Origin of the sequence: Halorubrum sp. 48-1-W, from assembly GCF_003287355.1 — an archaeon.
Classification (GTDB): Archaea; Halobacteriota; Halobacteria; order Halobacteriales; family Haloferacaceae; genus Halorubrum.
The window spans coordinates 108,957-335,022 of sequence record NZ_QMIM01000001.1 but is presented as its reverse complement, the minus strand read 5'-3'; the positions used below and the strand labels follow the sequence as shown (position 1 = coordinate 335,022).

Here is a 226,066-nt window from a genome sequence, read left to right as displayed (position 1 = left end):
CGTCGTAGTCGACGACGCCGTCGAAGTCGGCCACGCCGACCGCCGCGCCCGTCTCGGCGCTCGTGACGGTGATCGCGGTCGCGGTTCCGCCGGCCGGGTTCGCGTGGAGGACGCCGTTACGCATCACCAGTCCGACCTCGCGTCCCTCCGCCACGCCGGCGAGCGCGATCGCGGCGTCGACCTCGACGCTACCGAGCACGTCCGAGTTCACCCGTTCGAGGTACGCTTCGAGGTCGTCGGTCCGGGAGATGAGCCAGTCGACGCCCTCCTTCGTCACCTCGTACCGACCGCGCCCCCCCTTCTCGACGTAGCCTGCTTCGACCAGGTCCCGGACGTAATCGCTGACCGCCTGCGAGGTCACGCCGATCGTCTCCGCGATCTCCCCTTGGCTCACCGCCGGTTGCCGGTCGGCGATCTCGACGAGCACCTGATAGCGCGTCGCGCTCCGCTTGTTCTCGAGGACGTCCGGGGACACCCCATCCTCCGCGTCGACCATTGTCGGTCCTTCCGGCGCTACAAATAAAGTATTGTTGTATACGGTATCGGCTACTTGTGCTAACGGCCGTTTACAGTCGTCTGTTGTAAATAAAAACTGTTCTAGATCAACTAAAATTGTTTGAACTACGACTAGGTCGTACGTCTCGAACGGAGACCACGACTCCCGAACGACGCGAGCGCCGGCTGGAGCGGGAGGTCCGAGTTGCGTTGGGCGAAAGCTCGCGAGACCACGCGTGAGAAGCCGCGTCATACCGACGTGGGCACCCTCTCAACCGATCGGTACAGCGTTGGGGGTGCGGGAAATGCCGTCCGCGACAGCGTAACGGTTCTCCGTCCTAGAGGGAGTGAGTCCGGGAAGCTTCGGTCCGTGGTGTAGCCGAAGGATCGGGGTTACTCATAATACCTACTACTATAGAAAATTGTTATTATAATAGGTAATGGTTTTATCGAATAGCGGTTTTACAACTAAACCATTCGATAATGACGTTAGAGGACAGTAGTGGGAACCGTTCGTTGGTTGACTCAGCGGTGTCAATCGAGATCGTGTCAATAAACGATAGAACCGAGCAGTACAGTATTCAGACTACTCCGAGTAGCGGTCGACGCCCTTCTACCGCTATCGTGGAAGCTGTTGGAACAATAACCGACACAGACCCGATCGAACTCGATCCGCTTGGGGATGCGATCGATCCCGATCACCTCGACGGGTTGTTCGACTCGCCGTCGAACTCCGAGCGGGAACACGTTTCCGTGTCGTTCTCATATGCGGACTATCGCATCACCGTCTCAGAAACCGAGTCGCTAACTCGTCCATCAACCGCGTAGATAGCCATCTTCGAATATTGATAAATGTCCACGAAAAGTGATCTACCCGGTCCGATTCACGTGTTACATATCGATGACGAGCCAGATATCGTCGAGTTGACCGCGGAACTGCTTGAACGCCACGATGATCGTCTCACCGTCGAAACGGCAACGAGCGGAAGTGAGGGAGTAGCTCGGCTTCAGGAGACGGATTTTGACTGTGTTATCTCCGACTACGATATGCCGGGGATGGACGGGCTGGAAGTACTTGAGACGCTCCGCGACGAATATGACGACCTCCCGTTTCTTCTGTACACCGGAAAGGGTAGCGAAGAGGTCGCCAGTGAAGCGATCGCACGCGGTGTCACGGATTATCTCCAGAAGGGGACGGGCACCGAACAGTATGAACTTCTCGCGAATCGTACCGTGAACGCTGTCAAACAATACCGTGCCACCCAACGAGCGGAGAACCTGGAACGGGTCCGAAGCGTCCTTCGTGACGTGAATCAAGCGCTCGTGCGTGCCCAGACCCGTGACGAGATCGAATCGCGCGTCTGTGAGATCGTCAGCGAAGCCGATCCGTATCGCTTCGCGTGGATCGGTGAACGTGATCCTGACTCGAAAACCGTCCAGCCCCGGGCCGTTGCCGGCACCGACGACGGGTATCTCGACGCTATCGAAGTAACGATCGATGAAAGCACGACAGGACGAGGACCCACCGGTCGTGCCATCCGAACCCGTGAACTATCCGTTATACAGAATATTCCTGAGAGCAACGAGTATGAACCGTGGCGCGAGGACGCGATCGAACGAGGGTACCAGTCAAGTGCCGCGATTCCGCTCGTCCACGACTACACACTGTACGGCGTACTGAACGTCTACGCTGACCGGACGCATGCGTTCGACGATCGAGAAAAGGAGTTACTTGAGGAACTCGCCGATGATATCGCCAACGCCATCTCACACGCCGAAACCCGCTCCCAACAACGCCGCTATGAACGGATAATCGAAAACCTCCCGATCGGTGTCTATCGGGCAACCCTGGGGGCAAACGGGCGGATACTCGACGCAAATTACGCTCTCGCCGAAATATTCGGTGCCGAATCCCCCGGTGAGATGATCGGGCGTGAGGTTGCGGATTTCTACAACGAACCCGCGGAACGAGTTGAATTGAATCAACAACTCCGGGATGAAGGTATCGTTCGTGAGGTTGAATTACGCCAAGAGACGCTCACCGGCGATGATATTTGGGTGGCAATCACCGGGATGTGTACCGAGGAAGACGGCGAAGTGTATATTGACGGGATCGTTCGAGAGACCACGGAACGCAAAGAGCGTGAGCTACGACTTCGTCTCTTCCGGAATACCGTCGAAGCGTCCGGCCATGCCATCTATTTCACTGAACCGGACGGCACTATCGAGTATGTTAATCCAGCGTTTGAAGAACTAACCGGGTACACTGCGGACGAGGCGATCGGAGCAACCCCTCGCATTCTCCAATCAGGGGACCACGAGGAGGAGTTCTACGAGGAGATGTGGGAAACGATTCTGGCAGGCGAAGTCTGGCGGAACGAACTCGTGAACAGGTCAAAATCGGGCGATCGATACGTGATTGACCAGACGATCGCGCCGGTTGAAGACGATTCCGGTGAGATAGAGTACTTCGTCGCGGTCAACGCAGACATTACCGAGCAGCAAGAACGAGCGCAGGAGCTTGCCCAGAGTCGAGCGCGCTGGCGCGCACTCTTCGAGAACTCGCCGGATGCGATCGCCGTCCACGATGGGGACGGAGACATCATCGAGGTGAATGAGCAGAACGTCGAGAACCTCGGTTATGTGCGCGAAGAACTGTGCTCGATGAATGTTTCTGAGTTTGAATGCGGCCACACGCGTGACGAGTTACAGGAGTTCTGGGAGGACCTAGACCCGGAGGAGCGTGTAAAGGTCGAAGGCGAACACAGGCGCAAGGACGGCTCTACGTTCCCGGTCGAAGTCTGGGTCACGAAGATAGAGCTCGAAGAGGAAGGGCGGTTCATCGCACACGGTCGTGATATCACTGAGCGTAAGACATACGAACGAGAACTCAAACGAGAGCAGGAACGACTGGAAGAGATTATCGACGTGGTTAGTCATGATTTGAAAAATCCACTGAGTGTCGTCGACGGCCATCTTCACCTATTACAGGACGAATATCCGAATGACCACATCGATGCCATGGAACGGGCTCTCGAACGTTGTGAGACATTAGTCGGAGATCTCCGCGTTTTTGCTCACGTCGGTGATCGAGTGAGAGAGTTCGACTCCGTCGATCTAGCAGAGACGGTCTCTGACTGCTGGAAGACCATCATAACAACGGACGCGACACTAAATATCGAGACGGATCGCGTAATTCGATCGGATCGAGATCGACTCCGTCATCTTCTAGAGAATCTCATGCGAAATGCCGTCGAACACGGGGAGTCCGATGTAACTGTGACCGTTGGAGATCTCGAAGATGGATTCTATATCGAGGATGATGGGGCAGGGGTTCCGATCGAGATTCGAGAACGCGTGTTTGAGAGTGGAGTTTCGACGGCTGATCACGGAACGGGACTGGGTCTGGCGATTACCAAACAGGTTGCTGAGGCACACGACTGGGAAATACGCGTGAAGAACGGTGACGAGGGCGGCGCGCGCTTCGAGATCACTGGGGTAGAAGTCGATGCCGAGACGGATTCCTCCCACGGCTGAAGCCGTGGGCTTCCTCCTTGTTCCTCTGTGAGCCCGCATCCCATCCGTCGCGGCGCCATCACGCACTACTTACAGAGTGACGTACCCGAGACGGTGATCTGCGACCGGGCGAACGTAACGTCCGACGCCATCGACCAGCACTACGACCGGCGCTCGCAGAAAGAGAAGATGGAACAACGGAGGGGATACCCCGACGACATCTAGAGCCACTCCCGGCCGCCGTCGCTCACCGCTCCACAAAACTATCCATAATAAATCGATCCGCCTTATTCATATAAAGTTTAAATAGAAGGAGAAACAGATCTTTTGCTATGAAAAGTAGCTCGAATATTGCGGCCGAAGACGGGCTACAGATAATCCTCGATATACCGGCCCAAAGCGGAGACTTATTCGGTAGTACGGCCACAGACACAGTTCTCTCTTTTTTATGTCGCCACCACACTGCGGAGTTCTCGATTAGTGATCTCGTTGAGGCAGTGGACTATTCGCAGCCGAGCGTCTCCAAGGCGGTAACCGTACTCTCCGAAAACGATCTCGTCGTCGAACGACGCGAGGGCAACACGCGATGGGTCCGAATCAACCGCGAGCGGCTCCACGTCCCGGACGACCCCTATCTACAGATTCCTCAGGCCGAGTTCCAGGAACCGGTGAGAACAGCAGCAACCGAACTCCGCGGCGAACTCGACGGCGTGATCGGGGTCGTTCTGTACGGTAGCGTCGCGCGGGGCGAAGCTGACCGGCGGAGCGACATCGATCTCTGGGTGCTCGTTGAGGAAGACCGGATGGCAAACCAGCGAGCGGCGAATCAGGTCAAACAAGCACTCGAAGACGAGGAGTTCGAGAACGGCCGGTACGAATACGAGATCGACGTCGAGGCGCTTCAGGCGGTCCCGAAGTACATCGCCGAGATACGGGAGGTGCTCAGCGATGGGATCGTCATCCACGAGACGGAGAAGTTCCAGACGGTCCGGAACATGGTTTTCCACGGTGATCTCGATGAGTGAGGAGTCCGACCCGCGGGATATCCGGACGGCTCTCGATGCGGCTATCGACGCGTTCAACGAGGAGGGGTTCGGCGTCCCGAACCGTGAGGACGCGATCGCGACCGACGACGATTGGAAGACACAGCTCACGAAGGCGTGTCGGCTGCTGGATGCGGTCGCACGGATCGACGGAGAGGGACACTACACCGCCGTCATCGAACTTTGCTTCGGGGCGACCGAACGGTCTATCGAGGCCTATGCCCTCGCAGTCGGCGGTGACGAGCTGGACGACTTCCACGACCACACTCACTGTTACGACCGGGCGGCGGACCTCGGCCTGCTCTCCCGGACAGCGACACGGGAGCTTTGGGGACTCTACGACGACAACAGGACGGACAGCTACTACGGCGGCAAGCGCCCCACCGAGAAGCAAGCGGATAGTATGTACGCGCTCTCTCGTAGCGTTCACCAGTACGTCACGGATCAGATACGGGAAGGCGGCGTCTGTGTCTGTAATCAAAAATAGAACCTGAGAGAGGGGGGTGCGTCCGACAAGTCGTTTAGAATGAACGGACCCTACACAGTGAGTTCGTTACAACAGTAGAAGCAGCGATCAGTTGGACCCAAGAGCGGAAAGACGCGGCTCGAATTCCTCCTGGAATTCGTCCATCGCATCTACCCCCCACTCGATCAGATAGTTCCGTTGGTCAGCAGTCAGCTCAGTAATCGTTCCGTCAAGATCTTCTGGCAGCTTGATCCGGGAGGCCTGTTTCTCGGGCAACCGTTCCCACTCTAACTCAACGCCCAAACTCGTCTCAATATCTGTTCGCTCGCGTTTCAACGCCTCGAATATCTCCTCGTTGCGTTCCTTATCCGACGTGGAGATGTAGAGCTCGACGGAGAACTCCGGCCCCTGGTGGAACACCCAGCCGAATCGGACGCCTGAGATACCGGCACTAAACGTCAGGTAGTTCCGAGGCCCAGGTTTGAGTTTGTACCAGGCCGGCCGTCGCTGCGAATACGCCTCAACCATCTCGGCGAAGAACTGCCGGTAGCTACGCTCGAGGTCGGACAGCGACTCGGTACTCACCTCGCGTTCCCACTCGTTTGGCTCGACGACGACTTCGAACTCGAACCCACGCTCATCGGATCCCTCAATACTCACGACGCGGGGTTTGATCGCGAAGAACTTCGCACCTTTCGGCCCGGTTTCGTTCAACCATTCGAGGACGCTCCGGTGCTCGGGCCGGAACTCCTCGGCGAGCCACATCGTGAACCCGGCGTTCTTCCCCGACGAGTACGTCAGAAGCTTCCCCAAGTGGTCGTGGTCCGTCCGGTTGTATTGATTCTCGATGACGACAGTCTCACCCGTGTTCATCTCTCGTGCGACGATGTCGGCCGAGAAGTCGCCGACAGCTTCCTCCGCTCGTGCGTCCTCGATTTCTATCCCCAACTCAGACGCGAGCAGGTCGATGTTCTCTGTCAACCATCTCGTGAAATCCCGCTCTTCGTTCTCCCACACCGAGCGGAGGTCGTGCTCTTGGATTCGCAAGACGTTACGATCCATAGACGAGCTTTCCCGGGAGCTTTGATAAAATGTTGTGAGCCGTATGCTCTTGGAGCGTAATCCGTTAAGCTTCGTTGCCGGACGCACCCCCCTGCCCCGGGGAAGATTGGTCCGGAGTCGAAGAACATGACCACTGTTCCAGATGTAGAGGCGGTTCTGGGATCGTGTCTCGTTGTCACGGGATTGGATTGGTAGGCGAATATCTCGATAGTTTGCTGGACGCACCCCCCCTGTCCCCGTCGTCCAGCCAAAGTGCAGTAGAACCACAAGAGAACTAAAGAAGGTATTCAGGACGCTATCCCGTCTACTAGTCAGAAAGACATGTAGGACACGGGGGTTTTATATATAATACCTGAAAACGGGAGCGTATGAAGGCGTTCGGCGACGAGGACACGATCTTCGAGGATATGGACGTCCTCAACCCTAACGAGCAGACGTATCAGCCCGAATCACTGCCAGAGCGCGAGGTCGAACTCGATCAGATCCACTCCGCCCTCCGACCAGCGACGATGGGCTCGACGCCGCTCAACCTGATCGTATACGGTCAATCCGGGCAGGGGAAGACCGTCGGAATCCGCCTCAAGACCGACCAACTTCAGGAGTACGCCGATGACTCCGAGATGGACCTCACGGTGGTTCACATCCGTTGTAAGGGCATGGACGGGTCCTATCACGTCCTGACGCATCTCGTCAAGCGACTCCGTGAGAAGCGATTCGGGCCCGGTGAGGAGCTCCCGAGCGGTCACCAGCGGAAGACCCTCCTCAACATGGTGATCGAGAACCTGGAGGAGATCGGCGGGACGGTCATCGTCGTCCTCGACGAGATCGACGCCATCGGCGACGACGACTACATCCTCTACGAACTCCCGCGGTCGAATCCGGACGGGGTCCGTCTCTCGCTCATCGGGATCACGAACGACCTCCAGTTCCGCGAGAACCTCGATGCCGACGTCCGGTCGAGCCTCGGTGAGGACGAGGTCCGCTTCGAGCCCTACGACGCTGATCAGCTCCGCAACATCCTCGCACGACGTGCCGTCGGTGCCCTCCGTGACACGTATTTCGAGGACGATATCGAGGACTACCAGCACCTCCGAAGCGAGATTCTAAGCGACGACACGATCCCGCTTGCTGCGGCGTTAGGCGCACAGGACACGGGAGACGCTCGTGAAGCGATCCGGCTACTGTTCCGTGCGACCAGGTTCGCCGACGACCGGGGTGAGGCGACCGTCACAGAAGAGCACGTGCGCGAGGCACGGGACTTCCTCGAGACAAAGGCCATCGAATCAGGGATTCAGACACTCCCGAACCAACGAATGCTCGCGCTCATGGCGGTCACGTATCACGGGATTCACGGCGATACCCCCGTGACGACGACACCGATCTACACCCAGTACAAGACCTTCTGTGACTACGTAGACGTGAACTCCCTCTCGAACCGCCGGTTCCGCGACCGGCTCAACGATCTCGCCGATACGAACGTGCTCAATAAGCGGCAGGGCCGGGGTCGCGGAGACGAGAACCAGTACTCGCTTGCGGTCGATCTTGATACGGCGCTCGAGAACCTCCCGAAGGAATCGGAGCGTCTCGGGGATGTAGCAACGCTTCTCCGGGAACAGGGTGATGTTGCGGGTAACTAACTCCCAAGCGCCATCTCAACAAGGTTGATCAAGTACCGAGATAGACTGCTACTCTAACGAGACAGCTTTTTGCTAATACCGAGGAGATCTATATTGAATGGTGGAGCCGATCTTAAAATGGGCGGGTGGGAAGCGCCAGCTTCTCTCAGAAATCACGGCGCTGTTTCCGACCACATATGAGGCGTATCACGAACCGTTCGTGGGAGGTGGTGCTGTCTTTTTTGATCAGGATCCGGATAATGGAACGATCAACGATCTGAACACGCGGTTAATTACTTTTTATGAGATCGTTCGAGACCAACCGGACGCCCTTATTGCCGAGAACAAGACACACGAGCATACGGAAGAATACTACTATAACGCTCGCTCGGAGTTCAATACGCTCCTTACACAGTCGACTCCAACACAGGACGAGCGAGTCCGCGAGGCGAGCTTACTTTTATATTTAAATCGGACATGTTTCAACGGATTGTATCGGGAGAACAGTAATGGCGAATTCAACGTCTCTTTCGGACGGTATTCGAATCCAGATTGGATACAAGAGCAGCGAATTCGAAAGACATCACGTGTTCTCCAAGACACGGCAGTGTTCAATACGGATTTCAGCTATGTCGTCGATGAGGCTTCTAGTGGCGATCTTGTGTATTTTGATCCCCCGTACGAACCGGTGTCGAAAACCGCGGATTTCAATTCATATCAGGCGGGCGGATTTGACCGAGAGGACCAACGCCGACTTCGTGATGTCGTGATAGAACTTACGGAAATGGATGTTTCCGTGATTCTCTCTAATTCGCCGCCGGTCACGGAATTATACGAAGGCCACGATGTGTTCTCGATCAGATACGTAGACGCCACTCGTGCGATAAATAGCGATGCCGGTAGTCGGGGGGAGGTCTCGGAAGTGCTCATTACGAACGTTCCGGCAGATGAGCAGCGGCGAAAGACTCTCTCCGACTTTACTGAATGAACTGTCGAAGATCGCTCAACGTGGCGTTGAGGCTAGAACGTATTGTTGCTCGGATCCTCGACCGCTCGTCGTGATTTCAGGGAGGCGGACAAGCCACTGTCCAACGGTTCGGGCACGTCGACGAGTGGTTGAATCCGAGAGATCTGTTTCGGCTGCGAGGATCTCCGTAATATCACGTCGGGAGAGAGTACCGTCTTCTTCTAGTTGAGTGTATACACGGGAGATGATCTCGACATCACGGATCTGCTGTGTGAGGAGGCTATCCGCGGATTCTCGATCGCCACGATCGAGGTACGTGAGGTATTCCTCACCGAGCCGAGTGAGTCCCCAATGACGGATCGTATGGTTGTCGATTTCGATCTCCTGGTCTTTGTGAAGAAACTGAAGAAGCCACGCGGCAATACCGTAATAATCCGCTTGCCGCGGATCGAACGTGTCTGTATCCGTCTGTCTCCGAACGTATTCTGCGATATCGGGTTTGATGTCAGAACCCGTCCCAACCGCTCGGATGACTGTGCGTATTACGTCAAAATTGTCCGCTTGTGGGACCTCTAGCGGCGGGATTGAGTCGGTTCGCTCCGGCTTCTCGAACGCACTCCAGAACGTGGGATCCAGTTCGTATGATTCGTCGTCTGTAACGACGCCGATACTGCTCTCGATCATGATGTCCGTGAGCCGGTCACCGTCGATCAGCCGGATGAAATCTTGGTTTGCGCTTGTCTCTGCTCCGGACGTGAACGAGGATGTCGTAATCACCGTTCCGATATGATACTGTTGTTCTGAGAGTGCACCTTTAAATCCGCGGAGGGTACGGGCGCCGACGGTGTTACCGGTAGTGTATTGTTTTGCTTGTACGCCGAGCCGTGCGTGGAACAGTTCTCGATCGATGACCGCGTGAATATCGATACCACCATCGCCACGGAACGGTGTTAACTCGAGTTCACGAGTTGGCTCTGCCCGCTCGATCACCATTTTACAGAGCTGTTCAAACTGCTCGTGATCGATCTGTAACCCCCTATCAAGCAGTTCCTCTTTTGCCGTCGATACTCTCATTCAAGATCGAAGTTTTCACCGCTGGATAAAAATCCTCTCGCCAGAGCAACCAGTACGTTACAGCAGCTGGATCAGTCTTGCGTTGAGAATTCCAGTTCAGAATACTCGTACGTGTAACACTTGATCCCGCTCTCCTCACAGTACTTCGCAAGCTCTCTCGGCGGTACGTCCTCCTCCTCGAAATCACCCAAGAACGCGACTGTCACGTTGTCATCGCCACGCTCCTCAGAGCCTTCCACCACGACGGCCGTGTCCGGATCGCTATGGCTGGTCTTGATTACCTGGTCCCCCGGAACATACGGGTTCTCCGCGAACGCGAGATTCTCGTGTTTGTACGTCCAGAGCTTGACGGCTTGGTCGTCACAGTACGACGCGAGGATCGCGGGGTGGTAGTCGCGCCACGCACCCGGTCCCTCGTCGAGCGAACTCGGGAAGGCGACCCGCACCGCTTCCCCGTCCATTTCGTGTCCGAACGCGCCGGTGTTCTGCTCCGGAGGCAGCACCTCGACGACGATCCCCACCGACGGCTCCGAGTCGCCAGCCTTCACCACTCGATCCCCCGGCGAGAACGGATTCTCCGGCTTCTGATTCATGTGAGCGGTGTTGGGACCCAGATCGAGCAACTCGTTCATCGGTCGTGCCGCGAGGTGGTCGAGTTTCTCCGGCGATTCCCCGGAGAAGGCCGCCTCCGTTTCGACCTTCGATTTCAGGGTCTCGAGGCGCTCCCACCCGAGCAACATGAGACTGTCCTCGTTGTCCCGATGCCAGACCATCGCCACGATGTCGTCGTCGGGGTCCCGTTCGACGAGCGATTCGGGAAGGAAGGTCGAGACGTCCCGCGAGGACTTCACGTCGACCGTGTAGCCGAACACCTCGAAATCGTGCCCGGAGAAGCTCTCCGAGTTACACCGTCGGATCGCCTCCTCGTTTTCCCACTCCCACATCTCGACGGGGAGGTACTCGCGACAGAACTGTTCGAACGCGAGTTCGCCGAGGTTGCCGATCCGCTTCGCGTCGAGGTCGTCGGTTCCCTGAATGACTGCCTGGTGGTGGGCTCGCTCGCGATCGATGTCGTCCGGAGTGAACCGATACATTAGTTGAGTATCATATCCTAAACAGATATGTCTTCATATTATAATATCAAATTAAAGAACCGGAGGGCAGAGCGGTGTCGAAAATCCGATCGCTGACGAGAGCGAGTAGTCAATGTTGAAACCCCTAACCAGACCAGCTCTGTACGAAGAAGATTCGATTGGCGCGACGGGCGCTGGTTTGACTGTCGAACGGATCGACCTTTGAGGCGTGAGACGGTCGAAATCGGCGTCCTGAAAAAAGCGATTTCTGACATCACTCTCCCGTCTCATCATAGCAACATCTACACTGGTGTAGTATTGAGATTGGAGCGAATGGCCGACTCGTTGTGGTACCCGTCCGTCGAAGACGTCGTCACCATCCACGACGACGTCGTCGCGGAGTACCCCGATACTCCCGACGGTGTTCGGAACCGTGGTGACATCGAGTTCGCACTGAACTACATCGAAGAGGGGAGCTTCGGCTCAGCGCCGGAAACCATCCACCAGAAGGCGTATCATCTTCTGCGGCTCCTCGTCGCTAATCACCCCTTCGTCGATGCGAACAAACGTACCGCGCTCAACGTGACGGTCGTCTTCTACTTCCTCAACGGGTATCGGTTCGAGTACAACAGCGAAGTGAGAACGATACTGAAAGCGTTCGGCACCGACGAAGCGGCCGTTGATGAGGCGGAAACCACCGACTATCTCCGATCCCACACCGAAGCACTCGATCTGGCCGGTGAGATCGAAGTGTGGCGAGACGAACTCGTCCGGTACGGGCTAGCGGAGTTGACAGGCGATTCGTTAGACCCGAACGATTAACGGCGTTCGACGCGTTCCTGTAGGTATGGCCACCGAAGAGGGAGCGGAAACGACATCACCGCTTGACGACGTGATGGAGGACATCCGGCGGGAACTGGTTCGACGGGTCGCGGCGGACGACCGAGATGCGAACCGAGAGGTCTACGACGCTCTCGAAGACGAATAACACCGGTACTGGCTGTTACCGCTAGTGGGGGTAGTTATACACGCAAGCGGACTCACCCTACACGAGTAGTATGGAACACGCGGACGACCGCGGAGCGAAGAAAGAACTCCGGAAGGAGCACCCGAGCGGGTGGCTGTACCTCACGCAGCACGATGCGATCCCGATTCTCGTAGACGCGCTGCTCGATCTCCCGCCGAACCGCGAGTTCAACAAGACCGAACTCGCAGAACACGCCGGTGTCACGCGCCAAACCGCCGGCAACTACACCGACCTCTTGATCGAGGTTGAACTCATCGAGGAGGTTCCGAACACGTCACCGCGTCGGTACCGGGTCGCGGACAGTAACGTCGTCCGAGAGCTCTTCGAGCTAAACAGCGCGCTCAACAGCGTCGGCGAGTAGCAGTTGCCCGCGAGGGTACACTGGATATCCCGGGGGCCCGCGGGTCTATTCGCTACGAAATTCAAGAAGTTGCGATTCTCAGTTGGTGGTCGCGTCAGACCCGACCGCAATCGATACAGAGAACGTACCTATCGTGCATCACGGTGAGAAAACACTGCCTTCCGGAAGAAACTAGAAAAGGTTACACATAGGTATTTTTGTAATTCAGGATGGTATCATACTCTGTGGACCGCCGTCGATATATCCAGCTATTCGGTGTCGGTGGAAGTCTTTCTCTTACTGGCTGTGTCGGGAGTGTGTCTTCACCCAGTGGGGAATCCCTGCCCGAAGCACCGTTGACGCTTGCAACGACGACGACAACATACGATAGCGGATTGATCGATGCGCTACTCCCGGGATTCGAAGAACAGTTCGGGACAACTGTCGGACCAATCGTCCAAGGTACTGGCGGAGCGCTTCGAACCGCCCAAAATGGAGATTGTGATCTCGTCTTCGTTCACGCTCGTCAGCTGGAGGACACGTTTCTTCGAGAAGGACACGGTATCAACCGTCGTTCGGTCATGGTGAACGACTTTCTGGTCGTTGGACCAGCTGAGGACCCTGCCAACATTGCTGGAAACGGACCGATCGAGGCGTTCGAAGCTATCGCTAATTCCGAGGCCACGTTCTTGTCACGAGGTGACCGCTCTGGGACCCATCTCCGCGAACGCCAGTTGTGGAACGAAGCGGGAATCGATCCGGAGGGGACATGGTATAGTGAAACTGGTCAAGGGATGGGAAACACACTCATCATGGCCGGACAGACGGGAGCGTACACGTTGACTGAACGTGGAACCTTCCTCAATGTCGCCAAGGACACGCTTGTTCCCCACGTCTCCTATGGTATCGAGGACCATCCACCGTTGCTCCGAAACGAGTACGGTATCATCCCCGTGAATCCTGCCCGCTACGATACTGCCTATGCTCTGGCAATGGCCTTTGTCGGCTACGTTACCGGGCCGGGACAGGATGTTATCGACGGGTACAGAATAGCGAACGAACGAGTTTTCCGACCATTTGGACCGTCTGACACCCCCGACTTTGAACAGTACGTTCCGAGTGGCTGGCAAGCATCCGACACCCAATAATCAAATCCGTATTGCACAATACGCAGGCACATTCTATCGGCTAATTCAAGAATTAGTCGGAGAAAACGACGGAATTCCTGTGGCGGACATATTCTCTCGATCCAGTAGCTGGACCCTGTAAGGATTTGAGGCGGTCTCTCCAACCAACCGGGGTTGATGAGTCAATCAGTGATCGATCTTCTCTACTGAGTCCAGTAGGGCTGGACGCGAACCCCACCGATGCATCCGTGGACGGTCACCTATCGAACGAAAGCACGCGCATTGGAGTATTCCGGTGTCTACCCCGACGCAGTCATGCGATTACAACGATACGGGCGCGACGGGATCCCCGCGAGCGAACGCAGTGAGCGAGCGGGGGTCAGTCGCGCCCGTGACTGAGCGAAGCGAAGGAACGGGCGCGACGGGATTTTGAACCAGAGCCAGACGGTCCTGCTCGCTCACTCCGTTCGCTGCGCGGGCTGCGACTGGCAGGGTTCAAATCCCGCATGCGCCGCTACTGCTCACTTCGTTCGCAGATAGCGGGCGCGACGGGATTTGAACCCGCGGCATCTTGGTCCGGAACCAAGTGCTCTGTCCGCTGAGCTACGCGCCCTCACGAGGGCGTATCCCGGACAGCCGTTTAACGCTTCTGACTCTCACCGAGGGCGTAGCCCGGGGTGGACGGCTCACTCCACGAACAGCCCGTCGACGACCGTCTCGATCAGGGCGGCTTCGACCGCCTCGTACTCGGTGACGGCGAGCGCGCCGATAGGGGAGTCCTGCGCGCGGGTGACGAAGATCAGCGACCGGAGGAGCCCGCTTAGCAGGGCGGGGTCGTCGTATCGGATCTCGTCCATCGCCGCCCAGCGGCTGGCGTGGGGGAGTTCGGTCTCGTGGGCGTCGGGGCCGATCGACTGCCGCTCGGCTTCCGAGAGCTGGTCGGAGAGCAGCTGGAGTTCGCCCTCGACGATCAGCCGGGAGGCGAGGGGGTTCGACCGGACCTCCCGGAGGGTCGTCCGGAGCATCGTCGTCACTTCCTCGCGGGGCGTGTCGGCTCCGGAGACCGCCTCGTCGATGCGCGATTCGAGGCGCTCCCGCTCGGCGTGAAGCACCGCGACGTACAGCGCCTCCTTCGAGTCGAAGAACTGGTAGAACGTGCTGGTGCCGATGCCGACCGACTCGGTAACGTCCTTGATCCGGGTTCGATCGAACCCGAACCGGGCGAACAGCTCGCGACCGTCCGCGACGAGCTCCGAGCGGATCCGGTCGCGCTCGGCGTCGGAGAATCGACTCATGGACGTCCCGTCGTCCGGACGATCGGAGGCGTGTTCAGTTCGGTCATAGCCGTAGTACGAATTCAAAAACAAAGGTGTTATTGATTCGTGGATTCACGTACGGTCGTGAAGCAGACGCAGGATCACGCCGGCGACCGGTCCGGAGTTCGCGGGTCTCGGACGGAACGATCGGCCGAGCGGGCCAACTCGCATCGGACGGGACGGCGTCGATCGCTCGCGGTCGTCACGCGGAGGGAGCGATGAACGCGCGGACGGTCCTCGTCGCGCTCGTCTCGGTGACGCTTCTGACGAGCGGGACGGCGGGCTTCGCCGTCGCGGCGACGGGCGGCGGGGCGGTCGATACGGGCGCAGTCGCCGCTGGCTCGGCGGTGACGCCCCAGCAGTCGGGTGGACTCATCCGCGGGTCCCCGGATCTGGCGGTCAGTACATCCGACCCGACCCTCACTCCGGGGCGGACGAACACGGTGCCGCTCCAGGTCACCAACGACGGGGACCTGGATCTGGGGACGTCCGAGGCACGCGGCGTGGTCACGACCGCGAGAAACGTCCGGGTCGAGGCGGACGCCGAGGGGACGCCGCTGACCGTCGAGAGCGGGACGCTCGCGATCGGATCCGTCACCGAGGACCGACCGGGGGAGGTGCCGCTCGCGGTGAGCGTCCCCGAGGACGTCGAGGACGGCACCTACACGGTCGACGTCGAGGTCGAGTACTCCTACACCTACCAGCAGTCGGGTGGGGTGACCATCGACCGGTCGCGGACCCTCTCGACCGAGGTCGACGTCGAGGTCGACGGCGACGCACGCTTCGAGATCTCGAATGCGACGACCGACGCGACGGTCGGCGACGAGGGCACGCTCGAAGCGGAGGTCCGGAACGTCGGCCCGGACGCCGCTCGGGACCTCACGGTGGCGCTCGAGTCCTCGAGCCCGCAGGTCGGGTTCGGCGAGGGATCCAGCGGCACCGCGAGCATCGACGAGCTCGCGCCGAACGAGACGCGGACCGTCCGATACGACGTCGGGTTCACGTCGAGTGCGTCGGTGCGCGAGTACGTCCTCAACGGGACGGTGGCCTTCGAGACGCCGGAGGGGTATCAACGCGCGGATCGGCGACCCTCCGTCGACGTGACGCCCGGACCCGAACAGCGGTTCGGCGTCGACGACGTGGAGTCGGACCTCTACGTCGGCGAGCAAGGGGACGTGTACGGGACCGTGACGAACGAGGGGCCGAACGAGGCGCGGAACGTCGTCGTCCGGTTCGCCGACGAGTCGGCGAACGTGGTTCCACGGGAGCCCTCCGTGGCCGTCGGGACGCTCGCAGCGGGCGAGTCCGACTCGTTCCGGTTCCCCCTGGAGGTCAACGGCGAGGCGAAGCCGATCGACCGCTCGTCCGATCTGGTCGTCGAGTACCGAAACGACGAGAACGAACAGCGCGTCTACGAGAACGTGGAACTCGGCTACTCGGTCGAGCCGCAGCGTGACCAGTTCCGACTCGAAGTCGAGGACCGCGAGGTCGAAGCCGGCGGGAGCGTGGAGATGGACGTCGAGGTGACGAACAACCTCGACGAGACGGTCACGGACGTCGAGGCACGGCTGTTCGCCGACGATCCCCTCGACAGCGACGACGACGAGGCGTTCGCCGCGTCGCTCGAGCCCGGCGAGTCGACGACGATGACGTTCACCCTCTCCGCGGAGTCGTCGGGGGTCGCGAAGACGTATCCCGTCTCGTTCGACTTCCGGTACGACGACGCCGACGGGGACAGTCAGCTCTCGGATACGACTCGCGTACCGGTGACCGTCGTCGAGGCGGAGGACACGTCCCCGCTTTCCGGGGTCGGCACCGTCCCGCTCGTGCTCGGCGTCCTCGCGCTCGTCGCCGCCCTCGGCGCCGGACTCTACGTCACCCAGAGGGAGTAGATGAGCCGAGCCGGTCGGTGGATCGAGAACGCCACCACGCGACTCAACGGCGTCATCGTCTCACGGCCGCGAGCGGTGGTCCTCGCGTTCCTCCTCGTGACGGCGGTGTTCGCCGGCGGGATGAGCGCCATCGAGACGCAGACGGAACCGACGGAGGGGTTCTCCGAGGACCTCCCCGAACAGGAGGCGCTCGACGCGATAAACAGCGAGTTCGACGAGCCGTTCGAGTCGGAGACGGAGTCGACACAGCTGATCCACCACGGGAACGACGTCCTCACCCGCGAGGAGACGCTGGCGATGCTCCGGCTGTTGGAGCGGATCGACGCCCGCGAGGACCTCCGAATGGAGTCGGCCAACGGCCCCGCGACCGTCATCGCCCGATCGATCGATCCGACGGCGGAGACGCCCGCGGAGATGCGGCGGGCGGTCGCGGGAGCCACGGACGCGGAGTTCAGACGGGCCGTCCGGGAACTGAGCGACGATCCCCGCTTCTCGAGGGGCGTCTCCGACGACTTCAACCCGAACGAGGCGTCGGCGTCGACGACGATCACGGTCGTCACACACGACGTGCCGGAGGGGTTCGACGACCTCCAGTCGATCCAGACCGACGTTCAGTCGCTCGCGAGCGACGAGCCCGCCGACATCCGGACGTTCGGGAGCGGAGTGATCAACGCCGAAACCGGCCAGATCATCGTCGACTCGCTGCTCATCGTGATGCCTATCGTCATCGTTCTGATCTTGGGCTTCCTCGTCGTCGCGTACCGGGACCCGATCGACCTCGCGCTCGGGCTGTTCGCGCTGTTGATGACGCTGGTCTGGACGTTCGGGTTCCTCGGTTTCTCCGGGATCCCGTTCGACCAACAACAGATCGCCGTGCCGGTCCTGCTGCTCGCGGTCGGCGTGGACTTCGGGATCCACTTCGTCAACCGGTATCGGGAGGAGACCGTCAAGGGGTACGAACCGGTGCCGGCGATGCGGACCGCCGCCGACCAGTTGGCGATCGCGTTCGTCATCGTCACCGTGACCGCGGTGTTCGGCTTCGGCGCGAACGTGACCTCCGACCTCGACCCGATCCGGAACCTGGGGATCGTCTCGGCGGTCGGGATCGTCTTCACGTTCCTCATCTTCGGGCTGTTCTTGCCCGCTGCGAAGCTCGAAATCGACCGGCTCAGGGAGCGCTACGGCGTCCCGGAGTTCGGTACCACCCCCATCGCGTCCGAGGACTCCGCGCTCGGCCGGCTTCTGGCCGTCTCTGTCTCCGTCGGCGAGCGTGCGCCGGCGCTCTTCGTCGTCGTCTTACTGCTCGTCGGCGGCGGGTTGGGTGCGTACGGCGCGGGCGTCGACACCACGTTCGAACAGGAGGACTTCCTCCCGCCCGAGGAGGAGCCCGGGTACGTCGAGTACATTCCCGAGCCGTTCGCGCCGAGCGAGTACACGGTCACGTCGACGCTGAACCTGCTCGAAGACGAGTTCGAGGCGAGTCAGGACGCCTCGCTCACGGTCTACGTCGAGGGGCCCTTCGAGGAGGACCACGCGCTGGAGGCGCTCGCAGCGCCGACCGACGACCCGCCGGACACGCTGGCGGTCGGGGAGGGCGGGCGGGCGGAGACGACGAGCATCGTGACGATCATTCGGTCACACGCCGAAAGCGACGAGGAGTTCGCCGCGCTCGTCGCCCGCAACGACCTGGACGGAAACGGGATCCCCGACCGCAACCTCGAGTCGATCTACGACGAACTGCTCGACTCCCCGGCGGGGCCGCGTGCGCGCGAATACCTCACCGACGACCGCCGCGGCGCGCAAGTCGAGTACACCGTGGAGAGCGGCGCGACACAGAAAGAGATCTCCGCGGACGGCAGGGAGCAGGCCGAGCGGTACCGCTACGCTGCGACCGCCACGGGACAGATCGTCGTCTTCGACGCGATCACCGCGATCATCTTCGACTCGGCGATACAGGGGCTCGTCCTCGCGGTCGGGCTGAGCGGCGTGTTCCTCGTGATCACCTACGGCGTGCTGGAGGGGATGCCGATGCTCGGGATCGTGAACGTGTTCCCGATCACGATCTCCGTCACGTCGCTCGTCGGGACGATGCGCTTTCTCGGCTACCCGCTCAACGCCCTGACGGCGACGATCCTCTCGATCGCGATCGGGATCGGGATCGCCTACTCGGTCCACATCACCGCCCGGTTCATCGACGAGTACCGGGAGAACGACGACGTGGCGGAGTCGCTACGAACGACGCTCACCGGCACCGGCGGCGCGTTGACTGGGAGCATGCTCACGACGGCGCTCGGAACCGGCGCGCTCGGGCTCGCGATCACGCCCGTGCTCGGCGACTTCGGGACGCTCATCGCGTTGAGCGTGTTCTACTCGTTCGTTATCTCCGTGGTCGCACTCCCGCCCGCGCTGTTCCTCTGGGACCGGATCCGGTCCGGCTCGTCGACCGCCGAGACGACCGACCCGGCCGTCGAGGCGTGAGCGGCCTCGGCCACACCCAGATATCAATGCGGATAATTAAGGCAGGTGGGTTTATCAATCGATCCGAACTCCCGACGATTGACCTCCTCCCCCGACTGAAGTCGTGGGCTCTCTCCTGTATTCTCTGTAGATCGAGCCGTGTCCCTCCAGTCGACGGTTCGCCCGCGGTACGGCATCGAGCGCCGACGCCGACGGTTCGGGGTCCCGTGACGAGGACCGCCCGGATCCGACGGACCGGACGCCCACGAACGGAACGGAAACGGTCGTATCGAGCGAACCCGACGCGGGGAGCACACTGCCGAGGGCCCCGGACCGGTTCGTCGCCGCGGTCGCCGTCGACGGCGAGGTGCTGTTCGCGGGGCCGTCCATGCCGGCGCTTCTCGGCGAGGACCGCGGGACGATCGCGGGAGCGACTTCCTCGAGTACGTCCACCCGAACGACCGTGACGACGTCGCGGACGCCCTCTCCGCGGTCGCCCCCGATCGGCGGGTCACACACCGGATCCGACGCGCGAACGGGAGGGACGTCTGGGTCGAGTCCGTCGTCGACGACGACGTCACCCCGGAGTTCGGCGGCCGCGTCGTCACCGGCCGGTGCGTTGACGCCGACCGGCCCTTTCCCGAACGGGGCCCGCTTCGTCGTTCGCGCGCCGACGCCGGCGACCGTCGACGCCACGGGGCCGTGGATCGAGCGTCCGTCGACACGCGACTGAGGTCGCGAGCCCGTCGCGTTTATTTCGGGCGCTCCCGAAACGGGAACGTGACCCCCGCCGAGGTGTCGATCCGGCCGGTCGAGCGCGCCGACCTCCTCTCGGTGCTCCGGATCGAACGCGAGTGTTTCTCGGACCCCTGGCCGTACGACGCCTTCGATCAGCTGGTCGACGAGCCGACGTTCCTCGTCGCCGAGCGGGAGGGGGCCGTGGTGGGCTATCTCGTCGCGGACGTCACCCCGAACGCCGGCCGCGACATCGGCCACGTCAAGGACCTCGCCGTCCATCCGGAGTTCCGCGGGCGGGGGATCGGCCGGGCGCTGTTGCGCGCCGGGCTCGCCCGGCTCCGGGCCGCCGGGGCGACGGTCGCCAAACTCGAGGTCCGTGAGGGGAACGACCCCGCCCGGTCGTTGTACGGGGCGGAGGGGTTCGAGCCGGTCCGGCGGGCGACGCGGTACTACCGCGACGGCGAGGACGCGCTCGTCCTCGCCGTCGACCTCGTGGAGTGGGGCAGTGGCGGGTGAGCCACGGAGCGATCCCGCGTCGGGTGATCCTCCGGACCGCTCCCCGTTCCGTCTTGACAAGGCTTAGTGTCGCGGGCATCGACGGGAGCGTATGAGTTCGGTTCCCGAGCGGTCCGAGATCGACGAGGCGTACAAGTGGGACCTCGCGAGCGTCTTCGACGACGACGACGCGTGGGCGACTGCCTACGAGGCCGTCGAGGGACGGATCGACGAACTCGGCGCCTACGAGGGTCGCGTCACGGAGGGCCCCGGGACCCTCCTCGAACTGCTACGGCTCCGCGAGGAGGTGTTCCGGGAACTGTCGTCGGTCGTCGTGTACGCCCGACTCCGAAGCGCGGAGGACACCCGGAACCAGAAGTATCAGGCGATGGTGGCGAGGGCGTCCTCGCTCGAGTCGGAGGCCTCGAGCGAGATATCGTACCTCCGCCCGGAGCTCCAGTCGCTGACCGAGGCGGACGTCGAGGCGTTCGTCGACGCGGAGCCCGCCCTCGCCGAGTACGAACACTACCTCGAGGACGTGTTGCGGACCAAACCCCACACGCGGTCGGCGGAGGTCGAGGAGGTCCTCGCGGACCTCTCGGAGGTCACGAGCGCCCCGAGCGACATCTACACCATGCTGACGAACGCGGACATGACTTACGGCGTCGTCGAGGACCCCGACGGCGAGGAGGTGGAGATCACCCAGGCCAACTTCACGAAGCTCCAGACGAACCCGGACCGCGAGTTCCGCCGGCGGGTCCACGAGACGTTCTACGACGAGTGGGCCGACGTGCGCAACACCGTGGGGACGAGCCTGGAGAAGGCGGTCCGCGAACACGTCGCGAGCGCGGGGATCCGCGACTACGACACCGCCCGCGAGGCCGCCCTCGACGGCTCGAACGTCCCGGTCGAGGTGTACGACACGCTCGTCGACACCGTCGACGACGAGCTCGCGACGCTCCATCGACACGCCGAGTTGAAGCGGACGGCGCTCGGCGTCGACACGCTGGAGAGCCACGACCTCTACATGTCGCTGACGGGCGATCAGGGCCCCGATATCGAGTACGACCAGGCCGTCGAGTGGATCATCGAGGCGGTCGCGCCGCTCGGCGAGGCGTACCAGGAACGGATGACGGAGGGCCTCGAGAGCCGGTGGGTCGACGTCTACGAGAACCGCGGGAAGCACTCGGGCGCGTTCTCCTCGGGGACCTACGACACCCAGCCGTTCATCCTGATGAACTACCAGGACGACGTGGCCTCGATGTACACGCTGGCACACGAACTCGGCCACTCGATGCACTCGGAGCTGGCGAGCGACGCCCAGCCGTGGCACGACGCGAGCTACGACATCTTCGTCGCCGAGATCGCCTCCACCGTCAACGAGACCCTCCTCACCCACCACCTGCTCGAGACCGTCGAGGACGAGGAGCTCCGGACGCACGTGCTCGACGAGTACCTCGAGCGCTTCCGCTCCACGCTGTTCCGCCAGACGATGTTCGCGACGTTCGAACAGCGGATCCACGAGCGCGTCGAGGCCGGCGAGGCGCTCACGCCGGACGTCCTCGACGAGCTCTACGCCGACCTGAAGGGCGACTACTACGCGCCGGCCGACCTCTCGGGCGGGATCGAACGCGAGTGGGAGCGGATCCCCCACTTCTACTACGACTTCTACGTCTACCAGTACGCGACCGGCATCTCCGCCGCAGCCGCGATCGTCGAGCGCGTGCTCGAGGAGGGCGAGCCCGCGGCAGCCGACTACCGCGAGATGCTGACAGCGGGCGGCTCCGACTACCCGCTCGAAGTGGTCGAACTCGCCGGGATCGACATGGCCGAACCCGACCCGATCGAGTCAGCCGTCGGGATCTACGACGACTACCTCGAGGAGGTCGCGACGTTGCTCGAGTTGGCGTAGCCGATACGGCGACCGTATCGACCGGTCTCCGGAGCGATCGACGGATAGGACCACCCCACTGACCGAAGAATTTAAGTTCTCGTTTCGTGACAACAGTGACGAAAGTTTCGGAAAAAAGAACGTAGGCGTCGTTTCGCGTTCCAGCGTCCGGTCCTCGGCTCGCGAGGATCGCCCGATCGCTGTATCCGGGCGATGCCGAGCGATCCGGCCCATGACACACCTCGCATTGACAACCCTCGGCGTTGACGGCGACGCACAGCCCCGTGACGAGTACCCAACCCTTCCCCCCGGGATCCACCTTCGATGGGCGTTTCCCCCACACCGCGGCTTCCCCCGTGGCGGCTACTACCTCTTCAGGCGGCGTCATCGGGAAGCACCCCTACGGCCGCGAGTTCGGTTGACCGCCGCGTTGGCACACGACCCTGCCACCCCCCTCACCGAAGCACACACGGAGGCGGGTCACCGGTTCGACTTTCCCGAACACGAGCGCGTCTCTCACGCCCAACACGACGGCAGTGATGCGGTGATGCTGGTCGGAAGCGATCCGGTTCCGATCGAGCTGCCGGAGCCGTCGTACGCGGTCGACGTGTCGGTCGACGTCGGGGGGAGCGACCCGGTCGTCGTGCGGGCGCTCACCGACGACCGCGTCGTCGACGAGACGGAGACGACGGGCGGGCAAGTCAGACTCACCGGCGATCGCATCGACGCCGTCTCCTGTACAGGCGGCGAGCCGAAACAAAACCTCGTGTACGTGACCGAGGTCGCGCCGCACTTCGTCTCGTCGACCCTCGGTCGGGGGTGGCAACTCGTTCCGAACGCACCGGCACCGATCCGTCTCCCGCTGGCTCATGCCGACTACGCACCCGTCAGCGCGGACGGCCCGATCGACGACCTGGACGAGGCCCGGACGGTCGCGAGGGATCGGATCGAGTACGGTCCGCCGGATCGCCTCGTCGACGCCGAGGAGTCCGTGTCCGGTACGGGTACGGTCGCCGTCTCGCCGGGCTCCTCGTACGCGTTTACGAGCGATCAGTCTCCCGAAGACGACCTCGTCGGTGACTGTCTGCGGATCGACGGAGACCCCACCGCGTACGGGATCACCGACGTCGGCGAAGCACCCGACGGGTCCACCAGACTCGTGCTCTCCCGGCCGTATCGTGGGGCCGGCGGTAGCGACCTGGCGTACGAACTACTCGGCGACGAGTTCGCCTCGCTCCACGACACGCTTTCGGTCCTGGTCGATGAGGGGGGCAGCAACGGTGGGGGCGGTGGGGGCGGTAGCGGTGGGGGCGGTAGCGGTGGGGGCGGTAGCGGTGGGGGCGGTAGCGGTGGGATGGCGAACCGAACGATGCCGGCGTTTCGCGCCCCGGACGGCCTGGCGGTCGTGAACGGCGGCGGGTCGACGGTCGCCGGCTGGAACACCGACTGGACGACCGACCTCGTGGGATCGCGGCTCCGGATCGCGACGGGGTCACACACGGACGTGATCGCGGTCCACGGCCGGCCGTACGTGTTCACTACGAACGCCGGGTGGGACGACGCGACGGTCGGCCGCCGGATCCGCATCGAGGACGACCGTGAGCTGTATCGGATCGTCGACGTGGCCCACTTCCGGGTCGGCGAGCGGACCCTCGAGATCTGTACGCTCGATCGGCCGGTGAGCGGCCCGTACTACGGCGATTCCCTCGACTGCGTGGTCTACGAGGGCCACACCCACCGGATCGGATCGGTCGACGAGGCCGACCAACGGCTCCACCTTCGCGGCCGGGTCGGGCTCCGGCCGGCGCTGCCCCGCCGCTACCTGATCCATCCGGCAGCGACCCCCGACGCTGTGGCGTCGCGTTCCACGCAGAACCCGCTCGACTCCGTCCTGACGGCCGCGACCGACCCGGCAGCCGCACAGGCGCTCGGTCTCTACTGGATCGACGACACGGTCGACGGCGACGCCTCGTACGATTACATGATCGTCGCCGATCACGCCGGCGCGATCACGCCGGGGAAGCCAGGGGCCGAACGGGAGCCGGCCCTCCGTGCGCGTTCGCCCGCGTCGTCGACGCCCGCCATTGACCGGTACGTCGCCTTCGACGTGAGCCGGAGCGACGACGACCCGCTCCCGGCGCCCGAGGAACCGATGGCTTTCGAGCTACCAGTCACGGCGGACACCGCGAACGCCGTCGGGATCCGGTGGGACATGGACGACCTCGACGCGACCGCGCCGGACGTGGCGACGCCCGTGAAGTACCACCTCTGGCGGTGGGACGGGGACGAGCCGTGGCGACTGAAGGAGAACTCCGACCTCGCCCGCTACGACCCAGTCACGGCCGACTCGCGGACGGACCTCCTCACGGACGCGACGCCGATACTCGCGACCACGCCGGCGACGGGACGGCCCCGAACGCCGGAAGGCTGGCCGGACGTTCGGCTCCACGCGACCGACGGTACCCTCGCCGACGGCTGGTACAGCTACCGGGTCGTCGGCGTCGACGTGTTCGGTCGGTTCAGCGAGCCGAGCGAGCCGGCGACCTGGGTCACGTCCGCCCCTCCCGGTCCGCCGACGCCCGCCGGGAGCACGCACCGTGACGTGGCGATCCGGGTCGAAGACGACTCCTCGCCCCCGTCGCCGACCGCCATCGAGGCCGCCACGCTCGACCCCGCCGCGTACGACGACCCGGACGAACTGGTCGACGCCGACCCCGACGACGTCCCGGCGAACCGGCACGTCAGGGGGGACGAGGCGTATCGAAACTGGCGGGCGGGCGATCCCGAACGGGTCGGCATCCGGGTCCGGTGGACCTGGCCGGCGGCACACGCCGACCTCGCCGACGACGTCGACGCCTTCGAGCTGTACGTCTCGCCCGGCCGAACGAACGCCTTCGGAGGGGAGGTGCTCGACGTCGATCCGACCTCGACCGGCTACGAGGTCACGGTCGGTCTCGACGACACGTTCGACGCCGATCCCGGGACGCTCGCGGGCACGAGGCTCCTCGTCGACGACGCCGCGTTTCCGGTTCGAGCGGCTACCGCCACGGCCGAGGGCGTGACGCTCACGGTCCGACCGCCGGTTCCGAGCGGGGACGAGACGGCGACCGACGGCGGTTCGGTCGAGACGGACGGCGGCGAGACGGACGAACTCGTCTCCGAGACGGACGGCCGCGCAACCGACGTCGTCGCGATGTTCCCGCAGGTCGGCGGGGCGCTCGACGTCGATCGATCGGAGCCGACGGTCGGGGACCGCTGTACCGTCTCGGTGCCGACACACTACGACGCCGGAACGGTCTCCGTCGACGCCGGGTCGACGGCGACGGTGGACGGAACGACCGGCACCGTGGTCGACGGTCACGACACCGGCTGGACCGAGGCGGTGGAGGGCATGCGGTTCCGATCGGTCGACGACGACGTCACCTACACCGTCGCGCGTGTCGACGGGCCAACCGAACTGGTGTTGGACCGGGAGGTCGCGGCGTCCACACCGGGCGAGCACCTGCCGTACCGGATCGATCATCCGCTGTGGGACGACGAGCGGGACCCCGACAGTTGGGACGCCAACGTCGCGACGGTCGCGTACGACGACACGAGCGCGCTGGTCGGCACGGACGGGCTCACCGGAACGGACGACGGGACTCGCGTCTACGAGGCGTTCGTGGACGCGCCCGCGAGCGAGGAGGGCGAGGCGTTCGCGCCGTCCCGCTCGATGCCGACCGTCTACGCCGACGTCGCGGTGACCGCCGTCGACGACGCCGGACACGAGAGCGCCGTCGACGCGACCGCGACGATCGCCCGGGTTCTCCACGAGACGCCGGCGACGCCGGCGGTTCCCGTGGAGCCGGCGGCGTTCCGTCACGCGACCGAACCGGACTACGACGGCGAGTCGGCGTACACCGTCCGGTGGGAGCCCGACCCGGACGCCGGCGACGACTACGGGTATCACGTCTTCCGTGCCCTGGACGAGACGCTGTTCGCGACCGACTGGGAGCGACGGCTCGCAGCCGCGGACGACGGGGACGGCGACGGGACTACCGACGACGACGGCGACGGTCCGGAGCTCTCGCTCGACCCCTACGATCCGGACCACGAACGGTTCTTCCCGCCCGCCTACCGCGGCGACGACGAGGCGACCGAGACGGCGCGCGAAACGATCGCCGCGGAGGTGAACGGTCTCACCGCCCTCGCCGAGGAGGCCGTTTCGGGGGACGGACACGACTCGGACGACCCCGACGGGGTGGTCGTGGAGACGGCGATGCAGGCGTATCGTCGCCTCCGGAAGCCGGCCGATGCGGACGACGCGGGCGACGCGGATGCCGAGAGCGACGCGGACGGGCCCGACGACGCGGGCGACGCGGATGCCGAGAGCGACACCGACGATGCGAACGACGAGCCCGACGAGTCAACCGCCGCGGTCCTCCGGCCGGCGACGCTCGCCACGCTCGCCGCGCTGCCGGGCAACGAGCCTGCCTTCTCCCAGCGAACCGTCGACGCGCTCGTGCCGAGCGACCACCCGGATCGCGTCGGCCCGGACGGCGACCCCGACGACGAGCCGGACGCCGACCTGTGCGCCTGGGTCGACCGGTTCGACGGCAGTTCACGAAACGTCTACTGCTATCGGGTCGGCGCGATCGACGACGCCGGGAACCGTAGCGACATCGGCGAGACCGACGACCCGCCGATGAGCTACCCGACGATGCCGGTCCGGTCCGCCGGCGATGTGCCACCGAGACGGCCGCGGATCGTCGAGGCCACTGCCGGCCACGCCGACTTGGACACACCCGACGACCGGGCGATCACCCTGCGGATCGCGGGCGTCGACGATCCGACGCTCGACCACCTGCTCGTCTACCGGTCTCGGGACCCCGAGCGAGCGACGGACCTCCGTCGGGCCGACGAACCGGAGGTGGTGGCGGATCCCGCCGCACCAAGGGACTCGACGGCTGCCGGTGGGGTCGCAGTCGAGGACGGCGTGCTCGAGTGGGTCGACGCCGACGTCGAACCGTTCACGACGACGTACTATCGGGTCGTCGGGGTCGGGGAGTCCGGCGTCCACACGGAGCCGACCGCGGTCGCCTCCGCGGAGGCGTTCGACCGCTCGCCCCCGGACCCGCCGACGTGGGACGAGGAGGACCCAACGGTCGACGACGACGGCGCGGTGACGCTGTCGTGGAGCCCCGCCGTGGGAGCCCCGTCGGACCTCCGCTATCGAGTCCATCGCCGTCCCCACGGTGGCGACGAGGACGACTGGCGGCCCGTGAGCCCCTGGCTCGACCGAACCGAGTACGAGGACGGGAGTCGCGGCCCGACCGCGACGTACGATTACCGACTGCTCGTCCTACAGCCGACAGGCGGCCGTGGCGACCTGACCCTGACGGAGGTGTGACCATGCCCACGACACAACCATCCACGGTCGACGCGGAACCGCTCGACGAACTCGTCGCGGACGGGTTCGACCCCATCGACGTCTCGACCGACGACCTGCCCGGCTTCCTCGGCGAGGTGCTGGTGGACGACTACGACTACGACGAGGAGGCCGGCGAGGCGAGCGTTTCGCTGATCGTCGCCGGCGAGCCCGCCCTCTCGGTCCCGGGCAGCGCCGGCGTCACGTTCGTTCTCGGCGAGCCGGGCACCGGCGAGACGGCGGTTGACGCCACCCTGGTCGTCGACGCGGAGTGGGAGCTCACGATCGAATCGGTCCGGCTCACGGCCCGGGTCGACGGCGACGTGCTCCGGCCGGTTCCGGACGAGGACGGCACGAGGCCGGACCACCTCGACGTGACGACGACCGTCGACGTGGTCGTCGACCACGCGTGGTCGCTCGACGTGAACGGCTTCGAGGGCGTCGACTTGCCGCCCGCGGAGATCGGGCACACGGGCGTCGTGATCGAGGCGACCGACGTCGTCCTCGACGTCTCGCCGACGGCGCTCTCCCCGTCGATCGCCGAGCACGACGACTTCGAGGAGTCGTCCGTCGACGACGGCTTCGTCGGCCTCTTCGTCGGCGATGCGTCGGTCTCGTTCCCCGATCGCTGGCCGGTGTCCGGGGACGTCGTGTTGAGCGGAACCGCGATCGGCTCCGGCGGCCTCACCGGGACGATCGAGTACAACCCCGACGTCTCCTTCGACCCCGACACGGCGACGTACACCGGAGAGGGTGCGGGGTCGCTCGGCGACCTCGCGTTCGCGGTCAGCGAGGTCGAGGTGGAGTTCGTCCAGACCGCGCTGTCGACCTGTTCGATCGCGGGCGAGCTGGTCGTCCCGTACTTCGACGAGCGGGTCGTCGTCGACCTCGCGTTTGACATGGACGGCACGCTCACGGCGCGGTTGGTCGGCCTCCCCGACCCGGAGGCCGACTCGGCGGTCGGGGTGGCCGCCGACCGGGAGATCGTCTCGCTCGAGGTCCCTGGCGTCGCCGCGTTCGACGTCGACTCGTTCGGGCTGGTCGTCGCGGACGACGGCGAAGGGGTCGGCGTCTCGGTCGCCGGAACCCTTCGACCGCACGTCGGCGCTGGAGACGCCGGCGACCCCGACGTCGACGACCTCGACCTTCCGACGATCGAGGTGCCGGAGGTCACGATCAGAAGCGACGGCGAGGTCGACTTCGAGGGGAGCTGGATCGACCTGCCGTCACAGCGGTCGACCGAGCTCCAGGGGGTCGAACTCGAAGTGACGAAACTCGGGTTCGGCACCCGCGATGACGGATGGCGGTACGTCGCGTTCGGCGGGTCGATCGCGATCGTCGAGGGGATCCCCGCCGGCGCGTCGACCGAGGGGCTCCGGGTCGCGTGGAACCCCGACGGCGACGGCGTCGAGGTGACGTTCGACGGCATCGGGATCGAGTTCGAGGTGCCGGACGCCCTCGCGTTCGCGGGGTCGGTCGCCTTCGACCCCGCCGACGGACGGTACTACGGCGACATCGACCTCGACCTGATCGCCCTCGACACCTCGATCTCGGCGACGCTGATCGTCGGACGCGAGACCGGGCCGGACGGGGAGGAGTTCACCTTCCTCGGGGTCTCGCTCGACGCGAGCCTCCCGGCGGGCATCCCCCTCTTCTCGACCGGGCTGTCGATCTACGGCATCGGCGGGCTGTACGCGCACAACATGGAGCCGTACCGCGGCGATCGCGAGTGGTACGCCCTGAGCGGGGAGGCCGACGAGAGCTGGTATCACGCGAGCGGCGAGCCCCGCGTCGACGACTTCGACGCGCAGTGGCGACCCGCCGCCGGCGCGTTCGCGTTCGGCGCCGGGGTCACGCTCGGCACGAGCGCGGACAACGGCTTCGCGCTCGGTTCCGACCTGCTGTTGGTCGTCGCGTTCCCCGGCCCCGTGGTCATGCTCGAGGGACGCGCCGACCTCCTCTCTTCGGGCGCGGACGTCGACGCGGAGGGTGCGCTACGCACCCTCGCGGTGCTCGACGGCGACGCCGGCAACGTGACCTTCGGCATCGACGCCGCGTACACGAAGCGGTCCGCGGACGCGACCCTCCTCGACGTGCGGGCCGGCGTCGAGGCGCACTACGACTTCACCGACCCCACCGCCTGGTATCTGAACCTCGGTCGGCGCGAGCCGCGGGAGGACCGCGTGCGGGCGGAGGCGCTGCTTTTCACCGCGGAGGGGTATCTGATGATCGACGCCGACCGCGTCGCCACCGGCGCCCGCGTCGGCTACGACGAGTCGTTCGAGTTCGGCCCGCTCGCCGTCTCCTTCGAGGCGTGGATCGCCGGGCACGTCCGGCTCAGCTGGCAACCGACCCACTTCTCGGGTGAGGTGCGTCTCCACGGGTCGGTCGAGCTGTCCGCGTTCGGCGTCGGCGCGTCGATCACCGCGGACGCCGCGCTCGGCGCCGAGGCGCTCGATCCGTTCCACGTCCACGGCGACGTGCGCGTCGCGCTCGAGACGCCCTGGCCGCTGCCCGACCCGGAGGCGAGCGTCTCGCTCGAGTGGGGGCCCGTGCCGAGCCCGCCGCCGGTACCCGCCCCGCTGGACGGCGTCGCGCTCGGCCACGAGCGCGTGACGACGCGGTGGCCGCTCCCGCGCTCCGAGTCGCTTTTGACACCCGACTACGCGACGGCGGGCGACGACAGCGAGAACGGCGACCGGCTGCTCGGCTACGACGAGGAGCTCCCGACGCCGCCCGACGACGGGACCGTCCCGCCGGGGGACCTCCCCGTCGTTCCCCCGGACGTGCGGCCCGAACTGACCTTCTCGACGGCCGTGATCGACGACGGCGACGTCGGCGTCAACGCGTCGACGGCGGGCCCCGAGTGGCAACTCGTCGGCGACCCGACCGACGACGGTCCCGTGGAGGCGCGCTACGGCCTCCGGGACGTCTCGCTGGAACGGTGGGACGCCGACGCCGACGAGTGGGTTGACGACGGTCCCGTCTTCGGCTCCTGGGCGCCGCTGCCCGACACGCGGATCGGCGCGGGGGGCGCTCCGGACGGGGCGGGCACGCCACCGACCGCGAACACGAAACTCAGGCTCTGGTCCGTCAACCCGTACGACTACGGGCGGAACACGGGCGGCGCGTGGGAGGAGGGGGTCGACCGCCTCCTCGGTACGTACCCGTGTTACGCCGACGGTCGGTGCTTCCGGCTCGCCGGCACCGACGTCGGCGAGGAGCTGGCCCTCGAAACGGCCGACGGAGCGAGGGTCACCCACGAGGAGGAGGGCTGGCCCGCGTTCGTCTCGAACGCGGTGCCCGGCTCGACCGACCCGACCGTCGCGACGGTCCCGACGGACGAGGGCGAACTCGAGGCGCTGATGTATCCCGCCCCCAGCCGAAAGGACGGCAGTGGCGGGACGCGGTCGATGGCGGTCGACCTCGACGGGAGCCATCGGTCCGTCGAGGTGACGCTCGTCCTCCCGCGGGATCACACGCACCTCACCGCGACCGCGCTCGGTCGGGGGGTGATCGAGGACGCGGACCTCCGTTCGGTTCCGAGGGACGTCTTCGACCTTCGGCCCGACGAGGCTCGGCGGATCGATACGTCCGTGTCCGTCGGGTTCGAGCGGCACACGGTCACGTTCGACGCCGATCCGGGGATCGACCGGGTCGTGTTGACCTCGACCGGCACCTTCGGGATCGTCGAGGTCTGCCAGGCGAGCGTCCCTCTCGGAACCCTGGGGGCCGACGGCGTCGAGGGGGCCGCACACGTGCGGGACCAACTCGACCGATGGAGCGACGAGCCGCGCGTGTTGGCGCCGAACGAGCGGTACCGGCTCGTGGTCGACACCGTCGTCGAGGCCCGCGGCGTCGCCGGCGGGGCACTCGCCGACTTCGAGCACCGCTGGCCCGACGACGGGACACTGCGGGAGGTCGCGTACTTCGAGACGAGCGGTCCGCCGGCGCTCGCGGACGTGAGCACGCCCCTGACGCCCGGTGGCAACGGCGGGGACGAAGCCGACGGTACCGGCGCGGACGGGGTGCGCTCGTTCGACACGCTCTCTCGATACGTCGAGGGAAGCGTCCCGGAGAGCGTGACCACCGACGGGGAGCGCCCGTCGACGCCGCGGCCGGTGTACCGCGCGTACGACGTCGGCGTCAGGTTCGGGGAGGCGTACGTCGAGACGCTGTACGCGATGGCCGACCGCGACCTCCGACTCCAGCTGTACGACGCGGACGACCGGCCGGTTCGGGACGTCGACGGGCGGCTCGGCTCGGCACGGGACCCGTGGGGCAAGGCGGGGAGCCGCGCGCTGAAGCGACACGACCGGACGTGGCTCTCCAGGGTCGCCGGGGAGTGTGGCGGCGTCGACGAGGAGACGCTTCCGCACGAGGACGTCCTCGAGGAACGCGAACCCCGGCTCGTGTTCGACCCGGACGCGACGCTCGAGGCCCGGCTCGTTCCGGCGCTCCTGCGTGAGACGTTCGACGACGGGAGCGGTCGGTGGAGTGAGCCCGGCAACGGCAGCGTGACCATCCACGGCCACGACGGGCTCGACGGCGACACCGCGACGGTGACGTCGACGGCCGACGGCGAGGCGACCGTCGCCCTCGACGACCACGCGGACCTCGGCGTCCTCTCGCCGAACGACGACGCCGTGTGGTTCCGCGGCGACCGCGAGCGCCCCGACGGCACCTATCGGATCGTCGGCGTCGACGCGACCGACGGAACCGTCACGCTGGCTGGCGTTCCGGACCTGAGCGACGACGGTACCTGGCGGATCGCTCCCGAACATCGGGCGGAGCTGTCGGCGACCGGGGGTGCGGACGCCACGGTGCGTCTCACGGACGCGCCCGGCGACTCGCCCCCGGCGACGTGGGACGACTACGCCGTGACGACGACCCTCAGGTTCGCGGGCAGCGCGGGGGGTACGACCGGCGTCGTCGTCCGCGACGCGCCCGACGCGGGTCACTGCTATCGGTTCGAGGTCGACGCCGACGAGGACGTCTACCGGCTCGTTCGTCTCGACGGTGACACGGCGACGACGCTCGCGTCGACCGACGCGCCGCCGATCGAGGACGGCAGGGACCTCGACCTCCGCATACAGGTCATCGGCGGACGGGTGGACGTCTTCGTCGATGACGAGCCGACGTTCGTCGCCGACGACCCGGACCCGTTGGGGCCGGGCAGCGTCGGTATCCACCTCGCGGACGTCCAGGACCTCGTCGTGCCCGAGGTGCGTATCGAGGGGTTCGGCACCGACTCACCCGTCGCGTACCGGTTCCCGTTCACGACCTCGCTGTTCGCCGACTTCGTCCACCAGGTCCACAGCTTCTCCGGGGGAGCGTTCGAGGTCGCCCCCGGAGACGCGCCCGAGGCGGTTCCCGGAGACACGCCCGAGGCGGTTCCCGGAGACACGCCCGAGGCCGCGGTGCCGCTTCCGGACGCCGAGCCGGACCCGCCGGGGGAGGCGGAGGCTCGGGCGTACGCTCGAATCGTCCACGCGTTGACGCCCGGCGATCGACCGTCGGTCGACGGACTCGACGCCACGTGGCTCCTCGCCGAGGGCGATCCGACCGCGCTCCTCGTTCGCAGCCCGGAACCGATCGACTGGACGCGGACGACCACTGCGGTGACGTGCAGCGAGACGGCGCTCCCGCCGGAGACCGACCCCGACGTGACGAAGGTGACGGACGTACGGTACGCGGCTCCCGAGACGAGCGCGGACGACGGGGAAGCTACAGCGGACGGGGACGGGAGCGTCGACGTGCTCTTCGCCGAAACGGAACGCCCGGACGGACACGTCGTCGAACGGCGGCTGACCGGCGAGGAGGGGTTCGCTCCCGAGCCCGTCGGCGAGGGGATCGACGACGAGTTCCTCGACCGGAGCGTCATCGCCCCCTACCGACGGGTCCCCGCGCCGAGACCCGGAGACGTCGGCGATCTGCCGACGCCGGGGGACCCGTTCGCCGGGGTCGTGGGCGATATCCTGCCCCCCGACGTCGACCCGGGCGATCTGAACGTCGACCCGGACGGCGGCCCGGGAGACGGGTCACCGGCGTCGCGACCGTCCGATCCGGCGCTCGACGCCGATCAGCTCTCGGCCGTCGCCGAGCGGATCGGGCGGGCCTTCCGCGGTCGAAACGTCGACGTCGAGGTGGATCCCGCGAACCCGCTGGCAGCGCTGGAGGCGACGGCGGTCGATCCGGAGCTCGCAGCCGACGTGGGTCTCACCGACGAGGAGTACGAGTTGATCGAGGCAGCAGCCGCGGACCGAGCGCTCGGCGGTCGGGTTCCCTCGCGGGAGGACCCCGACGAGGGGTCGGCCCGGATCGCGTCGACGCTGTCCGAGGTCGCGTCGCTCACGGCGGAAGGCGACGCCCGATCGCCGGACCCGGACGCGGAGTGGACCGTCGGCGACGACGGCCTCTCGGCGAGAACCGAGGGCTGGACCGGGCTCGTTCGCCCCGCCGAGGAGAGCCCGATCGTGTGGGAAACGACGGTCTCGCCGGGCGCGTCGGGACGGGCGGGACTCCTCTTCCGCCTCCACGACGAGACCCACTACCACACGGTCGCCGTCGGCGGCGGTGAGGTCGCCCTCCGGCGGCGAACCGGCGACGGCAGGGAGACCCTTCGGCGAGTGCCGTTCGAGCACGGACCGGAGGCGGACCCGCTGACGCTCCGCGTTCGTGCGGACGGCACGACGCTGTGGGTCTCCGTCGACGACGTTCCGCTGTTCGGCGTCGACGACGAGTTCCCCGACGGCGGTATGGCCGGAGTGTTCACCACTGCCGACGACGCGAGGTTCACGTCGCTGTCGGTTCACTCGTCGGTCGCCGACGCGCGACTGCTCGCGGACGCGTTCGCGGAGGACGACCCGGGTACGGCGGACGGAACCGCCGAGAGCGACGCGTCCGCGGAACCGTCCGTCTCCGGCGGGGAGGACGTCGCCGGCTGGCGGGTCGTCGACGAGCCGCCGTACACGACCCGCCGCTCGCGCTGGCGCACCCGCGACGGCACGCTCGAACAGACGAGCAACCTGTACGGCTTCGTCGGGAACCGCTTCCGGCAACCGGGGACGTACGCGGTGACTGGCGACGAGGCGTGGAGCGACTACCGGCTCTCCGTTCGCCTCCGCTCCGAGGACGACGACGCGATCGGTGCCGTCTTCCGGTACCGCGGTCCCGACGAGTTCTATCGGTTCTCGATGGACCACGAGCGCGAATACCGTCGGCTCACTCGCCGTTCGAACGGTGAGACGGTGGTGTTGTGGGCCGACGACGAGCCGTACGAGATCGGTCGCGAGTACCTCCTCACGATCGACTGCGTGGGCGACGAGATCGTCGGCTACCTCGACGGTGAGCGGCTGTTCGCGGTCGCCGACCCGGTCATCGACGCCGGGACGGTCGGCGTCTACTGCCGAGCCAACGTCGGCGCGCGGTTCGAGGACGTTCGCGTCACCGCACCAGGCAACGGCTGGGTGCCGTACCACACCTTCGAGTCGGAGCCGGCGCTCCCGGCGGGCACCCGCGTCCGGATCGCCGACGAACCGCCGACGGATGCCGACCTGCCGGCGGGCGTGGTCGGTCGAGCGCGAAGCGGAGCCACAGCCGGCCGGCTCCCGCCGACGCCGACGACGTTCAGGCTCCGCGGCCCGCAGGGAACGGTCGGACACCGTCGAACCGTCCCGCCGGCGGACGCCTTCGATCCGTGTGAAGACGTGCGGACGGTCCGGAGCGCGGACGGCACCGGAATGGTGCTGTTTCCCGAAATCGACGACGACGTGAGCACGCTGCGGCTGCGGTTGACGTATCGTCGATCGATCGACGGTGAGGTCCGCACCCGGAACGGGAGCGACGAACCCGAGGAGGCTGCCATCGACGTCTCACTGCCGTCGACGGCCGACGAGCCGGTGGAGTGAGCGGTAGACGACCGCCACGGCCCCGTCCCGCCGACCCGCCGTTGCGCCGGGAGGTGCCCGACGCCTCCCCCGACGACCTGACAGTCGGCGACGACGCCTGACGGGCGGCGACTACCAGGCGGGGACCCGGATTCACGCGTCGTACGCGTGCGTCTCGAGCGTCTCCAGCTCGACGGCGTCCAACACGGCCTCGTTGGTCGCCTCGAGCACGACCGGGGGAACGGTCGTCTCGGGGAGCCGTCGCGTTCGGGTGGCCTCGAGCGCCTCGATCCACCGTCCGAGACAGAGACACCACCGGTCGCCCGGTTCGAGCCCGGGGAACGCGAACGCCGGGCGTGGCGTCACGAGGTCGTTCCCCCGCTCCCTGCTGAACGTCAGGAAGTCCTCGGTCATCACCGAACACAGTTCGTGTCGCCCGCGGTCCTCGGGGTGGGTCCCACAGCACCCGTCCCGCTCGAAGCCGGTCGGCGGGTCGGTGCTACAGTCGGCGAGCGCCTCCCCGAGGACGTTTCGGTCGGCCATATCCACCGATCGTGGCACACGGACAAAAAGCCGCACCCGTGCGGGGCTCCGCGTGTCCGCGAACGAGGTGCGTCGACGGCACGGTCGCCGTGTAGAGCCGACGTGTTTTATTCCCGGCACGCGAGCCCCACCCATGGACGAACGCGTACGCGAGCACGCTGTGGTGCTCGTCGACTGGAGCGCGCAGGTCGACCCGGGAGATCACGTCGTCGTGAGCGTCGCCGAGGACGCCCACGAGTTGGGCGTCGCCGTCGCCGAGGCGCTCGGCGAGCGGGGCGCGAACGTCACGACGCTGTACGGCTCCGACGAGGTGGGCCGCGCCTACCTGAAGGGGGCCGAAGCGGGCGCCGACGGCGACGTTCCCGACTTCGAGGCCGACCCCGCCGTCGACCTGGCGATCGTCGAGACGGCGGACGTCTACCTCCGGCTGGGCGGCGGCAGAAACACCGCCGCAGCCGCGGACGTCGACCGCGAGACGCGGCAGGCCTACGCCAGAGCCAACAAGGGGGTCCGCGAGGCGCGGATGGACACCGACTGGGTGTCGACGGTCCACCCCACCCGCAGTCTCGCGCAGCAGGCCGGGATGGCCTACGAGGAGTATCGGGACTTCGTCTACGACGCGGTCCTCCGCGACTGGGAGGCGCTCGCGGCGGAGATGGCCGAGATGAAGGCGGTCCTCGACGACGGCGACGAGGTCCGGATCGTCACCGAACGCGAGGACGACCCCGACACCGACCTTCGGATGTCGATCGCGGGCCGGACCGCCGTCAACTCCGCTGCCTCCGTCGCGTACGACTCCCACAACCTGCCCTCCGGCGAGGTGTTCACCGCCCCCTACGACACCGAGGGCGAGGTCTTCTTCGACGTGCCGATGACGATCGAGTCGACCCGCGTCCGGAACGTCCGCCTCGTCTTCGAGGACGGCGAGGTCGTCGACTTCTCGGCGGAGGCGGGCGAGGACGCGCTCGCGGGCGTCCTCGACACCGACCCCGGCGCGCGACGGCTCGGCGAGTTGGGGATCGGGATGAACCGCGGGATCGACCGGTTCACCGACTCGATCCTCTTCGACGAGAAGATGGGCGACACGGTCCACCTCGCGGTCGGCCGCGCCTACGATGCCTGTCTCCCCGAGGGCGAGCCCGGAAACGACAGCGCGGTCCACGTCGACATGATAAGCGACGTGCGCGCGAACTCGACGATGACCGTCGACGGCGAGGTCGTCCAGCGCGACGGGACGTTCCGGTGGGAGGACGGCTTCGAGGGGTGACGCGAGGCGGGCTTGTGCGACCGCGGCGTTGCGTCGACTACCGCCCGTCGAGCAGTCGCACCGGGTGTGCGGGCCGGCGCGTAAGCAACGCGTCCAGCTGCTCGAGACACGACGTGCCGCTGGCGACGACGGTCCGATCCGCGGTGTCGTCAGTCGTGAACTGCTCGGCGAGCGACTCGCCGACGTCCACGCTGAGTTCGTAGTACTCCGATTTGTAGCCGAAGCTCCCGGCCATGCCACAACACTCCACGTCGGAGGTCGCCACGTCGAACCCGCAGTCCTCGAGGACCGCCAGCGTGTACGGTTCGAGGTCGAGGGTGCGCTGTTGACAGTGGCCATGGTAGGCGACCCGCTCGCCGTTCCCGTCGGCGAGCGCGTCGGTGTCCGCCCCGTTCTCCAACAGCCCGTAGACGTACTCCATGACCTCGTAGCTTCCCTCCCGCAACGCAGCGTACTCGTCCTCGGGGAGGAGCCGGTCGTACTCCCGCCGGAACATCGCGAGGTCCGACGGCTCGATGACGACCACGTCGCGGCCCGCGGCGACGGCGGGCGAGAGCGCCTCGTAGACGGCCTCGGCGTTGGCGCGGGCGGTCGCCACCATCCCCTGGGAGAACGGCGCGCGTCCGCTCTCGCCGGCGGCGGGGACGTCGACGTGGACGTCGAGCGACTCGAGGACGCGGACGGCCGCCTTCCCGCGTTCGGTCCGCACGTAGTTCGTGTACGCGTCGGGGTAGAGCGCGACCCGCCGACGCGCCCCCTCGGGGTCCACCCGCGACCCGCGCGCCGTGAACCACTCGACGAGCGATTCGCGTTCGAACTCGGGGAGCTCGCGGCGGGCGTCGACGCCGAGGGTTCGCTCCATCACCGAGCGGGCAGTCCCGGTTCGGGCGATCCGGTTCGAGAGCGGCGCGAACGCCGACCCGAGCCTCGCCAGCGTGTCGAAGTTCCCGAACAGCCGCTTCTGGATGTCGAGCCCCCCTGGTTCCTCGTCCGGGGTGAGCCCCTCGACGAGGAAGTCGAACTCGCCGTCCGCCCCCCGGTTGATGCGGTCGCGGACGACGGTGTTGATCCACGGGATGTCGATCTTCACCGGACACTGGTTCACACACCGGCTACACCCCGTACAGAGGTCGTTGAACTCGGCGGCGCTGTCCTGTCCGTGAATACCCGCCTCCCAGCCGGTGGCGATGCCGCCGGAGTACGTCTCGCCGCCGAAGGCGTGTCCCCCGACGTGCTGGAAGTTCGCACACGAGTTCGCACACGCCGAACACCGGATACAGTACAGCGTCTCCCGGAGGTCGTCGTCCTCGCGCATCGCCATCCTGCCGTTGTCGATGAGCACGAGGTGGAACTCGCGGTCGTCGCCCGACTCGAGCGCCCGGTCGTCGCCCGACGTGAGGCCGTCGTCGGAGCCGACCCCGTCGCCGAAGGTCGGCGAGTCGCCGGGCGGCGTGAAAAGCGAGAGGTAGGAGGTGATGTCCTGTCCCGTGCCCGACCGGCCGATGAGCTCGACGAACGGCTGGAGGTCCTCGACGCGCGGGACGATCTTCTCGACGCCCGCGACCGCGACGTGGGTGTCCGTGGCCTGTACGCACTTGCGAGCGTTGCCCTCGCTCGTGACCAGCGCGAGCGTGCCGGTGTCCGCCGTGACGAAGTTCGCGCCCGTCATACCGACCTCCGCGTCCAGGATCTTCTCGCCGAGGTATTCACGGGCGAACCGGGTCAGCTCCTCGGCGGTCTCGAGGCGCTCCTCGGGGTCGAACACCTCGTTGAAGAGGTCGGCGATCTCCTCGCGGGACTTGTGGATGGCCGGCGCGACGATGTGCGAGGGCGCCTCCTCTGCGATCTGGAGAACGAACTCGGCGAGGTCGGTCTCCCAGACGTTTGCGCCGTCGGCCTCGAGGGCCCCGTTCACCTCGATCTCCTCGCTCGTCATCGACTTCGATTTCACCACGTTCCGGCCGTCGACGACCTCGGTGACGTACCGGTTCGCGTCGTCAGCGTCCTCGGCGACGTAGACGGTGCCGCCGTTCGCCTCGATCGCCTCGGTGGCCTGCTCGATGAGTTCCGGGAGCCGTTCGATCGCGTCCTCCTTGATGGCCCTCGCCTCGTCTTTGAGGGCCTCGTAGTCGTCGAGGTCGGCGGTGGACTCGTAGCGACCCTCGTTGAACACCCGCGTGTTCTCGTGGACGCTGTCGCCCTCGGTGTCGAGGAGGTGACGGATGCGCTCGGCCTTCCGTTGCCGGTCGTTGACGCTCATCTACCGGTCCTCCAGGAGTACGACCGTGACGTCCATCGGCCCGTGGGCCCCCCGCACGAGCGCGCCCATGTCCGCGGTGGCGCTCGGCCCGGTCGCGATGACGGCCTGTCCGGTCCCCTCCCGGACGTCCGCAGCGAGTCGGTCGAACACAGCGTCCATGTCCGGGAGGACGTCGCTCGCGGCGACGACGGCGACGTGTTCGTCGGCGTAGAGGCTCACCGGCTCCTCGCCGGCGGGCCCGCCCTGGACGACCACGGAGCCGTAGTCGGCGATACCGTACCCGACTGCGGTGACGCCGGTCCTCGCAGTCTCCAGATCCGCCACCGTCGGGTCGGTCTCCACGGCGTCCGGCAGGGCGACGCCCTCGAACGGGAGCGGCGTGCCGACCGCGGGCGTGTCGACACGCGGGGCGAGCGTCGACTCGAACTCCTCGGCGGTCGTCCGTACGAGGTCGACCCCGATCTCCGTGAGCGACGACTCGAACGTCGCGAGCGGTTCCGTTGACATACACCGGACGTTCATCGAACGGCCTATTGGGCGTTTCCCCTCCCGGACGGAGGGATATATCATGATCAGTTATTACTGTGATCTCCCGTCCGGCGACGACATTCGACGGATGGTATCATCGGAAAGAAAATTACAAATGGGTGGTCGTGAGACGACGAAACGTATCCGAGGTCCACGATAATGGCAAGTGTACTCACGCTGGCGCTCGTCGGCGCTATCCCGATCGGCGTGGCGTTCGTGCTGCTCGCCGGGCTCCGCTGGTCGGCGGCCCGCGCGATGGGAGTCGGGTGGCTGCTCGCGGGCGGTATCGGCCTCACGTACTGGCGGATGGAGCCCGACTGGCTGGTGGCGTCGGCCGTCTACGGGGCGTTACAGGCCGTCGACATCATCCTCATCGTCTTCGGCGCCATCCTGCTCATGAACTACCTCGAGGGGAGCGGCGCCATCGCCACCATCCGGTGGTACTTCGGCCAGATCGAGGAGGACCGCCGCGTCCAGGTTCTGCTCATCGGGCTGGGGTTCATGACCGTCATCGAGGGCGCGGCGGGGTTCGGCACGCCCGGCGCGCTCGCCGCGCCGCTGTTCATCGGCCTCGGCTTCCCGCCGCTGGCCGCCGCGGTGTTCGGCCTCTTTTTTAACGCCCCGAACCCGCCGTTCGGCGCGGCCGGCACCCCCGTCATCGGCGGCACCGGCGCGGTCATCGAACCGGCGCTGTCCGGGTCGATGGGCACCGGCGAGTTCCTCGCGCTCGTCTCCGCGTGGTCCGGGATCGTCACGGGGGTCACGTACGTGTTCTGGGGACTGCTCGGCGTGTTCTTCCTGACGTACTGGTTCGGTCAGGGCGACGACGAACGCCGAAGCGTCACGCGGGCCGTCCGGAGCAGCCTGCCGATCGCACCGTTCGCGCTGCTTCTCGGCGCCGTCACCGGCGGTACACAGCTGCTGATCGCGTGGTTCGTCGGCCCCGAGCTCCCCGACATCGCCGCCGGATTCGTCGTCCTCGCGCTCGGGCTGTTCCTCGCGAAAAACGACGTCCTGATCCCCGACAGCGAGTGGGACTTCCCCGACGACTCGACGTGGAGCGACACGTGGCGCGGCGGCCTCGACCTCCAGGAGATATCGCGGGACCGGCCGCGAAAGGAGATGTCGGTGCTCCTGGCGTGGACGCCGTACCTGCTCGTCGCGCTCGCGTTGCTTTTCACCCGCTGGCCGGACCTCACCGTCGCCGGCACCGAAGTCCTCGCGTGGATCCAGGGTTTCACCGTCGGTCTCGACTCGATCCTGGGGACGGAGCTCGGCTACACGCTCCAGTACCTCTATCTCCCGGGGACGATGCCGTTCATCCCCATCGCCGTGCTCACCGGGCTCCTCCACGGGATGGACGTCGACGAGATGGGGGCGGCGTGGCGGCGGTCGGTCGAGCAGGTCGCCCCCGCCGCGCTCACGCTCGTCATCGCCGTCTCGATGACGCAGATAATGATCCAGTCGCAGACGAACGCCGCCGACCTGCTCGGCATGATGGAGGCGCTCAGCCGCGTGCTCGCGATGGGTGCCGGCGGGCTGTTGCCCGTCGTCTCCCCGTGGGTCGGGGCCATCGGCTCGTTCATGACCGGGAGCAACACCTCCTCGAACATCCTCTTCAGCGTGCTCCAGTACGATGCCGCCGAGACGGTCGGGCTCTCACGGGCGATCGTCGTCAGCCTCCAGAACGTCGGCGGCGGCCTCGGGAATATGGTCTCGGTGTTGAACATCGCCGCCATCTGCGGCGTCGTGGGGATCACCGGCCGCGAGGGAGATCTGCTGCGCAAAGCCATCGTCCCGATGACGCTGTTCGCCGTGTTCGCCGGCCTGTTCGGGATGCTGTTGACGTACGTCCTCGTTCCCGGCCTGTTCTGAACCCCGGGACGGCGCGTTTCGCGCCGTCGGCTTCCGCGCCGAACCGTGTCGACTCGGCAGTGGTGAACCCGGGGGCCAGGGTGCGACCTCCCTCCTACCGCAGCGCGTCGAGGTCGAACTCGAATACGGCGACGGGCACCTCGAGGTCGTGCTCGACGAGGACCGCCGGGTGGACCTCGCCGATCACGCCGACCGACTCGCCGTCGACGACGACGCGCGCGGTCCGGCCGTCGATGAACGTCGGGTGCTCGGTTCGCGGGGTCTCGAGCTCCGCACCGAAGTCGTCACACACGGCCTGGAGCCGGCCCTTCACGGCCTCGTAGGAGGCATCTCTGCGCGCGACCGCGCCGGCGACGTGGCGGGACTCGGCCACGTTCGTGTTCTCCCTCTCGTCGCGCTCGGCGACGAAGCCGATCTCCGCGACGTCCTGCGGGTAGGCGTTGTGGGTGTTGCCCTCGAGCAGGAGCAGAAGGGACGGGAGCGCCCACGTCCGTAGCTGGGTGTACTCCTCGCTGTACGGCTCCGTGATCTCGACGGGGTCGCCGCCGCCGAAGACGCCGGGCCCGTCGCCCGACCCGTCGTCGGAGGCGACGGCTGTCCCGCCGGTCCCCGGCTCGATCCGCATGCGGTCGTAGTTCTCCTCCCGGCTCGTCATGTGGAAGTTGAGCAGGTCTTCGAAGCCGAGCCCGACGAGGCTCGTCCGGACCGCGTCCTCGAGGCGGGTGCGTTCGTGTCGCCCGCCGACGGTCCCCGCGTCGGGATACCGCGGCTCCAGTTCGTCGAAGCCGTACGCGCGGCCCACGTCGTCGACGAGGTCGAGCGGGTGGAGCACGTCGACGCGGTACGGCGGGATCTCGACCTCGTAGGTCGTCGCCTCGCCGAGCGTGTAGCTGGCGTCCAGCCCCGAGCGCTCGAGGCAGTCGACGACGTCCTCGGGGTCGAACTCGACGCCGAGCAGCGTCTCGATCCGGTCGTGGCTCACGGACTTCTCGTCGACCTCGAGGTTCGGTCTGACGAGGTCGGGGCCGTACTCCGCCGGGTGGGTCGCGCCGTCGGCGTACGCGACCTCGACCGCCTCTATCGTCGCGCCGCGCGCGGAGAGCGCGTAACAGACGATCGTACACATCTTGTCGATCGTCCACTGGTCCGTGCCGGTCAGTTCGACGAGCAGCTCGCGGGACTCGGTGTCGACCTCGGTCCGTTTCCCGTTGATCACGGGCGGGAACGAGAACAGCCCGAGCTCGTCGTAGATCGCGGGGTAGCGGTCGTAGCCGGTTACGATATCCGCGTACGTCCGTCCGGTGTCGTGTTCTTCCAACACCTCGGCGGGCGTCAGCTCGTCGTTCGAATCGAGGGGGACGAACGTCTCGCCGTCGGGGTCGACCCCCCGGTAGGTGATCGAGCGCTCCGCGCCCTCCCGGAGCGGCGCGCCCTTGACCATCGCCAGGTCGTGGATCCCGATCGCGCCCTTCGCGCGGCCGCGACCCATCGTGGCGTGGAGCTTCTCCTGGAGCTGGATCAGCGACTCCAACGCCGACTCGTCGAGGTCGACGCCGCGAACCACCGCGCCCGTGACGTACGGGCGCTCGTCCGGCACCGACTCCTCGACCTCGATCGTCCACTCGGCGTCGTTCGTCTCGGGGACGTACACCCCGCGGTCGTCGCCGTAGTGGTACCGCAGCGACCGGGCGACGCCCTCGACGCTCAGCCGGTCGAGCCGGTCGGGAGCGAACTCGAACTGTAGCTCGCCGTCGTCGGTCTCGCCCTCGAACTCCAGGCCGAGCCCGAACAGGTCCGTTTTGAACTCCTCGTCCGTCTTCTCCGTGTGGCCGGTGAGCCCCCGCAACGCGTCGGGGTCGACGTCGACGACGGGCATCAGTAGCTCACCTCCGCGTTCCGCAGGAAGTCGATGTCGGCCAACGTCCCGTGGAGGTCGCGGATGTCCTCCGCGCCGGTGGTCAACATCGCGAGCCGCTCTAAGGCGAGCCCCCACGCCATCACGTCGCAGTTGACGCCGAGCGGCCCGGTGACCTCCTCGCGGAAGATGCCGGAGTTGCCGATCTCGATCTCCTCGCCGGTCTCGGGGTGGTCGCCGAACAGCTCGAAGGAGGGCTCGGTGTACGGGTTGTAGTGCGGCTTGAACCGGATGTCCGTGATCCCGAACTGCCGGTAGAACTCCTCGAAGGTGCCCATCAGGTCGCGCACCGAGAGGTCCTCGGCCATCACCCACCCCTCGATCTGGAAGAACTCCAGCAGGTGGGTGGGGTCGAGCGTGTCGTTGCGGTACACCTTCTCGACGGAGAAGTAGCGCTGGGGCGGCTCCAGCTCCGCGCCGGCGTACCCCGAGAGGTACCGCATCGAAAGCGAGGTGGTGTGTCCCCGGAGGGCGACCTCCCGGGCGAACGCCTCGGACCACGGCGAGTGGTAGCCGTCGCCGTCCTCGCCCCACCCGTCGCGGTGGGCGCTCTCGACCCGCTCGAGCAGGGCGGGAGGGATATCGTCCATCGGGTCGACGTCGAGCGCGAACCGGTCCCAGTGGGTCCGCGCCGGGTGGTCCTGGGGCATGAACAGGCAGTCGTTGATCCAGAAGTCGCTGTCGGCGTGGGGGCCCTCCATCTCCCGAAAGCCCATGCCGACGAGGACGTCCTTCACGCGATCGGCGGTCCGGCGGAGCACGTGCTTCCGGCCGCCCTCGACCGCGGGGGCGTCCGCCTCGACGTTGTACTCGGCGAACTCGACGTCCGCCCACTCGCCGCTCGCGAGCAGTTCCGGCGTGACCTGGCTGACCGTCTCGGCCGCCTCGACGCCCTCCATGAGCGCGTCGACCCCCGCGTCGGTGAGCCGGACCGTTCGGGTGGTTCGCTCCGCGAGGTCGACGAGCCCACGGGAGGCGAGCCGGTCGAGGACGGCCACGTCGTCGACGCCCTCGCCGTCGGCGAGCGCCTCGAGGGCGGCTGACTCGGGGTCGGCGTCCGGGTCGGCGTCCGGGTCGACCGCGAGTTCGCCCGAGTCGATCCGCCCGAAGCCCTTCCGCGGGAGGTTCGCCAGCGCGATGTCGACCTCGGGGCCCGCCAGGTCGGCACTGCCGATGGCCTCGCCCATCGGGACGGCACCGTCGGCAGCGCCGACGTCGGCCGCTGCCCGGTAGAGCCGGGTCTCGGGGAGGCCGTCGTCGACGTAGTCGCGCCCCTCGTCGGTGAGTTCGGCGACCTCGGTCGTCGTCTCGCTCACGGCGAGCAGTCCCTCGTCGCGCAGGTCGAAGGCCGCGCCGGTGACCGTCTCCGGCTTCAGGCCCGTCTCGGCCGCGACCGCGTCGATCGTCCGTTCGTCCGTCGCGCTCGCGGCTTCGAGGACCGCGAGCTGTCGTTCCGGGAGTCGCATTCGGTTGGGTGGATACGTGTGTGGCTGGGTGGTAACGGTTCCGACACGTCGTCGGGACGGTACGGAGCGTGGCGGCGAGGGCGGGAGCACGGTCCGCCCCGCCGCCGATCGAACCGCACGGTTTCACCGCCCGACTGCGGGACGGCTCCGCCGTGCGCGGCTCACGCGAAAAACGGCCCGAACGCGCCGCCGTCGATCGTCGCGCCGGTCCCGCCCGTGGCGTGTTCGGGTGCCATGTACTCGCGTGGATCCGCCGATCAAGTATACGTTTCGCTCGGGTCCTGCGGTCTCGACCCTCTCGCGCGCCGTCCACACGCCCGGATCCCCGTCGCGTCCCGACGTCCAGCGGTATCGAATGTGAGTTTCGGAGGCGGAAGTTTATAAACCGACCCAGGGAAGGGGGGGCATGAGCAGTGACACGGTGAGCGTTCCCGAGGACACGTCGGTCTCCGAGGCGGTTCGCGTCGACCACGGCCGTGGTCTCCGTTCGCCGAGCCTCGCAGTCGTGGAGGCGATCGCCAGCCTCACCGGCGTGGACGCCGAGGCCCTCGGGGAGGAGGCGGATATCGTCCTGTACGACCACGTCAACCCCGACGCGATCGACAGGCTCGTCACCCATCGCTCCGGCGACGGGGTCGACCTCGCCTTCACCGTCGACCGGTACGAGATACGAGTCGACGGCGACGAGGCCGTCGCCAGGCTCGCCGAGTAGCGATCGACTCAGGCGCCGTCCGACGCCGATGGCGATCGACTCAGGCGCCGTCCGACGCCGCCCGTTCCCGCAACGCCGCGATACGGTCGCCGAGCGGCGGCTGGACCTCGAACCACGTCGACCAGTCGCCGGTCTCGGGTTCGACGCCGCGGATCGCGGCGACGCGCTCGAAGGCGTCCGCGACGCGGACGGCCCCCACCGCGTCGGCGGCGCGGTCGTCGGCTGTGTACTGGACGCGTCGCCCGACCCAGAAGGAGGCGAGTCCGACCGCCAGAAGCGAGAGGAACCCGGCGTCGAACGCGACGGTCGCCGTCACGATCACAGCCAGGATCCCGACGACGACCGCGATCGCGACCGCGCGGAACTCGCCGTAGTACGTCTCGATCCGCCCGGCCTCGGCCGCGAGCAGGCCGACCGCGACGTCCTCGTCGAGGTCCGCGAGGACGGCCTCGGTGAGGAAGAGCACCCGACGGCGGGGCGGCCCCTTCACCGCGACGTCGATCGAGTCCGCGTCGGCGGTCTCGACGATCGCGACCCGCTCGACGTCGAGGCCGGCCTCACGGCGGAGCTCGTCGAGGGCTGATCGTTCGGGGCCGGTCGGCTCGCGGAGGTCCCGAAACCGGTCGGCCGCGTAGAGCGGGCCGACCTCGACGGCGAGGAACGCCAGGACGACGACGCCGAGGAGGAGCACAGCCGTGAGCATCGCTCCGTCATCGATCCCGCCGAGGCTAAAACCACACGGTCCCGACGGAGCCCGCCGTGGTCCCGACGGAGCCCGAGACGGTCTCGCCTCATCGCGGAACCCGACGCGCGATCTCGCGGAGCGCGGCGGCGGCCGTGCTGTCGGGGGCTACCTCGATCACGGGGCGTTCCTCGACCACCGAACTGCCGACGCGGGGGTCCGCGGGGAGGACCGCCGTCGGCGCGCCGAGCGCGTCGGCGATGGCGTCCGCGGGCGGCTCCTCGACGACCCGGTTGACCGCGCAGGCGACGAGCCCGGCGTCGAGTTCGCGCGCCAGCTCCCGCGTCCGGATCGCGTCGGCGAGCGCGAACGCCCGCGGGGAGACGACCACGAGACACGCGTCGGCGACCGCCAGCGGGACGCCCGCGTCGGCACGCCGACCCGCGGGACAGTCGATCACGACCGTCCCGTGCGTCCGTTCGACGGTCTCGACCGCGTCGGCGAGCCGAGTGAGGTCCGACGCCCGCGCGCCGGCGAGCGTCCGACCGCAGGGAACCACGTCGACCGGACCGGGGCGGAGCGTCTCCGCGACCGACGCGCGGCCGGCGAGCACGTCGTGGAGGTCGGGCCCTCGACCGGCCGGGAGGTCCGCCATGCCGAGGTCGGCGTCGACGACGGCCGCGTCGAGCGCGGCTGCGACGTTGTACGCGAGCGTCGTCTTCCCGACACCGCCTTTTCCGCCCGCGACGGCGAGGATCACGCGAGCCGCTCCAGCGCGTCGGTCGGCACGTCCGTCGCCTCCGCGCGCGCCGCCAGCGACGACGCGCGTTCGCTCAGCCGTCGGAGCGCCGCCGCGTCGTTCGCGACGCGTTCCGCGAGGGTCGCGACCGCCGCCACGCCGCCGAGGCCGTCGACCGCCTCGGTGGCCGTCCCGAGATCGGCGCCCGTCAACCGTTCCGCCCGCTCGACGCGGCGCTCCACCCGGTCGAGTCGTTCGTCGAGGCCGCCCGACCTCACGGAGGGGAGGTGCGGGACCTCGGTCGGCGGGTCGGTATCGTCATCGATTGGCGGTCCCCCATCGTCATCGATTGGCGGTCCCCCATCGTCATCGATTGGCGGTCCCCCATCGTCCTCGCTCGGCAGTGCCGCGCGGTCGTCCGCGAACTCGTCTTCCACCCGTTCATCGACGCCCTCGGCCTCCGCGAGCGCGTTCGGGACCCGCGTCTCCGGATCGGCACCGACGCTGGCGGACGGCTCCGCCCGCTCGGGATCGACGAGCGCGGCGCGCGGCGGACGGTGGTCGTCGAGGGACCGAACCGCCGTATCGGCCGTGACGGCGGGGGGGTCACAGTCGTCGATCGGGTCGACGTCCGCGACCTCGACCGGCGGGTCGGCGATCCGCTCGTCCACCGGTACGACGACGGCGAACCCGACGCCGCGGCGCTCGTTCGGCTCGAGTCGAAGCGTCACGCCGGTCGCGTCCCAGCCCTCCTCCGGCACGCCGGCCCGTCGCGGCGGGAGCACCGGCCCGTCGCTCCGGCTCCGAACGCGCACGCGTCGGGGAACGGCGGCGGCGTTGTGGACGCGGCAGGCGACGAACCGGAGGTCGCCCTCGCGTTCGACGCTCCAGGAGAGGTCCACGCTCATACGCCGGCTGGTGCGGCATCCTATCTAAACCTCGGGACCGCTCACGGGAACGCCGAGGAGCGCCTCCGGGCTCGTCCCCTCGGCCGTCTCGAGGACGGAAACGGCCGACTGCTCCAGGGTCACCGGCCCCTCGATCTCCGCGATCCGTATCGCTGCGAGCGAGGCAGGGAGGTCGGACCCGTCGTACTCGCTCGGACGCGTCCCGGCGTCCGCCGGGTCGCCGCCCGGGACCACCGATAGCGCCGCGCGAAACTCGTCGTACACCGCGAGCGCGAGCTCATCCCGGGCCTCACGCTTTCGGTTCTCCAGCCGGTCGCGGAGGGCGAGCCGTCGCTCGCGCTCGTCACGCGCCACGGCCGCCCGTTCGCGCTCCCGCTCGAACGCCTGCTCGGCGGCGATCCGGGCGGTCTGTGCCTCCGACAGCTCCGCCGCGGCGTCCTCGAGGTCGGCGAGCGCCGCCGTCGGGTCGGCGTCGACGGCCCGGCGAGCCCGGACGTCGCCACGGAGCGTCGCGACGCGTTCCTTCAGTCGGTCCTCCTCGCCGGTGGCCTCGGCGAGCTGACGGCGAGCGCTCCCGAGATCGACGGCCGGGACCTCGATCGCCGTCAGCTCCGCGTGGACCGTCTCGATCTCCTCCGCGAGGGACGACTCCAGCCCGCGAGAGCGCGCCACAGCGGCGAGCTCCCGCCGGAGGCTCGTCCCCGTCGGAACCCGCCGGAGCACCGCTGGTGGGTCCGGAACCGCCCCGTCGACCGGCGTCGAGAGCGGCTCTCGACCGGGGTCGTCGCGACCGCTCGACGCGACCGATCCACTCGTGTTTCCCGCCGTGGACGCGTCGTCGTCGACGTCGTCGGATCTCTGCGCGGTCACAGCTCTCGACGCTTCATCGTCTCCGGATCCGGATGGTCCGTTCCGGCGGCGAACGACGCGTACGGCGTCGACCGCGCGTCGCGGTCGGCGTAGGCGCTCGCGGCCTCCCTGACGGCGTCGTCGACGTGCGTGAACTCGTTGAAGGGCTCCGTCCGCTCGATCTGGACGGCATCGCCGTGCGTCTCGCGCAGTCGTAGCGCCAGGAACGCGCCGTACGCGGTCGCTTCGAGCAACGCCGCGCGGCCGAACCGCCGAACGACCTGGTCGTCGTGACGGCGACACGCGTTGCGAAGCCCGGTCCGGGCTGACTCCGAGTACGTTACGACCAGCAACACGAGCGTCGGTGCTCGGGTGGAGAATAAATCGCTTCCGAACGCGAGCGACGGTCGGTACGGCCGTCGGCGTCGGCGGGTGATGGCCAAACCGACGAGATCAGACTCGTTCGAGTTCGAACGCCGGAACGTCGTCGTCCGCCGTGGGATCGATCCCGGCGACCGCCAGGACCCGTTCGCGCGCCGCCGGCTCCGAGGGCGCGACGACGACGCGCCCGTCGATCGGCGGGTCGCCGACCGCGCGGAAGACGTCGTCCTCGCCGTCGAACTCCGTCGCGTACGTCCGCAACACGGCCGCGACGCGACGCTCGGTCCCCGAGAGGTCCTCCTCGCCGTTCTCGAACGCGCGGAGCGCGTCCTCGACGTTCCGTAACGCGGAGATCCGGTCCATCTACGTCGTCCGCAGGTGTCCCTGCTGTGGCTCGTACACTTCGCCTTTCGTCCGGAGCTTCTCGATCTCGGCTTCGGCCTTCCCGGGGTCCATCCCGATCTCGCCGGCGCGGTCGAGTACCTCGTCGACGGGCGCGCCCTCCTCGTACTCCGTCTCGATGTCCGCGATGAGCCCCTTGATGTTCTTGATCCGGTCGCGCTGGGTCTTCGAGGTCCCCGTCTCGACCACGTCGGCGTCGAACTGGCCCGTCTCCGGGTCGACGCCGATATCCTTGAGACACGACTCGACGATGTCGGTCGCGCGGTCGGCGTCCTCGCGGTCGACCGTGTCCGAGAGCCGGACCCGCGCACTCGCCTCCGAGAGCCGGACGAGCGCCTCCAGCTTCCGGGCGGTGACGGGGACGGGCGCGTCCTCGTCGGCCCCCTTCGAGCGGAGGTCGACGTAGAACTCCTCGATGAGCCCCTTCGCCTCCTCCGTCATCGTGGGGTAACAGGAGCGTTTCGCGTGGGCGACGTACTTCCTGAGCAGTTCGGCGTCGATCGCCGGGGCGACCTCCTGGGTCACCTCCGCGACCTGGTCCGAGGTGAACTCCGAGGTCGCGAGCTCCTCGCGCTGGGTGTTGAGCTCGCCCGCGTAGTTCGTCTTGATGATGTGTTTCGCGAGCCGCGAGTCGTGTTCGGGGTCCGGGCTGTCCGTCACGGTGAAGATGAGGTCGAACCGCGAGATGAGCGCGGGCTCCAGATCGATCTGCTCGCCGATCGGCTCGTACTGGTCGAAGCGGCCGTACTTGGGGTTCGCCGCGCCGAGCAGGGAACACCGCGCTTTGAGCGTCGCGTTGATCCCCGCCTTCGACACCGAGATCCGCTGCTGTTCGAGGCCCTCATGGAGTGCGGAGCGGTCACTCGAATCCATTTTATCAAGTTCGTCGACTGCGGCGATCCCCTTGTCCGCGAGCACGAGCGCGCCGGCCTCGAGCGACCACTGCTGGCCGTCGCCGAAGTCGTCGCGAACCGCCGCCGCAGTTAACCCCGCCGCGCTGCTGCCTTTTCCGGACGTATAAACCGATCTGGGGGCGATGTTCTCGACGTACGAGATCATCTGTGAGTTGTGTGAAATGATCCCGTTTGAAACGTAGTTGTGCGTTCCCTCGACTTCGAGGTCGTACACCCAATCGTCTTCGGAATCGACGACTTCGACGGATTCTATCGGACTCCAGTCCACGGACAGCCCGGTCGCGAGGTCTGATGTACCGGAAACTACAGTCCCGCCGTCAGCGATCATCGGTGGTGTGACAGCGATACTCTCACCGACACCGAGTTCCGCGGCGCGCCACGGTTCAGGTCTACCGGTCGGACCCTGAACGAACAGCGGATGCGATGGCGTTGCCTCCACCTCCAGGCCGGACGCGGTCTCGACGCGATACATCGTTTCAGGGGCCTCGCGCTTCCAAACCTTTGTCGCTCGCGCGGACCCGATCGTCCCGTCGGACCGGAGCGACGGCACCTCGAAATCGACCTCGTCGAAGACGCCGTCGTCGACCGGTTTCGGGTCGTCGAGATTGTCCTCGACGAGGTCGCGTATCGGAACGTCTCTACCGTCACCAAGTGTCACCCGAGCATCACCATCGAGACACTTACCCGTACCCGGATCCCCGATCAGGAGCATGTGGAGGTCGCCGCGGATCCGCGAGCCGTCGGGGAGGTGTTTGGTGACCCCGGAGAAGAGCTGGAGGATCATCGCGAGCTTCTCCTCCTCGTAGCCGTAGATGGCGGGCGCGATGGAGTCGACCATCGCGTCGTAGATGTCGTCGCGATTGGAGAGCTCGATTATCTCGCGGCGGTCCGCGTCGGTGATGTCCATGTCCTCGAACTCCTCGTCCTCGACGGCGATGGAGACGCCGTCCATGTACAGATCGAAGATGGCGGACTTCTCGTTGCCCTGTTCGACCTGCTCGATGTGGAGGACGCCGACGCAGGTGACGTGGTCGCCGGGGCTCACCTCGCCGGTGATGTCGTCGACGATGTCGACGTCGAGCGACTGGGGCGTCTCCCCGCCGCGGAGCCCCTCGGGCGACTCCTGGATCCGGAGCTTCTGGGAGTCGATGAACTCCGACTGGTCGAAGTTGACGCGGAAGGGGCCCTGGCGTTCACACCCCTGACACTCGTGGGGCTCCTGGAAGCCACCGTCGCTCTGGGGGATGTACGTCATCGTCCCGCAGCGCTGGCACTCGAAGGCCGCCTCCGTCACCTTCGGGCGGACGTCGGTCGCCTTGCGGACGATCCCCTGAACCGAGACGAGCTTGCCGATGTGGTCGTCGTGGACGCGGATACCGCGGATGTCGATGTTCTCGGGGAGGTTCCGGAGCCGGACGTGCGCGCGACCGAGGCTGACGTCCGCGGGGAGGTCGTACAGCCGCAGCGCCTCCTCGGCGTACTCGCGCATCTGGTCGGGCTTCGTGAGGAAGTCCTCCGCGAGGTCGCGGTCGAACTGGAAGAGGTCGTCGTACTCGACGTACAGCGAGCGCTGCTCGTTGGGGTACTTCTGTGCGAGGGAGCCTATCTCCTCGCGGTAGTAGTTCCGGTAGAACTGGATGAACCGTTCGGTGAGGTCCTGATTCCCGGCCTGAGCCATTACGGCACCCCTTCGTCGGCATCACGTATGAACCTCCTGCTCGACGGGTCGACCGAGGATGACCCGCCCGCAGGACCGACCCGCTGAAGGACCGTCTACGCCTTCGGCACGACCGCCTACGCCTTCGGCACGACCGCCTACGCCTTCGGCACGACCACCTACGTCTACCTTACGACCGCCTACGCCTTCCTCACGAACGTCGCGTCCGCGGAGGTCCGCCCCTCGTTGAACGAGAGCACCTTCGCGCGGATCACGTCGCCCTTGCCGACGTCGCCCGGGACGTCCTCCGTGAAGACGACGAACCCCTCGACCTTGCCGACGGCGACCTCGCTCCCGGAGTGGTGGTCCGTGAGTTCGGTCACGCCGAACTCGTACGTCTCGCCGATCTCGACGGGCGGGTCGCGTTCCTGGGCCGCCTCGTGGGCCTGTTTGGACTCGCGTGCCGCCGACGACGGGCCGCGGAGGCGGCGAACGACGCCGAACAGGACGAGCAGGACCACCAGAGCCGCGGCGGCGACGACGACCGGAGACGTGGGTATCATACTCCTCCGTCGGCCCGTGGTCACCTAAACGGTCGGGGTTCGTGGTGGGGCACGGACGGATCCGCGGGTCTCGGGCCCGGCCGCGTCCGGGGACGCACTGTGAGCGCGACGACGACCCGCATGAGAAACGCCTTTGCTCTCGAAGCCCCGGGTTCGATCCAATGCGACACAGCCGCGAGTGCGATCCGTCGCGACTCGTCCCCGGATGTGGTTCGGCGTGAAGGTCGCGGACGCGGTACCGGAGTTCGCCGACGCTTTCGGGTTCGAGGAGTTCAACCGGATGCAACGCGAGGCGCTCCCCGGGATCTTCGAGACCGACCACAACGTCGTCGCGTCCGCGCCCACCGCCTCGGGGAAGACCGCGCTCGCCGAGCTCGCGATCTGTAAGACCCTCGCTGCGGGCGGGACGGCGCTGTTCATCGCCCCCCTGCGTGCGCTCACGAACGAGAAGGAGAGCGAGTGGGAGCGGTTCGAGGAGTTGGGCTACTCGGTGTACGTCGTCTCCGGCGAGCGCGACCTCAACCCGCGGCGGGCCGAGCGCGCCGACGTCCTCGTCACGACGCCCGAGAAGGCGGACAGCGCGACCCGGAAACACGACTCCGCGCGCTACAGCTTCATCACCGACGTCGACTGCGTCGTGATCGACGAGGTACACCTCCTCGATTCGGAGAAGCGCGGGGCGGTACTCGAGGTGACCGTCTCGCGACTCCGGCGGCTCCAGGACCCCCGCGTCGTCGCGCTCTCGGCGACGATGCCGAACGTCGACGACGTGGCCGAGTGGCTCGACGCGCCCCCGGAGACCACCTACTCGTTCGGCGACGAGTACCGTCCGGTCGAACTCGAGACGGGCGTCAAGACGTACAGCCACGGCTCGAACGCCTTCGCCGACAAGTACCGCCGGCTCTACCGCGCGCTCGACCTTGCCGAGCCGCACGTCCGCGAGGACGGCCAGGCGCTCGTGTTCGTCTCCTCGCGACAGGACACGGTCCAGGCTGCGAAGAAGGCGCGCGACGAGATCACGGAGCGGGACGTCCCGATCGACTCGCGGGGCGACTACGACTTCCACAACGAGGCGACGGAGCTGTCGAACGACACGCTCCGACAGTCCGTCCTCGACGGCGTCGGCTTCCACCACGCCGGGCTCGCGAAGGGCGACCGCGACCGCGTCGAGGAGTGGTTCAAGCGGGGAAAGATCAAGCTGCTCTTCTCGACGTCCACGCTCGCGTGGGGCGTGAACCTCCCGGCGCGGTGTGTCGTGATCCGCGACACCAAGTATCACGACCCGCTGGAGGGCGAGACGGACATCTCGCCGCTCGACGTCCTCCAGATGCTCGGGCGGGCGGGCCGCCCCGGCTACGACGACGTCGGGTACGGCTGGGTGGTGTGCGACCGCGCGGACGCCGACAAGTACCGACGGCTCCTCCGGGAGGGCAAAGAGATCGAATCACAGCTGGCAGCGGAGCTGGAGTCACACCTCAACGCCGAGGTCGCGATGGGGACGATCCGTGGACTCGAGGACGTGATGGAGTGGCTGGAGACGACCTTCTATTACGTCCGCGCGCGCTCGGAGCCCGCAGAATACGGCTTCGAGGGGCTCCGCGACCGCGTCCGCGACACCCTCGACTCGCTCGTCGACGAAGGGTTCGTCGCGGCCGGCGACGACCTCGCGGTCGAGCCGACGACGCTCGGCCGGCTCGCCTCGAAGTACTACATGCGCCTCGAGACCGCCCGGCAGTTCCGCGACCTCGCCGACCGCGACCGGCTCACCGTCGACGCGGTGCTCGAGACGGTCGCCGCCGCCGGCGAGTTCGACTCGGTCTCCGCGCGCGCCGCGGAGTCCGACGCGATCGATCGGGTCCTCGAGGGTCACGACACCGACCTCGAGGACGGCCACCGGAAGGTGTTCGCCATCCTGCTCGCGGGGATGGCCGACTCGATGCCGTCGGACCTCCGGTCGGACGCGTGGGTGATCCGACAGAACGGGCTCCGGCTGCTCGCCGCGCTCTCGGAGTTCCTCGACCGGTTCGCCGGTCCCCGGGCGGCCAACCTCGCGTGTCGGGTCGAAGCCCGGGTCGAACACGGCGTCTCCCGCGAGGCGGTCGCGCTCACCGCCGTCGAGGGGGTCGGCTCCGGCCGCGCCGAGCGGCTCGCGAACGCCGGTCTCACCTCGCCGTCCGCGGTCGTCGAGGCGGGTGCGGGCACGCTGGAGAACGCCGGGATGAGCGACTCCGTCGCCGAGCGGGTCCTCGACGCAGCCCGGGAGTGCCCGCGGATCGAGGTCGACTGGGGCGGGTTCCCCGACGCCATCGCGGTCGGCGAGAACGAACTCCGGGAGGTCGGCGTCTCGACCGCGGGCGGCGGCGCGCGCGTCGGGATCCGGGTCACCGTCAACGGCGTGGAGATGACCGAGAACTCGACGTACCTCGACGGGGAGACGACGATGCCGGTCGGCGTGTTCGGCCCGCCCGACGCCGACGAGTTGGAGTTCGTCGTCGAGGTGGTCTTCCCCGACCTGCCGCTGATGCCCGTGCGCGCGACTCGGACGGTTCGGGTGGATTGACCTCCTCCCACGACTGAAGTCGTGGGATTCCTCCGTTGGGATGTCGGCTATGCCGATTCCACGGAGGCAATATTCCCCACCGTTGGGCGGGTACTCCGGTTTGTGCGCTCCTCTTTGGGACTTCCCCTCTCGGGAGAGTATGGTGTCTCCGACCAGTCGTGGTCGTCCCACTCGAGGCACACGGGCTGAGCCATCAGCCGTACGTCTGTACCAGTCTCACGTTCGAGGAACAGCTGGCTCGCCTTGAGATCAGCATGTCCCTCGAACCCACACACGCAGCGGAACAGGTCGCCGTTCCGCGCTGTCTCCTCACGCTCACCGCACTCTGGACACTCTTGGGTTGTCCATGACTCTGATTCTTCAATGACTTCGATTCCGTACTCCTCACAGACACATTCGAGACGACCGGTGAACCGTCGAAACGCCCAGAAGTTGTGCGTTTTTGAGTTTACTTCGGGCTTCCAATGTGTCGAGAGTACGCCCTCAATGTCACCGACATACACTGTTGACACACCTTCGTCGTACAACCGCTCGACGAGGTCACGGACCAGTGCGTCTTGCGCATGGTAGGCATCCGTGATCCGCTACCGTTTCGAGGCTCGATACACGCGTCGCTGGGCGAGGTGAGGTAGTCCGTACGTGGCCGTTCCCCGTGGATTCACCCGGCGGGGTCAATTGAGAGACGGATCGTCGGCTGGTTTGAACCGATAGTTACACGAGGGACATTCGACCAGCCGGCTCCCAGTATCCGTCACCACGAACGTGAAGTGGCGACTCCACCGTATTATACCACACTTTGGACACCGACGAACGATGGGTGGCATCATGCTGAAGTCGGATTTCGGACGCTGTCACTCCCTATCCGTCCGAGCGGGAAAGATATACCGGGGTAACTCAGCGGTATGTCCGCACTCTTCAGCGACCAGCCGTTTCAGGCGAGAACGTATCCGAAGGAGGGTCCCAGGGGAGCCGGACGTATCGGTCGGACGTCGGAACCGAAGCGTCGGGACGGATGGCGTGACATCCTCCCTGCCGTGAACGACAGGATTCTCTCCTCGTAGAAAGCTAGCCCACCGGAAAGGAACCGCTGTCCGTCCGATACTGAAGTGGAGTTTTTGCGAGGGAAGAACGCTCCGAGAGCGCCTTCCGCATTCACGCGCTGTGGCGCGCTCATGCGAGGGGAGGGATTTGAACCCACGGACCTCTACAGGAGCGGATCTTGAGTCCGCCGCCGTTTCCGGGCTTGGCTACCCTCGCACGCGGACGACGATTCGACACCGGACCGTTTTACTCCGTCGGTTTCGCGCCGACCAGCCGCGCCTCGAAACCCCCCTCCCGCGACTCGCCGATCGTCAGCGTCCAGCCGTGTGCGGCCGCGACGCGGTCGACGATCGCGAGCCCGATCCCGGTCCCGCCGTCCTTCGAGACGCCGAACTCGGTCACTTCCCCGCGTTCGTCCGCGGAAACTCCGGGACCGTCGTCGGCGACGTACACGCCGCGGTCGTCGACGCCGACGCGAACCGCGGGACGCTCGCCGGCGTGATCGAACGCGTTCGAGAGCAGGTTCCCCAGCGCCCGCCGCAGGAGACCCGGGTCCGCGAGCACTGGTCCCGCGTCCTCCACGACGAGCGTCGCGTCCGCCGGTGGCTCGCCGAAGTCCCCGGACTCCCAGCAGTCCCGCGCGAGGTCGCCCAGGTCGACCGTGGCCTCGGCGACGTCTATCGCGGCCGGCTCGCGCGCCAGCATCAACGCGTCGTCGATCAGCGACTCGATCCGGTCGAGCGCGTCCTCGGCGGCGTCCAGCCGCTCGACGTCGCCGGTCTCGCGGGCGAGATGGAGGTATCCCTCCGCGACCGACAGCGGGTTCCGGAGGTCGTGTGAGAGGAACCCGGCGAGCCGCTCGAGCCGTTCGTTGAGCCGCTCGAGTTCGCGCTCGTGTTCGACGCGAGCCGTCACGTCACGGATGACCCCGACGACCCCGACGATCGGCCCGCCCGTTTCCTCGTCGTCGCCGGACCGTTCCTCGTCGCCGTCCCGGTCGTCGCTGCTTCGTCCCTCGTCGGCGCTTCGGTCGTGACCCGCCGCCTCGGTCCGGTCGAGTCCGTCGGTCGTCAGGGGGGTGAGCCGCGTCTCCGTGGTCACCGACGACCCGTCGCCCAGCGTCGTCGTGAGCTGGATCCGCTCCTCCCGTGAGTCGCCCGCGAGGACGCGCTCGATCGCCTCGCGATACCGGTCGGCCTCCGGTTCGGACCAGTATCCCGCCTCGACGAGCCGCTCGGGGTGTTTCGCGAGGAGGAGGTCGTCCCCGAACTCCGTCACCTCCCGGAGGCGGTCGTTGGCGAACACCCGGACCCGGTCGGCGTCGAGCACGTACGCGCCGTCGCGGATGGCGTCGACGACGGCCCTCGCGTACCGGTCCCGCTGGTCGTCCATGTCGACACCTCGGAAGCGAGCGGTAAGTGGACACCGGTCCTCGCGAAACGGTTAGGTCGCTAGCGACGCGATGGGTCGCATGGACGAGCACACCCGCGACCCGAGCGTCGCGCCGCCGGTCTCGGGGGAACCCGCCGGGTGGCGGCGCGACCGCATCGAGTCCAACGGGTGGGAACACGGGACGCTCCGGCGGGCGGTGATCCACGGCGTCCGGCTGTACAACGACGGCGCGTACCACGAGTCACACGACTGTTTCGAGATCGAGTGGTACAACTACGGCAGCGGCACGACCGAGAGCGCGTTTCTCCACGGGATGGTCCAGGTCGCCGCGGGCGCGTACAAGCGCGTCGGCTTCGAGGACGACGACGGCATGCGTAGCCTCTTCGAGACCGCGTTACAGTACCTCTACGGCGTCCCCGGGGACTACTACGGGGTCGACGTCGACGACGTGCGCGCCACGCTCGCGGCCGCCCTCGAGGACCCGACCGCGATCGACGGCTGGCGGATCGGACTCGACGGAGAGAAACCGGAGGCTGGACCGGCGGATCACGAATATGTCGAAAGTCTCGAATGACGAGTTACACATATCTCGATTCGTAGAACGGAACGTACGAGGTTCGGCACGTGTTCCCCGGGAGCCCTACGTCTCGTTTGATAGCCGATCGAGACAGAGAATATACGGCGGTACACCGCTCGTTTGGTCGAACATCCTGAAATCAGTTGGTTGATACTTCGTTGAACAGTTTTTGTACGTCGATCACGTCGACGGAACCGTCGTCGTTGAAATCGAACGCGTCCGGATCGTTCCGAATCGTGTCGTCGTCCATATTGGAGAACAGGGCCTGGACGTCAACGATGTCCGATTCGCCGTCTCCGTTGATATCCTCGTAGAGACCGTCTCCGTCCGGATCGGTCGGTGGGTCTTGAAAGTCACCGATCGTCTTTCCACCGATACAGGTGGCCTCGTTATCGACTACGTCGGTCACTGACCAAGGGACGAATTCGACGTCGTCGCTGACTTTGTCCCCCCTGGGGTCTTCTACCGGATTATCCTCGTGTTGGGGTCCAGTGGGGTCTCCCCAGTAGTTACAGGTTGCGACCGCAGTTGTATCCACGTCAGAGGGAAGATCGTTCTTTGTATTCTGGATCCCGAATTCATCGTTGTCTTCGATGGTATTGTCGATGAATTCGTGGTTCGGAGAGTTAAAGGCGTAGACCTGATCGTACGAAATGATGACGCCGTTGTTGTTATTTGCGATCACGTTTTCTCGAACGGTCCCGTTACTGTAAAGGAAATTAATTCCCGTCCCCGCGTTGTTCTGGATGGTATTTCCGACGATAGTTGTATCGCCAAGATCAGCACTTGCCACCAATCCGATCAACTCGATCCCGTATCCATCGTTGTCGGAGATGATACTGTCCACGAACGTTCCCTCCCCAGAGCTGATCCCCGAACCGTTGTCTCTGACGGAACTGTCTTCCAGTTCAACCCAGGACGCCGTCCCGCCGGCGACTGCGATGTTGTCGTTCCTGTTCAGGTCACTTTGGTTTATTGATATATTACAGCCCTCTGAACCACTAATACCCGTACTATTATCACTAATTATAGAACTTTTTATACTAATTTCCTGTTTTCTATCCCCGTCAATACCTCTATTATTATTCACTACTGATATGTTTTCGAGAGATATTTCAAAATCAATGTCAAGATTCCTTGTAGAAATTCCAGTCTCAAAGTTCTCCAAGGTCAGGTTTCGAATCCGGGCATCAGTGTCCGATCCGACGTAGATCCCAATACCGGTTCCGTCGCCGGAGATGGTGTATCCATCGCCGTCTAACGTGACGTCTGAGTAGCTGTCGATACTAAAGCAACCTCCAGTTATAGAGATGTCCTCGGTGAGAACGTATTCGCCGTCACTGAGGGTCGTACACTCGTCGATCTCGGTCGGCTCCGCGACCGCGGTACTCGAACTGGACGAGAGTCCGATGATCGAGGTTCCGAACACGATCCCACCCCTTCGAAGCGTTTTTCGGCGTGATATCCCATCACCTGAACGAGGCATAACGAGTCAGGGGTCTCGTCTGACGGTACATTGTTATTACCAGGATTTATGAGATAAGTCATACTTAAGATAAGGGACAATCCATATCCGGAGTGGCCGCGTCGGCATGTTTTCGAGAACTGGGACAGCAGTACCCCGAAACGAGAGGTCGTTGACGGTAGCAACGCCGGTTCCCGTCGTTCAGTCGGATCGGCTCAGCCGATCGGTCTTCTCCAGTAGTGTTCGGCTCACAAACATACCGGCGAAAATAGGACCGATCGACGGTTCGCGGATCGGACTCGGCGGGGATCGCCGACGGCGCGCCGTCGACGACCGGTTTATGCCGCCGGAGCGCGGAGGGATCACGAACCATGGAGCGCCCCGGATCCGACTCCCGAACCCGGCGCCGCTATCTCCGCGCCGTCGGCGGGCTCGGGGCGGTCGGGGTCGTCGGCTGCCTCGATCGAACCCCGTCGAACGAGCCCGACGGCGACTCCGGCGGGGCGGGGGATGCCGGAGGCGACGACGCCGGCAACGGCGGAGACGACGGAGGAGACGGGAACGACGAGGTCGAGAGCGACGACGAAGGCGAGAACGGGAGCGACGCGGGCGACGAAAGCGAGCCGATCCACGCGGACTACGAGACGCGGGACGTCAGCGTCGAGACCGCCGACGGCGACGTCCTCGGCTCGGTGACCGCGGCGGTCGCGGACACGGACGACCTTCGCAGGACCGGGCTGAGCGACACCGACTCCCTCCCCGAGGACCGCGGCATGCTGTTCGTCCACGGCTCGGTCCGAGACCTGAGCTACTGGATGCTCGAGATGGACTTCGGGATCGACATCGTGTTCGCGGACGCCGACGGCGTCATCACCGGGATCCATCACGCGCCCGCACCCGACCCGGACGAGGACGGGACGGACCAGACGTACAGCGGCCGTGGGAAGTACGTCCTCGAGGTCACCTACCGGTGGACCGAGGAACGGGACGTCGAGGCCGGCGACGTGCTCGTCTTCGACCCGGTCGAGTGAGCGGGTCCGGACCGATCGGACGGCTTCGATGAATCCCGTGAGAGGGGATCGGTCCCGAGACGGTTGCGGTCAATACAGATGAGTACGCTATCGATTCGCGGTGGCGTCGCCGGCGCTTCGCGCCGGCTTCAAGCGAGAGCTTCGCTCTCGCCCTGCGCCGGTGAGCGCCTGGAGGGCGCGAACCGCCCGCGAGGTCGTCGGCGCGAAGCGCCGACTGCTCGGAAATCTCTGATTTCCGGTGGAGTCGACCGGCCGGAGCAACGCGGAGGCCGGTCGACGAGGCTGGGGAGGCGTGAGGTGCGGTTGCGGTGCGTTCGGGTGGGACTCAAAGGGGCAGTCGCCGGCGGCAGAGCCGCCGGCTGCCAGAGGCGCTCCGCGCCTCGCGGCTGGGGCTTTGGAAGTGTTCTCCGAAGTCGTACTCACTGCTCTGTAGTACCGAACAGCTGGGATTTTGGAGATCTTCACCCTGCCAGCAACGATCCGCTTCTGTTCACCCCGATCTCTCACGAAGCAACCGTACGACTAGCATACGAACTATGACGGCCATCCCGTACGAGAACCGTCGGAAAGGAACGGTCCCGACGAACCGGACCCACCCGATCCGAACGCGACTTACCCGCGGACCGCCTGCGTCCCGTATGGACGTCTACGAGCTGGGCGAGGGCCCGGCGGAGGTCGCGGTCGTCGCGGCGATCCACGGCGACGAGCCCTGCGGAGTCCGGGCGGTCGAACGCCTCGTCGCCGAGGACCCCGAAGTCGAGCGCGCGGTGAAGCTGATCGTCGCGAACGAGGAGGCGCTCGACGCCGGGAGCCGCTACCTCGAGGCCGACCTCAACCGGTCGTTCCCGGGCGACCCCGACGCCGACACCCACGAGGGACGGCTCGCCCACCGGCTCCGCTCGGAGCTGGTCGGCTGTACGACCCTCGCGATCCACTCGACGCAGTCGTACGCCGAGCCGTTCGCGGTCGTCGACTCGGTGGACGAGGTCGCGCGCGCGGTCGCGCCGCACCTCCCCGTCGACGCGGTCATCCAGACCGACGCCTTCACCGAGGGGCGGCTGATCGAACACCCGCACACCGTCGAGGTCGAGGCGGGCCTCCAGGGGAGCGAGGCCGCCGCCGACAACGCCTACCGGGTGACGCGGGCGTTCCTCGCAGCGACGGGCGCGCTGGCCGTGCCCGGTTCCGACGACGTGATCGACGCCGGCGGCCGCGAGGACGTCCCCGTCTTCCGGCTCCGCGACCGGATCCCCAAGCCCGACGCCGAGGAGTACGCGGTGTTCGCCCACAACTTCGAGCGCGTCGAGGCCGGCGACCGGTTCGCGACCGCCGACGGCGAGCCGCTCCGCGCCGAGGAACCCTTCTACCCCGTGTTGTTGTCGGCGTACGGCTACCGCGACCAGTTCGGGTACGTCGCCGAGCGAGTGGGCGCGATCGAGTAGGGGACGGGCCGGGAGGCTCGGACGACGGCTCGCCGAGGTCGATCCCTCGCTCGTTCACCCGGTTCATCAGTACACTAAATCATTCTCAAATACCGGATGAAACATATGAACACAACGGAACGTTCCGGCCATGGCCTCCCCTCCACGACTGAACGAGCGCGAGCTGGATCGGTTAGTGGTCTACTCGGTTGACGCCGACGAGGAATTAACGGAAGCAATGGTACGTGCCTTCGACGCTGTCGGCGTCGATGTGTCCGAGCGGCCGACGCAACTCATCGACTGGATCCACGCGGATACGTTGACTATCATCCGATGGAGCGTGGACTGGCCGGTGTACCTGAGTACGCGGATCTGGAACCACCGGGTCGTTGTCACTGCCGAGGAGATACGGATCTATCCGCCGTTGGACCTCGAACGCGACTGATCCGGGTAGGTTCGGTCGCGTTCGCATCGCCGAAGTCCGCTCGATCCGCTACGCGTGGCTCACTCGACGAGTTCGATCGTGTCGTCGCCGTTCGGCACCGCACAGAGGAACGCGCCGGGCTCGTCGCCCTCGTTGCGGTACCAGTGTTCGACGCCCGCCGGGATCAGGAGCGAGTCGCCCGCCGTGACCGTGTACTCCTCGTCGCCGATGCCGACGACGTACTCGCCGGCGAGGACGTGCTGTTCGTGTTCGACCGCGTTGGTGTGTCTGGGTACCTCGCTGTCGGCGGCGAGCTCGAACCGCCGGATCGCGAAGTTGGGAGCGCCGTCCGACTCGTCGAGGAGCACGCCCTTCCGGAGCCCCTCGGCGGCGTCGACCGGCTCGTAGGCGACCTCGCTCGCGCGTTTGACGACCGGTTCCGGCTCGGCCTGTGTCGCGTCGCTCATACCGATTCCCTCGTCCCGGACCGGCATAAATGGATTTATTGTGGTATGGATAATCATGGACGACGTATGCAAGAGAACGTTCCGCACACCGGGCACGGTGAAACGGGCGGGGAGGCGATCCCACACTGGCACGACCCGGAGAGCGAGCCGATGACCATCGTCGAGGGCGAGGACGCGACGGTGTACGACGACGACGGGTCGGCGTACCTCGATTTCGTCTCACAGCTCTACTGTACGAACGCGGGCCACAGCAACGAGGCGATAACGGAGGCGATGACCGCACAGGCCGAGCGGATCCCCTACGTCTCCTCGGGGAAGGGGAACGACGTCCGGGACGCGCTCGCGGACGACCTCGCGGAGATCGCCCCCGGGTCGCTCTCGGAGGTGTACTTCTCGGTGTCCGGAAGCGAGGCGAACGAGTCGGCCGTCCAGATCGCGCGGACGGTTCAGGACGCCCCGAAGGTGTTGACGCGGTGGCAGTCCTACCACGGCGGGACCGCGGGCGCGGGCTCGCTCACCGGCGATCCGAGCACGCGGTCGACCGTCGGCCGCTACGCCGCGACGACCGGCTCGGCGAAGTTCCTTCCGCCCCTGCCGACGGCGTTCGACGCCGACTCGCCCGAGGACCTAGCCGAGCAGGCGGCCGACCACGTCGAGTTCGTGATCCAGAACGAGGGGGCGGACTCGGTGGCCGCGATCCTGATGGAGCCGATCGGGGGAGCGAGCGGGGGCTATCCCGCGCCGCCGGGCTACTTCGAACGGCTCCGCGAGATCTGCGACGAGTACGACGTGCTCCTGATCGCCGACGAGGTCATCACCGGGTTCGGCCGGTGTGGCGACTGGTTCGGCATGGACACCGAGGGCGTCGAACCCGACATGCTCACCTTCGCGAAGGGCGTCACGAGCGCGTACGTGCCGCTGGCTGGCGTGATCGCCGACGAGTGGATCGGCGAGGCCGTCCGCGAGGAGGGGTACGACCTGGGACAGACGTTCGCCGGGCATCCCGTGGCCTGTGCCGCCGGCCGTGCCGCGATCGACGAGTACGAGTCACACCTCCTCGACAACGTTCGGGAACTCGCACCGATGCTCGAGTCCCGCCTCGAGGAGCTGGCGGACGCACACGACGTCGTCGAGACCGTGCGCGGGCGCGGGTTCCTCTGGAGCGTCGTCTTCGCCGACCCCGAGACCGGCGACCCCTTCGTCCACCCGTGGGCCAGCGACGACGACGACGAGGAGAACCCGGTCGCCGCGGTCCGGGAGGCAGCCGTCGACCGAGGGGTCATCTTCAGCGGCGGGCGACCCGACGTACAGATCCTCATCGCGCCGCCGCTCTGTACCACCCGCGCCGAACTCGAGCGCGGTATCGACGCGCTCGACGAGGCGATCTCGGAGACGTTCGAGTAGCGACCCGGTCCCCTCTTTATACGATCGTCCACGAGAGGCGATCCACCACCCGCTTTCGCCCACGAAAGGCGATCCACCACCCGCTTTCGCCCACGAAAGGCGGTCCGTCCTCGGGGCTCGACCGCGAGGGAGCCGATCGATCGAACACGACGGTCAACATTAAACGGCCGCCCGCTCAATACGCGTGTATGCGTGGATTCCGGATCGGGACCGTCGTCGGCATTCCGGTCAGACTCAACTGGACGTTCATGATCGTGTTGCCGCTTTTCGCGTACCTCATCGGTTCGGAAGTGGAGACGATCGCCGGCGTGATGAACGAGACGCTGGGTGCCGGCATCGACACGGCGGCGGTCGGCGTCGGTGCCACGCCGTGGCTACTCGGGTTGGCAGCCGTGGTCGGGCTGTTCGGCGGCGTCCTCCTCCACGAGTTCGGCCACTCCCTCGTCGCGATGCGGTACGGCTACGAGATCGAGTCGATCACGCTGTGGCTACTCGGCGGGCTCGCGAGCTTCACGGAGTTTCCCGAGGACTGGAAACACGAGTTCTGGATCGCGGTCGCGGGGCCGATCGTAAGCCTCGGCGTCGGCGCGGTCTGTTACGGCGTGTTCGTGCTCGCGCCGGCGGGCTCGAACGCCCTCCTCTTCGTGTTCAGTTATCTGGCGGTGTTGAACGTCGTCCTCGCCGTCTTCAACATGCTACCGGCGTTCCCGATGGACGGCGGGCGCGTCCTGCGGGCACTGCTCGCGCGTAACCAGCCGCACGCGCAGGCGACCCAGCGTGCGGCCGGGATCGGGAAGGTGTTCGCGTTCCTGATGGGCGTCTTCGGACTGGTGACGTTCCAGCTCCTCCTCATCGTGCTCGCCTTCTTCATCTACATGGCCGCCTCAGGCGAGGCCCAACAGACGACGCTGAAGGCGGTCTTCGAGGGCGTCACCGTCGAGGACGTGATGACGCCCCACGGACAGCTCGACACGGTGACCGAGACCACCTCCGTCGCCGAGCTGATGAGCCGGATGTTCGACGAGCGCCACACCGGCTACCCGGTGATGGACGGCAGCGACCTCGTCGGCATGGTCACCCTCGAGGACGCCCGCGAGGTCCGCGAGGTCGAACGCGACGCCTACCGCGTCGAGGACGTGATGGAGCGGGACGTCGCCTCCGTCACGACCGACGCCGACGCGATGACCGCCCTCCAGGTGATGCAAGAACACGGGGTGGGGCGGCTCCCCGTCCTCGACGCGGACGGCGAGCTGGTCGGACTCATCTCGCGGTCGGACCTGATGACCGCGTTCAACATCATCCAGACCGGCGGCACCCCGAGCGTGATCACCGGCCGACGTCCCGAGGGCGACGGACGGATCCTCTGAGGAGTTCCACTGCTGACCCGCCGGTCGGACGAGCCGTCCGCGGGGCCAGCCCACCTAGTCGTCGGCTCTGCCGACCGACGTCGCCGCCGTGTCCGCGCTCCCGTCGTCGTCCGCGAGCTCCGAGAGCCGGTCGAGTGCGTCGACCATCGCGACGACGCTGGCGCGCGTGATGTCCGCGTCGGACGCGGACACCGAGACGGACCGGTCGCCGCGTGAGAGGTCGACCGCCACCGTGACGACCGCGTCGGTCCCGCCGGTGATCGCGTCGACGTGGTAGGAGTCGAGCTCGAAGGAGACGGCGTCGACCCCGCCGCTCTCGTCGGCGAGCGCCGCGCGAACCGCCTCGAGGCCGGCGTCGACCGGGCCGGAGCCGGTGCCGGAGGCGACCCGCTCCCCGTCGCCGACGCGGAGTCGGACCGAGGCGGTCGGCAGGTTCCCGCCGGAGGTCGCGGAGAGGTCGACCAGCTCGACGTGGCGGTCGCGATCGCGGTCCTGGACGTCCTCCGTGATCGCGAGCAGGTCCGCGTCGGTGACGCGTTTGCCGCGGTCGCCGAGGTCCTTCACCCGGGAGACGACCTCCCGGAGCTCGTCGTCGTCGACGTCGACGCCGTGGTCGGCGAGCGCGGCCGCGACGCCCGCGCGCCCGGCGTGTTTGCCGAGCACGAGCCGGCGTTCGCGGCCGACCGTCTCGGGCGGGTACGGCTCGTACATCGTCCCGTCCTTCAGCGTGCCGTCGGTGTGGATCCCCGACTCGTGGGCGAACGCGTTCGTGCCACACACCGCCTTGTTCGGCGGGATCGCGACCCCAGTCACCTCCGAGACGCGCCGGCAGAGCCGGTAGAGGTGCTCGACGTCGACCGTCTCCACGTCGTAACAGCGGTCCAACGCGATGGCGACCTCCTCTACGGCCACGTTGCCGGCGCGCTCGCCGACGCCGAGGACGGTGCCGTGGACGGTGTCCGCGCCCGCCTTCAGCCCGGCGTGGACGTTGGTCAGCCCGAAGCCGAGGTCGTCGTGCGTGTGGAGGCTCGTCGGCCCGAGGTCGACGAGCCGGGAGACGATCTCGGCGGTGCGCTCCGGGCCGGCCGCGCCGACGGTGTCACAGTAGCAGACGCGGTCCGCACCCGCGTCGATGCCGGCTCCCATGAGCTCTTCGAGGTACCCGAGGTCGGCCCGCGAGCCGTCCTCGCCGAGCACCTCGACCCAGAGGTCGTGGTCCTTCGCGTACTCGACGAGGTCGACGGTGGTCTCCACGACCTCCTCGCGGTTCGACCCCACCTTCGTCTCGACGTGTTTGTCCGAGGCCGGCACGACCAGGTTGACGCCGTCGACGTCGCAGTCGAGCGCGCGGTCGATGTCGGCGCGGACGCCGCGCGCGAAGCTGGTGACCGTGGCGTCGAGCCCCTCGCCGGCGACGCGGCGGATCCCCTCGCGTTCGCCCTCCGAGGTACAGGCCGAGCCGGCCTCGATCACGTGGACGCCCGCGGCGTCGAGCTCGCGGGCGATAGCGACCTTGTCCGCGGGCGTGAGCGAGACGCCGGGCATCTGCTCGCCGTCGCGCAGCGTCGTGTCCAGCAGCTGTACCTCCTCGAGGTCGGTGAGTGGGTTCGGGTTCAAAAGGGTCTCCGTGGTTCGGGTCGGCGTCGTTCGGTCGGATACGGCGTCCGTTCCGCCGTCGGGGACGGGCCCCGATCCGTCGGCGGATGCGTGGGCGTTATTGTCGGCGAATTTCACGGCCAGCCGCCGTGAGGCGACTTGCTCTATCCTCCGAACGACCACGAGTGTCTCGTGTCATTCGTACCCGTGCGGATGGGCCTCAGGGTAATAAAACGGACGGTTCGTGTCCGAACTCGCCGACCGATCCTCGGCGAAATCCCGTCGACGCCGACGATCCATCACCGCAGGGGTCGGTCAGCCCAGAAGCGAACGCAGGGTGCGGCGGCGGGTGCCACACGTCTCCCGGTACTCGCAGGTCGTACACCGGTCGTCGTCGACGCGGGCCGGCGGGCCGTCGATCGCGCGGACCGCCCGGAGCGCCCGGCGGTAGGCCGTCCTCCGGCGGGTCGTGATCCGGACCTCCCGAACGACGCCGACGGCGGGGTACTCCAGGATCGCCCGCGGGACGGCGCGCTCCCGTTCCCACGCAAGCGCCTTGGCGGCCGCGACCGCCCGGACCGACTGCGGCTCCCAGACGCCGCTGTCGGGCGGCTCGCCGGGCGAACAGACCACCGGGATCGGGGGACCGCCGTCGACCCCCGCGAGCACCTTGTGGACGACCCCGTGACACTCGCGTCCCGAGAGGAACGCCCGCGTCTCGGCGGGGTCGACGAGCCGATCGTACGGGTCGCGCTCGCGGAGCTGCGAGAGGTTCCGCCGGTAAGCGGCCGGCTCGCGCCGGATCGGGAGCCGGCGGAGGGTCGCATCCGGCGCGTCGACCAACTCCGGGTATCGGTAGGCGAGGTCGATCCGCTCGCGGACCTCGGCGGGGAGGTCCCGGTCGTCCTCGCGTCTGCGGTAGTAGAGCTGGCGAGGGCAGTACGCCGCGACTGCGAGGTCGCTGAAGGGGATCACGTGGGGGATCGCCACGGGTTCGTTTATAACGAGTCGGTCGGACCGGGCGTGTCAGCTCACGACCGTGACGTCTCCCCCTCTCCGACACCGAACCGGGGTCGAAACACGCGCCAGAGGATCCGAGGGTACAGCAGGCTTCTCGACGGGCGCTCCAGTCGAAAGACGCGCAGGAACGCCTCGGTCAGCGTCCCGTCGTCGTGGGCCCTCGCGACCAATCGACCCGCGTACCTGTTGAGCAGGTCGGTGGCGAACGGTTTGGAGCCCTCCGTCCCGTCGAAGGTGAAGTCGTTGCCGACGGCCGTCCGCCAGGCCTCGTGGACGACCCCGTCGATCCGCTCGAACACGCGGGGTCCGAGCCCCTCGATCCCGTTCGGGAGCTCGTGATGGAGCGCGAGCGCGTCAAGCGCCGCGACCGACATCCCCTGCCCGTACACGGGATTGAAACTGGCGACGGCGTCGCCCGTGACGACGAGCCCGTCCGGAAACCGGGCGAGGTCGCCGTAACGGCGTCGGACGCTGGCCGGGAACGGGTAGCGGTGGACCGCCGACAGCCACTCCCGGGTACGCAACTCCACGGCGATGTCGTCCAGCGGGAGCGCGTCGGCCCACTCGAGGAAGGTTCGGCGATCGGTCGGCGACCGCTCGCCGTGTACCCCCTGAAGGAGGACCTCCCAGCGGTCCCCCTCGATGGGGAGCATGGCCGCGCCGCGCGGGCGGTGTGGTTCGGGCGCGATGAGCACGCCACGACGCGCGTCCGGGGGCCGAGCGAGCCGAACCGTACTGTAGGTGATGCCGACGGAGACCCGGTCGACGTCGGGGACGGGATAGCCGTGCCGTTCGAGCCACGCGGGCGTCCGGCTCGTCCGGCCGGTCGCGTCGACGGTGAGCGCCGCGTCGAGGGTCGTCTCCACGCCCGCTTCGTCCCTGAACCGGACGCCCGTGACACGACGGCTCCCCGGGTCGTGGAGGTACTCGACGAAGTGACACCCGTCGCGGAACCGGAGCCCCGTCGTCTCGCGGAGCCGCTCGCGGACGACGTGTTCGAAGAGCGGTCGGCTGGCGTACAGCGCCGATAGCGGCGTTTTCGCTGGGGCGACGACGCCCCCGTGGTCGTACCACGTGATGTCCCGCGTCATGTCCAGCTCCAGCCCGCCGGCAGTCAGCACGTTGTCGCCGAACCCCGGAAAGAGGTCCTCGAGCGTGACCCGACCGGCTTCGAGCATCGCGTGCGGGTGGCTCGTCTGGGGTGCTCCTCCACGGCTCACCGGGCCGTCCGGCAACTCGTCGCGTTCGAGGACCACCACCTCGTCGACGACGTCACGAAGGACGCGGGCCGCACAGAGGCCGGCCATGCTCCCCCCGACGACGACGGCCCGGCCGCCGATCGGCTCGGCACGGGACCCGTCGTACCGCGGCATGCTTGCCAACGTCATGTGGGAACGATCGACCGTACTACGCGCCCCGACCAAAAAGGCCGGAGGTTCACCGTCCGGTGAAGTAGTTCGCAGCCTGTGTCCCGGGCCCCAGTTCCACCGTCGAGGCGTCGTCACAGGTGCCACACCGTGGTGGCCGTTCGACGTCCGCATACACCGTCCCGCATCCGTCACAGAGGAAGAACCTGATCCCAAGCACGGTAACAGATCGGTGGCGTGCGTTCAAATCGGTGTCGCACGCCGAGTCGACGGCAACCCGCCGGTCACGGCGCTCTCGCCGCTACAGCGACACGGCGCTCTCGCCGCTACAGCGACACGTCGGTCTCGATGTCCTCGGTCGCCTCGCGAAGCCCGTCCTCGCGGGCGGTCGCGGCGTGGGACGCCTCCATGTCCGCGTCGGTGAGGAGGTCGCGGAACTCGTCGCGAAAGCGGTCGTTCACGCGTGTAGACGCGAGGTCGGCGCGGGCGACCGGAACGAACTCGTTGACGACGTCGACGTCGACGTCGAGCGCCGACGCGACCGCCTCGATCTCTCGACCGGCCGCGAGCTGGCGTTTCAGCGCCGTGTACTCGAATGGGGTGTCCCGGTCCGCGTCGGCGACGAGGTGGAGGTCGAGGCGCGCGTCGCGGACCGTCCGGGCGTCGACCCCGGCGCCCGCGCCGCCGAGGGCGTCGGCGATCGTCTCGTCGTCCTCGCCGTCGAAGAAGCCGAAGACGACGCGGTCGTACGCCTCGTCGGCGAGACCGGTATCGTCGACGTCGGCCCCGGCGAGCCCGGAATCGAAGCCGTACCGCTCGCGCATCGTCGCGACGAGTTCTGCGACGCGCGCCTCGACCGCGTCGGCGTCGCGGTCGACGAGGCTCCCGCGGGCAGCCTCCTGGCGCTCGGTCACCGCCTCGGAGCCGGTGGCGTCGACGAAGAGGTCCCGGAGTTCCTCGGTCTTCTCGTCCATGTCCCCGGAGGGAGGCGACGAACGGGAAAAAGGGTGTCGGCGGCGACGGCGACCCGCGCCGGCGGTCGGTTCCCGCCCCCGCGTGGCAAGTTTTAACCCGACCGTATCCCCGTGATAGATCATGACTGCGCTGCAGACGGCCACCCGCGAGACGTTCTGGACCATCGGTCCGGTCGGGAAGGCCGCGTTCTACTGGCTCGCCGTGGTGGCGATCCTCGCGTTCCTGTACGGCGTGTACGCCCGGTTCGCGGCGTACACGCGCGGACGTGCGGACCCGCGCGATCGACTCTCGAACCTCCCCGGGCGTGTCGTCTCGGCGACGCGGACCGTCCTCTCGAACGAGAACCAGTTCGACGGAGACGCGTACACGGGCGTGATGCACACCTTCGTGCTCTGGGGCTTCCTCGTCCTGCTCGTCGCGACGACGATCCTCGGGATCGACATCGACCTCTACCGCCCGCTCGCCGGTGAGTCCTTCTGGGTCGGCGACTTCTATCTGGTCTACCAGTTCGCCGTCGACGCGTTCGGCCTGCTGTTCGTCGTCGGCGTCGGGATGGCGATGTACCGGCGCTACCGGGAGCGGGAGGGGCGGCTGTGGGGCAAACACACCTCGCTCGAGGACGACGCGTTCGTCTGGACGCTGTTCCTCCTCGGCGTCGGCGGCTTCCTCCTCCAGGCGATCGGCATCGTCGGCCAGCCGGCGCGCGCGAACGAGACGGTGAGCTTCGTGGGCATGGCGATGGCCGCCGGGCTCGAGGCCGCGGGGCTGACGACCGCCGGTGCCGAGGCGGTCTACGGCGTCGTCTGGTGGAGCCACTCGCTTCTGGCGTTCGCGTTCATCGCGTGGATCCCGTACGCGAAGCCGTTCCACATGATCTCCTCGTTCGCGAACGTCGTCGTCCGCGACGAGGCGGCCGGCGCGCGCCTCCCGAACGTCCCCGCCGACCTCGATCACACCAACGCCGAGTCCCTCGAGGACTTCACCTGGAAGGAGCTGATGGACGGCGACGCCTGTACCAAGTGCGGGCGCTGTACCGACGCCTGTCCGGCCGACACGGTCGGGCGAAACCTCGACCCGCGCGACGTGATCCTGGACCTCAAGGCGTACCGCGAGTCCGTGGTCGACGACCCGGTCGCGGGGAGACGCGACGGCACAGCCGTCGCGACCGACGGCGGCGTAGCGGGCTCCGCCGCCGCCAGCGACGGCGGCACGGTCCCCATCGTCGCCGACGAGGGCGGCGTGATCGCGAGCGAGTCGATGGAGTCGTGTATGGCGTGTATGGCGTGTATGGACGCCTGTCCCGTCGACATCGAGCACCTCACCTCGTTCACGCGCATGAACCGCCAGCTGGTCGACGAGGGCGCCGTCGACGCCACGCTTCAGGACGTCTTCCAGGACGTGATGCAGAAGGGAAACACCTTCGGCGAGCCGCAGTCGAACCGGGGCGACTGGGCCGACGACCTCGAGTTCACGGTCGACGACGCCCGTGAGACCGAGGTGGAGTACCTCTGGTACGTGGGCGACTACCCAAGCTTCGACGACCGGAACAAGAAAGTGGCCCGCGCGCTCGCGCGGCTGTTCGAGGAGGCGGGCGTCGAGTTCGGCGTCCTGTTCGACGACGAGCGAAACGACGGCAACGACGTCCGCCGGATCGGCGAGGAGTTCCTCTACCTCGAACTCGCCGGCCACCACGTCGAGACGTTCGCGGACTGCGAGTTCGAGAAGATCGTCTGTACGGACCCGCACTCGTACAACACGATGAAAAACGAGTACCCCGAGGTCGACTTCGCGGAGTTCGCCGACGACCCGATGATGCCGTTCGACCGCGAGGAGCCGTGGAACGCCGACGGCGAGATAGACGTGCGCCACTGGACGCAGGTGGTCGAGGAGTTGGTCGCCGACGGCCGGCTCGACCTCGTCGGCGACGAGCTCGACTACACCGTCACCTACCACGACCCCTGTCACCTCGGCCGGTACAACGACGAGTACGAGGCCCCCCGCGAGCTGATCCGGGCGACCGGCGCGGAGCTGTACGAGATGCCCCGGTCCCGGTCGGACTCCTTCTGTTGTGGCGGGGGCGGCGGCGGGCTCTGGACCGAACACGACGAGGCGGTCAAACCCAGCGAGGAACGGCTCCGCGAGGCGGTCGAGGACACCGACGCGGGCGGCGCCATCGAGAAGTTCGTCGTCGCCTGTCCGATGTGTACGACCATGTTCGAGGACGGCCGGAAGACGGGCGGGTTCGAGGAGGACGTCGAGGTCGTCGACGTGGCGGAACTGCTTATCGAGGCGCTGGAAACTGGCTCGTGACGGGATGACCGGTGCGAATTCGCTGATCGAAGGAACGGCGGAGACCTCAGACGCGTCGGGGGGCCGAATCGACGGCGTCGGCGGTCCGACGGAGCAACGCGCGACCGGGGGCTCGGTCGCGGACGGGCGCGTCGCCGAGGTAGTCGACGAGCGCGTCCCGTAGCAACGCAGTTCCGTCGGCAGGGAGGTCACCCCCGCGTTCGATGCGGTCGAGCGGGCGGTGGTATGGCGAGGCGTCCCCGTCGGTGTCGACGGCGCGCTCACAGGCGTCGAGCAACGCCGCGTGCGCGACCCACGCCTCCTCGTGGGAGAGCGTCAAGTCGGTCGCGTCGGGTCTCCGAGGGGACATTTACCTGGGTTCTCCAGAGGGAGGCTCTTAAAAGTACTCCCGAGTTCGATGGTTTAACCGTCGGCGCGCGAAAGCGGTCGATATGGTGCGGGACCCGTCGCGCGAGGAGGACCCACCCGAGGTCGACGAGGTGCTCGAGGCGCTGGCCGACGAGGCCGCGCGCCGGATCGTCACTGCGCTCTCGGAACCGAAGACGGCGAGCGAGCTCTCCGAGGAGTGTGACGTCCCGCTCTCGACGACGTATCGAAAACTGGAGAAACTCACCGACGCGACCCTGCTGAACGAGTCGACCGACATCCGACGCGACGGCCAGCACACGACGCGTTACTCCGTCGCGTTCGAGGAGGTCGTCGTCTCGATAGACGAGACGGACGGGCGCGAGTTGGCCGTCGAGTTCGAGCGTCCCGAGCCGACGCGCGACGAGCGGCTGGCCGACCTGTGGTCGGAGCTTCGGGAGGAAACATGACAACGCACATCGACCTGACGATAATCGTGGCAAAGACCGCCATCCTGGTACTGGGTGGCATGATCACGTACTACGCGCTCCGGGCCTACGAGCGCACCGGCGACCCGTCACTGCGGGCGCTCGGGATCGGGTTCGGCGTGGTCACCGTCGGGGCGTTGGTCGGCGGGGTCTCCCACCAGATCGTCGGCGCGGGCCTGGCGACGGGGATCGCGATCGACAGCCTGCTGACGGCCGCCGGGTTCGGCGTGATCGTCTACTCGCTGTACCTGGAGTAGCCGGTCGCGGGCGGCTGACAGTCGGGATCTCGCCGTTCGGAGCGACGAACGGTAGCCTTTTGCGAGGCTCACGCGTGGGATCGGATGATGAGCGAGGCCACACGCGAGGAGCTCTCCCGCCGGATCGCCGGCGAGATCACGCTCAGCGACGACCCGGGAGCGACGCTCCGGAAGTGGCGGACCGACTTCGACGTCTCACAGACGGAGCTGGCCGACCAGCTCGGCGTCTCCTCCTCCGTGGTCTCCGACTACGAGAGCGGCCGCCGGGAGAGCCCCGGCATCGGCGTCGTCCGCCGGACCGTCGAGGGGCTACTCGACATCGACGAACGGCGGGGTGGCGGCCGGCTCCGGCAGTACGCCCGCGTCCTCTCGGCTGGGTTCGAAAGCGACATCGTCCACGACCTCCGGGAGTACGCGACCGCGGTGCCGCTTTCGGACTTCTACGAGGCGATGGGGGCGACCGAGGTCGTTCGCGGCGACCGCGACCGCGTCAACGGCCACACCGTGATCGACTCGATCCAGGCGATCACCCGCCTGTCGAGCGAGGAGTTCTACCGGCTGTACGGCCAGTCGACGAACCGCGCGCTGGTGTTCACGCGGGTCACCCGCGGGGAGTCGCCGCTGGTCGCGATGCGCGTCGTCAGCCCGACCCCGAACGCGGTCGTCCTCCACGGGATCGACACCGACGACCTCTGGGAGCACGCAGCCGACCTCGCGCGCGTCGACGGCTTTTCGCTCGCGACCTCCACGCGCGATCTCGAGGCGTGTCTGGCGGACCTCCGGGAGCTCTGAGTCGCGGCCGCGAGCGCGTACCGCTGTCGAACTCCACGATCGGGGGGCTAAAACCGCTGGCGCGTCTCGGTCCGGCCATGAGCGACCAGGCGTACGCCGACCGGCTCACTGCCAACCGACGGGAGAAGGACGAGTTCTTCGCCGAGCACCCGCAGTCGCCGATCCCGCCGGACCGCCGCGAGGCGTTCGACGGGCTCGCGTACTTCCCGCCGGCCCCCGAGTATCGCGTCGAGGCGACGGTGACCGTCCACGACGAGCCCGACCCCGTCGAGATGGAGACGACCGCGAGCAGACCGGTCCGCTACCTGCGGGTCGTGACGTTCGCGTTCGAACTCGACGGCGAGGAACACGAACTCGCGGGGTATCGCCAGGAGGGGGAGGAGGGCGCGATCTTCGTCCCGTTCCGCGACAAGACCACGGGCCAGCAGACGTACCACCAGGGACGGTACATGGAGCTGGAACCGGAGGGAGAACTCGCGGACGGCGACGCGGTCACGGTCGATTTCAACCTCGCGTACAACCCGTTTTGCGCGTACAGCGAGACGTTCGCGTGTCCGCTCCCGCCCGAGGAGAACTGGCTGGAGACCGTCGTTCCCGCCGGCGAGAAGGCGCCCGACTTCGAGTAGCCCGATCGCTTCGAAACCCGGCGCGTGCCTCCGAGCGCCCGGTCGGGCGCGAGGGGCCCGCGCGATGTCGTCGGCGCGAAGCGCCGACTGCTCGGAAATCTCTGATTTCCGGTGGAGTCGCCGGCGCGGACACGCGCCAGCGACGAGGCTGGGGAGGCGTGAGGCGCGGTGCGGTCGCGGTCGCGGTCCATCGCGCCCGGAGGTTCGAGCACACGCACGGTGACGCCCGGAGGTTCGAGCACACGCCCGGAAATTCGAGCGCACGCAGGGTCGAGAACGCGCCGTATTCGAGCCTACGACTGCTCCTCGAACCGCGCTATCGCCCGGTCGGCCCCCGTCGACAGGAAGCCGACGTCGGTTCCCGCGATCAGGTAGTCGTAGCCCGCGTCGACCCATCGGTCGATCAGTTCGTCGCTCGTCGCCAGCGTCCCGACCGGCACCCCCTCGTCGTCCGCAGCAACGAGCGTCGCCTCGATCGCGTCCGTGAACGCGGGGTCGTCGTACTCCCCGAACCGCCCGAGCGACGCCGAGAGGTCGGCGGGACCGACGAACAGCGCGTCGATCCCGGGCACCGCCGCGATCTCGCCCGCCGACTCGACCGCGCGTGGCGTCTCGATCTGGGCGATCACCGCGACGTCGTCGGCCCCGCGCCGGAGGTACGCGTCCAGCCGACGGCCGAAACCGGAGGCCCTACTTCCGGCGACGCCGCGCCGGCCGCGGTAGCCGTCGGCGTCGACGCGGTCCGCGGGGTCGTCCGCCGAGTCGTCGCCGTTCTCCGAGTCGTCGCCGTCGTTCCCACTCCCGCCCTCCCCGACCTGTGGCGGGTATCGGCACAGTTCGACGAACTCGCGGGCCGCAGATGGCGAGTCGATCTGCGGGGCCATGATCGCCGACGGGCCCGCGTCGAGGACGCGTTTTATCCGTGCCGCCTCCACGTCGGCGACGCGAACCAGCGCCTCCGTGTCGCCGGGGGCGGACTCGATCGCCCGGAGCATGTCCTCGACGTCACCCGCCGTGGCCGCCGAGTGTTCGGTGTCGACGGTCACGAAGTCGAAGTCGGCGGTCGCCAGGGCCTCCGCGACGCCCGGCGAGGGCAACGCACACCAGCCGCCGACCGGACGCTCCCCCTCCACGAGTTTCCGTTTCAGGTCCATACGCCACGTTCTCGATCGGGGTACAAAAACGGCGGTACGGCGGCCATCGTCGGGGGGTTCGATGGGGCGAGGAGGCAGAAGGGCGGAGCGGTCGGCGGGGCGGAGAGCCGGCTCACGGCGTAACGGAGGGGAACGGACGAGAAACCGGGTCGGGGGAGACCCGAACTAGAGGCGGCCGACGTTCTCGACGGCGACGGACTCGACTGACTCGACCTCGGCGAACGCCTCCTCGACGGCCTCGGTGCCGCCCGCGTCGTCGGGGACGATCACGGTCGGGAGCAGTGCGACGAGCCCGAAGGCGACGTCGTCGCGCTCGAAACCGCGGATGCGCGCGCCCTGCGGGAGGGCGGCTTCCAGCTCGTCTTGAAGCTCGTCGAGGTCGACCTCGGGGCTGTTCGGCATGACCTTGATCTTGGCGGCGACGTCCCCCATCTCAGGGCCCCCGGAAGCCACACTCGTGACACTCGTACAGGTTGCTCTGCTTCCGGCACTTCGCACACCGGTGGATCGTCGCGCCACAGTCCGGGCAGGCGAACCGCGCGGCGTTCATCCCGGACACCTGGATGCCACAGGAGACACACTGTTTCGTGCCCCGGCTTTCGGTATCGCTCATACCAGTTCTCACCGTCGCGTGACGTTTAACCGTTGTTCTTTGCCCTCGCGCCGGGGACGTCCACGGCCGCGGGATCGGCGTCCGGCTCCCCTCGGACCGCCGCCCCGACCGGTCACCCCAACATCAGCGGCCCGATCAGCACGCCCATCAGGTGGACGCGCCGCGCGCCGAGCCGCGGCGGGACGAGACCGAGCACCGCGGCGACGACGAAGACGCCGACGCCGAAGGCACCCGCGAACGCGTAGGAAACGAGACAGAGCAGACAGAGGACGCCGACGGAGAGCCGGGTGTAGTCGGCGTTCCCGACCGCACGCAGGTACGCGTCCCCGACGAGGAGGAGGAGCGCGAACCCGCAGGCCGCCGCGGTGGCCATCGCGACGAGGAGGATCGGCAACGCGAGCGGCACCTCGGCGCGGTCGATCGCGACGGTGACGCCGGTTCGGGGCGTCCCGAGGGCGACGAGCGCGAACAGTGCGAACACGGTGTTGGCCGTGTTGGCCCCGCTCGTGGCGACGATGAAGCCGCGGTCCGCCTCGCTCCGCGGGACCGCGGGCAACGCCGCGACCGAGGCGATCGCCGCCGAGATCCCCGGGACGTAGCCGACGACCGCGCCGGCGAGCGACCCCGCGGTCGCGCTGACGCCGAGGTCGCGTCTCCCCATCGTGATCCGCGCGTCCGACTGCGGCGGGACACCCTCGCCGCCGAGCGCGTCGACGAGGACCGGCGCGCCGAACAGCCCCGAGAAGAGCGGGGCGAGCACGCCGCCCGCGTCCAGCGGTGCGGACGGGTCGACGTCGAGGGTGGCAACGCCGAGCGCGGCGCTCGCGAGGAAGGCGACGAGCCCGCCGACGGCGGCCCGCTTCGAGGACTCGGTGACGACGAGGAAGGCGACGACGACCCCGAGCAGGAGGGGGAGATGCGCCCGGACGGTCGGATACCCCCGCGCCATGACCCAGGTGATCGGGACGGCAAGGGGCACCGCCAGCGCGACCGCGAGCCCGGAGCCGACCGCCGAGAGCCGGAGCGCCTCGCGGCCGCGCCCGGCGACGACGAGTCGGTGGCCGGGCAGCGCGGCGACGGCGGTCGCCGCGTCGGGTACCCCGAGCGCGAGCGCGGGGACGATGTCGAGGAACGAGTGGACGACTCCCGCGCCGAGCATGGCGACGCCGACGAGCAGGGGGTCGGCGGGGATCGACGGGGCGATCCCGGCGAGCAGTAGCGCGAAGTTGTTCGCGTGGAGTCCGGGAACCAGCCCGCTCGCGGTCCCGAGCACAGCGCCACAGAGGAGGAACGCGAGCGCGGCTCCGGCGAAGGCCGGATCGACCACCGGCCGGACGAGGGTGTCCATCCAGACGGGGTGGCCGCGGCTTGCGGTATAAACGTGCGCCGGCAGGTCAGCTACGGGGTCGGACGTCGAAACCCGAAAATCAGGCCGAAGCGGCCGCCTGCGACTTCTTCTGGGTGATGTAACCGGCGATGCGGTTGCGGACGCCCTTCGACTCGACGGTCGTCAGCGCGGAGACGCTCTCCTTGTTCGTCTCGAAGTCGGTGTTGAACGACTCGGGGTATCGCTCCAAGAGGACGTTCGCGAGCTGTTTGATGTACTTGGGCTTGATGGCCATACCGAGCGATACCCGCGGGCCGAACTAAAAGGGTTCGTTCCCGCGCGAGCGGCTGTACGGAGGGATCGGGCCGTCGAGGACCCAGAACGACGAGTCATCCGGGAGACGGCAAGCCGGCCGGGTCACGACGAGCCGGAAGGCTCCCCGTCCGCGACGTCGACGACGTCGAGCCCGCGGTCCGCCGCGAGCGCGCGCCAGTCGGTCGCCCCGTCGATCCGCGCGAACGCCTCCCGCTCGGCCGGGCCGCCACAGCGGTCGACGACGTCGGCGAAGTACCGCAGTCGGTCGAGCAGCTCCGCCGTGTCGTAGCCGGGGACGTCGAGCCGCGAGACGGCCACCGTGGCGTCGACGACCGCGCCGAACCCGCGGTTGACGGTCGGCACTCGCTCCGAGACCACCGCGCTCTCGACGGGCTCGAGCGCCCACGTCCGCACGGTGGTGTCGCCCCGACGCTCGCGGTCGACCTCCGTCGCGCGCACCTCGACCCAGGCGTCCGCACCGGGGAGGACGGGCTCGGGCTCCTCGCGGACGGTCAGCGCCGCGTCGACGAACTCCCGCGGGTCGACGGTGAACTGGACCACGCCGCCGCCGCGCTCGGTGAAGTTCCGCCAGGTCCGGGTCCGCCCGTACGTTCTCGCCGTGACGGGGTCGTCGGGTGCGTCCGGTGCGTGGAGTCCGAGCGCGGCGACGTTCCACCGATCGTTGGGGCCGAGGGTGGCGACGACGGACTCCGTGACCCCCCGAAGGTCGACCGGCCAGCCGTCGGGGCTCACGGTCACGTGTCCACTCCGTTCCGGTCGCTCCCGTCCAGGCTCGCCCCGCGCCGTAGCGCGACGTACAGCGCCGCACAGGTGAGGTCCGCGGTCGTCCCCGGGTTGATCCCGCGGTCGACGAACGACGTAGCCAACTCCTCGACTGCGTCGAGGTCGACGGCGTGGACCGCGTCGGCGTCGGGAACGAACTCGGCGTCGGGAACGAACTCGGCGTCGGGAACGAACTCAGCGTCGGGAACGAACTCAGCGTCGGGAACGTCCTGACCGGCCGAAACGATCGCGCGTGCCTCCGCGCTCGCCTCGCAGGCGACCCCCGGACCGTGAGCCGTCGCGACGAGCGTGTCGGGCTCGGTCGCGAGCAGGCCGAGGAAGGCTCTCGCTGTCCGGTCCGTCAGCGGCCCCTCGTCGGCGCAGATCCACTCGGCGGCGCGGAACGTCCGGGGGAACCCCCCGACCCACTCCTGGGCGTTACGGTCGGGGACGCGGTCGCCGGTCCCGCCGTCCGCCGAGCCGTCGACGACTGCGGACGTGGCCAGCACGTCACGGAGCGTGAGCCCGCGGTCGCGGAGGGTCGGCTCGGCGTCGCCCCCACAGCGCACGTCGAGGTCGGCCGCGTCGTCCGGCGGGTCCCCGACCGCGACGTCGACGTGCTCGAACGCCCGGTAGAACGCGACCGCGTCGTCGACGGTAGTCCCCCGGGTCACGCGGTCGAGGCCGTCGGGCGAGAGGTCGCCGTCGTCGGTCGCACGGAGGAGCGGAATGAGGAGCAGGAGACAGCCGAACTGCGTGTTCGTCCCCGCCCGAGCGGCCATCCCCGCGACCGCGCGCTCGAAGGCGTGGCCGACCGCCCCGCCGCGGGCCGCGCGCTCGATCCCGTCGCGGGCCCCGACCGCGCCGCCGAGGAACGCCTCGAACCGGAGGTCCGCGAGGTCCCTGTGTCGGTCGACGTTCCCCGGCTTCGGCGTTCCCGCGACCTCGAGGAGGAGCGCGAGGGTGGCGTCGTCCGCGGGAGCGCGGGAACGCGGCGCGTGCGGAGCGTGCGGAACACGCGACGGACGTGGGGGAGTCACGGCGAGACCTCCCGCCCGTCGGCGCGACCGATCAGTTCCCCCTCGCGCCAGTCCGCGACCGCGTCCGCGACCCGGGAGAGGACCCGCGGGTCGTCGCTCGGTCGGCCGACGCTCACCGCGTCGGCTCCGTATTCGGCGTACTCGCGAACCGTCGCTCGATCCCTGACGCCGTTGTTGGCGACGACCGCCTCCGAGTCCATCGCGTCGACGACCTCGGCGACGACCGCCTCCGAGTCCATCGCGTCGACGTGGATCCAGTCCGCGCCCGCGGCCGCGACCGCGCGGGCGACCACGGCGAGGTCGACGCCCTCGACCTCCGCGCGGACCTTCACGCCCGTCGTCGCGCCCGTTTCCGCCGCGGCCGTGACGTAGTCGGCGAGCCGCTCGCGGTCCGAAAGCAGGGTCTCACCGCAACCGACCGCGCGGAGCTCCGGCTGGCGGCAGTGGGCGTTGATCTCACATATCGCCCCGTGGTCGGCACAGACCGCGGCCGCCTCGCGGACCGGCTCGACCGTCGCGCTCCTGACGTTGACCCCGGGGCGGACCGGCGCGTCCGCGAGCGCGCGCAACTCCCGATCGATCCACGCGATCGGATCCGCGGGGAGGAACTCGGAGCGCCCGCGGGCGACGAGGTCGCGGGCAGCCTCACGGCTCGCCGGGTCGAGCGCGATCCCGCCCAGCACCGCACGGTCGACGTGCTCGCCGGCGGTCCGCGCCCACGCGGCGTCCGACTCGCCGCTGAGGCTGGCGGCGACGAGGAACGGCTCCGCGGGGGTCGCCGGCGTTGACGGAGCCGACGGAGGGCTCACGACACCGCCTCCAGCGCGTTCTCGCACGCGCGGACGACGCGCGCGGCGTCGTCGACGTCGTCGATCCGGGCGTCGGTCCGTTCGACGTGGCGGTCCGGCTCGGTCGGGTCGTCGGGGTCGAGGACGAACGCGTCCGCGAACGGGTAGGCGTCGACGACCCCCGCGGTCGACGGCTCGAGCCCGACCCCCGCCATCAGCTCGGCGGCCGGTCCGGAGAACACCTCGTCGCCGACGAACGGCGAGACGGCGACGACGGGCGTCGCCGCCAGGGCGGGTTCGATCCCGGGGATCGAGAGCATCGGGCCGATACTCGTCACGGGGTTCGACGGGCCGATCACGACGGGCTCGGCGAGCGCCTCGCGGACCGCGTCGGTCGGCTCGGCCGCGTCCGCGCCGCGGAACTCCACGTCGGCGACGGCCGGCTCGCCGCGGCGGGCGACCCAGTACTCCTGGAAGTGGAGCGTCCCGCCCGCCTCCGTGTGAACCAGCGTCGCGACCGGGTCGTCGGACATCGGTAGCAGGTCGACGTCGAGGCCGAAGACGTCCGCGAGGGTCCCGATTACCTCGGTGAGGGTGTGCCCCTCGTCGAGGAGCCCGGTCCGCGTGAGGTGGACCGCGCGGTCGCGGTCACCGATCTCCATGAACTCCGCGACGCCGGAGAAGCGCCGCCAGCGGGCTATCGCACGGCCCGCGGTCTGGGCGTCGTCGTCGAGGTAGCGCGGTCCGGGGTCGAACCCGGCGGACGCCGCGAGCCGCGAGAGCTCGTCGTGGGTCTCGGTGGTGTCGCCGTCGATCCCCCACCAGCGCTCCCTGTCGAGGACGTCGCCCCCGGCGAACAGCACGGTGTCGACGTCCGGGCAGACGAGGTGGCCGCCGAGCTCGACGTCGTCGCCCGTGTTGGCGACGACCGTCACGTCGCCGAGGTCCCGGACGGCGCTCGCGCCCTCGAGCAGTTTCGGCGTTCCCGTGCCGCCCGCGAGGAACGTGACCATACGCCCGGAAGGCGGGGGGCGGATTTGTATCCTCGGCTCCGCGGTCGGCGCGCGCCTCCGAGCGACCGCCGGCCGCTCGGAGCCCGCGCGAGGGAGGCCGAGGGGACCCGCCGGCGGTTCCGGCGGGTCGCCGAGGCCGAGGCTGGGGAGGCGTGAGACGCGGTCGCGGCCCCTTACTCGCTAACCGCGACGCTCGTCTGCATCGCCTCGGTGTTGAACGCGCTACCGACGCCGTCGTCGCCACAGACGATCACGCCCGCGTCCGAGCCCGTCACCGCCTCGAACTCCGCCATCGCGCGGTCGGCCGCAGTCTCGGCGTCGAACCCCTCCTCGAGCAGGTCGACCGCCCGGCGCGTGAGCGTGACCCGGGTGATGTCCTCGCCGGCCCCCGTCGCGCTCGCGCCGCCGGCGTCCGTACAGAAGAAGCCCGAGCCGACCTGTGGGACGTCGCCGACGCGCCCCGCGAGCGCGAACGAGCGCCCGCCGGTGGAGGTAGCCGCCGCGAACGTCTCGCCGTCCGTCGCGACCGCGCCGACCGTGTCGTGGTCGGGGGCCGTAGCGTCGCCGCCGGAGCCGAACCGCGCCTCCAGCCACTCGAGGTGCTCGCTCGGTGACCCCTCCGGCGGGGCCTCGGCCTCGTAGCGCTCGCGTTTCTCGTCGGTCAGGAGGTCGACGCCGGTCTCGACGCCGAAGTCCACGGCGAGTTCGACCGCGTGCTCGCCCGAAACGAGGACGTGCGGCGTCTCCTCCATCACGACCCGTGCCGCGGAGACGGCGTGTTCGACGCCCGGCATCGAGCAGGCCGCGCCGACCGCGCGGTCCGCGGTCATGACGCCCGCGTCCGTGCGGACGACTCCGTCGGACTGGACCGCGCCGCCGACCCCCGCGTTGAAGCGGGGACTCGATTCGAGGACGCGGATCCCCGTCTCGACCGCGTCGAGCGGGGTCGCCGTCGCGGCCCCCGCCTCGGCCGCCTCGTCGAGGACCGCCCCTCTCGGTTCGGGTTCGTCGGGAGCGCCGCCCGCGCCGCCGTGGAGTATCACGCGCATGGTCGACCCTCCGAGGGCGACCGTATAAGGCTCCGGAAAGCGGCGGTCCGGAGAGCAGAGGTCGGGAGGACGGCGGTCCGGCAGACAACGAACGAGCCACCCGGAGTCCGACCGCCAGTTTTTGTATCCGGCCGACGAATCCCCGGCCGTGACGGACCCCCCGCCGACCTCCGTTCTCTTACCGACCGTCCGCTGGACCGACGCCTGCGAGGAGGTCGCCGTGGCCCTGGAGGAGGACGACGAACTCCTCGTGATCGCGGACGACGCCGACGACCCGGTCGCCGACCGACGGGGGGAGACGCCCCCCGGGGTTCGGGTCGTGCTCGCCGGCGAACCGGCGGGGTGTTCCGGGAAGGCGCACGCGATCGCTACGGGGATGGCGACGGCCGAGGGCGACCGGATCGTCTGGACGGACGACGACTTCCACCACCCGCCGGACTGGCTCGAGCGCCTCCACGCCGACTACGAACGGCAGGGGCCGACGACGGAGCTGCCTGTCTTCGTCGGCCGCGATCCGCTCGGCGTCCTCCTCGAGCCCGCCTACCTCATCGGGGGGACCCTCGCGATCGCCGCCGGCGGGATCGCGTGGGGCGGCGCGGTCGTCTTCGAGCGTGACGACCTCGACGAGTCCGCCTTCCGTGCGGACCTCGAACGGGCCGTCAGCGACGACGGGACCCTCTCGGAACACCTCGAGGTGACGCCGGTGAAACGGACGCGGGTCGTGCCCGCGGGGGGGTCGATCCGCGCCTCGCTGGAGCGGCTCGTGCGCTTCCTGTGGATCGTCCGGTACCACGCGCCCCGGTCGAGCGCGGTCAACGTCGCGCTCGCGGTTACGTTCGCGACGCTGTGTCTCGCAGTGCCTGTCGCCGCGGCCGGGTTCGTGACCCTGCTCTCCGGGGCGACGTACGCGTGGGCCGGGCTCCGGCGGCCGACGTTCCTGCTCGCGACCCCGGCCGCGGTCGCGATGCCCGGGTTGATGGCGTACGCGTTCGCGCGTCGGACGTTCGTGTGGGGTGGTCGTCGGTATCGGTGGGTGCGGAAACACGACGTTCGGGTGCTGTCGGGGTGACCCCGACCGAGCGACGCCGTCCAGCCGGCGCTCCGGCCGCCCCGCCGCACTCGGAAAGCGGCAGGCACTTTACGGGGGTGCGAGAAACCACGACCGTTATGAGCTACGACAAGGTCGACGTCCCCGACGACGGGGAACGGATCACGCTCGCCGACGAGGAGACGGGCGAACTGAACGTCCCCGAGAACCCGATCGTCCCGATCCTCCACGGGGACGGCATCGGAACCGACGTCGGCCCGGCTGCCCAGCAGGTGCTCGACGCCGCCGCGGAGGCGACCGGCCGCTCCATCGCCTGGATGCGCGTGTACGGCGGCGAGAGCGCCCGCGAGAAGTACGGCGAGAACCTCCCCGACGACACCGTCGACGCGATCCGCGAGTTCCGCGTCGCGATCAAGGGCCCGATGACGACGCCGGTCGGCTCCGGCTTCCGCTCGCTGAACGTCGCGCTCCGGCAGACGCTCGACCTGTACGCGAACGTGCGACCCACCTACCACCTCGAGGGCGTTCCCTCGCCCGTGAAGAACCCCGAGGCGATGGACATGATCACCTTCCGGGAGAACACCGAGGACGTGTACGCCGGCATCGAGTGGGAGGCCGGCACCGACGAGGTCGAGCAGGTCAGGGAGTTCCTCGAAGACGACATGGGCGTCGAGGACGTGCTCCACGACGGTCCCATCGGGATCGGCGTGAAGCCGATCTCCGAGTTCGCCTCCAAACGGCTCATCCGCGAGGCGTTCGACTACGCGCTCGCGAACGACCGTGACTCCGTCACGCTCGTCCACAAGGGCAACATCATGAAGTTCACCGAGGCCCAGTTCCGCGACTGGGGCTACGAACTCCTCGAGGAGGAGTACGGCGACGAGTTCATCACCGAGGACGAGCTGTGGGACGAGTACGACGGCGAGCAGCCCGAGGGGACGATCCTCGTGAAGGACCGCATCGCCGACAACATGCTCCAGCAGCTCCTCACTCGCACGGGCGAATACTCCGTCATCGCGACGATGAACCTCAACGGCGACTATATGTCCGACGCCGCCGGCGCACAGATCGGCGGGCTGGGGATCGCACCCGGCGTCAACTACGGCCACGGTCGCGCGCTCGCCGAGCCCGTCCACGGCTCCGCACCCAAGTACGCCGGCGAGGACAAGGTCAACCCGACCGCGATGATCCTCTCCGGTCGCGAGATGCTGGAGTACCTCGGCTGGTCTGACGCCGCCGACCTCGTGCGCGACGCCGTCGAGGAGACCATCTCCGCCGGGAAGGTCACCTACGACCTCCACCGCCAGATCGAGGGGGGCGAGAAACTCGCCACGAGCGAGTTCGCCGACGCCGTCGTCGAGAACATCGAAAGGCTCGCGTAGGCGGGCGTTGCGAACTCCCGGGAGGCCCGAAACGCGCCGGGTTCCGGGACCCGAATATCACGACGGAGAACCGGATCACCGTATTTTAAATACGGACGGTACCTATCCGGAGTGATGAAAGTCCAGTTCGAGTGCTCGTGCTCCGAGGAGATCTCGGAGTTCACTCGAGGACAGACGAGCCGGGGGGTTCACGTCGAGTGCGGCAACTGCGGGGCGGTGTACGCGGTCACGATCACCGAACTCGAGTGAGTTCGGGCTCATCGATCCGGCGGTCGGTCCGTCGATCGGAACCGGAGCAACACGGTCGTTCCGTCCTCGGTAGCGTCGAAGTGGACGGTGCCCTCCTGAAGTTCGCACATCCACTTGACGAGCCACAGCCCGATGCTACTGGCGTGTGAGAGGGGCGTCTCCTCTTCGGCCCGCAGCACCGCCCGCTCGCCTTCGGGGATCCCGGGCCCGTTGTCCTGGACCTCGAGGCGGGTCGTCGTCCCGTTCGTTTCGACGCGCGCGAGGACCCGTCGACCCGGGTCGTCGTTGTGGGCGATCGCGTTCTCGAGCACCTCCCGGACGGGGTAGATCACCGACTCGTCCGCGTGTATCCACGCGCGATCCGGGAGATCGAGCGAGAACTCCGCGTCCGTCCGCTCGTCGTCCAGCTCCTCGACGGCCTCGTGGACGACGGTCGTGAGGTCGACACGCTCCTCGACGGGTCCCGTGGAGGCGTCCTCGATCACTCGGAGCTTCTCGCTTATCTCGACCATGTCCTCCGTGGTTTCGCGGATCGTCTCCAGACACTCGCGGCTGCGCTCGTCGTCCAGCCGCCGCTCGAGCAGGTCGGCGTATCCCTGAACGACGTTGAGGTCGTTCCGAACGTTGTGTCTGAACACGCGACTCAACACCTGGAGCTGCTGGTTCGACGTCTCCAGTTCCCCGCGGGCGGTAACGGCCCGACGGGAGTGGTGTCTCACGGCCACGTACAGGAACGCCGAGGACGCTCCGACGAGCGCCAGACCGCTCACGATTCGAACGGACGAGAACGGGTCCGTGGAGGCGAACGCCGTCCCGATCGCGAGGTCGGAGAGGATCACACACGTGGCGCCGAAGAGGAGATACAGACCCGCGACGGCGCGGGGCGACCGATCGAACAGCCGATCCGGATCTGATTTCATTTATATATCTCTTAACCCCAGCGTAGATCGTCCGTAACTAACGGCTCGATCCGGCGTGTATTAAGTGTTCACGGTGGTGGAACGGAACGGGAGAACGGCAGACCGAGCGCCCGTGTTCCCGATCGCGGATCCCGGGGGCCGACATCGAATCCGGTCACCACTCGGCACACTCGGGACAGACGAGGTCGGCGCCGTCGCGCCAGCGCCGCGTGACCGTGGCGCCACAGCGGTCACAGGCAGTGCCGTCCGCCGTCCACGTCGACGTGGACTCGGCGGGCTCGACGTCGGCGAGATCTCCCTCGGTAGCCGCTCCACCGGCGGAGTCGCTATCCGAGCCCGTCTCGACGTCCGGGTCCTCCGTATCGGTCCCGCTCGACGCGAAGTCGTCGAGCGATCGGTCCTCGGGCATTTACGCCCCCCGTCGGAGCCTGGCGACGACGAACTCGCGTTCCAACTCGCCGAGGAACTCGCCGAGCCGTGGACCCTGGGGTTGATCGAAGAAGAGGCGGTACCCTGCCTCGAAGAAGTCGGCGACCTCGATCCCGTGATCGCGGGCGGTCTCGTACATCTCGGCCTGGATCGCCTCCCCGTCGTGGCCCTCGGCGACGAAGTCCGCGAGGTCGTCGAGCGCTGACGCGACGTCGTCGTCGAACGCCACGTCCGGGAGGTCGGTCTGGAGCCGGTAGTTGTACTCGTTGTCGGTTCGCTCCGCCCACGTCCGAGCGCGCTCCACGCGGGAGAGCGCCTCTCGAACCGCCCACTCGGGGGTGTCGTCGTCGACGTGACCCTCGTCGCGCGCGAGCTGCTCGCGCAGGTCGGGGTCGTCGACCATGCCGAGGACGGCGGCGAAGGTGTACGGGAACCGGACGCGGTCCGCGGGGTCGGCGTCCGCGGGACGGTCGGCGCCGACCGGCCGACCCTCGGAGCCCCAGCCCATCACGAACGGGTACGCGCGCTCGGCGAACCGGGTCAGCTCCTCGTCGTCGACCTCGCCGAAGTAGGCCCGCTCGAAGCGGTCGAAGCGGTCGACGAGCAGGTCGATCCGTTCGAGGTCGAGGTCGCGCGCCTTCTTCGGGTGGAGCGCGAAGAAGTACCGCACCACCTCGGGTTCGAGATATTCGAGCAGCTCGGGCACCGTGACGACGTTGCCCGCCGACGAGGAGAGCGCCTCGCCGCCGAGCGTGAACCACTCGTACACCATCGGCACCGGCGGCTCGATCCCGAACACGTTCCGCGCGAGGTCGACGCCGGAGGGCCACGAGCCCTCGGCGTGGTCCTTGCCGAACGGCTCGAAGTCGACGTCGAGGACGTCCCACTGGGCGGGCCACTCCAGCCGCCACGGCAGCTTTCCCTCCCGGAACGTGGCGGTCCCCTCGTGGCCGCACCCCTCGATGACGTCGTCGCCGACCTCGAGGTCCGTACAGGCGTACTCGACCGTCCCCGCCTCCAGGTCGACCGCGGTCACCGTCTCGGTGATCTTCCCGCACTCCGCACAGACGGGGTTGAACGGGACGTACTCGTCGTCGACCTTGTCCTGGTACGTCCCGAGGGTCTCGCGGACGCCCGCGAGGTCGGAGAGGACGGTCCGGACCGCGTCGTCGAAGCTCCCGTCCGCGTACAGCTCGGTGTTCGAGACCATCTCGACGGGGACGCCGAGCCGCTCGGCGTCCGCTGTGAGGAGGGCGGCGAAGTGCGCAGCGTACGACTCTCGCTCCCCGAAGGGGTCGGGGATGGACGTGTACGGCTTCCCGAGGTTGCGGCCGAGCGCGCCCGCGTCCACGTCGCCGAGCCCGACGATCTCGCCGTCGGCGTTCGCCAGCTTTCGCGGGAGCTTCCGGAGCGGGTCCTTGTCGTCGGAGGTGAACAGCTGTCGGACCTCGTGGCCGCGGTCGCGGAGCACCTCGGCGACGAAGTAGCCGCGCATGACCTCGTTGACGTTGCCGACGTGGGCGACCCCCGACGGGGAGACACCGCCCTTGATCACGATCGGGTCGTCGGGGTCGCGCGCCTCGATCGCGTCGGCGACGACGTCCGCCCAGAAGGCGTGGAAGCCGTCGGTATCGTCCCGATCGGCGTCGTCGGGTTCCGCCCGTGCCGAGAGGATGTGCGGGGAATCGTCACGTCGTGAAGGGTCGTCACGTCGTGAGGAGTCGTCGCCGCCGGAGCCGCCCGCGGGGGCGTCGTCCGTCATCGCTGCCCCGTCCACCTCGCTGGCTCGCTGCTTCCCTCGGGGAGCACGTTCGTCCCCGTGTGGTCGCCGCGGAGGACCGCGTCGACGACGGCGTCGGGGTCGATCCCGTCGAGGACGACGGCGTGGATCCCGGCGCGATCGATCAGCTTCGCTGCGAGGAGGTCGACGGGGGCGGAGGAGCCGGCGTCCCGGCTCATCGGGAGCACCACGTCGACCAGCTCCGCGGGCGAGAGCGACTCGAAGCGGGTCGCGTCGTCGTGGCGGTTCGGGTCGACGTCGTAGACGCCGTCGGCGCTCGTCGCGAACACGAGCAGGTCGGCGCCGACCGACTCCGCGAGCGCGACCGCGACCGCGTCGGTCGTCTGGCCGGGCGTCACCCCGCCCATCACGGGCACCTCGCCCCGGCGGAACGCGGCCGCAGCCTCGTCGTACCCCGTCGCCGGCGCGGGCGCGGCCGTCTCGCCGAGCGCGGCGATGAGGAGGCGGGCGTTGAGCCGCGTGGTGCCGATCCCGAGCTCGTCGAGTTCGACCTCGTCGCCGCCGAGGTCCCGCGCGGTCGTGATGTACTCGCGGGCGACCCCGCCGCCGCCGACGACGACGCCGATCGCACAGTCCTCCGCCGTCAGCCGCTCGATCGCGTCCGCGTAGGCGGCGACGCGTTCGGGGTCGAGCTCCGGCGCGAGCACGCTCCCGCCGATGGAAACGACGACTCTCATTGCGGCGGGGTAGCCGTGTCGCCGGCTTAAGGATTGCCAAGCGGGGGCGACGACGCGCGGATCGGGTCTCCCCCGTGGCAAACAGTTTTGCCGCGTCCGGGAGTCCCGCCACCATGAAGGTCCACGTCGAGTCGACGGCGACCCCGGAGGAGGCCGAGGCGATCGCCAGGTCGCTCGCAGCACACCTCGGCGTCGCCGTCGACGTCCACGTCGGGGACGGCGACGCGCCCGCGGCGCGAGCCGACCCGCCGGAGACGGCCTACCCGCTCGCGGACGACCTCGGTCCCACCGACCGCGAGCGCGACCTGTGGGCGGAGATCGAGGACCTCCGCGAGGGCGGCCCGGCGAAGTATCGCGAACGGCTCGCCGAACAGGGAAAGCTGTTCGTCCGCGACCGGCTCGATCTCTGGTTCGGCAGTGAGGGAGGAACCCACAGCGCAGGCGACGCGGGCGCGTCCGACGGCGACCCGGCCGGGATCCGCTTCGAGGACGGGACGTTCGCTGGCTTCGACGACTGGCACCCGAACGCGCCCGGGCGGGGCGGGGACGGCGAGGGAGACGACGGCGAGGACGGCGAGGGAGACGACGACGCCGACCGCCTCCCCGCGGACGGCCTGCTGACGGGCGCGGCCACGTTCGAGGGGCGCGACGTCCACTACATGGCGAACGACTTCACCGTGAAGGCGGGGTCGATGGCAGCGAAGGGCGTCGAGAAGTTCCTCCGGATGCAACAGCGCGCGCTGAAGACGGGCAACCCCGTGCTCTACCTGATGGACTCCTCCGGCGGGCGGATCGACCAGCAGTCCGGCTTCTTCGCCAACCGCGAGGGGATCGGGAAGTACTACTACAACCACTCGATGCTCTCGGGGGCGGTTCCACAGATCTGCGTGCTCTACGGCCCCTGTATCGCCGGGGCGGCCTACACCCCCGTCTTCGCCGACTTCACCGTGATGGTCGAGGGGATGTCCGCGATGGCGATCGCCTCCCCGCGGATGGTTGAAATGGTCACCGGCGAGGAGATAGACCTGGAGGCGTTGGGCGGCCCGCGGGTCCACGCCGAGGAGTCGGGCTCCGCGGACCTCGTCGCCGAGGACGAGGAACACGCCCGCGACCTCGTCGCCGACCTCATCGGGTACCTCCCGGACCGGGCCGGCGAGAAGCCGCCGCGAGCGGGGTCGAAGCCGCCGAAGTACTCGCCGGAGGGGATCGACGGGCTGATCCCGCAGTCGCCGACTCGCCCGTACGACGTGCGCGACCTCCTCGACCGGATCGCGGACGCGGAGTCGGTCTTCGAGCTGAAGGCGGGGTACGGCCCCGAGGTCGTCACCGCGTTCTGCCGGATCGACGGCCGGCCCGTCGGCGTGATCGCCAACCAGCCGACGGAGCGGTCGGGTGCCATATTTCCGGACGCCGCCGAGAAGGCCGCGGAGTTCGTCTGGACCTGCGACGCCTACGAGGTCCCCCTGCTCTACCTCTGTGACACGCCCGGGTTCATGGCCGGGAGCCAGGTGGAGCGGGACGGGATCTTAGAGAAGGGGAAGAAGCTGATCTACGCGACCTCCTCCGCGACGGTCCCGAAACAGACCGTCGTCGTGCGGAAGGCGTACGGCGCGGGCATCTACGCGATGGGCGGGCCGGCCTACGACCCCGAGAGCGTCATCGGGCTCCCCTCCGGCGAGATCGCGATCATGGGTCCGGAGGCCGCGATCAACGCGGTCTACGCCCGGAAGCTCGCCGAGATCGACGACCCCGACGAGCGGGCCGCAGAGGAGAAGCGCCTCCGCGAGGAGTACCGCGAGGAGATAGACGTCCACCGGATGGCGAGCGAGGTCGTCATCGACGAGATCGTTCCCCCCTCCACGCTACGCGAGGAGTTGGCGGCGCGGTTCGCGTTCTACGCGGACGTCCGGAAGGACCTGCCCGAGAAGAAACACGGGACCGTGCTATGATCGACACCGGCGTCACCGCACCGGACTTCGCCGCACCGGCCGTCGTGGACGGGAGGGCGACCGAGATCGCGCTGTACCGGCTCGTGGAGGCGCACCGCGCGGTCGTCCTGACGTTCGCGCCGGCGAACTTCGTCCCGACGAGCACGGCGGCGTTCGCCGCGGTCCGTGACGCCGGCTGGCACGACCGGGACGACCTGGCCGTCGTCGCGCTCACCGGCGATTCGCTGTATTCGGGGTTCGCGTACGTCGACCGCTTCGACCTCCCGTTCCCGGTCGTCGCGGACTTCCACGGCGGGGTCGCCGACTCCTACGACCTGATCGCGGAGTCGTGGGAGGGCCACTCGCATATTCCGCGCCGTGCGACGGTCGTGATCGACGGGGACTGGACCGTCCGGTTCGCGGAGGCGACGACGGACGCGCTCGACCGACCGGCCCCCTCGCCCGTCCAGAACGCGACCGCGACGCTCCGCGACCTCGGGGTCGCCGTCGACCGGCCGCGGGTGAACTACGACGGCCCGTGGTGAGAGACGACGGCCCGTGGTGAGAGACGACGGTCCGCGGTGAGAGCGGCGGCGGAGGGACGACCGTGGGTTCGCGGTCGTCCGCGACGGGGCTCGCGTCGACGGCGAGGTCGACCAGGTCCACCAGAATGAAGAGGAGTTCGCCTACTTCGGCCACCAGTTGCTCGCGGACGAGCCGTTCCACCCGGACGGCGAACACGCCCTCGCCGACATGCACGCGCTCGCCGGCGTCTACGAGTCGTTCGGGACCGGCCGGCCGGTCGATCTCGGCGACGCGGAGTGACCCCGGGCCGCCGAGATTTGAACTCGGAATCTGACGTGCTCGCTCACTCCGTTCGCAAAATGCGCCGGCCGAGACTCCCGCGAGTGAGGCGAGGTGTGAGCCGAGCGAACACCTCGATCGCGAGCGGTGGAACCGCGAGCGGGAGTCAGGCCGGTGGATCTTCGAGCGCAGCGAGAAAGTACACCGGCCGAGATTTGAACTCGGAATCAGACGTGCGCTCACTCCGTTCGCTCCGCGCGACTGATAGCGTTCAAACTCTCGGTACATTTCGCTCACTTCGTTCGCAAAATGCACCGGCCGAGATTTGAACTCGGGTTGCAACCATGGCAAGGTTGCGTGATACCACTACACTACCGGTGCGTGCTTCGCGATCGACACTGCGTCGGTGAGACACTTAAGTCTGTCACATTCGCGGCTCCGTCAAAGTGACCGTCACCGACTCCGTCGAGAGGCCGTACAGGCTCATCTCTCTGCCCTTCTTCGAGTACCGGACACCGACGGACGTGAGGAGGTCGACGCGCTGGAGACGGCGTAGGTGATACGTGACCGCCTGAAGCGAGACGTCGAGCTCGTCGGCGATCTCGGAGGGCGTCGACGGCGATTCGCGGACGACGGCGATCACCTCGTGGGCGGTCTCCGAGGCGAGCACCTCGAAGAGCCCGTTGGACCGATCGAGCGGGACCGTCCGTCGCTCCCGCTCGACGTCCGGATCGCCCGGCTGCGGGGAGAGTTGCTCGAGCGTCATCGGTGACCGTTCTTGAAAGCCAGACCGGGGAACGGGGCACTCCGGTCGAGGTGGTGGAGGTCGTCAGCGGCGGGGACCGAAACGCCGTCGGGTGGGGACCACGCTACCGCGAGATCGTTCATTCTCGTTGAAACGAGCATCGCGTCTCGGGACGGACGGGACGGGGGTTGATAGGTATTGTGTAAGCCACGGACTCGATCCCGTCATCGAGTGTCGTTCGAGCGCGCGAGACGACCGCGCCGAGACGGCGCCCCGGTAACCCTCATGTGTGTTCGTCCCCGAAGGCGCATCATGCGGATTCGTGGCACGATCCGGCGGAGCCTCGGCCGGCTCGAGCCGCCGCCACGGGTGGTCGACTGGTCGCTCCTCGTCGTCGTCCTCGCGGAGGCGGCCACCGGGCTCGTCTCGTTCACGGTCGGGACGCCCGACGGCTGGCCGGTCTTCTGGCTCCACCGGTCGCTCGGGCTCGCGATCGTCGTCCTGCTGGGCTGGAAGCTGGCCCGGGTGCGACACCGACTGCTCGATCGGAGGCTGTGGCGACGCTCGACCGCGCTGTCGGTCCTGACGCTCGTCGCAACGGTCGGGACGATAGCGACCGGAGCGCTCTGGGTGGTCGGCGTCGACGTCCGGGTCTCCTACTGGACGCTGTTGTCGGTCCACGTCGGCTTCGGCCTGCTCCTCGTCCCGCTGGTCGCGTCCCACGCTGTGACGCGGTTCCGACCGCCGCGCCGCGTCGACTTCGAGGAACGGAGGACCGCGGTCCAGTACGGGCTCCTGTTGATCGCGGGCGCGATCGGCTACCGTCTCCAGCAGGGGGCGAACGCACTGCTCTCGACGCCCGGCGCGGACCGGCGATTCACGGGGTCACAGCCGCGGGAGGGTGAGGGGAACGGCGCCTTCCCGGTGACCTCGTGGGTCGCCGACGACCCGGACCCGATCGACCGGACGAACTACCGGCTCTCGGTGACCGGGCTCGTCGCGGCGCCGCGGGAGTTCGACGCGGACGAACTCGCCGGCAATGACGAGACTTCGGCGCTGCTCGACTGTACGAGCGGCTGGTACACGGTCCAGGAGTGGGGCGGGATCCGGGTGGGCGACCTGCTCGAGGCGGCAGGCGGAGTGGAGCGGGGCGACGACGGGGCGAGCGACGACCGAAGCGCCCGGGGGGCGTACGTCCGGTTCGTCTCCGTCACGGGATATCGGTGGACCCTGCCCGTCGCGGAGGCGGAGGACGCCCTGATCGCGACCCACGTCGGTGGCGACCGGCTGGCGCACGGCCACGGCGGGCCCGCGCGCCTCGTCGCGCCGGGCCGCCGGGGGTTCCAGTGGGTGAAGTGGGTGACCCGGATCGAGGTCCGCGCCGAGCGCGACCCGGCACAGTGGGTCGTCACGCTAGTGAGCGGTTTCGACTAGGCCGTCGGTCACCCCGTATCGTCCGGATAGCCCCGTGTGAACGCCCCACAGCCCCGAAACCGGACCGCTACCCTTTTAGTCCGTCGTCGGGAATCACGGGTACAGTCTCGCCACGATGCGTACCGAAGACGGGCTCACGATCTGTGTCCCGTCCTCGGTCGTCCGGGAAGCCGAGGACGATCGCGAGGCGACTCGCAAACTCGGCTACGTCGCCCGCGCGGCGGCGGTGTTCCGGGCGGACCGGCTCGTCGTCTTCCCCGACAGGGAGGGCGAACGAGGCCGGGGCGGCGAGTACGTCCGTGCCGTGCTGGGGTACGCCGCGACGCCACCGGAGCTCCGAAAGGACCTCTGGGGCGAACGCGACGAGCTCCGGTACGTCGGCGTGCTACCGCCGCTACGCGTGCCGTGGCGGACCGGCTCGCCCCCGAACGGGGACGAGTCGACAACACAGGGACTCGTGACCGAGGTCGGACCTGAAGGCCGCGTCCGGGTCAATTCCCCGCTGGGGGAACACCCGATCTCCCTGCTCGTGCCCTCCGGAACGGAGGTCGAGCGAGGAGAGCGCGTCACCATCAGGGTCTCTTCGAGAGAACCGGTCCGCGCCCGCATCACCGGGAAGCCCGAGGCGGGCTTCCAGGTCGTGGAAGCGGACCTGTCGGAAGCGCTCGCCGGCGGCGGACTCGCCGTCGCCACGTCGCGACACGGGGAGGAACTCTCCGTCTCGCGGCTCGACGGCATCGTCGCCGACGCGCGGGAGGCCGGCGGATACACCGTCGCCTTCGGCGCGCCGGAGCGGGGGCTTCCGGAGATGCTCGGGTGCTCACCCGAGGACGTTCGGGCGGCCGTCGCCGACGGCCGCCGAGTCGAACCCGATCCGGGGTTCGACCTCTGGCTGAACACGATCCCGGCACAGGGCAGCGGGGTAGTCCGAACGGAGGAGGCTCTGTTCGCGACCCTCGGCTCGCTCACACTCACGGAGTAAACACATGCCACAACCAAGCCGACCACGAAAAGGCTCGCTGGGCTACGGCCCACGCACCCGCGCGGACAGCGAGGTACCGCGCATTCGCTCGTGGCCAGACGACGACGGGGCGCCCGCGCTACAGGGCTTCGCCGGCTACAAGGCCGGGATGACCCACGTCATGATGGTCAACGACGAGGCGAACTCGCCGCGTGAGGGGATGGAGGAGTCCGTCCCCGTCACGGTGGTGGAGACGCCGCCGATGCACGCCGTCGCCGTGCGAGCCTACGAGGAGACGCCGTACGGACAGAAGCCGGTCGCCGAGGTCTGGGCCACCGAGTTCCACGAGGAGCTCGATCGTGCGCTCGACCTCCCGGCGGAGGACACCTTCGAGGAGGACGAGGCGGAACTCGAGCGGCTGCTCGAGGAGGACGTTGCCGACGAGATCCGCGTCATCACCCACACCACCCCCTCGGAGCTCGCGAACGTGCCGAAGAAGAAGCCCGACGTGATGGAGACGCGCGTCGGCGGCGGCTCCTTGGAGGAGCGCGCCGACTTCGCGCTCGAACTCGTCGGCGACGGCGGTGTCCACGAGTTCGGCGACGTCTTCCGCGCCGGACAGTACACCGACGTCTCCGGCGTCACGAAGGGGAAGGGGACGCAGGGTCCCGTCAAGCGCTGGGGCGTTCAAAAGCGGAAGGGCAAACACGCCCGCCAGGGATGGCGGCGTCGGATCGGCAACCTCGGTCCGTGGAACCCCTCCCGCGTGCGCTCCACCGTTCCCCAGCAGGGCCAGACCGGCTACCACCAGCGCACCGAGCTCAACAAGCGCCTCATCGACTTCGGCGAGGGCGACGACGCCTCCGTCGACGGCGGTTTCGTCAACTACGGCGAGGTCGACGGCGAGTACGCGCTCATCAAGGGCTCGCTGCCGGGGCCGGACCAGCGCCTGCTTCGGTTCCGCCCGGCCATCCGGCCGAACGACCAGCCGCGCCTCGACCCCGAGGTCCGGTACGTATCCACCGCATCCAACCAGGGATAACCAATGAACGCAACAGTACACGACCTGGACGGCGGGGACGCGGGCAGCGTCGAGCTGCCGGCGATCTTCGAGACCGCGTTCCGACCGGACCTCATCGGTCGGGCGGTCAGCGCCGCACAGGCTAACCGGAAACAGGCCTACGGGGCCGACGAGTTCGCCGGACTGCGAACCCCCGCGGAGTCGTTCGGCTCCGGCCGTGGGCTCGCTCACGTCCCGCGCTCCGAGAACGTCGCCCGCCGCGTCCCGCAAGCGGTGTCGGGACGGCGAGCGCACCCCCCGAAGGCAGCGAAGGACCAGACGAAGAAACTGAACGACAAGGAGCGCCAGCTCGCGGTTCGCTCGGCCATCGCGGCCACCGCCGACACCGAACTCGTCGCCGAGCGCGGTCACGCCTTCGACGACGACCTCGACCTCCCGCTCGTGGTGAGCGACGAGTTCGAGGAGCTGCAGAAGACCCAGGAGGCCCTGAGCGTGCTCGAGGCCGTCGGCGTCGACGCCGACGTCGAGCGCGCCGAGGAGGGTCGCTCCGTCCGCGCGGGTCGCGGGAAGACCCGCGGCCGCAAGTACCGCCAGCCGAAGTCCGTGCTCGTCGTGACGAGCGAGGAGCCGTCGCGTGCCGCCCGCAACCTCGCGGGCGTCGACGTCGCGACCGCCGGCGAGGTCAACGCGGAGGACCTCGCGCCCGGGGCGCACCCGGGTCGGCTCACGCTGTGGACCGAGTCGGCGATCGAGGAGGTGGCCGACCGATGAGTTCGCTCATCGAACACCCGCTCGTGACCGAGCAGGCGATGAACGAGATGGACTTCAAGAACAAGCTGCTGTTCGTCGTCGACATCGACGCGACCAAGCCGGCGATCCGCGACGAGATCGCCGAGCGATACGACGTACGCGTCGTCGACGTGAACACGCAGGTGACGCCGAAGGGCAAAAAGAAGGCGACGGTCACGCTCTCCGAGGAGGACGACGCGACCGAGATCGCCTCCCGGATCGGGGTGTTCTGACGATGGGACGACGAATTCAAGGACAGCGGCGAGGACGCGGCGGCCCCACGTTCCGGGCCCCCTCCCACCGCTACAAGGCGGAGCTGTCGCACAAGACGCTCGAAGATACGGACCTGATCACCGGCGAGATCGTCGGGATCGAACACGACCCGGCGCGTTCCGCGCCGCTCGCGGAGGTCGAGTTCGACGACGACGACCGGCGGCTCGTGCTCGCGCCGGAGGGCGTGCGCGTGGGCGAGACGATCCAGGTCGGCGTCTCGGCGGAGATCAAACCCGGGAACACGCTCCCGCTCGCGGAGATCCCCGAGGGGGTCCCCGTGTGTAACGTCGAGAGCAACCGCGGCGACGGCGGGAAGTTCGCCCGCGCCTCGGGTGTCTCGGCGACGCTTCTCACCCACGACCGCGACGTCGCGGTCGTCCAGCTTCCGAGCGGGGAAGTGAAACGGCTCGACCCGCAGTGTCGCGCCACGATCGGTGTGGTCGCGGGCGGCGGGCGGACGGAGAAACCCTTCGTCAAGGCCGGCAACAAGTACCACAAGATGCGGGCGCGCGGGACGAAGTACCCGCGCGTTCGCGGCGTCGCGATGAACGCCGTCGACCACCCCTTCGGCGGGGGCGGTCGCCAACACCCCGGGCAGCCGAAGTCCGTCTCGCGGGACGCCCCGCCGGGACGCAAGGTCGGGGACATCGCATCCAAACGAACCGGACGAGGTAGCAACAAATGAGTTCCGAATACCGTACCGGCCGCGAGGGCGAAGAGTTCGCCTACCGCGGTCACTCGCTCGACGAGCTGCAGGAGATGGACGTAGAGGACGTCGCGGAACTGCTCCCCGCACGACAGCGGCGAAGTATCACCCGAGGCCTGAGCGTCGAGAAGGAGAAGCTCCTCGAGAAGGCTCGAAGCCGCGACGCGGAGACGACCGCCGACGACCCGATCCGGACGCATCTGCGCGACATGCCGATCCTGCCGGAGTTCGTCGGCGTCACGTTTTCCGTGTACAACGGACACAGCTTCGAGCGCGTCCAGGTCGAACCCGAGATGATCGGCCACTACCTGGGCGAGTTCCACCAGACTCGAAGCACCGTCGAACACGGCCAGGCCGGCATCGGCGCGACCCGGTCCTCGAAGTTCGTGCCCCTCAAGTAATCCATGGGAATCAACTACAGCGTCGAGGCCGACCCGGAGACCACCGCCAAGGGGATGCTCCGCGACCGGCCCATCAGCGTGAAGGACAGCAAAGAGATCTCCCGGGAGATCAAAGGCGAGACGGTCGCCGACGCCGAGGCGTATCTCCAGGAGGTCATCGACGAGGAGACGTCGGTGCCGATGCGCCAGCACAGCGCCGGCGCGGGCCACCGGTCGGACATCGACGGCTGGGACGCGGGGCGGTACCCGGCGAAGGCCGCCAAGGACTTCCTCAAACTCCTCGAGAACGTCAAACACAACGCCGACGAACAGGGGTTCGACGGCGACGGGATGGTGATCAAACACGTCGCCCCCCACAAGGTCGGGGAGCGACCGGGGCGGAACCCGCGCGCGGCGGGGGCGACCCAGTGGAACACCACGCTCGCGGACGTCGAACTGATCATCGAGGAGCCGGAGGCTGAGAACTAATGGCAGACGAACACCAATTCATCGAGGACGGCCTTCGCCGTTCACAGATCAACGAGTTCTTCGCGGACGAGCTCGGCCGAGCCGGCTACGGCGGCATGGACGTCGCCAAGACGCCGATGGGCACGCAGATCGTCCTGAAAGCGGAGAAGCCCGGCATGGTGATCGGGAAGGGCGGGAAGAACATCCGCAAGATCACCTCCGAGCTCGAGGACCGATTCGACATGGACGACCCGCAGATCGACGTTCAGGAGGTCGACGAGCCCGACCTGAACGCCCAGATCGTCGCGGACCGGCTCGCGAACGCGTTGGAGCGCGGCTGGTACTTCCGGAAGGCGGGCCACACCACGATCGACCGGATCATGGACGCCGGCGCGCTCGGTGCCGAGATCGTCCTCTCCGGGAAGGTCACGGGCGCCCGCTCGCGCGTCGAGAAGTTCAACCGCGGCTACATCAAACACAACGGCGAGCCGGCCCAGGAGGTCGTCGACCACGGCAAGGGCGTCGCCGTGATGAAGCTCGGCACCATCGGGGTCAACGTCAAGATCATCCCGCCGGGTGCGAAGCTGCCGGACGACTTCGACGTCCGCGAGGACGCCGAGGTCCCCGAGGTCGACCAGGCCGACGCGACTGCCGACGAGGGCGTCGAGGCGCTCTTGGAGGACGAGCCCGAGGAGGTCCCGGAGGCCGGGGCCGACGACGACGTCGACGTCCCGGACGACGACCCGGCGGACGTCATCGACGAGGAGATCGTCAAGGAGGTCGTCGAGGAGACGGGCGAGACCGCCACGGAGGCGACCGACGCCCCGGCGGAGGAGCCGGTCGAGACGGGCGACGTCGACGGCGAGCCGGACGACCTCGACGAGCTCGACGAGGAGATCGAATCGGAGGCGGCCGACCTGGTCGCCGAGATGGAAGCGGCCGACGAAGAGGCCGAGGAGGACGAGTAACATGGCCATCCTCTACACCGACGAGATCCGCGACATGACCGCAGCGGAGCGGGAGGTCGAACTCGAGGAGCTCGAGACCGAGCTGCTCAACACGAAGGCACAGCAGGCGGCCGGCGGGATGCCGGAGAGCCCCGGCCGGATGAACGAGCTGAAGAAGACGATCGCCCGGATCAAGACGATCCAGGCCGAAGAAGGCGACTTCGACGACGAGTAACCGAACGATGATCACCCCCGAAACGCTCACACGGCACGAACTCGTCGGCCTCCCGGTTCGGGCGGCCGACGCCGACAGCGACGCCCACGTCGGGATCGCCGGTCGGGTGCTGTTCGAGACGGAACGCACCCTCGTGGTGCGGACCGGGTCGGGGGACAAGCGGGTGCCCAAATCGGGCACGACCTTCGAGTTCGCGGTCGTCGAGACGGCGACCGCACGCACAGATGAAGCCGCCGACGACGGCCAGTCGTCGGGGTCCGCGTCCCAACTCGGGTCGGATACTGCGGGGGTCCGCCCCCGTCAGTCCGGCCCGTCCGGGTCCACACGCGTCGTCGACGGCGACGACGCGGGTCCGGCGAGCCGGCGAGGCGAGTGCAAAGACGCGGTCTACGTAACGGTGGATGGCACGCAGTTGCGGGACCGGCCCGCCGAACGCACCGAACGAGGTGTCTCACAATGGCGATAGGAATCGACGTACCCATGCCTCCGGAACCAGACGACCCGGAGGATTACGACTACGAGAAGTGCCCGTTCTACGGGCAGCTTCCCGTCCGCGGCCAGCTCCGAGAGGGGACGGTCGTGTCGACGGATATGGAAAAGACCGTCATCGTCGAGCGAGAGTACGACGTGTTCGTACCGAAATACGATCGGTACATGAAGCGTCGGTCGCGCATCCCGGCACACGTGCCGGGCGTGCTCGACTCGCTCGAGGTCGGTGACGAAGTGACGATCGCGGAGACGCGACCGCTCTCGAAGACGAAGTCCCACGTCGTCGTCGAGAACCTGTCGGGTGATCAGTGATGGAGGCGCTCAAGGCCGACGTCACGCAGGGGCTCTCGAAGGGCTCCCTCATCACGTGTGCCGACAACACCGGCGCGCGCGAGCTGAAGGTGATCTCCGTCGCCGGCTACTCCGGCACGAAGAACCGCCACCCGAAGGCAGGTATCGGCGACAAGGTGACCGTCTCGGTCACGAAGGGGACGCCCGAGATGCGGCGGCAGGTGCTGGAGGCGGTCGTCGTCCGCCAGCGCAAGCCGATCCGCCGTCCCGACGGCACGCGTGTCCGGTTCGAGGACAACGCGGCCGTGATCATCGACGACCTCGACGAGCCGCGGGGCACGGAGATCAAAGGGCCCGTCGCCCGCGAGGTCGCGGAGCGCTACGGGAGCATCGCGTCCACCGCGACGATGATCGTGTAACCATGACGAAACAGCCACGCAAACAACGAAAACAGTCGGAGACCGCGTCGCTTCACGAGCGACAACGGAAGGTCCGATCCCCGCTCACGCCCGAGCTTCGCGAGGAGTACGGCCGGCGGAACGTCCGCGTCAACGCGGGCGACACCGTCGAGGTGCTCCGCGGCGACGCCGCGGGCACCGAGGGCGAGGTCCTCTCGGTGGACCTCTCCGCCGAGCGGATCACCGTCGAGGAGGTCACCGTCGAGCGAGCGGACGGGGAGGCTGCTCCCCGCCCGATCCCGGCGAGCAACGTCCGCGTGACGGAGCTGGACCTCTCGGACGACCGCCGAGAGGCGCGGCTCCAGGAGGAGAACGAATGACGCGACATCAGAAACGACTGGCGGTACCGAACTCCTGGCCGGTCGAGCGGAAGACCCAGACGTTCACCGTGAAGGCCGGCGCAGGCCCCCACGGCGAGGCTGGCGTCCCGCTCGTCGTCCTGCTGCGGGACGTACTCGGCTACGTCGACTCGACGAAGGAGGCGCGCTACGCGCTGAACAACGACTCGGTCCTCGTGAACGGGGACGCGGTGTCGGACGAACAGCGGCCGATCGGGATGTTCGACATCCTGGCGTTCCCCGTCCGCGGGGAGTTCTTCCGCGTGTTCCCCGACGAGGGGGGTCGGCTCGCGCTGACGCCCGTCGACGAGGAGTCCGCGGGAAGCCGGCTCGGGAAGGTGACGAACAAGACGGTCGTCCCCGGCGGGGACGTCCAGTTGACGCTCCACGACGGGACGAACGTCCGCGTGGACGCGGGCACCGAGTACGACACCAAGGACTCCGTCGTCGTCGACAACGAGTCCAAGGAGGTCGTCGCCCACTTCGAGTACGAGGAGGGCGCGCTCGTCACCGCCATCGCCGGCCAGCACGCCGGTCGGATCGGCGAGATCGAGACGATCGACGTCACGCTCGGTTCCGGCTCCAACACGGTCGTCGTCGGCGACGGCGAGGACCGCTACGAGACGGTCGAGGAGTACGTGGTCGTCATCGACGAGAACTTCACCGACGACGACGCGGACGAGTCGGACGCCGACGACGCGGCCGACGACGTAGACGAGGCAACCGGAGACGACGCCGACGACGTAGACGACGCGGCCGACGACGTAGACGAGGCAACCGGAGACGACGCCGACGAGGCGGGTGAGACCGATGAGTGACGCCGAGAGCGCGTCCCACGAGATGCGCGAGCCGTACCTCGAGAAGGTCGTCGTCCACATGGGCGTCGGCCAGGGCGGCGAGCCGCTCGCGGACGCCGAGGACATCATCGAGGAGATCACCGGCCAGCGGTCGGTTCGGACGACCGCGAAACGCACCGTCGGCGAGTTCGGCATCCGCAAGGGCGACCCGATCGGCGTCAAGGTGACGCTACGCGGCGACGACGCCCACGAGTTCCTCGAGACGGCGCTCGGACTGGTCGAGGTTTCGGCCCGACAGTTCGACGACACGGGGAACCTGAGCTTCGGGGTCGAAGACCACACCGACTTCCCGAGCCAGGAGTACGACCCGAACATCGGTATTTACGGGCTCGACGTGACGACGACCATCGTCCGACCGGGCTACCGCGTCGCCAAGCGCGACAAGGTGACCCGCTCGATCCCGTCGCGCCACCGGATGACCGCCGAGGACGCCATCGCGTTCCTCGAAACGCACTTCGACGTCGAGGTAACGGAATGAGCGAAGCGAACAACGAGACGGGCGAGCACGCGGCGAAACGCACCGGCCAGCAGCACGAGTGCCGGCGGTGCGGCCGCGAGCAGGGGTTAGTCGGCAAGTACGACATCAACCTCTGCCGGCAGTGCTTCCGCGAGGTCGCCCGAGACATGGGATTCGAGAAGTACAGCTGATCATGACGGGAAACGATCCATTCGCCAACGCACTCGCAGGCGTGGACAACGCCGAGAGCGTTGGCCACCTGTCGTACACGGTAGAGCCCGCTTCGAACATCATCGGCTCCGTCCTCGAGGTCCTCTACGACCGCGGGTACGTCGACGGCTTCGAGTACGTCGACGACGGGAAAGCCGGGAAGTTCGAGGTCGAACTGAAAGGCGCGATCAACGAATGTGGCGCCGTCAAGCCCCGCTACTCGGCGGGCGCGGACGACTTCGAGAAGTGGGAGAAGCGATACCTCCCCGCCCGTGACTACGGGACGCTCATCGTCACGACGAGCCACGGCGTCATGAGCCACTACGAGGCCCGCGAGGAGGGCATCGGTGGCCAAGTGATCGCATACGTATACTAACAATGAACAGAGTCGAAATCGAGATCCCGGACGACGTCTCCGCCGAGACCGACCACCTCGAACTCATCGTCGAGGGGCCAAACGGGAGCGTCACGCGACGCCTCTGGTACCCCGACGTCGACGTGTCGGTCGAAGACGGTGCGGTCGCCATCGCCACGGAGAACGAGGACGCGAAGACGAACGCCACGGTCGGCACCTTCGAGAGCCACGTCTCCAACATGATCCACGGCGTGACCGAGGGATGGGAGTACACGATGGAAGTGTACTACGCCCACTTCCCGATGCAGGTCAGCGTGGACGGCGACGAGGTCGTCATCGAGAACTTCCTCGGCGAGAAGGCGCAGCGACGCACCCCGATCCGCGGGGACACGGACGTACAGGTAGACGGCGAGACGGTCACGCTCTCGGGCTCCGACAAGGAGGCCGTCGGGCAGACCGCCGCCGACATCGAACAACTGACGAAGGTGACCGACAAGGACACGCGCGTCTTCCAGGACGGCGTGTACATCGTCGAGAAGCCGACCGGAGGTGCCTGACATGGCCGAGGAACTCGAAGACATCAGCGGCGTCGGTCCCTCGAAGGCGGACGCGCTTCGGGAGGCCGGCTACGAGACGGTAGAGGACGTGAAGGCCGCCTCCCAGTCGGAGCTCTCCGAGGTCGACGGCGTCGGCAACGCGCTCGCTGCGCGTATCAAAGCCGACGTCGGCGGGCTGGAGGTCGACGAGGAGGCCGAAGCGGAGATCGAAGACGAGACCGACGAGGAGGAGGCCGAAGCGGAGGAGGCCGACTCCGAGGACGTCGAGACGGAGCTTCGTCCCCGCGGCCACGCGGACAAGACGCCGGAGCTGGACGAGGAGACCGCTCGCGCGCTCGCACAGAAGCACCGCGAGGGGAAACCCCAGTTCAACCGGCAGGACTACCACAAGAAGAAGCGGATCCCGACGTCGTGGCGCAAGCCGCGCGGCGGGCTCTCCAAGCAACGCAGACGTATGAAGGCGAAGGGCCCCGTCGTCGAGGCGGGGTTCCGTTCGCCGACGGCGTCGCGTGACCTCCACCCGAGCGGCTTCGAGGAGGTCCGTGTCCACAACACGGACGACCTCGAGGGCGTCGACGGCGACACGCAGGCGGTGCGGATCGCCTCGAAGGTCGGCGGTCGCAAGCGCGAACTGATAGAGGACGAGGCGGAGGAGCGCGATATCCGCGTGTTGAACCCGACCTACGTCGAGGTAGAGGTGGACGATGAGTGACCTGAAAGCCCAGAAACGGCTGGCAGCGGACGAACTCGACGTCGGCAAGGGCCGCGTCTGGCTCGACCCCGACGCCCAGGAGGAGATCGAGGACGCGATCACCCGCGAGGACGTTCGCGAACTCATCGACCAGGGCACGATCCGCGCGAAGGACGCGAAGACGAACTCCCGCGGTCGCGCCCGAGAGCGCGCCGAGAAGCGCTCGTACGGCCACAAGACGGGTGCCGGTTCCCGCAAGGGTCGCTCCGGCGCGCGGCAGAACACGAAAGACGACTGGAAGGCGCGCATCCGCGCACAGCGGGCCCGCCTGAAGGAACTGCGTGACGAAGAGGACGTCCTCGACTCGTCGGAGTACCGCGCGCTTTACAACAAAGCGAGCGGCGGCGAGTTCGAGGACGTCGCCCGTCTGGAGGCGTACATCCGGACGCAGTACGGCTACGAGGTGACGGACTAATGGCGACAGGACCACGATACAAGGTGCCGATGCGGCGCCGCAGAGAGGTCCGGACGGATTACCATCAGAGGTTGCGCCTGCTGAAATCGGGCAAGCCTCGCCTGGTCGCCCGGGTGAGCAACGCTCACGTCAGGGCGCAGCTGGTTACCCCCGGACCCGACGGCGACGAGACCCACGCGGCCGCCTCCAGCGAGGACCTCGCTGAGTACGGCTGGGACGCCCCCACGGGCAACCTCCCCAGCGCGTACCTCACGGGGTACCTCGCGGGCGCTCGCGCGGTCGAGGCAGGCCTCGAGGAGGCCGTGCTCGACATCGGGCTCAACACGGCGACGCCCGGCAACAAGACGTTCGCGGTACAGGAAGGAGCGATCGACGCGGGCCTCGAGATCCCCCACAACGACGACGTGCTGGCCGACTGGTCGCGCACGCGAGGCGAGCACATCGCCGCGTACGCCGAGCAGCTCGACGAGCCGCTGTATTCGGGGGCGTTCGACGCCAGCGAGTTACCCGAGCACTTCGACACCGTGCTCGACGAGCTACAGGAGGACCATGAGTAGACACAACGACGGCTGGGAACCGCGAACGCGGCTCGGCCGCAAGGTACAGGACGGCGACATCACGTCGATGGAACAGGCGCTCGACTCCGGGCTCCCGCTGAAGGAGGCCGAGATCGTCGACCAGCTCCTCCCGGGGCTCGAAGACGAGGTGCTGGACATCAACATGGTCCAGCGCATGACCGACTCCGGCCGGCGCGTGAAGTTCCGGTGTGTCGTGGCGGTGGGCAACCGCGACGGCTACCTCGGCTACGCGCAGGCGCGGGACGACCAGGTCGGCGGCGCGATCCAGAAGGCGATCGACGTCGCGAAGCTGAACATTATCGCGGTCGACCGCGGCTCCGGCTCCTGGGAGGACCAGCCCGGCGGGACGAACTCGCTGACCCGGACGGCGACGGGGAAGGCCGGCTCCGTGACCGTGGAGATCAAGCCCGCCCCGCAGGGGCTCGGGCTGGCCGCCGCGGAGACGGTACGGAACATCCTCGAGCTCGCCGGCGTCGAGGACGCCTGGACGAGCTCCGACGGCAACACCCGGACGACCGTCAACCTCGCGAAGGCGACGTTCAACGCCCTGGAGAACGCGGCGCAGTCCCGCACGCCCCAGCACGCGCGGCAGGTCCACTACGAGGAGGGTCGATGATGCAGGCGATCGTTCAGCTCCGCGGGGAGGTCAACGTGAACGAGGGCGTCCTCGACACGCTCGACATGCTGAACGTCGGGCGCGTCAACCACGCGACGTTCGTTCCGGAGACCGACTCCTACCGCGGCATGATCACGAAGGTGAACGACCTCGTCGCGTTCGGCGAGCCGAGCGTCGAGACGGTGACAGCCACGATCGAGCGGCGCGGCGAGCCCCTCGAGGGCGACGCCGACGTCGACGACGAGTGGGTCGCGGAACACACCGACTACGACGACGTGGCAGGGCTGGCGGACGCCATCGTCGCCGAGGAGACGACGCTGCGCGAGCAGGGTCTCTCCCCGACGCTCCGGCTTCACGCCCCGCGTGGCGGTCACGACGGCATCAAACACCCCATCGTGGAGGGCGGTGAGCTCGGTCGCCACTCCACCGAGGATATCGACGCGCTCCTGGAGGCGATGCGATGACCGACAAGAAGCGCAGACAGCGCGGTTCCCGGACGCACGGCGGCGGTACGCACAAGAACCGGCGTGGTGCCGGTCACCGCGGCGGTCGCGGCGCGGCCGGCCGGTCGAAACACGAGTACCACAACTACGGGCCGCTCGGCAAACACGGCTTCAAGCGCCCCGCGGACTCCAAGACGGAGGTCCTCGAGGTCAAAGCCCAGAAGCTCGACGAGGACGCGGCGCTGTACGTCGCGGAGGGCCTCGCCGAGGAGGAGGGCGGCGCGTACGTCGTCGACGCCCGCGACGTCGTCGAGGACGGCCACGACGCCGACGTGGTAAAAGTGCTCGGCGGCGGACAGGTCCGTCGCGAGCTTCACGTCACCGCCGACGCGTTCACGGCCGGCGCGGTCGAGGGGATCGAGTCCGCCGGCGGCGAGGCGACGCTCTCCGAGCGCGCCGAGGAGGCGTCGGACGGATCGGAAAACACTTCGGACGACGAGACTGACGAGGCGTAACGATGAGTTGGAAGGAGGTCGCCGAACCGGTGCTCTCGCGGATGCCCGTCGTGGAGCGGCCCACGGGCCACGTCCCGTTCCGGCGCAAGCTCATGTGGACGGCGGGGATCCTGCTCGTCTACTTCTTTTTGACCAACATCAACCCGTTCGGCCTGGCAGCCGAACAGGGGAGCGACTTCTTCGGACAGTTCCGCTCCGTGTTGGCCGGGGAGTCGGGCTCGCTGTTACAGGTCGGTATCGGTCCGATCGTCACGGCGTCGATCGTCTTACAGCTGCTCGGCGGCGCGAACCTGCTCGGGCTCGACACGGACGACCCGCGCGATCAGGTCCTCTATCAGGGCCTCCAGAAGCTGCTCGTGATCATCGTCACCGCGCTCACGGCCGCTCCGATGGTGTTCACCGGCGAGTTCCTTCCAGCCGACCAGGCCGTCGGACAGGCGCTCGGGATCGGCGAGTTCGGCGTCGAGGTGTTGATCTTCGCGCAGATCTTCGTCGGCGGCCTCCTCATCCTGTTCATGGACGAGATCGTGAGCAAGTGGGGCGTCGGCTCCGGCGTGGGGCTGTTCATCATCGCCGCCGTGAGCCAGCAGATCGTCGGGGGCTTCTTCAGCTTCTCGGCGCTCGGCGCGCCCGGCTTCTTCGCGAGCTGGTACGGGATCGTCTTCGGTGACGTCCCCGTCTCGCTGTCCCCGTTCACGGCAGAGGGGCTCCAGAACCTGCTTTTCGAGCCCGGAAACGTGCTGGCGCTCTTCACGACGGTGTTCATCTTCGGGATCGTCGTGTACGCGGAGTCGGTCCGCGTCGAGATCCCGCTGTCACACGCCCGCGTGAAGGGTGCTCGGGGGCGATTCCCGGTGAAGCTCATCTACGCCTCCGTCCTGCCGATGATCCTCGTCCGCGCGCTCCAGGCGAACATCCAGTTCCTCGGGCAGATCCTCTCCTCGCAGTGGGCGGGGATGCCCGCGTGGCTCGGGACCTACAGCGACCAGGGACAACCCCTCTCCGGGCTGTTCTACTACCTGAACCCGATCCAGTCGCGGACCGAGTGGATGTGGTTCCTCGGGGAGATCCCGGCGTCGGTCGAGCCGTGGATGATCGCCGTTCGGCTCGCCATCGACCTCACGTTCATGGTCGTCGGCGGGGCGATCTTCGCGATCTTCTGGGTCGAGACCACCGGCATGGGGCCGGAGGCGACGGCGAAGCAGATCCAGAACTCGGGGATGCAGATCCCCGGGTTCCGGCGGAACCCGCAGGTCGTAGAGAAGGTGATGGAGCGGTACATCCCGCAGGTGACCGTCATCGGCGGGGCGCTCGTCGGGCTACTCGCCGTGATGGCGAACTTACTCGGCACCATCGGGCAGGTCTCCGGAACCGGGCTGCTGCTCGCGGTCTCGATCACGTACAAGCTGTACGAGGAGATCGCCGAAGAGCAACTCATGGAGATGCATCCGATGATGCGCCAGATGTTCGGCAACGAGTAACGAACATCGACGCTCCTTTACATTCTTTTTCGACCCTGAGCGACTGCTCCCTCCTCAGTTGTCTCCCATCTGGGGGTGGTCGGCGTACATTCGAGTAGCACCAAATCACCACGGACAACGAGACCACCAGTAGTCTTTTGCGAGTTGGTGGGCAAAGTCAAGTATGAGTCTCACTTCGGACGACTTCGAGGAGTTCGTTTCCTCTGACCCCGATGATGACGAGACGGTCCCGCTCGGACAGGCACTCTCAGAGCTGGGACTCGACGTCGAGGTTGACTCCGTCGAAGCCGTTCGTGACGTCCGCGAACGGTTATGAGGGTACTCCTCGACACGAACGTTCTCGTCGCAACAGTTACTCGGGATACCGATCGGTCCCATGAAGCAATCGAACTGCTTGATCGAGTTGATGATCCACTCGTTTCGGTTCTCAGCCTCATGGAACTACGGAGTGTTCTGAGCAAAAAGAAACGGTTCGAACGGGAGCGAATCGATGCCATCGAGAACCGAGTTACCTCTCGTATGACCGTGACTTTTCCTGACGCCTCCGATATGATGGCGGCGAACCGCCTCCAATCGGAAACGCTGTTGTACCCCATGGACGCGATGATCCTTTCGGCAACCGACGCTGCCGACGCAACCCTCGTCTCGTTTGATTCCGAATTGGTCGAGCACGGTGCGGAGCTCCCTCAACAATTGCTCGACGAGGACGAGTGAATGGGGACATCACCGGCACGCGAAGGACGTGACCGGAATCGAGTTTACCGATCTCGAAGGCCATCTGGAGCGCTTCCGGAACGAGGTGTTCCAGATCAATGACAGACAATAACGACAATGGACCCGCGCGCAAAGACCTGAACCATCCCGATACGCACCGGATTACGATCTTCTCGGCCTATCTCATATTGTGTTCATAAATTAAACACAGCTAACTACTCATGCGCCAGATGTTCGGCAACGAGTGAGAACGGTTCTAGAACGCAAACGGGCGTTCTAAGCGTTCTTACGCTGTTTTATCCAAGATCGCTTAGCCTGTTCTGCGATTAGTTCGATTCTGAGCAGCGGCTTTCGAGCCTCTCGCCGTCGTGACGTTTGATAGTGCCCTTACGCGTGCTCCGTAATATCTCCGAGCTCAAACAGTCGTACGTCATCGCGCTCGGACACAGCTTCCTGAACGGACTGTGTCGCACCATTCCGGGTGAATAAGGCGTACTCAGTGTTCCTCTCATCGCCGTCCGGCGTCCAGCGTATCCCGGCGGCGTGGTCTTCGAGAGAAGCGAGGGCTCCGTAGTCAAGCGGTGCGTTCGTGAACTTGCATTCCCCCACGACCATCGTCCCGTGCGTGGTGAAGCCGACGACGTCAACCTCATGTTCCTTGTACCACCACCGACCGATATCGAGGAACGTCTCTGCGGGATAGAGGCCCGGGAGTGCGTCTTGGCAAAGTCTCTCGAACTCGTGACTCACGAAATCTGGAAGTTCTGGCTCAATGACCGCGTCGTAGGCATTCTCTCCGAGTCGTTCGTATCGATCTTCCTTGCCGTAAACGAATCGGAACCAGAACCGGAACAGGGGATCGAGGATTCGATAGCGTCCCCGACGTGACTTTGCCTTCTCTTCAGTGATCGGGACCTCCCGCTCGATGAGCCGCAGACGCTCCAACTTCTGTGTGTACGTCGATATCTGCTTCCCATCGATTCCTATCGCTTGAGCGATCTCGTTCGACGTCGTCTTTCCCGCGGCGATGGCGGTGAGGATCGCAAAGTATCGGTTCGGGCCTGTGAGTTCGGTGCGGAGTACGTACTCCGGCTCGTTATGGAGATATCCCTTCTGGGAGAGGATTTCCTCGGTGAGAACCGTTCCCAGGTCTCGTCCGAGATCGACGCCATCGAGATAGTACGGGACGCCACCGAAGATACCCCACGTGACAATCCGCTCTTCAGGCGAATACTCGTCCGGAACGAACGCCTGTGCAGCGGCGAAACTGAGAGGCCGAAGATCAAGCCGCTCCGTGAACCGGCCATACAAGGGACTGTTTCCGAGAAGCGTCGCTTCTTCCATCATACTGATCGACGAGCCGACCAGAACCAGCGTTCCCGAAGTGTTCTGGAGCCGTTGGTCCCACAGTCGCTGAACCACGGACGGGAGACTCTCGTCGGCGTCGATGAGGTAGGGGAATTCGTCCAGAACCACGATTCCGTCCTGATCCCCCAGATACCCGAGCAGCGCTTCCCAGTTCTGTTTGATCTGTGTGATCCCGGGGAAGTTCTCGGAGGCGACATCGACGAACTCGTCACGTTGTATCTGGGAAGTGGTCTCCGTCGCCTGATAGACGACTGCGTCGTCACGGTCGGAAAGCGAGTGCCGGACGAGCTGTGTCTTCCCGAGGCGTCGCCGACCGAATACCACGACCATCTCTGCGTCGTCGGATTCGTAGCATCCACGTAGCCGAGAGAGTTCGTCGTCTCGATTCACGAATTGGTTCATACACCCACTCCATCGTGACGGTGAATAATACTTCCGAATAGACTATTTTAAAATAGGCTAATTTGAAGTTCTCTACTGAGGCTTTACCGGATCTCTTGATTTGAGCAGATCAGACGACAAAGCATATCGGGACTAATTCACCGCTATGTTCATTGACATCCTCCCCGCGCTGAAGCGCGAGGCTTTCTCTTCGATTCTCCGTAACGGACGATCGGATCGGAGCATACCCACCCTTGGGTACGACCAGCACACACCCTCAGTACCGTTATATCTCGATGGAACGTCGGTATGCCGTAGCATGATCGTAATTCACGCGGAGTTCCCGATAGACCCGGACCGGCACGACGAAGCAGTCGATCTGATGCGAGAGGTCGCCGAGCAGTCGCGGGCGGAGGACGGCGTCATCGAGTACGATATCGCGACCGATATCGACGATCCCAACCTGTTTCGCTTCACCGAGCAGTACGACGATACAGCAACGTTCACAGCCCACACGGAGACCGACCACGTTGGTGAGCTCGAAGCGGCACTACCGGACCTGCTCGCCGGGGAGCCGAACGTCACGCGTTTCGACGTCGACGGCGCGTCGGACGTCGAACTCTAAGATGGAACACGATTCAGCACCCGTCCCCGGAACGTGACCGGTAACGCGTCCCCGAACACGCCGCAGGACGAGATCACGTGGTACAAAGCGCTTTCTCCCGATGAACTACCGGAGAGCCGAGTCACGGCCGTGAGCTGTGGCGACACGACCGCCGCAGTGACCCACTACGATGGCGACTATGCCGCCCTCGACACGAGTGTCCCCGCCAGGGCGGCCCGCTCGGCGAGGGATCGATCGAGACGGGATCCCTACGGTGTCCGTGGCACGGGTGGGACTTCGACCCCCTGACCGGCGAGACTCCCGGCCCGCACGACGACTGTGTTCGGACGTTTCCGGTCGAGGAACTCGAGGACGGCGTCTACGTCGGGTTTCCCGCGGAAGCGCCCCACGAGCGAAGCGTTGCGGACGTCGTCGCCGAGACGCTGGTCAACTGGGGGGTCCGACAGGTCTGGGGATCGTCGGCCACTCGAACCTCGGGCTCGCCGTGACGAGGAGGCGACTCGGCGGGCCACGAGGCCCGAACGCGGCGTCAACTATGCCACCGCGTTCGAGGCGATGACGCGGATCGTTCCCGACGACGCCATCGTTCCCGTCGACGTCGGGAACAACACCTGCGCGTTCGGCCGATACTTCGAACCGGAACGCCAGTCCGTACTCATGTCCGGCTATCTCGGTTCGATCGGCTTCGCGTTCCCGGCGACGCTCGGGGCGTTGGCGGCCACACAGGAACCCGCGTCGCGGTTCGCCGGCCGGAAGGTCGTCTCGGTGTCCAGCGACGGCGGGTTCGGCCAGTACATGAGCGAGTTCACGACGGCGGTGAAATACGGCATGGACGTCACGCACGTCCTGCTCAACGACGACGAACTCGGGAAGATCAGCAAAGAGCAACGGACGGGCGGGTGGGACGTCTGGCAGACCGACCTCGTCAACCCGGAGTTCGCTGCGTTCGCGGAGAACTGTGGCGGACACGGGGTCCTCGTCGACGACCCGGACGACCTCGACGGGGCGCTCGAAGACGCCATCGCACACGACGGCCCCGCTCTCGTCGAAATACTCACCGACTCGGACCCGATCTGAGCGATCGTGTGGTCGTTGGTGACGCGTCCTTCGTGGTTGACACGCAACTGTCGTTGATGGTGGACTCCGCCTCAACGCGGATTTTAGGGCCACGTGACACGTCCGGGCGTATCTCGACGGTAGCCCCGACGCCTTCTCTCGGTCTCCAGCCGGCGTTTCCGCCGTCTCATCCGCCTCCGAGGCGACTCCTCGCCCCGATCCCGGTCTTCGAGATACCCACCGTCGACGCGCCGGCCTTCGATCGCGCAGGGACGCGACACACCCACCCCACTGGTTCCGCTGTTAGCACGGGGGTACCACCGCCACCGGCGCGACGAAGGAGGCTGGATTCACGCGGACTCCAGCAACGTCGATAGCCCGCTCCGGACAGCCGAAACGGACTGTTCCAATCGATGCTCGTTGTACTTTCCGCCGACTTTCCCCCGATTGTGTTCCGTTGATCCCGTGATTCCCAACTGTGCCAGCTCGCCCAGATAGTCACGGACCGAACGCTCCGAGACCGGACTCACGCCTTCCGAGTGAGCCACGGTCCGATACGTATCGACGACGTCACGCGTCCGAGCCGGCGTTTCACCGCGTTCGTGTCGCCACGTCCCGTAGCCGTCCGCGTCTCCGTCGCACTCCAGCAAGATTCGTCGCCCCGTTCGAACAGCGGAACCGGTGGGGTGGGTGTGCGCGAGCATGCCCCCGAGAGACGTCCGGTAACAGCGGAACCGGTGGGGTGGGTGTGCGCGAGCGTACCCCCGAGAGACGTCCGGTAACAGCGGAACCGGTGGGGTGGGGCGGTCCCCGTCGTCGAGTGGCCCCGAGCGTGAAACGCGAAAGCTGGGCGTTTTTTATCCGCAGGCGCCGAACGGTGGGTAGATGAACCGACGACACGATCGCGCGTCGCTCCGGGGTGACGGCGATGGGTACTGACGAGAGCGCGGACGGGCCGGTCGTCGCCAGCTTCTTCTCCGGCTGTGGCGGGCTCGACCTGGGGTTCGAGCGGGCCGGCTTCGACGTGGTCCTCGCGAGCGACCAGTGGGAGCCGGCCGCCGCGACGTACCGACGGAATCGACCGGACGTCCGGTTCCTCGAGGAGGACGTCCGCGAACTCTCCGCCGAGGACGTCCACGAGGCGGTCCGGGAGACGGGTCACGCTGTCGATGACGTCGACGTCGTGATCGGCGGCCCGCCGTGTCAGGGCTTCAGCCGCCTCAACAACGAGCGGATCGAGCTCGACGAGATGGAGAAGGACCGCCGCAACACGCTCTTCGAGGAGTTCCTGCGGATGGTCACCGTCCTCGACCCCCAACTCGTCTTGATGGAGAACGTCCGGGACCTGATAAACAGGCAGACGAGCGACGACCGGTACGTCAAAGACCTGATCGTCCGGCAGTTCGAGACCGAAGGGTACGACTGCGAGTACCGGGTCCTCGAGGCGGAACGGTACGGCGTCCCACAGAAGCGTCGACGGATCTTCTTCGTCGGGACGAACCGGGACGTCCCGATCCGCTTCCCGGAGCCGACGACGCCAGCGGAGGGAAGCTGGCGGACGGCGGGCGAGGCGCTCGCGGGCCTGAGCGACGACCTGCCGAACATGACGTACGCCGATACACGGGAGAAGACGCTCGAGCGGATCCGGCACGTCCCGCCGGGCGGCTACTACCGCGACCTCCCGGACAGGCTGAAGACGAAGAAGTACCGGTGTGGCTGTGCGGACACGGACAGCTGTCCACACGAGCCGGAGATCGTCAAGCGGTACGGGACGTACCTCCGTCGGCTCCACCCCGACGAGCCGTCGCTGACGGTGAGCACCAACGAGTTCATCCACCCGACGGAGGACCGCTATCTCACCCCCCGCGAGATGGCCCGCCTCCAGACGTTCCCCGACGGGTTCGCGTTCGAGGGGACCAAGACGGACGTGATGAAACAGATCGGCAACGCGGTCCCGGTCGGGCTGGCCGAACAGCTGGCCGAGCGGTTCCGCGAGTACTACCCCGAAATCCGCGAGGCCCCCCGCGTCGACCCCGACGTGTACGAACAGCAGTCGCTCACCGACATCGTCTGAGTCGCTCACCGACACCGCCTGAGTCGTTCCGGGATGGCCCCGTCCGGGACGGCCCCCTCCGGGATTCGCGTCCCGCGGGCTACCCGAACGTCACGCGGTACACCGTCTTGATCCGGGGTTTTCGGGTGCTCCCGCTGTACTGGCCGTACATGTCGATCCGGAACGCCGCCTCGTCGTCCACGTCGAAGAAGATCGAGGTGTCGTTCGACTCCGTGGTGTAGATCGACAGCTCGCCGGTCTCCTCTTGGAACTTCCGGAGCGGGGCCCGCTCCATCGAGGCGAACCCGTGGAAGTTGCCGGCAGCCGTCACCTTACACGCGACCACGTTCGCGTCCAGCCGCACGTGCTCGAGGAGGCGCTCCCGGAGCGTCGCCTCGTCGGCGTCGCGGAACGCGCGGAACTTCTCGGCGAAGACGGGCGTCATCGCGGCCGCCATGTCGGAGCCGCCGCACTCCTCGGCGACGAACTCCCGCGTCACCCGCTCGTAGGTCGCGAACTCCTCGGGAGTCAACAGCACGGAGACGTCCTTCCCGAAGACGTCCTCCGCGACCTTCGACGCGAGGGTGTTCCGGACGTTGATCGCGGTGCTCGAGGTGAGCTTCAGCGAGTACCCCTTGGTCCGCCCCTCGCCGTGGACCACGACGTCGACGTCGTCGGTCGGGTCCGTCTTCCGGGCGTCTCCCTCTTCGATCGCGCGCTCGATCGCGAAGGGCGTGTGTTCGCGGACGAACCGCGCGGCCTCGCGGGCCCCGATCCGCACCCGTTCGCGCTGGTCGTCGTCGAGGTACGCGAGCTGGGCCTCGGTGTCGGGTTGCGGGTCGTCCCCGTTGAGCACGTCGCGCGTCGACTTCTCGTGGGCCTTCCCGAGTCGTTCGGGGCTCCGTGGCATGTGTACCCGTCGAGTCGCCGCGGCGTCTTACGGCTTCGGTTCGGTCACGACGCTCGCCGCTACGCCGCGTCGCTCCGTCCCGTCGCCCCCGGAGCGCGGCCCTTTTGTCCCGTATCGACGAAGCCGGGGTATGGACATCGAGGAGGGCGGGCTCACGGTCAGCGTCCCCGAGGCCCGCGACGGCGCGAGCGAGGGGACCGGCGGCGGCGTCTTCTTCAACCCCACACAGGAGCTGAACCGGGACGTCACCGTCGCGACCCTGCGCGCCTACCGCGAGCGCGATCCACGCGCGGAGACGTACCTCGACGCGATGGCCGCCTCGGGGATCCGGGGCGTCCGGGCCGCAGCGGAGGGATACGACGTGACGTGTGCCGACGTCGACCCCGAGGCGGTGGAACTGGCCGAGCGGAACCTCGCCGACAACGGCCTCGACGGTGAAGTCGTCCACCGCAACGTCAACGCGCTGTTGTACGACGACGGGCCCTTCGACGTGGTCGATCTGGACCCGTACGGCACGCCGATCCCCTTCGCCGACCCGGCGTTCGCGAACGCGCGGAACCTCGTCTGTGTCACCGCCACCGACACCGCACCGCTCTGTGGCGCCCACCTGAAGAGCGGGATCCGCAAGTACGGGGCGGTGCCGCGAAACACCGACTACCACCCGGAGATGGGGCTCCGGACGCTGATCTCCGCGCTGGTCCGAACCGCCGCGCGCTACGACAAGGCCGCCCGCCCGATCGTCTCGCACGTCTCGCGGCACTACGCGCGGACGTACCTCGAGCTCGAGTCCGGCGCGCGCGCAGCCGACGACGCCATCGGCGAACTGGGATACGTCGACAACTGCGAGGACTGTCTCTGGCGGGAGCCGACGTACGGGCCCATCGCGGACCCGGTCGACGCCTGTCCGACCTGTGGGGGCGACCGCGTGTTGACGGCGGGACCGCTCTGGCTCGGGGCCGTCGCCGACGCCGACTTCGCCCGGTCCGTTCGCGAGCACGTCACCGACGACATGGGCGAGGCGAAGCGCGCGCGGAAGCTCCTCGGAACCGTCGCGCGCGAGCTCGACACGCCGACCCACTACGACCAACACCGGCTGTACAAGGAGTGGGGCGAGCCGGCGATCGGCATGGACGAGTTCGTCGACCGGCTCCGGGGGGCGGGCTACGAGGCGAGCCGCGCCCACTACCGCGGGACCGCCGTCAAGACCACGGCGTCGATCCCGGAGATGCGCGAGGTCGTGCTCGGGGACGAAGCGTAGGCTTACCCCGCGCGTTTTTGTCGCCGTCAGCCGAACGGATCCGTGTGACCCGACACCCGTCATCCGGGCTCGCCAGGGCTCGGCTCGTCTTCGATACGGCGCGGGACCAGCAGGTGACGTTCCTGGCGGCCGGCGTCGCGTACTACGCGTTCGTCTCGCTCGTCCCGGCGCTGTTGTTGCTCCTCGTGGTCGCCACCACCGTCTTCGGGGACGCCCTCGCGACGGAACTGCTCGAGTCCGTGAGCGGATTCCTGACGCCCGCGGGCGAGGAGGCGATCGGCGAGGCCGTCGCGTCCGCACGGGGACGGGCGGGCGCGAGCCTTCTGGGGGTCGTCGTCCTGCTCTGGTCGACGCTGAAGGTGTTTCGCGGGCTCGACACCGCCTTCGTCGAGGTGTACGGGACCGAAGGGCGGGTGACCTTCCTCGACCAACTGACCGAGGCGGGGTCGGTCGTGATCGGGATCGGGGCCGGGATCGCGGCCATGCTCGTCGTCGGGGCGGTCGCCGCCGCCGTCGACGTCCCCCTCCTGGCGTCCGCGAGCGTCCTCGCGTTGCCGGTGGTGCTCACCGTCGTCTTCCTGCCGATGTACATGCTGCTTCCGGACCCCGAGATACCGCTCCGCGAGGCGCTTCCCGGTGCGGTCTTCGCCGCCGTCGGTTGGACCGTCCTCCAGGCCGGCTTCCAGGCGTACGCCGCGACCGCCGGGCAGTATCAGGTGTACGGCGTCGTCGGCGGGATCCTCCTCCTCGTCACGTGGCTGTACGTCGCCGCGATCGTCGTGATCGTCGGGGCCGTCATCAACGCGACGCTGGCAACCGGTTCGGTCGACGGTTCGACTGCCGGTTCGGCCGAGGATCCGCCCGTCGGCTCGACTCCCGACGGGAGCGCGGACCGGCAGTTACAACACGGCCGCGGTCGACGCACGGATATGAACGGAGAGGCGGATCGCGGCGGGGGCGACGGCGGCACGAAACGTCCCCCCGGAGACGGGTCCCGTGGCGCCCGGGACGACGGGGAGCGTCCCCGCGGGGCGCCGGACGTCGCCGCCCTCGAGGAGGAGGTCGATCGGCTCCGAGCGCGCCTCGAGGCGTTCGAGACCGACGTCGAGGAGCGCACGGTCGACAAGCCGAAACTGGAGTCGGAGCTGAAACGCTACGTCCGTTCACGGATGCGGCGCGGCCACGCCCGCGGCTGGGGGCCGTACCTCGTCCTGCTGTACGGGACGGTGCTGACGCTCGGCGCGTTCACGTTCCTCGACGGGATCTACGCGATCGCCGCGATGGTCGTCCTCGGGTTGTCGACGCTGGGGCTGTACACCGTCTTCATCGTCGTCGGAATCGGTCTCAACCTGATCGAGACGCCGGGGAAGGCGCTCGAGTACGCCCGGAACCGCGGGGACGACTGACCGAGCCGTGACCGGGATCGTCTCCGCGGATCGTGGGGTCGGCGAGACCGGCGTCGTCGACGCGCTCCCCGAGTTCGTCGTCGTCGTCTTCGCGGCCGTCACCCACCTCGCTGACCCGTGGTTCCTGTTCGCCGGCCTCGCGGTCGCCTACTGGTTCGCGAGCGACCGCTTCGCGACCGCGCCACGTCGATCCGGCGCGGTCGCGATCGCGGCCGTCACCTGCGCGTACGCGGCGGTCGCGCTCGGGAAGGCGTGGTTCGCGGTCCCCCGTCCGCCGGGCGCGATGGGCCCGGCGGACGTGCCGACCTGGCTCCCCGGGCTGTTGTCGGCGTGGTACGAGGCGCAGGTGCTCTCGGACGGCTTCGGCTTCCCGAGCGGGCACGCGACGGGTGCGGCGGCGGCGTACGGCGCGCTCGCGCTGTTGTACGACCGGGTCTGGACCGCGAGGCGGCGGCTGCTCGCGGGCGGGGGCGTCGCGGTCGCGGTGGCCGCCTCGCGGGTCGTCATCGAGGTCCACTACCTCGTCGACGTCGTCGCCGGCCTCCTCGTCGGCGGGGGCGTCGTCTGCGTCGCCCTGTGGATCTCGGGGGACCCGCGGGTCCGGGGGTTCGAATCCGCCCCCGCCGGTCCTCCCGACCCCGACGGAGCCGGCCTCGACCCCACGCCGGCGTTCCTGCTCGCGGCGGTCGTGTCGGTCGCGGCCGCCGGGGTCGCCGCGGCGGGCGGCCACACGGGCGAGGTCGTCGAAGCCGGGATCGGGATCGCGACCGGCGTCGGCGGCGCGGTCGGCTGGCGGGTCGTCGACGGCGACGAGCCCGCGGTCCCCGTCCGGGTCGCGGTCCCGGCGCTCGCGGTCACGGGCGCACTCTGGGTCGGCGCGTACGCGCTCGCCGACTCGTTGGTCGTCACCCTCGTCGCGACGACCGTCGCGGTCGTCGCCGTCGTCGCGCTACCGGCGCTCCCGGACCGGTCGCTCTCCGAAGGCCTCGGGTAGATCCTCGGCCTGCTCCGGACCTTCGGGTGAGACGGACGCGCCGTCGACGGGTCTTCGGCTGGGACGGACGCACCGCTGACGCGGTGAAAAAACGGAGAAGTCGAGCCTGCGGCGGCCTCAGAACGTCTCGAGGTAGCGGTCCTCCTCCCACTGGGAGACCTGGGTGAGGTACTCGCTGAACTCCTGAGATTTGGCCTCCGGGAACTTCTCGGAGACGTGCGGACCGAGCGCGTCCTGAATGACCTCGTCGGCCTCGAGCGCCTCGACGGCCGCGCCGAGGTTCGGCGGAAGCGTGTCGATGCCGTACTCCTGGCGTTTGGTCTCGTCGAACTCGTAGATGTCCTCGCGGACCGGGTCGCCGGGGTCGGCTTCGGTCTCGATCCCGTGAAGACCGGCGGCGATGAGCGACGCCATCCCGAGATAGGGGTTACACGACGGGTCGGGGCTACGGACCTCGAAGCGGGCGGAGACGCCCGCGGCGTCGGGGACGCGGACCAGCGCCGAGCGGTTCGTGTCGGACCACGCGACGTAGATCGGCGCCTCGTAGCCGGGCACCAGCCGCTTGTAGGAGTTCACGGTCGGGTTCGTGACGGCCGTGAACGCCGGCGCGTGCTCCAAGACGCCGCCCATGAACTGGTAGGCCGTCTCGCTCAGGTTGAACTCGTCGTCGTCGTCGGCGAAGGCGTTGCCGTCCTCGTCGAAGAGCGAGATGTGGCTGTGCATCCCCGAGCCGTTGATCTCGGCGATCGGCTTGGGCATGAACGTCGCGTGCAGGTCGTGTTGGGCGGCGACCGCGCGGACGACCGCACGGAACGTCGCGATGTTGTCCGCGGTGGTGAGCGCGTCGGCGTACTTGAAGTTGATCTCGTGTTGGCCCTCGGCGACCTCGTGGTGTGAGGCCTCGATCTCGAAGCCCATCTCCTCTAGCGTGAAGATGATCTCCTTGCGGACGTCGCTCGCGAGGTCCTTGGGCGCGAGATCGAAGTAGCCGCCGTTGTCGTGGGGGATCGTCGTCGCGTTCCCCTCGTCGTCGGTCTTGAACAGGAAGAACTCCGGCTCCGGACCGATGGAGACGGAGTATCCCATGTCGTCGGCCTTCTCGAGGACGCTTTTGAGCACCTGACGCGGGCCGCCGGCGAACGGTTCGCCGTCGGTGTCGACGATGTCACAGATGATCCGGGCGGCGGCCGAGCCGTCCTCGCCGCTGCGCCACGGGAGCACCGCGAACGTCTCGGGGTCGGGAACGAGCCGCATGTCCGACTCCTGGATGCGGACGAACCCCTCGATCGAGGAGCCGTCGAAGTAGATACCCTCGGTGAACGCCTTCTCGGCCTGGTGGGCCGGTACGGAGACGTTCTTGACGACGCCGAGGATGTCGGTGAACTGTAACCGCAGGAAGTCGACGTTCTCCTCGTCGATCTCGTCGAGTACCGCCTGTTCTTCGGCCGTGAGGCCGCCGTCCGGTTTCGCGTGGTCGCCGGTCATGTTTTGGACAGTTACCTCGTTATCTGCCAGTATAAAGGCCTTGTCGCTTGACGCATGAACCGCCGAGTCCCGGTGAGTAGTGGACGTTCGTAAAATTCTAAACCCCCCAAACCGTGATCGAACCTAATGACGTACGAAAACCTCGACGCCAAACTCGTGAACTCGCTTCTCGGAAACGGTCGCGCCAGCCTTCGCAGCCTCGGCGACGAACTCGACGTCTCCGTGACGACCGTCTCCAATCACCTCCGCGACCTCGAAGACGAGGAGGTCATCCGCGGGTACAGCCCGATCGTCGACTACGACAAGCTCGGCTTCGACGTGACGGCTATCCTCCAACTGAAGGTGGAGGGAAGCGCGCTCCCGGAGGTCACCGAGAAGCTCCGCCAGGAGAAGCAGATGATAAGCGTCTACGAGGTCACGGGCGACTACGACGTGATCGCGATCGGGAAGTTCGCCGACACGGACGGGATGAACGACCAGATCAAGGAGATCCTCACCGACGCCGACATCCGCGAGTCGAACACCAGCGTCGTGCTCAACGCGGTCACCGAGAACAAGCAGTTCGAACTCGACCTCACCGAGGAGTAGGTCCGCGCGAACGCGCCTAGTTCTCCGCGAGACGTCGGATCGCGTCCGTGATCACGTCGACCCCGAGGTCGATACACGCCTCGTCGACGTCGAAGTACGCCGTGTGGTGGCCGTCCGGGTTACCCCCGCCGACACCGAGGTACGTCGCCGTCCCGCCGCGTTCCTGGACGCGCCGGATCAGGTAGGAGGCGTCCTCGCTGCCGCCGAACTCCTTCGCTATCACCGACTCGACCCCGTCGGTCGCGGTCGCGGCCGCCTCGACGACCTCGACCACCGCGTCGTCGTTCTCGAAGGTCGTCGTCTTGCCGTACAGTCCGGTCTCGTACTCGACGTCGTGCATCGTCGCCGCGCCGTCGACCACGTCCCGGGCCCGGCCGAGCATGTACTCGTTGAGGTCGTGCGTCTCGCCGCGGACCTCGACGCGCATCGTCGCCTCCTCGCAGATGACGTTCTGGGCGTTGTCGGCGGTGACCCGTCCGACGTTGATCCGCGTCGCGCCGTCACCGTGTCTGGCGATGCCGTAGAGGTTGCCGATCGCCGCCGTCGCCGCCTGAAGGGCGTTGCGCCCCGCGTGCGGCTGGCCGCCGGCGTGGGCCGGCGCGCCCGAGAACGTGACGTCGAGTTTGGCGTTCGAGAGCGGCCCGTCGTAGCTCGAGACGACCGTACCGACGGGCTCGTCCAGCCCGACGTGGACCGCGAGCAGGTGGTCGACGTCGTCGAGGTGGCCGGACTCGGCCATCGGCTTGCCGCCGCGGCCGCCTTCCTCGGCCGACTGGAAGAACAGCTTCAGCGTGCCGTCGAATCCGCCCTCGGCGAACGCGCGGGCCACGCCGAGTCCCGTCGCGGCGTGGGCGTCGTGGCCGCAGGCGTGCATCTCACCCGGATGGACGCTCGCGAACCCCTCGGCGGCCGGTCGGTGGTCGTCGTCCATCGCCTCCTGGCGCTCCAGCGCGTCGATGTCGGTGCGTAGCCCGATCGTCGGCCCGTCGCCGAACGTCCGGGTCGCGATCACGCCCGTGATGTCGCCCATCCGGTCGAGGTACTCCTCGGGTGCGCCCTCTTCGCGTGCGCGTTCGCGGGCGGCGGCGACTTCGTCGGACGGGGGAACGCCCATCCGCGAGTCGGGATCGACCGTCTCCTCGCCGAGGAACACCTCGTAGCCGAGTTCCTCGAGTTCGGCCGCGAGCAGGGCCGAGGTTCGGAACTCCTTCCAGCCGGCCTCCGCGTGTCGGTGGAGGTCGCGGCGGATCTCGGAAAGCGAACTGTCGGCGAACGTCGTCAGTGGCTCCATACCCGTCCCCTCCAGGCCGAGCGGAAAAAGCGTTGAGTAAACGGAGAAACACGCCTCGGGGGTGACGAGGGAGACAACGCGGACAGGGGGAAGGGAGACAACGCGGACAGGGGGAAGGGAGAGGCAGGCGAAGCGGACCGGGGTGAGACGATCCGGTACGGGGCGAGTCACGGAAACCCGTTCTTGTAAGAAAAGATTTATGAAATGTTCAGCGGATCGATGCTGACGAATCCATGACACGCGCGCTGAAAGGATCCGGATTCCTCGGATTGGCAGTCATGATGGCCGTCGGGTTACACCAGTTCGTGATCGTCGCCGGCGGAAACGTCGTCCCGCCGTGGATGATCGGTGGACACGCCCACCTCGGGGTGCTCTCCATCCTCGCTATCGTGATGGGATTCGCCGTCCCCGCGCTCGGCGTGACCGGAAACGTGCGGACCGCCGTGACCGGGCTCTTCGTCGCGGGCCAGTGGGGTATCCCCGGGATCGTCTGGCTCGGCGAGGGGTTCGGGCTGACGTTCCTCATGCCGACCGGGTTCCTCTGGGGCGGCGCGTTGATCGTCTCGATGCTGATCATGTTCTATTACTCGGTGACGGGGCCGGCTGACGCCGCAGGCGGCGGCTCGGCGAGTTTCGCGCCCGGCGACGACTGAGCGGCGGCAACGGTCGGTCGGTGACTGACAGGAGCCGGCTACGCGCCGTCGTCGGCCTTCCGGAGCAGTTCGATCGCGGGCAACGGCTCGCCGGTGAGCGCACGGATGTACGCCCCGCCGGCGATGGAGACGTGCGAGAAGTCCGCCTCGTCCAGTCCGTACATGCCGATCGCGCGGGAGGTGTCGCCGCCGCCGACGACCGAGAAACAGTCGGTCTCGGCGATGGCTTCGAGGACGCCGACGGTGCCGTCGGCGAACCGCTCGTCCTCGAAGACGCCGAGTGCGCCCTTCACGAACACCGCGTCGGACTCGCGGACGAGCGGTTCGTACGCGTCGACCGTCGCCGAACCCACGTCGAGGTAGGCGTCCGTCTTCTCGTCGATCTCCGCGACCGAGACCTCGGCGCGGTCGCCGTCGTCGCCTTCGTAGGCGAGGTCGCTCGCGAGGTGGATGGCGTCGCCGCGCTCCGCGAGGACCGACTCGACCGTCCCGTGGTTCGCCTCCCACTGCTCGTCGAAGAGGTCCATCCCCTCGAGGTCGTGGCCGACCGGGTGGCCCGCAGCGCGCAAGAAGAGTTCGCCGGCGACGCCGCCGAGCAGGAACCGGTCGACGCGGTCCCCCAGGGCGTCCATCACGCCGATCACGTCGGTGGCCTTCGTCCCGCCGACGACCATCGTGACGGGGCCGTCGAACTCCTTGCGGGCGATGGCGGTGTTCGCCTCGTACTCCGTTTCCATCACGCGGCCGGCGTAGGCGGGCAACGCGAGCGGGAAGCCGACGAGCGAGGCGTGTTTCCGGTGGGCCGCCGAGTAGGCGTCGTTGACGTACGCGTCGAAGCGCGGCGCGAGCGTCCGGACGAACTCGGTCACTGCCTTGTCCGCGGGCGGCTCCTCCGGCAGTTCCTCCTCGCACATCCGGGTGTTCTCTAAGAGGAGCACCTCGCCCGCCTCGAGCGCGTCGATCGCTTCGAGCGCCTCCTCGCCGTAGGTGTCGGCGACGAACGCGACGTCGCGGCCGACGTGGTCGGCGAGGATCGTGGCGTGGCCCGAAAGCGACGTGAAGTCGTCGCGGCCGGGGCGGCCCTGATGGGCCATGAGCACGACGCGGTGGCCGGCGTCGGCGAGCTCGCGGACCGTGCGCGCGTGTCGCTCGAACCGGCGGTTGTCCTGCGGCTCGCCGTCCTCGATCGGCGAGTTCAGGTCGAGACGGACGAGAACGCGGGAGTCGGCCGGCAGGTCGTCGATGGTCTGGAACGTCGTCGTGGATGGGGATGACATGAGTGAGACTGGTGTGTCGGTGTGTGTCGGCGACGGTTGTCACTTCCGGGGTCGACCCGGTTACGACTCGGCGTGAACGTGTACAGCCATATCGAGCATCCGACAGGAGAAGCCGTACTCGTTGTCGTACCACGTGAGGACCTTGAGCAGGCTACCGTCGGCGATGACGTTCGTCGACTGGAGGTCGACGTAACTCGAGAAGGGGAGGCCGGTGATGTCGCTGGAGACGATCTCGTCGTCGGTGTACCCGAGCACGCCCGCGAGCGGCCCGTCGTCGGCGGCAGTGCGGAAGGCGTCGTTGACGGCCTCCGCCGTGACGTTCTCCTCGAGGTCGACGACGAACTCCGTGATCGAGCCCGTCGGAACGGGAACGCGGATCGCCATCCCGTCTATCTTCCCGTCGAGTTGCGGGAGGACCTTCTGGGCCGCGCCGGCCGCGCCCGTGGAGGTCGGGACGATGTTCTCGGCGGCGGCGCGACCGCGGCGCGTCTTCGCCTTCGGGCCGTCGATGAGCGCCTGCGAGCCGGTGTAGGCGTGAACGGTGGTGAGGGTGCCGGCCTCGATGCCGAACTCCGCGTCGAGCACCTTCGCGACGGGGGTGATGGAGTTGGTGGTACAGGAGGCGTTCGAGACCACGCCCTCGCCGTCGTACTCGTCGTGGTTGACGCCGTAGACGAGCTGTTTGACCGGCTCCTCGCCCTTGGGCGGCGCGGAGATGACGACGGTGTCGGCCCCCGCCGTGAGGTGCGCGCTCGCGTCCTCCTTCGTGCGGAAGATCCCGGTACACTCGAGCGCGACGTCGACGTCGAGGTCGTCCCACGGGAGGTCCGCGGGGTCCTGGACGTTGAAAAGCGGGACCGACGTGCCGTCGACGACCAGCTCGTCGTCGACGAGTTCGATCCCGTCGAGCCGCCCCATGACGGTGTCGTACTTGGCGAGGTAGCCCATGTCCTCGAACTCCATCACGTCGTTGATGCCGACGAGTTCGATCCGGGGATCCTCCAGGACCGCGCGGAGGACGTTTCGGCCGATCCGGCCGAACCCGTTCAGCCCGACACGAACGACCTCCTCGTCGGGTACCTCGTCGCCAGCGGACAGATGCGATTTACTCATATATGAAAAAGGTGTGCGCAGATACTTAAATCCGCCCGAGTCGTGCGAGTCGCCGACGGAGCGGGTCTCTCACGGTCGATCCTCGAACATCCGCCGACCGACAGAAGGCTTATCGGAGAGTCGGTCCTCACACGAGATATGGACAGAGACGACCGCGACGATCCGTTCGGCGACTTCTTCGAGGAGATCGAACGGATGATGAACGAGATGGCCGGAAGCGGGCGCGGGACCGACGACGCCGGCTTCGGGTCGGAGACGCACGTCGACGCGTACGCGACCGAGGAGTCCGTTCGGGTCGTCGCCGACCTCCCCGCCGTCTCGAAGGAGGAGCTCTCCTTACAGTGTGATGGCGAGTCGCTCACCATCTCGGCGGCCTCCGATCGGCGCGAGTACGACGAAACCGTCGAGCTCCCGGCCCCGGTCGACGAGTACTCCGGCGACGCGACGTTCAACAACGGCGTGCTCGAGGTCGAGTTCGACCGCGACGACGACGCCGCCTCGATCGACGTCGTCTAGCGGGAGTTCGTACCGCCCGCCGACCGGATCTACCCGTTCTCCGCGACCCGCCGGATCAACCCCACCAGCCGGTCGTAGAAGTCCGGCTCGTACTTCGTCGCCGTGTCGACCGTCGGCCGGGCGTTCGTCTCGTTGAGGACGAACCCGTCGTCGGTTTCGAGCAGGTCGACGCCGAGGTAGTCGATCCCGAGCGCCGTCGCCGCCCGCTCGACCAGTTCGCGACCCTCCCGCCCGAGTTCGATCCCCCGTGCGTCCGCGCCGCGGTGAACGTTGTGCTTCCAGCGGCCGGCTGCGAGCGCGTCGACCGGGAGCTCGCGCCGGACCGCGCCGGCGTACGCGCCGTCGACGACCATCGCGCGGTAGTCGCGGGCGTCCGGGAGGAACTCCTGGATCAGGTACGACTTGTCGCCGGTCGCACGGTAGTCGTGAACGAGGTTCAGGTAGTCGACGACCCCCAAAAGCGAGTCGAGGTCGGTCGCCTTCGCGACGCCGACGCCGCGGGTGGCCGAGTTCGGTTTGACGACGACCGGGAACGCGAACTCCGCGACTGCCTCGACGACGACCGACTCCTCGACCGGGTTCGAGACCAGCGTCGTCCGGGGGACCGGGAGGCCGGCGTCCCCGAGCACGGCGAGCACCCCCGCCTTGTTCCGGGAGGTCACGACCGCGTCCCGGCCGTTCACCCACGGAACCGACAGCCGACGGTCGAGGACCGCCCCCTCCATGAGACGCGACGGGTAGACGAACCCGACGTCGAATCCCTCCGCACCCACCTCCGTGTCGTCGTCCGCCCCGTCGAGCCGGAACGCCCGCTCCTTCGCGCGGACGTGGTCGACGTCGATCCCGCGCTCGGCGAGCGGTTCACGGACGCGCTCGTACGTCTCCGCAGCGGTCGTCATCGCGAGTCGAACGTGGTCGCTCACGGCTCCGGTTACCGGCAGTCGTCGGCGACGACAGCGCTCACTGGAGGTGACCCTCCTCGCGGAGCTGTTCGGCCTCGTTCTTCTCGTAGCGCCAGGAGATGTCGGCCTTCTCGTCCTGCCAGTCCCACGGCTCGACGAGGACGATGTCGTCCTCGCGGATCCAGACGCGTTTTTGCATTCGCCCCGGGATCCGGGCCGTCCGTTCCTTCCCGTCCGCACAGCGTACCTTCACGCGGTTGGCACCGAGCATCTCGACGACCTCCGCGAACACCTCGTCGTCGTCGGGCATCCGGAGGTCGCGCCGGCCCTGGCCGTCTCCGTCGGTCATGCGTGTCCGGTGATACGTGGCCCACCCGATAAAAGCCCCACTCTCCGCGGCGACGCTTTCGAACCGACCGAGTTAACGGGCGGCGAACGGAGATACGGACATGCGAGACACGCTCGGACTGGAGGGGATCGCGGGTGTCGTCGTCGTGTTCCTGGCGGTCACGGTCGTGACGCTTCGTGACCCCGTGATCGGCGGCGGGTTGATGCTCCTCGTCGCCGGCCTCGCGCTGATCGCGAAGGGCGTCGCGGAGTCGACGATGCGGACGTTCGGCCTGAAGTGACGACGTCGGAGGCGTGAGGTGGAACGTCCGCGATCGGGACGCCGGTGGATGCCCGACGCCGGGAGGAGTGGGTGATCGTGCGGCCGAAAGGGCTATACACGGTCGTCACCGCCGCTTCGGTATGGCACGGATCCCGGAGTTCGCGGTCGAACTGTTCGAACTGCTCGCGCTCGTCGCCGGGTCGGCCGTCGCGTCGATCATCGGCATCGAACTCGAACGCGTCGGCGTCGCCGGCCTCGCGGGCGGCGAGCTCGTGCTCGGGCTCTGGGCGCTCGCGATGGGGCTCGTCGCGCTGTACGTCGGCGTCGTCGCGCTCGGCTACGAGCAGGTGCTCCCCCGGGTCCGCGCGCTCGCCGGCGCTCGAGCGGAGTAGGGCGGCGCACGCGACGGGCCTTCCCGACCGGAACGGTCACAACTCACCGGCGGCGGCCAGTTCGCGGACGCGGGCCGCACGCTCCCGGATCGTCTCCCACTCCTCGTCGTCCTTGCCGTCGACGTGCGAGTACATCAGCCCCATGCGTCCGGTGGCGCGCAGTTCGTCTTCGTGTTCTTTCAGGAAGTCCCAGTAGAGCGCGTTGAGCGGGCAGGCGCCGTCGCCGGTCGTTCGGGAGACGGCGTACGGACACGAGCCGCAGTGGTCGCTCATCCGGTTCACGTAGTTCCCCGAGGAGGCGTACGGCTTCGAGGAGAGGACGTCGGTGCCGAACGAGCCCATGGCGACGACGTTCGGCGTCGTCACCCAGTGGTACGCGTCGACGAACCCGAGGTGGAACCACTCGTTGAGCGCGTCGGGGTCGACGCCGTAGATCAGCGCGAAGTTCGAGAGCACCATCAGCCGCTCGATGTGGTGGGCGTAGCCGTACTCGCGGACGTGACCGACCGCCTCCGAGAGACACCGCATGTCGGTTTCGCCGTCCCAGTAGAGCGGGGGCAGCGACCGTTCCTGACCGAGTCGGTTCGCGTCCGCGAGCTCCGGCATCGCCTCGCGATAGACGTGACGGACGAACTCCCGCCAACCGAGCACCTGTCGGACGAACCCCTCCGCGGCGTTGAGCGGCACCGGCGAAAGCTCCTCGTCGTCGGTCGGTTCTTCGTCCATCCTCTTATCGTCGGTCGCAAACGCGTCCAGGGTCGCCGATCCCGTCGGGTCGGCGTCCGGCTCGAACGTACCGGGATCGACGCCACGGTCGGCGTAGGCCGCCTCGACCGCCCGGACGGGTTCGCGGGGATCGAGGAGCCCGAGGTTGATCGCGGGCGAGAGCAACGAGTGGGCGAGGAACGGCTCCTCGTCGACCATGGCGTCCTGATACCGCCCGAACGCCGGCAGCCGGTGGGAGACGAAGTCCTCGAGCGCCGCGAACGCCTCCGTCCGGGTCACCGGCCACGCGAACGTCTCGAGCGAGTCGTTACCCCACGTGTCGAACCGGTCGCGAACCCACGCGTGGGTTTCGCGGGTGAGCGCGTCCGGCTCGAACCGCACCCGGTCGGGCGGACTCCAGTCGTCCGGCGGCGTCTCGCGGTTCAGGTCGTCGTAGTTCCACTCGCCGCCGAGGGGCTCGTCGCCGTCCATCAGGACCCCCGTCTCCCGGCGGACGTGGCGGTACCAGTCCTCCTGGCGGTAGGTTCGGCTGCCGGGATCCCCCTCGTCCGGTTCGCCCGCCCAGTCGCGCCACGCAGCGGGGGTCGTCCAGAACAGCTCGTTCTCGCGGAGTTCCAGCGAGCCGCCCCGGTCCTCGACGATCGCACGGAGCCGCTCGCCGGCTCCGTGACTCGCGGGTCTCATGAGTTGGATGCTCGCGTCCGGCCGGCCGTCGAGGAACTCTCCGACCCCGTCGCCGAAGGATCCGGCCGTGAGATACGTCACGTCGTGTCCCCGGTCCCGGAGCTCGTCGCGGAAGTGCCGCATCGCCGAAAAGACCAGCGTGAGCTTGTGCGCGTGGTAGCGTCGACGCGCCGCGAAGTCGGTCGCTTCGATCAGGAGGACCTCTTCGGCCGTCTCGAGCGCGTCGAGGTCGGGGTTGAGCTGGTCGCCGAGCAACCACAGGGTCGTGTCGCTCACGACCGATCGCACGGGAGCGAGCGACAAAGGTTCGCGGGGAGGCGACGACAGTCCGAGGGAGGCAACGACGACGGTTCGAGGGCGACGAACGGCCGTCTCCCGGGAGCCGACCACCCGCCTTTTTATCCGGTGTCGACGAGGGACGGGTATGGACGAGATCCTCACGAACTGGCTTCTCGGACTCATCGCCGCCCTTCTGGCCGTCCTCGTGCTCGATTCGACCGGCCAGCCCTTCCTCGACCCGCTCGCGCCCGTCGCGAACGTGCTCGCGCTCGTGACGTTTCTCGCGTTCGTCATTCTCACCGGCGCGTTCCTCGTGTACACCGCGTCGTTCCGGAACGACTAGCACGGCGGACGCGCCGGGACGGGCATCCACGAACGCCGACGGCGACTCCCCACGAACGCCGACGGCGACCCCTCACGAAGACTTTTGCTCGCGGCCGCCCACGGCCGTCCCATGGAGTACACGACGCTCGGGAACACGGGCATGACCGTCTCGAAGATCTGTCTCGGCTGTATGAGCTTCGGCGACCCGAACTGGCGCGATTGGGTGCTCGGCGAGGAGGAGGGCAAGGCGCTCGTCGAGCGCGCGCTCGAACTCGGGATCAACTTCTTCGACACCGCCAACATGTACTCGAACGGCGAGTCGGAGCGGGTCCTCGGGGAGGCGCTGGAGGGCCACCGCGAGGAGGCCGTCGTCGCCACGAAGGGCTACTTCCAGATGGACGAGTCGAACCCCAACTCCGGCGGCCTCTCCCGGAAGGCGATAGAGCAGGAACTGGAGCACAGCCTCGACCGACTCGGGATGGAGACCGTCGACCTCTATCAGATCCACCGGCTCGACCCGGAGACGCCGATCGAGGGGACGCTCGCCGCCCTCGACGACGCGGTCCGCCGCGGGAAGACCCGCTACGTCGGGGCCTCCTCGATGTGGGCCCACGAGTTCGCCGAGGCGCTGTACGCGAGCGACCGGCTCGGGTTCGACCGGTTCGCCACGATGCAGAACCACTACAACCTCGTCTACCGCGAGGAGGAACGCGAGATGCTCCCGCTGTGTGAGAAGGAGGGGATCGGCGTGATACCTTGGAGCCCGCTCGCCCGCGGCTACCTCACCCGACCCGACGAGGAGATCGACGCGACGCTTCGTGGCCGGACGGAGGAACACATGTACGAACACCCCTACCGCGAGGGCGGCGGCCCCGCGGTCAACGAACGCGTCGAGGAGCTCGCCGACGAGAAGGGCGTGAAGATGGCACAGATCGCGCTCGCCTGGCAGTTCCACAAGGACCCGGTCGACGCGCCGATCGTCGGCACCTCCAGCATCGAACACCTCGAGGACGCGGTGGAGGCGCTCGACGTCGACCTCTCCGACTCCGATCTCGAGTGGCTCGAGGGGCCCTACGAGCCGGTCCCGGTCTCCGGACACGACTGAGGGGTCGGTCACGGTCGAGCGATATCGGTCGCGACCGAGCGGGGCCGGTCGCACCCGCCCTTCACATCCACGTCGAACCCGGCGTATTCGGTGTTTTAGGGAATATATACTGAAGCTATATATTGTGTGAGTGAATATCTGTCACATATGAGCGACGACGGCGACGAGTCCCGAGTTCGGTCGAGCACCGAGTACGCGCGCACCCGGGTCCGGTGTCCGAACTGCGGTGACCACGTGCCGGCGATCGGGCGGGACGCCGGGACGACCGAGTGCCCGAACTGCCGGATGCCCGTCCGGGCGTGAGCCGAGCCCGGGCCTCGCTTATATCCACCCGGTCGAGCCCGGAGCAACAACCCTTTTCGGACGGGCCACCGAATCCGGGCGTATGACCGACGACGAGACGACGGAGCCGGACGACTCGACGGGAACCGAGGAAGCCGAGAACGGATCCGAGGAAACCGAGAACGGATCCGAGGAAACCGAGAACGGATCCGACGACGAGGAGAAGTCCTTCCGGGAGCGGGTCGAGGAGATCCGCGAGCGACGCGAGCAGGAGCGCGAGGAGGGCGACCGACCCGACCCCGAAGAGATGATGGGCGGTGCGGGCGGCCCGCCGGGCATGGGCGGCGGTGGTGGCGGCAATCCCTTCGCGCAGATGATGTCCGGCATGATGGGCGGCGGCCCCGGCGGCGCGGGCGGCCCGCCGGGCATGGGCGGCGGCCCCGGCGGTCACGGCGAGGAGAGCGGCGAGTCCGTCGGCAACGAGGAGCTCGTTCGAGAGGTCCGCCAGCTCCGCGACGAGGTCCGCGACGCGACCCGCCAGCTCCAGCGTATCGCGCAGGCGCTCGAGGACGACTGAGGCGCCCGCAACCGTTTCCGTACACGCCGTATTTTCACGGGTCGGCAAGGCGAATGCCACGGGCGTGACCCCGAGGCCGTCGACACCGACCAGCCACGTCCACGTCGCAGGCGAGAACCGGTCGACAGGAGTGGGCTCTGGAATACCCGGGCGAGCTGACGACGGCCGAGGCTCCCCCGGCGCTCGGTCGCTGTCGCTCTCGGAACCGAACACGAAGAGAAAACCGCACCGAAGGACTGCTAGCGGTCCGACCGCGAGGCCGCTAACACTCCGACCAGCCGCACGACTCGCACGTCTTACAGCCCTCCGAGAAGTACAGGTTCATCCCGCCGCACTCGGGGCACTCGGGGGACTCGCCGGCCGCGATGAGGTCCTGTGTGACGTCGCTGTCGTCTCCGCCAGGACCGGCGTCGACCGGTGATTCGGCCGACGGTCCGGCATCGACCGGCGGTTCGGTCGAACTACCGGCGTCGACCGCGCCGCCGTCGGTCTGGCTCGGAGGGGCATCCGTCGTCGCGTCGTTGTTCGACGTGCCGCCCTCGACGTCGTCGAGGCTCTGCTGTTGGGGGATCCCCTTGTCGATCTCGTCGTCGAGGTAGCGGCGGAGCGCGGTGCCGATCGCGTCCGGAATGGACTGGATCTGCTCGCCCTTGTCCCAGGCGACCTTCGGGCTCCGGGTGCCCTGTAGCTCGTCGACGATCTCCTCGGGGTCGACGCCCGAACGCAGCGCGGTCGAGATGACCTTCGCGAGCGCCTCCGTGAAGGAGTTGGTGTAGCCGCCGGAGTGGCCGATGTTCGCGAACAGCTCGAACGGCCGGCCGTCCTCGTCCTCGTTGATGGTGACGTACAGCTTGCCGTAGCCGGTCTCGACGCGCTGGGTCACGCCCGACAGCGAGTCCGGGCGGGGCCGGGTCTCCGTGTAGTCGACCTGCGGACGGTCCGCGGACTCGAGGAGCGCCGATATCTCCGTGTCGACGGCCGTCTGGACGTCCTCGTTGTCGAGGAACGCCTCCAGGCCGCCGAACACCTCGCGGATCTGCTCGACGATCGTCTCCGCGGCCTCCGCCTCGTCCGCGAACTCCGTGTTCTTCGCGCGCGTCGTGAGCACCTGCTTCGAGCGGGTGCCGTCGCGGTAGACGGTGACGCCCTTCCCGCCGTGGTCGTAGATGTAGCGGTACACCTCCTCCATGTCGGCGGCGGTGGCGTCGTTCGGGAAGTTACACGTCTTCGAGATGGCCGAATCGACGCCCTCCTGACACGCACACTGGACCGCGGCGTGTTCGATGCCCGAGAGGTCGCCGGTGACGACGAACAGCTCGCCGATCGCGTCCGGGACGGTCTCCAGCCCCTCGACGCCGTCGAACTCGTTTTCGGCCATCTGTTCTTGGGCCTCGCGTTTGACGGCGTCGACGTCGACGTCGTTCGCCTCCAGCGTCCGCAGGAAGTAGTCGTCGAACTCGACGAGCATCTCGTCGCCCTGGACGTCGTCGGAGACGTTCTTGTAGAACGCGACGTTGTAGATGGGCTCACAGCCGCCGGTGGTGTTGCCGATCATCGACGTGGTGCCCGTCGGCGCGATGGTCGTCGTGTTGTGGTTGCGGATCGGATACCCGTCCGCCCACTCGTCGGCGTCGAGGCCGGTGTGGTGTTCGAACCACTCGCGGTGCTCGGTCGGGGTCGCGTACTTCGAGTCGGCCCAGTCGTTGAAGACGCCACGCTCCTCGGCGAGCTCGTGGGAGGTCGACTTCGACTCGTGGTTGATGTGGGTCATCAGCTGTCGGGCGATCTCGTTGCCCTCCTCGGAGCCGTACCGGACGCCGAGCTGGATGTACAGCTGGGCGAGCCCCATGATTCCGAGCCCGATCTTCCGCATGTCGCGGACCTTCTGTTCGATCTTCTCGACCGGGAAGTCCGACATCGTGACGACGTTCTCCAAAAAGCGGGTGCCGTACGCGATCCGCTCGTCGAACTCCGCGAAGTCGATCGCCTCCTCGAGGAAGGCGTCGACCGCCGCCTCGTGGGAGTCGTACTCGTCGGCGTGTTCCGCGCTCCAGACCCGCCAGTCCGGCGCGTCGAGCGAGGCCAGCGTCGAGAGGTTGATGTGTCCGAGGTTACACGCCTCGTACTCCTCGAGCGGCTGCTCGCCGCAGGGATTTGTTGCGAGTATTCTATGGCTTGGATTTTCCTCTACGTCGAACGAATGTTCCTTGTTCACGCGCTCGAGATAGATGACGCCCGGTTCGCCGTTCTCGTGGGCGCCCTCGATCATGTCGTCCCAGAGCTCCTGTGCCGGGATCGAGAGGACCTCGCCGACCTCGACGTACTCGCCGAGGCCGAACATGTCGTAGATCTCCTTCGTCTCCGGGGTGGCGACGTGGGGCTCCCCCGTGCGCGGGTTGGTGAAGGTGAACTCCTCGCCCGCGTACAGCGCCTCCATGAAGTCGTCGGTGACGCCGACGCTGATGTTGAAGTTCGAGAGGTGCCCCTCCACCGCGTTCCGGAGGTGTTCGGGGACGCGCCCCTCGTCGTCGATGAGTTCGCGGGCCTCCTCCAAGGCGTCCGCGAAGGAGTTGTGCGTGAAGTCGTCGGGGTCGTTCAGCCGCAGGGAGTGAGCCAGCGAGACGTCCTTGTTCTTCGAGTGGATGAACTGGATGACGTCGGGGTGCGAGACGCGCATGACGCCCATCTGGGCCCCCCGGCGCGCGCCGCCCTGTGCGATCGTCTCACACATCTGGTCGAAGGTGCGCATGAACGTGATCGGCCCGGAGGCGATCCCGCCGGTGGAGCCGACCGCGTCGCCGTAGGGGCGGAGTTGCCAGAAGGCGTACCCCATGCCGCCGCCGCTGTTGTGCGAGACGACGCCGTTGGCGACGTACTCGTGGTCCTTCGCGACCGTGACGTCGTAGACCGTCGCCGGGGGGGACTCCTCGACCGCGACGACCTCCTGGGTCCACTCGCTCCCGTCGACGTCGCCGCAGGTCGTTTCCTCGAGGTCCGCCCCGGCGATCGCGTCCACCATCGTCTCGCCGCGTTCGTCGATGAACCCGACGTGCTCCGCGTACCGCGTCAGCCCGGCCGCATCCGTCGGCGCGACGGTGTAGTAGTCGCGGTCGTCGTTCTCCCACTCCCACTTCGTGGCGGGGATCCCGACGCCCAGGAGCAACTGGTGAACGCCGTCGATGAGCTCCTCGGAGGCGCTGTAGAGCCGAGGATAGCGGTCCTTCGAGAGCGTCCCGTCGGCCGAGAAGAGTCCGCGAACGAACGCGTACACGCGGTCGCGGTCGGCTTCGCGGACCGCCTCGGGAACCGTGGCCTCCGCCGAGGAGGGCTTGGCGTCGCCGAAGTTGCGGAGCCAGAACCGCTTGATCTCGTGGCTGTGGATGACGGCTTCATAACAACCGTCGCTCCACGTCCAGTCCGCGCCGGTATCGAAGAGGTCACGCGAGAGCCGGTCGACGCGTTCGAGCGTCTCCTCGCGGGCGACGTGGAACCGGATCCCGTCCTCGTGGATCGAACCGTCGCCGATCCAGAGACCGAGCAGCTCCGCCAGATCGGTCGAGAGCGTCTCGGGTTGGGTGACGGACTTCGCTGCCCGCCCGTTTGCCGATAACGATTCGGCCGCCCGGGCGTTCCGAACGGTCGTCTGGTGGACGCCGAGCTCCGCGGCGATCTCCGCGTCGGTGTGTCCTCGCTCGTGAAGTTCGTGGAGCCGATCCGCCTCGAAGCTTCGACCCGCGGGTCGACCGCCGGGCCCGTTCGCCGGGAGGTCGAGCTCGTCGGCGCGACGGCGCTGGACGGTCGACGGGGAGGAGTCGAGCTGCTCGGCGATCGCGTAGTCACTGAGGCCCGCCGCGTGTAGCTCCGCGACGGCGTCGTTGGAGACGGTCCGGCCGGAAGCCCACCGGGGACCCGCCTCGACGGTCTCCAGTTCAACCGCGTCTTCGGTCGTTTCGGGGAGCCATCCGAGCCGGATCGAGACCGCGTTCCCGGCCTCGACCTCGTCGAGTCGCGCCCACTCGCCGTCAACGAGCAGCCGGTGGTTCGGCGTCCCGCGCACGGAGAGGCCGCCCTCGGTCCGCAACGTCATCGTCGGGGCGTCGTCGTAGGCGTGGGTCTCCTCGACCGTCCGGGATCGATGACCGTCGCCGTCGCGTTGGGTGATCGCGTCGCCGGGTTCGACGTCCGCGACCGAGACGAGGCCCTTCCCTTCGACGCGGACGGTCGCGTCCGCGGTCAGACACTGAAAGACCTCCGCGGCCTCCTTGGCGGTCTGATGGATGTCCGTGATGTCGTCGTCGGGGGAGTCGACGAAACACGCCGAGAGCTGTTGGAGCTCGTCGCCCGCGTTCATCAGGGTGGGCGAGTTCGGCATGAACGAGAGCGACTCCATTCCCTCCCGGAACGTCGCCGCGGTCTCCTCGACGTGGTCGCGGACCTCGGCCGGGAGCTCGGGGACGATCGTGTCGTACGCGAACTTGTTGACGTTGTGTGCCGAAAGCGCCGTCTCCGCCTCGTCGTCGACGGAGACGCCCGCACCGAAGACCTCCTCGGCGAGTTCGTCCCGGCGCGGGTGGTCGGGCTTGAGCTGGTCGGGCGTCACGGATATCTCGACGTCCCGCTTTTCCGCCTCGAAGACCGCCTCCGCGAGCGCGACGTTGCGCGCGACGCGGTCGAACAGTTCCTCCTGTTTCTCCGCCGGCTCCCCGTTCGCGTCCTTCCGGAGGTAGCGGGCGGGGAGGATGTTGTGGTAGGCGTTGGCCGTGAGCCGCTCCTCCATCGTCTCGCCCGTGGTTCGTTTGATCGGCAGTTCGAGTTCGTCCGCGGAGACACCGTCGCTGCTCATTCGACGGTCACCTCGATCGGTCGGCGTGGGATATGGATCATCTGTAGTGTTGGTGTACTGGCGAGGCGGGCCCTTGTACGTTCGGATGTGTGGACCCGATCGGCATCTATATGTGCGATTCGTTATGTAACCGTCCGTGCCGTTCGTCTGACCCCGAAATCGGGTACGTCGGAAAGCCACGGGGTCCGGACACATAAGGATAGCCAGACCGGAGTGAAACTGGTCAGGAGCCGAAGAAACCGGGGTACGTGGAGAGGTTCGCATTCGAACAGAAGGGGGGTCGATCGGTGGGAACGTCTCTCCCGAAACGGGACGAGGTCGCGTTCGTGGTCGCCCAGCCGACGACGAGGTGGAGACGTCCGTCACAATATTTATCACAAATCAAATATATCGACGGATCGCCGGACCTCGGCCCCCAAGCTTATGCCCAGGGTCGTCGTGCTCCCGGACATGACTGTTCCGCTCGCTGTGACCGCGACGTCGCTACCGCTTCAGGCCGGGATCCTCGCCAGCCCGATGGGACAGCTGCTCGTCGCGCTGGTGGCCATCGCAGTCGTGATAGTGCTCGGGAAGTTCGTCCTGAAGCTCGCGTGGCGGCTCGTCACGATCGGGATCGTCGTCGTCGCCGTCTTCTTCCTGCTGTCGACGGCGGGCGTGATCTGAAAAGGACGGTCGAGGCGTGGGTCGCGGACGACCTACTGGAACGCGCCGAACTCGGCTTCCGCGGGGTCGTCGACCTCCGCGCGCTGGAACTGCTTTTCGATCTCCGCGTAGCGCTCGCGGGTCTCCGGGGTGACGCTCGGGTTCACCCCGTCCAGGGCGTCCTCGAAGTGGGCCATCGTGACGCGGACGTTGCCGACGGACTCGCCGACCTCCTCGCGCGGGACGCTGGCGATGAACTCCCGGGAGGCGTTCATCGACGCCTCGCGGGCCACCGCCTCGAGGTCCGCGCCGACGTAGCCCTCGGTCTTGCGCGCGATCGCGTCGAGGTCGACGTCGTCCGCGAGCGGCTTCTCGCGGGTGTGGACCTCGAGGATCTTCCGGCGCGCGTCCTCGTCCGGAACGGGCACGTGAACGTGCCGGTCGAGCCGACCGGGCCGGAGTAGCGCCGAGTCGATGAGGTCCGGGCGGTTCGTCGTCGCGATGACGACGACGTCCTCCAGCGACTCGAGCCCGTCGAGCTCCGTCAACAGCTGGGAGACGACGCGCTCGCCGACGCCGGAGTCGCCGGAGTTCTTGCCGCGCTCGGTCGCGATCGAGTCGATCTCGTCGAAGAACACGATCGTGGGCGCGTTCTCGCGGGCCTTGCTGAACACCTCGCGGACGCCCTTCTCGGACTCGCCCACGAACTTGTTCAGCAGCTCGGGCCCCTTGATCGAGATGAAGTTGGACTCGCTCTCGTTGGCGACCGCCTTCGCGAGCAGGGTCTTCCCCGTGCCCGGCGGGCCGTACATCAGGACGCCCTTCGCGGCGGCCATGTCGAGCTGGTCGAACACCTCGGGGTACTCGAGCGGCCACTGGATCGTCTCGCGGAGCCGCTCTTTGGTCTCCCCGAGCCCGCCGACGTCACCCCAGGTGACGTCCGGCACCTCGACGAAGACCTCCCGGAGCGCGGAGGGCTCGATGCCCTTTATGGCCTGCTTGAAGTCGTTCTCGGTGACCTGGATCGAGTTCAACACGTCCGCGTCGATCTCGTCGCTTTCGAGGTCGAGCTGCGGGCGGATCCGGCGAAGCGCGTGCATCGCCGACTCCTTCGCCAGCGACTCGAGGTCCGCGCCGACGAAGCCGTGGGTGTTCTCGGCGTACTCGTCGAGGTCGATCCCCTCGGCCAGCGGCATGTTCCGCGTGTGGACCTGGAGGATCTCCTTGCGGCCGTCGCGGTCGGGGACGCCGACCTCGATCTCGCGGTCGAACCGGCCGCCGCGCCGGAGCGCGGGGTCGATCGCGTCGACGCGGTTGGTCGCGCCGATCACGACGACCTCGCCGCGCTCCTCGAGCCCGTCCATCAGGCTGAGCAGCTGGGCCACGACGCGCCGTTCGACGTCGCCGCCGGCCTCCTCGCGTTTGGGCGCGATCGAGTCGAGCTCGTCCATGAACACGATCGCGGGGGCCTCCTCGGTGGCCTCCTCGAACACGTCACGGAGCTGCTCTTCGCTCTCGCCGTAGTACTTCGACATGATCTCCGGACCGGAGATCGTGTGGAAGTTCGCGTCGATCTCGTTGGCGACCGCCTTCGCGATCAGGGTCTTGCCGGTCCCCGGCGGGCCGTGAAGCAGGACGCCCTTCGGCGGGTCGATGCCGAGCCGCTTGAACAGCTCGGGGTGGCGCATCGGCAGTTCGATCATCTCGCGGACCTGCTCGAGCTCGTCGTCGAGCCCGCCGATGTCCTCGTAGGTGACGTCGGGCGAGCCGTCGGCGGCCGCGCCCTCGGACGCGCCCGCGCCGCCGACGATCTCCTCGGCGGGCTTCTCGGAGATCTCGATCTCCGTCGAGTCGGTGACCACGACGGTCCCCGACGGCGCGGTCCCCGCGACCTTCAGCGGGACCGCCTGCGACTGCCCGCCCATGAAGCCGAAGCCGAGCGGGAGCCGGACGTTCTGGCCCTCGGTGACGGGCTGGCCGCCGAGCTCGCGGCGGATCAGCGCGTCGATGTTGCCGCGGATCCCGAGCCGCTGGGGCAACGCGATGGTGATCCGGTCCGCGGGCTCGACGTCGACCTGCTCTACCGTCACGCGGTCGTCGATGCCGACGCTGGCTTCCTGGCGGAGCTTCCCGTCGATCCGGACCACGCCGGTACCGTCGTCCTCGGGGTAGCCGGGCCAGACGCGGGCGATCGCGGCCCCCTCGGAGCCCTCGACACGGATGAAGTCGCCACCGGAGAGCCCGAGCTCCTCGGCTGCGACGCGGTCTATCGCCGCGAGCCGGCGGCCGGCGTCCTTCTGTTTCAGCGGCTTGACGGTGAGGTTCATCGGTCGCCCTCGATCGTCAGCACGCCGTTCGTCACCGAGACGCGCTCGGCGGTTCCGGGCAGTTCGAACTCCGATTCGGCCGGCTCGCCGTCGCCTTCGATCACGACGATCGCCGTGTCGCCGACGGTGTCGACGCTGATCGCCTCGTCGTCGACGCCGACGTCGGCGGCGACGACCCACCCGTCATCGTACTCGTACCGGCGAAACACCGAACCGTCGCCGACCGATCGGGTCTGTTTGGGAGTCATCCTAACTACAAGTTAGGCGCGAAAGTATTTAAATCAATCGGGTAAAATCGCAGGACGTGAGAATATCAGCCATCGACCGGTAGTATTGCGGTTCGGACCGCTACCGACGCCTCCGGCGGGGCCCGCTTCGCCGTGGTAGTCCGCCTCCGGGTGCCCCGTTTTAACCTCGCTCGCGTGTGAGGGCCGGACATGGATCGGGTCAGAGACGTGAGCCGGGTCGCCCACCACGGCCGCGACACCGCCTACCACCGATTCGACCGCGGGGGCGACGGGCCGACAGTCTGTTTCGTCCACGGGAGCGGCGGGAACGCCGGTATCTGGACGGCGCAGGCCCGGCTGCGCGACCGGTTTCCGGTCGTCGCGCTCGACCTCTCCGGGCACGGGGAGAGCGACGACGTGGCGACGCCCGCGGGCCCGGCGACGCTCGACGCCTACGCCGACGACGTCGTCGCCGTCGCGGAGGCGACCGACGCGGACGTCCTCTGTGGCAACTCGCTCGGTGGGGCCGTCGCCCTGTGGGTCGCGCTCGAACGCGACCTCGCGCTCGACGGACTCGTCCTCGCGGGCACGGGCGCGAAGCTCACGGTGGGAAGGGAGCTGTTGGCCGCGCTCGCGACCGACTTCGACCGGGCGGTCTCGCTGGTACACGAACCCGACCGACTGTTTCACGACGCGACTCCCCGGGTCCTCGAGCGGTCGCGAGCGACGATGGCCGACTGCGGGAGGGCGGTGACCGAACGCGACTTCCTCACCTGTCACCGGTTCGACGTGCGCGATCGGCTCGGGGAGGTGAGCGTTCCGACGCTGGCGGTCGTCGGCGAACGTGACACGCTCACGCCGCCGGCGTACCACAAGTTCCTGGCCGACCGGATCCCGAACGGCGAGTACGCCGCGGTCGACGACGCCGCCCACCTCGCGATGCTCGAGACGCCCGACGGCTTCGGGTCGACCGTCGCGGGGTTCCTGGACCGACTCGGCTGACCCGCGGGTCACGCTCGCAGCCGGCTCGCTCCGTCCGCCCGGCGGCGACGACCGGGGGAACCGGGGACGACGACCGGGGGAACCGGGGGCGACGACCGGGGGAGCTGGGTACCACAGGTTTTTCGCCGGGGCGACCGTACGATGATTCATGTCAGCGCTACGCGACGCGCTTCGGGACCTCCCGGACGCGGTGTTTGCGGACCTGCTCGAATCCGACGACGGGTACGTCCTGCTCGTCGACCTCCCCGGTGCGACCGCGGGGACCACGGAGGTGCTCTTCGAGGACGGTCGGATCGTCATCGAGGCCCGGCGGGAGAAGTCGACGCCGGAGGGGTTCCGCTACGTCCGGGAGGACCGGCCGCTGTTCCTCGACGCCGAACTCCCGCTACCGCCGGACGCCGACGGCGACGACGCCGACGCGGAGATGGACCGCGGCGTCCTCGAGGTGACCCTGCCGAAGCGCTCCGACGCCGACTCCCGCCGTATCCCGGTCGAGGGAAGCGACGACGGCGGCGGCGACGGACCGACGACTGACGGGGGAGAGACGGGAACGGACGAGGACGGGTCCGACGGCGCCTGACGGGTGGTCACGCTGGTCAACCTCCGCGCCTACTGGCGCTTTCTCGTCGTGGTTCGGCAGTTCTCTCCGCTGATCCTCGCCTACTGGCGGGACCGGAAACGGTTCCTGCTGTTCGGTCGGGGCCGCGAAGTCGACACGGCCACCCAACGCGAGCGCGCGGACGCCCTGCTCGACATCCTGCTCACGCTCGGGCCGACGTTCATCAAGCTCGGCCAGCTGCTGTCGACGCGCCCGGACGTCCTCCCACCCGCCTACATCGACGTACTTGAGGGCCTCCAGGACGACGTGCCGCCCGCCGATTGGACGGAGTCGAAGCCGGTGTTGGAAGACGAACTCGGCCCCGTGGAGGAGACGTTCGACGACTTCGACACGGAGTCGATAAGCGGGGCCAGCCTCGGGCAGGTGTACACCGCGCGGTACGAGGGCGAGGACGTGGCCGTGAAGGTTCGTCGTCCCGGGATCGAGGAGCTCGTCGAGGCCGACCTCCGGGCGATCCGCTGGTCGCTCCCGATCGTCAAGCGGTTCATCGGGGGCGGCCGGGCGTTCTCGATCGAGAACCTCTCCGACGAGTTCGCGAAGACGATCCGCGAGGAGATGGATTACCGGCGCGAGCGGGAGATGCTCGAGGAGATCAAAGCGAACTTCGCGGGCGACGACCGGATCCGGATCCCTGACGTCTACGAGGCTGCCTCGGGCCCGCGCGTGCTCACGATGGAGTACATCGGCGGGACGAAGATCAGCCGGGTCGACGAGCTCGACGCCGCGGGGCTCGACCGGACCGCGATCGCGAAGACGCTCCAGGAGGTGTACCTCCAGATGATCATCGCCGACGGCGTGTTCCACGCCGACCCGCACCCGGGGAACCTCGCGGTCGACGGCGAGGGCGCGGTGATATTCTACGACTTCGGGATGTCCGGGCGGGTCGACCCGTTCGTCCAGGAGAAGATCGTCGAGTTCTACGTCGCGGTCGCCAGACAGGACACCGACGCGATCCTCGATACCCTGATCTCGATGGGGACGCTCTCGCCGGAGGTCGACCGTGACGTGATGGGCGAGGTGATGGAGCTCGCGATCGCCGACGCCCGCGGCGAGGAGATCGAACAGTACCGCGTCAACCAGATCATCGAGCAGGTGGAATCGACCATCTACGAGTTCCCGCTGCGGCTCCCCCGCAACCTCGCGTTGGTCCTCCGGGTCGCCACCGTCGTCGAGGGGGTCTGTGTCACCCTCGACCCCGAGTTCGACTTCATCGCGACCGCGACCGACTACCTCGAGGCTGAGGGATACTACGAACAGACCGCCCGCGAGATCGCCGAGGACGCCGGCAGACAGCTCCAGCGGACGACGGAGTCGCTTTTCACCGTCCCGCCGAAGGTCGACGCGTTCCTCGACCGGACGAACCGCGGGGACCTCCACGTGGACGTCACGATCCAGGACGAGTCCCGGGTACTGGACAAACTGGCGATGCGGATCGCCTACTCCGTGCTGCTCGCGGTCGGCGTCCTCTCCGCGACGATCCTCTACTCGTTCGCCGATGAGTGGCGGATCGCGGCGGTCGTCCTCCTGCTCGCGGCCCCGCTCGCGGTCGCGTTGTACCGGTCGTTCCGCAGGAAGCGACGGACGCTCCCGGGGAACCCGCAGTTCACCAGACAGGGGATGCGGGACCGGCGCGAGGAGTGACGGACCGCGTCGTCGTGCGGGAGCGTCATCCCCGACAGACCCAGACGTCGCCCCGCGTTTCCACGTCGTAGCCGTGGTCGGCGAGCCACGGGCGGAGCGCGTCGGCGGTTCCGTCGTGGACCTCGACGACGAGAAGCGGCCGGTGAGCCCGGATCGTCGCCTCCGCGCCCCGGAGCACCGCGAGCTCGTGGCCCTCGACGTCGAGTTTGACCGCGTCCGGCGGCGGGACCGGCTCGCCGGCAACGTTCCCGTCGGTCGCGTCGTCGTCAGCGGACGCGTCGCCGTCGGCGTCCACCCCGCGGACCAGACCGTCGAGCCGGTACACGGGGACCTCCTCGACGGCGGCGACCCGCGCGCCCCAGCGGGTCGCGCGCTCGCGGTCGAACGCGGAGCACTTCGAGAACGTCGAGCGGTAGAACGGCAACGACCCGTGGTCGTCGCCGAGGCCCGCCCGCCGGAGGTCGATCCGCTCCTCGAGCCCGTTCCGGGCCGCGTTCCGGGACAGGCGGTCCGCGCTCTCGCCGTTGGGCTCGAAGGCGACGACCCGGCGGTCGGTGCCGGCAACCAGCGGGATCGCGTGCTCGCCGACGTGCGCGCCGACGTCGAGAACGGTCGCGTCGTCCGGGAGCCGGTCGAGGACGGCCAGTCCGGGGTCGTCGCCGTGGGGGTTCGTCGGCTCGTAGCTCCAGTAGAGTCCCGCGACGGTGCGCTTCGGGGTGGCGACCCCGAGGGCGTACGTCAGGTCCGCGAGCCGGTAGTACGTCCGGAAGCCGAGCCGTTCGATCCGCGTGGGGATGTCGAGCATCGTCCGCCGCTCAGGCCGTCACGACCTGTATCGGGACGAGGAGGAAACAGAGCGCGCCCGCCCCGAACGTGAGCACGCCGACGGCGACGCGTGGCCAGTCGAGCCGTGCCTCGTCGTCGGGGGTCGCGGGGCCATTGAAGGCGATGACTAGCGAGAAGACCCCCCAGAACGCCCAGAGGCCGACCGACTCGTCGAGGCCCAACCCCCGCCCGTAGTAGAGGTACGCCGCGATCGCGAACAGCGCGCCGGGCACGAGCGACGCGATCGTCTCCTGGCGCGGTCCGATCATCGCCCGGACCATGTGGCCCCCGTCGAGCTGGCCGACCGGGAGCAGGTTCAGGAGGGTGAAGAACATCCCGACCCAGCCGCCGATGATCACCGGGTGGACCGCCCGGGTCGGGTCCGCGTACGAGGTCGGCCGACCGATCAGGTCGGCGATGAGGGCCAAAAGCGGCGGGTTGTTGAACCGGATCACCGTCCCGGAGCCGGCCGCCACCTCCGCGGGAACGCGGATCGGGTCGAGCGAGAGTCCGATCACGGTCACGACCACGGTCGCGACGAGCCCGGCGATGGGCCCGGCCGCGCCGACGTCGAAGAGCACCTTCCGGGAGGGCATCCGGCCGCGCATTCGGATCACCGCGCCGAGCGTCCCGAACGGGAAGACGAACGGGATGACGTACGGCAACGACACGTCGACTCCGTGGTACCGGCCGGCGACGTAGTGGCCCAGCTCGTGGGTCATCAACACGCCGAGGACGGCGGCTGTGAACGGCCACGCCCGCAGCATCGAGAGGGGGTTCGCGCGGATCTCCGCGAGCGGGACGTAGTACCAGCCATACGCGCCGACGAACAGCGTCGAGAGCACCGTCGCGAGGAAGAGTCCGACGTTCACCCACGGGATCCCGTCGCGACCGTGACCGAACGGGGTCGCGACCACGACGTGGCCGTCCTCGAGCGTCTCCACGTCGACGTCGTAACCCGCCTCGCGGAACGCCGGGACGAGCTTCCGGAGGAGCGTCCGCTCGGGGATGTAGGACTCGCCCACGTACCGAACACGGCCGTCCTCACGACGGACTTCCTCGACCCGGAAGAACGTCCGAAGCGGGTCGGGACGGGGGACGTCGACGGTTGCCGACGGCGTCCCGTCCTCGCGTTCTGGCATCGGTGGCCGTTGGCCGTCGTCGAGTATAAACCCCGCGTCACCGGAATCGGGACGGACTCCGGACTACGGGACGGACCGCGAGAGGAAGGCCGTGACAGCGGGGACGCACGAGCGAGCGCGTCCGGTTCGGGACAGCCGGTCACCAGGTCGACAGACGTCGGAACCGATCAGGCGGATTCGACGCGCCAGGTGGTCGCACCCGTGTACGACCACTTTTCGACGGTGAGCTCGGTGGCCGACTCGCTGAGTTTCACCATCAGCGCGCCGATCTCCTTCGGCGAGAGATCGACGTCGTCCGAGATGAACTTCCCTTTGAAGTACATCTCGCCGTCTTCGGCGCGGTCGAGCAGGTACCGCTTCAGCCGCTCCTCCTTGGAGAGGTCGTCCGTCGTGCCCGCGTTCGTGGAGGGGTTCGCAGTCGCGCTCATGGTACATCCCGTCCATGGCGATGGAGGGTGTTATAAAGAGGAGACCGTTGGACGGCGTTCAGAGGGTTTCAGCTCTTTTCAAGCGTCTCGCGGACGGTGAAACGTATCCGCTCACGTTTTAGTATTGTTTTAGACAGGCGTAGACAGTTTATAAAGCGAGTAAAACCGTTCGATTCGGTCAACTATCGTACATCCCGTCGGGAGGACGAACGACCGGTAGCGTCGGGTTATGCGGGGTTTTTTGCTGGTTTCGTGGCGGGCGGGCGGATCGATCGTGTCGAGCGCGGGTCGGAGACGGCGTGGGATCGGCGGCTATCGGCCCGGGAGACGAGCGGCCCGGGAGACGAGCGGCCCGGGAGACGAGCGGCCCGGGAGACGAGCGGATCGGTCCCGAACCGCGGGCGAGCGGCAGGCGATCGGTCGCGAACGGGTCACGGTCGCTGGTGGAGCCAGAACTCCTCGGACTCGGTTGTCTCCTTCTTGAAGATCGGGACCTCGTCTTTGAGCCGGTCGATCCCGTCCTCGACGGCCCGAAACGCCTCCGCACGGTGGCCCGCGAGGACGACGACGAAGACGATGTCCTCGCCCGCCTCGATCACGCCCGTGCGGTGGTGGAAGGCCACCTCGAAGACGCCCTCGCGGTCGGTCAGCTCCGCGGCGATGGCGTCCATGCGCTCGCGGGCGACGCCCTCGTACTTCTCGAAGGCGAGGTGGGTCGTCCGGTCGTCGTCGGGCGCGTCCCGCGCGCGGACCCGCCCGGTGAACGTCGCGATCGCGCCCGACCGCTCCGCGTCGGCCGACCGTTCGACGCGTGCGACGAGCTCCTCGCGGGTGATCCACGGCTCCGCGTGCTCGAGCGTCTCGAGGAGCCCGTCGACGTCGACGTCCGCAGGGACGTCCCCGCGAGCGATGACGTCCCCGGGAGTGTCCTCCGGCTCCGCGTCGGCCCCGAGGAGGACGGTCGGAACCCGAAGCCGGGCGTAGCCGACCGCGACGAGGTAGTCGTGGTCGGGCGCGAGGCCGTCGAGGAGCGCGTCGAAGCCGTCGACGGTCCCACGGCCCGTCCAGGAACCGTCGGGGGCGATCGCGAGAGTCGTGTCGCCGTCCGCGGTTTCGGCCGCCTCACCGCCCTCGTCCGATTCATCCGACTCGTCCCGTCGGACGACGGCGACCCGCCCCTCCAGCCGCTCCGTGAGCGTCCCGGCGAGGTCGTCGGCGCCGGGACCGAGCATCGAGATCGGTTGCATGCCCGAACGCGGGCGGCGAGCGGCTTAGGCGTTTCCCGAACCGCCCGCGCAGTCGTCCGGTCGGGTCATTCGTACGCGTAGAACCCCTCACCCGTCTTCTTGCCGAGGTCGCCGGCAGCGACCTTGCGTTTGAGGAGGTACGCCGGCTTGTACCGGTCGCCGAGCTCCTCGTGGAGCGTCTCGCTGGCGTCGAGGACCACGTCGAGCCCGATGTGGTCGGCGAGTTCGAGCGGACCCATGGGGACGTTGGTTCCGAGCCGCATGCCGCGGTCGACGTCGTCCCTCGTGGCCACGTCCTCGTCGTACGCGCGGACCCCCTCGTTGATCCACGGCATCAGGATCCGGTTGGTGACGAACCCCGGCTTGTCGTCGGACTGCCACGTCTCCTTGCCGAGGTCGGCCGCGAACGCGTGGGCGAGGTCGACGACCGCGTCGTCGGTTCGCTCGCCCACGACGACCTCGACGCCCTCCATCACGGGGACCGGGTTCATGAAGTGGAGGCCGACGACCGCGTCCGCGCGGTCGGTCGCGCTCGCGACGGACGTGATCGAGAGCGTCGAGGTGTTGGTCGCGAGGAGGGCGTCGTCGTCGGTGATCCGGTCGAGGTCGGCGAAGACGTCCCGTTTCACCTCGAGGTCCTCGATCACGGCCTCGACGACGAGGTCGGCGTCCGCGAGCGCCGCGAGGTCGGTCGTCCCCTCGACCCGCCCGCGGATCGCCAACGGCTCCTCGTCGAGCGTGCCCTTCCCCGCGAGCCGTTCGAGGCTCGAGTCGATACCCTCCAGACCCCGGTCGACGTACTCGGGTTCGACGTCGCGCATCACCACGTCGTAGCCGGCCGTCGCGGCGACCTGCGCGATGCCGTGGCCCATCGTTCCCGCCCCGACCACGCCGACGGTCCTCACGTCCGATAGCTCGTACATGGGGCCCGCTGACGAAGGGGAGGGCCTAAGCGTTGTGGAACGCGCGACCGACCCCGAGCCGTTCGACGGCCCGAGACGGACGAGGTCCCGATCGCCGGACGGGGCTCCCTGCGACCGTTCACGGGACGTCCGGACGGATCCCGTCCGATCCGGCGACCGGGGCGGTGACGGTGACGACCGTCCCGGTCGGCTCGTTCCGCTCGAAGGAGACCGATCCGTCGAGGATCTCGGTTCCCCACTTCACCAACCAGAGGCCGATGCCGCTCCCGTGACGGAGGGGGGTCTCCGTGCCGGACTCGAGGACGCCCAGCTCGTACTCGTCGATCCCCGGCCCGTCGTCGGCGACCCGCACGCGGAGGCGCCCGTCATCGACCTCGGCGGTCACGACGACACGGGGGGTCTCGCCCTCGTTGTGGGCGGCGGCGTTCTCGAGGAGGTTGCCCACGACGACGCCGAAGACGTCGGAGACGGGCGGGTCCGCCTCGGGGTACTCGGTCCGGAAGGAGACGTTCGGGAACCGCTCGCGGACGTCGTCGAGACACGCGTCCAACAGTTCGCGAAGCGATTGCGTTCGGTCGCCGTCCATGGCGTCCTCGAACAGCTCGATCGCGTCGCGGCCCTTCTCGCTGAGGTCGACGATGTTGGTCGTGTGCCGTTTGATCGTGTCGGCGTTCCTCCCACCGATTCGGTCGGCGTACCCGTAGATGATGTTCGTCTCGGTTCGGATGTTGTGCCGCAGGACGCGATTGAGTACCGTCAGTCGCTGTTGTTGCCGCAGGTACTGGGTGACCTCGTGGAGGGTAAAGACGTGCCCGAGGGTTCGGCCGTGTCGGTCGGTGATCCCCGTCACGGTCACGTCGTACGACCGCGAGGTCGAATCGGAGCCGACGATCAGGAAGTCGTCGTCGCCGCCGTCGGTCCGAAACGCCCCGTCGGTCGGGAGCAGTTCCGCCGCCGGCGTCCCGAGCGCGCGGTCCACGTCGAGTCCGAGGACCGCGGCCGCAGTCTCGTTGATGTCGACTATGGTGCCGTTCTCGTCGACGACGATCGCCCCCTCGTGGATGTGATCGAATAAGAACTCCCTGGCGCGCAACGTGGGGGCCGGGTTGGCACCGAACATCCGGAACCGGTCGATCGCGCTCAGATAGGCGACGCCGGAGACCGCGAACGCGATCGGCGTCGGGTCGATACCCGCGCTCGGGAGGATCCCCAGGTTGTAGAGGACGTTCGTCGCCCACGGCGTGACGATCCCGACGACGAGCGCCGTGCTCTGTCCGCGGAACGCGGCCGCCCGGCTCGAGAGGACCCCGACGATCGGGATGATCCCGACGACGCCGAGCAGGTAGGTGTAGACCGCGGCCACCACGTACCAGACCCCACCCTGTTCGATCAGTACCAGTCCGTCGCCGGCGCGATCGATCACCCGGACGTACAGCAGGTCGTGGGACGGCGCGGTCAGCGCGAGCAGGACGGTGAGCGCCGGAACGACGGACAACGCGACGACGGAGCGCCGGGTGATCCGCTCGTCCCGTCCGGTGTACTCGAGCGCGAACAGCACCCACGCGACGGGCACGATCATGACGCCGATCCAGCCCAGTTTCGTCCAGAGCAGTTGCTCGCCGACGGCGTCCGCGGAGAGGGTGAAGAGGATACACGTCGACCACCACGACTGACCGACCAGCAACCACACGAGCGGGCCCGTCCCGGGGTTCGGTCGACGTCGCCACGCGAGGACGGCGGCAGTGACCCCGATGGCGACCGAAGCGTACAGCAGGAGGACCACCGTGGTCGTCGGGAGGAGCACGTATCCAGTGAACGAAACCCTGATATATGAACTATCCGCCGAATTCGGCCTGAAACAATCCGAGAAATATCGGGAGGGTGATGGTTTCGATCGACTCGCTGCGGGGAGAACGCGGATCCGGTCGCCCATCGGGACGGCCGGCGCGGTACGGACGGCTCCCCGCACGAGGGACGACTCCCCCGCAAGGGACGGCCCCTCGCGAGGGACGGATCGTCCCGCGGGGGAACGGACCGTCGCCGTCAGATCCCCGCCGAGAGGACGAGGATCAAAGCGAACACCACGAGATGTTTCGCCTCGCCGGCGATGGCGAGCCGGCCGTGAGCGTCGCTTCGACCGACGAACCACGCTAACGCCAGCGCGTAAGCGAGGCCGGCGAGGATCGCTACCGCGAACGTGACCGACAGGACGCCCGAGAACAGGGCGAGACAGACGAACGCGACCAGAAGCAGGTCGAGCGCGTACAGGATACGCCGCGTACGGCGGATGCCGAAGACGACGGGCATCGTCGAGACGCCGAGGGCTTCGTCGACGTCGACGTCCCGAACGTTCGGGATCTCCGTGTTGACGAACGTATCGAGGAAGAAATAGCCGAACAGCACCCCTGCGAGCGGGGTGAGTGACGCGTCGGCGAACGCCATCGGCAGGCCGACGACCGCGATCGCCCACGCCCCGGCGACGATCGCCGAGTTCACGATCAGTACCTCCTTCAGCCGCTTGAAGTAGGCACCGAGCGTCGGGAGCCAGTCGGACGCGTAGAGGATCCAGAAGGCTCCGGGGAGGAGCGTGATCGCGAGCGCGAGCGGCCCACCGGTGATCGAGACCGCGATCGCGACGCCGTACGCGATCGCGGTCAACACCGAGAGCAGCGTCCGGTGGCGGGTCACGAACGCGCTCCGCTCCGGGCTCGCGGGCTCGTCCGAACTCGCGTCGGCGATCCGGTCGCCGGCGTACACCGAGAAGGTGACCAATCCGACGACGACCGGCGCGGGGTTCACCGGGAGCGAGAGAACGGCGTGTACGGTCAGTACCTCGATCATCGCGATGAACACGAGGTACGCGGAGCTGTACGTCAGGACGTCTTTGGTTCTGTAGCCGACGTCGACGATCGACGCCGTGAGACCGGTGCGCCGCGAGACGGCGTGTCCCGTGGCGACCGTGGATTCGTTGGTTTTGCTTGCCATGGTTCGTGGCAGTCGGCCGACGACCGGTTCGTCGACCGCCGCCAGGTCGATCGTCACACCGGAAACCCTCAAGTGCGGGGGTCAGCGGGGCGGACGCCCGGGTTTCGACGGGACGCGTTCTCGCCCCGCCGCCGAGACGAGGGGAACAGTTTACTCGAAGTATAGTTAGAACTGCGGAGATCGCCAGATACGGAGCGTCTCCGCGACGAATACGGGCCCCGGTTCCGCGACGACCCCACGGTTTTTTAGTCAGCTAACTCGATCTGTAACCGATGCTTCCTCACGCTGTCGACGACATCTCGCGGGACGGAAAGTCGCTCATCCTCGCGTACGACCACGGGCTCGAACACGGCCCGGTGGACTTCGAACCGAATCCCAACACGGCGGACCCGGAGCGGATATTCGAGCTCGCCACCCACGAGGCGGTCACCTCGCTGGCCGTCCAGAAGGGGCTCGCTGAGGCGTACTACCCCGACTACGAGGACGACGTGAACCTGCTGTTGAAGCTGAACGGCACCTCGAACCTCTGGATGGGCGAGCCGAACAGCGCGGTCAACTGCACGGCCGAGTACGCGGCCGAGCTCGGCGCCGACGCGGTCGGGTTCACCGTCTACGGCGGCTCGAACCACGAGGTGGAGATGGCCGAGGAGTTCCGGCGGGCCCAGGAGGGCGCCCGCGAACACGACATGGCCGTCGTCATGTGGTCGTACCCCCGCGGACAGGGGCTCCGCAACGACGGGAGCCCCGACGTGATCTCCTACGGCGCGCGGCTCGGCCTGGAGCTCGGCGCCGACGTGGTGAAGGTGAAGTACCCCGGCTCCGCCGAGGCGATGGGCCACGCGGTCGAGATGGCCGGGCCCGCGGACGTCGTGATGTCCGGCGGGACGATGCGCGAAGACAAGGGATTCCTCCGCAACGTCTCGAACGCCATCGACGCGGGCGCCACCGGCATCGCCGTCGGCAGGAACGTCTTCCAGCGCGACGACCCCGAACGCATCCTCGACGCGCTGGAGGCCGTGATCTTCCAGGAGGTCGACCCGGCGGAGGCGCTCGCCATCGCCGAGAGCGACGACTGATGACCGACCCCGACTCGGTCGTCGAGGCCGTCTTCGACGCGGTCGCGGCGACGGCCCCGGAGATCCGCGACGCGCTCCCCGGCCGGCGGGTCGAGAGCGGGACGGAGAACCCCTCCGGCGAGACGGTGCTGGCGGGCGACGTCTACGCCGACGAGCTGCTCGCCGAGGCGCTGGGGGCGGTCGAGGGCGTCGGCTCCTTCGTCAGCGAGGAGCGCCCCGAGGCGGTCGACGTGGGGGGGACGGTCGGCGAGGGCGCGTACGCGGTCGCGATCGACCCGCTCGACGGCTCCTCGAACCTGCGGTCGAACAACGCGATGGGGACCGTCGTCGGGATCTACGACGCGCCCCTGCCGGCTTCGGGCCGGAGCCTCGTCGCTGCCGGCTACGTCCTCTACGGCCCGATCACGACGATGGTCGTCGCCGACGGCTCCGGCGTCCGCGAGGAGGTCGTCGAGCGCGACGGCGAGGGGGGAGGAGGCGACCCCAGCGTCACCCGCTCGGTCGTCGACGACGACCTGACGCTGCCCGACAACCCGACCGTCTACGGCTTCGGCGGGCGGGTGCCGGACTGGCCCGCGCCGTTCCGGGAGTACGCCCGGGAGGTCGAGGACGAACTCAAGCTCCGGTACGGGGGCGCGATGGTCGGCGACGTGAACCAGGTTGTGACCTACGGCGGGGTGTTCGCGTATCCCGCCCTGGTCCACGCCCCCGACGGGAAGCTCCGCCTCTCCTTCGAGGCGAACCCGATCGCGTACATCGTCGAGTCGATGGGCGGGGCCTCCTCGGACGGCTCCGGGTCGATCCTCGACGTCGAGCCCGACGGGATCCACGACCGCGTCCCCCTCCACGTCGGCAACGAGGAACTCGTCGACCGGCTCGAGCGCGCGCTCGACGAATAAGGACGGACGACCTCGGACGGTTTTACCAGTTTTCGGTTGCGGTGGCGCGCCGGTGAGCGCCCGGAGGGCGCGAACCGCCCGCGAGGGAGTCGACTGGTCGGAGCGAAGCGGAGGCCGGTCGACGAGGCTGGGGAGGCGTGAGGTGCGGTCGTGGTTCGGGTGGGACGCAAAGGGGCAGTCGCGAGGCGGGCGCAGGCGACGTAAGCACCGCAGGGAGCGAGTGAAACGAGCGATTGAGGAGCGCAACGAGCGTGCGCCCGCCTCGCGACTGGGGCTTTGGAGATGTTCTCCGAAAGAGTGCTCGCAACCATCTAGCGCCGAGCGACTGGCGCCTTGGAGGCGTTCTCGACGATCGCGTCTCAGCGGGCTCGAATCGGATCGAACACCGACGCACGAACGTCCGGCACGATACCGACCGACACCCGCTCACTCCGGCGGGTCGGCCATCGCGTTCCCCGAGTCCTGGGGCTCGTACCCGACCCGCTCGCGGGCGTGTTCGACGTCGAACCAGGAGTTCGGGTTGTCACTGATCCCGTACAATATCTCGAAGGCCCCGCCGGCGAGGGTGTTCGGGTTCAACTCGTCCGCAACCTCCCCGTCATCTCCGCCGCCGTCACCGCCATCGAGCCCGTCCCACAGACACGCGTCCACCAGGCCCGCGCAGTCGCGCCGCGAGAGCCACGTACACCGCATCCGGGCGACCGCCTCCGCGTACGCCTCGTCGCCACGTTCGCAGTCGCCGCGGGCGACGGCGCGCTCGGCGTCGCCGAACGGGTGGTCGTGGGTCGGGTCCCGGACGGAGCCGATCCGGAGCGCGTAACAGTCGATCCCCTCGCGTTCGGCGTACAGCCGGCACCACGCCTCGCCGGCCGCCTTCGACGCGCCGTAGTCGGAGTCCGGCCGGAGCGGGCTCTCGTGGTCGACCGTGAGGTCGTAGTCGGGGTCGTACAGCGACGGCGCGTGCTGTTCCTCGTACATCCCGACCGCGTGGTTCGAGGAGGCGAAGACGACGACCCCGACGCCCGCCCGCGAGGCGGCCTCCAGGACGTTGCGCGTGCCGCGGACGTTGTCGCGTTCGACCGACTCGTAGGGCGTGGACACGGCCGGCGCGCCCGCGAGGTGAACGACGGCGTCGATCCCGCGGTCGTCCATGACCGCCGTGAGCGACTCCGTCGCGTCCGGCTCGCCGACGTCGATGACGACTGTCCCGCGGTCGTCCTCGTTCCCGTCCCCCTCGTTCCCGTCCCCCTCGTTCTCGTCGCGTTCGCGGTGCGGATGCGGCGTGCCGTCGCCGAGTTCCTCGGGAGGCTCCCGCCGGTCGTGGAGGACGTAGTCGCCAGCCGAGTGCGCCGTGACCGCGGTGCCGACGGTGCCGTGTGCGCCGGTAAGGAGCACCGTGGCTGACGCGAGTGGGTCTTCGCTCACGAGGAGGCCCCCTCGTCGTCGCTCGCGGTCCACCGGCGCGCGCCGGGGAGTATCCCGACCAGTTTCGTCACGTACCCGAACTTGAACAGGCCGAGCTGTGAGAGCCCACCGAGGACGAACAGCACGAGGAACGGGAGCGCGGTGGGATCGAAGAGCAGCGGCTCGACGGTCACCTCCTCGGCGGCGGTCGCGAACGACGCGGGGGTCAGCGAGCGAGACGCGAGCGCCGCGCCGATGAACGCCGTCGAGACCACGAGCGTCGTGCGCGTGAGGACGAACCCGAACAGCGCGCCGACGGCGACGCCGGCGAGCGTCGCGCCGACGAGCAACGCCGTCCCCTCGATACCGCCGGCGTCGGCCGCGTACAGCGGGCCGACGGCGAACCGCCCGGCGAAGCCGCCGACGACCCCGCCGATCGCGAGGACGGCGAAGGAGAGGCCGGCGTACGCGAGGAACCCCCCGATCGCGCCGCCCAACAGGACCCCCACGGCGGAGAGCACCAGCCCGTCCACGGCGATCAGTCCCACGAGGTTCGGGGCTGTAAGGTACCCCGCGCCCGCACCGATCAGGAAGCCGGTCAGCGACACGGCGTACACGGAGACCGCCGCGCCGACGAACGCGAGCAGGAGGCCCGCGACGACGACCCCCGCGCCGAGTGGCGTGAACATACCGTCACGTGTGCCGCCGTCCGTCTTAAAAGGTCGCGACGTGGACGGGACCGATCGAGGCCCACGCGGACGGCACCGATCGAGGCCCACGCGAGCACGTCGTGTCGGCTCACCGCGCCCGGCGTACTGCCTGCCGGTCGACGTGGCGGGTGTAGCCGCCGACGGCCAGCCCGAACCCGACGACGAGGAGCAGGAAGCCGCCGAGCCGGGTCGTCCCGACGGTCATCAACGCGAGGACCGCACCGAAGACGAAGGCGAAGACGCCGGCGACGACGATCCCGGCGTCCACGAGCGGGGACGGCTGGACCGCCTCGCAGTGCGGACAGACCCGGGCGTCGCCGGGGATCGGCTCGCGGCAGTCGACGCAGTGGACGCGGTCGCGGGACACGGCGGGTATTCGGCGGTCGACGACTTAGTATGTTGCCGGCCTCGCGACGCACCGGCGTGGCCGATCGCGCGACGCAGTAGCGTAGCCCGTCTCAGTCGTCCACGGCGCTCGCGCTCGTCGCGCTCGCGGCGTCGAGCGTCTCCTCGACCTGCGTCACCACCAGCACGAGCGCGACGAGCGCGAGCACCGCCCCGACGGCGAACGGGACGACGAACCCGAAGCCGACGAGCCAGCCGGACGCCAGCGGGCCGAGGGCGACGCCGAAGCCGAACCCCATGGTCAACACCGACAGCGTCGTTCCCGACTCGCCCTCGCGGGCGAGGTCACCCGCGAGCGCGAGCGACGGCGCGAAGACGCACGCGACGGCGACCCCCTGTCCCAGCCGGACGAGCGTCATCGCGACGGGCGAGAGGACGACCCCCTGAAGCAACGTCGTCGGCACGAGCAGCAGGAACCCGGCCACCAGGAACGGTCGGCGGCCTATCCGGTCGCTCGCGCGACCGACCGGCACCTGGAGCGCCACGTTGGCGATGGTGACCGCCGCGAACTGGAGCCCGAACCAGACGGGGGGTTGATCCAGCCGCAGGTTCACCTGGTTCTGGAGCGTCGCGTACAGCGCGATACACAGCCCCATCGCGACCGTCGCGACGCCGAGCACGAAGACGGGGTCGAGGAATCGGTCCTCGCCGCGGACCCGGATCGAGAGGTCGTCGCCCGCCTCGGCGGCGTCGACAGCGTCGTGGACGAGGAGGTACACCAGAACGAAACTGAGGTACGCAGCGAGGCAGGCGGTCGCGAAGGCGGCGTCGAAGCCGTTTATCGCCGGGAGCCCGACCGGCGTCAGGTCGTAGGGGCCGTTGGCGACGACGACGCCGGCGAGGACGGGCCCGAAGCCGAACCCGATCAGCCGGAAGGTGTTGAAGACGCCGAAGTTACCGCCGCGCTGGTCCGCGCTGGCCGCGTACTCGTTGACGAGCGCGACCGTCGCCGGGATCGTCAACGCGGCGCCGAACCCCTGGATCGCCCGGAGGACGACGAGGATCCAGTAGACGTCCGCGAGCGTGTAGAGCGCGCTCGCCGTCCCCAAAAGCAGGATCCCCGCGAGCACGAACGGCCGCCGGGTGGCCATCCGGTCCGAGAGCCGCCCGGTGAACGGTTGCGAGAGGCTGTTGAGGAAGCCGAAAAGCGAGAGGACGAACCCGATGAGCAACGGTTCGGTGAGGGTCACGCTCGCCGCCCCCATGCCGGCCGTCGCGCCGACGAGCGCGTCGATGTCGATCAGGTCGCTGGCGACGTACAGCGGGAGGACGACGATGAGAAACGAGTTGCCGAGCGCGCCGACCATCCGCGCGAGTGCGAGGACGATCACCCGCCGGTCGGTCCCGCGTATCTCCGAGATCGACCCCATTCGGTCCGGGTTCGATCCGGGTCGTCAAGGCCCTTGCGAACGGCGGGAGGCGATCCGGTTTCGACCCCGTGACCGCCAACCTAGCTCGTGGAGGGTGCCGGGCGGTCGACCCCGCGGATCTCGAAGCGCGCGCCGCCCGCTTCCGACTCGGTCGCCTCGACCGTCCAGCCGTGTGCGGTGGCGATCTCCTTGACGATCGCCAGGCCGAACCCCGTGTTGCCCTCGGTCCCGGTCGCTCCCGGCTGAAAGAGGTTGTCGCGGACCGCTGCGGGGATCCCGGGACCGTCGTCGGCGACGTAGAAGCCGTCCGCGAGGTCCCCGACCAGCACCGTGACGGTCGCTGGCGCCCCGGCATCGTCGGCCCCGTTCGCGTCGACCCACGGGTCGTCCACAGCCGTCCCGCCGTGTTCGATCGCGTTCCTGAACAGGTTCTCGAAGAGGTTCCGCAGTCGGTCGGGATCGGCGAGAACGGTCCCGTCGGCGACGACCTCGAACCCCGCCCGCTCGGTGTCGACCGTTTCCCAGCTCTCCCCGGCCAGTTCCGCGACGTCGACCGGCTCGGGGTCGCCCACGGTCTGGCCCTCGCGGGCCAGCGTCAGCGTGTGCTCGACGATCGACTCGATCCGGTCGAGCGCGTCGACCGCGGCCTCGAGGTGCTCGTTGCCGGTCTCCTCGCGAGCCAGGTCCACGCGGCCGCGGGCGACGTTGAGCGGGCTCCGGAGGTCGTGGCTGACGATCCCCGCGAACTCGTCGAGCCGCTCGTTCTGCCGGCGGAGCGCCTCCTCGCGCTCCTTGAACGCCGTGATGTCCTCCTGGAAGCCGACCCAGCCGATGACGGGGTCGGCGGCGGCTTCGCGGATCGGCGCGATGCTGACGCGGTTCCAGAACGCGGTCCCGTCCTTCCGGTAGTTCAACAGCTCGACGCTCTCCGGCTCCCCGGCGTCGATCGCCTCCCGAAGCTCGGCGACCGCGTCCTCGTCCGTCCCGGGACCCTGGAGGAACCGACAGTTGACGCCGACCGCCTCCTCGCAGTCGTACCCGGTCATCCCGACGAACCGCTCGTTCACGTACACCATCGGGTTGTCCGGCAGGCTCGGGTCGGTGATGGTGATCCCGACCGGGGCCTCCTCGAGCGCCCGGCGTTTCGTCTCCAGCTCCTCGCTACGGGCTGTCTCCGTGGAGACGTCCCGGAGGATGCCCACGCTACCCTCGAACTCCTCGCCCTCGTAGGGCAGGACGGCCATGTGGTCGCGACACGGGATCGGGTCGCCCTCCTTCGGGACGATGTCGACATGGAACCGCTGGATGGCCGGTCCCTCGCTCGAGAGGACCGGCCCAAGCCGGTCTTCGGCCTCCCGAACCGCCTTCTCGTCTTTGATCAGGTCGGGCTTGCTGCCGAGTATCTCCTCGCGGTCGTAGCCGGTCAGCTTCGCGAACGGCTCGTTGACGTACTCGAACGTCCCCGTCTCGTCGACGACGTAGACGGGGTACCCGAGTGCCTCGAGCACCGTCGAGTATCGGTCCGCGACCCGTCGCGTGCGGGACTCCGCGACCGCCTGCCGGACGCGGGTGGCGAGCCGCTGGAGCTGTTCGGGCCCGCCCTTCTGGAAGTAGCCCGTGACGCCCACGTTGAGCGCCCGGCTCGCGATCTCCTCGGACCCCTTCCCCGTGTACAACACGAACGGGACCGTCGGATGGTCCGCACGGAGCGCCTCGAAGAACGCCAGCCCGTCCATCCCGGACATGTCGTAGTCGCTGACGACGCAGTCGAACGAGTCGGCGGCGAGCCGCTTCAGTCCCGTCTCTGGGTCCGTAACCCCCGTCACCGACACGGACGCCAGCTCCCGGTCGAGGTACGCCTCGGTCAGATCCAGTACCGAGGGGTCGTCGTCGACGTGTAACACGTCGATCCGTTCCGTCATGGTCGATCCATGGGAGGACCCGATAAACGCGTGTCGGCTCGGTTTCACCACCGCCGCGCGTGGCCGGCGCTTAAGTCGACGCGGGGCCGACTACCGGACGATGGACGGCGGGACGCTTCTCGGAGCCGACGCGGACGACGACGCGAGCGGGGCCGACCGCGTCGTCCTCCACGTCGACATGGACTGTTTTTACGCCTCCTGTGAGCGGTTGCGCGAGCCCGCCCTCCGCGGCGAGCCCGTGGTGGTGGGGATGGGATACGAACCCGGCGGGACGGTCGGCGCGGTGGCGACCGCGAGCTACGAGGCCCGCGCGTTCGGCGTCGGAAGCGCGATGCCGATCACCGAGGCGCTCGATCGGCTCCCGCGGCGCGCCGACGCGGACCCTGCGGACCCGGACGCGCCCGACCCGTCGGAGGCGGGCCACTACCGCCCCGTCGAACTGGCGTTCTACGAGGAGGTCGCCGACGACGTGAAGGCGGTCCTCCACGACTGCGCCGACGTCGTCCGCGAGGTGAGCATCGACGAGGCGTACCTCGACGTCACCGACCGGACCGCCTGGGACGCCGTCGGCGGCGACGACCCGCCCGCGAGCAACGCGGCCGGACCCGCCCGGGTTCGAACGCTCGCGGAGGGGTACGCGCGGCACGTCAGAGAACGGATCGAGCGGGAGGCGGGCGTGCCCGCCAGCGTCGGCGTCGCGCCGAACATGTCCACGGCGAAGGTCGCGAGCGACGCGGACAAGCCGGACGGGCTCGTCGTGGTTCCCCCCGGTTCGGTCGAGGCGTTCCTCGCGCCGCTACCGACGGCGGCGCTCCACGGGGTCGGCCCCGTGACCGAGCGGGAGCTGGCGGAGCGCGGGATCGAGACCGCCGGCGACGTGGCTGCCGCGGACCCGGAGGCGCTCGCCGAGGCGTTCGGCGACCGCGGCCGGGAGCTGGTCCGACGCGCCCGCGGCGAGGACGACCGCGAGGTGACCCCGCGGGGGCTCCCGAAGAGCCTCTCGCGGGAGTCGTCGCTGGCGCGGACGGCGGACGAGGAGCGGAAGCGGGAGACCGTCTCGGCGCTCGCGACGGACGTGGCCCGCCGGGCCCGCGAGCGGGGCTGTCTGTACCGCACGATCGGGATCAAGGCGGTCCGCCCGCCGTTCGACGTCAACACCCGTGCGCGGAGCCTCCCCGGCCCGGTCGACGACCCCGACCTCGTGGAGGAGGTCGCTCTGGACCTGCTCGGCGAGTTCGACGACGACGAGGTCCGCAAGCTCGGCGTCCGGGTGTCGAACCTCGACTTCGCCGAGGGAGACCAGGCGACGCTGGCGGGGTTCGAGGGTGCGGAGGGAGCCGACCGGGGGGCGGATCGGGGGGATGGGAGCGGCACCGTCCGTATCGCGTCCGGCGACGACGACGCCGACGGCGGGGAGATCACCGACTGGGTCGACGGCGATCCGCGGAACGGGCGCGAGGCGGCCGATCGGGCGGATCCGAGCGGCCGCGACGGGCAGGCCTCGCTCGACGACTGGGCGTGATGGATGTCCGGGAGGGCTAGCCGCTCGGCCGTACGTGAGTAGCGGCGGAGATGCGGTGAACACCGTCGAAGCCCCGGCTGTGAGAGTTCGGCACCGGAAGCCGATCGCTCTGGCCGCAGTCCCTTCGAGTCCCGCCCCGACCGCCACCACCCCGCACCTCACGCCTCCCCAGCCTCGGCGGGCGGGCGACCGGGGATACGCCGCGGTCGCCCGCCGCCTCCCTCGCGCGGGCCGCCTCGCGCCCTCGCGGGCGCTCGCGGGCCCGCGCCGACCGCGAGGCAGTTGGGGATATATGTCCCTGGTAGTTGGGGATATATGTCCCTGGTAGTTGGGGATATATGTCCCGGGCAGACCGAATGGCACGCATGTCCCCGTCGCTTCGCACACGCCTCCTCCGTCGACCCGCGATCCGGACGCTCCCGTGTCCCCGACTGACCGTCCCGCTGTCGTGTTTCCTCGCCGTCTTCGCTGGCTACGCGGTCGGGGTGTTCACGGTCCCCGGCGGCGTCGTGTTCCTCGCGTGGGACGCGGCAGTCGTCGGCGTCGTCGCGGCCGCGGCGCTCACGTACCGACGCGCGGGGCTGGCGGTCGCGTGGATCGTCGTGTACACAGCCCTACTCGGGTACAACGCCGACCACTACCTCCTCGGGCTCTCGGGACGGTCCCTCGGCGAGCGGATCGTCGCGTTCCTCGGGGTCGACGGGCTCGTCTTCGTCGGGGTCGAGGCGATCGTGTTGGGAACGCTCGGGTGGGTCGTCGGGACGGTCACGGCCCGGATCGCCGAGGCCGTACGGGAGGCGGGAGCGGTCGCCCCATCCGAGTGAACCCGCGCGACCCGATGCCGAGGGTTTACTTCGCACAGCGCCGATCCGGTGGTATGGACGCCCTCGAATGGGAGACGACGGACACCGAGATCGACTACCGCTGTCCGGGGTTCGACGTGCGCCGTGACGAGGTACGGTTCCCGGACGACGGCGAGGGGGAGTACCACTACGTCGACGAGCCGCCGGCCGTCGTCGTGTTGCCGCTGACGCCCGACGGCGACGCCGTCGTCATCGACGAGTGGCGACAGGCCGTCGGCCGGACCAACCGCGGACTGCCCGCAGGGACGGTCGAGCCCGAGGACCGCCACGACCTCGAGCGGGCGGCCGCGCGCGAGCTCGCCGAGGAGACCGGCTACGAGGCAGCGAGCTTCGAGCGGCTCACGACGATCGAGCCGGCCAACGGCGTGACGAACGCGGTCCACCACCACTTCCTCGCGAGGGGGTGTGAGCCGACCGCCGACCGCGACCTCGACCACGACGAGTCGATCGCCGTCGAGACCGTCCCGTACGACGACCTGCTCGCGAGCGTCGTCGACGACGAACTCCGCGACGGCCGGGCGGTGACCGCCGTGACGTGGTACGAGCTGGTGTACCGGTGACGGGCTCCTCGCTCCGGTGACCGAGCGCCGCGGGCGACGGACAAACCCTTTGCCCGGCCGGCACCAACGGGAGGCAATGACGGGACCCTCCGGCGACGACTCGGCCGACCACGTGACGACGGACGACGGGGTCGAAGCCGTGGACGAGGCGACGAGTACGGACGAGACGACACGCGTGGACGACGAGGTCGGGGCCGTGGACGAGGCAACGACGGACGAGGCAACGACGGACGGGACGGCACACGGGGACGACCCGCCGGAGACGTCCGCCGCCGACTCCCCCGCGATCGCGGTCGCGGCCGCCGTCGGCCTCGGGGTCCTCGGCCCCGTGATCGCCGTCGTCGGCAGCGGGGGCGTCTTCTTCCTCGACCGGCTCGCCGGAGGGTTCCCGTTGGTCGTGAGCCTGGTTCTCACGCTGATCGTGGGCCAGTACGTCGCGTTCGGCGGGCTCGCGCTCGGCTACCTGGCGTGGCGGGGGTTCGACCGGTCGGGGATCGTCTCGTATCTTGGGGTACAGCGGCCGAGCCTGACCGAGGTCGGCCTCGTCGTCGGCGGCTGGGTCGTGATCGTGCTCACGCTGCTCGTCGTCTCCACCGTCGTCCAACTGCTCGGCGCGGAGACGGCCTCGAACCAGAGCGCGGAGTTCGCCGTACAGAACCCGGCGATCATCCCGCTTTTCATCGTCGCCATGTTCCTCGTGGTCGGCCCGTCGGAGGAGATCCTCTACCGCGGGGTCGTCCAGGGGCGGCTCCGGGAGTCGCTGCCGGCCGTGCCCGCCATCGCGATCGCCTCCGGGATCTTCGCGTTCATCCACGTGATGGCGCTGACGGGCGGGATCTCCGGACGGCTCACCACGGTCGCGATCCTCTTCTTCCCGAGCCTCGTCTTCGGCGCGGTCTACGAGTACACCGGGAACCTGGTCGTCCCGGCGCTACTCCACGGCCTCCACAACGCGGTGATCTTCACCCTGCTGTACGTCACCGTCACGTACAGCGACGAGCTTCAGGACATGGCGGAGGGCGGCGCTACACTGCTCCCGCTGCTCCCGTTTTGAACGCGATCGACGGGGGAACGTGGCGGCTCAGTCGGCAGTGTCGCCGACCCGATCGGCCGCGGTCGCGCCCGCCGGCGCGATCTCGTCCTCGCGGAGGTAACACTGCGGGTCGGGGGCGAAGAGGTCGCCGGTCGTCCGGAGCGCCCGGAGCCGCGAGCCGCCGCGACAGACGGACCGATACCGGCAGTCGGAACACCGCCCGGTGAGCCGGTCGTCACGGTCGCGAAGCGCGGACAGGAGCGGGTCGGACTCGTCCTCCCAGATCGCGGCGAAGGGTCGCTCGCGGACGTTCCCGAGGCTGTGACCCTGCCAGAACTGCGTGAGGTGGACGTTGCCGACGGGGTCGACGTCGGCGACGCGCTCGCCGGCGGGGTCGCCACCGTTGCGCTCGAGGTACGTCCGGACCCGCGCGGCGTGGTCCGGGCCCAGCTCCCGGCGGGCGTACTCGACGAGGTAGCCGGCGTCGGCGTAGTTGCCGACGAGCAGCGTCTCTATCTCCTCGCCGCGGTCGTGGTACTCGCGGGTGAGGTCACACAGCGTCCGCACCGCCTCCCGTTTCCGCTCCGGGGAGAGGTCGACGTCGACGATGTCCGCGCCGCGCCCGCCGTAATCCAGGTGGTAGAAGCAGAAGCGGTCGACGCCCACGTCGGTGAGCAGGTCGATCACGCCCTCCAGGTCGGGCGCGTTCGCCTCGGTGATGGTGTACCGGAGCCCGGTCTTCAGCCCGACGTCGAGACAGGCCTCGATGCCGCGGACCGCCGCGTCGAACGCGCCCTCCCGGCCCCGGAACGCGTCGTTGCGTTCGGCAAGCCCGTCGACGGAGACGCCGGCGTATCGGAGGCCGGCCTCCTTCAACTCGGCGACAGCCTCCCGCGTGAGGAGCGTCCCGTTCGTCGAGAGCACCGGCCGTATCCCGCGGTCGGCGGCGTACCCGACGAGCTCCGCGAGGTCCTCGCGGATCAGCGGCTCGCCGCCGGAGAAGAGCACGACCGGGACGCCGTAGTCGGCGAGCCCGTCGAGGAGCCCCTTCGCCTCCGCCGTGGTGAGTTCGCCGGGCGCCCCGTCGGTGTCGGCTCCGGCGTAACAGTGGTCACAGTAGAGGTTACACCGCTTCGTCGTGTTCCAGACGACGACCGGCCGTCGCTGTTTCCGCTCCGTGATCTGCGGCTCCGCCGAGCCGTCGGCGGCGTCGTACCGGAGCCCGTCGCTCTCGGCGTCGAGCCCGCAGAGCAGCTTGCTGATCGAGATCACCGTCGGTCCTCGCGTTCGCCGGCGTCCGGGGTTGCTCCCTGCGGCGTTCCCTCAGTCTCCTCGTACACCCGCCGTTCGGACGCCCCGGAGGAATCGGAGCTCCCGTTCGCCTCGGGGTCGGTCCCAGTACTCTCGGGGTCGGTCCCCGTCTCGGCGTCGGTCCCCGTCTCGGCGTCGGTCCCCGCACCGTCGTCCCCGAGCGAGTACGTCGAGAACCGGTGAGTCTCGTCGGCCGGACAGAGCCAGACGTCCCGGGCGTACCACGCGAACAGCCGGCTCGCCTCCTCGTGGGCGACCTCGGGCGACGGGGCTGCGACGGTTCCGACACGACACATCGGGTCGGATTCGGTCTCGCGGACGAACACCTCCCAGCGCCGCTCGTGGGTGCGACGGGGCGTCCCGTCGACCGTCCGTTGCGCTTTCTCGACCATACGGGGCGTACCCGTGGGGGAACCATATCGATCCGAGCGGTCTCCCGGACCCTGGGAACGCGCACGAACACGTTCCCGCGTCCGTCCCAAGGGCGACCGAACCGCTTATTCCGCGCGCCGGGCTACGGTCGGGCGGACAGAGGGAGCCCGACTCCCGTGCCTCCGGCATGAGGAAAGTCCCCCCACCGGCCGGACGGGCGACCGGGCACACGCCCGGAGTCGGAGACGGCTGGCTCTGGAACAGCAACGACACCCCCCGCCCCGACCGATGAGTCGAGCGAACCGACCCGCAAGGGAAGGGAGTTAACCCGACGAGGGCGCGTGGGTTTCCCACGTTACAGACGGGCGGGAACGGATGGAACGGCGAACCCTCGCCGGTGCAAGTCCGCGCCATCAGGTAGTCCGGCCACGGCGCGGACGCTCAGCCGAATGTCGGGACGAACCGAAGGGGGCTTACTCCCCTCAGTCCGCTCACACGGCGAGCCGTGCGACCGATAGCACGGGGAGCACCGCTGCCGTGGGATTAAAACGACCATAACGGTGAGTAGCCCCTTCCGAACGACCGTCCCCGGTCGATCATGAACGTTCACGAGGAAGGGAAGCGTTCAAGTCGACAGCACCGTTAACAGTGTGTATGTCCGAGGCACAGACCGTTCGGCTGTCGTACGACGACGGGGCACGAGCGGTCGAACTCGCACGCGAGGCGGTCGAGTCGTTCGTTCGACATGGACAACGCGAACAGCCCGGAAGTATGCGTGAGGCCTTCTACGCCCGGACCGGCGCGTTCGTCCGGCTCGAGTCGACCCGCGGTCGTGGCCGACTGCGGGGGTGTGCCGGCGCGTGGGACGACTCCGACCAGCTCGGCCACGCCATCGTCGAGGCAGCGATCAAGGCCGCCTCCGGCGACTCCTGTGGCTCGGAGGTCGAACCCAAGGAGCTCGAGAACATCACCGTCTCGGTCTGTGTCGTCTCGAACACCGTCCTCACGAACGACCCGCTCGAGGACCTCGAGATCGGGACCCACGGCGTCGCCGTCGACGGCGGCAACTCACACGGCTGGCTCTACCCCACGGTCCCCGTCGAGAACGGCTGGTCGGGCACGGAATTCCTCTCGCGCGCCTGCCGGAAAGCGAAACTCTCGCCGACCGCCTGGCAGGACGACGACACGATGGTGACGCTCATCGAGGGACAGGTGTTCCGCGAGCGCGCGGACGGCGGCGCGGTCGAGGAGCTGTGAGTCTTCTCCGGTTCCGAGAGCCGTCAACTACCAGACGCCCTACGCGTTCGAGCCGTACCCGACCCGCTCCGCGTCCGCGAGCGCTCGTTCCGTCGCCGCTGTGAGGTCGAACGCGTCGTCGGCGACGACCTCGCCGTCACGGATCACGGGCTCCATCAACGGCTCCGCGTCAGCGGGTCCGTCCCGGTCGGCGAGCCCGACCGCGTGGCCGCCGTCGGCGGTGCGGTAGACCTCCTTCGCCCCCGAGAGCTTCCCGCGTTTGGCGGCCGGCTCGCCCTCGACCGTGACGATGTCGAGCGCGAAGTCGACGGGGTCGGCGTTCGAGACGTAGCCGCCGACGCCGAAGCCGTCGACAACGTCGCGGAGTTCGCGGAGGTCGTCGGGGCCGAGCCCGCCGGAGACGTAGACGTCGACGTCGTCGTGGCCGCGGGCCCCGAGCTCCCACTGTACCTCCCGAACGATGTGTCGGAAGTCCCCGCGCCGCGAGCCGGTGGTGTCGAGCCGGACCCCGTCGAGCCGGTCGCCGAGCGCCTCGACCGCCCGCAGGACCTCGTCGACCTCGTCGAAGTAGGTGTCACAGAGCGCGATCCGGGGGACCGACTCGTCGACCGCCGCGTCGAAGGCGCGCCAGGCCGCCTCCTGGTTGCCGCGGCCGAAGCAGATGGAGAGGGCGTGCGGCATCGTCCCCGACGCCTCGCGGCCGATCAGGTCGCCGGCCGCGACGTGCGAGAAGCCGTCGAGGCCCCCGACGAGCGCCGACCGCTCGACGGCGGCCGTCATCGCGGGGTGGACGTGGCGTGCGCCGAACGAGAGCACCGACGCGTCCGGCGCGGCCACCCGACAGTCGAGCGCGGCGGTGGCGATGGCGGACGCGTGCGAGAGGAAGCCGAGAAGCGACGTCTCCAACTGCGCGAACGCGAGGTACTCGCCTTCGATCCGCATCACCGGCCCGCCGTCGAACAGGCGACCTTCGGGGATCGCGTGGACGTCGACGTCGTAGCCGGCGAGCAGGGCGACCGCGTCCTTCAGCCCGGCGAGCAGCTCGAACCCGCCCGTCGGGAACTGGTCCGCGGTCACTTCGGCGACGACGCGTGGATTCCGCCCCGCGCCCTCGAGGGCGGTCGCCGTCCGGTCGAAGTAGGCGTCGGTGGCCCGGCCGCTCCGGATCGCCTCGGCGTCGACGATGTCGAACTCCGTCATACCGGACGGTTCGGCGGGCGGGGACGAAAAGCCATCCGTGTCGTCCGCGGGGTCGGGTTCCCGGACTACCGCCGGGAGCGACGGCCGAGGACCGCCGTCAGGGAGAGGAGGGCGACGAGCGCGGCGACGGTTCCGAACCCTGGCGCCCGCCCGTTCGTCGATCCGCCGGCGTCGTCGGTTGGGTCCTCCCCGTCGACCGCTCCGTCCTCGTCGGTGCTCGGATCCCCGTCGTCGACGGAGCCCGACCCGTCATCGGTTCCGTCGTCCGTCCCGATCCCGTCGTCCTCGGTGTCCGCGTCGTCGTCCACGGTCGTCCCGTCGTCCCCGTTCGTCACGTCGTCCCCGTTCGTCACGTCGCCCGCGGGCGGGTCGAGGTCGATCCCGGGGCGGAGTTCGCGGACGTCGGCCGGCTCGGGTCCGTGGACGATCGTCACCGTCGTCCCGTCCCACTCGACGCCGTACGCCCCCCGGAAGTCGCCGGAGGCGATCTCTCGGACCCCGTCGTCACGGTGTTCCGCGCCGTGTGCCTCAAGCATGGTGCGGTAGGCGTCCCGGAACTGGCGGGCGTCCGTCGGCGTTCGCCACTCGGTCACCCAGACGTAGCCGTCGCGCTCGGTGCCGCCCGCGTCGTTGCGGTAGGGATACAGCTCGTCGCCGGCCCAGCCGGCCGTCGCCGGGTGCGCGTAGTTGTACGCGCTCCGCGTCTGGAGACGCTCGTCCGTGTCGGTGTGGACCCGGACGTTGGCCGCGACGCTCTCGTCGGGTTCGAGGACGGGGTACTCGTACTCCTCCGCGAAGCTCTGATACCAGAACATCACGAACATCGACGCCTCGCCGGTCGTCTCCGAGCCGTTCACGCCGTGCTCGGGGTACGTCTCCCACTCGCCCTCCGCGGTGTCATCGAAGTCGACCTCGCGGGTCTCGTAGTCGGGCTCGCGGTGGATGACCTCGGACGTCGCGTTCGGCGGGTCGTTCATCGTCGCGTTGACCGCGTCCCAGCCGCCCTCGTCGCGCAGTTCCTCGACGTAGAACGGGCCGTCGGAGTACGGCTGGAGGACGGTCTGGAGGATCCCGACGTTGGGACTCCCGCCGCTGTCGGTGGTCGATTCGGGCTCCTCGAGACAGCTCCAGTCCGCCCCACAGCGGTCGTCGTACCGCTCCTCGACGTGGACGGCCTCGCCCTCGATTATCCCGTCGACGGCGAGGTCGGCGTCCTGGGTCGCGCCGACGTACTGCGGTTCCGTGAGGTCGTGGTACTGGTCTTGCATCGCGTGGGTCAACTCGTGGACCAGCGTCGACTCGCTGACCCGCACCTCCTCGCCCTCGGGGATCACGAGGACGATCCGGTCCTCCGCCGGCGAGTAGAAGCCGGTGACCGAGCCGCCGAAGACCGTGTCGATCGCCGCTGCGGAGGATTCGTTCTCGCCGACGACGAAGAGCGCCTCCCACACCTGGTCGTTCCAGCGGTCGAACTCCCCGTCGTCCGTCGTCTCGGCGGTCTCGTTCCCGTCTCCCCCGTCGGTCCCGTTCGACCGGAACTCCTCGCGCGTGACCGTCTCGACCGGGACCCCCGTCTCGAAGGGTCGCTCACGGAGGTACTCGACGCGCGCCATGCTCCGGTGAATCAGCGTCTCGAGTTCCGCTTCCGTCAGGCCGTCCTCCCCGTCGAACCCGAGGTCGTCCGCGTGGTACGTGCCGTTCCAGCAACCGACCAGTTCGTTGTCGGCCTCGGTCTCGCAGTCGGCCGCGGTCTCCGCGATCGGCGCGTCCGTCGCGGCGACGCCGCCGGTCCCCACGGCGAGGAGGACGAGCGCAGCGAGCGCCGCCACGAGGGGGAGAGCCCGTCGCATACGGTCGATTACGAGGGGGCGGGTAAGTAGTTTGTCCGTCGGATCACGGGTCGGTTCGCGTTCGGCCACGGCGCTGCCGGGGGCATCCCCTCCGGTCGCTCCTCCCGGCGTGGCGGGCGACCGCCGGGACGCTCCCGCCGAACGGTTCACGTCGTCACTCGGATCGGCCCGCGTCGCGTCCGGTGGACACTCGTTACGCGCCGACCCACTGCGGACCGTTACGCGCCGACCCACTGCGGACCGTTACGCGCCGACCCACTGTGGACCTATTACGATATCGAGGAGTCCCGACTGAAGGATAACACACCCCACGACGTATTTATGTACTATTAAGACGATCTTATATTAGTTATGAAATACATACCCACCCGTTCCGGGTTCGTCTGTGTGGTCCTCTCGCTCGCGCTCGTCGTCGCCGGGATCGGCGCCGTCGCGACGCCGGCGGCGGCACAGAGCGACCAACCCGACTGGGCGGTCGAGATGTACGAGGACATGGGGCCGATGGTCGAGACGTACAACGAGAACGTCGACGCTGACGACTTCGGCGTCTTCGCCGGTCAGCTACAAGGTGAGAGGGTGAACCTCGTCGTGGACGACCCGGCGAACGACACCGAGGGGTCGGTGTCGTTCCGGCTGGACGACGACCTCCGGATGCAGGAGGTGGAACTCGGCACCCGTGACGACGCCACTATCCGGATGAGCACGGACAAGGACACGATGGACCGCGTCATCGCGTCGGACGCTCCCGAGACGGAGTTCCAGAACGCTGTCGTCGACGACGAGATCACCATCTCCGGCATCGGGACGGTCAACCGAGTGAAATGGACCGTCGTCAACACCGTTGGGGGCGTCCTCCGGGGTATCTTCGGCTAACGCGGCCGACCCTATCACAGCCGTCGCGTTCGTTCCGCGTCCGACGTTCGGTGTCCGAACATCTAGACACACGCGTGTTATCCGAGTGCGTATCGGTCACGAGAGACTAGCTGGGTCGCAGGAATTATTTGCGCACATACTGTCAATTTTTATATGTCCTACATCGTTCACGTGCTCCCACGATCGGACTGGCAGACGTTCGAACGACGCGGCAAGTATCGCCCCGACTCGCTTGCTGAAGCGGGGTTCATTCACTGCTCGAAACCCGGTCAGATCGTCCTCGTCGCGGACTACAACCATGCCGACGAGGATGACGTAGTGTTGCTTTTACCTGAATTGAGGCGCTAAGGCCCCTTCCTCAACGAACGAGCGAAGCTCTTATGGGCGGACGAGACGCAGAGCGTCTCGTCAACGACGCACGGTTCTCAAACACGTTCGACGCTCGGTCCACAGGCCCACGCAATCGAAACAACTATGCGCACAGATACGCATCGTGCGTATGTAGTGAGGCGGAAGAACATCACCATCCGCGAAGACCAAGCCGAGTGGGTCGAGGAGAACCACCTCAACCTCTCGTCGTTCGTTCGCGGACAACTTGACGAACTCATCGAAGAACGCTCGTGAACTACAACTACCGGTATCGACTCCGACCGTCCGACGCTCTCGAAGAACAGTTAGCGTGGACTGTCGATACCTGTAGACAGGTCTACAACCACTTTCTCCACCGACTCAACCGCACCGACGACACCGCGGCATACTCCGAGCAGAAGCTCCTGCCGAGTCTCAAGAAGTGGTGGAGCGACCTGAAACAAGTTCACTCGAAGGTACTACAGAAGGTCGTACAACGGCTGTACGACAACCTCTCGACACTACGAGGGCGCAAAGAGAACGGCTACCGCGTCGGGACGCTCAAGTGGAAGGCACCGGGCGAGTACCGCAGTTTCACCTACAGCCAATCCGGCTTCAAGCTCAAGAACACGGGCGGTCGGACGCGACTGTGGCTCTCGAAACTCGGAGAAATCCCGCTTACTTTCCACCGCGACCTCCCCGACGACGTCGACATTAAGACCGTCACGGTCAAGCAAGAACCGACCGGGAAGTGGTACGCCATTCTCGGCATCGAGACGCCCGACGACCTGCCGGAGAAGCCGGAGAATCCCGAGAACTGCGTCGGTATCGACGTGGGGATTCTCACGTACGCCCACGACACCGACGGAATCGCCGTCGAATCCCTCGAGCTGTCCGACGAACGCGAACGCTTGGAACGCACACAGCGCGACCTCTCGCGGAAACAGCACGGGTCGGACAATTGGGAGAAACAGCGTCGGGTCGTGGCAGAACGCCACGCCGAGTTGAAGAACAAGCGCCGCGACTTCCTTCACAAGCTCTCGAACTACTACGCTCGGGAGTACGACTTCGTGGCCGTCGAGGACTTGGACGCGAAGGGGTTGGTCGAACTACCGGGTAATTCGCGGAACCGGGCAGGTGCGGCGTGGGGGACGTTCCTGCGGATGCTCAAATACAAGTGCGAACGCGAAGGAACGCACTTCGTTGCTGTGAATCCGCGCGGAACGACGAAAGAGTGTGCGTCCTGTGGCGTTTCGACCGAGAAACCGTTGTGGGTGCGCGAACACTCCTGCCCGGCGTGTGGGTTCGAGGCGGACAGAGACGCGAACGCGGCGTGGAATATTCTTTCTCGCGGTGTGAAGAAGCGGTTAGGAGCGGGACGCTCCGAATCAACGCCTGTGGAGACTGCGCTCCCTGTGTCCTCGGTTGTGGATGCAAAGCGCGTCGTGGAAACAGGAAGCCCCATCACCAGAAGTCAAAGACTTCTGGTTAGCAGTCAGAACTCAAAGAGTTCTGACGACACCCTCAAGCGCGAGGGCGTCAGCCCGAGCGGTAGGGTGGGGTAGTTCACTCGTCGGCAAGCTGTATCCCTCGTGCGATGACATACATCAACACGATACCAGTGCCGACTGCGAGAATGAACTGCGAGACGACGGTCAGGAGTCCTGCGAGCAAGGAGTTCCCACCGATCAGTAGCATGATCAGAAACACGAGAAGCGCCAGCCCCCCGAATAAGACGATGAGAGCAACAAGTGGGAAGACTTCTGCTCGGATCTGACCAAGGTCCAATTCTCCTGATGCCTGGTCGATAAACGGCGGTGACGGCATACCAGTACTATCTAGATACGCGCTTATGAACAGTTAGCTCCTCAGATTTATTACTGATTTCTGAGAAGAGCCAGAGTATGGACGCACGAAAGCTGCTCACTGAGGTTGGTGCGGGAATTGCGTTCTTTCTTCTCGTTGCTGTCTTGGTCATCGAACTACTCGATTTCGAATTTTCGGCGATTATTGGCCTTCCTATCGGTTACTCGCAGGGATTGTCGTGTTTGTCGGACTGTGGAGCCCCTCGTCTCAGTGAAGGTGATCCAGCTGGTGACTACCGCATCGGAGACATCTCCTTGGGATTCGAGGCAGTCGATCGTATCGATGTCGCTACTTGTCTCCTCGATCGACTCGAAGAACACGACTACATCGAAGAGATGCCGAAAGTCGGGGCTGTGTGAGCACCCTGTATTCAGCTCAGTCATCCAAAGCTGAAAGATGTCAGTACTCCCGGCAGACCTCATTCCAGGCTCGTCAGCATCGACTGTTTCCAAAATTCGCCAGCAAGAGCGGTTACTACGGAAGAACCGATCTCAACGATATACCGTAGCTGAAGCAATAGATATTATTTATAGATATTTCTAGTAGCCTACTCGAAATGTACGCCCGCGACACTAACGACCGGTCTCATCTCCGGCGGCGTGCCGCGTCGACCGGGAAACCCTCGTGGCGGGCGGTCGCCTGCGCGGCGACGGGCGGGTCGCGTTCGCGACCGGATGTGACGTGCCTGGGTTCTCCGCGCGGTCATCGCTCCCAACTGGGAGTACTCGGGCGGGGACTGAGGGCACGCGGTCAGGAGTACTCGGCGGGTACGGTTAAACCATCCGCCGATCAGTCGTCGAGTTCGGTCCCCGCGACGGTCACGGAATCGTCGTCGACCTGCGGTTCGTCGACTGAAACGGGCTCGACTCCGCGGCGGCGGGCGTCGACCTCGGAGAACAGGTACACGAGCGCCACGAGAAGCCCGGCACCGATCGGGAGCAGGAGGAGCGGAGTCGCGCGCGAATACCCCCAAACGACGAGCAGGACGACGACGACGCCGGCGACGGTGACGGCGTAGTATATCTGGGTCCGGACGTGGTCGATCAGGTCGGAACCGGTGAAGGTCGCGGAAAGGACCGTGGTGTCGGAGATCGGCGAGCTGTGATCGCCGAAGATGGCACCGGAAAAGATGACGCCGACCATCACGGCCACCAGGGTGTGACCCGCCGGACCGCCGCCGCTGACCTCCCACGCGATCGGGATCGCGATCGGGGTGACTATCCCCATCGTCCCCCAAGAAGTGCCAGTGGAGAAGGCGATGGCGCCGGCGACGAGAAACACGAGCGCGGGCAACAGCGCGGGCGAGACGGAGCCGACCGCGACCGCCGCGACGTAGTCGCCGGTGCCGAGCGCGTCGATCGCCTCCCCGATCCCCCACGCCAGTGCGAGGATGGAGACGGCCGTGAGCATGATCCCGAACCCGTCGATCGTGTACTCCGTCGCGTCGCCGACGCCGAAGACGCCGTACAGCTTTCCGAGGGCGAACCCGCTCGCGACCATCGAGAACGAGCCGATCATGAGCGCCACCTCGTAGGTGGCGTTCAGCGCCGCGTCCCAGAGCCGTCCGCCGGCCGCAGTGAACTCGGCAACGAGGAGGTCTCCGAGGAAACCCGCCGGCGAGAAGCCGCCGGACCACAGCGCGGTCATGACCGTCACCGCGATCAGGACCGCTACCGGGACGAAAAACGACGCGAGCCGTGGCGTCGACGACGGTGGTTCGCCGAGTTCGCCGGCGACGTCCTGCATCGGGACCGCGTCGTCCCGTGTGACCTTCCCGGTCGTCCACGAGCGGTGTTCGGCGGCGAGCATCTCGCCGTAATCGCGGCCCGACGCGACGATCACGAGGACCATCACGATCGCGAGTATCGCGTACATGTTGAACGGGATCGAGGAGACGAACACCTCGAACGTCCCGGGACGGTTCGCGGCGTCGACCCCGGCGGCCTCGTAGCCCTCGACGATGAGCGAGAGCTGGAAGGCGACCCACGAGGAGATCCCGAGCGTCGCTACCGGTGCCGCGGTGGAGTCCACGACGTACGAGAGCTTCTCGCGGGAGACCCGGAGGCGGTCGGAGACGTCCTTCATGGCCGACCCGACGATGGCGGTGTTCGCGTAGTCGTCGAAAAAGAGGACGATACCGAGACCCCACGCAACGAGCCCCGCCTTCCGTTGGCTGTCGAGCCGGGCGAGCGCCCAGTCACGGACCGCCGCGGTCCCGCCGAGGTTCCACACCATGGCGACACCGGAGCCGAGGAGCAGCGTGAACACGATGATCGTCGCGTGGAACTCGTCGGAGACCGCGGCGACGATCCATTCGAAGGTTCGGACGATCCCGAGCCCGCCCGTGGCGATCACTGCGCCCGACCAGATGCCGAGGAACAGCGACAACACCGCCTTGCGGGTGAGGATCGCGAGCGCGATCGCGAGCACCGGCGGGGCGACGGACAGCGCTCCGAAATCCGACATACCCGACGACTGCGACGCCCGAGTGTTTAGTTAACTACCTCGATCGCCGCGTATCCGAACGCACTTACGTGACTGTCTCCCACGGTCACCCAATGTCTGTACGAGTCGGCATTCTCGGTGCGACCGGTGCGGTCGGGCAACGATTCATCCAACTGCTCGACGATCACCCGACCTTCGAACTGGCTGCGGTCACCGCGAGCCCGTCGAGCGCGGGTCTGAGTTATCGCGAGGCCGCGAAGTGGCGCGTCGACACCCCGATCCCCGACGACGTCGCGGAGATGGAGGTCGTCGCGACCGAGCCGGCGGCGATCGCCGATGCCGACGTCGACCTGCTCTTCTCGTCGCTTCCCTCCTCGGCCGCTGCGGAGGTCGAACCGCCGTTCCTCGAGGCGGGGTACGTCGTCTCCTCGAACTCCTCGAACGACCGGATGGCGCCGGACGTCCCCCTGACGATCCCCGAGATCAACCCCGATCACCTCGGTCTCATCGACGTCCAGCGCGACGAGCGTGGCTGGGACGGCGCGCTCGTGAAGAACCCGAACTGCTCGACTATCACGATGGTACCCACGCTGGCGGCGCTCGACGAGTTCGGGCTCGAGACAGTTCACGTCTCCACGCTCCAGGCCGTCTCCGGGGCGGGCTACTCCGGCGTCACGTCGATGGAGATCCTCGACAACGCGATCCCGCACATCGGCGGCGAGGAGGAGAAGATGGAGACGGAGTCGCGCAAGCTCCTCGGCTCGTTCGACGGTGCCGAACTCAGCCTCCACGACGCGGACGTGGCCGCCTCCTGTAACCGGATCCCGACGCTCGACGGTCACCTCGAGAACGTGTTCGCCGGGCTGACGGACGACCCCGAGCCGGAGGACGTCCGCGACGCCATGCGGGCGTTCGAGAGCGCGGACCTCCCCAGTTCGCCCGACCAGCTCATCAAGGTGTTCGGCCCCGACGAGCCGGACCGGCCGCAACCGCGACTCGACCGGACGTACGCCGACGGGATGGGGATCGTCGCCGGCGGTGTCGAATCGACGACGAACGGCATCCAGTACAACTGTCTCGCACACAACACGATCCGCGGCGCGGCGGGTGCGTCGGTCCTGAACGGCGAACTGCTCGTCGAGGAAGGCTACGTATAACGGGGACGTCTACGGCGTGCTCTTTTGAGACGGTGTGCCCTCGTTCCGGCGCGTCCAGCCGGCGCACGCTGACGGGCGTTAAACGCGTCGTAACGACGATCGACCGCCGTCGATCTCCGGGCGGTTCCGAGGCGCGGTGTCCGGCGATCACGTCCGAAACGTGCCGTCGCAGTAGACGTGGCTACGCAGGCCGGCGTGACGGTTCCGTCGCCCCGCCCCAGAAAACGTCGAAGCCGAGCCGAGTGAGCCGACGCCGAACGGACCGTCCATTATCCTGGTTCTATCGTCGAACGAGCACGGCCGAGCGAACCGGACCGATCGGAACCGCGAGCGAGCTCCTCCGTATCGGACGTGGCTGGGCGGAACGTGAGCGACGACGATCGGATTATCCATCTCACAGACACATCACTAATAGAGAAATTCTGTATGTAGATCCATAACGAAAGTAGTATCCGCTCAACTGGAGGTGATGGCGTCAATCCAACCGAATCGACCGTCCGTCCGGGTGGTTCCAGTGGCGTACTCGTGGTCGACGAGGACCGTACCGGCCCGCACGAACCGGACGAACCCTCCCTCCGAACGATCCGAGCGTCGACGACGGTCGGCCCGAAACGATGACCGACGACGGCGGTCCGTCGAGGACGGTGTTCAACGACAACGAGTGGGCTGGAGAGGGCGTTCGGACGCCGTTCCGACCGAACACGGTGTCCTCGCATGAACGTCCACTGGTCTCCTCCGAACGTTCACTGGTCTCCTCCGGTTCTGGACGCACAGGGCGCTATGACAGTCGTGCTGGTAGCGCTCGTCGTGACCGTCGGCGTCGGCGGGGCCGTACTGAGCACGGGGTCCTCCGCTGGAGTACTCTCCCCGCAGTTGTTCGACCAGCAACCGGAAACCGAAGTACGCCTGGAACCGGCGAGCGATACGGTGGATTCCGGCGGATCCACGACCTACGACGTGGTCGTCGAGGACGCCGACGGCGGGGTCGGTGTCTACGATTTCACTGTCGACGTCGACGACTCCACCATCGCCTCGATAACGGACGTGTCCTTGAACGGGAACCCCGGTGAAGCGTCGACTGACGTGACCGTCGCCGAGAACGGCTCCGTCACGGACGTCGACGCCGCACGGGCGAACACGAACGATACCGGTCGAGTCACGATCGCGACCGTCACGGTCACCGGTGACGACATCGGGGATAGCGATATCCGGCTGAACGTCGACGCGCTGGAGACGGAGAACAACGAGGCATACACGACCACCGACACCACCGACGCGTCGATCACCGTGGAAACGCCGCCGGGGCCGCCGGACTTCCGGGTCGCGAGCCTGAACGGGCCGACCGACGTAACGGTACCCGCCAGTACGACCCTTCTCGACGACAGGACCGGCGCTGAGGGTGGTGTGGTCGCCAGCGGGGCGGCCGTAGTCGGTGAGGCGACCGGAATCGGCGGGGCGACCGAAGTCGACGGGGCGACTCCCGAAGGAGGGCTCGACGTCGACGTCGACGTCACGAACGACGGCGAGGAGCGCGGAACTCGGCTGGTCGAGTTCCGGCTGGACCACGACGGAAACGGCAGGCCCGACGCCGACGAGACGGTGACCGTCCGGCACGTGAGCCTCGGGGCCGGCGAGAGCGAGACCATCACGTTCGAGAGCCTCGACACGGGCGGTCTCGGTCCCGGCGAGTACACCTACGGCGTGTACACCGGCGACGACTCCGCGACCGCGACGACCGCCGTGGAAGCGTCACGGAAACCGGCCGACTTCCAGGTGACGAACCTGAGTAGGCCGACCAACGTAACGGTGCCCGCCAGCACGACCGTCGTGAAAAACACGTCCGACGACGACGAGACGACCGTCGTCGAGAACACGACCGGCGCGGATACTGGAACGGTCGCTGACAACACGACCGTAGCCGACGGGATCATCGTAGCCAACGGAACTACCGTAGCCGACGGGACCACCGCAACCGACGGGACGACCCCGGAGGAGGGCGTCGACGTCTCCGTCGACGTCACGAACGACGGCGACGAGAACGCAACGCGGGCGGTCGAGTTCCGACTGGACCGCGACGGCAACGGCAGGCCCGACGCCGACGAGACGGTGGCCGAACGGAACGTGAGCCTCGAGGCCGGCGAGACCGAGACCGTCACGTTCGGAGACCTCGACGCCCGCGCTCTCGGTCCCGGCGAGCACGCCTACGGCGTGTACACCGACGACGACTCCACAACAGCGACCGTCGCCATCGAGACGGCTCCCGCGCCCGAAACCGCGGTGAGTCTCCGGCCGGACGCCGCGACCGTCGACGAACGGGACTCCGCGACGTACGACGTCGTCGCCGAGGGCGCCGACGGCGGCGTCGGTGCGTACGACTTCACCCTCACCGTCGACGACTCGCGTATCGCCTCGATATCGGACGTCGCCGTCCCGGGGAACTCCACCGTCTCGGCGACCCGTCTCGACGACGACGGCGCGTCGGTCGACGCCACGGGTCGCCTCACGGACACGAACGCGTCCGGGAACGTCACGATCGCGACCGTGACCGTCGACGGAGACGCGGTCGGCACGAGCGATATCGGACTGACGACGAACGCGCTCGGCACCGACGCCGACGAGTCCTACAACGTCACCGGTACGAACGGCGCGTCGATCACCGTCGAGGGGACCGGTGGCTCCGGGTGGAGTCCGTCTCCCGATCCGGAGCCGGCCGAGGAACCGGAGTTCACCCGTGAGGATATCTCACAGGCGAAGTACGGTACCGACTTCGGGAACCTCAGCGTCGAGACAGCGGGCGAGGTTCTGGCGATATCCAACCGGCAGCCGTTCCCCGACGGGACGGAGCCGGCCGACATCAGGACCCGCGACGAGATCACCGACGACCGGTACGGATACGACTTCGACGAACTGGACCGCGGGACGACCATCGAGGTCCAGAACGCCTACGACGAGCAGTTCGGTTCACTCCCCTCCGATCCGGCCTTCGGCCGAGACGACATCGCGCAGTCGAAGTACGGGGTCGACTTCGGGAACCTCAGCGCCGAGACCGCGGGGGAGGTTCAGGCGATATACAACCGGCAGCCGTTGCCCGACGGGACGGAACCGGTCGACGTCAGGACCCGCGAGCAGATCGCCGAGGACCGTCACGGCCGGTCGTTCGACGAACTGGGACGGGGGCGGATCATCGAGGTCCAGAACGCCTACGACGAACAGTTCGCGGGGGATCGATAGGTCGGAGAGGGTGGACCCATCCGGTGCGTGAGCGGTCTACTTCCCTTCGAACTCCGGCTCCTCGTCGCCCATGAACGCCGTGATCCCCTCCATGAGGTCGTCGGTGTTCATCACGTGGCCGAAGCCCATCGACTCGACCTCCAGACCGGCCTCGGGGTCGGTCCGCCCGGCGTGTATCGCCCGCTTCGTGTACTTCTGAGCGATCGGCGGGCCGCCGGCGAGCTGCTCGGCGAGTTCCCACACGCGGTCGTCGAGCGCGTCGTTCTCGACGACTTCGTTGAGGAAGCCATACTCGTACATCGTCTCGGCGTCGTAGCGTTCGGCGGTGAGGATGACCTCCTTCGCGCGCCCCTCGCCGACGATCCGTGCGAGCCGCTGGGTCCCGCCCCACCCCGGCAACAGGCCGAGGTTCAGCTCCGGCTGGCCGAGCTCCGAGCGTTCGGAGGCGACGCGCAGGTCCGCCGCGGTCGCGAGCTCCATCCCGCCGCCGAGACAGTAGCCGTCGATGGCGGCGACCACGGGTGTGTCCGACTCCTCGAGTTTCCCGAACGTCCGTTGTCCCTTCCGTGAGAGCTCGACGGCCTCGATCGGGTCCGCGCCGCCGGCCGCCATGCTCTGGACGTCCGCGCCGGCCGAGAAGGCGCGGTCGCCCGCACCGGAGACCAGGATCGCCCGCACGTCGTCGTGAGCGTCCAGCCGATCGATCGCGTCGGCGAACTCGTCGAGTAGCTCGCCGCTTATCGTGTTCATCCGATGCGGGCGGTCGATCTCGACGTGGCCGACGCGGCCCTCGACGGCGACATCGAGTGTGTCGTAGGCTGCGAACGCGCCGTCGCCCTCGGCGTCGTCGCCCCCGGTGTCGCCGTGGAACCCGCCCCCTGCGGCCGCCTCGCGAAGGGAGTCGGTCGCCTCGTAGCGCGCCTCGTCGGTCTCCTCGTGGAGGTCATCGAGCGTCTCGACGAGCACGTCGAGCCCCTCGGCGTCCGCGAGCTTCGCCGGACCGTCCGGGAAGCCGGCACCGAGCATCATCGCCCGGTCTATCGCCCCGGCGTCTGCGACGTCGTTTCCGATCAGCCCGGCGACCTCGTTGGCCATCACGGCGAGCAACCGTTTCCGGACGCCCTCGTCGATCGCGTCCGTGGGGATCTCGACCCCGCCGTCCTCGTAGTCGTAGAACCCCGCGCCGGTCTTCTTTCCGAGCTCCTTGTTTTCGACCTTCTCGACGAGCAGCGGGCAGGGACGGTACGCCTCGCCGAGCACCTCGTGCATGTACTCGAGGACGTGATAGCCCACGTCGATCCCGACCTGGTCCGCGAGTTCGAACGATCCCATCGGCAGGCCCATGTCGTACTTGGTCGTGGAGTCGACGGTCTCGATCGTCGCGTCGCCGGACTCGACGATCCACGCCGCCTCGTTCATCAGCGGGACGAGCACGCGGTTGACGATGAACCCCGGGCTGTCCTTGCGGACGCGGACGGGCGTCTTGCCCATCTCCTCGGCGAGCCCCTCGATCAACTCGAGCGTGCCCTCGCTCGTGTGTTTCCCGGAGATGACCTCGACGAGGTCCATCCTGACCGGCGGGTTGAAGAAGTGCATCCCGCAGAACCGTTCGGGTCGATCCGTGACCTCCGAGAGCTCGGTGATCGAGAGGCTCGAGGTGTTCGTGACGAAGACCGCCTCCTCGGGGGCGTGTTCGACGACCTCGCCGTACACGTCCTTCTTGATGGCCATCTTCTCGGGGACGACCTCGATCACGACGTCGGCGTCCGCGAGCGAGTCCCCGAGGTCGACGAACGTCTCGACGCGGGCGAGCGCCGCCTCTGCCTCCTCCTCGCCGATCCGGTCCTTCTCGGTGAGCTTGCCGAGCGACCACTCGATCTGCTCGTAGCCGTCCCGGACGAACTCCTCCTCGATGTCGCGTAACGCCACGTCGTAGCCGGCGATCGCGGCGACCTCGGCGATTCCGTGCCCCATGTTTCCGGCCCCGAGTACCGCGATCCGCTGGACGTCTTCGAGTCGCATACGGGAGGGTCGCAAGCGTTCCGGTTCAACGTTTCCATTTCCGAAACGAGAAACGCAAGGTAAGTTTATTCTGAGTCGGGGATCGAGCCGTACACGTGGCTTCGGACCCGACGTCGGAGTAATGGACGACCGGATCACGGCGACCCTGCGCGAGGACCCGAGGATGGCGACGCTCGTCGACCGACACGGACGGCTCGCGATCGAGCCCGCGGACGACGAGTTCGCGCGTCTCTGTACCTCGATCGTGAACCAGCAGCTCTCGACCGCCTCCGCCACAGCCATTCACGAGCGGTTCCTCGGCGTTCTCGGCGGCGACCCGACCCCCGAGCGCGTGATAACCGCCGACGAGGGCGACCTGCGCGGGGCCGGCCTCAGCCGCACGAAAGTCGAGTACCTCCGGTCGGCCGGGGAGGCGTTCCGTGACGGCGGTGCCGACCTGAGCCGGGAGGGGCTCGCCGACCACGACGACGAGGCGGTCATCGAGGAGCTGACCGAGATCCGCGGGGTCGGCGAGTGGACCGCCCGGATGTACCTCATCTCCGCGCTCGGCCGCGAGGACGTGTTGCCGCTCGGCGACCTCGCGGTGCGGAAGGGGTTGGAGCAGGTGTACAACGACGGCGAGGAGCTGACCCGCGACGAGATGCGCGAGATCGCCGAGGTGTGGCGGCCCTACCGGAGTTACGGGACACGATACATCTGGGCCGAGTATGAATCGTGAAAATCGCTTGAATCAGACACAACACCGAGCAAGGCGAAAAATAGTTGTCGGTGTATACAGACTGTATACACATGAGCACGTCAATACGAGTCTCCGATCACACGAAACGGATGTTGGAGCGGCTGAAGAGGGAGGACGAGACGTTTGACGAGCTCCTTGAACGCCTGGCACAGAGCGAGGCTCCCATCAATATCGGTGCGTGGAACGAAGAGCAGGCTGACCGGGCGCGAGAAGCCGTGAAACGCTCTCGGGAGAGCTTTAAACGGTGACGTTTCTCGATTCCTCCGTCATTATCGATATGCTCGAAGGCGTTCCGGATGTCGTCGAGTTCGTCGAAGACCGAGGGCAACCCTACCTAACCTCTTCGCTCTGTGTCTTCGAAGTGATCGACGGAGTGGTTGGTTCGGGAAGTACGGATGTCGTTACGGTTCGCCAGGAGTTCGGCGGTGTCCGCGCCCTCGATCTCAACGAACGAATCGCCTTGGAGGCCGGGCGAATACAAGACCAGTTGATGGACGACGGGGAACGCATGGCCGCGAGAGATCTCCTCGTTACGGCGACCGCGCGGTCCACTGGTGACGAACTCGTTGTCGCTGACAGCGATTTCGAGACGCGGCTCCTCACGGACGTTATCGACGTCACGAACATCCGTCGTGACGACCGATAGCACAACCGCGTTTGGCGCACGGGATACACGACTCGGCCGAAGAAGTACACACAGATGTCGTGGAGTTCGCGGATGCTCGTTCTCGATGGATGTGTGCTGCCGAGTGACCGGGTATTTCCGAACGACTGGCGTGAGCTCCGGTTCACCGATCCGTCGTTGGTTGCCGGATACCGATTCGGTTGCTATCGCGTCATAGCGGCCGCGTGGCGAAAAGGATGCTCCGGCAGGGATTTGAACCCTGGTCCTTGCCGTGAGAGGGCAAGATGATTGGCCGGACTACACCACCAGAGCGTGTGTCCGCGTCCCGTCGCAGTTTCAGGTAGGGAGTTCCGCAGTAAAACAGTTCCGTTTCGACCGCGCCGTGTCTCGGTTTGTCGCGGACGAGGCGGTCGTTCGTGCCGCCCGCGTCCTCAGATATCGTGCCCGCGTTCTCAGAGATCGACCGCGAACGAGTCGACCGCGTCGGCCGCGTCGGCGACGGCTGCGAGCAGGGCTGCCACGCGGTCCAGGTCCTCGAGGTCGACGACCTCGACGGGCGTGTGCATGTACCGGTTCGGGATCGAGACGGTGAGCGACGGAACCCCGCCGCGGGCGGTGTAGAACGCGTCGGCGTCCGTGCCCGTCCGCGTCCCGGCCGCCTGGTACTGGACGTCGATATCGGCGTCGTCCGCGGCGTCACGCGCGAGGTCGACGAGGACGGGGTGGTTCGCGCTACCGCGGGCGATCACCGGACCGGAGCCAAGTTCGACGGGACCACGGCGCTGGGCGTCGACGTCCGGGTTGTCGGTCGCGTGGGTGACGTCGACGGCGACGAACGCGTCGACCGCAGCGAGGTCGTACCCGATCATCCGCGCGCCCCGGAGTCCGACCTCCTCCTGGACGGTCGAGACCGCGTACACGGTGGCGTCGACGTCGGCCGTGACTGCGCGACGGAGCGCCTCCGCAGTGGCCCAGATCCCGGTCCGGTTGTCGATCCCGCGGGCGGCGATCCGGGAGCCGACGAGCTCCTCGATCCCGCTCGAGAACGTGACCGGGTCGCCCACCGAAACGTGTTCGCGGGCCTCCTCGGCGTCGGTCGCGCCCACGTCGACGAACTGTCCCTCGATCGCTTCGTACTCGTCGCTTTCGGGGTCACGGAGGTGGATCGCGGTCTGTCCGACGACGCCCTGGACGGGATCGTCGGCGTGGACGGTGACGTGTTGACCCTTCGTGACGGTGCGGTCGGAGCCGCCGACCGGGGCGATCCGGAGGAACCCCTCCTCGAGCACGTCGCGGACGATGAACCCGATCTCGTCTGCGTGGCCCGCCACGGCGACCGTCGGGGCGTCCGGGTCACCCTCGTGGACCGCGACGGCGTTGCCGTACGCGTCGATGCTGACGTCGTCGGCGAACGCAGAGACGTAGTCGATCCAGACGCGCTGGGTCGCCGTCTCGAACCCGGAGGGGCTCGGCGTCGCGAGCAGGTCGTCGAGGAACGCTCGGCGAGGGTCGTCCATGCGCTCCCGTTCGTATCGAAAGAAAAGAAGGTCGCGGTTCCGTCCGCGGGTCGTCCCGATCGACGCCACGGTTAAGCGCCCGGCGCGAGAACGGTCGGTCATGAGCGAGAAGTCACTCACGTTGCTCGAGGTCCACTTGGACGAGGGAGCGATCCGGATCGGGGAACACGGTCTCCTCGGTGGCGGGGGGTCGGACGAGAAACCCGACGTCGAGGGAGCCAACGAGGCGAGCGACGACGAGGACGCGAGCGGCGGTTCGCTCCCGTGTTGCGGGGTCTCGGCGAGATCGGTCGGGCTGGCGCTGGCGGTCGTCGCGCTCCTCGCAGTCCTGGGCGTCGTAGCAGCGCGCGTACTCGGCGACGACCTCGAGGACGCCACGGAGATCGACGAACTCGGAACCTGAAGCGGTCGGGCGGACGCGAATTCTCGAGGTCGAGTCGACACAAGCGACTTGAAGCCGGCACACCTCGTCTCCACATGGACATCCTCCGAAGCCTCCGTGCGGTCGCCGAAGCCTCCGGAACCGGCGTCGTCGACTGGGAGAACGCCGGAGAGGCGGCGAAAGCGAGCACGGTGCCGGGAGCCCTCGATCTGACGCCCGCCGACCGGCGGGGGTACGCGACGGACGTGCGGGACGCGCGCGACCGGCTCCGGGAGGTCGCGGGGGTCGACTTCGCGGTCCCGGAGACGATCGAAGTCCAGAACCGACACCACTGGATCGACGCGAACCTCGAGACGTTCCGGAACGTCATGAAGCCGATCGAGGCGACAGCGACCCCGGCGATGCCGGGGCTCTCGCGGGTCGTCAACACCGGATCCATGGCGTTCGCGCTGGGCTTTCTCGCGCGAAACGTGCTCGGCCAGTACGACCCGCTACTGCTCGCCGACGAGCCGACTGCCGACCACGGGCTCTACTTCGTCCACCCGAACGTCGTCTCGGTCGCTGCGGACCTCGACGTGGCGTACCCGCGGTTCCGCAGGTGGATCGCCTTCCACGAGGTGACCCACGCCGCGGAGTTCGGCACAGCCCCATGGCTGTCGGGATACCTGGAGTCACGCGTCGAACGCGGGATCGACGGCGTGAGCGCGAGCGGGCTCGACCCCGACGCGTTCGTCGAACTCCAGACCGCTATGACCGCGGTCGAGGGGTACGCGGAGCTGTTGATGGACCGCGCGTTCGACGACGAGTACGCCGACTTACGCCGTAAGATCGACGAACGGCGGGGCGGCGGCGGGCCGATGACGCGGATCGCGCGACGCCTCCTCGGGCTCGGGCTCAAACGCCGCCAGTACGAACGCGGGGCCGCCTTCTTCGAACGGGTCGCGAACGAGCGCGGGTTGGCCGCCGCGAGCGCGGTGTGGGAGCGCCCGGAGCACCTCCCGACCGACGGGGAGATCGACGACCCGATGGCCTGGCTGACGCGGGTCGACCCCTGACGGCGCGGGCGAGGCGTGGACCGTCGGGACCGACCCGTCGACCCGGACGGTGGTTTTACCCCGGTCGCGCCCCCACGGATCGCATGGACCCCACCGGCCCGTGGGACCGGTCGCGCGTCGACGAGTTCCTCGCGGACGCCCGGATCCCGATCCGAATCGGGTGTCGGACGCCCGCGGGCGATCCCTGGATGGTGTCGCTGTGGTTCCGGTGGGACGGAGCGATCCACTGTGCGACCGGCGCGGACGCCGACGTGGTCGCCTTCTTCGAGGCCGACGACCGCGTCTCGTTCGAGGTCTCGACGAACGACCCGCCCTACATGGGCGTCCGCGGTCGCGGCCGGGTGACGGTGTCCCCGGACGAGGACGAACGCCTCCTCCGGTCGCTTCTGGAGCGGTACCTCGGTGGAACCGATAACGAACTCGCCGACCGACTCCTCCGACCGGACCGCGAGGAGGTTCACGTGCGGATCGAGCCGGAGCGGCTCCACTCGTGGGACTTCACCGAGCGGATGCCGGACCGGAGGGACTGAACGGAGACGGGGCTTATCGACCGATCTCCCGGAGGTCGTCGACCACGACGCGGTCGGGGACGCGGTCGAGCGCCGTCGCCGCCCACCCGTCGTGACCGAGGGTGATCGCGGTCCCCGGGTTGGCCTCGGCGAGCCGGCGCACGCCCTCGGCGGCCGCGGTCTGGGCTGTGGTGTCGACCCGGTCAGGGGTCTCGGCAGTGAGCGGATACGTCTCCGAGAGCGCCCGCGGGAAGGGCCCGAACGGCGGTTTCACCCGCCAGACCGCGTCGTGGTCGTGGGACGAGGGTGGCTTCGACTCCGTGAGAAGGAGGTCCCCGGGGGTCTCGAGCCGCGTCAGCCGGTCGTGGTGGCGGCGGACCTCCGGGCGACGCGCGGACTCGTGGGAGGTGTAGAAGAAGGCGTCCTTCGAGACGGGATCGGTCGCCTCGAGCTGTGCCGCGTGATCGAGTAGCGCGCGGTAGCCGTCGAGCAGTGCCGGATGCCCGCGGGCGCGCCGGTCGACCAGTTCGAGGAGCGAGCCGTCGCGGATGGCGGCTTTGATCCGGCGGACCTCCTCGAAGGTGACGTGGAGGTTGTGCTCGGCGAGTAGCCGTTCGGCCCGGTCGTCGTCGCCCTCGCGGAGGTCCGCGGGCGCGTGTTCGGCACACACCGGACACGAACACGGGAAGTACGACAGCTCCGCGAGGTGCTCGGTCCCCGACACCGTGAGGTAGCGTCCGTCGCGCGCCATCAACGCGTAGGCGGCCGAGTCGAACAGGTCACAGCCCATCGCGACCGCGAGCGCGAGCGTCATCGGGTGGCCCGCGCCGAACAGGTGGACGGGGCAGTCCGGCTCGAGTCCGCGTTTCGCCGCCAGCACCGCCTCGACGACGTCGGCGTAGCGGTAGGCGTTCATGAGGGGTACCATCGCGCCGACCGGGAACACGTCGAGGTCGGTCCCGGCGGCGTGTCTCCCCGCTGTCTCCCGCAGGTCCGGGTACGTCGACCCCTGGACGGGAGCGTTGACGAGCATGTCGCCGGTGTCGGCGGCCTCCGCGTCCGCGAGCGCCCGCTCGGTCGTCGCGAGCTCCCGCTCGGCTCGCTCGCGATCGACGTCCGGGGGCGTGGGCACGTCCACGGGCGTCGCCACGTCGCTGCCGATCCGGCGCTGGAACTCGAGGATCTCCCCCGTGGTGACGTCGATGTCGCCGTACTCGGCCAGCTGGAACGACCCCGAGTCGGTCATGATCGCGCCGTCGAACCCGAGGAAGTCGTGAAGGCCCGCCTCGAGCACGCGGTCTCGGATCCGGTCGGTGCTCCGGATGATGTAGGAGTTCGTGATGAGCATCTCCGCGCCGAACTCGGTCCGGAGCCGCTCGGGCTCGACCGTGAGCACGTTGGGGTTGACGACGGGCAGGAGCGCCGGCGTCTCGACGGTGACGCCGGCGCGAGGGACCTCGAGCCGACCGATCCGGCCGGCAGCGTCGTGGTCCCGTATCTCGAAGTGGTCGCGCATACCCCGACTGCGGACAGCCGGGCGGTAAGGGTTGCGTTCGGGCGGGAACCCCCCTCAGCGCGGGACGGAGTTCACGCCCGATCGGCCCCGAACACGACCCGGACCGTGACGCTGACGTCGACGTCGCCGACCTCGATCCCGGTTCCGGGTCCGCCCGCTGTGTCGTCGGACTCGGCGGGAGCCCTGCTCGTGTACGGGTCCGTTCGGACGTTCGTCGTCGAGACGGTGTAGACGCCGGTCACCTCGAGGTCGGCGTTGGAAGCGAGCGTGTCGGCCTCGGTGTGGGCGTTGTCCATCGCGTCGCCGAGCGCCTCCTCGCGGAGGGCATCCTCGCGCTCGTCCGAGAGCCCGAACTGGACCCGATCGACGCCGTCGGCACCGGCGTCGACCGCGACGTCGATGACCTCGCCGACCGCGTCGACGTCGTCGATGTCGATCGCGTAGACGTGGACGCCGACGTACTCGCTGTGGTTCGCCTCGCGACGAGTCTCGCGCGTCTCGCGGATGTCGTAGCGCTCGGTACGCACGTCGTCCTCGCTCAGCCCCCAGTCGTACAGCGCACCCCGGAGCTCGTCGTCTCCCTCAGCGAGCTCGCGGCGGACGGTTCGCGCGTCCGCCCCGGTCGACTCGACCGCGACCAGCACGGTCGCGCGGTCGGGCTCCGCGGACGCTTCGCCCTCCGCGGCCACCTCGATCGACCGCTCGAGGTCGTCCGTCCCGGTCGGCTCCGGATCGTTCGAGTCGGTACCGTCCAACGTTCCCATGGCTCCCGAACAGCCGGCCAGGAGGACGAGGAGCGCCACTCCGACGCCAGCGACGAGCCGTCTCCGTCGTGTCATACCTCCGAGGAGGGCGGGAGGGAGCTATAACACAGCGAATACACAAAGAGCCGTTTGTCCGATCGGTCGGCCGTCTTCAGATGAACTCCGAGGGACGCGGTCCGTTCGTCACGTGGACCTCGAACGGCTGTGTGCCGACGTCGTCCTGCTCGACGAGGTGCCAGTACGTCTCGGCCAGCTCGTCGGGGTCGAGGAACGTCTCCGCGTCGCGGTCCGGCTGCCGCTCGCGAGCCTCGGGCGAGTCGATCTGGCCGTCGATGACGACGTGGGCGACGTGGACCCCCTCCGGCCCGAACTCCTGGGCGATGTCCATCGCCATCCCGCGGGCGGCGAACTTCGCGGCCGTGAAACCGATCGCCCCGCCACGGCTCCGTACCGCGGAGGTCGCTCCGGTGAATATCACGGTCCCGCTACCCGTCTCGAGCATGTCGGGGACGGCCTCCCGCGAGCAGACGAACGCGCCGCGCCCGTTGACCGCCCACGACTCCTCGAACTCCTCGACGCCGGTGTCGAGGAGCCCGGTCCAGGAGGCCGCGCTCGCGTGGTTGACGAGGACGTCCACCGGACCGAACGCCTCGCGAACCGCGTCGAACCCGTCACGGATCGCGTCGGGGTCGGTCAGGTCGACCGGGACCGCGAGCCCCTCGCCCGGCTCCGGGAGGTCGACAGCGAGCTCCTCGATGTACGCCGTCGACCGGGCGAACAGTGCGACTCGACACCCCTCGGCAGCGAACGTCCGTGCGATCGACGCGCCGAGTCCGGGACCGACGCCGGCGACGACGACAGTGTGCGTCATGGGCGTACGTTCGGCCCGGCGGGTCAAAAGTTCAGCCCGCGGAGGCGAAGTCCGTTCGTCGGCCGGGCGTTCCGAGGCCCAAACGGTTTTTTCGGTCGGGCGAGTCGCTTCAGACATGACCGTTACCGGGGCGGAATATCTGGTCGAAGCGTTGGAGGAGTACGGCGTGGAACACGTCTTCGGGAACCCCGGAACGACGGAGTTGCCGACCGTCCAGGCGGTCGCCGACAGCTCGATCGAGTACGTTCTCGCCCTCCACGAGGACGTCGCGACCGGCATGGCCGCCGGGTACGCGACGGCACGAAGATATCACTCACACCACGACGACTCGGTGAACCCGCTCGGCGTCACCAACCTCCACGTCGCGCCGGGGCTCGCCCACGGCGTGGGCAACGTCATCGGCGCCGCCTTCTCCGGGTCGCCGCTCCTCGTCACCGCGGGCAACTACGACACGGACTTCCAACACGAAGAGCCCATCCTCCACGGCGACCTCGAGGCGCTGGTCGACCAGTACACGAAGTGGAGCGCGTCGATCCCGTCCGTCGAGGCCCTGCCGGCGATGCTCCGACGCGCGGTCCGACAGGCGCTCACCCCGCCGACTGGCCCCGTCTTCCTCGAGTTACCGATCGACGTGATGAAGGACGAGACCGACGCCGACGTCCAGCGGCTCGGCCCGATCCCCGACGCGGGGCGGGGCGACCCCGACGCGGTCGCCGCCGCGGCACGCCTCGTGGCGGCGGCCGACGAACCCGTGATGGTGATCGGCGACGAGGTCGCCCGGTCGGGTGCCGACGCGGTACGGGCCGCGGTCGAGTTCGCGGAGGCGACCGGCGTCCGCGTCCACGGCGAGTTCATCACCGCCGAGTCCAACTTCCCGACCGACCACGAGCTGTGGGGTGGGGCGGTGCCGGGAACCGAACCCGGGTTCATCGAGACCGTCGACGGCGACACGGTCGTCTTCGTCGGCTGTGGGTCCACGACGACGTCACTCGCCCACGACGAGGAGCTCCTCCCGGACGCGACGATCGTCCAGATCGGCCCGAACGGCTGGGAGCTCGGCAAGAACTGGCCCGCGGACGCGTCGGTGCTCGGCGATCCGGAACACGTGTTCCGCGAGCTCACGGAGCTGGTCTCCGGCGAACTCTCCGCGAGCGAACGCGACGCGAGGCTGGAGCGTGCCCGTGAACGAGTCGCGGAGTTCCGCGAGGCTCGCCGACCGCCCGCTCCGGACCCGGACGACCCGCGCGCCTCCAAGGGCCAGCTCGGGGAGGCGATGGCGGAGGCGGCCTCGGACGCGCTCATCGTCAACGAGGGGGTCACCTCGGGGCGCGCGGTCCAGTACAACGTCCCGCTCGGTCCCGAGCAGTGGATCGGGAACAAAAGCGGCGGGCTCGGCTACGGGCTCCCCGCAGGGATCGGTGCGGCCATCGCCGAACGCGAGCGTCCCGATCCCCGCGACGTCGTCGCGTTCATCGGCGACGGCTCGTACTTCTACTACCCGCAGGCGATCTACTCGGCCGTGCGACACGACGTGAGTCTCACCACCGTCGTCGCCGACAACCGGAACTACCGGATCCTGAAGGACAACACGCTTCGAGTGTTGGGCGGCGAGGAGGCCGATCACGACTTCACCGCGATGGACTTCGAGCCGCCGATGGACATCCCCGCGAACGCGAAGAGCTACGGGGCGACGGGGGAACTCGTCGACGACTCCGACGCGATCGCCGACGCCATCACGGCCGCCCGACGGCGGGACGGCCCGACGGTCCTCGACGTCGCCATCCACGACTGAGGGCCGACTCGCTCGCAGTTCCGGCCCGTGATCGACCCCGATCCGCTCGCGGTCGCCCGGCCGCTGGATTTAGTTGCCCCTTCGACGAGTGGACGATATGGTCACCATCGACCCCGAACGGTTCAGGGAGACGTTCGAACGCTACTCGGCGATCGGTCGCACCGACGCGGACGGGCTCCACCGGCTGACGCTCTCGGAGGAGGACCTGGAGGTGCGCGACCTGTTCGTCTCGGACCTGGAGGACCTCGGGCTCGACGTCCGGATAGACGGGATCGGAAACACGTTCGGCCGTGCGGAGGGGACCGATCCCGACGCCGAGCCGGTGTTGATCGGCTCGCACCTCGATTCCCAGCCGTACGGCGGCCGGTTCGACGGCCAGCTCGGCGTCCTCTCCGCGCTGGAGACGCTCCGGGCGTTCGACGAGGAGGGCGTCGAACACCGCCGACCGATCGAGATCGTGAACTGGACCAACGAGGAGGGGTCGCGGTTCAAGCCGGCGCTGATGGGGAGCGGCGCGTTCACCGGCGAACTCGACCTCGAGGAGGTGCTCGGTCATACCGACGCCGACGGCGTGACCGTCGCGGAGGCGCTCGAAGCGATCGGGTACCGCGGCGACGAGCCTGTCGGACCCCGCGAGGAGTACCACTCCTCGCTCGAACTCCACGTGGAACAGGGTCCGAAACTCGAGGAGGAGGGCCTCTCGGTCGGTGTCGTCGAGGGCGTACTCGGGATGGCGTGGCTCGAGGTGACGGTCCACGGCGACGCCGATCACGCCGGTCCCTCGCCGGTACACTCCCGGAACGACGCGCTCGTCGCCGCTGCCGACGTCGTCACGGCGGTTCGGCGGCTGTCGAACCGCTTCGCGGACGACGTGGTCACGACGGTCGGCGAACTCGAGGTGGAGCCGAACTCGATCAACGTCATCCCCTCCGCGGTCCGGTTCACCGTCGACGTGCGGAGCTACGACGACGCGGTCGTCGGCGAACTCGTCGAGGCGGTCGAACGCGAGGTCGCGACCGCCTGCGAGCGCGAGGGCGTCGAGTACGAGCTCGAGGAGATCTGGCGGATCCCACACACCGAGTTCTCCCCGCTCGTCGCCGAGACGGCGCTTGCCGCCGCCGACGCGGTCGGCGCGTCCCACCGCGCGATGGTGAGCGGGGCCGGCCACGACGCGAGCTACGTGAACGAGATAACGGACACGGCCATGCTGTTCGTGCCGAGCGTCGACGGGAAGACCCACAACGAGGCCGAATTCACCGAGTGGGAGGACGCCGTCGAGGGGGCACGCGTGTACGCGGAGACGGTGAGGCGGCTGGCGGACGCGGGGTGAAGCTGAGGCGGCTGGCGGACGCGGAGAAGCGGTCGCCCGCTCAAAGCGCGATCAGCGCCACGCCGATCACCGCGAGCAGCGCCGCGATCAGGCGGACGCGGAAGTAGCGCTCGCCGAGCAGGACGCCGCCGAGGACGACCGCGACGATCGCCTGTGTGTTGATCACCGGCGAGGCGATGCTGGCGGGCAACAGCGCGAACGCGAGCGTCGTGACGTGCTCGCCGACCGCGACGATCCCGCCCGCAGCGGCCAGTTTCGGGAGGTCCGCACGGACCCCCGAGGGCGGGTGACGGACCGCGCTCGGAAGCAGAACGACCGCGACGCCGATCAGTAGTAGCGGGACCCACAGCGTCCCGGGGAGCGCGAGCTCCTGGAGCGCGACGCGTTTGCCCAGATCGCTCACCGCGTAACACATCGCGCTCACCAGCGCGAGCTGGGCCGGGCGCGACGCGGCCGCCTTGCGAACCGGCTCGAACAACCCGCCCGGCTCGTAGTTGGCGACGTACACCGCGACCGTCGCGACCAGTACGCCGAGGACCTGGACGGGACCCAACACCTCCCCGAGGAGCACCACCTCGAGCGGGAGGACGAACATCGGCACGACCTTGTTGATCGGCGCCACGTACGAGACCTGCCCCTCCGCGATCGCCCGCAAGAAGAGGACGAACGCGAGTGCGGTCGCCGTGACGGTGAGCGCGACGATCCCGACCTCGGCGGCCCCGAAGCCGCCGAGCGCCGCCGCCGAAGCGCTCCGGTCCGTGAGGACCATGGGGGCGTACCACGCCAGCGCGAACGCGTTGATACGGACGGTGAGCGCGGCAGGGGAGTAGCCCTCGAACCACCGTTTCAGTACGAACAGGTAGACGCCCCAGACGACGGCGGCGACGAGCGCGAACCCGAGGCCGAGATCCATCGTTCCTCCGGACGATCGGTCGGGTCAAGAGGCGTTCGATCGAGCGACGTGCCGGGTGCTGAGTCCGCCCCCGCCCGTCGAACGGAACCTTTTTGCGGACCGTGACGACGCCTTACCCATGGACGAGCCCTCCACTCCCGGGTCGCGGCCGAACCGCTACGACATCTCGACGCTCGACCTCTCCGACGACCGCTACGAGGTGAAACAGTCCGCGGTCCGGAACAAGTACACCGTGCGTGACAGCGCCGGCACCGTCGTCCTCCGCGGGAAACAGAAGCTGTTCAAGCTGAAAGAGGAGTTCCCGTTCGTCACCGGCGACGGTGCGGACGCGTTCACCGTCAAGGCGGGCGGGATCATGGACGTCGCGGGGAACTACACGCTCATCGACGCGGGGACCGGCGAGGAGGTCGTCGTCCTCGACGAGGACCTCTCGCTTTTCGTCGAGAACTGGACGATTCGGGACCCCGAGACGGGGGCGACGCTGGCGACGATCCGATCGAAGAGCAAACCCCTCTCCGTGCTCAGACACCTCGTGAGCGTCGCGAACCTCGTCCCGAACAAGTACGAGATATTCGACGCCGACGGCGACCACGTCGGCGACATCGAAGGGAAGTTCTCCCTGCGGGACGCCTACACGGTCAGCGTCGACGACGCCGGCGACGTGCCGAGGGAGGCGGTGATCGCCTCCGCGTGTATCCTCGACGCGTTGGAGAATCAGTGAGACGCGTCGGAGAACCAGCGAGCCGGCCGGCGCCGACGCTCGCCGGCGGTGAGGCGTGTGTCACGGTCCCCGGCCACGCGATCCGAAATCTGTTATGGGTGGTCGTGATACCCCGGTAGTATGGACGTCCGCGAAGACGAGTTGCGGGAGACGATCCGAGAACTGGTTTCCTTCGAGAGCTATCCCGGCGAGGAGGCCGAGGTTCAAGCCTGGTTCCGCGAGCACCTCGCCGACCTCGGCTTCGAGGTGTACGAGTGGGAGCCCGACCCGGCCGTCCTGGAGGCGCACCCGTCGTTCCCGCCGATCGAGACGCTCGATCTGGAGGACCGGCCGAGCATCGGGGGCGTCCTCGAACTCGGCGACCCCGACGCCGGCCCGGCGGTCGTGTTGAACGGCCACGTCGACGTGGTCCCGGTCGACGAGGACTCCTGGACGGTGGACCCCTTCGACCCCCGCTGGGAGGACGGTCGCCTCTACGGTCGCGGGTCGCTGGACATGAAGTCGGGCGTCGCTGCCTGCGTCTTCGCCGCGCTCGCCGTCGAGGCGCGCGCGGACGAGCTCGGCCTCGACGGCCGGATCGTCGTCGAGGGCGTCGCCGGCGAGGAGGAGGGCGGGATCGGCGCAGCGGTCGCCGCCGAGAAGAACCCGTATCCCTTCGAGCGCGACGCGGCGATCATCGCCGAACCCACCGACTTCTCGCTCGTCGTCGCCGCCGAGGGGAGCCTGATGAAGCGGCTCGAGGTGTTCGGCGAGTCGGCCCACGCCGCTCGCACGTGGGAGGGCGAGTCAGTGCTCCCGCACTTCGAGCGGATCCGCCACGCGTTCGAGGACCTCGAACGCGAGCGCGCCGAGCGCGTCACCCACCCCCTCTACACAGCGTACGACAACCCGTGGCCGGTCAACTTCGGCACCGTCGAGGCGGGCGACTGGGCCTCGTCCGTTCCCGCCCACCTCACCTCGGAGATCCGGATCGGCGTCGCCCCCCAGGAGACGGTCGACGGGGTCGAAGCCGAGTACCGCGAGCGGCTCGACGAGGTCGTCGCCGAAAGCGAGTGGCTCACCGAGCATCCGCCCGCGTTCGAGCGCTTCTCCGTCCAGTTCGAGGGGTCGGAGGTGAGCCGGGACGAACCGGTCGTCGAGCGCGTGTCAGCGGCCGCGGCTACCCGCGGGATCGAACCGACTTACGAGGGGTTCACCGCCGGCACCGACGCCCGGCACTACCTCGCAGCCGGGATCCCGACGGTCGTCTTCGGACCCGGCTCGGTCGACCTCGCACACAAGCCCGACGAGCACATCGAGTGGGACGACGTCGAGCTCGCGTGTGAGATGATCGCCGACGCGACTGCGGAGACGCTCGAGTCGTACTGACCCCTGCGATCGCCGCTGGGTCAACGCTTAAACGTCCTTCCGTCGACCTTCCGTCGTGAACGCGAAATCACAGTCCCGACTGATCGAGTTGCGTCGCGACCTCCACGAGCGGCCGGAGATCGGTTGGCGCGAGTTCTACACCACCGGCCGGATCGTCGAGGAGCTGGAGGCGATCGGTCCCGACGAGCTGTACGTCGGCCGTGAGGTCCACCGCGAGGAACGGCTCCGCCCCCCGACCGACGACCAACTGGAGAGCGCTCGTGAGCGGGCTCGCGAGACCGGCGTCGACGAGAACGTGCTCTCGAAAGTCGAGGACGGCTACACCGGCGCGCTGGCGGTCCTCCGGAAGGGCGAGGGCCCGACCGTCCTCCTCCGCGTCGACATCGACGGCCTCCCCCAGTCGGAGTCGGACGACCCCGACCACCTCCCGGCTGTAGAGGGGTTCGGGTCGCGCTACGAGGAGCGCATGCACGCCTGCGGCCACGACGCCCACGCCGCCATCGGCGTCGGCGTCCTCGAGGCGGTGAAGGAGAGCGACTTCGCGGGCACGTTCAAGGTCCTGTTCCAGCCCGCCGAAGAGTTGGGCGCGGGCGCGGCCTCCGTCGTCGGTAGCGGCCACCTCGAGGACGTCGACTCGCTCCTCGCCGTCCACGTCGGCCTCGACGTGGAGACGGGGGTCGTGTACCCCGGCATCGAGTCGTTCCTCGCGGTCAACGGCTTCGAGGCGACGTTCGAGGGGTCCCCGGCCCACGCGGGTAACAGTCCGCACGAGGGCGCGAACGCCGTCCAGGCGCTGTCGACCGCGGTCGGGAACCTGTACGCGATCCCCCGACACGGCGACGGCGCGACGCGGATCAACGTGGGCGAGATCGAGGGCGGGACCGCGACGAACATCGTCCCCGAGTCCGCCTCGCTCCGGGGCGAGGTCAGGGGAACGACGACGGAGCTCCGGGAGTACGTCGCTGACCACGCTGAGAGAACGCTCCGGAGTGCGGCCGAGCTCCACGGCTGCGACGTCGACGTCGAGTTCGGCGACGGGACGCCGAGCTGTGAGTGCGACGACGCGCTCGTCGACGTCGTCTCCGCGGCCGCGTCGGGCCACGACACCACGGTCACGCCCGACGAGGGTGACGCGCTCGGCGGTAGCGAGGACGCGACCCGGCTGATGCGGGCGGTTCAGCGAAACGGCGGCGACGCGACCTACGTGGGCTTCGGCTCGAGCAACCCCACCGGCCACCACACCGCGACGTTCGACGTCGACGAGGCCGTCATCCCTCTCGCGGTCGACGTGTTGACCGACGCGATCCGGTCGGTGTCGACGGCGGAGTGACGGCTCTCGGCGTTCCTCCCGTGCGTCGGTCGGTTCCTCCCGTGCGTCGGTCGGTTCCTCCCGCGCGTCGGTCGGGTCCCCCCGTTCGCCGATACACTTACGTGAACTGTCACTCGTTGGTAATCCGATCGTCACATGCTACCGATCAACAAGAAATTACCATCGGACCGACGGACGCCATGACCACGACACGTATTCCCCCCATCGGCCGACACGACAGCGCTCACGACGACGCGAACCGCGGAGGCGAGCGGAGACGCAAGAACGAGAGGGGCCTGAATGCCCGATAGGCACGGCCCCTACCGACGGATCAGGTACCTCCTCGAGATCGACGGGATCGCCAAGGCGGGGTTTACCCGCTGTTCGCTCCCGACCGCCCGGACGGACGTCGTCGAGTACCGCGAGGGGACCGATCCGCCTCGACCGCGACGGCTCCGGGGACTCGACAGGGACGGCCCGCTCGTCTTGGAGGCTGGAGCGACCGACGACTCGCTCGCGCTCTTCGAGTGGCGGAGGCTCGTCGAACAGGGGAAGGTCGACGAGGCACGCCGACCGATCGCGGTGGTCCTCCTCGACGAGGAGGGCGAAGCCGGCCCGCGCTGGGAGTTCAGGGACGCGTGGCCCCATCGGTACACCGCGCCGGACCTCGCAGCCGATCGGTCCGACGTCGCCATCGAACGGCTCGCGATCGTCCACGAAGGGATGGAACGGACCGCGTGACATGTGGGCTCGTCGACGACGGACGGGTCGGACACGTGCGATACGGCCGAGAACGGCCCGGGGGTGTCCCGGCCGTGGCTGACCGGACCGACCCGTACCCGAACACCCGGTTTCGAGTCGAGATAGACGCGGTCGACGCCGGTGGCTTCAGCGAGGTCCGCGGCCTCTCGATGCGCGTCGGGGACGCCGCGGGGTCGACGTCGGACGAACCGCTCTGGCGACGGGTCCTGGCCCGTGACATGTCGTGGGGCGATCGGCGGACGACGGGGCTCGACGGCGGGGGGCGATCGATGACCTCGCCGCGGCTCGAACTCCGGCGGGGCGTGGCCGACGGGACGGCGCTGTGGGAGTGGTTCCGCGAGTGGATCGACGGCGGCGGGACGACGCGGACGGTCCTGGTCACCCTCCTCGACGACGGGGGCGACACCGCGCGCGCCTGGCGGTGTGAGCGCGCCCGTCCAGTGCGGTGGGACGGGCCGACGCTGTCGGCGCTCGGCTCGGGGCTCGCCACGGAGACGTTCGAACTGGAACACGACGGCATCGAGGAGGTGGACGTTGGATGACGCGACCGCCGGCGTCCCCCGACGTTCGAGGTCGGCGTCGGAGGGACCGGCCGTGAGCTCGCTCGAGGCCATCTACGGGGTCGGGGACGTCCGCGCTGGGAGACTCAGGGAGCACGGGCTGGAGACGGTCGAGGCCGTCGCGAACGCCCCGGTCGACGAGTTGGCCGACCTCCTCGACGGCGTCGGCCGGTCCCGGGCGCGGAAGATCCGCTACTCCGCGAGGCGGATCGCCGCCGAGGAGGGGGGCGAGACGGGCCGTACCGCCGGCCCGGGCGACGCCGACGAGGCGACCGGCGGATACGTGACGTCGCGGCCGGTGGCCGCCGCCGACACCGTCGTCGTCGTTCCCGGACATGCGTTCCTGACGAGACCGGGGCGCACCGACTACCCCGATCGCTGGGGACGGGCGCTCGTGTCCGTCCCGACTCCTCGCCGCGTCGGGCCGGACGCCGAGATGTCCGACCTCGCCGACGCGGTCGTGTTGTGTCCGCCGGAGCGGACGGCCGCAGTGGCGCCGACCCTCTACGCTGTGCTCGTCGAACGAACGGCGGACGGCGAGGCGGTGACTCCCCCCACGGACGCCGAGTCCGTCCTCGAGGCCGTCGTCCGTCCGGGCACGGTCATGTCCGGAGAGACGCTTCGGGACGCCGCCGAGGACCGTCGGGTCTCCGGGGACGAACTGTCTGCCGTCCTGCGGAACGGGACGGTGCTCCGTCCCGGGGGCTCGTTCGACCTCGCCGACCCCGAGCGGAGCGCGTCGATCGGTTCGGCGGGGGGGTACCTCTCCGGCGACCGCGTCCTCCCCGCGGGCTGGGTGTTCGACGCCGGTGAACGGGTCCGTGGGACCGACCCGCCACGGTGCGCGTCGTTCCTCGCTCAGGGCGTCGCGACCGTCCCCGGTCGACGGGTGGCGGACCGACTCCCCGACGCCGACGGTGGACCGCGAGCCGTGCTCCCGCTCTTGCGGACAGCTGGGGTACTCCTCCCGCCCGGGTCCGTCCGGGAGCGGTGACCCCTGTTCACTTTCCGACGCCGGCTACCTCGTCGGCCGTCGAGGGTCAGGCGACACTGCGCTCGGTGAGCGTCTCGCCGCGCTCGAACCGGTCCCCGGCGAGCGGCGAGATATCGAGGAGGTCGGTGTCGCCGTCGAAGACGAGGTCGGCGACGATCCGGCCCGAGGCGGGCGCGTGCTGGAACCCGTGTCCGGAGAAGCCCGCAACGGTCACCAGGCCGGGGACCGTCTCCTCGACGATCGGGTGATGATCGGGGGTGACCGCGTACAATCCGGCCCAGCCGCGTTTGATCCGGGTGTCGAGCCCGAAGTACTCCGCGTAGTCGGCGGCGTGTTCGACCGCGCGCGCGGCCCACTCGACGTCCATCCCCTCGTCGTAGGCGTCGGGGTCCCGGTCGGAGTCGTCGTCCCCGTCGAAGTGGCCACCGACGAGGGCCACGCCGTCCCGCTCGGGCCGGAAGTACGACCCCGTCTCCAGGTCGATCGTCAGCGGGACCGACTCCGGAACCGGCGAGGTCGGGTCGACCACCGCGATCTGCCGCCGTCGCGGGGCGATCGGGAGGTCGACGCCGGCCATCTCGCCGACCCCTACAGCCCACGCCCCGGCGGCGTTGACGACGTAGTCGACCGATAGTCGTTCCGTCTCCGCCGTGTCGACACTGCGGACGTCGGCCGCGACGACCCGGTCGCCCTCGCGGTGGACGTCGGCCACGGCCGTCTTCGTCCGAACGTCGACGCCCCGCTCGCGGGCGGCCTCGGCGTATCCCTGGACGGCGAGGTTCGGGTCGGCGATCCCGTCGTCGGGGTTGTACGTCGCCGTGACGAACGGCTCGGGATCCAGTCCCGGGCAGTGTTCGGTCGCCTCCGCGGGCGTGAGCAGCTCGCTTCCCGCGCCGAGTTCGCGCTGCATCTCGACGTTCTCGCGGAACTGCTCCGCGGTCTCGTCCGAACGGGCGAGGAAGAGGTAGCCGTTCTTTCGGAGCCCGATGTCGACGCCGAACCGCTCCTCGAAGGCGTTCCAGACCTCCTTGCTGGCGAGCGAGAGCTCCACGTTCACCCGCGTGGAGAACTGCGACCGGATCCCGCCGGCGGAGCGGGCGGTGCTCCCGTTCCCGAGCGACCCCTTCTCCGCGAGCGTCACGTTCGCGCCGCGGTCGGCAAGCGCGTACGCGGCCGAGAGCCCGACGACTCCCCCACCGACGACGAGTACGTCCATGCTCCCCGATCGACCTCACGACATATAAACGTACGACGACGCCGGTCCATCGGTCCGACGATCAGGCTAAGTCACCGGGGGGCGACGCCCCGGACATGGTGCTCGTACTCTCCGCCGAGGAGGTCGAACGGAGCCTCGACCTGGCGGGACTCGTCGACGTGGTGAACGACGCGCTGGTCAAACAGGCCGCCGGCGAGGTCGAACGACCCCACCGACCCCACTTCCCCGTGGGTACGGGTCTCGACGGCGAGGAACCGGCGGGAACCGGGATCGCGATGCCGGCGTACGTCCACGGCGCCGAACACTACGCGACGAAACTCGTCGGCGTCCACGAGGGGAACGCGGACCGGGGATTGCCGACGATCAACGCCCAGATCGCGCTCACGGACGCCCGGACGGGCCTCCCGAAGGCGTTCATGGCCGGTACGACGATCACGAACGCCCGGACGGGCTGTATCGGCGCGGTCTCGGTGCGGGAACTGGCCCCGAAAGCGGGGGAGGAGCCGGGCTCGGAGCCGGACGGCGGGGGCCTCACGCTGGGCGTCATCGGGGCTGGCGCGCAGGCCCGCTGGCAGACCCGTGCGATCGCGACCGTGGCGGCGCTGTCGGACGTGCGGGTCCACTCGCCGAGCGACTCGCGAGAGGCGTGCGCAACGGACCTGAGCGAGGAGGGGATCCCGGCGCGCGCGGTCGACACGCCGCGGACTGCCGTCGAGGGGGCGGACGTCGTCGTGACCGCGACGACCGCGACCGAGCCCGTCTTCCCGCCGGACGCGCTCGATCCGGGGACCCTCGTCGTCGCCGTCGGCGCCTTCACCGAGGGGATGCAGGAGCTACATCCGGACGTCCTCGACCGGGCCGAACGAGTGTTCGCGGACGTCCCCGCGGAGGTCGCGGAGACCGGCGACCTGCTCGCGAGCGACCTCGACGCGGAGGACCTGGTCGAACTCGGCGTCCCCCTCGCGGACGGGTACGACCGGGCGTCGCCCGACGGCGTGTTGGTGGTCGTGAGCGTCGGGTCGGCGACGCTCGACGCCGCTGCGGGCGAGACGGTCTACCGGGACGCCCTGGAGGCGGGCGACGGGACCGAGGTCTCGCTGTAGTTCGACGGGCCGCGCCCTCGAGGTATGTCTCGAGGGCGACACCGAATACGCCTGCGCGAAGTCGTCGACCCCAACTCACCGGCTCCGTCGGCCCTTCGTCTGTCGGTAATCCCGGCCCAACACGTTCTCGCGCATGTGCTCGAGGAACGCCGTTGCTTCGTCGTCGGTCATCGAGTCCGGCTCGCGCATCGGGACGATCTCGAAGCCGCGCCCGCGGACCGTCGTCGCGTGCTCGGCGTCGACGTCGAAGGAGTCCGGCCGTCGGGTCGTGTACGCGACCGCGAGCTCGCGGAGCGCCCGCTCGCCGACCGCCACGATGATCTGCGGGTTGATCATTCGTATCTCCGCGTTGAGGAACGGCTCGCAGGTCGTCACCTCCCCGTCGGTCGGCTTCCGATCGGGACGTCGACAGCGCGTGAGGTTCGTGAAGAAGACGTTCTGTACGTCGGGTTCGGCCGCGTCCGGCGGGGACCTGACGAACCCGAGCTCCGCGAAGATCGACTGGACCCGCTCGCCGCCGCCCTCGCCGGTGAAGGGGACGCCGTTGCGTTCGGCGGCCGCCGTGGGCCGCTCGCCGACGACGAGGAACTCCGCTCCCACGTCGCCGTAGCCGTGGACTACGCGGTCCCGGCGGTCACACAGCTCGGGACAGTTCTCGCAGTCGGGGTCCATCCCGAACGGGTTCGCGAACTCCTCCTGGGTTGCCTCCACGGCCGTACTGTGGCCCACGACGACCTAAATCCTCCGGGGCGTCGCGAGCGGAGGGCGGAACGATACCGACCCCGTCGCGTCAGGTCAGCGTGTAGGCGTCGCCGTCGCGGGCGACCATGTCCCGTTTGCGGAGCGTCTTCAGGATGCTGTACAGCGACATCTTCTTCATCCCGAGCGAGTCGCCCATCTCCGAGACCGTCGCGTGCCCGTTGGTCGTCAAGTAGAGGTACACCAGCTTCGCGCGCGGTGACTGTAGTTCCGGCGGCAACGCGGGAGCCGTCGCGTACGCCGTCTCCGTCTCTAACATCTCACTCGGGTCCATGACTTCGACGATAATAAAGTCCTAGTTCAACGATCGTCGAAACACCGTGTTCGGCCCGGAGACACCACTACGAACGGGTGTTCGCGGTCTACGGGAACCGGACGGCGCTCCCGAACGGCGTGTGGCGAGACGCGTCGCCGGCGGTTTCGACCGACGACGCATAAGGAACCGTGAACGATCGGGGTCGATCAGTACGAACGGACCTTCGGCTCGTACGTCTTGGCCTCGCCCTCGAGGATCGCCGGCTTGTACCAGAGTTCGGGCTCGCCGTCGTTCCACGAGACGAGCGTGTGTTTCAGCCAGTTCTCGTCGTCGCGCTCCTGGCGCTCCTTGCGCCAGTGTGCGCCGCGGAACTCCCGCCGCGCGAGCGCGCCCATCGCCAGCGCCTCCGCGATGTCGAGGATGTTCCGCGTCTCCATCGTGTGGATGAGGTCCGTGTTGAACGTCCGCGAGGGGTCCGAGACCGCGACCTCCGTGTACGCCTCCCGCGCCTCTCTGAGGTCCGAAAGCGACCGTTTGAGCCCCTCCTCCTCGCGGAACACGTTGACGTTGGCCGTCATCGTCTTCTGGACCGCCGAGCGGATCTCCGCGTGGTTGCGGCCCTTGCGTGCGAGCAGGTCCTCGACGCGCTCGCGGGCGCGTTCGATCTCCGCTTGTATGAGTCCCTCGGCGTCCGCCGCCACCGCGCCGCCGTCGGCCGCCGCCGGGCCACGGTCGCCGACGACACCCACGTCGACCTCGAACTCGTACTCGGCGGGCTCCCAGTCGCCGGTTTTGCCGGTCGGGATCTCCGCCGCGTCCATCTCCTTGCCGGCCGCGTGATGGCCCGCACGCTTGCCGAAGACGATGAGCTCCGGGAGCGCGTTCCCGCCGAGACGGTTCGCGCCGTGAACCGACGCGCAGGCGCACTCGCCGGCGGCGTAGAGGCCGTCGATGACCGTCTCGCCGTGCTCGTTCGTCTCGATGCCGCCCATCGCGTAGTGCTGTCCGGGTTTGACCGGCATCGGCTCCGTCAGCCCGTCCGCACCCTCGAAGTCCTCCGCGAGGTGGAGGATGTTCTCCAGCCGGTCGAGGATGCGCTCCTCGCCGAGGTGGCGCATGTCGAGGTGGACGTACTCGTCCTCGATGCCCCGCCCCTCGTTGACCTCGGTCAGCTCCGCCCGCGAGACCACGTCGCGGGAGGCGAGTTCCCCGTCGTTGTTCGCGTACCCGTGCTCGAACATGAACCGCTCGCCCTTCTCGTTGTAGAGGATCCCGCCCTCGCCGCGGACGCCCTCCGAGATCAGCACGCCGGTGGACGGCAGCGTGGTGGGGTGGAACTGGATGAACTCCATGTCCTCCATCGGGACGCCCGCGCGGTAGGCCATCGCGACCCCGTCGCCGGTGTTCGCGACCGCGTTCGTGGTGTGGTCGAACACCTGCCCCATCCCGCCGGTGGCCAGGATCACGCCGCCGCTCGCGCGGAACCCGTCGACCTCGCCGCGCTGGATGTCGTAGGCGACGACGCCGTGGCAGGTCCGGTCGGCGGGGTCCTCCTCGTCGGTGACGACGAGGTCCATCACGTGCCACTCGTCGTACACCGTGATCCCGCGTTTGACCACCTGCTCGTACATCGTATGCAGCATCTGGTGACCGGTCTCCGCGCCCGCGTACGTCGTCCGCGGGAACGAGAGCCCGCCGAAGGGCCGCTGGGAGACGCGCCCGTCCTCCTCGCGCGAGAACGGCATCCCCCAGTGTTCGAGCTGGATCACCTCCTCGGGGCTCTCCTTACAGAGCGCCTCGACCGCGGGGGCGTCCCCGAGGTAGTCGGATCCCTTCATCGTGTCGTACGCGTGGTCCTCCCAGGAGTCCGCGTCCCGGAGCGCCGCGTTGATCCCGCCCTCCGCCGCGCCCGTGTGTGACCGCACCGGGTGTAGCTTCGAGACGATGGCCACGTCGGCTCCCTCCTCCTGTGCCGCTATCGCCGCGCGGAGGCCCGCTCCGCCCGCGCCGACAACGACGACGTCGTGTTCGTACATGGTTTGTGTATGGTGTGTGTGGTTGGTAGTGTCGCTTGAGCGTATCCTTGGCGTCTCCGGTCGTCACCAGAACTTCAGGTTGTTCTTGACCGCCTCGCGTTTCAGCTCCTGGATGTGTTCGGTGAGGGGGATGTCCTTCGGACACACCTCCGTACAGGAGAACATGGTCTGACACCGCCAGACACCGTGCTCCTGTTCGATTATCTCCAGGCGTTTCTGTTTGACGTCCTCGCCCTCCCGTTCGTCCATCGCGAACCGGTACGCCTTGTTGATCGCGGCCGGTCCGAGGTACTCGTTGTCGCCGGCAGCGATGTTACACGAGGACATACACGCGCTACACCAGATACACCGGGTCGACATCTTGATCTTCTCGCGGTTCTCCCTGGTCTGCCGCTGTTCTTCGAGCTCGCCGTCCGGGTACTCGTTCGTCTGGAAGTACGGCTCGACCGCCTCCATCTGGTCGTAGAAGTGCTCCAGGTCGACGACGAGGTCCTTCGTCACCTCGGCGTGCGGGAGCGGCTCCACGCGGATCGGCTCCTCGAGCTCGTCGATCTGGGTCTTACAGGCGAGCTTCTGGCCGCCGTTGACGAACATCGCGTCCGAGCCGCACACCGCCTGCCGGCAGGAGTGTCGGAAGGTGAGCGAGGAGTCGTAGGTGTCCCGCGCGTACATCAGCGCGTCGAGGACGGTCATCCCCTTCTCGAAGGGGACGTGGAAGGTGTCGAACCGGGGCTCCTGTTTCCCTTCGACGTCGGGGTCGTACCGGAACACCCGCAGCTCGACGGTGTGTTCGTCGGCCGCCGCCCGCTCGGCCTCCTCGGCTTCGCGTTGCCGCCGACGCTCGTCCGCCCGCCGGCGCTTCTCCGCCCGGCGTTCGTCCCCCTTCGAGGGGACGTCAGTCTCGGTTTCGGCCGCCGTCTCGTCCGTTTTCTCGGTCTGTTTGGGTAGCTGCGTGCTCATGGTTCGATCAGTAAAGCGGGATCCCCGCCCACGCGTTCGCGGTCCGGATCCCCTGGAGGACCAACACGACGCTCGCGGCGACGAGCGTCCACTTGACGACGGTGCGTTTCGTGCCCGTGAGTCCCTGGTTGATGAGGGCGTTGTAGACGCCGTTGACGCCGTGGAACGTCGCCGTCAGGAGGAACAACACCATGAGCGAGTAGTAGCTCATGGTCTCCATCCGGCCGGAACTCATCAGGAACGACACCTCGTCCGCGTGGTGGACGAAGTGGAGGAGGAAGAAGTGGAACGCCAACACGACGAGCAGGAAGGCGGCCGTGACCCGCTGGAGTAGCCACATCCGCCCGCCCGCCTCGAACGAGGAGTAGCGCTGTGCCATCTCAGAACGCCCCCGCGATGAACGTCGGCACCGACGCGACCGTGATGGCTCCCGTCAGGATCAACGACGCGTAGAAGCTCTTGTCCTGTGACTCTAACCCGACGCCGAGGTCGACCAACAGCAGGCGCGCGCCGTTGAGCATGTGGAACACCGCGACGGCGAGCAGTCCGACCTCGAGGACCCGAACCAACAACAGGCCCTCGAGCGAGACGATCGTCTGAGTGTACACGTCGTTGCCCGCCTGAAGCACGGCGGTCTCCGCGCCCGACGCGGGGATCGCCGTGCTCAACACGGCGATGTGGGTGAAGAGGTACCCGATGAGCACCCACCCCGTAAACTTATGAAATATCCACGCCCACATTCCGGCCTCGAACTCCCGCCACCGACTGAAGTCCTCGATGAGGCCTCGATTGTACGACTGACTCATACGTAGAGGCTCGGGACCGGGGTCGTATAGTAGTTACTACCACGGCCGATCGCTCCGGCCGATCCGACCCCCACCTCCGGCCGATCGCTCCGGCCGATCCGACCCCCACCTCCGGCCGATCGGCTGGTGACGGAGAATATCGGGATGGTGACCCGGCGAATCGTACTCCGCGACCGTGACTGGAGAGGGACGCCCGGAACGGGCCGTCCCTCACCCGTGTGGTACCCGTTGTCCCCCGCAGACCGTTCGCGGAAGCCTTTTATGTATACCTCCCGGCTGTACGGACGCAATGGCGAAAGGCGAAGTTGATTTCTTCAACGACACTGGCGGCTACGGTTTCATCGACACTGACGACGCGGACGAGGACGTGTTCTTCCACATGGAGGACGTCGGCGGCCCCGACCTGGAGGAAGGTCAGGAGGTCGAGTTCGACATCGAGGAGGCGGACAAGGGTCCGCGCGCCACGAACGTCACCCGTCTGTAAGGCGTCGAGACGTCTGTTGTATCGGCTTTTCGACCGCTCTACGTCCGCCAGCGACCGCACCGCGGGGATCTCGACTCGTTCTCGGCAAAAGTGACCGTGATCTCCCGATCCCGGCGAGATGTGCCGCCCACCCATAGGGCTTTGGGCCTCGCTGACTGACCGGTCAGTCAATGAGCGAGCAGCCGGGCGCGGCCGACGAGATCATGGACGGCGTCTACCGGGCGCTGTGTAAACACGGCTACGCGGGGCTGACGATGCAGGACATCGCCGACGAGTGTTCGAAGAGCAAGTCGCTCCTCCACTACCACTACGACACGAAGGAGGACCTCCTCGTGGCGTTCCTCGCACGGGTGATCACCGACTTCGAGCGTCGTGTGACCCGCGGTGCGGACGCGCCCCCGGCCGAGCGACTCGTCGCGTTCGTCGGCTGGTTCGTCTTCGAACCCGCCGAGATAGAGCGCGAGTCGTTCCACATCGGGCTCCTCGAGATGCGGTCACAGGGACCGTTCAACGACCGGATCCGCGAACAGTTGCTCCGCAGCGACCGGCTCCTACGCGAGACCGCCGCCGGCATCCTCTCGGACGGGATCGACGCCGGCGTCTTCCGTGACGTCGACGTCGACGAGACGGCCGCGCTCCTCGTCGCGACGCTCGACGGCGCGCGAACCAGACAGATCACTCTCGGGACCGGCCTCGGCGGCGGGGGTGACGCCGGGGTCGGCGAGAGCGGAATCGACGAGAGCGAAATCGACGAGAGCGAAATCGACGAGAGCGGAATCGACGAGAACGAACTCGACGGCGGACCGGACGATAGCGGAGCGACCGAGCCCCCGGAGCCCGACATCGCGTACACCCGGACGGTCGCGGTGGCGACGCTCCGGCGCATCGTCGAACCGCTGCTCGCCGAGGGGATGACGCTTCCGTCGCTCGATGAAACGCTCGAAGAACTCACGGCCCGGACCGGGGAGAACCCCGCCGGCGGGTCCGGTCCGACGGGCGAGACGTCGGAATGATGCGGGCGCGTTCGAGGCCGATACGGAAAGCGCGTCCGGCGCGCCCGGCGCATCACGCGGGGTCATAACCGATGGCTCGGTTCCCCGCTATCGGCCTCTCCCGGTTCCCGACCGTCCTGCTCGCGGTGATCGCCAGCACGTTCTTCGTCGGGTTCGGCGGCGGCGTCGTCTTCCCCATCCTCCCGAACCTCGGCGCGGTCCTCGGCATCTCCGCGTTCATGGTCGGCGTGATCCTCTCCGCGAACCGCTGGGTCCGGCTCGTCGCCAACGCGCCCGCGGGTGCGCTGGTCGACCGCTATGGCACGCGGAAACCCTTCGTTCTCGGACTGCTCATCGAGGGGATCGCCACCCTCGGCTACGTCCTCGCGATCGCGTTGCCGCCGGCGGAGTCGCTCCGCCCGGTCGTAGCGGGGTTGCCGGCGGGATCGCTCGGCCCGCTCGTCGTCGGCTCGAACGAGTGGTTCACCGCCGTCTCGGTCGCAGTCGCGCCGGAAACCTGGTTCCTGCTGGCTCGGTTCCTCTGGGGGATCGGGTCCGCCGCGGTGTTCGCGACCGCCTACACCATCGCCGCCGACGTCTCCGACAGCGGCTCGCGGGGGACGAACATGGGCGTCGTGCGCGGCGGTATCACGATGGGCTTCCCCGCCGGACTCGTGCTCGGCGGCGTGGTCTCCTCGCTCGCGGGCAACGTCACGGCGTTCGTCGTCGCCGCTGTCTTCGCGCTCCTCGCCAGCGTCGTCGCGTACCGGCTCGTCCCCGAGACCCACGTGACGACCGACGGCGAGAAGCAGTCGATCAAACCGTGGGACGTCGACACTTCGACGCCGGCGGTGACGGTCGGGCTCGTGAACTTCGGGCTGATGTTTGCGTACATCGGGGCGCTGTTCGCCACCCTCGTGTTGTTCCTCGGCGAGACGGACATCTCGCTTCTGGGGCTCGACCCGCAGGGGACCTCGGGGCTGTTCATGGCCGGAACGGTGGTCTCCGCGTCGGTGTTCATGCTCGCCGGCGGCCGGATCTCGGACACGCGCGAGTCGCGGACGCCGATCCTCCTGGGCTTTCTCGTCGTCTCGTTCGTCGGGTTCCTCCTCCTGGCGCGGGCGGGCTCGACGCTCGAGTTGGGGCTCGCCTGCGTCGCCATCGGGGCGGGACAGGGCGGGACGAGCGGCCCGATGATGGCGCTCTTGGCCGATCTGACGCCCGACGAGCGGATGGGACGCGCCTCCGGCACCAACAACGTCTTCGGCGACGTCGGCGGCGGGCTGGGCCCGATGGTGTCGCTCCCGCTCGTCGAGGCGGTCGGGTTCACCCCGGTGTACGCGGCGTGTGCGGCGGTGCCACTGGCGGCCGGGATCGCGTTGCTCGTCGGGGTCCGTCGGGAGACTGGGACGTTCGTTCCCGGCCGCGACGCCGGCGAGTCGACCCGCGGGGAGGCCGCGTCGACGGAGGCGTGAGCGGGGTCCGCCGGACCGCCGTATGCGAACCGCTCGCGCCCGCTGGACGAAAGAACAACCGTTAAAAGTCATCGGCGGGTTCGTACGGACATGGCTGGAACCATCGAAGCGCTCGTCCCCGGCGGGCAGGCCAACCCCGGTCCGCCGCTCGGCCCGGAGCTCGGCCCGACGCCGGTGGACGTGCAGGACGTCGTGAACCGGATCAACGAGGAGACCGCCGCGTTCGACGGCATGGAGGTCCCCGTCACCGTCGAGTACGAGGACGACGGCTCCTTCACGATCGACGTCGGCGTCCCGCCGACCGCGGAGCTGATCAAGGACGAGGCCGGGTTCGAGACGGGCTCCGGCGAGCCCCAGAAGGACTTCGTCGCGGACATGTCCGTCGAGCAGGTGAAGAAGGTCGCCGAACAGAAGTCGAGCGACCTGCTGGCGTACGACACGAAGAACGCCGCCAAGGAAGTCGGCGGCACCTGCGCCTCCCTCGGCGTCACCATCGAGGGCGAGGACGCCCGGACGTTCGACGACCGCGTCGACGCCGGCGACTACGACGACGTCCTCGAGGCGTAACGCTCCAGTTCCCCGATCAGTCACGCGTCCGACGGCTTTTCACCGCGTTCAGGGCGGAGAGAATATCGACGCTCCGAGCGTCATCTCCGCCCACTCCTCGAGCACCCACTCCTCGAGCACCCACTCCTCGAGCGCCCACTCCACGGGTCGGCACGTTCCGCCGTCGAAGGGGAGATACGTCCCCGCCCCGAACGGCCGCCGATGACCGGGACGGACCACGAGAACCGGGGGTATCGACGGCTGTTCGGTCCGGACGGGTTGACGTTCGGGCTCGGCTTTCCGCTCACCGGGACGCGGGAGTCGACGCCGACGGTCGACGAGGAGGTTCGGCTCGCGACGCACGCCGAGTCGGTCGGGTTCGACGGGCTCTGGGCGCGGGACGTGCCGACGTACTGGCCACGGTTCGGCGACGCCGGCGGAGCGTTCGACCCTTGGCCGCTGCTCTCGCACGTCGCCGCCCACACGGACGCCGTCGCGCTCGGCACGTCGAGCGTCGTCCTCCCGCTCCGGCACCCGCTCCACCTCGCGAAGTCCGCGGCGACCGTCGACCGCCTCTCCGAGGGGCGGCTCGTCCTCGGGATCGCCTCCGGCGACCGCGACCCGGAGTACGCGGCGTTCGGCGTCGACGCCGACGAACGCGGGGCCGCGTTCCGCGAGCGCGTCGGGGCGATCCGCTCGATCTGGCGCGATGAGTTCCCCACCGTCGCCGGCGAGTGGGGTACGCTCGAGGGTGACCTCGACGTCCTGCCGAAGCCGACGACCGACACGCTCCCGCTCTTGCCGACGGGCAACGCCCGCCAGTCGACGGAGTGGATCGCCGAACACGGCGACGGGTGGCTGTTCTATCACCTCCCGGAACGGACGCTCCGGTCGTACCTCGACCGGTGGCGCGAACTCGCGGGGGAGAAGCCGTTCGCCATCGCGGTCCGGGTGGAACTCGCCGCCGACCCCGACGCCGACCCCGAGCACCTCCACCTGGGGTTCCGCGCCGGCGTCCGGTGGTTCCGGGAGTACTTTCGCGACCTCGAGGCGTACGGCCTCGACCACGCCATCGTGGGGCTCAAAGCGGACGACCCGAGGCCAGCGATGACGACGTTCGCCGAGGAAGTCGTTGACGAACTGTGACCGTCCCCTCGCCGTCGTCGGAACCCGAACCGACTTCCTTCGGCCGGTCGAAGGGGGAGCCATGACCCGGATCCTCGTCACGGGCGAGACGCTCATCGACTTCGTTCCGGAGGATCACGGCCCGCTCGACGCGATGGAGACGTTCCACCGCCGAGCCGGCGGCGCGCCGGCCAACGTCGCGGTCGGACTGGCGCGTCTGGGGGAGCCGCCGTCGTTCTGGACGCGGATCGGCGACGACCCGTTCGGCGACTACCTCGCCCGGACGCTCGCGGAGGCGGGCGTTCGCGAGGACCTGATCGAACGGGACCCGGACGCCGACACGGCGCTCGTCTTCGTCAGCCTGGACCCCGACGCCGACCGGGCGTTCAGCTTCCACCGGAACGGGACCGCCGACACGCGGATGCAGCCGGGAACCGTCGGCGACGGGACCCTCGCGGAGACCGAGTGGGTCCACGCGGGCGGCGTCGTCCTCGCGGACGAGCCGAGCCGGACGGCGACGTTCGACCTGCTGTCGCGGGCGAACGACGTCGACGACGCGGTCGTCTCCTTCGACCCGAACGCCCGCCCGGAACTGTTCGAGGGGGTCGACTTCGTCGACAGCTGTCGACGCGCCTTCGAACTGGCGGACGTGGTGAAAGCGACCGCGGAGGACCTCGTCGCGGCGGGCATCGCGGACCCCACCGCGGACGACGGCGACGCGCCCGCGCTCGCCAGCGCCGTCTGCGATCGGGGGCCGCACACCGTACTCCTCACGCGTGGGGCCGACGGCGCGCTCGCGCGGGCGACCCCGGAGGCGCCGTGGAACCCCACGGACGAGCCGCTCGTGGTCGAACACGGCGGGTGCCCGGTCGACCCCGTCGACACGACCGGCGCGGGCGACGCGTTCACCGCTGGCGCCATCACGGCGCTGTCGGCCGGCGAGTCCCTCTCGGAGGCGGTCGCGTTCGCGAACGCGGTGGCGGCGCGGTCGACGACCGCGAAGGGGGCGATGACGGCGCTTCCCACCCGCCCGGAGGTAGAAGAACTGCGTGCGGAGACGGACTGAGTCGCGCCGACAGCGGGACGCGGCCGTTGAACTTCGAGCCGGGACAGCCGGTCAGGCCGGGTCCGCCTTCGTCACCTCGACGTCGACGTCGTCGGGGTCGACGCCGATCCGGGCGAACTGGGTTCGGACGTGTTCGCGAGCGGCGGCCACCGCCTGATCGCGGGTGTCGAAGCCGCGAGGCATCGGTTCCTCGAACGCGACGCGGATCTCCGACCCGTCGACGAGGAGCGCGGACCCGCCGCTCTCGACCTCGTAGAAGGAATCACACACCCAGACGTACGCGGCGTCCTCGTCGGGCGCGCCCTTGTACGTCGGCGGCTCCTCGCCGCGTTCGAACACCGTCCCCGTGAGGTCGGTCCCGCCGCCGCTGCCGCGAACGAGTATCATACCGACGGTAGGTGACCGAGGCGTAAAAGCCGTCCGTGCCCGAACCGCTCGACCCGCGCTCGGTACGCGGGGGAAACGCTTTCGGCCTGCGCGACGGTGACTCGACCATGACTCTCGAGGACTTCACCGAGTACACGGACGAGGGCGGCGGCGACGGCGACGCGACGGAGTCCGACGGCAGGGACGGCGACGGCGGGAGGGACGTCCCGGCCGAGTCCGCCGACGGGACCGCCCCGGCCACCGAGTCCGCCGACGGGACCGCCCCGGCCACCGAGTCCGACGGCGGTTCGGCGGGCGGGACGGCGGACGCCGGGGGAGACGACGTCGCCGTCTACGACGTCGACCCCGCCGGAAGCGACGCCGGGCTCGGCGTCGTCTCGGTCTCACAGGGGCTCCGCGTGTCGGAGGAGGACGACGACACGGCGCTGAAGGCGTTCGTCACCACCGGCAACCGCGACGCGGTGCGGCTGGGGAAGTACCTCGTGGTCCCGTACCCGGACGGCGAGCGGCTCTTCTCGCGGATCACGGCCCTGGAGTACGCCCAGGAGTTCCAGTCGGACGACGCCACCGAGATCCACGCCCGACGACAGATGCGACGCGACGACTTCGCGGAGCGCGACTACAAGTTCATGGCCGAACTCGAGCCCATGTCGGTCGTGTACGACGACGCCGACGGACTGCGCCGCCGGATGACCGACCGGGTGCCGAAACCGGGCGCGGTCGTCGAGGAGGCCGCGGACGACGCGGAGATCAAGACGGGGCTGAAGATCCCCGAAGAGGGCGTCTTCCTCGGCCACCTCTCGGTCGGTGGCGAGAAGGTGAGAACCGCCGCCGAACCCCCGACGGTCGATTACCGGATCACGGACGACTACGTCGACGGCGACCCGCTCGCGTTCAGACACACGCTCGTCGCCGGCGGGACCGGCTCGGGCAAGACCCACGCCTCGAAGAACGTACTCCGGCAGTACCTCGATCCCGACCGGACGTACCCGATGGACGACGGCCGGGAGGCCCGGATGGCCGTGGTCCAGTTCGACCCGCAGGACGAGTACGCCCAGATGCACGACGACAACCCCGCGATGGACTCGGCGACGGCCCGACGGTACGAACGCGAGGGGATCGCCCACGGCGGCCACGACGACACGGTCGCGCTGGTGCCGAGCGTCCCGAACGCGACGTACCCCGGCGAGGGTCACCGCGCCGAGCAGGTCGAGTTCACGATCCCGTTCTCGATGGTCGACGAGTACGACATGCCGTGGCTCGTCGCCGGCTCCGGGCTCAACGAGAACCAGTACCCGGCGCTTTTGACCCTCCTCAACCGCTTCTTCGCCGACCACGGCGAGGCCGGGACCTACCGGCAGTTCCTCTCGTACCTCGACGACCCGGCGCTCAAGGCCGAGCTCGACGAGTCCGGACGCGTCCACGAGAAGACGTTCGAGGCGGTCATGCGTCGGGTTCACGGCGTCCCCGGCGGCGTCTTCGACGGCGACGCCAAACCCATCACCGAACTCGACCACACCCTCGTGCGTTCGGGCGGGCTCAGCGTCGTCCCGACCTACCACCTCCCGACCTCGAGACAGAAGGAGATCGTCGTGCTCGCGGTCTCGACGATGCTCGTCGGGGACAAGCTCTCGAACGACCCGCGAAGCGACCGGATCAAGGAGACCCCGCTCCTCATCGGGATGGACGAGGCGCACAACTTCCTCGCGGACGCCGACAACGTCCAGGCGCGCAAGGTGCTCGACACGTTCACCGAGGCGGCCAAACAGGGCAGAAAGGAGCGGCTCGGCCTCTTCCTCATCACGCAGGACCCCCAGGACGTCGCCGAGTCCGTCTTCAAACAGGTGAACACCAAGGTCGTGTTGAACCTCGGCGACGAGGACGCGATAGCGAGCGTGAACATCCCCTCGACGCTCGCGGGGAAGGTCCCGTACATGGAGAAGGGGCAGATGGTGGTCTACTCGCCCGACAACTCCGAACCCGTCGAGCTGATCGGGTTGTCGACGTGCGTCACCCGTCACGGCGACTGACCTGCGGTTCCGGATCGACCCGATTTTCCACCGCGGTGAAACCGCCGACGCGTTTTTTACACGACTGTGAGAACCCTCACGTATGACCGAACGGATCCTCGTAGCGGTCGACGGCTCGGAGGAGGCGGCCGAAGCGCTTCAGTTCGCGGCCGAGGAGTGGCCGGACGCTCACTTGACGGCGCTTCACGTGATAAACCCGGCAGACTCGACGACGGGCGCGGACGGAGGGTTCCCGGGCGCGGTCGACCAGTGGTACGAGAGCGCGAGGAAACGGGGCGAGCGGATCCTCGCTGACGCGACCGACCGCGTCGACCGGGAGGTCGAGACGCGCCTGGAGGTCGGCCGGCCGACAGCGACGATCCTCGACGTCGCGGGCGGCGAGAACCCGATCGGTGAGGACGAGGACGCCGAGCCGTTCGATCACGTCGTGCTCGCGAGCCGCGGGCGGACGGGGCTCTCGCGGGTCCTCCTCGGGAGCGTCGCCGAGGGAGTCGTCCGGCGCGCGGAGGTCCCGGTGACCGTCGTGCGGTGAGCTACGGCGGCCCGTCGTCGTCACCGGCGCGTTCCGCGGCGACGACCGTCCCGAGCATGGCCCACCCGTCCTCGTCGGGGCCGGACCGGCCGAGGAGCACCCGCTCGTGGTCCTCCGAGGTGACGAGCCGGAAGGCGGCGTCGACGTCCGCGTCGATCCGGACGCCCTCGCCGCGGAACTCCCGCTGGAAGAACTCCGTCGAGGAGAACTCGTACACTCCGGTTTCGCCGGAGTCGAGCTCGAGACGGATCGGGTCGGGCTGAACGTTGTGGATCCGCTTGGCGATCGGGTGGAGATCTGGCATGCTCGAGCGTTCGTCGGGTCGCATTAAAAACCCGATGAGGGTGGCGTCGAACCGTCCAGCCGTCGGGGTTCTCCCCGGTGGCGGGGTACCACCGCAGGTCGACCGCGCTACCGAAAGGGTAAAAACCGGAACATCCCATACAGTAGGCATTGTGACCGCGTTCTCGACCGGAATCTCGACAGGGGGGTCATCGATCCGTGAGTGACGCCGACGTCTCGAACGTCGTCCTCGTCACGGTCGACTCGCTCCGTGCGGACGCGGTCGGAGCGTACGACGGGACCCGACACACGCCCGTCATCGACTCGCTCGCCGACCGGGGGACCGTCTTCGATCACGCTTTCGCGACGGGCAACTGGACCCCCTTCTCGTTCCCGTCGATCCTGGCGTCGAAGGACGTGTTCACCGGCACCGGGGACATCGGCGTCGAGGATACGGCGACGCTGGCCGAGACGGCCTCGGACGCCGACCTCTCGACCGCCGGGTTCAACGCTGCGAACGGGTTTCTCACCTCCCACTGGGGATACGACGACGGCTTCGACGAGTTCGACCCGTTCGTCGCCAGCGTCGGGTCGAGCATCTACAACCGGTACCTCGCGACCCACCCGACCGTCGAGGCGTGGATCCAGCTTGCAGCGTCGCCGCTTCGACGCGCGGGGTCGTGGATCCGCGGCGAGACCGACGACCGGCCGTTCCTCGACACGTCCCGGATGTTCGACGTCGAACACGCCGCGACGGACTTCATCGAGGAAACCGACGGCCCGTTCTTCCTCTGGATCCACTACATGGACGCACACACTCCGTACGTCCCGGCACCGAGGTACATCCGCGAGGTGTCCTCGAACTGGCTGGGGACCCACCGGATGCTCCACGCACACACCCGAACCGGCCTCGGCTTAGAGGTCGACGACCGGACCCTCGAGGAGCTCCGGACGCTGTATCAAGCGGCCGTCAGGCAGATCGACGCCAGTGTCGGCAGGGTCCTCGAGACGCTCTCGGCGACGGGGGTCGGCGACGACACGGCGGTCGTCCTCGCGGGCGACCACGGCGAGGAGTTCCAGGAACACGGCCATCTCGCACACTACCCGAAGCTGTACGACGAGCTGATCCACGTCCCGTTCGTCGTCGACGTCCCCGGATCGGCGGGACGGCGAGTCGACCGACAAGTCGGCCTCGATGCGATCCCGCCGACCGTGACCGCCCTGTTGGGCGTCGACGCCCCGGCGGAGTGGACGGGGTCGAGCCTCGCCCCGACCGTGCTCTCCGGTGAGGAGCCGGCGGACGAACCCGTGGTCTCGGTCACCGTCCGCGACGAGGACGTGACCGCACAGCCGATCCCCCGCTCGCTCGACGACGGCGAGCTGTACGTCAGCGTTCGCGACCGGGAGTGGACTTACATCGAGAACGTCGACGCCGGGACGACCGAGCTGTACCACCGGCCGTCCGACCCGCTTCAGGCGACCGATCGCTCGGCGGACCCGTCCGAAGAGGAGCGGGCGGTGGTCGACCGGTTCGCCCCGCTCGCCGAGGCACACGCCGAGGCGGTCCGCGCCGGCGGGACGAACGGCGACGACGGGGACGCCGACGGGTCGGTAGACGAGGACCTCAACGCTCGTCTAGAGGCGCTAGGCTACCGATAGATGGTCCGGTCGTTCCTGCGCGGCCTCGTGGACGGGCCGCTCGCCGTCCAGCTACGGCGCTTCGTCATGGTCGGGATCGCCGCGGCGGCGATCCAGATGGCGCTGTTGTGGCTGTTCGTCGACGTCGGCGGCGTGAACTACCTGCTCGGTGCGACCGTCGCGATCGAGTTCACGATCGTCTTCTCGTACGTCCTCAACAACGCCTGGACCTTCCACGCCTCACAACACACCGGCCGGGGCGACTACTTTTCGGGACTGGTAAAGACCAATCTGGTTCGCGGGACCGCGATCCCGATCCAGCTCGGCGTCCTCTTCGCGCTCGTCGAGTGGGTCGGCCTGTTGTACCTCGTCGCGAACGCGGTCGCGATCTTCCTCAGCGGGCTCTATCGATACGTCCTCGACGCTCGATGGACGTGGAGTGACGCGTGACTACCGTGACGTCGGTCGGGTTGCTCGTTCCCTTGGCCCTCGACGGGACGCTCACTGCCCTCTGGAACGTCGAGTCGCTCGTCGAGTCGGCCACGGGCTGGCCCGGGATGGGGATCGTCTTCGTGTACTCGTTCCTGATCGCGTTCGTGCTCCCCGGGCCGAGCGAGGTCGTGCTCGTCGCCCCGATCGACCTCGGGCTCCCGCCGTGGGCGCACCTCGGTAGCATCATGCTCGTCAGCGCGACGGGGAAGGCGCTCGGTAGCCTGTTCGCGTTCCACATCGGCCAAGAGGTCAAACGCTCCGGTCCGGTCACCCGGTGGCTCCGGCGCTCGCGGTGGGACGTCATGGAGTGGTCCGAGAAACGCTCGGTCGAACTCGCTCAGCGGTACGGCTACGGCGGCCTCGCCGTCGCGCTGTCGGTACCCTTCTTTCCCGACACCATCTCGATATACGCGTTCGCGGTCCTCGAACGCGACTACACCCGATTTGCCGTGGCTACGTTCCTCGGGAGCCTCGGCCGGCTCGTCGTCACGGTCGTGTTCGTCGGCGGGCTGTTTGCGGTGTTTTGATCGGGGACCGCACGGGAACCCCGAGTCGATCCGATCGTACAGAAGGGACACACCACCGCAGAGACGCAAGGCGGGCGTCTCGGGGCGTGATCCCGCGGTTCACGTCAGTGTTCTGGGAGCGTCGCGCGCGAGACGGGTGGACAGCTCGGGTGCCGTTGTGGACGGGGAGGAAGGACGCGACACCGGCCACCCATGGTAATTCGGCTTAATTCGGTGTGAAAGGCGCTCAAACGCATGAATCCGAGTTCACGTTTTCCCCCTCTTATGTACCTTGCCGTCCGAGCGGTGAGCGTAATGAACGCGAGACGACTCGTCGCGATCGCGGTCGCAACGACGGTCTTGATCGGCGGGGTGTCGGCAGTCGGTGCCGCCTCCGGCCGACGGGATCGAAGTCGAGGACGAGGACGGATACGCATAGTGTCCGGAGTGTGAGCCCCGCATGAACCGAAAACACGCCGTCGGCGTGCTCGTCGTGGTCGCGCTCGCCGCGGCGATCGGTGTGATGGCGTACACCGGTGCGGGTCCCGCCCCCGGCGGCGATTCGGGCGAGCCCATCGAGGACTTCCCCACGGAGGAGTCGGGAGAGGACGACGGGTCCGAAGACGACGACGGGTCCGAAGACGACGACGGGTCCGAAGACGACGACGGGTCGGGGACCGAGCCGTCGACCGACACGGAGCCGTTCACGTTCACGATAGACGATATCGAGGAGTGCGGGACGACCTGTCGGGACGTCACCGCGACGCTGAACAACGAACGGAACGAGACCGCGACCGGTGTCACGACGTACGTCCGGATATTCGCCGGCGAGAACAACACCGACACGGACGACGTCGTCTGGGAGGGGACGGTGGACGTCGGCACGCTCGAGGCCGGCGCGTCCCACACGACGACCGAGCGCGTCGAACTCTCCCTGCAGGAAGCACGGCAGATCGATCGGAACGACGGCTGGATAACCATCCAAACCACCGTCGAATCGGACGACACGACCGTCACGTTCCGAGACAGCGAACGGGTGGCTTGAGCTCTCCCGGACGGTCCGGGAAGCGACCGGAAGTCCCGTGGTCTGGCGACACGCTCGACACGCCGATGGCGCGTCCGGTGAGCGGTCGATCCGGACCGCCGGAACGTATTTGTCGGTCGATCCCGGCCTTCGGTCATGGACCTCCACGTCGATCACGTCACGGTCGCGGGGCGGGACTTGGACGCCCTCGTCGACGCGTTCGAGGCGGCCGGGTTTCCGGTCGAATACGGCGGTCGCCACTCGAACGGCGTCACACACATGGCGATCGTCGGGTTCCGGGACGGGAGCTACCTCGAACTCATCTCGACGCTGGAGCCGGACGCCGACTCGCCGTGGTGGGACGGCCCAATCCACGGGGACGGCGGCCCGTGTGCGTGGGCAGTCAGGGCCGACGACATCACAGCTACGAGCGCCGACCTCCGCGACCGCGGGATACGGGTCGACGGTCCCACGGGCTACGAGCGGACGCGCGAGGACGACACGCTCGTCGAGTGGGACCTCACGTACCTGGGCGGGGGTGACCCGGGGGCGACGCTCCCGTTCCTCATCGAGGACCGAACCCCACGGGAACGCCGGGTCCGGCCGACCGGCGACCTGGCGTCGTCGCCGATACTCGGCGTCGACACGGTCGTGCTCGGGGTCGCCGATCTCAATGCCGCGATCGACCGGTTCGAGGTCGCGTTCGGGCTGGCGGACCCGAAGCGAGGCGAGAGCCCGGGACTCGACGCCGCGGTCGCGACGTACCCCGGCACACCGGTCGCGCTGGCGGAACCGCGCGGGGAGGGGTGGCTCGCCGACCGACTCGACGCGTTCGGCCCGCGACCGGCCGCGTTCCTGCTCGGGTACGAGGGCGAGGAACCGGCGTTCCCCGACCTCGAAACCGGGTCGCTCGGGGATCGCCCCGTCGCGTGGTCGTCGGTGACGTCGCCCGTCGACAGACGATATCTCGGGTTCGTCGGGCCGGACTCGTAGGGAACGAGGAGGGACGTTAGCGGGAACTGTTTTCGCTTTTTTGTCCGGATCTTCCGTTAGTGTGGCGTCGAAACCGACAAACCGCTGTGGGTACGTGAACACTCTTGTCCGGCCTGTGGCTTCGAGGTGGATAGAGACGCAAATGCGGCGTGGAACATTCTTTCTCGCGGACTCACCGATCTAGGAGTGGGTCACTCCGAAGAAACGCCTGTGGAGACTGCACTCCCTGTGGACACTGTGGTTGTGTCTGTAAAGCGCGTCATTGAATCAGGAAGCCCCTGCCTCAAGGAGCCGCCGAAGGCGGCGAGTAGGCAGGGGTAGTTCACAACGCGTCTGCTAGTAGTACGGTTGTTTCGTGAGAGATCGGCTTGATCGAAACGATATCGTTGCTGGCGAGGTGAACACGTCCAAAGCCCCAGTCGCTCGGTTCTACAGGGTGGCGAGCGCGATTTCGGTGAACGCGTCCAAAGCCCCAGTCACGAGGCAGGCGCACGCTCGTTGTCGTTCGAAAGGCGCGCATGCGCGCCTTTCGTGATGACGAGACGCCTCTGGCGTCTCGAACCACGCTCCTCAGTCGCTCGCGTTACTCGCTCCCTGCGGTGTCGCCGGCGCTTCGCGCCGGCTGCCCGTGGCGCGTAGCGCCACGCTGCTTACGTCGCCTGCGCCCGCCTCGCGACTGCCCCTTTGAGTCCCACCCGACCGCACCGCAACCGCACCTCACGCCTCCCCAGCCTCGTCGACCGGCCTCCGCGTTGCTCCGGCCGGCCGACTCCCTCGCGGGCTCCTCGCGCCCGTCGGGCGCTCGGAGGCGCGCCACCGCGATCGCTCGTTCTTTCATCTGTACTGAATGATTCCCGATCGGGTGTGAGGAGCCTGTTATCATTCAATCGGTTGGATCGGTGAAAAATCCGCAGGGATCCGCGAGGACGAAAACACGTATCACCTCGGACGACGAGCGCCCACCATGCGCGCGGCAGTCCTTCGCGAATACGGCGAGGAGTTGGCGATCCGAGACCTCCCGGAACCGGAGCCGGGACCGGACGACGCGCTCGTTCGCGTCGACGCCTGCGGCGTCTGTCGCAGCGACTGGCATGCCTGGAAGGGCCACGGCGAGTGGGCCGACGACCAGGTCCCCCGCGGCCAGGTGCTCGGCCACGAGCCCGCGGGCGAGGTCGTCGCCGTCGGCGACGCGGTCGATCGGTTCGCTCCTGGCGACCGCGTCGTGGTACCCTTCTCGTTGGGCGACGGCACGTGCCCGCACTGTCGGCGCGGCCACGGGAACGTCTGTGCGGACGGGAGCGCTCTCGGATTCGAACCCGACGCGCCCGGCGCGTTCGCCGAGCGGGTCGCCGTTCCCCGCGCCGACTACAACCTCGTCGAGCGCCCGGCGTGGCTACCCGCCCGCGACGCCGCGGCGCTCGGCTGCCGATACATGACGGCCTACCACGCGCTGGTCGAGCGGGCCGGCGTCGGCGGCGGCGACCGGGTGGCCGTCCACGGCTGTGGCGGCGTCGGGCTCTCGGCCGTTCAGATCGCCGCCGCGGTCGGCGCGCGGGTCGTCGCGGTCGACGTCGACGCCGACGCGCTCTCGCGGGCCGACGCGCTCGGGGCCGCCGAGACGGTGGTACCCGAGGACGTGGACGCAGTCCCTGAACACGTCCGGTCGCTGACCGACGGCGGCGTCGACGTCTCGGTCGACGCGCTGGGGATCGCCGAGACGTGCCGTAACTCCGTCCGTTCGGTCCGTCCGCGCGGGACGCACGTCCAGGTCGGGCTGACCACGGAGGCCGAACGCGGCGAGGTGTCGCTACCGACCGACTGGATGACCCGCTGGGAGGTGTCGTTCCTCGGCGCGCGCGGGATGCCGCCGACGAACTACGCGGACCTCTTCGCGCTCGTGGAGGCGACCGGGATCGACCCCGGCGCGCTCGTGACGCGGGAGCTCGAACTCGCCGAGGTCTCCGACCGGCTCGCCGCGATGGACGACTACGACGTTCGGGGGGTCGAGGTCGTCACCGAGTTTTGAACATAACAGTGTGAAACAACCGGTCATACAGGTGAAGCAACGATCGAACCGGTGTGCTGGCGTCGCCGGCGCTTCGTGCCGGCTTCAAGCGAGAGCGAAGCTCTCGCCCTGCGCCGGTGAGCGGGTGCGATAGGACCCGCGAACCGACCGCGAGGTCGCCGGCGACGAAGCCGTGAGCCCTCGCGACTGGGGCTTTGGCGGTGTTCACCGCGCCAGCAACGATCTCGTTCTACCCACCCCGATCTCTAACGAAACAACCGTCGTATAAGCATCCGATCCAGAACGCCTCCCTTGCTGAGAGTTTCGACGGGTCCGTCTCGTTCTAGTCGCCGCCGATCGGTGTCGAGCGACCGGTCGGCTCCTCGACATCCCGAATCATCCACGCCGCACCCAGAGCGAGCGCGAGCGCGAGCACGAGCGCGACGAGGTTCACCTGCCGCCAGAGCGGTGACATGTACACCAGGTCGCGGCCGAGAAGCAGGGTCACGACGAGCGCCCCCATCGATCCGGCCGCGAGCCGACGAACCGTCCGCGCGGTCGAGGTCGCGACCCCGGCCGCGGTCCCGTCCATCGCCTCGGTCGCGACGACGAGGGTCGCGACGAGCCCGAGGTGTGCGCTCAGCCCCGCGATGTAGAAGGCGGCCTGTCCGCCCGGGGAGTAGGTGAGGAGCGGAACCACCCGCGAGAACAGGGCGCTCGCGAGGATCCCGCCGACCGCGACGCCGACTGCGATCCGGAGGAGCGAGGCGGAGCCGGGACGCTCGCCGCCCCACATCGTCGTCAGCCCGAGTAGCGTGAAGATGGACAACGCGACGATCAGATGGGCGGCGTGCGTCGACACCGTGTACCCGCCGGGAACCAGCCCGCCGATCGTGACGGTGATCGCGCCGACCGCGATCTGGACGGGGAGGATCGCGACCGCGAGCGTCGCTGCGAGCCGGGTCCGCCGGTCGAACGACCCGAGCCAGCTCCACCCGGCCACGCCGAGGATCAGGAAGCCGGTGACCATGGCCCACACGCGATGGAACCACTCGATGAAGTCGGGGTTGATCGTCAACGCGGGGATGAGCTGATCCGAACAGAGCGGCCACTGGGCCTGACACGCCAGTCCGGAGCCCGTCGCCGCGGTGTAGACCCCGATCGCGAAGAGCGTCAGCGTCATCCCCGTCGTCGCCGCCGCGTACCGCCGGAACGTCAGCCACGCGGGCCGAAGACTCATTGTCGGGGATCAGGCTCGCGTATACTTAGACCGTTCGACCGGTCCGGTAAACCGGGAACGCCGGGTCGCGATCCTCCGGGGTCAACCGGAGAGCTGATCCCGTGCGCGCCGTGCCTTCGCGGACATCTCCGCGTTGCCCTCGACGTCCGCGAGCGTTTCGACGGCCTCCAGCTTCCGGACCGCGTCGTCGAGGAACGACCGCACGTCGCCGGCGTACGCGTACACCATGTAGTCGTCGGTCATCACGTCGACTATCGCGCCGGGACCGAGCCCCTGTGCGCGAAGCTCCAGGATGTACCGGATGAACTTCCGCTCGGCACAGCCGCAGTAGGGGTTCGATTGGCAGTCGCAGTCGAGGAAGTCCTCGGCGAAGTCGAGGATCCGGTCGCGGGTGGTCGAGTCCAGCTTCGAGAGCCCGTCGCCGGTGAAGAGCATGTCCAGCGTCGCGCCCGCGAACGCGCCCTTGGGGACGTTCGTCTCCAGTTGGGAGGCGAGCTGCCGGTGGTTCTTCACGTATATCTTGTCGGTGAACGCCACGGCTTGCCGGCCGTAGGCCGTCTGGGCCCAAAAGGTGCGCGGTACCCGCGGAGGGCGCGTTCGCCCGGCGGTGTTCAGATAAGGATTGAAAGGTGAGGCGGTGAGTTTTCAAAGTGATCTATGCCCGAAAACGACCGCCTCAACGGCTGTTTAGACGAGATCAACTTAGAGTTTGTGGAGCGAGAGGCAACACCGAAACTGTTGATGAAGCTCAGTATTCAGCTACATTTGTCTGGATTATCGCTTTCGAATACTGTTTCGTTTCTTGAAGTATTTGGTGTTAATCGGGTTCGATCCACTGTTCATAACTGGGTTCACAAGGCCGATCTACAGCCGGAATCCGGTCGGAGTCCGAATCACGTTGCGGTCGATGAAACGGTGATTCAGCTTGACGATGAACAGTATTGGCTGTACGCTGCCGTCGATCCCGACTCAAACGATTTACTCCACACAAAGCTTGAACCGACAAGAACGAACGTGATCGCAGATCAGTTTTTCGCAGAGCTCCGCGAAAAACACGACGTGGATGACGCGATATTTCTCGTTGATGGCGCGGTTCCACTTCACCGAGCTTGTGACAAACATGACCTCGATTTCAGATACGAACGACATGGAAATCGAAACAGCGTCGAACGTGTCTTTCGTGAGGTAAAACGCAGAACTACCAGTTTTTCAAACTGTTTTAGCAACGCTGAAGCAGAAACCGCTAACGAGTGGTTGAGATCGTTCGCCTTCGCATGGAATCAGCTTATCTGAACACTACCGTTCGCCCGGGCCGTGCGCTTAAACAGCCGCGACGCCAACTTCCGGGCGAATGGCCGAGCAGCCCTCCAGGGAGGATCGAACGGTCGGGACCGCGGGATCCGGAGGTACCGGAGGCCCCACGGACTCCGACGACGACCTCGCCACCGTCGATCCCGACGACGACCTCGCCACCGTCGATCCCGACGCCACCGTCGACGAAGAACTCAAGCGTCGGCTCCGGCAGGCGTACCTCAACGACGAGGAGGACGCGCTCGTCGTGACCGGAGTCCGGCTGGAGGTCGACGAGGTCGTCGTCGAAACCCGACCACCACACGGCGAGACGACGCATCTCGAACGGTTCGACGCGCCACAGCACGGCTCGCTCGAGGAGTGTACGTCGTTCCTCGCGTTTCTCGAAGCCG

219 protein-coding genes, 4 tRNA genes, 1 other RNA gene and 4 pseudogenes (2 of these 228 only partly in view) are annotated in these 226,066 nt (G+C 68.0%); 132 read left to right on the top strand and 96 right to left on the bottom strand.

Annotated elements, in window-relative coordinates; genetic code table 11:
* A protein-coding gene (locus DQW50_RS01740; RefSeq protein WP_112077584.1) for a MarR family transcriptional regulator crosses the window boundary here: on the bottom strand, positions 1–496 show its 5' portion. The gene continues 308 nt to the left of window position 1, outside the view; the window shows 496 of its 804 coding nt (coding positions 1–496); its start codon is at positions 494–496; the stop codon falls past the left edge of the window.
* A 482-nt stretch (positions 497–978) separates the two neighbouring features.
* Between DQW50_RS01740 and DQW50_RS01735 the strand changes: the two genes are divergently transcribed.
* From DQW50_RS01735 to DQW50_RS01715, 5 genes and pseudogenes are all read left to right on the top strand, one after another.
* Positions 979–1,323, top strand: a complete 345-nt coding sequence (locus tag DQW50_RS01735) for a HalOD1 output domain-containing protein (protein WP_157964832.1) — start codon at positions 979–981, stop codon at positions 1,321–1,323.
* A gap of 24 nt (positions 1,324–1,347) precedes the next feature.
* Complete coding sequence (locus DQW50_RS01730) at positions 1,348–4,032, top strand: PAS domain S-box protein (protein WP_112077583.1); 2,685 nt, start codon at positions 1,348–1,350, stop codon at positions 4,030–4,032.
* Between the two features lie 21 nt (positions 4,033–4,053).
* Positions 4,054–4,236 (top strand): annotated as a pseudogene (locus DQW50_RS01725) (site-specific integrase); the annotation flags it as partial.
* 107 nt (positions 4,237–4,343) lie between these two features.
* Positions 4,344–5,036 (top strand): nucleotidyltransferase domain-containing protein, encoded by a 693-nt coding sequence (locus DQW50_RS01720; RefSeq protein WP_112077582.1) that lies wholly within the window; start codon positions 4,344–4,346, stop codon positions 5,034–5,036.
* Positions 5,029–5,541, top strand: a complete 513-nt coding sequence (locus DQW50_RS01715; RefSeq protein WP_112077581.1) for a DNA-binding protein — start codon at positions 5,029–5,031, stop codon at positions 5,539–5,541. The genes DQW50_RS01720 and DQW50_RS01715 overlap by 8 nt, the downstream gene beginning before the upstream one ends.
* An 87-nt stretch (positions 5,542–5,628) precedes the next feature.
* Here DQW50_RS01715 and DQW50_RS01710 read toward each other — a convergent pair whose 3' ends face one another.
* Positions 5,629–6,582, bottom strand: coding sequence for a DUF4268 domain-containing protein (locus tag DQW50_RS01710; RefSeq protein ID WP_112077580.1), 954 nt, complete (start codon positions 6,580–6,582; stop codon positions 5,629–5,631).
* Positions 6,583–6,950: 368 nt separating this feature from the next.
* On the opposite strand from DQW50_RS01710, the gene DQW50_RS01705 reads away from it, so the two are divergent.
* Positions 6,951–8,219 (top strand): Cdc6/Cdc18 family protein, encoded by a 1,269-nt coding sequence (locus DQW50_RS01705; protein ID WP_112077579.1) that lies wholly within the window; start codon positions 6,951–6,953, stop codon positions 8,217–8,219.
* 97 nt (positions 8,220–8,316) lie between these two features.
* Entirely contained in the window at positions 8,317–9,186 is an 870-nt protein-coding gene (locus DQW50_RS01700; RefSeq protein ID WP_112077578.1) for a DNA adenine methylase, read from the top strand.
* A 15-nt stretch (positions 9,187–9,201) separates the two neighbouring features.
* Here the strand turns inward: DQW50_RS01700 and DQW50_RS01695 are convergent, their stop codons facing one another.
* Positions 9,202–10,239, bottom strand: coding sequence for a restriction endonuclease (locus tag DQW50_RS01695; protein ID WP_112077577.1), 1,038 nt, complete (start codon positions 10,237–10,239; stop codon positions 9,202–9,204).
* Positions 10,240–10,310: 71 nt separating this feature from the next.
* Positions 10,311–11,333: a hypothetical protein gene (locus tag DQW50_RS01690; RefSeq protein ID WP_112077576.1), complete on the bottom strand. Its 1,023-nt coding sequence runs from the start codon at positions 11,331–11,333 to the stop codon at positions 10,311–10,313.
* Positions 11,334–11,645: 312 nt separating this feature from the next.
* Between DQW50_RS01690 and DQW50_RS01685 the strand changes: the two genes are divergently transcribed.
* The 4 genes from DQW50_RS01685 (at position 11,646) to DQW50_RS01675 (ending at position 13,827) form a co-directional block, all read left to right on the top strand.
* On the top strand, positions 11,646–12,134 hold the full coding sequence (locus tag DQW50_RS01685) for a type II toxin-antitoxin system death-on-curing family toxin (RefSeq protein WP_112077575.1): 489 nt from the start codon (positions 11,646–11,648) through the stop codon (positions 12,132–12,134).
* Positions 12,135–12,159: 25 nt separating this feature from the next.
* Positions 12,160–12,300: a hypothetical protein gene (locus DQW50_RS18030; protein ID WP_176329381.1), complete on the top strand. Its 141-nt coding sequence runs from the start codon at positions 12,160–12,162 to the stop codon at positions 12,298–12,300.
* Between the two features lie 70 nt (positions 12,301–12,370).
* On the top strand, positions 12,371–12,700 hold the full coding sequence (locus DQW50_RS01680; protein WP_112077574.1) for a hypothetical protein: 330 nt from the start codon (positions 12,371–12,373) through the stop codon (positions 12,698–12,700).
* Between the two features lie 209 nt (positions 12,701–12,909).
* On the top strand, positions 12,910–13,827 hold the full coding sequence (locus tag DQW50_RS01675) for a substrate-binding domain-containing protein (protein ID WP_112077573.1): 918 nt from the start codon (positions 12,910–12,912) through the stop codon (positions 13,825–13,827).
* A 519-nt stretch (positions 13,828–14,346) separates the two neighbouring features.
* Here DQW50_RS01675 and DQW50_RS01670 read toward each other — a convergent pair.
* Positions 14,347–14,419, bottom strand: a tRNA-Arg gene (locus DQW50_RS01670).
* Between the two features lie 73 nt (positions 14,420–14,492).
* Positions 14,493–15,101 (bottom strand): TetR/AcrR family transcriptional regulator, encoded by a 609-nt coding sequence (locus tag DQW50_RS01660; protein WP_112077619.1) that lies wholly within the window; start codon positions 15,099–15,101, stop codon positions 14,493–14,495.
* 239 nt (positions 15,102–15,340) lie between these two features.
* On the opposite strand from DQW50_RS01660, the gene DQW50_RS01655 reads away from it, so the two are divergent.
* Both DQW50_RS01655 and DQW50_RS01650 read left to right on the top strand, forming a co-directional pair.
* A complete protein-coding gene (locus DQW50_RS01655; protein ID WP_112077572.1) occupies positions 15,341–17,014 on the top strand; it encodes a COG1361 S-layer family protein in 1,674 nt (557 codons plus the stop codon).
* Positions 17,015–19,492 (top strand): RND family transporter, encoded by a 2,478-nt coding sequence (locus DQW50_RS01650; RefSeq protein WP_112077571.1) that lies wholly within the window; start codon positions 17,015–17,017, stop codon positions 19,490–19,492.
* Positions 19,493–19,546: 54 nt separating this feature from the next.
* Here DQW50_RS01650 and DQW50_RS18765 read toward each other — a convergent pair whose 3' ends face one another.
* Complete coding sequence (locus DQW50_RS18765) at positions 19,547–20,167, bottom strand: hypothetical protein (RefSeq protein WP_157964831.1); 621 nt, start codon at positions 20,165–20,167, stop codon at positions 19,547–19,549.
* An 84-nt stretch (positions 20,168–20,251) separates the two neighbouring features.
* On the opposite strand from DQW50_RS18765, the gene rimI reads away from it, so the two are divergent.
* From rimI to DQW50_RS01625, 4 genes are all read left to right on the top strand, one after another.
* Positions 20,252–20,725, top strand: a complete 474-nt coding sequence (gene rimI / locus DQW50_RS01640) for a ribosomal protein S18-alanine N-acetyltransferase (protein ID WP_112077618.1) — start codon at positions 20,252–20,254, stop codon at positions 20,723–20,725.
* 91 nt (positions 20,726–20,816) lie between these two features.
* On the top strand, positions 20,817–22,616 hold the full coding sequence (gene pepF / locus DQW50_RS01635) for an oligoendopeptidase F (protein WP_112077570.1): 1,800 nt from the start codon (positions 20,817–20,819) through the stop codon (positions 22,614–22,616).
* A 211-nt stretch (positions 22,617–22,827) separates the two neighbouring features.
* Complete coding sequence (locus tag DQW50_RS18025; RefSeq protein WP_198664563.1) at positions 22,828–27,984, top strand: hypothetical protein; 5,157 nt, start codon at positions 22,828–22,830, stop codon at positions 27,982–27,984.
* Positions 27,985–27,986: 2 nt separating this feature from the next.
* Positions 27,987–35,912: a DUF6603 domain-containing protein gene (locus DQW50_RS01625; protein WP_112077569.1), complete on the top strand. Its 7,926-nt coding sequence runs from the start codon at positions 27,987–27,989 to the stop codon at positions 35,910–35,912.
* A gap of 132 nt (positions 35,913–36,044) precedes the next feature.
* Here the strand turns inward: DQW50_RS01625 and DQW50_RS01620 are convergent, their stop codons facing one another.
* A complete protein-coding gene (locus tag DQW50_RS01620) occupies positions 36,045–36,434 on the bottom strand; it encodes a DUF2237 family protein (protein WP_112077568.1) in 390 nt (129 codons plus the stop codon).
* Between the two features lie 133 nt (positions 36,435–36,567).
* Here DQW50_RS01620 and DQW50_RS01615 point away from each other — a divergent pair, with 133 nt between their 5' ends.
* Positions 36,568–37,701 carry an aminopeptidase gene (locus DQW50_RS01615; protein ID WP_112077567.1) on the top strand — a complete coding sequence of 378 codons (1,134 nt, stop codon included), beginning with the start codon at positions 36,568–36,570 and terminating at the stop codon, positions 37,699–37,701.
* 37 nt (positions 37,702–37,738) lie between these two features.
* On the opposite strand, the gene DQW50_RS01610 is transcribed toward DQW50_RS01615, so the two are convergent.
* Positions 37,739–39,961: an LUD domain-containing protein gene (locus DQW50_RS01610; protein ID WP_112077566.1), complete on the bottom strand. Its 2,223-nt coding sequence runs from the start codon at positions 39,959–39,961 to the stop codon at positions 37,739–37,741.
* Positions 39,962–40,468: a lactate utilization protein C gene (locus DQW50_RS01605; RefSeq protein ID WP_112077565.1), complete on the bottom strand. Its 507-nt coding sequence runs from the start codon at positions 40,466–40,468 to the stop codon at positions 39,962–39,964.
* A 180-nt stretch (positions 40,469–40,648) separates the two neighbouring features.
* On the opposite strand from DQW50_RS01605, the gene DQW50_RS01600 reads away from it, so the two are divergent.
* Positions 40,649–42,364 (top strand): L-lactate permease, encoded by a 1,716-nt coding sequence (locus DQW50_RS01600; protein WP_112077564.1) that lies wholly within the window; start codon positions 40,649–40,651, stop codon positions 42,362–42,364.
* A 94-nt stretch (positions 42,365–42,458) separates the two neighbouring features.
* Here DQW50_RS01600 and pheT read toward each other — a convergent pair whose 3' ends face one another.
* On the bottom strand, positions 42,459–44,240 hold the full coding sequence (pheT, locus tag DQW50_RS01595; RefSeq protein ID WP_112077563.1) for a phenylalanine--tRNA ligase subunit beta: 1,782 nt from the start codon (positions 44,238–44,240) through the stop codon (positions 42,459–42,461).
* On the bottom strand, positions 44,240–45,745 hold the full coding sequence (locus tag DQW50_RS01590) for a phenylalanine--tRNA ligase subunit alpha (protein WP_112077562.1): 1,506 nt from the start codon (positions 45,743–45,745) through the stop codon (positions 44,240–44,242). Before DQW50_RS01590 ends, pheT begins: the two co-directional genes overlap by 1 nt.
* A 406-nt stretch (positions 45,746–46,151) precedes the next feature.
* Here DQW50_RS01590 and DQW50_RS01585 point away from each other — a divergent pair, with 406 nt between their 5' ends.
* Positions 46,152–46,457 (top strand): HalOD1 output domain-containing protein, encoded by a 306-nt coding sequence (locus DQW50_RS01585; protein ID WP_112077561.1) that lies wholly within the window; start codon positions 46,152–46,154, stop codon positions 46,455–46,457.
* A 40-nt stretch (positions 46,458–46,497) separates the two neighbouring features.
* Here the strand turns inward: DQW50_RS01585 and DQW50_RS01580 are convergent, their stop codons facing one another.
* From DQW50_RS01580 to DQW50_RS01545, 8 genes are all read right to left on the bottom strand, one after another.
* Positions 46,498–47,160, bottom strand: a complete 663-nt coding sequence (locus DQW50_RS01580; protein ID WP_112077560.1) for a peptidase — start codon at positions 47,158–47,160, stop codon at positions 46,498–46,500.
* 88 nt (positions 47,161–47,248) lie between these two features.
* Positions 47,249–47,899 carry a chromosome partitioning protein ParA gene (locus DQW50_RS01575; RefSeq protein WP_112077559.1) on the bottom strand — a complete coding sequence of 217 codons (651 nt, stop codon included), beginning with the start codon at positions 47,897–47,899 and terminating at the stop codon, positions 47,249–47,251.
* Positions 47,896–48,786, bottom strand: coding sequence for a hypothetical protein (locus DQW50_RS01570; RefSeq protein WP_321169391.1), 891 nt, complete (start codon positions 48,784–48,786; stop codon positions 47,896–47,898). The genes DQW50_RS01575 and DQW50_RS01570 overlap by 4 nt, the downstream gene beginning before the upstream one ends.
* A gap of 24 nt (positions 48,787–48,810) precedes the next feature.
* Positions 48,811–49,656 (bottom strand): hypothetical protein, encoded by an 846-nt coding sequence (locus tag DQW50_RS01565; RefSeq protein ID WP_112077558.1) that lies wholly within the window; start codon positions 49,654–49,656, stop codon positions 48,811–48,813.
* Entirely contained in the window at positions 49,653–49,991 is a 339-nt protein-coding gene (locus DQW50_RS01560; protein WP_112077557.1) for a hypothetical protein, read from the bottom strand. The genes DQW50_RS01565 and DQW50_RS01560 overlap by 4 nt, the downstream gene beginning before the upstream one ends.
* Positions 49,992–50,088: 97 nt before the next feature.
* Positions 50,089–50,379, bottom strand: coding sequence for a hypothetical protein (locus DQW50_RS01555; protein ID WP_112077556.1), 291 nt, complete (start codon positions 50,377–50,379; stop codon positions 50,089–50,091).
* Positions 50,380–53,010, bottom strand: coding sequence for an ATP-binding protein (locus tag DQW50_RS01550; RefSeq protein ID WP_112077555.1), 2,631 nt, complete (start codon positions 53,008–53,010; stop codon positions 50,380–50,382).
* A 179-nt stretch (positions 53,011–53,189) separates the two neighbouring features.
* Positions 53,190–53,552, bottom strand: a complete 363-nt coding sequence (locus DQW50_RS01545) for a TRAM domain-containing protein (RefSeq protein ID WP_112077554.1) — start codon at positions 53,550–53,552, stop codon at positions 53,190–53,192.
* A gap of 217 nt (positions 53,553–53,769) precedes the next feature.
* Here DQW50_RS01545 and DQW50_RS01540 point away from each other — a divergent pair, with 217 nt between their 5' ends.
* Positions 53,770–56,112, top strand: coding sequence for a DEAD/DEAH box helicase (locus DQW50_RS01540; protein WP_112077616.1), 2,343 nt, complete (start codon positions 53,770–53,772; stop codon positions 56,110–56,112).
* A gap of 47 nt (positions 56,113–56,159) precedes the next feature.
* Here DQW50_RS01540 and DQW50_RS01535 read toward each other — a convergent pair.
* The 3 genes and pseudogenes from DQW50_RS01535 to DQW50_RS01525 all read right to left on the bottom strand — a co-directional run.
* Positions 56,160–56,678: pseudogene (locus DQW50_RS01535) on the bottom strand (zinc ribbon domain-containing protein); the annotation flags it as partial.
* Positions 56,679–57,285: 607 nt separating this feature from the next.
* Positions 57,286–57,369: transfer RNA gene (locus DQW50_RS01530), tRNA-Leu, on the bottom strand.
* Positions 57,370–57,399: 30 nt separating this feature from the next.
* Positions 57,400–58,545 carry a PAS domain-containing sensor histidine kinase gene (locus DQW50_RS01525; protein WP_112077553.1) on the bottom strand — a complete coding sequence of 382 codons (1,146 nt, stop codon included), beginning with the start codon at positions 58,543–58,545 and terminating at the stop codon, positions 57,400–57,402.
* Between the two features lie 79 nt (positions 58,546–58,624).
* Between DQW50_RS01525 and DQW50_RS01520 the strand changes: the two genes are divergently transcribed.
* Complete coding sequence (locus tag DQW50_RS01520; protein WP_112077552.1) at positions 58,625–59,119, top strand: DUF309 domain-containing protein; 495 nt, start codon at positions 58,625–58,627, stop codon at positions 59,117–59,119.
* A gap of 142 nt (positions 59,120–59,261) precedes the next feature.
* On the opposite strand, the gene DQW50_RS01515 is transcribed toward DQW50_RS01520, so the two are convergent.
* Positions 59,262–60,551 (bottom strand): right-handed parallel beta-helix repeat-containing protein, encoded by a 1,290-nt coding sequence (locus tag DQW50_RS01515; protein ID WP_198664562.1) that lies wholly within the window; start codon positions 60,549–60,551, stop codon positions 59,262–59,264.
* 407 nt (positions 60,552–60,958) lie between these two features.
* On the opposite strand from DQW50_RS01515, the gene DQW50_RS01510 reads away from it, so the two are divergent.
* From DQW50_RS01510 to DQW50_RS01500, 3 genes are all read left to right on the top strand, one after another.
* Entirely contained in the window at positions 60,959–61,618 is a 660-nt protein-coding gene (locus DQW50_RS01510; protein WP_112077550.1) for a DUF192 domain-containing protein, read from the top strand.
* Positions 61,619–62,256: 638 nt separating this feature from the next.
* Positions 62,257–63,060: a succinylglutamate desuccinylase/aspartoacylase family protein gene (locus DQW50_RS01505; RefSeq protein ID WP_112077549.1), complete on the top strand. Its 804-nt coding sequence runs from the start codon at positions 62,257–62,259 to the stop codon at positions 63,058–63,060.
* A 130-nt stretch (positions 63,061–63,190) separates the two neighbouring features.
* The gene (locus tag DQW50_RS01500; RefSeq protein ID WP_127341292.1) at positions 63,191–63,484 is read left to right on the top strand and encodes a hypothetical protein; all 294 of its coding nucleotides are present in this window, start codon (positions 63,191–63,193) and stop codon (positions 63,482–63,484) included.
* A 59-nt stretch (positions 63,485–63,543) separates the two neighbouring features.
* On the opposite strand, the gene DQW50_RS01495 is transcribed toward DQW50_RS01500, so the two are convergent.
* Positions 63,544–63,930 (bottom strand): cupin domain-containing protein, encoded by a 387-nt coding sequence (locus DQW50_RS01495; protein ID WP_112077547.1) that lies wholly within the window; start codon positions 63,928–63,930, stop codon positions 63,544–63,546.
* A 66-nt stretch (positions 63,931–63,996) separates the two neighbouring features.
* On the opposite strand from DQW50_RS01495, the gene DQW50_RS01490 reads away from it, so the two are divergent.
* The gene (locus DQW50_RS01490; protein WP_112077546.1) at positions 63,997–65,334 is read left to right on the top strand and encodes an aspartate aminotransferase family protein; all 1,338 of its coding nucleotides are present in this window, start codon (positions 63,997–63,999) and stop codon (positions 65,332–65,334) included.
* 188 nt (positions 65,335–65,522) lie between these two features.
* Positions 65,523–66,701 (top strand): CBS domain-containing protein, encoded by a 1,179-nt coding sequence (locus DQW50_RS01485; RefSeq protein WP_112077545.1) that lies wholly within the window; start codon positions 65,523–65,525, stop codon positions 66,699–66,701.
* 54 nt (positions 66,702–66,755) lie between these two features.
* Here the strand turns inward: DQW50_RS01485 and DQW50_RS01480 are convergent, their stop codons facing one another.
* The 5 genes from DQW50_RS01480 to DQW50_RS01465 all read right to left on the bottom strand — a co-directional run bounded on the left by DQW50_RS01480 (position 66,756) and on the right by DQW50_RS01465 (position 71,658).
* Entirely contained in the window at positions 66,756–68,318 is a 1,563-nt protein-coding gene (locus DQW50_RS01480) for an alpha-isopropylmalate synthase regulatory domain-containing protein (protein WP_241964298.1), read from the bottom strand.
* A gap of 294 nt (positions 68,319–68,612) precedes the next feature.
* A complete protein-coding gene (locus DQW50_RS01475; RefSeq protein ID WP_112077543.1) occupies positions 68,613–69,272 on the bottom strand; it encodes a Dna2/Cas4 domain-containing protein in 660 nt (219 codons plus the stop codon).
* A gap of 56 nt (positions 69,273–69,328) precedes the next feature.
* The gene (locus tag DQW50_RS01470; RefSeq protein ID WP_112077542.1) at positions 69,329–70,705 is read right to left on the bottom strand and encodes an FAD-dependent monooxygenase; all 1,377 of its coding nucleotides are present in this window, start codon (positions 70,703–70,705) and stop codon (positions 69,329–69,331) included.
* Between the two features lie 49 nt (positions 70,706–70,754).
* The gene (locus tag DQW50_RS17765) at positions 70,755–70,904 is read right to left on the bottom strand and encodes a hypothetical protein (RefSeq protein ID WP_157964830.1); all 150 of its coding nucleotides are present in this window, start codon (positions 70,902–70,904) and stop codon (positions 70,755–70,757) included.
* A 106-nt stretch (positions 70,905–71,010) separates the two neighbouring features.
* Entirely contained in the window at positions 71,011–71,658 is a 648-nt protein-coding gene (locus tag DQW50_RS01465) for a hypothetical protein (RefSeq protein WP_112077541.1), read from the bottom strand.
* A gap of 121 nt (positions 71,659–71,779) precedes the next feature.
* On the opposite strand from DQW50_RS01465, the gene DQW50_RS01460 reads away from it, so the two are divergent.
* Positions 71,780–73,969 carry a (Fe-S)-binding protein gene (locus DQW50_RS01460; RefSeq protein ID WP_112077540.1) on the top strand — a complete coding sequence of 730 codons (2,190 nt, stop codon included), beginning with the start codon at positions 71,780–71,782 and terminating at the stop codon, positions 73,967–73,969.
* Between the two features lie 46 nt (positions 73,970–74,015).
* Here DQW50_RS01460 and DQW50_RS01455 read toward each other — a convergent pair whose 3' ends face one another.
* Positions 74,016–74,318 carry a hypothetical protein gene (locus DQW50_RS01455; protein WP_112077539.1) on the bottom strand — a complete coding sequence of 101 codons (303 nt, stop codon included), beginning with the start codon at positions 74,316–74,318 and terminating at the stop codon, positions 74,016–74,018.
* 82 nt (positions 74,319–74,400) lie between these two features.
* On the opposite strand from DQW50_RS01455, the gene DQW50_RS01450 reads away from it, so the two are divergent.
* From DQW50_RS01450 to DQW50_RS01435, 4 genes are all read left to right on the top strand, one after another.
* Positions 74,401–74,784, top strand: coding sequence for a helix-turn-helix domain-containing protein (locus DQW50_RS01450; protein ID WP_112077538.1), 384 nt, complete (start codon positions 74,401–74,403; stop codon positions 74,782–74,784).
* Entirely contained in the window at positions 74,781–75,059 is a 279-nt protein-coding gene (locus DQW50_RS01445; protein ID WP_112077537.1) for a hypothetical protein, read from the top strand. The genes DQW50_RS01450 and DQW50_RS01445 overlap by 4 nt, the downstream gene beginning before the upstream one ends.
* 87 nt (positions 75,060–75,146) lie before the next feature.
* A complete protein-coding gene (locus DQW50_RS01440) occupies positions 75,147–75,851 on the top strand; it encodes a helix-turn-helix domain-containing protein (protein ID WP_112077615.1) in 705 nt (234 codons plus the stop codon).
* A gap of 77 nt (positions 75,852–75,928) precedes the next feature.
* A complete protein-coding gene (locus DQW50_RS01435) occupies positions 75,929–76,477 on the top strand; it encodes a DUF1684 domain-containing protein (protein WP_112077536.1) in 549 nt (182 codons plus the stop codon).
* A 293-nt stretch (positions 76,478–76,770) separates the two neighbouring features.
* Here DQW50_RS01435 and DQW50_RS01430 read toward each other — a convergent pair whose 3' ends face one another.
* The 10 genes from DQW50_RS01430 to DQW50_RS01385 all read right to left on the bottom strand — a co-directional run bounded on the left by DQW50_RS01430 (position 76,771) and on the right by DQW50_RS01385 (position 84,559).
* On the bottom strand, positions 76,771–77,631 hold the full coding sequence (locus DQW50_RS01430; protein ID WP_112077535.1) for an HpcH/HpaI aldolase/citrate lyase family protein: 861 nt from the start codon (positions 77,629–77,631) through the stop codon (positions 76,771–76,773).
* Positions 77,632–77,796: 165 nt separating this feature from the next.
* Entirely contained in the window at positions 77,797–78,063 is a 267-nt protein-coding gene (locus DQW50_RS01425; RefSeq protein WP_112077534.1) for an elongation factor 1-beta, read from the bottom strand.
* 1 nt (position 78,064) lies between these two features.
* Positions 78,065–78,244 (bottom strand): HVO_2753 family zinc finger protein, encoded by a 180-nt coding sequence (locus DQW50_RS01420; RefSeq protein WP_112077533.1) that lies wholly within the window; start codon positions 78,242–78,244, stop codon positions 78,065–78,067.
* A 112-nt stretch (positions 78,245–78,356) separates the two neighbouring features.
* Positions 78,357–79,592 (bottom strand): tripartite tricarboxylate transporter permease, encoded by a 1,236-nt coding sequence (locus tag DQW50_RS01415; protein WP_112077532.1) that lies wholly within the window; start codon positions 79,590–79,592, stop codon positions 78,357–78,359.
* Positions 79,593–79,671: 79 nt separating this feature from the next.
* Positions 79,672–79,866 (bottom strand): 30S ribosomal protein S17e, encoded by a 195-nt coding sequence (locus DQW50_RS01410; RefSeq protein ID WP_112077531.1) that lies wholly within the window; start codon positions 79,864–79,866, stop codon positions 79,672–79,674.
* A 122-nt stretch (positions 79,867–79,988) separates the two neighbouring features.
* Positions 79,989–80,645, bottom strand: coding sequence for a DUF447 domain-containing protein (locus DQW50_RS01405; RefSeq protein ID WP_112077530.1), 657 nt, complete (start codon positions 80,643–80,645; stop codon positions 79,989–79,991).
* On the bottom strand, positions 80,642–81,709 hold the full coding sequence (locus DQW50_RS01400; RefSeq protein ID WP_112077529.1) for a triphosphoribosyl-dephospho-CoA synthase: 1,068 nt from the start codon (positions 81,707–81,709) through the stop codon (positions 80,642–80,644). Before DQW50_RS01400 ends, DQW50_RS01405 begins: the two co-directional genes overlap by 4 nt.
* Positions 81,706–82,518, bottom strand: coding sequence for a tRNA-dihydrouridine synthase (locus DQW50_RS01395; RefSeq protein ID WP_112077528.1), 813 nt, complete (start codon positions 82,516–82,518; stop codon positions 81,706–81,708). The genes DQW50_RS01400 and DQW50_RS01395 overlap by 4 nt, the downstream gene beginning before the upstream one ends.
* Positions 82,515–83,510 carry a 2-phospho-L-lactate transferase gene (cofD, locus tag DQW50_RS01390; protein WP_112077527.1) on the bottom strand — a complete coding sequence of 332 codons (996 nt, stop codon included), beginning with the start codon at positions 83,508–83,510 and terminating at the stop codon, positions 82,515–82,517. The genes DQW50_RS01395 and cofD overlap by 4 nt, the downstream gene beginning before the upstream one ends.
* Before the next feature lie 173 nt (positions 83,511–83,683).
* Positions 83,684–84,559, bottom strand: coding sequence for an isoaspartyl peptidase/L-asparaginase (locus DQW50_RS01385; protein ID WP_112077526.1), 876 nt, complete (start codon positions 84,557–84,559; stop codon positions 83,684–83,686).
* 148 nt (positions 84,560–84,707) lie between these two features.
* Here DQW50_RS01385 and DQW50_RS01380 point away from each other — a divergent pair, with 148 nt between their 5' ends.
* From DQW50_RS01380 to DQW50_RS18585, 3 genes are all read left to right on the top strand, one after another.
* On the top strand, positions 84,708–85,628 hold the full coding sequence (locus DQW50_RS01380) for a glycosyltransferase family 2 protein (RefSeq protein WP_241964294.1): 921 nt from the start codon (positions 84,708–84,710) through the stop codon (positions 85,626–85,628).
* Between the two features lie 98 nt (positions 85,629–85,726).
* A complete protein-coding gene (gene icd / locus DQW50_RS01375; protein WP_112077524.1) occupies positions 85,727–86,989 on the top strand; it encodes an isocitrate dehydrogenase (NADP(+)) in 1,263 nt (420 codons plus the stop codon).
* A 114-nt stretch (positions 86,990–87,103) separates the two neighbouring features.
* Complete coding sequence (locus DQW50_RS18585; protein WP_255417605.1) at positions 87,104–87,238, top strand: hypothetical protein; 135 nt, start codon at positions 87,104–87,106, stop codon at positions 87,236–87,238.
* An 8-nt stretch (positions 87,239–87,246) separates the two neighbouring features.
* Here the strand turns inward: DQW50_RS18585 and DQW50_RS01370 are convergent, their stop codons facing one another.
* The 4 genes from DQW50_RS01370 to pyrH form a co-directional block, all read right to left on the bottom strand.
* Complete coding sequence (locus DQW50_RS01370) at positions 87,247–88,158, bottom strand: sensor histidine kinase KdpD (RefSeq protein ID WP_112077523.1); 912 nt, start codon at positions 88,156–88,158, stop codon at positions 87,247–87,249.
* A gap of 154 nt (positions 88,159–88,312) precedes the next feature.
* Positions 88,313–88,567 carry a hypothetical protein gene (locus DQW50_RS01365; protein ID WP_112077522.1) on the bottom strand — a complete coding sequence of 85 codons (255 nt, stop codon included), beginning with the start codon at positions 88,565–88,567 and terminating at the stop codon, positions 88,313–88,315.
* Entirely contained in the window at positions 88,568–90,349 is a 1,782-nt protein-coding gene (gene lysS / locus DQW50_RS01360) for a lysine--tRNA ligase (protein WP_112077614.1), read from the bottom strand. It lies immediately after the preceding gene.
* On the bottom strand, positions 90,346–91,065 hold the full coding sequence (gene pyrH / locus DQW50_RS01355) for a UMP kinase (protein WP_112077521.1): 720 nt from the start codon (positions 91,063–91,065) through the stop codon (positions 90,346–90,348). Before pyrH ends, lysS begins: the two co-directional genes overlap by 4 nt.
* A 113-nt stretch (positions 91,066–91,178) precedes the next feature.
* Between pyrH and DQW50_RS01350 the strand changes: the two genes are divergently transcribed.
* The 3 genes and pseudogenes from DQW50_RS01350 to DQW50_RS01340 all read left to right on the top strand — a co-directional run.
* Positions 91,179–93,014 (top strand): acyl-CoA carboxylase subunit beta, encoded by a 1,836-nt coding sequence (locus DQW50_RS01350; RefSeq protein ID WP_112077520.1) that lies wholly within the window; start codon positions 91,179–91,181, stop codon positions 93,012–93,014.
* The gene (locus DQW50_RS01345) at positions 93,011–93,538 is read left to right on the top strand and encodes a redoxin domain-containing protein (RefSeq protein WP_112077519.1); all 528 of its coding nucleotides are present in this window, start codon (positions 93,011–93,013) and stop codon (positions 93,536–93,538) included. The genes DQW50_RS01350 and DQW50_RS01345 overlap by 4 nt, the downstream gene beginning before the upstream one ends.
* 52 nt (positions 93,539–93,590) lie before the next feature.
* Positions 93,591–93,818: pseudogene (locus DQW50_RS01340) on the top strand (gfo/Idh/MocA family oxidoreductase); the annotation flags it as partial.
* Positions 93,819–94,107: 289 nt separating this feature from the next.
* Here the strand turns inward: DQW50_RS01340 and DQW50_RS01335 are convergent.
* Positions 94,108–94,178, bottom strand: a tRNA-Gly gene (locus DQW50_RS01335).
* A gap of 43 nt (positions 94,179–94,221) precedes the next feature.
* Entirely contained in the window at positions 94,222–94,563 is a 342-nt protein-coding gene (locus DQW50_RS01330; protein WP_112077518.1) for a helix-turn-helix domain-containing protein, read from the bottom strand.
* 291 nt (positions 94,564–94,854) lie between these two features.
* Here DQW50_RS01330 and DQW50_RS01325 point away from each other — a divergent pair, with 291 nt between their 5' ends.
* The 28 genes from DQW50_RS01325 to DQW50_RS01195 all read left to right on the top strand — a co-directional run bounded on the left by DQW50_RS01325 (position 94,855) and on the right by DQW50_RS01195 (position 111,281).
* Entirely contained in the window at positions 94,855–95,976 is a 1,122-nt protein-coding gene (locus DQW50_RS01325) for a molybdopterin-dependent oxidoreductase (RefSeq protein WP_112077517.1), read from the top strand.
* 115 nt (positions 95,977–96,091) lie between these two features.
* Entirely contained in the window at positions 96,092–96,958 is an 867-nt protein-coding gene (locus tag DQW50_RS01320; RefSeq protein ID WP_112077516.1) for a putative RNA uridine N3 methyltransferase, read from the top strand.
* Positions 96,959–96,962: 4 nt separating this feature from the next.
* A complete protein-coding gene (locus tag DQW50_RS01315; protein WP_112077515.1) occupies positions 96,963–97,979 on the top strand; it encodes a 50S ribosomal protein L3 in 1,017 nt (338 codons plus the stop codon).
* A 3-nt stretch (positions 97,980–97,982) separates the two neighbouring features.
* Positions 97,983–98,729: a 50S ribosomal protein L4 gene (gene rpl4p, locus DQW50_RS01310; protein ID WP_112077514.1), complete on the top strand. Its 747-nt coding sequence runs from the start codon at positions 97,983–97,985 to the stop codon at positions 98,727–98,729.
* Positions 98,726–98,980 carry a 50S ribosomal protein L23 gene (locus DQW50_RS01305; protein WP_112077513.1) on the top strand — a complete coding sequence of 85 codons (255 nt, stop codon included), beginning with the start codon at positions 98,726–98,728 and terminating at the stop codon, positions 98,978–98,980. The genes rpl4p and DQW50_RS01305 overlap by 4 nt, the downstream gene beginning before the upstream one ends.
* 2 nt (positions 98,981–98,982) lie before the next feature.
* A complete protein-coding gene (locus DQW50_RS01300; protein ID WP_112077512.1) occupies positions 98,983–99,705 on the top strand; it encodes a 50S ribosomal protein L2 in 723 nt (240 codons plus the stop codon).
* Positions 99,702–100,127, top strand: coding sequence for a 30S ribosomal protein S19 (locus DQW50_RS01295; protein WP_112077511.1), 426 nt, complete (start codon positions 99,702–99,704; stop codon positions 100,125–100,127). The genes DQW50_RS01300 and DQW50_RS01295 overlap by 4 nt, the downstream gene beginning before the upstream one ends.
* Positions 100,128–100,130: 3 nt before the next feature.
* Positions 100,131–100,595, top strand: a complete 465-nt coding sequence (locus DQW50_RS01290) for a 50S ribosomal protein L22 (protein WP_112077510.1) — start codon at positions 100,131–100,133, stop codon at positions 100,593–100,595.
* Positions 100,595–101,542 (top strand): 30S ribosomal protein S3, encoded by a 948-nt coding sequence (locus DQW50_RS01285; protein ID WP_112077509.1) that lies wholly within the window; start codon positions 100,595–100,597, stop codon positions 101,540–101,542. Before DQW50_RS01290 ends, DQW50_RS01285 begins: the two co-directional genes overlap by 1 nt.
* A gap of 1 nt (position 101,543) precedes the next feature.
* Positions 101,544–101,756, top strand: a complete 213-nt coding sequence (gene rpmC / locus DQW50_RS01280) for a 50S ribosomal protein L29 (protein ID WP_112077508.1) — start codon at positions 101,544–101,546, stop codon at positions 101,754–101,756.
* A gap of 7 nt (positions 101,757–101,763) precedes the next feature.
* Positions 101,764–102,222: a ribonuclease P protein component 1 gene (locus tag DQW50_RS01275; protein ID WP_112077507.1), complete on the top strand. Its 459-nt coding sequence runs from the start codon at positions 101,764–101,766 to the stop codon at positions 102,220–102,222.
* On the top strand, positions 102,213–102,557 hold the full coding sequence (locus DQW50_RS01270) for a 30S ribosomal protein S17 (RefSeq protein ID WP_112077506.1): 345 nt from the start codon (positions 102,213–102,215) through the stop codon (positions 102,555–102,557). Before DQW50_RS01275 ends, DQW50_RS01270 begins: the two co-directional genes overlap by 10 nt.
* Positions 102,557–102,955 (top strand): 50S ribosomal protein L14, encoded by a 399-nt coding sequence (locus tag DQW50_RS01265; RefSeq protein WP_066413534.1) that lies wholly within the window; start codon positions 102,557–102,559, stop codon positions 102,953–102,955. Before DQW50_RS01270 ends, DQW50_RS01265 begins: the two co-directional genes overlap by 1 nt.
* A gap of 2 nt (positions 102,956–102,957) precedes the next feature.
* The gene (gene rplX, locus DQW50_RS01260; RefSeq protein WP_112077505.1) at positions 102,958–103,314 is read left to right on the top strand and encodes a 50S ribosomal protein L24; all 357 of its coding nucleotides are present in this window, start codon (positions 102,958–102,960) and stop codon (positions 103,312–103,314) included.
* Positions 103,311–104,150, top strand: a complete 840-nt coding sequence (locus DQW50_RS01255; RefSeq protein ID WP_112077504.1) for a 30S ribosomal protein S4e — start codon at positions 103,311–103,313, stop codon at positions 104,148–104,150. Before rplX ends, DQW50_RS01255 begins: the two co-directional genes overlap by 4 nt.
* Positions 104,143–104,667 carry a 50S ribosomal protein L5 gene (locus DQW50_RS01250; RefSeq protein ID WP_112077503.1) on the top strand — a complete coding sequence of 175 codons (525 nt, stop codon included), beginning with the start codon at positions 104,143–104,145 and terminating at the stop codon, positions 104,665–104,667. The genes DQW50_RS01255 and DQW50_RS01250 overlap by 8 nt, the downstream gene beginning before the upstream one ends.
* On the top strand, positions 104,664–104,837 hold the full coding sequence (locus tag DQW50_RS01245) for a 30S ribosomal protein S14 (protein WP_066413547.1): 174 nt from the start codon (positions 104,664–104,666) through the stop codon (positions 104,835–104,837). The genes DQW50_RS01250 and DQW50_RS01245 overlap by 4 nt, the downstream gene beginning before the upstream one ends.
* Positions 104,838–104,839: 2 nt before the next feature.
* Entirely contained in the window at positions 104,840–105,232 is a 393-nt protein-coding gene (locus tag DQW50_RS01240) for a 30S ribosomal protein S8 (RefSeq protein ID WP_112077502.1), read from the top strand.
* Between the two features lie 2 nt (positions 105,233–105,234).
* Positions 105,235–105,768, top strand: coding sequence for a 50S ribosomal protein L6 (locus DQW50_RS01235; RefSeq protein WP_112077501.1), 534 nt, complete (start codon positions 105,235–105,237; stop codon positions 105,766–105,768).
* A gap of 1 nt (position 105,769) precedes the next feature.
* The gene (locus DQW50_RS01230; protein ID WP_112077500.1) at positions 105,770–106,480 is read left to right on the top strand and encodes a 50S ribosomal protein L32e; all 711 of its coding nucleotides are present in this window, start codon (positions 105,770–105,772) and stop codon (positions 106,478–106,480) included.
* Positions 106,473–106,934, top strand: a complete 462-nt coding sequence (locus DQW50_RS01225) for a 50S ribosomal protein L19e (protein WP_112077499.1) — start codon at positions 106,473–106,475, stop codon at positions 106,932–106,934. The genes DQW50_RS01230 and DQW50_RS01225 overlap by 8 nt, the downstream gene beginning before the upstream one ends.
* A complete protein-coding gene (locus DQW50_RS01220) occupies positions 106,934–107,491 on the top strand; it encodes a 50S ribosomal protein L18 (RefSeq protein ID WP_112077498.1) in 558 nt (185 codons plus the stop codon). Before DQW50_RS01225 ends, DQW50_RS01220 begins: the two co-directional genes overlap by 1 nt.
* Positions 107,484–108,128 carry a 30S ribosomal protein S5 gene (locus DQW50_RS01215; protein ID WP_112077497.1) on the top strand — a complete coding sequence of 215 codons (645 nt, stop codon included), beginning with the start codon at positions 107,484–107,486 and terminating at the stop codon, positions 108,126–108,128. Before DQW50_RS01220 ends, DQW50_RS01215 begins: the two co-directional genes overlap by 8 nt.
* Entirely contained in the window at positions 108,128–108,592 is a 465-nt protein-coding gene (locus tag DQW50_RS01210; protein ID WP_112077496.1) for a 50S ribosomal protein L30, read from the top strand. The genes DQW50_RS01215 and DQW50_RS01210 overlap by 1 nt, the downstream gene beginning before the upstream one ends.
* Complete coding sequence (locus DQW50_RS01205) at positions 108,589–109,086, top strand: uL15m family ribosomal protein (protein WP_112077495.1); 498 nt, start codon at positions 108,589–108,591, stop codon at positions 109,084–109,086. Before DQW50_RS01210 ends, DQW50_RS01205 begins: the two co-directional genes overlap by 4 nt.
* A 2-nt stretch (positions 109,087–109,088) precedes the next feature.
* Positions 109,089–110,567 carry a preprotein translocase subunit SecY gene (gene secY, locus DQW50_RS01200; protein WP_112077494.1) on the top strand — a complete coding sequence of 493 codons (1,479 nt, stop codon included), beginning with the start codon at positions 109,089–109,091 and terminating at the stop codon, positions 110,565–110,567.
* 163 nt (positions 110,568–110,730) lie between these two features.
* Entirely contained in the window at positions 110,731–110,883 is a 153-nt protein-coding gene (locus DQW50_RS18020) for a hypothetical protein (protein WP_006114452.1), read from the top strand.
* Positions 110,880–111,281, top strand: a complete 402-nt coding sequence (locus DQW50_RS01195; RefSeq protein ID WP_112077493.1) for a PIN domain-containing protein — start codon at positions 110,880–110,882, stop codon at positions 111,279–111,281. The genes DQW50_RS18020 and DQW50_RS01195 overlap by 4 nt, the downstream gene beginning before the upstream one ends.
* A gap of 387 nt (positions 111,282–111,668) precedes the next feature.
* On the opposite strand, the gene DQW50_RS01190 is transcribed toward DQW50_RS01195, so the two are convergent.
* A complete protein-coding gene (locus DQW50_RS01190) occupies positions 111,669–113,051 on the bottom strand; it encodes an ATP-binding protein (protein WP_112077492.1) in 1,383 nt (460 codons plus the stop codon).
* A gap of 298 nt (positions 113,052–113,349) precedes the next feature.
* On the opposite strand from DQW50_RS01190, the gene DQW50_RS01185 reads away from it, so the two are divergent.
* From DQW50_RS01185 to DQW50_RS18010, 3 genes are all read left to right on the top strand, one after another.
* Positions 113,350–113,655 (top strand): putative quinol monooxygenase, encoded by a 306-nt coding sequence (locus tag DQW50_RS01185; protein WP_112077491.1) that lies wholly within the window; start codon positions 113,350–113,352, stop codon positions 113,653–113,655.
* A 134-nt stretch (positions 113,656–113,789) separates the two neighbouring features.
* Entirely contained in the window at positions 113,790–114,143 is a 354-nt protein-coding gene (locus DQW50_RS18760) for a Rieske 2Fe-2S domain-containing protein (protein ID WP_198664567.1), read from the top strand.
* Between the two features lie 67 nt (positions 114,144–114,210).
* Positions 114,211–114,732 carry a thiamine pyrophosphate-dependent enzyme gene (locus tag DQW50_RS18010; protein WP_198664561.1) on the top strand — a complete coding sequence of 174 codons (522 nt, stop codon included), beginning with the start codon at positions 114,211–114,213 and terminating at the stop codon, positions 114,730–114,732.
* A 329-nt stretch (positions 114,733–115,061) separates the two neighbouring features.
* Here DQW50_RS18010 and DQW50_RS01175 read toward each other — a convergent pair whose 3' ends face one another.
* The gene (locus DQW50_RS01175) at positions 115,062–115,415 is read right to left on the bottom strand and encodes a hypothetical protein (RefSeq protein WP_241964293.1); all 354 of its coding nucleotides are present in this window, start codon (positions 115,413–115,415) and stop codon (positions 115,062–115,064) included.
* A gap of 224 nt (positions 115,416–115,639) precedes the next feature.
* On the opposite strand from DQW50_RS01175, the gene DQW50_RS01170 reads away from it, so the two are divergent.
* Positions 115,640–116,785, top strand: coding sequence for a DNA cytosine methyltransferase (locus DQW50_RS01170; protein ID WP_112077490.1), 1,146 nt, complete (start codon positions 115,640–115,642; stop codon positions 116,783–116,785).
* 79 nt (positions 116,786–116,864) lie between these two features.
* On the opposite strand, the gene DQW50_RS01165 is transcribed toward DQW50_RS01170, so the two are convergent.
* Positions 116,865–117,674 carry a hypothetical protein gene (locus DQW50_RS01165; RefSeq protein ID WP_112077489.1) on the bottom strand — a complete coding sequence of 270 codons (810 nt, stop codon included), beginning with the start codon at positions 117,672–117,674 and terminating at the stop codon, positions 116,865–116,867.
* A gap of 130 nt (positions 117,675–117,804) precedes the next feature.
* Between DQW50_RS01165 and DQW50_RS01160 the strand changes: the two genes are divergently transcribed.
* The 3 genes from DQW50_RS01160 to DQW50_RS01150 are packed head-to-tail and all read left to right on the top strand — an operon-like array spanning position 117,805 to position 121,332.
* Entirely contained in the window at positions 117,805–118,932 is a 1,128-nt protein-coding gene (locus DQW50_RS01160) for a tRNA (guanine(26)-N(2))-dimethyltransferase (protein WP_112077488.1), read from the top strand.
* A 44-nt stretch (positions 118,933–118,976) separates the two neighbouring features.
* A complete protein-coding gene (locus tag DQW50_RS01155) occupies positions 118,977–120,338 on the top strand; it encodes a YhjD/YihY/BrkB family envelope integrity protein (protein ID WP_241964292.1) in 1,362 nt (453 codons plus the stop codon).
* 7 nt (positions 120,339–120,345) lie between these two features.
* On the top strand, positions 120,346–121,332 hold the full coding sequence (locus DQW50_RS01150; protein WP_112077486.1) for a phosphatase PAP2 family protein: 987 nt from the start codon (positions 120,346–120,348) through the stop codon (positions 121,330–121,332).
* 117 nt (positions 121,333–121,449) lie between these two features.
* Here DQW50_RS01150 and glnA read toward each other — a convergent pair whose 3' ends face one another.
* Complete coding sequence (glnA, locus tag DQW50_RS01145; RefSeq protein WP_112077485.1) at positions 121,450–122,817, bottom strand: type I glutamate--ammonia ligase; 1,368 nt, start codon at positions 122,815–122,817, stop codon at positions 121,450–121,452.
* 126 nt (positions 122,818–122,943) lie between these two features.
* Here glnA and lrp point away from each other — a divergent pair, with 126 nt between their 5' ends.
* Positions 122,944–123,405 (top strand): HTH-type transcriptional regulator Lrp, encoded by a 462-nt coding sequence (lrp, locus tag DQW50_RS01140; protein WP_112077484.1) that lies wholly within the window; start codon positions 122,944–122,946, stop codon positions 123,403–123,405.
* 16 nt (positions 123,406–123,421) lie between these two features.
* Here lrp and DQW50_RS01135 read toward each other — a convergent pair whose 3' ends face one another.
* Positions 123,422–124,696, bottom strand: a complete 1,275-nt coding sequence (locus DQW50_RS01135) for an amidohydrolase (RefSeq protein ID WP_198664560.1) — start codon at positions 124,694–124,696, stop codon at positions 123,422–123,424.
* Positions 124,697–124,929: 233 nt separating this feature from the next.
* Between DQW50_RS01135 and DQW50_RS01130 the strand changes: the two genes are divergently transcribed.
* Positions 124,930–125,349, top strand: coding sequence for a hypothetical protein (locus DQW50_RS01130; RefSeq protein ID WP_112077483.1), 420 nt, complete (start codon positions 124,930–124,932; stop codon positions 125,347–125,349).
* 38 nt (positions 125,350–125,387) lie between these two features.
* Here DQW50_RS01130 and DQW50_RS01125 read toward each other — a convergent pair whose 3' ends face one another.
* Positions 125,388–126,626: a phosphoglycerate kinase gene (locus DQW50_RS01125; protein ID WP_112077482.1), complete on the bottom strand. Its 1,239-nt coding sequence runs from the start codon at positions 126,624–126,626 to the stop codon at positions 125,388–125,390.
* A 60-nt stretch (positions 126,627–126,686) separates the two neighbouring features.
* The gene (gap, locus tag DQW50_RS01120) at positions 126,687–127,739 is read right to left on the bottom strand and encodes a type I glyceraldehyde-3-phosphate dehydrogenase (RefSeq protein WP_112077481.1); all 1,053 of its coding nucleotides are present in this window, start codon (positions 127,737–127,739) and stop codon (positions 126,687–126,689) included.
* Between the two features lie 138 nt (positions 127,740–127,877).
* Between gap and DQW50_RS01115 the strand changes: the two genes are divergently transcribed.
* Positions 127,878–128,255, top strand: coding sequence for an Hsp20/alpha crystallin family protein (locus tag DQW50_RS01115; RefSeq protein ID WP_112077480.1), 378 nt, complete (start codon positions 127,878–127,880; stop codon positions 128,253–128,255).
* Between the two features lie 29 nt (positions 128,256–128,284).
* Here DQW50_RS01115 and DQW50_RS01110 read toward each other — a convergent pair whose 3' ends face one another.
* Together DQW50_RS01110 and eif1A are read right to left on the bottom strand one after the other, a co-directional pair.
* Positions 128,285–129,154: a RimK family alpha-L-glutamate ligase gene (locus tag DQW50_RS01110; protein ID WP_112077612.1), complete on the bottom strand. Its 870-nt coding sequence runs from the start codon at positions 129,152–129,154 to the stop codon at positions 128,285–128,287.
* A gap of 61 nt (positions 129,155–129,215) precedes the next feature.
* The gene (eif1A, locus tag DQW50_RS01105) at positions 129,216–129,506 is read right to left on the bottom strand and encodes a translation initiation factor eIF-1A (RefSeq protein ID WP_094531098.1); all 291 of its coding nucleotides are present in this window, start codon (positions 129,504–129,506) and stop codon (positions 129,216–129,218) included.
* A 100-nt stretch (positions 129,507–129,606) separates the two neighbouring features.
* On the opposite strand from eif1A, the gene DQW50_RS01100 reads away from it, so the two are divergent.
* Together DQW50_RS01100 and DQW50_RS01095 are read left to right on the top strand one after the other, a co-directional pair.
* On the top strand, positions 129,607–129,786 hold the full coding sequence (locus tag DQW50_RS01100; protein WP_112077479.1) for a hypothetical protein: 180 nt from the start codon (positions 129,607–129,609) through the stop codon (positions 129,784–129,786).
* Between the two features lie 121 nt (positions 129,787–129,907).
* On the top strand, positions 129,908–130,159 hold the full coding sequence (locus DQW50_RS01095; protein ID WP_112077478.1) for a hypothetical protein: 252 nt from the start codon (positions 129,908–129,910) through the stop codon (positions 130,157–130,159).
* 36 nt (positions 130,160–130,195) lie between these two features.
* Here DQW50_RS01095 and DQW50_RS01090 read toward each other — a convergent pair whose 3' ends face one another.
* Positions 130,196–131,845 carry a cryptochrome/photolyase family protein gene (locus tag DQW50_RS01090; RefSeq protein WP_112077611.1) on the bottom strand — a complete coding sequence of 550 codons (1,650 nt, stop codon included), beginning with the start codon at positions 131,843–131,845 and terminating at the stop codon, positions 130,196–130,198.
* A gap of 148 nt (positions 131,846–131,993) precedes the next feature.
* Between DQW50_RS01090 and DQW50_RS01085 the strand changes: the two genes are divergently transcribed.
* From DQW50_RS01085 to DQW50_RS01075, 4 genes are all read left to right on the top strand, one after another.
* Positions 131,994–132,191, top strand: coding sequence for a hypothetical protein (locus DQW50_RS01085; protein WP_112077477.1), 198 nt, complete (start codon positions 131,994–131,996; stop codon positions 132,189–132,191).
* A 111-nt stretch (positions 132,192–132,302) separates the two neighbouring features.
* On the top strand, positions 132,303–133,277 hold the full coding sequence (locus tag DQW50_RS01080) for an aldo/keto reductase (protein WP_112077476.1): 975 nt from the start codon (positions 132,303–132,305) through the stop codon (positions 133,275–133,277).
* Positions 133,278–133,424: 147 nt separating this feature from the next.
* Entirely contained in the window at positions 133,425–133,580 is a 156-nt protein-coding gene (locus DQW50_RS18005; RefSeq protein ID WP_198664559.1) for a hypothetical protein, read from the top strand.
* Between the two features lie 82 nt (positions 133,581–133,662).
* The gene (locus DQW50_RS01075; protein ID WP_112077475.1) at positions 133,663–134,136 is read left to right on the top strand and encodes a hypothetical protein; all 474 of its coding nucleotides are present in this window, start codon (positions 133,663–133,665) and stop codon (positions 134,134–134,136) included.
* 262 nt (positions 134,137–134,398) lie between these two features.
* On the opposite strand, the gene DQW50_RS01070 is transcribed toward DQW50_RS01075, so the two are convergent.
* Complete coding sequence (locus DQW50_RS01070) at positions 134,399–138,979, bottom strand: adenosylcobalamin-dependent ribonucleoside-diphosphate reductase (protein ID WP_198664558.1); 4,581 nt, start codon at positions 138,977–138,979, stop codon at positions 134,399–134,401.
* Between the two features lie 423 nt (positions 138,980–139,402).
* On the opposite strand from DQW50_RS01070, the gene DQW50_RS01060 reads away from it, so the two are divergent.
* Positions 139,403–139,642, top strand: coding sequence for a hypothetical protein (locus tag DQW50_RS01060; protein ID WP_112077474.1), 240 nt, complete (start codon positions 139,403–139,405; stop codon positions 139,640–139,642).
* Positions 139,643–139,674: 32 nt separating this feature from the next.
* Here the strand turns inward: DQW50_RS01060 and DQW50_RS01055 are convergent, their stop codons facing one another.
* The gene (locus tag DQW50_RS01055; protein WP_112077473.1) at positions 139,675–141,948 is read right to left on the bottom strand and encodes a CDC48 family AAA ATPase; all 2,274 of its coding nucleotides are present in this window, start codon (positions 141,946–141,948) and stop codon (positions 139,675–139,677) included.
* Positions 141,945–142,196 carry an Hsp20/alpha crystallin family protein gene (locus DQW50_RS01050; protein ID WP_112077472.1) on the bottom strand — a complete coding sequence of 84 codons (252 nt, stop codon included), beginning with the start codon at positions 142,194–142,196 and terminating at the stop codon, positions 141,945–141,947. Before DQW50_RS01050 ends, DQW50_RS01055 begins: the two co-directional genes overlap by 4 nt.
* Before the next feature lie 207 nt (positions 142,197–142,403).
* On the opposite strand from DQW50_RS01050, the gene DQW50_RS01045 reads away from it, so the two are divergent.
* The 3 genes from DQW50_RS01045 (at position 142,404) to DQW50_RS01035 (ending at position 145,437) form a co-directional block, all read left to right on the top strand.
* Positions 142,404–143,177 carry an alpha/beta fold hydrolase gene (locus DQW50_RS01045; protein ID WP_112077609.1) on the top strand — a complete coding sequence of 258 codons (774 nt, stop codon included), beginning with the start codon at positions 142,404–142,406 and terminating at the stop codon, positions 143,175–143,177.
* Positions 143,178–143,325: 148 nt separating this feature from the next.
* Positions 143,326–143,757, top strand: coding sequence for an Hsp20/alpha crystallin family protein (locus DQW50_RS01040; protein WP_112077471.1), 432 nt, complete (start codon positions 143,326–143,328; stop codon positions 143,755–143,757).
* A 3-nt stretch (positions 143,758–143,760) separates the two neighbouring features.
* The gene (locus tag DQW50_RS01035) at positions 143,761–145,437 is read left to right on the top strand and encodes an AarF/ABC1/UbiB kinase family protein (RefSeq protein WP_112077470.1); all 1,677 of its coding nucleotides are present in this window, start codon (positions 143,761–143,763) and stop codon (positions 145,435–145,437) included.
* 25 nt (positions 145,438–145,462) lie between these two features.
* Here the strand turns inward: DQW50_RS01035 and DQW50_RS01030 are convergent, their stop codons facing one another.
* The 7 genes from DQW50_RS01030 to DQW50_RS01000 all read right to left on the bottom strand — a co-directional run bounded on the left by DQW50_RS01030 (position 145,463) and on the right by DQW50_RS01000 (position 153,044).
* Positions 145,463–146,242, bottom strand: a complete 780-nt coding sequence (locus DQW50_RS01030) for an FkbM family methyltransferase (RefSeq protein ID WP_112077469.1) — start codon at positions 146,240–146,242, stop codon at positions 145,463–145,465.
* 10 nt (positions 146,243–146,252) lie between these two features.
* Complete coding sequence (locus DQW50_RS01025) at positions 146,253–147,404, bottom strand: site-2 protease family protein (protein ID WP_112077468.1); 1,152 nt, start codon at positions 147,402–147,404, stop codon at positions 146,253–146,255.
* 167 nt (positions 147,405–147,571) lie between these two features.
* On the bottom strand, positions 147,572–147,832 hold the full coding sequence (locus tag DQW50_RS01020) for a hypothetical protein (RefSeq protein WP_112077467.1): 261 nt from the start codon (positions 147,830–147,832) through the stop codon (positions 147,572–147,574).
* 431 nt (positions 147,833–148,263) lie between these two features.
* On the bottom strand, positions 148,264–149,079 hold the full coding sequence (locus DQW50_RS01015) for a molybdopterin synthase (RefSeq protein WP_112077466.1): 816 nt from the start codon (positions 149,077–149,079) through the stop codon (positions 148,264–148,266).
* A 65-nt stretch (positions 149,080–149,144) separates the two neighbouring features.
* The gene (locus DQW50_RS01010; RefSeq protein ID WP_112077465.1) at positions 149,145–150,002 is read right to left on the bottom strand and encodes a 3-hydroxyacyl-CoA dehydrogenase family protein; all 858 of its coding nucleotides are present in this window, start codon (positions 150,000–150,002) and stop codon (positions 149,145–149,147) included.
* Between the two features lie 118 nt (positions 150,003–150,120).
* Positions 150,121–151,806, bottom strand: coding sequence for a histidine kinase N-terminal 7TM domain-containing protein (locus tag DQW50_RS01005; RefSeq protein WP_241964291.1), 1,686 nt, complete (start codon positions 151,804–151,806; stop codon positions 150,121–150,123).
* Between the two features lie 239 nt (positions 151,807–152,045).
* Positions 152,046–153,044: a UbiA family prenyltransferase gene (locus DQW50_RS01000; RefSeq protein WP_241964290.1), complete on the bottom strand. Its 999-nt coding sequence runs from the start codon at positions 153,042–153,044 to the stop codon at positions 152,046–152,048.
* A 215-nt stretch (positions 153,045–153,259) separates the two neighbouring features.
* Here DQW50_RS01000 and DQW50_RS00995 point away from each other — a divergent pair, with 215 nt between their 5' ends.
* Both DQW50_RS00995 and DQW50_RS00990 read left to right on the top strand, forming a co-directional pair.
* The gene (locus tag DQW50_RS00995; protein WP_112077463.1) at positions 153,260–154,063 is read left to right on the top strand and encodes a class I fructose-bisphosphate aldolase; all 804 of its coding nucleotides are present in this window, start codon (positions 153,260–153,262) and stop codon (positions 154,061–154,063) included.
* A complete protein-coding gene (locus DQW50_RS00990; RefSeq protein ID WP_112077462.1) occupies positions 154,063–154,962 on the top strand; it encodes a class 1 fructose-bisphosphatase in 900 nt (299 codons plus the stop codon). Before DQW50_RS00995 ends, DQW50_RS00990 begins: the two co-directional genes overlap by 1 nt.
* 426 nt (positions 154,963–155,388) lie before the next feature.
* On the opposite strand, the gene DQW50_RS00985 is transcribed toward DQW50_RS00990, so the two are convergent.
* The 5 genes from DQW50_RS00985 to DQW50_RS00965 form a co-directional block, all read right to left on the bottom strand.
* Positions 155,389–156,387 (bottom strand): NAD(P)-dependent oxidoreductase, encoded by a 999-nt coding sequence (locus tag DQW50_RS00985; protein WP_241964289.1) that lies wholly within the window; start codon positions 156,385–156,387, stop codon positions 155,389–155,391.
* Positions 156,384–157,055 (bottom strand): phosphate ABC transporter permease, encoded by a 672-nt coding sequence (locus DQW50_RS00980; protein WP_112077461.1) that lies wholly within the window; start codon positions 157,053–157,055, stop codon positions 156,384–156,386. The genes DQW50_RS00985 and DQW50_RS00980 overlap by 4 nt, the downstream gene beginning before the upstream one ends.
* A 109-nt stretch (positions 157,056–157,164) precedes the next feature.
* Positions 157,165–157,443 (bottom strand): zinc ribbon domain-containing protein, encoded by a 279-nt coding sequence (locus DQW50_RS00975; protein WP_112077460.1) that lies wholly within the window; start codon positions 157,441–157,443, stop codon positions 157,165–157,167.
* A gap of 91 nt (positions 157,444–157,534) precedes the next feature.
* Positions 157,535–158,851: an MFS transporter gene (locus tag DQW50_RS00970; RefSeq protein ID WP_112077459.1), complete on the bottom strand. Its 1,317-nt coding sequence runs from the start codon at positions 158,849–158,851 to the stop codon at positions 157,535–157,537.
* A gap of 80 nt (positions 158,852–158,931) precedes the next feature.
* Positions 158,932–160,773 carry a PAS domain-containing protein gene (locus tag DQW50_RS00965; RefSeq protein WP_112077458.1) on the bottom strand — a complete coding sequence of 614 codons (1,842 nt, stop codon included), beginning with the start codon at positions 160,771–160,773 and terminating at the stop codon, positions 158,932–158,934.
* Between the two features lie 100 nt (positions 160,774–160,873).
* Here DQW50_RS00965 and DQW50_RS00960 point away from each other — a divergent pair, with 100 nt between their 5' ends.
* From DQW50_RS00960 to DQW50_RS00945, 4 genes are all read left to right on the top strand, one after another.
* Positions 160,874–162,295: a DNA polymerase IV gene (locus DQW50_RS00960; RefSeq protein WP_112077457.1), complete on the top strand. Its 1,422-nt coding sequence runs from the start codon at positions 160,874–160,876 to the stop codon at positions 162,293–162,295.
* Positions 162,296–162,660: 365 nt separating this feature from the next.
* A complete protein-coding gene (locus DQW50_RS00955; RefSeq protein WP_112077456.1) occupies positions 162,661–163,119 on the top strand; it encodes a hypothetical protein in 459 nt (152 codons plus the stop codon).
* Positions 163,120–163,172: 53 nt separating this feature from the next.
* Positions 163,173–163,718, top strand: coding sequence for an NUDIX hydrolase (locus DQW50_RS00950; RefSeq protein WP_112077455.1), 546 nt, complete (start codon positions 163,173–163,175; stop codon positions 163,716–163,718).
* A 76-nt stretch (positions 163,719–163,794) separates the two neighbouring features.
* Positions 163,795–164,772 (top strand): type II CAAX prenyl endopeptidase Rce1 family protein, encoded by a 978-nt coding sequence (locus DQW50_RS00945; protein WP_112077454.1) that lies wholly within the window; start codon positions 163,795–163,797, stop codon positions 164,770–164,772.
* A gap of 27 nt (positions 164,773–164,799) precedes the next feature.
* On the opposite strand, the gene DQW50_RS00940 is transcribed toward DQW50_RS00945, so the two are convergent.
* Together DQW50_RS00940 and DQW50_RS00935 are read right to left on the bottom strand one after the other, a co-directional pair.
* Entirely contained in the window at positions 164,800–166,023 is a 1,224-nt protein-coding gene (locus DQW50_RS00940; protein ID WP_112077453.1) for a TIGR04347 family pseudo-SAM/SPASM protein, read from the bottom strand.
* Positions 166,020–166,454: an Htur_1727 family rSAM-partnered candidate RiPP gene (locus tag DQW50_RS00935; protein WP_112077452.1), complete on the bottom strand. Its 435-nt coding sequence runs from the start codon at positions 166,452–166,454 to the stop codon at positions 166,020–166,022. The genes DQW50_RS00940 and DQW50_RS00935 overlap by 4 nt, the downstream gene beginning before the upstream one ends.
* A gap of 135 nt (positions 166,455–166,589) precedes the next feature.
* On the opposite strand from DQW50_RS00935, the gene rnpB reads away from it, so the two are divergent.
* An RNA gene (gene rnpB, locus DQW50_RS00930) (RNase P RNA component) lies at positions 166,590–166,922 on the top strand.
* A 166-nt stretch (positions 166,923–167,088) separates the two neighbouring features.
* The gene (locus DQW50_RS00925) at positions 167,089–167,691 is read left to right on the top strand and encodes a TIGR00296 family protein (protein WP_112077451.1); all 603 of its coding nucleotides are present in this window, start codon (positions 167,089–167,091) and stop codon (positions 167,689–167,691) included.
* 39 nt (positions 167,692–167,730) lie between these two features.
* Here the strand turns inward: DQW50_RS00925 and DQW50_RS00920 are convergent, their stop codons facing one another.
* Complete coding sequence (locus DQW50_RS00920) at positions 167,731–168,891, bottom strand: nicotinate phosphoribosyltransferase (protein WP_112077450.1); 1,161 nt, start codon at positions 168,889–168,891, stop codon at positions 167,731–167,733.
* Between the two features lie 65 nt (positions 168,892–168,956).
* The gene (locus DQW50_RS00915) at positions 168,957–170,741 is read right to left on the bottom strand and encodes an Hvo_1808 family surface protein (RefSeq protein WP_112077449.1); all 1,785 of its coding nucleotides are present in this window, start codon (positions 170,739–170,741) and stop codon (positions 168,957–168,959) included.
* A 351-nt stretch (positions 170,742–171,092) separates the two neighbouring features.
* Between DQW50_RS00915 and DQW50_RS00910 the strand changes: the two genes are divergently transcribed.
* From DQW50_RS00910 to DQW50_RS00900, 3 genes are all read left to right on the top strand, one after another.
* Complete coding sequence (locus tag DQW50_RS00910; RefSeq protein WP_112077448.1) at positions 171,093–171,614, top strand: hypothetical protein; 522 nt, start codon at positions 171,093–171,095, stop codon at positions 171,612–171,614.
* Positions 171,615–171,767: 153 nt separating this feature from the next.
* Positions 171,768–171,962, top strand: a complete 195-nt coding sequence (locus DQW50_RS00905; protein WP_112077447.1) for a DUF952 domain-containing protein — start codon at positions 171,768–171,770, stop codon at positions 171,960–171,962.
* A gap of 272 nt (positions 171,963–172,234) precedes the next feature.
* Entirely contained in the window at positions 172,235–173,527 is a 1,293-nt protein-coding gene (locus DQW50_RS00900; RefSeq protein ID WP_112077446.1) for an RNA-guided endonuclease TnpB family protein, read from the top strand.
* Between the two features lies 1 nt (position 173,528).
* Here DQW50_RS00900 and DQW50_RS00895 read toward each other — a convergent pair whose 3' ends face one another.
* On the bottom strand, positions 173,529–173,789 hold the full coding sequence (locus DQW50_RS00895; RefSeq protein WP_112077445.1) for a hypothetical protein: 261 nt from the start codon (positions 173,787–173,789) through the stop codon (positions 173,529–173,531).
* 77 nt (positions 173,790–173,866) lie between these two features.
* Between DQW50_RS00895 and DQW50_RS00890 the strand changes: the two genes are divergently transcribed.
* The gene (locus DQW50_RS00890; RefSeq protein ID WP_112077444.1) at positions 173,867–174,187 is read left to right on the top strand and encodes a hypothetical protein; all 321 of its coding nucleotides are present in this window, start codon (positions 173,867–173,869) and stop codon (positions 174,185–174,187) included.
* A gap of 430 nt (positions 174,188–174,617) precedes the next feature.
* Here the strand turns inward: DQW50_RS00890 and DQW50_RS00885 are convergent, their stop codons facing one another.
* Complete coding sequence (locus tag DQW50_RS00885; RefSeq protein ID WP_112077443.1) at positions 174,618–176,294, bottom strand: Na+/H+ antiporter NhaC family protein; 1,677 nt, start codon at positions 176,292–176,294, stop codon at positions 174,618–174,620.
* 92 nt (positions 176,295–176,386) lie between these two features.
* Between DQW50_RS00885 and asd the strand changes: the two genes are divergently transcribed.
* A complete protein-coding gene (gene asd / locus DQW50_RS00880; protein WP_112077442.1) occupies positions 176,387–177,430 on the top strand; it encodes an aspartate-semialdehyde dehydrogenase in 1,044 nt (347 codons plus the stop codon).
* A gap of 780 nt (positions 177,431–178,210) precedes the next feature.
* Positions 178,211–180,661, top strand: coding sequence for a hypothetical protein (locus tag DQW50_RS00875; protein WP_112077441.1), 2,451 nt, complete (start codon positions 178,211–178,213; stop codon positions 180,659–180,661).
* A gap of 36 nt (positions 180,662–180,697) precedes the next feature.
* On the opposite strand, the gene DQW50_RS00870 is transcribed toward DQW50_RS00875, so the two are convergent.
* The gene (locus DQW50_RS00870) at positions 180,698–182,683 is read right to left on the bottom strand and encodes a 3-hydroxyacyl-CoA dehydrogenase/enoyl-CoA hydratase family protein (protein ID WP_112077440.1); all 1,986 of its coding nucleotides are present in this window, start codon (positions 182,681–182,683) and stop codon (positions 180,698–180,700) included.
* 121 nt (positions 182,684–182,804) lie between these two features.
* Between DQW50_RS00870 and DQW50_RS00865 the strand changes: the two genes are divergently transcribed.
* The 3 genes from DQW50_RS00865 (at position 182,805) to DQW50_RS00855 (ending at position 184,068) form a co-directional block, all read left to right on the top strand.
* Positions 182,805–183,401, top strand: a complete 597-nt coding sequence (locus DQW50_RS00865) for a DNA-3-methyladenine glycosylase (RefSeq protein WP_112077439.1) — start codon at positions 182,805–182,807, stop codon at positions 183,399–183,401.
* A gap of 71 nt (positions 183,402–183,472) precedes the next feature.
* Positions 183,473–183,670 carry an antitoxin VapB family protein gene (locus DQW50_RS00860; protein ID WP_112077438.1) on the top strand — a complete coding sequence of 66 codons (198 nt, stop codon included), beginning with the start codon at positions 183,473–183,475 and terminating at the stop codon, positions 183,668–183,670.
* Positions 183,667–184,068 carry a PIN domain-containing protein gene (locus DQW50_RS00855; protein WP_112077437.1) on the top strand — a complete coding sequence of 134 codons (402 nt, stop codon included), beginning with the start codon at positions 183,667–183,669 and terminating at the stop codon, positions 184,066–184,068. The genes DQW50_RS00860 and DQW50_RS00855 overlap by 4 nt, the downstream gene beginning before the upstream one ends.
* A 216-nt stretch (positions 184,069–184,284) precedes the next feature.
* On the opposite strand, the gene DQW50_RS00850 is transcribed toward DQW50_RS00855, so the two are convergent.
* A tRNA-Glu gene (locus DQW50_RS00850) sits at positions 184,285–184,359 on the bottom strand.
* Between the two features lie 140 nt (positions 184,360–184,499).
* Positions 184,500–185,564 (bottom strand): M20/M25/M40 family metallo-hydrolase, encoded by a 1,065-nt coding sequence (locus DQW50_RS00845; protein WP_112077436.1) that lies wholly within the window; start codon positions 185,562–185,564, stop codon positions 184,500–184,502.
* Between the two features lie 100 nt (positions 185,565–185,664).
* Between DQW50_RS00845 and DQW50_RS00840 the strand changes: the two genes are divergently transcribed.
* From DQW50_RS00840 to DQW50_RS00830, 3 genes are all read left to right on the top strand, one after another.
* The gene (locus DQW50_RS00840; protein WP_112077435.1) at positions 185,665–185,967 is read left to right on the top strand and encodes a hypothetical protein; all 303 of its coding nucleotides are present in this window, start codon (positions 185,665–185,667) and stop codon (positions 185,965–185,967) included.
* Between the two features lie 74 nt (positions 185,968–186,041).
* Entirely contained in the window at positions 186,042–187,001 is a 960-nt protein-coding gene (locus tag DQW50_RS00835; protein ID WP_112077434.1) for a zinc-dependent metalloprotease, read from the top strand.
* An 83-nt stretch (positions 187,002–187,084) separates the two neighbouring features.
* Positions 187,085–187,531, top strand: a complete 447-nt coding sequence (locus DQW50_RS00830; protein WP_112077433.1) for a pyridoxamine 5'-phosphate oxidase family protein — start codon at positions 187,085–187,087, stop codon at positions 187,529–187,531.
* Between the two features lie 13 nt (positions 187,532–187,544).
* Here DQW50_RS00830 and tgtA read toward each other — a convergent pair whose 3' ends face one another.
* The 3 genes from tgtA to DQW50_RS00815 all read right to left on the bottom strand — a co-directional run bounded on the left by tgtA (position 187,545) and on the right by DQW50_RS00815 (position 190,661).
* Positions 187,545–189,026: a tRNA guanosine(15) transglycosylase TgtA gene (gene tgtA / locus DQW50_RS00825; RefSeq protein WP_112077432.1), complete on the bottom strand. Its 1,482-nt coding sequence runs from the start codon at positions 189,024–189,026 to the stop codon at positions 187,545–187,547.
* A gap of 71 nt (positions 189,027–189,097) precedes the next feature.
* Complete coding sequence (locus DQW50_RS00820; RefSeq protein ID WP_112077431.1) at positions 189,098–189,865, bottom strand: SIMPL domain-containing protein; 768 nt, start codon at positions 189,863–189,865, stop codon at positions 189,098–189,100.
* A gap of 76 nt (positions 189,866–189,941) precedes the next feature.
* Positions 189,942–190,661 (bottom strand): SDR family NAD(P)-dependent oxidoreductase, encoded by a 720-nt coding sequence (locus tag DQW50_RS00815; protein ID WP_112077430.1) that lies wholly within the window; start codon positions 190,659–190,661, stop codon positions 189,942–189,944.
* A gap of 115 nt (positions 190,662–190,776) precedes the next feature.
* On the opposite strand from DQW50_RS00815, the gene DQW50_RS00810 reads away from it, so the two are divergent.
* On the top strand, positions 190,777–192,453 hold the full coding sequence (locus DQW50_RS00810; RefSeq protein ID WP_112077429.1) for a thiamine pyrophosphate-binding protein: 1,677 nt from the start codon (positions 190,777–190,779) through the stop codon (positions 192,451–192,453).
* A 97-nt stretch (positions 192,454–192,550) separates the two neighbouring features.
* Positions 192,551–193,783 (top strand): Zn-dependent hydrolase, encoded by a 1,233-nt coding sequence (locus DQW50_RS00805; RefSeq protein WP_112077428.1) that lies wholly within the window; start codon positions 192,551–192,553, stop codon positions 193,781–193,783.
* 40 nt (positions 193,784–193,823) lie between these two features.
* Here the strand turns inward: DQW50_RS00805 and DQW50_RS00800 are convergent, their stop codons facing one another.
* Entirely contained in the window at positions 193,824–194,696 is an 873-nt protein-coding gene (locus tag DQW50_RS00800; protein WP_112077427.1) for a DMT family transporter, read from the bottom strand.
* A gap of 118 nt (positions 194,697–194,814) precedes the next feature.
* On the opposite strand from DQW50_RS00800, the gene DQW50_RS00795 reads away from it, so the two are divergent.
* The 6 genes from DQW50_RS00795 to DQW50_RS00770 all read left to right on the top strand — a co-directional run bounded on the left by DQW50_RS00795 (position 194,815) and on the right by DQW50_RS00770 (position 200,410).
* Positions 194,815–195,417 carry an LURP-one-related/scramblase family protein gene (locus DQW50_RS00795; RefSeq protein ID WP_112077426.1) on the top strand — a complete coding sequence of 201 codons (603 nt, stop codon included), beginning with the start codon at positions 194,815–194,817 and terminating at the stop codon, positions 195,415–195,417.
* A gap of 120 nt (positions 195,418–195,537) precedes the next feature.
* On the top strand, positions 195,538–196,785 hold the full coding sequence (locus DQW50_RS00790) for an ArgE/DapE family deacylase (RefSeq protein ID WP_112077425.1): 1,248 nt from the start codon (positions 195,538–195,540) through the stop codon (positions 196,783–196,785).
* A gap of 55 nt (positions 196,786–196,840) precedes the next feature.
* A complete protein-coding gene (locus DQW50_RS00785) occupies positions 196,841–198,115 on the top strand; it encodes an amidohydrolase (protein ID WP_112077424.1) in 1,275 nt (424 codons plus the stop codon).
* Positions 198,116–198,394: 279 nt separating this feature from the next.
* Complete coding sequence (locus DQW50_RS00780) at positions 198,395–198,835, top strand: phage tail protein (RefSeq protein ID WP_112077423.1); 441 nt, start codon at positions 198,395–198,397, stop codon at positions 198,833–198,835.
* Between the two features lie 74 nt (positions 198,836–198,909).
* Positions 198,910–199,398 (top strand): phage tail protein, encoded by a 489-nt coding sequence (locus DQW50_RS17760; protein ID WP_157964829.1) that lies wholly within the window; start codon positions 198,910–198,912, stop codon positions 199,396–199,398.
* Between the two features lie 52 nt (positions 199,399–199,450).
* Positions 199,451–200,410, top strand: coding sequence for a helix-hairpin-helix domain-containing protein (locus DQW50_RS00770; protein WP_157964828.1), 960 nt, complete (start codon positions 199,451–199,453; stop codon positions 200,408–200,410).
* A gap of 46 nt (positions 200,411–200,456) precedes the next feature.
* Here DQW50_RS00770 and DQW50_RS00765 read toward each other — a convergent pair whose 3' ends face one another.
* A complete protein-coding gene (locus DQW50_RS00765; RefSeq protein WP_112077420.1) occupies positions 200,457–201,626 on the bottom strand; it encodes an FAD-binding oxidoreductase in 1,170 nt (389 codons plus the stop codon).
* Between the two features lie 95 nt (positions 201,627–201,721).
* Between DQW50_RS00765 and DQW50_RS00760 the strand changes: the two genes are divergently transcribed.
* Positions 201,722–202,729, top strand: coding sequence for an ornithine cyclodeaminase family protein (locus DQW50_RS00760; RefSeq protein ID WP_112077419.1), 1,008 nt, complete (start codon positions 201,722–201,724; stop codon positions 202,727–202,729).
* A gap of 75 nt (positions 202,730–202,804) precedes the next feature.
* On the opposite strand, the gene DQW50_RS00755 is transcribed toward DQW50_RS00760, so the two are convergent.
* The 6 genes from DQW50_RS00755 to sdhC all read right to left on the bottom strand — a co-directional run bounded on the left by DQW50_RS00755 (position 202,805) and on the right by sdhC (position 207,546).
* Positions 202,805–203,440 carry a uracil-DNA glycosylase family protein gene (locus DQW50_RS00755; protein WP_112077418.1) on the bottom strand — a complete coding sequence of 212 codons (636 nt, stop codon included), beginning with the start codon at positions 203,438–203,440 and terminating at the stop codon, positions 202,805–202,807.
* Positions 203,441–203,519: 79 nt separating this feature from the next.
* Positions 203,520–203,747, bottom strand: a complete 228-nt coding sequence (locus DQW50_RS00750; RefSeq protein ID WP_112077606.1) for a helix-turn-helix domain-containing protein — start codon at positions 203,745–203,747, stop codon at positions 203,520–203,522.
* A gap of 203 nt (positions 203,748–203,950) precedes the next feature.
* On the bottom strand, positions 203,951–205,780 hold the full coding sequence (locus DQW50_RS00745; protein ID WP_112077417.1) for an FAD-binding protein: 1,830 nt from the start codon (positions 205,778–205,780) through the stop codon (positions 203,951–203,953).
* Between the two features lie 63 nt (positions 205,781–205,843).
* Positions 205,844–206,740: a succinate dehydrogenase/fumarate reductase iron-sulfur subunit gene (locus tag DQW50_RS00740; protein ID WP_112077416.1), complete on the bottom strand. Its 897-nt coding sequence runs from the start codon at positions 206,738–206,740 to the stop codon at positions 205,844–205,846.
* A 7-nt stretch (positions 206,741–206,747) separates the two neighbouring features.
* Positions 206,748–207,119, bottom strand: coding sequence for a succinate dehydrogenase (locus DQW50_RS00735; RefSeq protein WP_112077415.1), 372 nt, complete (start codon positions 207,117–207,119; stop codon positions 206,748–206,750).
* A gap of 1 nt (position 207,120) precedes the next feature.
* On the bottom strand, positions 207,121–207,546 hold the full coding sequence (gene sdhC, locus DQW50_RS00730; protein ID WP_112077414.1) for a succinate dehydrogenase, cytochrome b556 subunit: 426 nt from the start codon (positions 207,544–207,546) through the stop codon (positions 207,121–207,123).
* Between the two features lie 289 nt (positions 207,547–207,835).
* Between sdhC and DQW50_RS00725 the strand changes: the two genes are divergently transcribed.
* The 6 genes from DQW50_RS00725 to DQW50_RS00700 all read left to right on the top strand — a co-directional run bounded on the left by DQW50_RS00725 (position 207,836) and on the right by DQW50_RS00700 (position 213,234).
* Positions 207,836–208,030 carry a cold-shock protein gene (locus DQW50_RS00725; protein WP_112077413.1) on the top strand — a complete coding sequence of 65 codons (195 nt, stop codon included), beginning with the start codon at positions 207,836–207,838 and terminating at the stop codon, positions 208,028–208,030.
* Positions 208,031–208,200: 170 nt separating this feature from the next.
* A complete protein-coding gene (locus tag DQW50_RS00720; RefSeq protein ID WP_112077412.1) occupies positions 208,201–209,043 on the top strand; it encodes a TetR/AcrR family transcriptional regulator in 843 nt (280 codons plus the stop codon).
* A gap of 71 nt (positions 209,044–209,114) precedes the next feature.
* Positions 209,115–210,497 carry an MFS transporter gene (locus tag DQW50_RS00715; RefSeq protein ID WP_112077411.1) on the top strand — a complete coding sequence of 461 codons (1,383 nt, stop codon included), beginning with the start codon at positions 209,115–209,117 and terminating at the stop codon, positions 210,495–210,497.
* A 90-nt stretch (positions 210,498–210,587) separates the two neighbouring features.
* Entirely contained in the window at positions 210,588–211,064 is a 477-nt protein-coding gene (locus tag DQW50_RS00710; RefSeq protein ID WP_112077410.1) for a 50S ribosomal protein L11, read from the top strand.
* Positions 211,065–211,265: 201 nt separating this feature from the next.
* The gene (locus DQW50_RS00705) at positions 211,266–212,189 is read left to right on the top strand and encodes an LLM class oxidoreductase (protein ID WP_112077409.1); all 924 of its coding nucleotides are present in this window, start codon (positions 211,266–211,268) and stop codon (positions 212,187–212,189) included.
* A 61-nt stretch (positions 212,190–212,250) separates the two neighbouring features.
* Complete coding sequence (locus DQW50_RS00700) at positions 212,251–213,234, top strand: carbohydrate kinase (RefSeq protein WP_112077408.1); 984 nt, start codon at positions 212,251–212,253, stop codon at positions 213,232–213,234.
* A 51-nt stretch (positions 213,235–213,285) separates the two neighbouring features.
* Here the strand turns inward: DQW50_RS00700 and DQW50_RS00695 are convergent, their stop codons facing one another.
* Positions 213,286–213,621 carry a hypothetical protein gene (locus DQW50_RS00695; protein WP_112077407.1) on the bottom strand — a complete coding sequence of 112 codons (336 nt, stop codon included), beginning with the start codon at positions 213,619–213,621 and terminating at the stop codon, positions 213,286–213,288.
* A gap of 107 nt (positions 213,622–213,728) precedes the next feature.
* On the opposite strand from DQW50_RS00695, the gene DQW50_RS00690 reads away from it, so the two are divergent.
* Together DQW50_RS00690 and DQW50_RS00685 are read left to right on the top strand one after the other, a co-directional pair.
* Positions 213,729–215,651 (top strand): ATP-binding protein, encoded by a 1,923-nt coding sequence (locus tag DQW50_RS00690; RefSeq protein ID WP_112077406.1) that lies wholly within the window; start codon positions 213,729–213,731, stop codon positions 215,649–215,651.
* An 82-nt stretch (positions 215,652–215,733) separates the two neighbouring features.
* Positions 215,734–216,183 carry a universal stress protein gene (locus tag DQW50_RS00685; RefSeq protein WP_112077405.1) on the top strand — a complete coding sequence of 150 codons (450 nt, stop codon included), beginning with the start codon at positions 215,734–215,736 and terminating at the stop codon, positions 216,181–216,183.
* 1 nt (position 216,184) lies between these two features.
* Here the strand turns inward: DQW50_RS00685 and DQW50_RS00680 are convergent, their stop codons facing one another.
* Positions 216,185–216,487 carry a transcriptional regulator gene (locus tag DQW50_RS00680; protein ID WP_112077404.1) on the bottom strand — a complete coding sequence of 101 codons (303 nt, stop codon included), beginning with the start codon at positions 216,485–216,487 and terminating at the stop codon, positions 216,185–216,187.
* A gap of 197 nt (positions 216,488–216,684) precedes the next feature.
* Between DQW50_RS00680 and DQW50_RS00675 the strand changes: the two genes are divergently transcribed.
* The 7 genes and pseudogenes from DQW50_RS00675 (at position 216,685) to DQW50_RS00645 (ending at position 223,144) form a co-directional block, all read left to right on the top strand.
* Positions 216,685–218,124, top strand: coding sequence for a sulfatase (locus DQW50_RS00675; RefSeq protein ID WP_112077403.1), 1,440 nt, complete (start codon positions 216,685–216,687; stop codon positions 218,122–218,124).
* Positions 218,125–218,553 (top strand): GtrA family protein, encoded by a 429-nt coding sequence (locus DQW50_RS00670; protein ID WP_112077402.1) that lies wholly within the window; start codon positions 218,125–218,127, stop codon positions 218,551–218,553.
* A gap of 107 nt (positions 218,554–218,660) precedes the next feature.
* The gene (locus DQW50_RS00665) at positions 218,661–219,122 is read left to right on the top strand and encodes a YqaA family protein (RefSeq protein ID WP_112077605.1); all 462 of its coding nucleotides are present in this window, start codon (positions 218,661–218,663) and stop codon (positions 219,120–219,122) included.
* Between the two features lie 439 nt (positions 219,123–219,561).
* The gene (locus tag DQW50_RS00660; RefSeq protein WP_112077401.1) at positions 219,562–220,146 is read left to right on the top strand and encodes a hypothetical protein; all 585 of its coding nucleotides are present in this window, start codon (positions 219,562–219,564) and stop codon (positions 220,144–220,146) included.
* Between the two features lie 135 nt (positions 220,147–220,281).
* Complete coding sequence (locus DQW50_RS00655) at positions 220,282–221,118, top strand: VOC family protein (protein WP_112077400.1); 837 nt, start codon at positions 220,282–220,284, stop codon at positions 221,116–221,118.
* Between the two features lie 60 nt (positions 221,119–221,178).
* Positions 221,179–221,439, top strand: a pseudogene (locus DQW50_RS00650) (zinc ribbon domain-containing protein); the annotation flags it as partial.
* A 643-nt stretch (positions 221,440–222,082) separates the two neighbouring features.
* Positions 222,083–223,144 carry an alcohol dehydrogenase catalytic domain-containing protein gene (locus tag DQW50_RS00645; RefSeq protein WP_112077399.1) on the top strand — a complete coding sequence of 354 codons (1,062 nt, stop codon included), beginning with the start codon at positions 222,083–222,085 and terminating at the stop codon, positions 223,142–223,144.
* A 322-nt stretch (positions 223,145–223,466) separates the two neighbouring features.
* Here DQW50_RS00645 and DQW50_RS00640 read toward each other — a convergent pair whose 3' ends face one another.
* Together DQW50_RS00640 and DQW50_RS00635 are read right to left on the bottom strand one after the other, a co-directional pair.
* Positions 223,467–224,363, bottom strand: a complete 897-nt coding sequence (locus DQW50_RS00640) for a COX15/CtaA family protein (RefSeq protein ID WP_321169389.1) — start codon at positions 224,361–224,363, stop codon at positions 223,467–223,469.
* A gap of 81 nt (positions 224,364–224,444) precedes the next feature.
* Complete coding sequence (locus tag DQW50_RS00635; RefSeq protein ID WP_112077398.1) at positions 224,445–224,900, bottom strand: DUF5814 domain-containing protein; 456 nt, start codon at positions 224,898–224,900, stop codon at positions 224,445–224,447.
* A 120-nt stretch (positions 224,901–225,020) separates the two neighbouring features.
* Between DQW50_RS00635 and DQW50_RS00630 the strand changes: the two genes are divergently transcribed.
* A complete protein-coding gene (locus tag DQW50_RS00630) occupies positions 225,021–225,656 on the top strand; it encodes an IS6 family transposase (RefSeq protein ID WP_112077397.1) in 636 nt (211 codons plus the stop codon).
* Positions 225,657–225,714: 58 nt separating this feature from the next.
* Positions 225,715–226,066 carry the 5' portion of a hypothetical protein gene (locus DQW50_RS00625; protein WP_112077396.1) on the top strand. The gene runs 329 nt beyond the window's last position, so only the first 352 of its 681 coding nucleotides appear in the window; its start codon is at positions 225,715–225,717; its stop codon lies beyond the right edge, outside the window.

Excerpts from the sequence above, each read along its gene's own strand:
- DQW50_RS01735 (WP_157964832.1), top strand. The coding sequence starts at position 979 with ATGACGTTAGAGGACAGTAGTGGGAACCGTTCGTTGGTTGACTCAGCG.
- DQW50_RS01730 (WP_112077583.1), top strand. The coding sequence starts at position 1,348 with ATGTCCACGAAAAGTGATCTACCCGGTCCGATTCACGTGTTACATATC.
- DQW50_RS01720 (WP_112077582.1), top strand. The coding sequence starts at position 4,344 with ATGAAAAGTAGCTCGAATATTGCGGCCGAAGACGGGCTACAGATAATC.
- DQW50_RS01715 (WP_112077581.1), top strand. The coding sequence starts at position 5,029 with ATGAGTGAGGAGTCCGACCCGCGGGATATCCGGACGGCTCTCGATGCG.
- DQW50_RS01710 (WP_112077580.1), bottom strand. The coding sequence starts at position 6,582 with ATGGATCGTAACGTCTTGCGAATCCAAGAGCACGACCTCCGCTCGGTG.
- DQW50_RS01705 (WP_112077579.1), top strand. The coding sequence starts at position 6,951 with ATGAAGGCGTTCGGCGACGAGGACACGATCTTCGAGGATATGGACGTC.
- DQW50_RS01700 (WP_112077578.1), top strand. The coding sequence starts at position 8,317 with ATGGTGGAGCCGATCTTAAAATGGGCGGGTGGGAAGCGCCAGCTTCTC.
- DQW50_RS01695 (WP_112077577.1), bottom strand. The coding sequence starts at position 10,239 with ATGAGAGTATCGACGGCAAAAGAGGAACTGCTTGATAGGGGGTTACAG.
- DQW50_RS01690 (WP_112077576.1), bottom strand. The coding sequence starts at position 11,333 with ATGTATCGGTTCACTCCGGACGACATCGATCGCGAGCGAGCCCACCAC.
- DQW50_RS01685 (WP_112077575.1), top strand. The coding sequence starts at position 11,646 with ATGGCCGACTCGTTGTGGTACCCGTCCGTCGAAGACGTCGTCACCATC.
- DQW50_RS18030 (WP_176329381.1), top strand. The coding sequence starts at position 12,160 with ATGGCCACCGAAGAGGGAGCGGAAACGACATCACCGCTTGACGACGTG.
- DQW50_RS01680 (WP_112077574.1), top strand. The coding sequence starts at position 12,371 with ATGGAACACGCGGACGACCGCGGAGCGAAGAAAGAACTCCGGAAGGAG.
- DQW50_RS01675 (WP_112077573.1), top strand. The coding sequence starts at position 12,910 with ATGGTATCATACTCTGTGGACCGCCGTCGATATATCCAGCTATTCGGT.
- DQW50_RS01660 (WP_112077619.1), bottom strand. The coding sequence starts at position 15,101 with ATGAGTCGATTCTCCGACGCCGAGCGCGACCGGATCCGCTCGGAGCTC.
- DQW50_RS01655 (WP_112077572.1), top strand. The coding sequence starts at position 15,341 with ATGAACGCGCGGACGGTCCTCGTCGCGCTCGTCTCGGTGACGCTTCTG.
- DQW50_RS01650 (WP_112077571.1), top strand. The coding sequence starts at position 17,015 with ATGAGCCGAGCCGGTCGGTGGATCGAGAACGCCACCACGCGACTCAAC.
- pepF (WP_112077570.1), top strand. The coding sequence starts at position 20,817 with ATGAGTTCGGTTCCCGAGCGGTCCGAGATCGACGAGGCGTACAAGTGG.
- DQW50_RS18025 (WP_198664563.1), top strand. The coding sequence starts at position 22,828 with ATGACACACCTCGCATTGACAACCCTCGGCGTTGACGGCGACGCACAG.
- DQW50_RS01625 (WP_112077569.1), top strand. The coding sequence starts at position 27,987 with ATGCCCACGACACAACCATCCACGGTCGACGCGGAACCGCTCGACGAA.
- DQW50_RS01620 (WP_112077568.1), bottom strand. The coding sequence starts at position 36,434 with ATGGCCGACCGAAACGTCCTCGGGGAGGCGCTCGCCGACTGTAGCACC.
- DQW50_RS01615 (WP_112077567.1), top strand. The coding sequence starts at position 36,568 with ATGGACGAACGCGTACGCGAGCACGCTGTGGTGCTCGTCGACTGGAGC.
- DQW50_RS01610 (WP_112077566.1), bottom strand. The coding sequence starts at position 39,961 with ATGAGCGTCAACGACCGGCAACGGAAGGCCGAGCGCATCCGTCACCTC.
- DQW50_RS01605 (WP_112077565.1), bottom strand. The coding sequence starts at position 40,468 with ATGTCAACGGAACCGCTCGCGACGTTCGAGTCGTCGCTCACGGAGATC.
- DQW50_RS01600 (WP_112077564.1), top strand. The coding sequence starts at position 40,649 with ATGGCAAGTGTACTCACGCTGGCGCTCGTCGGCGCTATCCCGATCGGC.
- pheT (WP_112077563.1), bottom strand. The coding sequence starts at position 44,240 with ATGCCCGTCGTCGACGTCGACCCCGACGCGTTGCGGGGGCTCACCGGC.
- DQW50_RS01590 (WP_112077562.1), bottom strand. The coding sequence starts at position 45,745 with ATGCGACTCCCGGAACGACAGCTCGCGGTCCTCGAAGCCGCGAGCGCG.
- DQW50_RS01585 (WP_112077561.1), top strand. The coding sequence starts at position 46,152 with ATGAGCAGTGACACGGTGAGCGTTCCCGAGGACACGTCGGTCTCCGAG.
- DQW50_RS01580 (WP_112077560.1), bottom strand. The coding sequence starts at position 47,160 with ATGCTCACGGCTGTGCTCCTCCTCGGCGTCGTCGTCCTGGCGTTCCTC.
- DQW50_RS01570 (WP_321169391.1), bottom strand. The coding sequence starts at position 48,786 with ATGAGCGTGGACCTCTCCTGGAGCGTCGAACGCGAGGGCGACCTCCGG.
- DQW50_RS01555 (WP_112077556.1), bottom strand. The coding sequence starts at position 50,379 with ATGGACCGGATCTCCGCGTTACGGAACGTCGAGGACGCGCTCCGCGCG.
- DQW50_RS01550 (WP_112077555.1), bottom strand. The coding sequence starts at position 53,010 with ATGGCTCAGGCCGGGAATCAGGACCTCACCGAACGGTTCATCCAGTTC.
- DQW50_RS01545 (WP_112077554.1), bottom strand. The coding sequence starts at position 53,552 with ATGATACCCACGTCTCCGGTCGTCGTCGCCGCCGCGGCTCTGGTGGTC.
- DQW50_RS01525 (WP_112077553.1), bottom strand. The coding sequence starts at position 58,545 with ATGGACGACCAGCGGGACCGGTACGCGAGGGCCGTCGTCGACGCCATC.
- DQW50_RS01520 (WP_112077552.1), top strand. The coding sequence starts at position 58,625 with ATGGACGAGCACACCCGCGACCCGAGCGTCGCGCCGCCGGTCTCGGGG.
- DQW50_RS01510 (WP_112077550.1), top strand. The coding sequence starts at position 60,959 with ATGGAGCGCCCCGGATCCGACTCCCGAACCCGGCGCCGCTATCTCCGC.
- DQW50_RS01505 (WP_112077549.1), top strand. The coding sequence starts at position 62,257 with ATGGACGTCTACGAGCTGGGCGAGGGCCCGGCGGAGGTCGCGGTCGTC.
- DQW50_RS01500 (WP_127341292.1), top strand. The coding sequence starts at position 63,191 with ATGGCCTCCCCTCCACGACTGAACGAGCGCGAGCTGGATCGGTTAGTG.
- DQW50_RS01495 (WP_112077547.1), bottom strand. The coding sequence starts at position 63,930 with ATGAGCGACGCGACACAGGCCGAGCCGGAACCGGTCGTCAAACGCGCG.
- DQW50_RS01490 (WP_112077546.1), top strand. The coding sequence starts at position 63,997 with ATGCAAGAGAACGTTCCGCACACCGGGCACGGTGAAACGGGCGGGGAG.
- DQW50_RS01485 (WP_112077545.1), top strand. The coding sequence starts at position 65,523 with ATGCGTGGATTCCGGATCGGGACCGTCGTCGGCATTCCGGTCAGACTC.
- DQW50_RS01470 (WP_112077542.1), bottom strand. The coding sequence starts at position 70,705 with ATGACGTTGGCAAGCATGCCGCGGTACGACGGGTCCCGTGCCGAGCCG.
- DQW50_RS01465 (WP_112077541.1), bottom strand. The coding sequence starts at position 71,658 with ATGGACGAGAAGACCGAGGAACTCCGGGACCTCTTCGTCGACGCCACC.
- DQW50_RS01460 (WP_112077540.1), top strand. The coding sequence starts at position 71,780 with ATGACTGCGCTGCAGACGGCCACCCGCGAGACGTTCTGGACCATCGGT.
- DQW50_RS01455 (WP_112077539.1), bottom strand. The coding sequence starts at position 74,318 with ATGTCCCCTCGGAGACCCGACGCGACCGACTTGACGCTCTCCCACGAG.
- DQW50_RS01450 (WP_112077538.1), top strand. The coding sequence starts at position 74,401 with ATGGTGCGGGACCCGTCGCGCGAGGAGGACCCACCCGAGGTCGACGAG.
- DQW50_RS01445 (WP_112077537.1), top strand. The coding sequence starts at position 74,781 with ATGACAACGCACATCGACCTGACGATAATCGTGGCAAAGACCGCCATC.
- DQW50_RS01440 (WP_112077615.1), top strand. The coding sequence starts at position 75,147 with ATGAGCGAGGCCACACGCGAGGAGCTCTCCCGCCGGATCGCCGGCGAG.
- DQW50_RS01435 (WP_112077536.1), top strand. The coding sequence starts at position 75,929 with ATGAGCGACCAGGCGTACGCCGACCGGCTCACTGCCAACCGACGGGAG.
- DQW50_RS01430 (WP_112077535.1), bottom strand. The coding sequence starts at position 77,631 with ATGGACCTGAAACGGAAACTCGTGGAGGGGGAGCGTCCGGTCGGCGGC.
- DQW50_RS01425 (WP_112077534.1), bottom strand. The coding sequence starts at position 78,063 with ATGGGGGACGTCGCCGCCAAGATCAAGGTCATGCCGAACAGCCCCGAG.
- DQW50_RS01420 (WP_112077533.1), bottom strand. The coding sequence starts at position 78,244 with ATGAGCGATACCGAAAGCCGGGGCACGAAACAGTGTGTCTCCTGTGGC.
- DQW50_RS01415 (WP_112077532.1), bottom strand. The coding sequence starts at position 79,592 with ATGGACACCCTCGTCCGGCCGGTGGTCGATCCGGCCTTCGCCGGAGCC.
- DQW50_RS01410 (WP_112077531.1), bottom strand. The coding sequence starts at position 79,866 with ATGGCCATCAAGCCCAAGTACATCAAACAGCTCGCGAACGTCCTCTTG.
- cofD (WP_112077527.1), bottom strand. The coding sequence starts at position 83,510 with ATGGTCACGTTCCTCGCGGGCGGCACGGGAACGCCGAAACTGCTCGAG.
- DQW50_RS01385 (WP_112077526.1), bottom strand. The coding sequence starts at position 84,559 with ATGCGCGTGATACTCCACGGCGGCGCGGGCGGCGCTCCCGACGAACCC.
- icd (WP_112077524.1), top strand. The coding sequence starts at position 85,727 with ATGAGCTACGACAAGGTCGACGTCCCCGACGACGGGGAACGGATCACG.
- DQW50_RS18585 (WP_255417605.1), top strand. The coding sequence starts at position 87,104 with ATGAAAGTCCAGTTCGAGTGCTCGTGCTCCGAGGAGATCTCGGAGTTC.
- DQW50_RS01370 (WP_112077523.1), bottom strand. The coding sequence starts at position 88,158 with ATGAAATCAGATCCGGATCGGCTGTTCGATCGGTCGCCCCGCGCCGTC.
- DQW50_RS01365 (WP_112077522.1), bottom strand. The coding sequence starts at position 88,567 with ATGCCCGAGGACCGATCGCTCGACGACTTCGCGTCGAGCGGGACCGAT.
- lysS (WP_112077614.1), bottom strand. The coding sequence starts at position 90,349 with ATGACGGACGACGCCCCCGCGGGCGGCTCCGGCGGCGACGACTCCTCA.
- pyrH (WP_112077521.1), bottom strand. The coding sequence starts at position 91,065 with ATGAGAGTCGTCGTTTCCATCGGCGGGAGCGTGCTCGCGCCGGAGCTC.
- DQW50_RS01350 (WP_112077520.1), top strand. The coding sequence starts at position 91,179 with ATGAAGGTCCACGTCGAGTCGACGGCGACCCCGGAGGAGGCCGAGGCG.
- DQW50_RS01345 (WP_112077519.1), top strand. The coding sequence starts at position 93,011 with ATGATCGACACCGGCGTCACCGCACCGGACTTCGCCGCACCGGCCGTC.
- DQW50_RS01330 (WP_112077518.1), bottom strand. The coding sequence starts at position 94,563 with ATGACGCTCGAGCAACTCTCCCCGCAGCCGGGCGATCCGGACGTCGAG.
- DQW50_RS01325 (WP_112077517.1), top strand. The coding sequence starts at position 94,855 with ATGCGGATTCGTGGCACGATCCGGCGGAGCCTCGGCCGGCTCGAGCCG.
- DQW50_RS01320 (WP_112077516.1), top strand. The coding sequence starts at position 96,092 with ATGCGTACCGAAGACGGGCTCACGATCTGTGTCCCGTCCTCGGTCGTC.
- DQW50_RS01315 (WP_112077515.1), top strand. The coding sequence starts at position 96,963 with ATGCCACAACCAAGCCGACCACGAAAAGGCTCGCTGGGCTACGGCCCA.
- rpl4p (WP_112077514.1), top strand. The coding sequence starts at position 97,983 with ATGAACGCAACAGTACACGACCTGGACGGCGGGGACGCGGGCAGCGTC.
- DQW50_RS01305 (WP_112077513.1), top strand. The coding sequence starts at position 98,726 with ATGAGTTCGCTCATCGAACACCCGCTCGTGACCGAGCAGGCGATGAAC.
- DQW50_RS01300 (WP_112077512.1), top strand. The coding sequence starts at position 98,983 with ATGGGACGACGAATTCAAGGACAGCGGCGAGGACGCGGCGGCCCCACG.
- DQW50_RS01295 (WP_112077511.1), top strand. The coding sequence starts at position 99,702 with ATGAGTTCCGAATACCGTACCGGCCGCGAGGGCGAAGAGTTCGCCTAC.
- DQW50_RS01290 (WP_112077510.1), top strand. The coding sequence starts at position 100,131 with ATGGGAATCAACTACAGCGTCGAGGCCGACCCGGAGACCACCGCCAAG.
- DQW50_RS01285 (WP_112077509.1), top strand. The coding sequence starts at position 100,595 with ATGGCAGACGAACACCAATTCATCGAGGACGGCCTTCGCCGTTCACAG.
- rpmC (WP_112077508.1), top strand. The coding sequence starts at position 101,544 with ATGGCCATCCTCTACACCGACGAGATCCGCGACATGACCGCAGCGGAG.
- DQW50_RS01275 (WP_112077507.1), top strand. The coding sequence starts at position 101,764 with ATGATCACCCCCGAAACGCTCACACGGCACGAACTCGTCGGCCTCCCG.
- DQW50_RS01270 (WP_112077506.1), top strand. The coding sequence starts at position 102,213 with ATGGCGATAGGAATCGACGTACCCATGCCTCCGGAACCAGACGACCCG.
- DQW50_RS01265 (WP_066413534.1), top strand. The coding sequence starts at position 102,557 with ATGGAGGCGCTCAAGGCCGACGTCACGCAGGGGCTCTCGAAGGGCTCC.
- rplX (WP_112077505.1), top strand. The coding sequence starts at position 102,958 with ATGACGAAACAGCCACGCAAACAACGAAAACAGTCGGAGACCGCGTCG.
- DQW50_RS01255 (WP_112077504.1), top strand. The coding sequence starts at position 103,311 with ATGACGCGACATCAGAAACGACTGGCGGTACCGAACTCCTGGCCGGTC.
- DQW50_RS01250 (WP_112077503.1), top strand. The coding sequence starts at position 104,143 with ATGAGTGACGCCGAGAGCGCGTCCCACGAGATGCGCGAGCCGTACCTC.
- DQW50_RS01245 (WP_066413547.1), top strand. The coding sequence starts at position 104,664 with ATGAGCGAAGCGAACAACGAGACGGGCGAGCACGCGGCGAAACGCACC.
- DQW50_RS01240 (WP_112077502.1), top strand. The coding sequence starts at position 104,840 with ATGACGGGAAACGATCCATTCGCCAACGCACTCGCAGGCGTGGACAAC.
- DQW50_RS01235 (WP_112077501.1), top strand. The coding sequence starts at position 105,235 with ATGAACAGAGTCGAAATCGAGATCCCGGACGACGTCTCCGCCGAGACC.
- DQW50_RS01230 (WP_112077500.1), top strand. The coding sequence starts at position 105,770 with ATGGCCGAGGAACTCGAAGACATCAGCGGCGTCGGTCCCTCGAAGGCG.
- DQW50_RS01225 (WP_112077499.1), top strand. The coding sequence starts at position 106,473 with ATGAGTGACCTGAAAGCCCAGAAACGGCTGGCAGCGGACGAACTCGAC.
- DQW50_RS01220 (WP_112077498.1), top strand. The coding sequence starts at position 106,934 with ATGGCGACAGGACCACGATACAAGGTGCCGATGCGGCGCCGCAGAGAG.
- DQW50_RS01215 (WP_112077497.1), top strand. The coding sequence starts at position 107,484 with ATGAGTAGACACAACGACGGCTGGGAACCGCGAACGCGGCTCGGCCGC.
- DQW50_RS01210 (WP_112077496.1), top strand. The coding sequence starts at position 108,128 with ATGCAGGCGATCGTTCAGCTCCGCGGGGAGGTCAACGTGAACGAGGGC.
- DQW50_RS01205 (WP_112077495.1), top strand. The coding sequence starts at position 108,589 with ATGACCGACAAGAAGCGCAGACAGCGCGGTTCCCGGACGCACGGCGGC.
- secY (WP_112077494.1), top strand. The coding sequence starts at position 109,089 with ATGAGTTGGAAGGAGGTCGCCGAACCGGTGCTCTCGCGGATGCCCGTC.
- DQW50_RS18020 (WP_006114452.1), top strand. The coding sequence starts at position 110,731 with ATGAGTCTCACTTCGGACGACTTCGAGGAGTTCGTTTCCTCTGACCCC.
- DQW50_RS01195 (WP_112077493.1), top strand. The coding sequence starts at position 110,880 with ATGAGGGTACTCCTCGACACGAACGTTCTCGTCGCAACAGTTACTCGG.
- DQW50_RS01190 (WP_112077492.1), bottom strand. The coding sequence starts at position 113,051 with ATGAACCAATTCGTGAATCGAGACGACGAACTCTCTCGGCTACGTGGA.
- DQW50_RS01185 (WP_112077491.1), top strand. The coding sequence starts at position 113,350 with ATGATCGTAATTCACGCGGAGTTCCCGATAGACCCGGACCGGCACGAC.
- DQW50_RS18010 (WP_198664561.1), top strand. The coding sequence starts at position 114,211 with ATGACGCGGATCGTTCCCGACGACGCCATCGTTCCCGTCGACGTCGGG.
- DQW50_RS01175 (WP_241964293.1), bottom strand. The coding sequence starts at position 115,415 with ATGCTCGCGCACACCCACCCCACCGGTTCCGCTGTTCGAACGGGGCGA.
- DQW50_RS01170 (WP_112077490.1), top strand. The coding sequence starts at position 115,640 with ATGGGTACTGACGAGAGCGCGGACGGGCCGGTCGTCGCCAGCTTCTTC.
- DQW50_RS01165 (WP_112077489.1), bottom strand. The coding sequence starts at position 117,674 with ATGCCACGGAGCCCCGAACGACTCGGGAAGGCCCACGAGAAGTCGACG.
- DQW50_RS01160 (WP_112077488.1), top strand. The coding sequence starts at position 117,805 with ATGGACATCGAGGAGGGCGGGCTCACGGTCAGCGTCCCCGAGGCCCGC.
- glnA (WP_112077485.1), bottom strand. The coding sequence starts at position 122,817 with ATGACCGGCGACCACGCGAAACCGGACGGCGGCCTCACGGCCGAAGAA.
- lrp (WP_112077484.1), top strand. The coding sequence starts at position 122,944 with ATGACGTACGAAAACCTCGACGCCAAACTCGTGAACTCGCTTCTCGGA.
- DQW50_RS01135 (WP_198664560.1), bottom strand. The coding sequence starts at position 124,696 with ATGGAGCCACTGACGACGTTCGCCGACAGTTCGCTTTCCGAGATCCGC.
- DQW50_RS01130 (WP_112077483.1), top strand. The coding sequence starts at position 124,930 with ATGACACGCGCGCTGAAAGGATCCGGATTCCTCGGATTGGCAGTCATG.
- DQW50_RS01125 (WP_112077482.1), bottom strand. The coding sequence starts at position 126,626 with ATGTCATCCCCATCCACGACGACGTTCCAGACCATCGACGACCTGCCG.
- gap (WP_112077481.1), bottom strand. The coding sequence starts at position 127,739 with ATGAGTAAATCGCATCTGTCCGCTGGCGACGAGGTACCCGACGAGGAG.
- DQW50_RS01115 (WP_112077480.1), top strand. The coding sequence starts at position 127,878 with ATGGACAGAGACGACCGCGACGATCCGTTCGGCGACTTCTTCGAGGAG.
- DQW50_RS01110 (WP_112077612.1), bottom strand. The coding sequence starts at position 129,154 with ATGACGACCGCTGCGGAGACGTACGAGCGCGTCCGTGAACCGCTCGCC.
- eif1A (WP_094531098.1), bottom strand. The coding sequence starts at position 129,506 with ATGACCGACGGAGACGGCCAGGGCCGGCGCGACCTCCGGATGCCCGAC.
- DQW50_RS01100 (WP_112077479.1), top strand. The coding sequence starts at position 129,607 with ATGCGAGACACGCTCGGACTGGAGGGGATCGCGGGTGTCGTCGTCGTG.
- DQW50_RS01095 (WP_112077478.1), top strand. The coding sequence starts at position 129,908 with ATGGCACGGATCCCGGAGTTCGCGGTCGAACTGTTCGAACTGCTCGCG.
- DQW50_RS01085 (WP_112077477.1), top strand. The coding sequence starts at position 131,994 with ATGGACGAGATCCTCACGAACTGGCTTCTCGGACTCATCGCCGCCCTT.
- DQW50_RS01080 (WP_112077476.1), top strand. The coding sequence starts at position 132,303 with ATGGAGTACACGACGCTCGGGAACACGGGCATGACCGTCTCGAAGATC.
- DQW50_RS18005 (WP_198664559.1), top strand. The coding sequence starts at position 133,425 with ATGAGCGACGACGGCGACGAGTCCCGAGTTCGGTCGAGCACCGAGTAC.
- DQW50_RS01075 (WP_112077475.1), top strand. The coding sequence starts at position 133,663 with ATGACCGACGACGAGACGACGGAGCCGGACGACTCGACGGGAACCGAG.
- DQW50_RS01070 (WP_198664558.1), bottom strand. The coding sequence starts at position 138,979 with ATGAGCAGCGACGGTGTCTCCGCGGACGAACTCGAACTGCCGATCAAA.
- DQW50_RS01060 (WP_112077474.1), top strand. The coding sequence starts at position 139,403 with ATGCCCAGGGTCGTCGTGCTCCCGGACATGACTGTTCCGCTCGCTGTG.
- DQW50_RS01055 (WP_112077473.1), bottom strand. The coding sequence starts at position 141,948 with ATGAACCTCACCGTCAAGCCGCTGAAACAGAAGGACGCCGGCCGCCGG.
- DQW50_RS01050 (WP_112077472.1), bottom strand. The coding sequence starts at position 142,196 with ATGACTCCCAAACAGACCCGATCGGTCGGCGACGGTTCGGTGTTTCGC.
- DQW50_RS01040 (WP_112077471.1), top strand. The coding sequence starts at position 143,326 with ATGTCAGCGCTACGCGACGCGCTTCGGGACCTCCCGGACGCGGTGTTT.
- DQW50_RS01030 (WP_112077469.1), bottom strand. The coding sequence starts at position 146,242 with ATGCTCGACATCCCCACGCGGATCGAACGGCTCGGCTTCCGGACGTAC.
- DQW50_RS01025 (WP_112077468.1), bottom strand. The coding sequence starts at position 147,404 with ATGCCAGAACGCGAGGACGGGACGCCGTCGGCAACCGTCGACGTCCCC.
- DQW50_RS01020 (WP_112077467.1), bottom strand. The coding sequence starts at position 147,832 with ATGAGCGCGACTGCGAACCCCTCCACGAACGCGGGCACGACGGACGAC.
- DQW50_RS01015 (WP_112077466.1), bottom strand. The coding sequence starts at position 149,079 with ATGCAACCGATCTCGATGCTCGGTCCCGGCGCCGACGACCTCGCCGGG.
- DQW50_RS01010 (WP_112077465.1), bottom strand. The coding sequence starts at position 150,002 with ATGTACGAGCTATCGGACGTGAGGACCGTCGGCGTGGTCGGGGCGGGA.
- DQW50_RS00995 (WP_112077463.1), top strand. The coding sequence starts at position 153,260 with ATGCTTCCTCACGCTGTCGACGACATCTCGCGGGACGGAAAGTCGCTC.
- DQW50_RS00990 (WP_112077462.1), top strand. The coding sequence starts at position 154,063 with ATGACCGACCCCGACTCGGTCGTCGAGGCCGTCTTCGACGCGGTCGCG.
- DQW50_RS00980 (WP_112077461.1), bottom strand. The coding sequence starts at position 157,055 with ATGTTCACGCCACTCGGCGCGGGGGTCGTCGTCGCGGGCCTCCTGCTC.
- DQW50_RS00970 (WP_112077459.1), bottom strand. The coding sequence starts at position 158,851 with ATGGGGTCGATCTCGGAGATACGCGGGACCGACCGGCGGGTGATCGTC.
- DQW50_RS00965 (WP_112077458.1), bottom strand. The coding sequence starts at position 160,773 with ATGACGGAACGGATCGACGTGTTACACGTCGACGACGACCCCTCGGTA.
- DQW50_RS00960 (WP_112077457.1), top strand. The coding sequence starts at position 160,874 with ATGGACGGCGGGACGCTTCTCGGAGCCGACGCGGACGACGACGCGAGC.
- DQW50_RS00955 (WP_112077456.1), top strand. The coding sequence starts at position 162,661 with ATGTCCCCGTCGCTTCGCACACGCCTCCTCCGTCGACCCGCGATCCGG.
- DQW50_RS00950 (WP_112077455.1), top strand. The coding sequence starts at position 163,173 with ATGGACGCCCTCGAATGGGAGACGACGGACACCGAGATCGACTACCGC.
- DQW50_RS00945 (WP_112077454.1), top strand. The coding sequence starts at position 163,795 with ATGACGGGACCCTCCGGCGACGACTCGGCCGACCACGTGACGACGGAC.
- DQW50_RS00935 (WP_112077452.1), bottom strand. The coding sequence starts at position 166,454 with ATGGTCGAGAAAGCGCAACGGACGGTCGACGGGACGCCCCGTCGCACC.
- DQW50_RS00925 (WP_112077451.1), top strand. The coding sequence starts at position 167,089 with ATGTCCGAGGCACAGACCGTTCGGCTGTCGTACGACGACGGGGCACGA.
- DQW50_RS00920 (WP_112077450.1), bottom strand. The coding sequence starts at position 168,891 with ATGACGGAGTTCGACATCGTCGACGCCGAGGCGATCCGGAGCGGCCGG.
- DQW50_RS00915 (WP_112077449.1), bottom strand. The coding sequence starts at position 170,741 with ATGCGACGGGCTCTCCCCCTCGTGGCGGCGCTCGCTGCGCTCGTCCTC.
- DQW50_RS00910 (WP_112077448.1), top strand. The coding sequence starts at position 171,093 with ATGAAATACATACCCACCCGTTCCGGGTTCGTCTGTGTGGTCCTCTCG.
- DQW50_RS00905 (WP_112077447.1), top strand. The coding sequence starts at position 171,768 with ATGTCCTACATCGTTCACGTGCTCCCACGATCGGACTGGCAGACGTTC.
- DQW50_RS00895 (WP_112077445.1), bottom strand. The coding sequence starts at position 173,789 with ATGCCGTCACCGCCGTTTATCGACCAGGCATCAGGAGAATTGGACCTT.
- DQW50_RS00890 (WP_112077444.1), top strand. The coding sequence starts at position 173,867 with ATGGACGCACGAAAGCTGCTCACTGAGGTTGGTGCGGGAATTGCGTTC.
- DQW50_RS00885 (WP_112077443.1), bottom strand. The coding sequence starts at position 176,294 with ATGTCGGATTTCGGAGCGCTGTCCGTCGCCCCGCCGGTGCTCGCGATC.
- asd (WP_112077442.1), top strand. The coding sequence starts at position 176,387 with ATGTCTGTACGAGTCGGCATTCTCGGTGCGACCGGTGCGGTCGGGCAA.
- DQW50_RS00875 (WP_112077441.1), top strand. The coding sequence starts at position 178,211 with ATGACAGTCGTGCTGGTAGCGCTCGTCGTGACCGTCGGCGTCGGCGGG.
- DQW50_RS00870 (WP_112077440.1), bottom strand. The coding sequence starts at position 182,683 with ATGCGACTCGAAGACGTCCAGCGGATCGCGGTACTCGGGGCCGGAAAC.
- DQW50_RS00865 (WP_112077439.1), top strand. The coding sequence starts at position 182,805 with ATGGACGACCGGATCACGGCGACCCTGCGCGAGGACCCGAGGATGGCG.
- DQW50_RS00860 (WP_112077438.1), top strand. The coding sequence starts at position 183,473 with ATGAGCACGTCAATACGAGTCTCCGATCACACGAAACGGATGTTGGAG.
- DQW50_RS00845 (WP_112077436.1), bottom strand. The coding sequence starts at position 185,564 with ATGGACGACCCTCGCCGAGCGTTCCTCGACGACCTGCTCGCGACGCCG.
- DQW50_RS00840 (WP_112077435.1), top strand. The coding sequence starts at position 185,665 with ATGAGCGAGAAGTCACTCACGTTGCTCGAGGTCCACTTGGACGAGGGA.
- DQW50_RS00835 (WP_112077434.1), top strand. The coding sequence starts at position 186,042 with ATGGACATCCTCCGAAGCCTCCGTGCGGTCGCCGAAGCCTCCGGAACC.
- DQW50_RS00830 (WP_112077433.1), top strand. The coding sequence starts at position 187,085 with ATGGACCCCACCGGCCCGTGGGACCGGTCGCGCGTCGACGAGTTCCTC.
- tgtA (WP_112077432.1), bottom strand. The coding sequence starts at position 189,026 with ATGCGCGACCACTTCGAGATACGGGACCACGACGCTGCCGGCCGGATC.
- DQW50_RS00820 (WP_112077431.1), bottom strand. The coding sequence starts at position 189,865 with ATGACACGACGGAGACGGCTCGTCGCTGGCGTCGGAGTGGCGCTCCTC.
- DQW50_RS00815 (WP_112077430.1), bottom strand. The coding sequence starts at position 190,661 with ATGACGCACACTGTCGTCGTCGCCGGCGTCGGTCCCGGACTCGGCGCG.
- DQW50_RS00810 (WP_112077429.1), top strand. The coding sequence starts at position 190,777 with ATGACCGTTACCGGGGCGGAATATCTGGTCGAAGCGTTGGAGGAGTAC.
- DQW50_RS00805 (WP_112077428.1), top strand. The coding sequence starts at position 192,551 with ATGGTCACCATCGACCCCGAACGGTTCAGGGAGACGTTCGAACGCTAC.
- DQW50_RS00800 (WP_112077427.1), bottom strand. The coding sequence starts at position 194,696 with ATGGATCTCGGCCTCGGGTTCGCGCTCGTCGCCGCCGTCGTCTGGGGC.
- DQW50_RS00795 (WP_112077426.1), top strand. The coding sequence starts at position 194,815 with ATGGACGAGCCCTCCACTCCCGGGTCGCGGCCGAACCGCTACGACATC.
- DQW50_RS00790 (WP_112077425.1), top strand. The coding sequence starts at position 195,538 with ATGGACGTCCGCGAAGACGAGTTGCGGGAGACGATCCGAGAACTGGTT.
- DQW50_RS00780 (WP_112077423.1), top strand. The coding sequence starts at position 198,395 with ATGCCCGATAGGCACGGCCCCTACCGACGGATCAGGTACCTCCTCGAG.
- DQW50_RS00765 (WP_112077420.1), bottom strand. The coding sequence starts at position 201,626 with ATGGACGTACTCGTCGTCGGTGGGGGAGTCGTCGGGCTCTCGGCCGCG.
- DQW50_RS00760 (WP_112077419.1), top strand. The coding sequence starts at position 201,722 with ATGGTGCTCGTACTCTCCGCCGAGGAGGTCGAACGGAGCCTCGACCTG.
- DQW50_RS00750 (WP_112077606.1), bottom strand. The coding sequence starts at position 203,747 with ATGTTAGAGACGGAGACGGCGTACGCGACGGCTCCCGCGTTGCCGCCG.
- DQW50_RS00745 (WP_112077417.1), bottom strand. The coding sequence starts at position 205,780 with ATGTACGAACACGACGTCGTCGTTGTCGGCGCGGGCGGAGCGGGCCTC.
- DQW50_RS00740 (WP_112077416.1), bottom strand. The coding sequence starts at position 206,740 with ATGAGCACGCAGCTACCCAAACAGACCGAGAAAACGGACGAGACGGCG.
- DQW50_RS00735 (WP_112077415.1), bottom strand. The coding sequence starts at position 207,119 with ATGGCACAGCGCTACTCCTCGTTCGAGGCGGGCGGGCGGATGTGGCTA.
- sdhC (WP_112077414.1), bottom strand. The coding sequence starts at position 207,546 with ATGAGTCAGTCGTACAATCGAGGCCTCATCGAGGACTTCAGTCGGTGG.
- DQW50_RS00725 (WP_112077413.1), top strand. The coding sequence starts at position 207,836 with ATGGCGAAAGGCGAAGTTGATTTCTTCAACGACACTGGCGGCTACGGT.
- DQW50_RS00720 (WP_112077412.1), top strand. The coding sequence starts at position 208,201 with ATGAGCGAGCAGCCGGGCGCGGCCGACGAGATCATGGACGGCGTCTAC.
- DQW50_RS00715 (WP_112077411.1), top strand. The coding sequence starts at position 209,115 with ATGGCTCGGTTCCCCGCTATCGGCCTCTCCCGGTTCCCGACCGTCCTG.
- DQW50_RS00710 (WP_112077410.1), top strand. The coding sequence starts at position 210,588 with ATGGCTGGAACCATCGAAGCGCTCGTCCCCGGCGGGCAGGCCAACCCC.
- DQW50_RS00705 (WP_112077409.1), top strand. The coding sequence starts at position 211,266 with ATGACCGGGACGGACCACGAGAACCGGGGGTATCGACGGCTGTTCGGT.
- DQW50_RS00700 (WP_112077408.1), top strand. The coding sequence starts at position 212,251 with ATGACCCGGATCCTCGTCACGGGCGAGACGCTCATCGACTTCGTTCCG.
- DQW50_RS00695 (WP_112077407.1), bottom strand. The coding sequence starts at position 213,621 with ATGATACTCGTTCGCGGCAGCGGCGGCGGGACCGACCTCACGGGGACG.
- DQW50_RS00690 (WP_112077406.1), top strand. The coding sequence starts at position 213,729 with ATGACTCTCGAGGACTTCACCGAGTACACGGACGAGGGCGGCGGCGAC.
- DQW50_RS00685 (WP_112077405.1), top strand. The coding sequence starts at position 215,734 with ATGACCGAACGGATCCTCGTAGCGGTCGACGGCTCGGAGGAGGCGGCC.
- DQW50_RS00680 (WP_112077404.1), bottom strand. The coding sequence starts at position 216,487 with ATGCCAGATCTCCACCCGATCGCCAAGCGGATCCACAACGTTCAGCCC.
- DQW50_RS00670 (WP_112077402.1), top strand. The coding sequence starts at position 218,125 with ATGGTCCGGTCGTTCCTGCGCGGCCTCGTGGACGGGCCGCTCGCCGTC.
- DQW50_RS00665 (WP_112077605.1), top strand. The coding sequence starts at position 218,661 with ATGGGGATCGTCTTCGTGTACTCGTTCCTGATCGCGTTCGTGCTCCCC.
- DQW50_RS00660 (WP_112077401.1), top strand. The coding sequence starts at position 219,562 with ATGAACCGAAAACACGCCGTCGGCGTGCTCGTCGTGGTCGCGCTCGCC.
- DQW50_RS00655 (WP_112077400.1), top strand. The coding sequence starts at position 220,282 with ATGGACCTCCACGTCGATCACGTCACGGTCGCGGGGCGGGACTTGGAC.
- DQW50_RS00645 (WP_112077399.1), top strand. The coding sequence starts at position 222,083 with ATGCGCGCGGCAGTCCTTCGCGAATACGGCGAGGAGTTGGCGATCCGA.
- DQW50_RS00640 (WP_321169389.1), bottom strand. The coding sequence starts at position 224,363 with ATGAGTCTTCGGCCCGCGTGGCTGACGTTCCGGCGGTACGCGGCGGCG.
- DQW50_RS00630 (WP_112077397.1), top strand. The coding sequence starts at position 225,021 with ATGCCCGAAAACGACCGCCTCAACGGCTGTTTAGACGAGATCAACTTA.